Annotated in this window: 190 protein-coding genes, 1 tRNA gene, 2 pseudogenes and 1 riboswitch; of the genes and pseudogenes, 116 read left to right on the top strand and 77 right to left on the bottom strand. The window is 67.7% G+C overall.

The features are described 5' to 3' along the window. Positions 1–153: WXG100 family type VII secretion target (locus tag AWC14_RS26860; protein ID WP_428839011.1), on the top strand; the 153-nt coding region annotated here is incomplete at its 5' end. 161 nt (positions 154–314) lie between these two features. Further along, positions 315–1775, top strand: coding sequence for a PPE family protein (locus AWC14_RS26855; protein WP_069601538.1), 1461 nt, complete (start codon positions 315–317; stop codon positions 1773–1775). A gap of 33 nt (positions 1776–1808) precedes the next feature. Here AWC14_RS26855 and AWC14_RS26850 read toward each other — a convergent pair whose 3' ends face one another. After that, positions 1809–2783 carry a quinone oxidoreductase family protein gene (locus tag AWC14_RS26850; RefSeq protein WP_045375390.1) on the bottom strand — a complete coding sequence of 325 codons (975 nt, stop codon included), beginning with the start codon at positions 2781–2783 and terminating at the stop codon, positions 1809–1811. A gap of 31 nt (positions 2784–2814) precedes the next feature. Between AWC14_RS26850 and AWC14_RS26845 the strand changes: the two genes are divergently transcribed. Beyond that, on the top strand, positions 2815–3465 hold the full coding sequence (locus AWC14_RS26845; RefSeq protein ID WP_045375420.1) for an ATP-grasp domain-containing protein: 651 nt from the start codon (positions 2815–2817) through the stop codon (positions 3463–3465). On the opposite strand, the gene AWC14_RS26840 is transcribed toward AWC14_RS26845, so the two are convergent. The 4 genes from AWC14_RS26840 to mptB form a co-directional block, all read right to left on the bottom strand. Next, the gene (locus AWC14_RS26840; RefSeq protein WP_235215839.1) at positions 3415–4326 is read right to left on the bottom strand and encodes a COX15/CtaA family protein; all 912 of its coding nucleotides are present in this window, start codon (positions 4324–4326) and stop codon (positions 3415–3417) included. The two genes, AWC14_RS26845 and AWC14_RS26840, sit on opposite strands and share 51 nt — an antisense overlap. A 105-nt stretch (positions 4327–4431) precedes the next feature. Then, positions 4432–5208: an ABC transporter permease gene (locus AWC14_RS26835; RefSeq protein WP_045375388.1), complete on the bottom strand. Its 777-nt coding sequence runs from the start codon at positions 5206–5208 to the stop codon at positions 4432–4434. Then, complete coding sequence (locus tag AWC14_RS26830; protein WP_142281854.1) at positions 5205–6137, bottom strand: ABC transporter ATP-binding protein; 933 nt, start codon at positions 6135–6137, stop codon at positions 5205–5207. The genes AWC14_RS26835 and AWC14_RS26830 overlap by 4 nt, the downstream gene beginning before the upstream one ends. Next, positions 6134–7834: a polyprenol phosphomannose-dependent alpha 1,6 mannosyltransferase MptB gene (gene mptB / locus AWC14_RS26825; protein ID WP_045375386.1), complete on the bottom strand. Its 1701-nt coding sequence runs from the start codon at positions 7832–7834 to the stop codon at positions 6134–6136. Before mptB ends, AWC14_RS26830 begins: the two co-directional genes overlap by 4 nt. 13 nt (positions 7835–7847) lie before the next feature. Between mptB and AWC14_RS26820 the strand changes: the two genes are divergently transcribed. From AWC14_RS26820 to zwf, 8 genes are read left to right on the top strand one after another with little or no spacing between them, the layout of a single operon-like run. Further along, positions 7848–8657: a helix-turn-helix transcriptional regulator gene (locus AWC14_RS26820; protein ID WP_081968020.1), complete on the top strand. Its 810-nt coding sequence runs from the start codon at positions 7848–7850 to the stop codon at positions 8655–8657. After that, positions 8658–11237 carry a Fe-S cluster assembly protein SufB gene (gene sufB / locus AWC14_RS26815; protein WP_142281853.1) on the top strand — a complete coding sequence of 860 codons (2580 nt, stop codon included), beginning with the start codon at positions 8658–8660 and terminating at the stop codon, positions 11235–11237. Further along, on the top strand, positions 11237–12412 hold the full coding sequence (sufD, locus tag AWC14_RS26810; RefSeq protein ID WP_045375383.1) for a Fe-S cluster assembly protein SufD: 1176 nt from the start codon (positions 11237–11239) through the stop codon (positions 12410–12412). Before sufB ends, sufD begins: the two co-directional genes overlap by 1 nt. Next, the gene (gene sufC, locus AWC14_RS26805; RefSeq protein WP_045375382.1) at positions 12409–13185 is read left to right on the top strand and encodes a Fe-S cluster assembly ATPase SufC; all 777 of its coding nucleotides are present in this window, start codon (positions 12409–12411) and stop codon (positions 13183–13185) included. Before sufD ends, sufC begins: the two co-directional genes overlap by 4 nt. Positions 13186–13187: 2 nt before the next feature. After that, on the top strand, positions 13188–14429 hold the full coding sequence (locus AWC14_RS26800) for a cysteine desulfurase (RefSeq protein WP_045375380.1): 1242 nt from the start codon (positions 13188–13190) through the stop codon (positions 14427–14429). Beyond that, positions 14426–14908, top strand: a complete 483-nt coding sequence (gene sufU, locus AWC14_RS26795; protein ID WP_142281852.1) for a Fe-S cluster assembly sulfur transfer protein SufU — start codon at positions 14426–14428, stop codon at positions 14906–14908. The genes AWC14_RS26800 and sufU overlap by 4 nt, the downstream gene beginning before the upstream one ends. Then, complete coding sequence (locus AWC14_RS26790; RefSeq protein ID WP_045375377.1) at positions 14883–15230, top strand: metal-sulfur cluster assembly factor; 348 nt, start codon at positions 14883–14885, stop codon at positions 15228–15230. The genes sufU and AWC14_RS26790 overlap by 26 nt, the downstream gene beginning before the upstream one ends. Before the next feature lie 49 nt (positions 15231–15279). Further along, positions 15280–16749 (top strand): glucose-6-phosphate dehydrogenase, encoded by a 1470-nt coding sequence (gene zwf / locus AWC14_RS26785; protein WP_045375375.1) that lies wholly within the window; start codon positions 15280–15282, stop codon positions 16747–16749. Between the two features lie 7 nt (positions 16750–16756). Here zwf and AWC14_RS26780 read toward each other — a convergent pair whose 3' ends face one another. After that, entirely contained in the window at positions 16757–18649 is a 1893-nt protein-coding gene (locus AWC14_RS26780) for a glycoside hydrolase family 15 protein (protein ID WP_057003434.1), read from the bottom strand. Between the two features lie 179 nt (positions 18650–18828). Beyond that, a complete protein-coding gene (locus AWC14_RS26775) occupies positions 18829–19566 on the bottom strand; it encodes a FadR/GntR family transcriptional regulator (RefSeq protein WP_052425511.1) in 738 nt (245 codons plus the stop codon). A 23-nt stretch (positions 19567–19589) separates the two neighbouring features. Here AWC14_RS26775 and AWC14_RS26770 point away from each other — a divergent pair, with 23 nt between their 5' ends. Continuing rightward, positions 19590–21077 carry a carotenoid oxygenase family protein gene (locus tag AWC14_RS26770; protein ID WP_202814350.1) on the top strand — a complete coding sequence of 496 codons (1488 nt, stop codon included), beginning with the start codon at positions 19590–19592 and terminating at the stop codon, positions 21075–21077. Next, entirely contained in the window at positions 21077–22222 is a 1146-nt protein-coding gene (locus AWC14_RS26765) for an acyl-CoA dehydrogenase family protein (protein WP_045375373.1), read from the top strand. Before AWC14_RS26770 ends, AWC14_RS26765 begins: the two co-directional genes overlap by 1 nt. Positions 22223–22258: 36 nt before the next feature. Here the strand turns inward: AWC14_RS26765 and AWC14_RS26760 are convergent, their stop codons facing one another. After that, positions 22259–23053 (bottom strand): DUF5666 domain-containing protein, encoded by a 795-nt coding sequence (locus AWC14_RS26760; RefSeq protein WP_235215838.1) that lies wholly within the window; start codon positions 23051–23053, stop codon positions 22259–22261. Here AWC14_RS26760 and AWC14_RS26755 point away from each other — a divergent pair. From AWC14_RS26755 to AWC14_RS26735, 5 genes are all read left to right on the top strand, one after another. Next, complete coding sequence (locus AWC14_RS26755) at positions 23052–23864, top strand: MBL fold metallo-hydrolase (RefSeq protein ID WP_045375372.1); 813 nt, start codon at positions 23052–23054, stop codon at positions 23862–23864. The two genes, AWC14_RS26760 and AWC14_RS26755, sit on opposite strands and share 2 nt — an antisense overlap. 40 nt (positions 23865–23904) lie before the next feature. Beyond that, entirely contained in the window at positions 23905–24270 is a 366-nt protein-coding gene (gene trxA, locus AWC14_RS26750) for a thioredoxin (protein WP_045375370.1), read from the top strand. 47 nt (positions 24271–24317) lie between these two features. Next, positions 24318–25154: an enoyl-CoA hydratase gene (locus tag AWC14_RS26745; protein WP_142281851.1), complete on the top strand. Its 837-nt coding sequence runs from the start codon at positions 24318–24320 to the stop codon at positions 25152–25154. A gap of 74 nt (positions 25155–25228) precedes the next feature. Continuing rightward, a complete protein-coding gene (locus AWC14_RS26740) occupies positions 25229–26857 on the top strand; it encodes an ABC-F family ATP-binding cassette domain-containing protein (protein ID WP_045375409.1) in 1629 nt (542 codons plus the stop codon). A 91-nt stretch (positions 26858–26948) separates the two neighbouring features. Next, positions 26949–27143: a helix-turn-helix domain-containing protein gene (locus AWC14_RS26735; protein WP_045375368.1), complete on the top strand. Its 195-nt coding sequence runs from the start codon at positions 26949–26951 to the stop codon at positions 27141–27143. Between the two features lie 73 nt (positions 27144–27216). Here the strand turns inward: AWC14_RS26735 and AWC14_RS26730 are convergent, their stop codons facing one another. Together AWC14_RS26730 and AWC14_RS26725 are read right to left on the bottom strand one after the other, a co-directional pair. Continuing rightward, positions 27217–27780, bottom strand: a complete 564-nt coding sequence (locus tag AWC14_RS26730) for a TetR/AcrR family transcriptional regulator (RefSeq protein ID WP_045375366.1) — start codon at positions 27778–27780, stop codon at positions 27217–27219. Between the two features lie 7 nt (positions 27781–27787). Continuing rightward, entirely contained in the window at positions 27788–30598 is a 2811-nt protein-coding gene (locus AWC14_RS26725) for an aconitate hydratase (protein WP_162267219.1), read from the bottom strand. A 167-nt stretch (positions 30599–30765) separates the two neighbouring features. Between AWC14_RS26725 and AWC14_RS26720 the strand changes: the two genes are divergently transcribed. The 9 genes from AWC14_RS26720 (at position 30766) to AWC14_RS26680 (ending at position 39638) form a co-directional block, all read left to right on the top strand. Next, positions 30766–31347 (top strand): Rv1476 family membrane protein, encoded by a 582-nt coding sequence (locus tag AWC14_RS26720; protein ID WP_162835648.1) that lies wholly within the window; start codon positions 30766–30768, stop codon positions 31345–31347. Positions 31348–31570: 223 nt separating this feature from the next. Beyond that, complete coding sequence (gene ripA, locus AWC14_RS26715; protein WP_057003429.1) at positions 31571–32980, top strand: NlpC/P60 family peptidoglycan endopeptidase RipA; 1410 nt, start codon at positions 31571–31573, stop codon at positions 32978–32980. A gap of 14 nt (positions 32981–32994) precedes the next feature. Beyond that, positions 32995–33693, top strand: coding sequence for an NlpC/P60 family peptidoglycan endopeptidase RipB (ripB, locus tag AWC14_RS26710; RefSeq protein WP_045375362.1), 699 nt, complete (start codon positions 32995–32997; stop codon positions 33691–33693). Positions 33694–33837: 144 nt separating this feature from the next. Further along, positions 33838–34962 carry a chaperone MoxR1 gene (gene moxR1, locus AWC14_RS26705; RefSeq protein ID WP_045375360.1) on the top strand — a complete coding sequence of 375 codons (1125 nt, stop codon included), beginning with the start codon at positions 33838–33840 and terminating at the stop codon, positions 34960–34962. Continuing rightward, positions 34959–35912: a DUF58 domain-containing protein gene (locus tag AWC14_RS26700; protein ID WP_045375358.1), complete on the top strand. Its 954-nt coding sequence runs from the start codon at positions 34959–34961 to the stop codon at positions 35910–35912. Before moxR1 ends, AWC14_RS26700 begins: the two co-directional genes overlap by 4 nt. Continuing rightward, positions 35909–36916, top strand: a complete 1008-nt coding sequence (locus AWC14_RS26695; RefSeq protein ID WP_045375356.1) for a VWA domain-containing protein — start codon at positions 35909–35911, stop codon at positions 36914–36916. The genes AWC14_RS26700 and AWC14_RS26695 overlap by 4 nt, the downstream gene beginning before the upstream one ends. A gap of 87 nt (positions 36917–37003) precedes the next feature. After that, positions 37004–37756: a 3-oxoacyl-ACP reductase FabG1 gene (gene fabG1 / locus AWC14_RS26690; protein ID WP_045375355.1), complete on the top strand. Its 753-nt coding sequence runs from the start codon at positions 37004–37006 to the stop codon at positions 37754–37756. A gap of 26 nt (positions 37757–37782) precedes the next feature. Further along, positions 37783–38592, top strand: coding sequence for an NADH-dependent enoyl-ACP reductase InhA (gene inhA / locus AWC14_RS26685; RefSeq protein ID WP_045375353.1), 810 nt, complete (start codon positions 37783–37785; stop codon positions 38590–38592). Next, complete coding sequence (locus AWC14_RS26680) at positions 38592–39638, top strand: ferrochelatase (protein WP_045375351.1); 1047 nt, start codon at positions 38592–38594, stop codon at positions 39636–39638. The genes inhA and AWC14_RS26680 overlap by 1 nt, the downstream gene beginning before the upstream one ends. Here the strand turns inward: AWC14_RS26680 and AWC14_RS26675 are convergent. Then, positions 39604–40458: a hypothetical protein gene (locus AWC14_RS26675; RefSeq protein WP_057003431.1), complete on the bottom strand. Its 855-nt coding sequence runs from the start codon at positions 40456–40458 to the stop codon at positions 39604–39606. The genes AWC14_RS26680 and AWC14_RS26675 overlap by 35 nt on opposite strands. Before the next feature lie 58 nt (positions 40459–40516). On the opposite strand from AWC14_RS26675, the gene AWC14_RS26670 reads away from it, so the two are divergent. Beyond that, positions 40517–40951: an NfeD family protein gene (locus tag AWC14_RS26670; RefSeq protein WP_045375348.1), complete on the top strand. Its 435-nt coding sequence runs from the start codon at positions 40517–40519 to the stop codon at positions 40949–40951. 15 nt (positions 40952–40966) lie between these two features. Beyond that, positions 40967–42109, top strand: a complete 1143-nt coding sequence (locus tag AWC14_RS26665) for an SPFH domain-containing protein (protein ID WP_045375403.1) — start codon at positions 40967–40969, stop codon at positions 42107–42109. A gap of 98 nt (positions 42110–42207) precedes the next feature. Here AWC14_RS26665 and AWC14_RS26660 read toward each other — a convergent pair whose 3' ends face one another. Genes AWC14_RS26660 through AWC14_RS26650 form a run of 3 tightly spaced genes read right to left on the bottom strand, consistent with a single transcriptional unit; the run spans position 42208 to position 43873 of the window. Further along, entirely contained in the window at positions 42208–42771 is a 564-nt protein-coding gene (locus AWC14_RS26660; RefSeq protein ID WP_045375346.1) for a hypothetical protein, read from the bottom strand. Beyond that, positions 42768–43241, bottom strand: coding sequence for a nitroreductase family deazaflavin-dependent oxidoreductase (locus tag AWC14_RS26655; RefSeq protein ID WP_045375401.1), 474 nt, complete (start codon positions 43239–43241; stop codon positions 42768–42770). The genes AWC14_RS26660 and AWC14_RS26655 overlap by 4 nt, the downstream gene beginning before the upstream one ends. Before the next feature lie 26 nt (positions 43242–43267). Next, on the bottom strand, positions 43268–43873 hold the full coding sequence (locus tag AWC14_RS26650; RefSeq protein ID WP_045375344.1) for a TetR/AcrR family transcriptional regulator: 606 nt from the start codon (positions 43871–43873) through the stop codon (positions 43268–43270). A gap of 189 nt (positions 43874–44062) precedes the next feature. Between AWC14_RS26650 and AWC14_RS26645 the strand changes: the two genes are divergently transcribed. The 3 genes from AWC14_RS26645 to AWC14_RS26635 are packed head-to-tail and all read left to right on the top strand — an operon-like array spanning position 44063 to position 46661. Then, positions 44063–44389 carry a DUF2563 family protein gene (locus AWC14_RS26645; RefSeq protein ID WP_052425510.1) on the top strand — a complete coding sequence of 109 codons (327 nt, stop codon included), beginning with the start codon at positions 44063–44065 and terminating at the stop codon, positions 44387–44389. A gap of 9 nt (positions 44390–44398) precedes the next feature. Beyond that, entirely contained in the window at positions 44399–45976 is a 1578-nt protein-coding gene (locus tag AWC14_RS26640; protein ID WP_045375342.1) for a putative alpha/beta hydrolase, read from the top strand. Positions 45977–46007: 31 nt separating this feature from the next. Further along, positions 46008–46661, top strand: coding sequence for a hypothetical protein (locus tag AWC14_RS26635; protein WP_142281850.1), 654 nt, complete (start codon positions 46008–46010; stop codon positions 46659–46661). 338 nt (positions 46662–46999) lie between these two features. Here AWC14_RS26635 and AWC14_RS29885 read toward each other — a convergent pair. From AWC14_RS29885 to AWC14_RS26625, 3 genes and pseudogenes are all read right to left on the bottom strand, one after another. Further along, positions 47000–47278 (bottom strand): annotated as a pseudogene (locus AWC14_RS29885) (IS701 family transposase); the annotation flags it as partial. Between the two features lie 370 nt (positions 47279–47648). Further along, a complete protein-coding gene (locus AWC14_RS26630; protein ID WP_057003428.1) occupies positions 47649–48398 on the bottom strand; it encodes a hypothetical protein in 750 nt (249 codons plus the stop codon). Positions 48399–48422: 24 nt separating this feature from the next. Continuing rightward, on the bottom strand, positions 48423–48731 hold the full coding sequence (locus AWC14_RS26625) for a helix-turn-helix transcriptional regulator (RefSeq protein WP_045375338.1): 309 nt from the start codon (positions 48729–48731) through the stop codon (positions 48423–48425). A gap of 140 nt (positions 48732–48871) precedes the next feature. Here AWC14_RS26625 and AWC14_RS26620 point away from each other — a divergent pair, with 140 nt between their 5' ends. From AWC14_RS26620 to AWC14_RS26600, 5 genes are all read left to right on the top strand, one after another. Further along, complete coding sequence (locus AWC14_RS26620) at positions 48872–49258, top strand: hypothetical protein (RefSeq protein ID WP_085241534.1); 387 nt, start codon at positions 48872–48874, stop codon at positions 49256–49258. A 112-nt stretch (positions 49259–49370) separates the two neighbouring features. Then, positions 49371–50882 (top strand): DUF7159 family protein, encoded by a 1512-nt coding sequence (locus AWC14_RS29295; protein ID WP_162267218.1) that lies wholly within the window; start codon positions 49371–49373, stop codon positions 50880–50882. A 36-nt stretch (positions 50883–50918) separates the two neighbouring features. Then, positions 50919–51245, top strand: a complete 327-nt coding sequence (locus AWC14_RS26610; RefSeq protein ID WP_045375334.1) for a hypothetical protein — start codon at positions 50919–50921, stop codon at positions 51243–51245. Positions 51246–51537: 292 nt separating this feature from the next. Then, positions 51538–52242: a response regulator transcription factor gene (locus tag AWC14_RS26605; RefSeq protein ID WP_045375332.1), complete on the top strand. Its 705-nt coding sequence runs from the start codon at positions 51538–51540 to the stop codon at positions 52240–52242. Beyond that, positions 52239–53648 carry a sensor histidine kinase gene (locus AWC14_RS26600; protein ID WP_085241532.1) on the top strand — a complete coding sequence of 470 codons (1410 nt, stop codon included), beginning with the start codon at positions 52239–52241 and terminating at the stop codon, positions 53646–53648. The genes AWC14_RS26605 and AWC14_RS26600 overlap by 4 nt, the downstream gene beginning before the upstream one ends. Here AWC14_RS26600 and AWC14_RS26595 read toward each other — a convergent pair whose 3' ends face one another. Beyond that, positions 53649–54410, bottom strand: a complete 762-nt coding sequence (locus tag AWC14_RS26595) for a TVP38/TMEM64 family protein (RefSeq protein ID WP_045375328.1) — start codon at positions 54408–54410, stop codon at positions 53649–53651. 158 nt (positions 54411–54568) lie between these two features. Between AWC14_RS26595 and mutA the strand changes: the two genes are divergently transcribed. Genes mutA through lipL form a run of 4 tightly spaced genes read left to right on the top strand, consistent with a single transcriptional unit; the run spans position 54569 to position 60974 of the window. After that, entirely contained in the window at positions 54569–56398 is a 1830-nt protein-coding gene (gene mutA, locus AWC14_RS26590; RefSeq protein ID WP_045375326.1) for a methylmalonyl-CoA mutase small subunit, read from the top strand. A 5-nt stretch (positions 56399–56403) separates the two neighbouring features. Beyond that, on the top strand, positions 56404–58662 hold the full coding sequence (gene scpA, locus AWC14_RS26585) for a methylmalonyl-CoA mutase (RefSeq protein ID WP_045375325.1): 2259 nt from the start codon (positions 56404–56406) through the stop codon (positions 58660–58662). Between the two features lie 4 nt (positions 58663–58666). After that, positions 58667–59656 (top strand): methylmalonyl Co-A mutase-associated GTPase MeaB, encoded by a 990-nt coding sequence (gene meaB / locus AWC14_RS26580; protein ID WP_045375323.1) that lies wholly within the window; start codon positions 58667–58669, stop codon positions 59654–59656. 52 nt (positions 59657–59708) lie between these two features. After that, positions 59709–60974, top strand: a complete 1266-nt coding sequence (gene lipL / locus AWC14_RS26575; RefSeq protein WP_045375321.1) for an esterase/beta-lactamase LipL — start codon at positions 59709–59711, stop codon at positions 60972–60974. Here the strand turns inward: lipL and AWC14_RS26570 are convergent. Together AWC14_RS26570 and AWC14_RS26565 are read right to left on the bottom strand one after the other, a co-directional pair. After that, positions 60971–61183, bottom strand: coding sequence for a dodecin (locus tag AWC14_RS26570; protein ID WP_045375394.1), 213 nt, complete (start codon positions 61181–61183; stop codon positions 60971–60973). The two genes, lipL and AWC14_RS26570, sit on opposite strands and share 4 nt — an antisense overlap. A gap of 83 nt (positions 61184–61266) precedes the next feature. Further along, positions 61267–61602, bottom strand: a complete 336-nt coding sequence (locus AWC14_RS26565; protein ID WP_045375319.1) for a hemophore-related protein — start codon at positions 61600–61602, stop codon at positions 61267–61269. 210 nt (positions 61603–61812) lie between these two features. Between AWC14_RS26565 and AWC14_RS26560 the strand changes: the two genes are divergently transcribed. Continuing rightward, positions 61813–62184, top strand: a complete 372-nt coding sequence (locus AWC14_RS26560; protein ID WP_045375317.1) for a hypothetical protein — start codon at positions 61813–61815, stop codon at positions 62182–62184. Between the two features lie 10 nt (positions 62185–62194). Here AWC14_RS26560 and AWC14_RS26555 read toward each other — a convergent pair whose 3' ends face one another. Continuing rightward, entirely contained in the window at positions 62195–62935 is a 741-nt protein-coding gene (locus AWC14_RS26555; protein ID WP_045375315.1) for a hypothetical protein, read from the bottom strand. Between the two features lie 197 nt (positions 62936–63132). On the opposite strand from AWC14_RS26555, the gene AWC14_RS26550 reads away from it, so the two are divergent. Further along, positions 63133–64233, top strand: a complete 1101-nt coding sequence (locus tag AWC14_RS26550) for a zinc-dependent alcohol dehydrogenase (protein ID WP_045379384.1) — start codon at positions 63133–63135, stop codon at positions 64231–64233. After that, positions 64230–64793, top strand: a complete 564-nt coding sequence (locus AWC14_RS26545) for a carboxymuconolactone decarboxylase family protein (protein ID WP_057003358.1) — start codon at positions 64230–64232, stop codon at positions 64791–64793. Before AWC14_RS26550 ends, AWC14_RS26545 begins: the two co-directional genes overlap by 4 nt. A gap of 69 nt (positions 64794–64862) precedes the next feature. Here the strand turns inward: AWC14_RS26545 and AWC14_RS26540 are convergent, their stop codons facing one another. Beyond that, on the bottom strand, positions 64863–65297 hold the full coding sequence (locus AWC14_RS26540) for a PaaI family thioesterase (protein ID WP_045379381.1): 435 nt from the start codon (positions 65295–65297) through the stop codon (positions 64863–64865). 57 nt (positions 65298–65354) lie between these two features. Between AWC14_RS26540 and AWC14_RS26535 the strand changes: the two genes are divergently transcribed. The 4 genes from AWC14_RS26535 to AWC14_RS26520 all read left to right on the top strand — a co-directional run bounded on the left by AWC14_RS26535 (position 65355) and on the right by AWC14_RS26520 (position 69284). After that, positions 65355–66476: a nitronate monooxygenase gene (locus AWC14_RS26535; RefSeq protein ID WP_057003359.1), complete on the top strand. Its 1122-nt coding sequence runs from the start codon at positions 65355–65357 to the stop codon at positions 66474–66476. Next, on the top strand, positions 66473–67099 hold the full coding sequence (locus tag AWC14_RS26530) for a TetR/AcrR family transcriptional regulator (RefSeq protein ID WP_045379378.1): 627 nt from the start codon (positions 66473–66475) through the stop codon (positions 67097–67099). Before AWC14_RS26535 ends, AWC14_RS26530 begins: the two co-directional genes overlap by 4 nt. Before the next feature lie 2 nt (positions 67100–67101). Next, complete coding sequence (locus tag AWC14_RS26525; RefSeq protein ID WP_235215917.1) at positions 67102–68541, top strand: flavin-containing monooxygenase; 1440 nt, start codon at positions 67102–67104, stop codon at positions 68539–68541. Between the two features lie 87 nt (positions 68542–68628). After that, positions 68629–68797: riboswitch (M-box (ykoK) riboswitch) on the top strand. A 253-nt stretch (positions 68798–69050) separates the two neighbouring features. Then, a complete protein-coding gene (locus AWC14_RS26520; RefSeq protein ID WP_045379373.1) occupies positions 69051–69284 on the top strand; it encodes an Rv1535 family protein in 234 nt (77 codons plus the stop codon). A 50-nt stretch (positions 69285–69334) separates the two neighbouring features. Here AWC14_RS26520 and AWC14_RS29880 read toward each other — a convergent pair whose 3' ends face one another. Together AWC14_RS29880 and AWC14_RS29875 are read right to left on the bottom strand one after the other, a co-directional pair. Beyond that, positions 69335–69667 carry a hypothetical protein gene (locus AWC14_RS29880; RefSeq protein WP_249026348.1) on the bottom strand — a complete coding sequence of 111 codons (333 nt, stop codon included), beginning with the start codon at positions 69665–69667 and terminating at the stop codon, positions 69335–69337. Positions 69668–69673: 6 nt separating this feature from the next. Further along, positions 69674–70036, bottom strand: a complete 363-nt coding sequence (locus tag AWC14_RS29875) for a TetR/AcrR family transcriptional regulator (protein WP_249026347.1) — start codon at positions 70034–70036, stop codon at positions 69674–69676. A 109-nt stretch (positions 70037–70145) separates the two neighbouring features. Here AWC14_RS29875 and AWC14_RS26510 point away from each other — a divergent pair, with 109 nt between their 5' ends. Then, on the top strand, positions 70146–70424 hold the full coding sequence (locus tag AWC14_RS26510) for an STAS domain-containing protein (RefSeq protein ID WP_045379369.1): 279 nt from the start codon (positions 70146–70148) through the stop codon (positions 70422–70424). Here the strand turns inward: AWC14_RS26510 and AWC14_RS26505 are convergent. After that, a complete protein-coding gene (locus tag AWC14_RS26505; protein ID WP_045379367.1) occupies positions 70415–71176 on the bottom strand; it encodes a lipase family protein in 762 nt (253 codons plus the stop codon). The genes AWC14_RS26510 and AWC14_RS26505 overlap by 10 nt on opposite strands. Before the next feature lie 63 nt (positions 71177–71239). Here AWC14_RS26505 and AWC14_RS26500 point away from each other — a divergent pair, with 63 nt between their 5' ends. Next, positions 71240–71614, top strand: a complete 375-nt coding sequence (locus AWC14_RS26500) for an amino acid-binding protein (RefSeq protein ID WP_045379364.1) — start codon at positions 71240–71242, stop codon at positions 71612–71614. A 6-nt stretch (positions 71615–71620) separates the two neighbouring features. Here the strand turns inward: AWC14_RS26500 and AWC14_RS26495 are convergent, their stop codons facing one another. Continuing rightward, complete coding sequence (locus AWC14_RS26495) at positions 71621–72469, bottom strand: class I SAM-dependent methyltransferase (protein WP_045379361.1); 849 nt, start codon at positions 72467–72469, stop codon at positions 71621–71623. Between the two features lie 61 nt (positions 72470–72530). On the opposite strand from AWC14_RS26495, the gene AWC14_RS26490 reads away from it, so the two are divergent. Both AWC14_RS26490 and ileS read left to right on the top strand, forming a co-directional pair. Continuing rightward, positions 72531–72989 (top strand): winged helix-turn-helix transcriptional regulator, encoded by a 459-nt coding sequence (locus AWC14_RS26490; RefSeq protein ID WP_045379358.1) that lies wholly within the window; start codon positions 72531–72533, stop codon positions 72987–72989. Positions 72990–73091: 102 nt separating this feature from the next. Then, positions 73092–76304: an isoleucine--tRNA ligase gene (gene ileS, locus AWC14_RS26485; protein WP_082632539.1), complete on the top strand. Its 3213-nt coding sequence runs from the start codon at positions 73092–73094 to the stop codon at positions 76302–76304. 6 nt (positions 76305–76310) lie between these two features. Here the strand turns inward: ileS and AWC14_RS26480 are convergent, their stop codons facing one another. Continuing rightward, on the bottom strand, positions 76311–76784 hold the full coding sequence (locus tag AWC14_RS26480; protein ID WP_045379355.1) for a hypothetical protein: 474 nt from the start codon (positions 76782–76784) through the stop codon (positions 76311–76313). 66 nt (positions 76785–76850) lie between these two features. On the opposite strand from AWC14_RS26480, the gene AWC14_RS26475 reads away from it, so the two are divergent. Beyond that, the gene (locus AWC14_RS26475; protein ID WP_057003361.1) at positions 76851–78227 is read left to right on the top strand and encodes a DNA polymerase IV; all 1377 of its coding nucleotides are present in this window, start codon (positions 76851–76853) and stop codon (positions 78225–78227) included. Here the strand turns inward: AWC14_RS26475 and AWC14_RS26470 are convergent. Then, positions 78192–79097 (bottom strand): asparaginase, encoded by a 906-nt coding sequence (locus tag AWC14_RS26470; protein WP_045379352.1) that lies wholly within the window; start codon positions 79095–79097, stop codon positions 78192–78194. The two genes, AWC14_RS26475 and AWC14_RS26470, sit on opposite strands and share 36 nt — an antisense overlap. 17 nt (positions 79098–79114) lie before the next feature. On the opposite strand from AWC14_RS26470, the gene lspA reads away from it, so the two are divergent. Both lspA and AWC14_RS26460 read left to right on the top strand, forming a co-directional pair. Further along, entirely contained in the window at positions 79115–79687 is a 573-nt protein-coding gene (gene lspA, locus AWC14_RS26465; protein WP_045379349.1) for a signal peptidase II, read from the top strand. After that, positions 79687–80613: an RluA family pseudouridine synthase gene (locus AWC14_RS26460; protein ID WP_045379346.1), complete on the top strand. Its 927-nt coding sequence runs from the start codon at positions 79687–79689 to the stop codon at positions 80611–80613. Before lspA ends, AWC14_RS26460 begins: the two co-directional genes overlap by 1 nt. 32 nt (positions 80614–80645) lie before the next feature. Here the strand turns inward: AWC14_RS26460 and AWC14_RS26455 are convergent, their stop codons facing one another. Then, positions 80646–81053 (bottom strand): group I truncated hemoglobin, encoded by a 408-nt coding sequence (locus AWC14_RS26455; protein ID WP_045379343.1) that lies wholly within the window; start codon positions 81051–81053, stop codon positions 80646–80648. Positions 81054–81173: 120 nt separating this feature from the next. Between AWC14_RS26455 and AWC14_RS26450 the strand changes: the two genes are divergently transcribed. Together AWC14_RS26450 and AWC14_RS26445 are read left to right on the top strand one after the other, a co-directional pair. Continuing rightward, positions 81174–82190, top strand: coding sequence for an SDR family NAD(P)-dependent oxidoreductase (locus tag AWC14_RS26450; protein ID WP_045379340.1), 1017 nt, complete (start codon positions 81174–81176; stop codon positions 82188–82190). 6 nt (positions 82191–82196) lie between these two features. After that, positions 82197–82988, top strand: a complete 792-nt coding sequence (locus AWC14_RS26445) for an SDR family NAD(P)-dependent oxidoreductase (protein WP_045379332.1) — start codon at positions 82197–82199, stop codon at positions 82986–82988. Here the strand turns inward: AWC14_RS26445 and AWC14_RS26440 are convergent. Further along, a complete protein-coding gene (locus tag AWC14_RS26440) occupies positions 82985–83200 on the bottom strand; it encodes a dodecin family protein (RefSeq protein ID WP_045379330.1) in 216 nt (71 codons plus the stop codon). The genes AWC14_RS26445 and AWC14_RS26440 overlap by 4 nt on opposite strands. Before the next feature lie 188 nt (positions 83201–83388). Between AWC14_RS26440 and dnaE the strand changes: the two genes are divergently transcribed. Beyond that, positions 83389–86919: a DNA polymerase III subunit alpha gene (gene dnaE, locus AWC14_RS26435; RefSeq protein WP_057003362.1), complete on the top strand. Its 3531-nt coding sequence runs from the start codon at positions 83389–83391 to the stop codon at positions 86917–86919. Positions 86920–86956: 37 nt separating this feature from the next. Here dnaE and AWC14_RS26430 read toward each other — a convergent pair whose 3' ends face one another. Both AWC14_RS26430 and AWC14_RS26425 read right to left on the bottom strand, forming a co-directional pair. Beyond that, positions 86957–87883, bottom strand: a complete 927-nt coding sequence (locus AWC14_RS26430; RefSeq protein WP_045379328.1) for an MBL fold metallo-hydrolase — start codon at positions 87881–87883, stop codon at positions 86957–86959. Beyond that, positions 87876–88270, bottom strand: a pseudogene (locus AWC14_RS26425) (PPOX class F420-dependent oxidoreductase). The gene AWC14_RS26430 and the pseudogene AWC14_RS26425 overlap by 8 nt, the downstream one beginning before the upstream one ends. Before the next feature lie 62 nt (positions 88271–88332). On the opposite strand from AWC14_RS26425, the gene AWC14_RS26420 reads away from it, so the two are divergent. Continuing rightward, a complete protein-coding gene (locus AWC14_RS26420; RefSeq protein ID WP_045379326.1) occupies positions 88333–88722 on the top strand; it encodes a MerR family transcriptional regulator in 390 nt (129 codons plus the stop codon). Here the strand turns inward: AWC14_RS26420 and AWC14_RS26415 are convergent. Next, a complete protein-coding gene (locus tag AWC14_RS26415) occupies positions 88701–89939 on the bottom strand; it encodes a metal-dependent hydrolase family protein (protein ID WP_045379323.1) in 1239 nt (412 codons plus the stop codon). The genes AWC14_RS26420 and AWC14_RS26415 overlap by 22 nt on opposite strands. A gap of 68 nt (positions 89940–90007) precedes the next feature. Between AWC14_RS26415 and fadD11 the strand changes: the two genes are divergently transcribed. Beyond that, on the top strand, positions 90008–91831 hold the full coding sequence (gene fadD11 / locus AWC14_RS26410; RefSeq protein WP_045379321.1) for a fatty acid--CoA ligase FadD11: 1824 nt from the start codon (positions 90008–90010) through the stop codon (positions 91829–91831). Here the strand turns inward: fadD11 and AWC14_RS26405 are convergent. Further along, positions 91828–92019, bottom strand: a complete 192-nt coding sequence (locus AWC14_RS26405; protein ID WP_045379318.1) for a hypothetical protein — start codon at positions 92017–92019, stop codon at positions 91828–91830. The two genes, fadD11 and AWC14_RS26405, sit on opposite strands and share 4 nt — an antisense overlap. Before the next feature lie 89 nt (positions 92020–92108). On the opposite strand from AWC14_RS26405, the gene AWC14_RS26400 reads away from it, so the two are divergent. Further along, positions 92109–92546, top strand: a complete 438-nt coding sequence (locus tag AWC14_RS26400) for a nitroreductase family deazaflavin-dependent oxidoreductase (RefSeq protein ID WP_045379315.1) — start codon at positions 92109–92111, stop codon at positions 92544–92546. A 28-nt stretch (positions 92547–92574) separates the two neighbouring features. After that, on the top strand, positions 92575–93864 hold the full coding sequence (gene ilvA / locus AWC14_RS26395; RefSeq protein WP_045379312.1) for a threonine ammonia-lyase: 1290 nt from the start codon (positions 92575–92577) through the stop codon (positions 93862–93864). A 75-nt stretch (positions 93865–93939) separates the two neighbouring features. Here the strand turns inward: ilvA and treZ are convergent, their stop codons facing one another. From treZ to AWC14_RS26365, 6 genes are all read right to left on the bottom strand, one after another. Further along, positions 93940–95661, bottom strand: a complete 1722-nt coding sequence (treZ, locus tag AWC14_RS26390; RefSeq protein WP_045379398.1) for a malto-oligosyltrehalose trehalohydrolase — start codon at positions 95659–95661, stop codon at positions 93940–93942. Then, positions 95654–97951, bottom strand: coding sequence for a malto-oligosyltrehalose synthase (gene treY, locus AWC14_RS26385; RefSeq protein WP_045379310.1), 2298 nt, complete (start codon positions 97949–97951; stop codon positions 95654–95656). The genes treZ and treY overlap by 8 nt, the downstream gene beginning before the upstream one ends. Positions 97952–97954: 3 nt before the next feature. Further along, positions 97955–100135 carry a glycogen debranching protein GlgX gene (gene glgX, locus AWC14_RS26380; RefSeq protein WP_045379306.1) on the bottom strand — a complete coding sequence of 727 codons (2181 nt, stop codon included), beginning with the start codon at positions 100133–100135 and terminating at the stop codon, positions 97955–97957. A 29-nt stretch (positions 100136–100164) separates the two neighbouring features. Further along, positions 100165–102330 (bottom strand): acyltransferase family protein, encoded by a 2166-nt coding sequence (locus AWC14_RS26375; RefSeq protein WP_045379303.1) that lies wholly within the window; start codon positions 102328–102330, stop codon positions 100165–100167. A 57-nt stretch (positions 102331–102387) separates the two neighbouring features. After that, complete coding sequence (gene ripD / locus AWC14_RS26370) at positions 102388–102969, bottom strand: NlpC/P60 family peptidoglycan-binding protein RipD (protein ID WP_045379300.1); 582 nt, start codon at positions 102967–102969, stop codon at positions 102388–102390. A 190-nt stretch (positions 102970–103159) separates the two neighbouring features. Next, positions 103160–103540 (bottom strand): hypothetical protein, encoded by a 381-nt coding sequence (locus tag AWC14_RS26365; protein ID WP_045379297.1) that lies wholly within the window; start codon positions 103538–103540, stop codon positions 103160–103162. A 42-nt stretch (positions 103541–103582) separates the two neighbouring features. Between AWC14_RS26365 and AWC14_RS26360 the strand changes: the two genes are divergently transcribed. Genes AWC14_RS26360 through AWC14_RS26345 form a run of 4 tightly spaced genes read left to right on the top strand, consistent with a single transcriptional unit; the run spans position 103583 to position 107252 of the window. Then, on the top strand, positions 103583–104890 hold the full coding sequence (locus AWC14_RS26360) for an adenosylmethionine--8-amino-7-oxononanoate transaminase (RefSeq protein WP_045379294.1): 1308 nt from the start codon (positions 103583–103585) through the stop codon (positions 104888–104890). Positions 104891–104893: 3 nt separating this feature from the next. Then, positions 104894–106057: an 8-amino-7-oxononanoate synthase gene (locus AWC14_RS26355; RefSeq protein ID WP_045379291.1), complete on the top strand. Its 1164-nt coding sequence runs from the start codon at positions 104894–104896 to the stop codon at positions 106055–106057. Continuing rightward, positions 106054–106734, top strand: coding sequence for a dethiobiotin synthase (gene bioD, locus AWC14_RS26350; protein WP_045379288.1), 681 nt, complete (start codon positions 106054–106056; stop codon positions 106732–106734). The genes AWC14_RS26355 and bioD overlap by 4 nt, the downstream gene beginning before the upstream one ends. Continuing rightward, positions 106734–107252, top strand: coding sequence for a 2'-5' RNA ligase family protein (locus AWC14_RS26345; RefSeq protein WP_045379286.1), 519 nt, complete (start codon positions 106734–106736; stop codon positions 107250–107252). The genes bioD and AWC14_RS26345 overlap by 1 nt, the downstream gene beginning before the upstream one ends. Here the strand turns inward: AWC14_RS26345 and AWC14_RS26340 are convergent. From AWC14_RS26340 to AWC14_RS26325, 5 genes are all read right to left on the bottom strand, one after another. Next, entirely contained in the window at positions 107235–108566 is a 1332-nt protein-coding gene (locus tag AWC14_RS26340) for a hypothetical protein (protein WP_045379283.1), read from the bottom strand. The two genes, AWC14_RS26345 and AWC14_RS26340, sit on opposite strands and share 18 nt — an antisense overlap. Continuing rightward, positions 108563–108925: a hypothetical protein gene (locus AWC14_RS26335; RefSeq protein ID WP_045379395.1), complete on the bottom strand. Its 363-nt coding sequence runs from the start codon at positions 108923–108925 to the stop codon at positions 108563–108565. Before AWC14_RS26335 ends, AWC14_RS26340 begins: the two co-directional genes overlap by 4 nt. Positions 108926–108933: 8 nt before the next feature. Continuing rightward, the gene (locus tag AWC14_RS26330; RefSeq protein WP_045379280.1) at positions 108934–110742 is read right to left on the bottom strand and encodes a hypothetical protein; all 1809 of its coding nucleotides are present in this window, start codon (positions 110740–110742) and stop codon (positions 108934–108936) included. 156 nt (positions 110743–110898) lie between these two features. Continuing rightward, positions 110899–111075, bottom strand: coding sequence for a hypothetical protein (locus tag AWC14_RS29080; protein ID WP_162835657.1), 177 nt, complete (start codon positions 111073–111075; stop codon positions 110899–110901). A gap of 17 nt (positions 111076–111092) precedes the next feature. Beyond that, positions 111093–111710, bottom strand: a complete 618-nt coding sequence (locus AWC14_RS26325) for a TetR family transcriptional regulator (RefSeq protein WP_045379276.1) — start codon at positions 111708–111710, stop codon at positions 111093–111095. Positions 111711–111753: 43 nt separating this feature from the next. Between AWC14_RS26325 and bioB the strand changes: the two genes are divergently transcribed. Genes bioB through AWC14_RS26310 form a run of 3 tightly spaced genes read left to right on the top strand, consistent with a single transcriptional unit; the run spans position 111754 to position 113652 of the window. Then, positions 111754–112788 carry a biotin synthase BioB gene (bioB, locus tag AWC14_RS26320; protein WP_045379273.1) on the top strand — a complete coding sequence of 345 codons (1035 nt, stop codon included), beginning with the start codon at positions 111754–111756 and terminating at the stop codon, positions 112786–112788. A gap of 13 nt (positions 112789–112801) precedes the next feature. Continuing rightward, complete coding sequence (bsaP, locus tag AWC14_RS26315) at positions 112802–113029, top strand: biotin synthase auxiliary protein BsaP (RefSeq protein WP_045379270.1); 228 nt, start codon at positions 112802–112804, stop codon at positions 113027–113029. After that, the gene (locus AWC14_RS26310; protein ID WP_057003363.1) at positions 113026–113652 is read left to right on the top strand and encodes a DUF2567 domain-containing protein; all 627 of its coding nucleotides are present in this window, start codon (positions 113026–113028) and stop codon (positions 113650–113652) included. Before bsaP ends, AWC14_RS26310 begins: the two co-directional genes overlap by 4 nt. On the opposite strand, the gene AWC14_RS26305 is transcribed toward AWC14_RS26310, so the two are convergent. Both AWC14_RS26305 and AWC14_RS26300 read right to left on the bottom strand, forming a co-directional pair. Next, positions 113618–114955 (bottom strand): lipase family protein, encoded by a 1338-nt coding sequence (locus AWC14_RS26305; protein WP_045379267.1) that lies wholly within the window; start codon positions 114953–114955, stop codon positions 113618–113620. The genes AWC14_RS26310 and AWC14_RS26305 overlap by 35 nt on opposite strands. A gap of 42 nt (positions 114956–114997) precedes the next feature. Beyond that, positions 114998–115690: an NUDIX hydrolase gene (locus AWC14_RS26300; RefSeq protein WP_045379264.1), complete on the bottom strand. Its 693-nt coding sequence runs from the start codon at positions 115688–115690 to the stop codon at positions 114998–115000. 50 nt (positions 115691–115740) lie between these two features. Here AWC14_RS26300 and nadA point away from each other — a divergent pair, with 50 nt between their 5' ends. From nadA to nadC, 3 genes are read left to right on the top strand one after another with little or no spacing between them, the layout of a single operon-like run. Then, on the top strand, positions 115741–116793 hold the full coding sequence (nadA, locus tag AWC14_RS26295; RefSeq protein WP_045379262.1) for a quinolinate synthase NadA: 1053 nt from the start codon (positions 115741–115743) through the stop codon (positions 116791–116793). Next, a complete protein-coding gene (locus AWC14_RS26290) occupies positions 116790–118358 on the top strand; it encodes an L-aspartate oxidase (protein WP_045379260.1) in 1569 nt (522 codons plus the stop codon). The genes nadA and AWC14_RS26290 overlap by 4 nt, the downstream gene beginning before the upstream one ends. Beyond that, a complete protein-coding gene (gene nadC, locus AWC14_RS26285) occupies positions 118358–119215 on the top strand; it encodes a carboxylating nicotinate-nucleotide diphosphorylase (protein ID WP_045379392.1) in 858 nt (285 codons plus the stop codon). The genes AWC14_RS26290 and nadC overlap by 1 nt, the downstream gene beginning before the upstream one ends. Here nadC and AWC14_RS26280 read toward each other — a convergent pair. Next, on the bottom strand, positions 119212–119973 hold the full coding sequence (locus tag AWC14_RS26280; RefSeq protein ID WP_069601524.1) for a helix-turn-helix transcriptional regulator: 762 nt from the start codon (positions 119971–119973) through the stop codon (positions 119212–119214). The two genes, nadC and AWC14_RS26280, sit on opposite strands and share 4 nt — an antisense overlap. Before the next feature lie 91 nt (positions 119974–120064). Between AWC14_RS26280 and AWC14_RS26275 the strand changes: the two genes are divergently transcribed. Next, positions 120065–120481, top strand: coding sequence for an SRPBCC family protein (locus AWC14_RS26275; RefSeq protein WP_045379256.1), 417 nt, complete (start codon positions 120065–120067; stop codon positions 120479–120481). Here AWC14_RS26275 and AWC14_RS26270 read toward each other — a convergent pair. Continuing rightward, positions 120478–120888, bottom strand: a complete 411-nt coding sequence (locus AWC14_RS26270; protein WP_045379387.1) for a nitroreductase family deazaflavin-dependent oxidoreductase — start codon at positions 120886–120888, stop codon at positions 120478–120480. The two genes, AWC14_RS26275 and AWC14_RS26270, sit on opposite strands and share 4 nt — an antisense overlap. 61 nt (positions 120889–120949) lie before the next feature. On the opposite strand from AWC14_RS26270, the gene hisD reads away from it, so the two are divergent. From hisD to AWC14_RS26210, 12 genes are all read left to right on the top strand, one after another. After that, a complete protein-coding gene (hisD, locus tag AWC14_RS26265; RefSeq protein WP_142281858.1) occupies positions 120950–122266 on the top strand; it encodes a histidinol dehydrogenase in 1317 nt (438 codons plus the stop codon). Continuing rightward, positions 122263–123426: a histidinol-phosphate transaminase gene (locus tag AWC14_RS26260; protein WP_057003289.1), complete on the top strand. Its 1164-nt coding sequence runs from the start codon at positions 122263–122265 to the stop codon at positions 123424–123426. The genes hisD and AWC14_RS26260 overlap by 4 nt, the downstream gene beginning before the upstream one ends. Before the next feature lie 11 nt (positions 123427–123437). After that, positions 123438–124046 carry an imidazoleglycerol-phosphate dehydratase HisB gene (gene hisB / locus AWC14_RS26255; RefSeq protein ID WP_235215916.1) on the top strand — a complete coding sequence of 203 codons (609 nt, stop codon included), beginning with the start codon at positions 123438–123440 and terminating at the stop codon, positions 124044–124046. After that, the gene (gene hisH / locus AWC14_RS26250; protein ID WP_045379244.1) at positions 124043–124657 is read left to right on the top strand and encodes an imidazole glycerol phosphate synthase subunit HisH; all 615 of its coding nucleotides are present in this window, start codon (positions 124043–124045) and stop codon (positions 124655–124657) included. The genes hisB and hisH overlap by 4 nt, the downstream gene beginning before the upstream one ends. A 2-nt stretch (positions 124658–124659) precedes the next feature. Then, a complete protein-coding gene (gene priA, locus AWC14_RS26245; RefSeq protein ID WP_045379241.1) occupies positions 124660–125388 on the top strand; it encodes a bifunctional 1-(5-phosphoribosyl)-5-((5-phosphoribosylamino)methylideneamino)imidazole-4-carboxamide isomerase/phosphoribosylanthranilate isomerase PriA in 729 nt (242 codons plus the stop codon). Between the two features lie 5 nt (positions 125389–125393). Then, a complete protein-coding gene (locus AWC14_RS26240) occupies positions 125394–126194 on the top strand; it encodes an inositol monophosphatase family protein (protein WP_045379239.1) in 801 nt (266 codons plus the stop codon). After that, the gene (gene hisF / locus AWC14_RS26235; RefSeq protein ID WP_045379236.1) at positions 126194–126967 is read left to right on the top strand and encodes an imidazole glycerol phosphate synthase subunit HisF; all 774 of its coding nucleotides are present in this window, start codon (positions 126194–126196) and stop codon (positions 126965–126967) included. The genes AWC14_RS26240 and hisF overlap by 1 nt, the downstream gene beginning before the upstream one ends. Next, on the top strand, positions 126964–127311 hold the full coding sequence (gene hisI / locus AWC14_RS26230) for a phosphoribosyl-AMP cyclohydrolase (RefSeq protein WP_045379233.1): 348 nt from the start codon (positions 126964–126966) through the stop codon (positions 127309–127311). The genes hisF and hisI overlap by 4 nt, the downstream gene beginning before the upstream one ends. 677 nt (positions 127312–127988) lie before the next feature. After that, positions 127989–129140, top strand: coding sequence for an MFS transporter (locus AWC14_RS26225; protein WP_237761618.1), 1152 nt, complete (start codon positions 127989–127991; stop codon positions 129138–129140). An 871-nt stretch (positions 129141–130011) separates the two neighbouring features. After that, complete coding sequence (locus AWC14_RS26220; protein WP_045383316.1) at positions 130012–131298, top strand: MFS transporter; 1287 nt, start codon at positions 130012–130014, stop codon at positions 131296–131298. A 194-nt stretch (positions 131299–131492) separates the two neighbouring features. Further along, positions 131493–132443: a WXG100 family type VII secretion target gene (locus tag AWC14_RS26215; RefSeq protein WP_158089931.1), complete on the top strand. Its 951-nt coding sequence runs from the start codon at positions 131493–131495 to the stop codon at positions 132441–132443. Then, positions 132404–132859, top strand: a complete 456-nt coding sequence (locus AWC14_RS26210; RefSeq protein WP_045383313.1) for a hypothetical protein — start codon at positions 132404–132406, stop codon at positions 132857–132859. Before AWC14_RS26215 ends, AWC14_RS26210 begins: the two co-directional genes overlap by 40 nt. Positions 132860–133260: 401 nt before the next feature. On the opposite strand, the gene AWC14_RS26200 is transcribed toward AWC14_RS26210, so the two are convergent. Then, the gene (locus AWC14_RS26200; protein ID WP_045383307.1) at positions 133261–133725 is read right to left on the bottom strand and encodes a peroxiredoxin; all 465 of its coding nucleotides are present in this window, start codon (positions 133723–133725) and stop codon (positions 133261–133263) included. A gap of 62 nt (positions 133726–133787) precedes the next feature. On the opposite strand from AWC14_RS26200, the gene AWC14_RS26195 reads away from it, so the two are divergent. The 11 genes from AWC14_RS26195 (at position 133788) to AWC14_RS26145 (ending at position 145327) form a co-directional block, all read left to right on the top strand. Further along, a complete protein-coding gene (locus AWC14_RS26195) occupies positions 133788–135317 on the top strand; it encodes an anthranilate synthase component I (RefSeq protein WP_045383304.1) in 1530 nt (509 codons plus the stop codon). Further along, the gene (locus AWC14_RS26190; RefSeq protein ID WP_045383302.1) at positions 135310–135912 is read left to right on the top strand and encodes a TIGR02234 family membrane protein; all 603 of its coding nucleotides are present in this window, start codon (positions 135310–135312) and stop codon (positions 135910–135912) included. Before AWC14_RS26195 ends, AWC14_RS26190 begins: the two co-directional genes overlap by 8 nt. Positions 135913–136000: 88 nt before the next feature. Beyond that, a complete protein-coding gene (trpC, locus tag AWC14_RS26185; RefSeq protein ID WP_045383299.1) occupies positions 136001–136819 on the top strand; it encodes an indole-3-glycerol phosphate synthase TrpC in 819 nt (272 codons plus the stop codon). Then, on the top strand, positions 136798–138078 hold the full coding sequence (trpB, locus tag AWC14_RS26180) for a tryptophan synthase subunit beta (protein ID WP_045383298.1): 1281 nt from the start codon (positions 136798–136800) through the stop codon (positions 138076–138078). Before trpC ends, trpB begins: the two co-directional genes overlap by 22 nt. Next, complete coding sequence (gene trpA, locus AWC14_RS26175; RefSeq protein WP_081968281.1) at positions 138042–138887, top strand: tryptophan synthase subunit alpha; 846 nt, start codon at positions 138042–138044, stop codon at positions 138885–138887. The genes trpB and trpA overlap by 37 nt, the downstream gene beginning before the upstream one ends. Next, a complete protein-coding gene (locus tag AWC14_RS26170) occupies positions 138884–140701 on the top strand; it encodes a prolipoprotein diacylglyceryl transferase (protein ID WP_045383294.1) in 1818 nt (605 codons plus the stop codon). Before trpA ends, AWC14_RS26170 begins: the two co-directional genes overlap by 4 nt. Before the next feature lie 26 nt (positions 140702–140727). Beyond that, positions 140728–141072 carry a TM2 domain-containing protein gene (locus AWC14_RS26165; RefSeq protein WP_045383292.1) on the top strand — a complete coding sequence of 115 codons (345 nt, stop codon included), beginning with the start codon at positions 140728–140730 and terminating at the stop codon, positions 141070–141072. Continuing rightward, positions 141062–141475, top strand: coding sequence for a DUF2752 domain-containing protein (locus AWC14_RS26160; RefSeq protein WP_045383291.1), 414 nt, complete (start codon positions 141062–141064; stop codon positions 141473–141475). Before AWC14_RS26165 ends, AWC14_RS26160 begins: the two co-directional genes overlap by 11 nt. A 29-nt stretch (positions 141476–141504) precedes the next feature. Further along, complete coding sequence (gene pyk, locus AWC14_RS26155) at positions 141505–142923, top strand: pyruvate kinase (protein WP_045383289.1); 1419 nt, start codon at positions 141505–141507, stop codon at positions 142921–142923. A gap of 28 nt (positions 142924–142951) precedes the next feature. After that, the gene (locus AWC14_RS26150) at positions 142952–143794 is read left to right on the top strand and encodes an acyl-CoA thioesterase II (protein ID WP_045383338.1); all 843 of its coding nucleotides are present in this window, start codon (positions 142952–142954) and stop codon (positions 143792–143794) included. 135 nt (positions 143795–143929) lie between these two features. After that, positions 143930–145327: a bifunctional lysylphosphatidylglycerol flippase/synthetase MprF gene (locus AWC14_RS26145; RefSeq protein WP_045383288.1), complete on the top strand. Its 1398-nt coding sequence runs from the start codon at positions 143930–143932 to the stop codon at positions 145325–145327. Here the strand turns inward: AWC14_RS26145 and AWC14_RS26140 are convergent. The 9 genes from AWC14_RS26140 to AWC14_RS26100 all read right to left on the bottom strand — a co-directional run bounded on the left by AWC14_RS26140 (position 145324) and on the right by AWC14_RS26100 (position 154310). Then, positions 145324–145839 carry a DUF4190 domain-containing protein gene (locus tag AWC14_RS26140; RefSeq protein WP_045383286.1) on the bottom strand — a complete coding sequence of 172 codons (516 nt, stop codon included), beginning with the start codon at positions 145837–145839 and terminating at the stop codon, positions 145324–145326. The two genes, AWC14_RS26145 and AWC14_RS26140, sit on opposite strands and share 4 nt — an antisense overlap. Further along, a complete protein-coding gene (gene cydC / locus AWC14_RS26135; protein ID WP_085241530.1) occupies positions 145836–147485 on the bottom strand; it encodes a thiol reductant ABC exporter subunit CydC in 1650 nt (549 codons plus the stop codon). Before cydC ends, AWC14_RS26140 begins: the two co-directional genes overlap by 4 nt. Then, a complete protein-coding gene (gene cydD, locus AWC14_RS26130; protein WP_235216011.1) occupies positions 147472–149052 on the bottom strand; it encodes a thiol reductant ABC exporter subunit CydD in 1581 nt (526 codons plus the stop codon). The genes cydC and cydD overlap by 14 nt, the downstream gene beginning before the upstream one ends. Before the next feature lie 71 nt (positions 149053–149123). Continuing rightward, positions 149124–150170 carry a cytochrome d ubiquinol oxidase subunit II gene (gene cydB, locus AWC14_RS26125; protein ID WP_045383282.1) on the bottom strand — a complete coding sequence of 349 codons (1047 nt, stop codon included), beginning with the start codon at positions 150168–150170 and terminating at the stop codon, positions 149124–149126. A gap of 20 nt (positions 150171–150190) precedes the next feature. After that, complete coding sequence (locus AWC14_RS26120) at positions 150191–151636, bottom strand: cytochrome ubiquinol oxidase subunit I (RefSeq protein ID WP_045383279.1); 1446 nt, start codon at positions 151634–151636, stop codon at positions 150191–150193. A gap of 104 nt (positions 151637–151740) precedes the next feature. Then, positions 151741–152349 (bottom strand): HdeD family acid-resistance protein, encoded by a 609-nt coding sequence (locus tag AWC14_RS26115; RefSeq protein ID WP_162267196.1) that lies wholly within the window; start codon positions 152347–152349, stop codon positions 151741–151743. A 32-nt stretch (positions 152350–152381) separates the two neighbouring features. Next, positions 152382–153713: an adenylate/guanylate cyclase domain-containing protein gene (locus AWC14_RS26110; RefSeq protein WP_045383274.1), complete on the bottom strand. Its 1332-nt coding sequence runs from the start codon at positions 153711–153713 to the stop codon at positions 152382–152384. 9 nt (positions 153714–153722) lie between these two features. Beyond that, positions 153723–154226: a DUF488 domain-containing protein gene (locus tag AWC14_RS26105; protein WP_045383270.1), complete on the bottom strand. Its 504-nt coding sequence runs from the start codon at positions 154224–154226 to the stop codon at positions 153723–153725. A gap of 10 nt (positions 154227–154236) precedes the next feature. Beyond that, positions 154237–154310 (bottom strand) — tRNA-Leu (locus AWC14_RS26100). A gap of 100 nt (positions 154311–154410) precedes the next feature. Here AWC14_RS26100 and AWC14_RS26095 point away from each other — a divergent pair. After that, positions 154411–155025 carry an ANTAR domain-containing response regulator gene (locus tag AWC14_RS26095; RefSeq protein WP_162267197.1) on the top strand — a complete coding sequence of 205 codons (615 nt, stop codon included), beginning with the start codon at positions 154411–154413 and terminating at the stop codon, positions 155023–155025. Between the two features lie 78 nt (positions 155026–155103). On the opposite strand, the gene AWC14_RS26090 is transcribed toward AWC14_RS26095, so the two are convergent. Both AWC14_RS26090 and AWC14_RS26085 read right to left on the bottom strand, forming a co-directional pair. Next, on the bottom strand, positions 155104–156300 hold the full coding sequence (locus AWC14_RS26090) for a lipid-transfer protein (RefSeq protein WP_045383265.1): 1197 nt from the start codon (positions 156298–156300) through the stop codon (positions 155104–155106). Then, a complete protein-coding gene (locus AWC14_RS26085) occupies positions 156297–156737 on the bottom strand; it encodes a Zn-ribbon domain-containing OB-fold protein (RefSeq protein WP_045383263.1) in 441 nt (146 codons plus the stop codon). Before AWC14_RS26085 ends, AWC14_RS26090 begins: the two co-directional genes overlap by 4 nt. A gap of 165 nt (positions 156738–156902) precedes the next feature. Between AWC14_RS26085 and polA the strand changes: the two genes are divergently transcribed. The 5 genes from polA (at position 156903) to coaE (ending at position 164377) form a co-directional block, all read left to right on the top strand. Next, the gene (polA, locus tag AWC14_RS26080; RefSeq protein WP_142281856.1) at positions 156903–159566 is read left to right on the top strand and encodes a DNA polymerase I; all 2664 of its coding nucleotides are present in this window, start codon (positions 156903–156905) and stop codon (positions 159564–159566) included. 2 nt (positions 159567–159568) lie between these two features. Then, complete coding sequence (locus AWC14_RS26075) at positions 159569–160198, top strand: TetR/AcrR family transcriptional regulator (protein ID WP_045383256.1); 630 nt, start codon at positions 159569–159571, stop codon at positions 160196–160198. Positions 160199–160215: 17 nt separating this feature from the next. Continuing rightward, positions 160216–161718: a carotenoid oxygenase family protein gene (locus AWC14_RS26070; RefSeq protein WP_045383253.1), complete on the top strand. Its 1503-nt coding sequence runs from the start codon at positions 160216–160218 to the stop codon at positions 161716–161718. Positions 161719–161821: 103 nt separating this feature from the next. Beyond that, positions 161822–163267: a 30S ribosomal protein S1 gene (gene rpsA / locus AWC14_RS26065; RefSeq protein ID WP_057003291.1), complete on the top strand. Its 1446-nt coding sequence runs from the start codon at positions 161822–161824 to the stop codon at positions 163265–163267. Between the two features lie 9 nt (positions 163268–163276). Then, positions 163277–164377 (top strand): dephospho-CoA kinase, encoded by a 1101-nt coding sequence (coaE, locus tag AWC14_RS26060; protein ID WP_045383250.1) that lies wholly within the window; start codon positions 163277–163279, stop codon positions 164375–164377. A gap of 4 nt (positions 164378–164381) precedes the next feature. Here coaE and AWC14_RS26055 read toward each other — a convergent pair whose 3' ends face one another. The 4 genes from AWC14_RS26055 to ligD (AWC14_RS26040) are packed head-to-tail and all read right to left on the bottom strand — an operon-like array spanning position 164382 to position 167499. Beyond that, the gene (locus tag AWC14_RS26055; RefSeq protein ID WP_045383247.1) at positions 164382–164792 is read right to left on the bottom strand and encodes a hypothetical protein; all 411 of its coding nucleotides are present in this window, start codon (positions 164790–164792) and stop codon (positions 164382–164384) included. Between the two features lie 49 nt (positions 164793–164841). Further along, positions 164842–165621, bottom strand: coding sequence for an Fpg/Nei family DNA glycosylase (locus AWC14_RS26050; RefSeq protein WP_085241528.1), 780 nt, complete (start codon positions 165619–165621; stop codon positions 164842–164844). Next, a complete protein-coding gene (gene ligD, locus AWC14_RS26045; protein WP_045383242.1) occupies positions 165614–166510 on the bottom strand; it encodes a non-homologous end-joining DNA ligase in 897 nt (298 codons plus the stop codon). The genes AWC14_RS26050 and ligD (AWC14_RS26045) overlap by 8 nt, the downstream gene beginning before the upstream one ends. Beyond that, positions 166510–167499, bottom strand: coding sequence for a non-homologous end-joining DNA ligase (ligD, locus tag AWC14_RS26040; RefSeq protein WP_045383240.1), 990 nt, complete (start codon positions 167497–167499; stop codon positions 166510–166512). The genes ligD (AWC14_RS26045) and ligD (AWC14_RS26040) overlap by 1 nt, the downstream gene beginning before the upstream one ends. Before the next feature lie 127 nt (positions 167500–167626). On the opposite strand from ligD (AWC14_RS26040), the gene AWC14_RS26035 reads away from it, so the two are divergent. After that, positions 167627–169015 (top strand): cytochrome P450, encoded by a 1389-nt coding sequence (locus tag AWC14_RS26035; RefSeq protein WP_193393827.1) that lies wholly within the window; start codon positions 167627–167629, stop codon positions 169013–169015. Positions 169016–169033: 18 nt separating this feature from the next. On the opposite strand, the gene AWC14_RS26030 is transcribed toward AWC14_RS26035, so the two are convergent. Beyond that, positions 169034–169474: a ribonuclease FAU-1 family protein gene (locus tag AWC14_RS26030; protein WP_162267200.1), complete on the bottom strand. Its 441-nt coding sequence runs from the start codon at positions 169472–169474 to the stop codon at positions 169034–169036. Positions 169475–169600: 126 nt separating this feature from the next. Here AWC14_RS26030 and uvrB point away from each other — a divergent pair, with 126 nt between their 5' ends. The 3 genes from uvrB to AWC14_RS26015 are packed head-to-tail and all read left to right on the top strand — an operon-like array spanning position 169601 to position 174045. Further along, positions 169601–171769, top strand: a complete 2169-nt coding sequence (gene uvrB, locus AWC14_RS26025) for an excinuclease ABC subunit UvrB (protein ID WP_045383237.1) — start codon at positions 169601–169603, stop codon at positions 171767–171769. Next, positions 171766–173166 (top strand): MFS transporter, encoded by a 1401-nt coding sequence (locus AWC14_RS26020; RefSeq protein WP_045383235.1) that lies wholly within the window; start codon positions 171766–171768, stop codon positions 173164–173166. The genes uvrB and AWC14_RS26020 overlap by 4 nt, the downstream gene beginning before the upstream one ends. A gap of 9 nt (positions 173167–173175) precedes the next feature. Then, a complete protein-coding gene (locus tag AWC14_RS26015) occupies positions 173176–174045 on the top strand; it encodes an SCO6745 family protein (RefSeq protein WP_045383232.1) in 870 nt (289 codons plus the stop codon). A gap of 1 nt (position 174046) precedes the next feature. Here the strand turns inward: AWC14_RS26015 and AWC14_RS26010 are convergent, their stop codons facing one another. Continuing rightward, complete coding sequence (locus tag AWC14_RS26010) at positions 174047–175660, bottom strand: mannosyltransferase (protein ID WP_045383230.1); 1614 nt, start codon at positions 175658–175660, stop codon at positions 174047–174049. 285 nt (positions 175661–175945) lie between these two features. On the opposite strand from AWC14_RS26010, the gene AWC14_RS26005 reads away from it, so the two are divergent. Beyond that, positions 175946–176389: a universal stress protein gene (locus AWC14_RS26005; protein WP_045383227.1), complete on the top strand. Its 444-nt coding sequence runs from the start codon at positions 175946–175948 to the stop codon at positions 176387–176389. Here the strand turns inward: AWC14_RS26005 and lnt are convergent. Genes lnt through AWC14_RS25985 form a run of 4 tightly spaced genes read right to left on the bottom strand, consistent with a single transcriptional unit; the run spans position 176342 to position 180738 of the window. Beyond that, positions 176342–177793, bottom strand: coding sequence for an apolipoprotein N-acyltransferase (gene lnt, locus AWC14_RS26000; RefSeq protein WP_045383225.1), 1452 nt, complete (start codon positions 177791–177793; stop codon positions 176342–176344). The two genes, AWC14_RS26005 and lnt, sit on opposite strands and share 48 nt — an antisense overlap. A 38-nt stretch (positions 177794–177831) precedes the next feature. Then, a complete protein-coding gene (locus tag AWC14_RS25995) occupies positions 177832–178512 on the bottom strand; it encodes a class I SAM-dependent methyltransferase (RefSeq protein WP_045383223.1) in 681 nt (226 codons plus the stop codon). Between the two features lie 12 nt (positions 178513–178524). Beyond that, positions 178525–180024 carry an Hsp70 family protein gene (locus tag AWC14_RS25990; RefSeq protein WP_045383221.1) on the bottom strand — a complete coding sequence of 500 codons (1500 nt, stop codon included), beginning with the start codon at positions 180022–180024 and terminating at the stop codon, positions 178525–178527. Between the two features lie 42 nt (positions 180025–180066). Next, positions 180067–180738, bottom strand: a complete 672-nt coding sequence (locus AWC14_RS25985) for an MBL fold metallo-hydrolase (RefSeq protein WP_045383219.1) — start codon at positions 180736–180738, stop codon at positions 180067–180069. A 67-nt stretch (positions 180739–180805) separates the two neighbouring features. Here AWC14_RS25985 and uvrA point away from each other — a divergent pair, with 67 nt between their 5' ends. Continuing rightward, complete coding sequence (uvrA, locus tag AWC14_RS25980) at positions 180806–183709, top strand: excinuclease ABC subunit UvrA (RefSeq protein ID WP_045383218.1); 2904 nt, start codon at positions 180806–180808, stop codon at positions 183707–183709. Here the strand turns inward: uvrA and AWC14_RS25975 are convergent. From AWC14_RS25975 to lysX, 5 genes are all read right to left on the bottom strand, one after another. Beyond that, complete coding sequence (locus AWC14_RS25975; RefSeq protein ID WP_045383216.1) at positions 183699–184868, bottom strand: winged helix DNA-binding domain-containing protein; 1170 nt, start codon at positions 184866–184868, stop codon at positions 183699–183701. The genes uvrA and AWC14_RS25975 overlap by 11 nt on opposite strands. Then, positions 184865–185089 (bottom strand): hypothetical protein, encoded by a 225-nt coding sequence (locus AWC14_RS25970; RefSeq protein WP_045383214.1) that lies wholly within the window; start codon positions 185087–185089, stop codon positions 184865–184867. The genes AWC14_RS25975 and AWC14_RS25970 overlap by 4 nt, the downstream gene beginning before the upstream one ends. Positions 185090–185091: 2 nt before the next feature. Next, positions 185092–185514, bottom strand: a complete 423-nt coding sequence (locus tag AWC14_RS25965) for a DUF6653 family protein (RefSeq protein WP_045383212.1) — start codon at positions 185512–185514, stop codon at positions 185092–185094. Between the two features lie 9 nt (positions 185515–185523). Next, positions 185524–186948, bottom strand: coding sequence for an alpha/beta hydrolase (locus AWC14_RS25960; RefSeq protein ID WP_142281847.1), 1425 nt, complete (start codon positions 186946–186948; stop codon positions 185524–185526). A 61-nt stretch (positions 186949–187009) separates the two neighbouring features. Further along, complete coding sequence (gene lysX / locus AWC14_RS25955) at positions 187010–190312, bottom strand: bifunctional lysylphosphatidylglycerol synthetase/lysine--tRNA ligase LysX (RefSeq protein WP_045383210.1); 3303 nt, start codon at positions 190310–190312, stop codon at positions 187010–187012. A 354-nt stretch (positions 190313–190666) separates the two neighbouring features. On the opposite strand from lysX, the gene infC reads away from it, so the two are divergent. From infC to AWC14_RS25935, 4 genes are read left to right on the top strand one after another with little or no spacing between them, the layout of a single operon-like run. Then, entirely contained in the window at positions 190667–191257 is a 591-nt protein-coding gene (gene infC / locus AWC14_RS25950; protein ID WP_139799606.1) for a translation initiation factor IF-3, read from the top strand. Between the two features lie 29 nt (positions 191258–191286). Beyond that, positions 191287–191481, top strand: a complete 195-nt coding sequence (rpmI, locus tag AWC14_RS25945) for a 50S ribosomal protein L35 (RefSeq protein WP_045383206.1) — start codon at positions 191287–191289, stop codon at positions 191479–191481. Positions 191482–191513: 32 nt separating this feature from the next. Then, positions 191514–191903, top strand: a complete 390-nt coding sequence (gene rplT / locus AWC14_RS25940) for a 50S ribosomal protein L20 (RefSeq protein WP_045383204.1) — start codon at positions 191514–191516, stop codon at positions 191901–191903. Positions 191904–191909: 6 nt separating this feature from the next. Further along, a complete protein-coding gene (locus AWC14_RS25935; protein ID WP_045383201.1) occupies positions 191910–192680 on the top strand; it encodes a TrmH family RNA methyltransferase in 771 nt (256 codons plus the stop codon). A 72-nt stretch (positions 192681–192752) separates the two neighbouring features. Here the strand turns inward: AWC14_RS25935 and AWC14_RS25930 are convergent, their stop codons facing one another. Beyond that, entirely contained in the window at positions 192753–193802 is a 1050-nt protein-coding gene (locus AWC14_RS25930; RefSeq protein ID WP_045383324.1) for an oxygenase MpaB family protein, read from the bottom strand. Positions 193803–194020: 218 nt separating this feature from the next. On the opposite strand from AWC14_RS25930, the gene AWC14_RS25925 reads away from it, so the two are divergent. From AWC14_RS25925 to pheT, 4 genes are all read left to right on the top strand, one after another. Next, complete coding sequence (locus tag AWC14_RS25925; RefSeq protein ID WP_081968276.1) at positions 194021–194944, top strand: adenylate/guanylate cyclase domain-containing protein; 924 nt, start codon at positions 194021–194023, stop codon at positions 194942–194944. 9 nt (positions 194945–194953) lie between these two features. Then, positions 194954–195754 carry a rhomboid-like protein gene (locus tag AWC14_RS25920; RefSeq protein WP_045383319.1) on the top strand — a complete coding sequence of 267 codons (801 nt, stop codon included), beginning with the start codon at positions 194954–194956 and terminating at the stop codon, positions 195752–195754. A 95-nt stretch (positions 195755–195849) separates the two neighbouring features. After that, complete coding sequence (gene pheS, locus AWC14_RS25915) at positions 195850–196902, top strand: phenylalanine--tRNA ligase subunit alpha (RefSeq protein ID WP_045383198.1); 1053 nt, start codon at positions 195850–195852, stop codon at positions 196900–196902. Continuing rightward, a complete protein-coding gene (pheT, locus tag AWC14_RS25910) occupies positions 196902–199385 on the top strand; it encodes a phenylalanine--tRNA ligase subunit beta (protein WP_045383196.1) in 2484 nt (827 codons plus the stop codon). The genes pheS and pheT overlap by 1 nt, the downstream gene beginning before the upstream one ends. Positions 199386–199492: the final 107 nt, after the last annotated feature.

Raw genomic sequence — 199492 nt, 5'->3', positions numbered from 1 at the left:
ACCGGGATGAGCTATCAGGCGTGGCAGGCGCAGTGGAATCAGGCGATGGCCGATCTGGTGCGGGCCTATCACGCGATCGCCGGCACACACGAGACCAACACCACCTCGATGCTGGCGCGCGACCAAGCCGAAGCCGCCAAATGGGGCGGCTAAACGCGTTATCAGCGACCAAGATTCGCTAGCACATGCGCGGTGCCATTCCGTAGACAGGCATGCCGCGCAACACGGATATGTTCAATCCGTCCACAGATGGGAGTGTTTGGCATGACGTTGCGCGTCGTGCGTGTCGCCGTACCGGATGCGGGTGGTAGGCCGTGACGGCACCGGTGTGGATGGCGTCCCCGCCGGAGGTGCATTCGGCGTTGTTGAGCAGTGGTCCGGGTCCGGGGCCGTTGTTGGCGGCGGCGAGCACGTGGTCGTCGCTGAGTTCTGAATATGCTGCTGTCGCAGACGAACTCGGCGGGTTGTTGGCGTCGGTGCAAGGCGGTGCGTGGGAGGGGCCGACGGCTGAGGCCTATGTGGCCGCGCATGCGCCGTATCTGGCGTGGCTGACGCAGGCCAGTGCTGATAGCGCGGCGGCGGCTGCCCAGCATGAGACCGTGGCGGATGCCTATACGGCGGCGTTGGCTGCGATGCCGACGTTGGGTGAGTTAGCGGCTAATCATGCGGTGCATGCGGTGCTGGTGGCGACGAATTTCTTTGGTATCAATACGATTCCGATTGCGCTCAACGAGGCCGACTACGCGCGGATGTGGGTGCAGGCCGCTCTTACGATGGCGACCTACCAGACCGTCTCGGACACCGCGGTGGCGTCGACACCACACACGACTGCCGCGCCGCAAATCCTCGATCACGATCACAGCGGCCATGACCACGGTGATGATGGGATACATGACGGCGAACTGAGTCCCACCGACCCAGAGTGGTGGATCGATGTCGGCGGCGAGATGGCTCGATATGGTCAGCTTCTCCTGAACGATCTACTCACCAACCCGGCTGCGCTGCTGACCGATCTCCCAATGGTTTTGGCCGACCTGGCCTTCCATGCGAGCCAGCTGCTGTCCACCGTGCTCCAGTTTGCCCCAGTGCTGATGGGACCGGCTCTGGGCCTGGTCATTGCCGGCCTTGGCCCGTTTGCCGGCCTGGCAGGGCTGGCGGGGTTGGCCGCATCGCCTCAGCCGGCGGTGGTGCCGGCACCGGCGCCCGATGCGGTTGTCCCGAATGTGTTGCCTGCGATCTGGGTGACTTCGACGGCGGCTGCGCCCGCGGGGGCGACTGTGACGGCGCCGGCACCCGCCCCCACTGCCACGGCGAGCACGGTCGCCGATTCCGCGGCGCCGCCTGCGCCGCCGGCAGCGGGTGCGGCGGGGTTTCTCCCGCCTTATGTGGTGGGGCCGCCCGGTATCGGTGTCGGTTCAGGGATGAGCGCCAGTGCCAGCTCCCGTGCGAAACGCACGGCGTCGGAGCCCGATTCGGCGGCGGCAGCCGCGGCGGCGGGTTCGCGGGAGCAGGCGCGGGCGCGCCGTCGCCGGCGCGCGAAGCAGTCCGGGAGCGGCGACAAGTACATGGATATGAACGTCGAGCTTGACCCGGACTGGGACGGTCCGACGGTGGCCTCTGAGCAGGGCGCCGGGCCGCTAGGATTCGCGGGCACGATGCGTGACGATGCCGTCGAGCGGGCGGCCGGCCTGGCAACGCTGCACGACGATGAGTTCGGTGCTGGCCCAAGGGTTCCGATGGTGCCGGGGAGCTGGGACCACGACGGCGATCGATAAGGGGACGACCAAGCCGCTATCGGGCGGGCTGAGCTAGGGCACCAGCACAGTCGAGCCGACGGTCTTGCGGCCTTGCAGGTCTCGGTGCGCTTGAGCGGCATCGGCCAGCGGGTAGCGGCCGCTGACCGTCACGCTGATCGACCCAGCGGCAATCGCGTCGAACAGTTCCTCCGAGCGCCAAGCGAATTCCTGCGCGGTGCGAGTGAAATGGGCCAGCATCGGCCGAGTCAAATAGACCGAGCCCGCGGCGTTGAGCCGCTGCGGGTCGACCGGCGGAACCGGGCCACTTGCCGCGCCGAACAACGCAAGCGTTCCCCGCACGGCAAGGCTGGCCAGGCTGGCGTCGAAGGTGTTGGCGCCGACGCCGTCGTATACTGCGGCGACACCGGCGCCGTCGGTCAATTCCCGTATGCGCCTGCCGAACTCGTCGGGGTCGTCGGGATAATCCAGCACATCGGTGGCGCCCGCCTTCCGGGACAACTCGGCCTTGGCCGGCGTCGACACGGTCGTGATCACCCGGACACCCAAACTGGTTGCCCACTGCGTCAGAATCAGGCCCACACCACCTGCGCCGGCATGGACCAGCACGGTGTCGCCGGGCTGCACGGGATACACCGACTTGAGCAGGTAGTGCGCGGTCATGCCCTTCAGCAGCGCTGACGCCGCCACCTCGAAATCCACCGCCGTCGGCACCTGAGCGACCAAATCCGCTGGGGCCGTGCAGAATTCCGCGTAGGCACCCGACGCCGCGGCCGTCACCACCCGGTCGTCGACCGCTAGCGCCGTCACGTTGTCGCCCACCGCGGCCACCGTGCCAGCCACCTCGCTGCCCAGGATGAACGGCAATTCGCGCGGGTACTGCCCGGACCGGAAATAAGTGTCGATGAAGTTGACGCCGATCGCGTCGGCCTTGATCAACACCTCACCGGCGGCGGGGGAGGGCCGCGGTTTGTCGACGTAACGCAGGACTTCGGGTCCGCCGGTTTCGGCGACTTCGATCGCGTGCATGACCACTATCATCCGCAAGTGTGGAGTTCGCATGAAGTTGGCCCGGCCCGATATCCGCCATCCCCGCATCGTGCTGGCCGGATCGGGCGACGACACGGGCCTGATCGCCGCATTGCGCAAACGCGGGCTGCACGCCCGGACGATTCCCTGGGAAGACCCCGACACGCAGCGAGCCGACCTCGTGATCCTGCGGGAGGCTCCAGAGGACCGGGGTAAGGAGTTTCTGGCCTGGACCAAGCGGGTGCCCAACCTGCTCAACGCCCCCGACGTCGTCGCCTGGAACAACGATCGCAGGTACCTGCGTGAGCTTCAGCGTGCCGGGGTGCCGACGCAGCCGAAGGCCGAAAGCCCGACCGCGTTGGTCTATTTCGGCGGCATGCAGTCATACGCGTTCGGCCCGCGGGGGCCGGTCGATGCCGACTTCGAACTGTGGGACGTCGGGCATGCGGCGCTGCGCGCGGCAGCCGAACGCCTGCGTATCGGGGCCGACGAATTGCTCTACGCTCGCGCCGACGTCACCGACGACCGGCGGTTGGCGTCCCTCGATCTGGTCGCGCCGGCGCTGGGCTGGGAGCAGTTGGACGACGCGATGCGGCAAGACGCACAGCGCCAGTTCGCGCTGTGCGTCGAATCAGCTTTGGAGCGGCTTGGGCTGGGTCCGCTCTCGCATCGACGCCCATAGCGCCGCGGTGGCCGCGGTGCACAAGGCGGCGCCGGCGACGTGCACTGCCACCAGCGCAGGCGGCACGCCGGTGAAGAACTGCACGGTCCCGACCAGGCCCTGGCCGAAGACCAGCAGCACCAGAACCCCCAGCCGCAGCAGCACCGCCCTCGGCGCTTGCACAGCCAGCAGCCCGAACCCCAGCCCGACCAGCAGCGCCAGGTAGGCCACCACGAGCGACGAATGCATATGCACCAGGGTGGTGATCTCGACCTTGAGTCGCGGCACGGTCCGCGTGGGGCTGGTGTCGCCGGCGTGCGGGCCGGCCGCGGTCACCAGCGTGCCGGTTACCAGCACGGCGGCCAGCGTGATCGCGCTGAGCAGGGTGAGCCCGCGCAGCGGCCTGACCACGGTGTGGCCGACGACGCCCGTGTCGGGTTCGCCGATTTTGACGTAGAGCAGCACCGCCAGCCACACCATCGTCATCGATGCCAGCAGGTGGATGGCCACCGTCCACCACAGCAGGCCAGTGAGCACGGTGATGCCGCCGATCACCGCTTGTGCCACGGTCGAGGCAGGCATCAGCCAGGCGTAGACCTGGACTTCGGCGCGGCGGCGGGCCCGGGTGACTGCAAGCACCGCCAACGCCGCCGCGATCACCACGGCGAAGGTGATCATCCGGTTCCCGAATTCGACCGCCTGGTGGATTCGCGGCACTTCGGCGACGGCGACCGGGGTGAAGCTACCCGGGAAGCACTGCGGCCAGGTGGGACAGCCCAGCCCGGACGCCGTAACCCGGACGATGGCGCCGGTGACGGCGATGCCGCCCTGGCTCAGGATGACCAGCGCCGCGATCGCCCGCTGCGCGCGCACGCTCGGCATCGGCAGCAGGTCCACCAGCCGCAGCAGCCAGCGGCCGACGGGCATGGTCATGGTCGTCACGGACCCGATCGTAGGCGACCAGGAACTACAAGCCGTAGTAGGCCGTCAGGTGAAGCGGAACCAGCGCAGGGCGGCCAGTGCGCCCAGCGTTCCCCAGGCGGCCAGCACCGCGACGCCGAACCAGTCGACCGACACGCTCATAGCCTGTGACAGCGCCTCGGTGAGCGCTCCGGACGGCGTGAGCCGGGCGGCCCACTTGACGGCGGTCGGCACCAGGCTGGTCTCCACGGTCAGCGCGCCCAGGCCGGCGAAGACGAACCAGAGCAGGTTGGCGACGGCCAGCACGATCTCGGCGCGCAGGGTGCCGCCCAGCAGCAGGCCAAGGGCGGCGAAGCCCGCGGTGCCCAGCGCGATGATCACCGCGCCCAGCACCAGCCCGGCGAGCTCGGGGCGCCAGCCCAACCCAAAACCGATGCCCCCCAAGACAATTGCCTGCAGGAACACGACGGCGACGACTGCCAGCGACTTGCCGGCGATGATGCCCCACACCGGCAGCGCGGTGGCGCCAAGCCTTTTGAGGGCGCCGTAACGGCGGTCGAAAGCGACCGCGATGGCCTGGCCGGTGAACGCGGTGGAGATCACCGCCAGCGCCATGATCGCCGGAACGAAGGTGGCCGCACGGTTTTCGCCGAACGAGCCGAGCGGCAGCAGCGTCAGCCCGATCAGCAGAGTGATCGGGATGAACATGGTCAGCAGCAGCTGCTCGCCGTTGCGCAACAGCAGCTTCAACTCCAGGCTGAACTGCGCGGCGAGCATCCGCCCCACCGCGTTGGGTCGCGGGTCGGGTGTGAAAGTGCCTGGGGGAAACAGGGATTCGCTCATGATCGCAACTCCCGCCCGGTCAGATCCAAAAACACGTCTTCCAGGCTGCGCTGCTCGACGCGCATGTCGGTGGCCAGCACGTCGATCTGTGCGCACCATGCCGTCACAGTGGCCAGCACCTGGGGGTCGACCGGGCCTTCGACCAGGTACTCGCCGGGCGCCGGCTCGCTGGCCCGGTAGTTCTCCGGCAGGGCCGCGACCAGCAGCGACAGGTCCAGCCGTGGAGGCGCGCTGAACCGCAGCTGGTCCTTGGCTCCGCTGCGCATCAGCTCGGCCGGAGTTCCGGCGGCCACCGCCGCCCCGTGGTCGATGATCACCAGCCGGTCGGCCAGTTCCTCGGCCTCTTTGAGCTGATGGGTGGTCAGCACCACCGTCACGCCGTCGCGGCGCAGCGCGTCGATCAGCTCCCACACCAGCAACCGGGCGTGCGCGTCCATGCCCGCGGTTGGCTCGTCGAGGAACACCAGCTCGGGGCGGCCGACCAACGCGCACGCCAGCGCCAGCCGCTGCTGCTGGCCGCCGGAAAGCCGCCGGTAGGTGGTGCGGGCGGCCTCGGTCAGGCCCAGCGTGCTCAGCAGCCACTGCGGATCCAGCGGGTCGGCGGCATAGGAGGCCACCAGCTCGAGCATCTCGCCGGCACGGGCGGCCGGGTAGCCGCCGCCGCCCTGCAGCATCACCCCGATGCGTTCGCGCAGCCGCGCATTGTCGGCGATCGGGTCCAGCCCCAGCACTTCGATGGTGCCGGCATCGGGCCGCACGAAGCCCTCGCACATCTCGACGGTCGTCGTCTTGCCGGCCCCGTTGGGGCCCAGCAGCGCGAAGACCTCGGCGGCGTGAACCTCGAGGTCGAGGCCATCCACCGCGATCGTCGACCCGTAGCGCTTGGATACGCCGCGCAACCGCACCGAGACGTCGGAGGCCGAGTTCACGGGGACTCAGCGTAAGCGCCGGGCACCGGCGCGGGCTGCCGGGTCTCCGTGTCGCTCAGCACATCCGGGGTCAGCGCGTCGTGCAGAAGTTCGGCGCCCTCGCTGCGTAATTGCCGCCACGGCAGGCGGGTGTAGGTCGCGGCGATGAGCAGCAGAACGATGATCGTGCTGGCCACGGTGGCATCCACGATCTGGAACAGCGCAAAGCGGTCGCCGTTGGCGGTCGGCCCGAAGACGCCGACGACGATCGTCACGCCGATCGCCGCGATCCGGAAGCCAGCGCGGGTGGCCCACGCGGCCAGCGGAATGATCGCCCACAACAGGTACCACGGCTGCACCACGGGGAACAGCAGCACCGTGACACCGAGGGCCACGCCGAGCCCGCCGACCGGATGCAGCCGGCCGCGGAACACCGCCCACAGCAGCAGGCACACCATCACCGCGATGATCAGGACGCCGATGCCGCGGGTCAGCGACAACACGGCCGTGGTGTGATCGCCGAGCCCCAGCAGGATGCCGACCTGCCCGGTTCCCAGCGCCAACAGCGTCGGCGGCGACATCCAGCTGCGGACCACGTTGGCGGTGCCGAGGGTGAAGATCCAGCCGAAGCCCAGCCGGCTGGCCCAGCCGACCAGGGCCATCACGGCCAGCGCCAAGCCCGCCATCAGCCCGCCGGCCAGCAGGAAGGCCCGCAGGTTGCTGCCCCAGCGGCAGGCCAGTGCCATCGCGACGAACCCCAACGCCAGCAGCGACGGCAGCTTCACCTGGGAGGACAGCGTGATCAGGACCGCGCCGGCCAGTAGCTCGGCCAGTGGCACCCACTCTCGCCACTGGCTCCGATGTTCGGGAATCAGCCGCCGAGTGGAGTCCACGCCCCGCAGGGCGAATTCGGTGCCGGTCAGCATCAACCCAAGCATCAGCGCCTCGTTGTGGATGCCGGCGACCAGATGCATGATCAGCAGCGGGTTGGCGGCGCCCAACCACAGCGCGCTGACCTCGGCGACTCCGCAGCGCCGGGCCAGCCGCGGGGTCGCCCACACGATCAGGCCCACGCCGGCCAGCACAACCAACCGGTGACACAACACCGCCGCGACGAGGTTTTCCCCGGTCAGCGCCGAAATCCCGCGCCCGACCCATAAGAACAGCGGCCCGTAGGGGGCGGGAGTCTCGCGCCACAGGCTGGGTACCGAGAGCGTGAACACATGACCGAGGCCCAAGCCGGGAGCCGGACCCACTCGATAGGGGTCGAGGCCCTCTCGGCAGATCTGGCTTTGGGCCAAATAGGAGTAGACGTCCTTGCTGTACATCGGCGGCGCCACCAACAGCGGGATCGCCCACAGCAGCAGGGTGCGGTCCAGCTCGCCGCGCGACATGCGCCGATCGCCCAGCGCGAAGCGCCCCAGCATCAGCCAGGCCAGCGCCATCATCACGGCTCCGCTGGTGGTCATCGTCAACGACACCGTCTGAATCCGCGACGGCAGGTTGAGGAGCCGGACGCCGAACGACGGGTCCTGCACCACGGGCCGGGCCCCGGCCCCCAGCGCGCCGATCGCCATCAACACCGTGCCGGCGCCGCCGAACAGCCGGGTGCGGCGTACCGCGACCAGCTCGCTAGGGTCGAGCGGCGGTCCCACGGTCTGTTCGTCGCCGTGCCAGCGGGCAATCGACGAGCTCAGCGTGTGGTGGCGAGCAGCCATCAGTGCAGCGTAACTGCCGCGCAGGTGGGTCCGGCTGGACCGGTCGCCGGAATTGCGTCACACTGGTGTTGTGAAAATCCCGTCGGATGCGGCACTGGCCGCGGCTTCGACGCACGACGGCCACACCCGAAGCGCCGTCGTGCGGTTGTTGCTGGAGTCCGGGACTATCACAGCCGGGCAGATCGGCGACCGGCTCGGGCTGTCCGCGGCCGGGGTGCGGCGCCACCTGGACGCCCTGATCGACGCCGGCGAGGCGGAGTCGGTTCCCGCCGCGGCATGGCAGCAGGTGGGACGTGGACGCCCGGCGAAGCGGTACCGGCTGACCGCGGCCGGTCGCGCGAAGCTGGACCACAGCTACGACGACTTGGCGTCGGCGGCGATGCGTCAGCTGCGGGAGATCGGCGGCGAGGAGGCGGTCCGCAAGTTCGCCCGGCAGCGCATCGACGCGATTTTGTCCGGTGTCGAGGCGCCCAAGTCGGACGCGGACACCGATCTGGAAGCCGCCGCCGAGCGGGTCGCCGACGCCCTGACCAAAGCCGGGTACGTCGCGACCACCACGCGGGTCGACGGTCCGATCCATGGCGTGCAGATCTGCCAGCACCACTGCCCGGTGTCGCATGTCGCGGAGGAGTTTCCGGAGTTGTGCGAAACCGAGCAGCAGGCCATGGCCGAGGTGCTCGGGACCCACGTGCAACGGCTGGCGACGATCGTCAACGGCGACTGCGCGTGCACCACGCACGTCCCGCTGAACCCCGAGAAGCTACCGACCCTTCGGCGCACAGCCCGCGCCGAAGCCACCACGAGCAAGCAAGGAGCGTCGTAGATGACGACCACCCCCGAGGTTCGCCAGGTAGGTGAGCCGCTGTCCCAGGAAGAGGCCATCGCGTCGCTGGGCCGGTACGGCTACGGCTGGGCCGACTCCGACATCGCCGGCGCGAGCGCCCAGCGTGGCCTGTCCGAGGCTGTGGTGCGCGACATTTCGGCCAAGAAGAACGAGCCGGAATGGATGCTGGAGAACCGGCTGAAGGCGCTGCGGATCTTCGAGCGCAAGCCGATGCCGAAGTGGGGCTCCAACCTCGAGGGCATCGACTTCGACAACATCAAGTACTTCGTGCGCTCCACGGAAAAGCAAGCGGCCACGTGGGACGACTTGCCGGAGGACATCCGCAACACCTACGACCGATTGGGCATCCCGGAAGCCGAGAAGCAGCGCCTGGTTGCCGGCGTAGCCGCGCAGTACGAATGTCTCGCTGGCGATACCTTGGTGTGGACGGCCAATCGTGGGCAGGTCCCGATCAAGGAGATTGAGTTCGGTGACCGAATTTTCGCATACGACGAGGTTGCTGAGCGGTTCGTAGTCGCGCCGGTCAAGGCGTCGGCGCAGACTGACACCAGGATGACCTACGCGGTCAAGACGACGCGGCGCAGCATCCGAGCCACCGACAACCACCCGATGCTTGTTCTGCGCGACGAGCGCAAGGAAGGGCGTCAGCGTGCCCGCTATGCGCGTCGATGGGTCACCGTAAGCGAGATCAAGCCCGGCGACTTCATCGCGGTACCGCGGGCTGTTCCGGAATTCGGTGTTGCAGCGGAACTTCCGAGTGTTGCCGGACTTTCAACTCCTGCGACGAGCTCCGTCGATCTGATGTGGTTGCTCGGCTTGTACATCGGCGACGGCAACCTGCACCTGTCGAATAAGACATACCGCGTTCAGTTCGCAATTCCGGCTACAGATGTCGAGCTTCGGGCCGAGCTGACCCGTGTTGTCAAGGACCTGTTCGGGCTACGTTGCATCGAAGCCGACGAGTACCGCGTGGTGGTGAACTCCAAGGCGCTGACCGAGTGGATTACCGAGTTGGGCTTCGCAGGCCTGTCATTGACAAAGCGGGTGCCCGACTGGGTTTACGGCTTGCCAGTCGATCAACGGCTGGCGTTCCTCGGCGGCTGGGTCGACGCCGACGGGTACGTAGGACCGGCAAGCAGCGGTTCCGTCTTGCTGACGTGCGCCAATGAGGCATTGATTGAGCAGGCACGCGAACTGGCTGAACTCTGCGGCCTCCGCGCGGGCGGGCCGTGGTCGTTCACTCAGCCGTATCGGCATACTCCTGAACGGATGCAGATCGCTTGGCGGCTAGGCATTTCCGGCGACTTCGAACAGCTGGGATGCCGCAACCCGAAGCGAACCGATCGCTTCGGCCGGCGGCGTTACATGCATTCATCTAATGGTGCTCACGGGACAACGATCCGCGTCCACTGCAACGATTGGCTCGGGTTCGAGCGAGTCAAGGCCATCGAGCCGTACGCCGTCGAACCGGTGTATGACATCGAGGTCGACGGTCCACACAACTTCGTGGCCGAAGGTCTGGTCGTCCACAACTCCGAAGTTGTTTACCACCAGATCCGCGAAGACCTTGAGTCCCAAGGGGTTATCTTCCTGGACACCGACACGGGCTTGCGGGAACACCCCGACATCTTCAAAGAGTACTTCGGCACCGTGATTCCGGCCGGCGACAACAAGTTCTCCGCGCTGAACACCGCTGTGTGGTCCGGCGGCAGCTTCATCTATGTCCCGCCGGGCGTCCATGTCGACATTCCGCTGCAGGCCTACTTCCGGATCAACACCGAGAACATGGGCCAGTTCGAGCGCACGCTGATCATCGTCGACGAGGGCGCTTACGTTCACTACGTGGAAGGGTGCACCGCGCCGATCTACAAGTCGGATTCGCTGCACTCGGCCGTGGTGGAAATCATCGTAAAGCCCGGTGGCCGTTGCCGTTACACCACGATCCAGAACTGGTCGAACAACGTCTACAACCTGGTCACCAAGCGGGCCCGCGCCGAGGCCGGAGCCACCATGGAGTGGATCGACGGCAACATCGGCTCGAAGGTCACGATGAAATACCCGGCGGTCTGGATGACCGGCGAGCACGCCAAGGGCGAGGTGCTCTCGGTGGCATTCGCCGGCGAGGGCCAGCACCAGGACACCGGCGCCAAAATGCTGCACCTGGCGCCGAACACGTCGAGCAACATCGTGTCCAAGTCGGTGGCCCGCGGCGGCGGCCGCGCGTCCTACCGCGGTCTGGTGCAGGTGAACAAGGGCGCGCACGGATCACGCTCCAGCGTGAAATGCGATGCGCTGCTGGTCGATACGGTCAGCCGCAGCGACACGTACCCGTATGTCGACATCCGCGAGGACGACGTCACGATGGGCCACGAGGCCACCGTGTCCAAGGTCAGCGAGAACCAGCTGTTCTACCTGATGAGTCGCGGGCTGACCGAGGACGAGGCCATGGCGATGGTGGTGCGCGGCTTCGTGGAGCCGATCGCCAAGGAACTGCCGATGGAATACGCGCTGGAGCTCAACCGGCTGATCGAGCTGCAGATGGAAGGCGCGGTCGGCTAGTGACGAATCTGACCGAAGCGGTCGAGGGTTCGGCCCTGACCGCAGCCAACAAGGGCGAGGTCTTCACCTCGTTCGACGTCGACGCCTTCGAGGTCCCGCACGGTCGCGACGAGATCTGGCGGTTCACCCCGTTGCGACGGTTGCGTGGCCTGCACGACGGGTCGGCACCGGCCACCGGGACGGCCAAGATCACCGTCGCCGAACATGCCGGAGTAACCGTCGAGACCGTCAGGCGCGGCGACCAACGACTCGGCCAGGGCGGCGTACCCGCCGACCGGGTTGCCGCGCAGGCGTTTTCATCGTTCAACTCGGCGACCATCGTCACCGTGAACACCGCCGAGCCGGTCGACATCGCGATCGAGGGCCCCGGCGAGGGCGCCACCGCGTACGGCCACCTGCAGATCCGGGTGGACGAGCTCGCCGAAGCAGTCGTCGTCGTCGATCACCGGGGCAGCGGAACCTACGCCGACAACGTCGAATTCGTCGTCGGCGACGCCGCCCGGCTGACGGTGGTGTGGATCGCCGACTGGGCCGACGACGCCGTACACGTCAGCGCACACCACGCCCGGCTCGGCAAGGACGCGGTGCTGCGGCACGTCGCCGTCACCCTGGGCGGTGAGCTGGTGCGGATGTCGGCCAATGTCCGATTCGCCGCGTCCGGCGGCGACGCCGAGCTTCTCGGCCTGTACTTCGCCGACGACGGCCAGCACCTCGAGTCGCGCCTATTGATCGACCACGCCCACCCGGACTGCAGGTCCAATGTGCTGTACAAGGGTGCGCTGCAAGGAGATCCGGACTCGAGCCTGCCCGACGCGCACACCGTGTGGGTCGGCGACGTGCTGATCCGCGCCGACGCCACCGGCACCGACACCTTCGAGGTGAACCGCAACCTGGTGCTCACCGACGGCGCGCGCGCCGACTCGGTGCCCAACCTGGAAATCGAGACCGGCGAGATCGTCGGCGCCGGACACGCCAGCGCCACCGGACGATTCGACGACGAGCAACTGTTCTACCTGCGTTCCCGCGGCATCCCCGAAGAGCAGGCCCGCCGACTGGTGGTGCGGGGCTTCTTCGGCGAGATCATCGCGAAGATCGCAGTGCCCGAGGTGCGGGAGCGCCTGACCAACGCCATCGAACACGAACTGGCCATCTCAGAAAGAACGACAGCCTCATGACCACTCTCGAGATCAAAGACCTGCACGTCAGCGTCGAGAACCAAGCCGACGGCGGCGACATCCCTATTCTTAACGGCGTCAACCTGACCGTGCGCTCCGGGGAAACGCACGCGGTGATGGGTCCCAACGGATCCGGCAAGTCTACGCTGTCCTACGCGATCGCCGGGCACCCCAAGTACACGGTGACGTCCGGCTCCATCACGCTCGACGGCGAGAACGTCCTCGACATGAGCGTCGACGAACGCGCAAGGGCCGGGCTGTTTTTGGCGATGCAGTACCCCGTCGAGGTACCTGGCGTGTCGATGTCGAACTTCCTGCGCAGCGCGGCTACCGCGGTACGCGGCGAGGCGCCGAAGCTGCGGCACTGGGTCAAAGAGGTCAAGGCCGCGATGGAGGCGCTCGACATCGACCAGGCGTTCGCCGAACGCAGTGTCAACGAAGGCTTTTCGGGCGGTGAGAAGAAGCGCCACGAAATCCTGCAGCTGGGCCTGCTGAAGCCCAAGATCGCGATTCTCGACGAGACCGACTCCGGCCTGGACGTCGACGCGTTGCGGGTGGTCAGCGAGGGCGTCAACCGCTACGCCGAGGAAGTCCACGGCGGCATTCTGCTGATCACGCACTACACCCGGATCCTGCGCTACATCCACCCGCAATTCGTGCACGTGTTCGTCGGCGGCAAGATCATCGAATCCGGCGGCCCGGAACTGGCCGACGAGCTCGAAGAAAACGGCTACGTACGTTTCACCCAGACCACGGCGGCCACGGGGGCCTGACCATGGCTCCACTCGACGTCGCTGCGATCCGCGCCGACTTCCCGATTCTCAAACGGGTGATGCGGGGCGGAAAACAGCTGGCCTACTTGGATTCCGGCGCCACGTCGCAGCGCCCGGTGCAGGTCCTCGACGCCGAACGGGAGTTCCTGATCACCTCCAACGGCGCGGTGCACCGCGGCGCGCACCAGCTGATGGAGGAGGCCACCGACGCCTACGAGCAGGGCCGCGCCGACATCGCGGCATTCGTCGGGGCCGACCCCGACGAGCTGGTGTTCACCAAGAATGCCACCGAGGCACTCAACCTGGTGTCTTACACCTTGGGCGACAACCGCTTCGAGCACGCCGTCGGGCCGGGCGACGTTATCGTCACCACCGAGCTCGAACACCACGCCAACCTCGTGCCGTGGCAAGAGTTAGCCCGTCGTACCGGCGCCACCTTGCGCTGGTTCGGCGTGACTGACGACGGACGCATAGACCTGGATTCGCTACAACTCGACAAGAACGTCAAAGTGGTTGCATTCAGCCACCATTCGAACGTCACCGGAGCGCGCGCGCCGGTCGCCCAACTGGTCGAGCGCGCTAAAGCGGTGGGCGCGCTGACCGTGCTGGACGCCTGTCAATCGGTGCCGCACGAGCCGGTCGACTTCCACGCCCTCGACGTCGACTTCGCCGCGTTCTCCGGGCATAAGATGCTGGGGCCCAACGGGATCGGAGTGCTCTACGGGCGCAGCAGGCTTCTCGAAAACATGCCGCCCTTCCTGACCGGCGGGTCGATGATCGAGAACGTGGCGATGGAAGCGTCCACGTACGCGCCCCCGCCGCAACGCTTCGAGGCCGGCACCCCCATGACCTCGCAGGTCGTCGGATTGGCCGCGGCCGCACGCTACCTCGGCGACATCGGCATGGACGCGGTGGAGAACCACGAACGCGAATTGACCGCCGCCGCCATCGAGGGCCTGTCGGGCATCGACGGCGTGCGGATCATCGGGCCGCGGTCCATGGAGCACCGTGGATCACCGGTGTCGTTCGTGGTCGACGGTGTCCACGCACACGACGTCGGGCAGGTGCTCGACGACGAGGGCGTCGCGGTGCGGGTGGGGCACCACTGCGCGCTGCCGCTGCACCGCCGCTTCGGGCTGGCCGCGACCGCGCGGGCGTCGTTCGCGGTGTACAACACGCCCGACGAGGTGGACCGGTTGGTGGCCGGTGTCCGACGTGCCCTGGACTTCTTTGGCGGAGCGTGACGATGCGTCTCGAGCAGATGTATCAGGACGTGATCCTCGACCACTACAAGCATCCGCAGCACCGGGGGCTGCGGGAGCCGTTCGGCGCCGAGGTGTACCACGTCAACCCGGTCTGCGGCGACGAGGTGACGCTGCGAGTGGCGCTGTCCGACGACGGCGAGCGCATCGCCGACGTCTCCTACGACGGGCAGGGCTGTTCGATCAGCCAGGCCGCGACCTCGGTGCTCACCGAGCAGGTGATTGGCCAAAGCGTCGGTCAGGCGATCAAGATCGTCACCGCGTTCACGGAGATGGTGTCCTCGCGTGGCACTGTGGAAGGTGACGAGGAGATCCTGGGTGACGGCATCGCGTTTGCCGGGGTCGCCAAGTATCCGGCCCGGGTGAAGTGCGCGCTGCTCGGCTGGATGGCTTTCAAGGATGCACTGGCCCGGGCCAGCGCAGAGGAGGTGAGGGATGAGCGAGACCGCCGCACCGGATAACGAGCTGCTCGCCGACATCGAGGAGGCGATGCGCGACGTCGTCGACCCCGAACTGGGCATCAACGTCGTCGACCTGGGTCTGGTCTACGGCCTGAACCTGGAAGAGGGGGAGGAGGGCACCGTCGCGCTGATCGACATGACGCTGACGTCGCCGGCCTGCCCGCTGACCGACGTCATCGAAGACCAGTCGCGGACTGCGCTGATCGGCGCCGGTCTCGTCGACGAGCTGCGGATCAACTGGGTGTGGAACCCGCCGTGGGGCCCGGACAAGATCACCGACGACGGTCGCGACCAGCTGCGCGCCCTAGGCTTCACGGTCTGAACCACCGTTTTCTCCTCGCCGCATCCCCTGACGTGACTACGCTGGGGCTGTGACCGATCCCGCAAAGGGCCGGGGGGCCAAGGAGACGGGCAAAAAGGCAGAGCCGCATGTCGTCGTCTTGTTCGGTGCCACAGGCGATTTAGCGCGCCGCAAGCTGCTGCCCGGTCTGTATCACCTGTCCTGTTCGAACCTCGCTCCGGAAATCCGCATCGTCGGCACGTCGCTGGACGATCTCGACAACGACGGCTTTCGCAGGCTGGCCGACAAGGCCTGCCGGGAATTCGCCCGACGCAAAGCCACCGACGACCAGTTGGAGCAATTCACCCAGAACTTGGTGTATGTGCCCCAGGACGCGGGCCCGGAAGGTCTGGCGAAATCGGTGCGCGAGCAGCTCGAGGCTCTCGGCGGTAACGCCCGGCTGCTGCACTATCTGAGCGTGCCGCCGTCGGCGGCGATGGCTGTGCTGGAAACGCTCTACCAGGCGGACTTGGTAGAGCATTCGCGGGTGATCATGGAGAAGCCGTTCGGCACGGATTTGCAGAGCGCGCAAGAACTGAATGCGGCCATTCACAAGCGATTCGAGGAAGAACGGATCTTTCGGATCGACCATTTCCTCGGCAAGGAGCCCGCACAGAACATTCTCGCGTTCCGCTTCGCGAACGGGTTGTTCGAACCGATCTGGAACCGGAATTTCATCGACCACATTCAGATCGACGTGCCGGAGAAGCTCACCCTCGAGGGGCGTGCAAAGTTCTACGAGTCGACGGGCGCATTCCGGGACATGGTGGTCACCCACCTGTTCCAGATTTTGGCGTTCGTCGCGATGGAGCCGCCGACCGAGCTGGCGCCGCTCGCGATCACCGACGAGAAGAACAAGGTGTTCCGTTCGATGCGCCCGCTGGATCCCGACGAGGTGGTGCGCGGGCAGTACAAAGGCTACCGGGATGAACCCGGCGTGTCGGCGGAGTCCGACACCGAGACGTTCATCGCGCTCAAATGCGAGATCGACAACTGGCGCTGGGCGGGAGTGCCGTTCTATCTGCGCACCGGCAAGGCCATGGCGGAGGGACAGCGGATCATCTCTATCGCGTTCCACGAGCCGCCGAAGAGCATGTTCCCCCCGGGATCCGGTGTGGGACAACATGGTCCGGATCACTTGACTTTCGACCTGGCCGACGTGGCGAAGATGTCGCTGTCGTTCTACGGCAAGCGGCCCGGCCCCGGCATGAAGCTGGACAAGCTGAGCCTGCAGTTCGCCATGCAGGAGACCGGTCACGCCGAAGAGGTGCTCGAAGCCTACGAGCGGCTCATTCTCGACGCCATGCACGGCGACCGGACCCTCTACACCACCGCAGAGGGCATCGAGCGCCTATGGGAAGTGTCCGAGCCGCTGCTGGAAGATCCGCCGCCGGTACGCAGTTACGACGCCGGCTCCTGGGGACCCAACGCGATCCACCAGTTGATCGCGCCGCGGGCGTGGCGGCTGCCCTTCGAGCGGGTCTGGCGCGGCAAGGACTGAAAGCTCATTACGCGAACTCGCCCGTGCTCAACATGTCCTGCTCGGCGCGGATGATGTGCACGACGGCGTTGATCAACGCCAGATGAGTGAACGCCTGCGGGAAGTTGCCCAGGTGACGCCCCGTACGGGTGTCGATTTCCTCGGCGTAGAGCTTGAGCGGGCTGGCGAATGCCAGCAGGCGTTCGCATAACTGCTTGGCCCGGGTGAATTCGCCGATCTCCACCAATGCCGACACCAGCCAGAACGAGCAGATCGTGAACGTACCTTCCTCGCCGACGAGTCCGTCGTCGGTTTCTTCGACCTTGTACCGCAACACCAAGCCGTCGACGGTCAGTTCATCGGCGATCGCCAGTACCGTGGCCCGCACCCGAGGATCCTCCGGCGGCAAGAAACGGAGCAACGGAATCATCAACGCCGACGCGTCGAGTGCGGGATCGCCGTAGCGCTGGGTGAAGACTCCACGGTCGTCGACGCCGTGCGCCAGCACGTCCGCCTTGATCTCGTCGGCGATGCTGCTCCACTTTGTGGCGTATTCCTTTTCGTTGTGCATCGCGGCCAACTTCGCGCCGCGATCCAGTGCGGCCCAACAGAACACCTTGGAGGACACGAAGTGTTGCGGCTCGCCGCGGACCTCCCAGATCCCGCGGTCGGGCAGCCTCCAGTTTTCGATCGCTTCTTCGACTTGTCTTTTCAGAATCGGCCACAGCCGTTCCGGCACGTGGGCACGCGGCCGCACATGCAGATAGACCGAGTCGAGCATGGTGCCCCAGACGTCGTGCTGGCGCTGGTTGTAGGCGCCGTTGCCGATCCGCACCGGGCGGGCGCCGTCGTACCCGGACAGGTGCGGCAGTTCCTCCTCGGTGAGCGTCTTCTCGCCGCCCACGCCGTACATCACCTGCAGCGTCTGCGCGTTGCCGTCCTCGTCGACCGCGGCGTCGGACAGGAAATGGAAGAAGTTGTTGGCTTCGCGGTCCAGCCCCAGCGAATGCAAGCCCCACAGCGCAAAGGTGGAGTCCCGCACCCACGCGTAACGATAGTCCCAATTCCGCACGCCCCCAGGCGTTTCCGGCAGCGACGTGGTCGACGCGGCCATCAGCGCGCCGGTGGGCGCATAGGTCAGGCCCTTCAACGCCAGCGCGCTCTGCTGCAGGTAACCCCGCCACGGGTGGTCCGGGAACTTGCCGATCGTGATCCACTGCCGCCAGCATTCGGAGGTCTGCCACATCTTCTTGGCCGCTTCCTCCTGGGTTCGTGGCGCCGGCAGCGGAGACCACGACAGCGCGACGAAGGCCTCGTCACCCTCGACCATCCGGGTGCGGGCATTGGCCTCCGGCCCTTCGATGCCCAGCCGCAGGTTGGTGGTGAGCTTGAGCGTCGGATACGAATCACCGTCGCCGGCGCAGGTCGCCGTCGCCTCCTCGTAAACCTGCCCGGTGTATGCCCACTTGGCTTCGTTGCGGTGGTAGCCGAAGGCCGGTTCGCAACTCACCTCGACTTCCACTGTGCCGCTCACGCATTTGATCACCCGCAGAAGGATGTGCTCGGCGTCCCAGTCGGTCGGGGCGCGCCGATGCGTCTTCGAGCGCTTGTCGGTGTTGTGCCATGCGCCCATCACCAGGGCGTCGTGGACCGTCAGCCAGCCGGTCTCGGTCTGCCACGTCGTCTCGACGATCAGTCCACCGGGCCGGTACACCCGCAGCGACGGGACGTTCTGGCCGTACGGCCCGACGCGGAAATGCCCGGCGCTGCGGTCGAGGATGGCGCCGAAGACGCTCGGTGAATCCGGGCGCGGCAGGCACATCCACTCCACGGCGCCGTTCGGGGCGATCAGACAGGTGTTCTCGCAATCGGACAGGAACGCGTACTCGTCGATCGGCGGGAACGGACTGCGCGTCGACATCACGACGTCGAGCGCGCCCGGCTCGTCGTTCGGCTGCAAGCGGACGCGTTTCTTGTCGGCCTTCGGGTGCTTCGGCGCCGACTTCGTGGTGCTCCCCATCTGCACATCATCGTCCGCCGAGCCTGGCCTGTCTGCGGATTCGCGTGTCTGACCTGGACAGACTGTTGGGCACAGGTTTATTAGCGCCAGGGCAGGTCGCTGTTGTCGCCGCGCCAACGCGATGGCGGGATCATCGGCGCGCCAAGCAGTCCGGACGCCTCGACGTGCTTGAGCGCGGCGTCGAGATGCTGTCGCATGCGGTGTTCGGCGCGACGCGGGTCGCGCTCGCTGATCGCTTTGGCGATCGCGCGATGCGACTTGGCGGCTTCGTCGCGGTCGAATTGAGTGATGTCCTGCTCGGCGGCCGCCCACCGGACAGCCTGCTCGACGGCCGCCAAAATCGTTGTCAACAAGGGGTTTCCGCTCGCGCGCACCAGCAGTTCGTGGAATTCGTGATAGCCGGTGCCGTCCGGGGCTATCCCGCGATCGGCGACGGCGGCGAGCGCGGCCCGTTCGTCGGCGGAGGCGTACTCGGCGACGTGCGCCGCGGCGGCCGGCTCGAGCATCTTGCGGAATGCCAGCAGGTCACCCCACGTCGCACCGGTCAGCGTGAGCAGCTGCACCAGCGAGCGGGCGACCCTCTCGGGTTCGGGGTGGCGGATGCGCACACCGCTGCGCCCCTGGCTGGTCGTGGTCAGCCCCTCCGCGTCGAGCAGCCGCAGCGCCATGCGGACGGTCTCGCGGCTGGCCCCCAGCTGGCTGACCAGCTCGGCTTCCGGCGGCAGGGAGTCGCCGGGGGCCAGCTCGCCGGACAGGATCCGGCGACGCAGGGTCGCGGCCACCAGGTCGGGTGCGCGGGATGCCTTGGCTGCGGTCACGCAACTTAGTATACTAAGTTGCCATGGTCATGGTGCCCGACGCCGCGGTCCTTCGCGGCGCGTTTCGGCCGATGCGATTCGAGGCAACCGTCGAAGACTGCGTCACCACGTTCGGAGAAATCCCGACCGAACTGTGCGGCGGCTTCTATCGGGTGGGCCCGACGTTCAAACGGCCGACAAAGCAGGGCGGCAACGGCCTGCTGGCAATGGACGGCATGGTGCAGGGGCTGACGTTCGAGGGCGGCCGCGCCGATTTCCGCAACCGCTGGATCCGCACACCCAAGTACCTGCTGGAGGAGCGGCACGGTCGTGGGATGTTCTGCTGGACCGACGGAGAGTGGACCGACTGGCGCAACATCGGCTTCGGCGCGGCGATCCCGGACAAGTACACCCGCGGAATTCCCCAGGGCACCAACAACATCAACTGTTTTCCGTTCGGCGGCGAAATCCTCGCGTCGGGCGAACAGGGCAGCCCACCCGTGGCGCTGGACCCGATCACGCTGGAGACTCGTGGCATCGTGCCGTGGTCGCCGCAGCTGTCTCGCGGCATCTTCGACCCGGCCGGCTACGGCGACGCGGCGTTCACCGCACATCCGAAGTGGGACAACGGCACCTTGTACGGCTGGGCGTACAGCAACCGCAAACCGTATGTCACCGTGCACGTGGTGCAACCGGACGGCACGGTGAACTCCCGCGAGCTCTGGGATGCGCCGTATTCCTCGGAGGTCCACGACATGTGGCTCACCCCGCAGTGGATGGTGTTGCCGTTCCAGGGATTTGTCTTCGACCCGGACCGCATCGAGCGGGGCCTGCCGGTGCACGGCTGGAACCCGGACCTGCCGACCATGCTGGCGCTGGTGCCCCGCGACGACGTCGAGCACGGCGAAATCCGCTGGATCACCGCCGAAATCGAGCCGCAGTACATGATGCACACACTGGCAGCCGAGGTCACCGACGACACCCTGACTCTCGACGCGCCGGTCTTCGAGCGGCCGCCGTTCCCGCTCGACATCGACCGGTTCGAGGGCGAGGACGTCTCGTTGTTCTTCAACCTGGCGCGCAGCGCGCTCGGGCGCTGGACGGTGGACTTGTCCACCGGCAGCGTGAAATCCGAGCTCCTCGACGACCGCCCCTGCGAGCTGCCCAAAGTCGACGAACGGTTTTACGGGCGCGGGCACCGGTGGGGATACCTGATCGGCGGCGACGCCAAAGGCAACGGCATGCGCATGCACAGCCTGGTGGTGCGCGACCTGCACTCCGGCGACGAGCAGGAGTACCGGCTACGCCACGAGCGCCCGGCGGTGGTGATGGAGCCTACTTTTGTGCCACGGACACCCGACGCGCGGGAAGGCGATGGCTACCTGATGGTGCCGGTGTCGCGGTGGACCGAAAACCTCGGCGAATACGTCATTTTCGACACCGACGACATCACCGCAGGACCGGTGTGCCGCATCGAGATCCCCTTCCTGCTGGGTTTCACTCCCCACGGACACTGGATGGACTTCCGTTGATGCTCAACGCCTTCGAGGAAGCCGAGTTACGCGCGTCGGTTCATGGCATCGTCGCCGGCTTCGGCAACGACTACTTCACCCACTGCAGCGAAACCCTGCAGCACCCCACCGAGCTGTGGGTTGCGCTGGCCGCCGGCGGGTTCGTCGGCGTGAACCTGCCCGAGGAGTACGGCGGCGGCGGAATGGGGCTGTCCGCCATGAACATCGTCGCGGAAGAGGCCGCCGCTGCGGGCTGTCCGCAGATCATGCTGATGATCTCGCCGGGCATCGTCGGCAGTCTGTTGGCCCGGCATGCCACCGACGAACAGAAGCGAGCGTGGCTGGCGCCGATGGCCGCCGGAACCCTCAAGGTCGCGTTCGCGATCACCGAGCCCGACGCGGGCTCCAACTCGCATCAGCTCGCCACCACCGCGCGCCGCGACGGCGACAAGTACTACATCACCGGACAGAAGACCTTCATCACCGCCGCCGACCAAGCCGACGCTCTGTTGGTGGTCACCCGCACCGGCACCGACGCGCGTGGTCGCGCACAGCTGTCGCTGTTCCTGGTCGACCGCGACACGCCGGGCATCGACATGCACCGCATCCCAATGACTTTCGAGATCACCGACAAGTCGTTCACGGTGTTCTTCGACAATGTGGCGGTTCCGGCGGACCGGCTCGTCGGCGGCGAGGGCAACGGGTTGCGCGTCGCATTCGACGGCATGAACCCCGAACGGGTGATCATCGCCGCGATCTGCAACGGCGTCAGCCGCTACGCGCTGGACAAGGCGGTCACCTACGCCCGCGAACGCCGGGTGTGGCAGGTGCCCATCGGCGCGCATCAGGGCGTCGCACATCCGTTGGCCGAAGCCAAGATTGCGCTGGAGTCGGCCCGGCTGATGACCCGGCACGCCGCCGAGAGCTACGACACCGGAACCGACGCGGGGGAGGCCAGCAACATGGCCAAGTTCCTGGCCGCCGACGCGGCGATCCGCTGCGTCGACCAGGCCATCGAGGTGCACGGTGGCAGCGGCTTCACCCGCGAGGTCGCGCTGGCCAACATGTACGAATTCGTCCGCCTGTTCAAGACGGTGCCCATCACCCGCGAAATGATCCTCAACCACATCGCCCAGCACAGCCTCGGGCTGCCGCGGTCGTATTGACGCCCCCTGGCTTCCGGCTCGCGAGCAGACCCGGCGCTAGTGGTGATGCACGTGCGGCAGGCGGGGGATGTGGAAGTGGTGGTGCGGTTGGCCCATCGCCGGGCACGGTTCGAGGTCGATGCTGTCCGCGTGCAGCACGCCGCCGTCCTTCGTGCCCTGCGCCGCCAGACACTTACCGTTCTGGATCCCTTGCGCATTGGTGACGGCATGCTTTTGGTACGTGGTCGAGTCACTGACAGCCACATCGGTGTGCGTGGTTTTGCCGGCGGCGTCGGTGCTGTCGACGCCGATGGTATTGCCCGTAACCGATGTGACCGTCCCGGAGACACCGGCGGGCGGCTCGCCCGGCGGTGGTGGGCAATTGCCGCCTTCGGACGGGCTGACGACGACCGACTGCGCGGGGAGCGGGGGACCGGTCTGTGCGGTGGGCTCGGCGTCGACGCAGCTGCCCGGGGTGACGTCGGTCAGCTGGGCCGGACCCAGCTCGGTGATGATCGTCGTCGGTGTGAAGTCGACCGTCGCCGCGCTCCGATCACGCTGCGTGAGCTCGATCGTGTCGGCCGATACGGAGCGGACCATGCCTTCCACGTGGTCGTGACCGACGGAGGGCGGCGGCTTGGATGCGGAACTCGTCGCACTTGTCGTCGCGCTGGTCGAGGTGCCGGGTTTGCCTGCGGTTCCATGATCGGAGCCGCCGCATGCGGCGACCGCCAAGACGGTCGCTGTGGCCACCACGCCGAGCGTGAGCCGAGCCGGTCGACGGTTGTGCGGGATCACAGCCAAGAATCCCACAATCAGCGGTGAACCGGGCCGCGAATAGAGTTGTGCCATGTTCTGGCTGTGCAGAACGTGCGGCGTGGAGCATGCGACCGCGTCGGCGGTTTGCGCGATCTGCGCCGACGAGCGGCAGTGGGTTCCCGCCGAGGGTCAGCAGTGGGCGACACTGGAGGAGCTGGCCGCCGAGGGCATGCGCTCCGAGGTCACCGTGGTCGAGGACGGTCTTATCGGTGTCGGCAGCTCGCCGGCGTTGGGCATCGGGCAAGTGGGAAAGCTGGTGTGCACCAACGGCGGCAACGTGTTGTGGGATCCGTCGGGCTTTCTCGACGACGCCGCGATCGCGGCGGTGAGCGAACGCGGCCCGGTCGTCGGGATCGTTGCCAGCCATCCGCACATGTACGGCGCGCAAGTGGAGTGGAGTCATCGGCTCGGCGGTGTGCCGGTGTACGTCAACGCCGCCGACGCCGACTGGGTGATGCGCCGCGACCCGGTGATCCAGCAGTGGTCGGACACCTTGGAGCTGACGCCCTCGCTGTCGGTGGTCCGCGTCGGCGGGCATTTTCCCGGCAGCGCGGTCGCCTGCTGGAGCGACGGCGCCGACGGCCGCGGCGTGCTGCTGGTCGGTGACACCGTTTTCCCCAATCCCGATCGGCGCACGGTCGGCTTCCTGCGCAGCTACCCCAACCGGCTGCCGCTGTCCGCGGCGGTGGTGCTGCGAATCGCCGACACGCTGGCGGAGCTGCGGTTCGACCGCATCTACGGCCTGTTCACCAACTCCATCGACAGCGACGGCCAGGCCGCAGTCCGGCGCTCGGCGGCCCGGCACGCCGCCTGGGTCCGCGGCGACTACGACTACCTGACCTGACGCTCGGAACATCGCGGCGGCCCCCGACGTTGGGCAGAGGGTGACTACCCGAGACCTCACTGCTGAGCAGTTCAACGACACCATCAACGGCAACGACATCGTTCTTGTCGACTTCTGGGCGTCGTGGTGCGGACCGTGCCGGGCGTTTGCGCCGACGTTCGCGGCGTCGTCGGAGAAACACCCCGACGTCGTCTTCGCCAAGGTCGACACCGAGGCCGAGCAGCAGCTCGCCGCGGCCGCCGACATCCGGTCCATCCCCACACTGATGGCCTTCAAGAAGGGCAAGCTGGTGTTCAACCAGCCGGGCGCGCTGCCGCCGGCCGCACTGGAAGAACTGGTGCAAAAGGTGAAGGACTTCGACATCGACGCCGCGATCGCCGCTCAGGAGGGCGACGGCCAGAGCTAGCGGCGATCGCAAGCGCGGCGAAGCCGGGCGCCGCGGGTCGCCGCCAGATGGCCCAGCGCTACCTTCAGCGGGTGAGCTACGTACTCGTTGAACATCCGCGACCGGCTGTCGCGCTGATCACCCTCAACCGGCCCGAGCGGATGAACTCCATGGCGTTCGACGTCATGGTTCCGCTCAAGGCGGCGCTGGAAAAGATCACCTACGACAACTCGGTGCGGGTGGTCGTGCTGACCGGCGCGGGCCGTGGATTCTCGTCCGGTGCCGACCACAAGTCGGCGGGCGAGGTGCCGCACGTCCAGGGGCTGACCCGGCCGACGTACGCCCTGCGCTCGATGGAGATTCTCGACGACGTCATCCTCGCGCTGCGGCGGCTGCACCAGCCGGTGATCGCCGCGGTCAACGGCGCGGCAATCGGCGGGGGCCTGTGCCTGGCGCTGGCGTGTGACATCCGGATCGCCTCATCCGGCGCCTATTTTCGGGCGGCGGGCATCAACAACGGGCTGACGGCCAGCGAACTCGGGCTGAGCTATCTGCTGCCGCGCGCGATCGGCACGTCGCGGGCCTTCGAGCTGATGCTCACCGGCCGCGACGTCGACGCCGAGGAAGCCGAACGGATCGGCCTGGTCTCCCGCCACGTTGCCGACGACCAGCTGCTGGACACCTGTTACGCGATGGCCGAGCGGATCGCCGCGTTCTCCCGGCCCGGAATCGAGTTGACCAAACGCACACTATGGACTGGACTGGACGCCGCTAGCCTGGAAGGGCACATGCAGGCCGAAGGCCTGGGACAGCTTTTTGTTCGTCTGCTCACCGCCAACTTCGAGGAAGCGGTCGCCGCGCGCGCAGAGAAACGCCCGGCGGTGTTCACCGACGACAAGCCGTAACAAGCCGTCCGGCGACGATGCAGAGCGCGGAGCGCGATGAGGAGGAGCCGGACAAGTTAGCAAGGAGAGTGACCGTGATCACGGCAACGGACCTCGAGGTCCGCGCTGGCGCGCGCACGCTGCTCTCCACCGATGGCGCGGCCCTGCGGATACAGCCCGGCGATCGGATCGGGCTGGTCGGTCGCAACGGCGCCGGCAAGACGACCACGCTGCGCATCCTGGCCGGCGAAGCCGAGCCCTACGCCGGATCGGTGACCCGCACCGGCGAGATCGGTTATCTGCCGCAGGATCCCAAGGAGGGCGACCTCGACGTGCTGGCGCGGGACCGGGTGCTCTCGGCGCGCGGGCTGGACACGTTGCTCACCGATCTGGAAAAGCAGCAGGCGCTGATGGCCGAGGTCGCCGACGACGACGCACGCGACCGTGCGGTACGCCGCTACGGCCAGCTCGAGGAGCGATTCGCCGCGCTCGGCGGCTACGGCGCCGAAAGCGAAGCGGGCCGGATCTGCGCGAGTCTCGGCTTGCCCGAACGGGTCTTGACCCAGCCGCTGCGCACACTGTCGGGCGGGCAGCGCCGCCGGGTGGAACTGGCGCGCATCCTGTTCGCCGCGTCCGACACCGGCGCCGGGTCGGCGACGACGCTGTTGCTCGACGAGCCCACCAACCACCTCGACGCCGATTCACTGGGCTGGCTGCGCGATTTCCTGCGCGCCCACACCGGCGGGCTGGTGGTCATCAGCCACAACGTCGATCTGCTGGCCGCCGTCGTCAACCGGGTATGGTTCCTTGACGCCGTGCGCGGCGAAGTCGACGTCTACAACATGGGATGGCAGAAGTACCTCGACGCCCGCGCCACCGACGAGCAGCGCCGCCGACGCGAACGCGCCAACGCCGAACGCAAAGCCGCCGCGTTGCGGGCCCAGGCGGCCAAACTGGGCGCCAAGGCCACCAAAGCCGTTGCGGCGCAGAACATGCTGCGCCGCGCCGACCGGATGATGGCCGCGCTCGACGAAGAGCGCGTGGCCGACAAGGTGGCCCGGATCAAATTCCCGACTCCGGCGGCGTGCGGGCGCACCCCACTGGTGGCCAAAGGACTGACCAAGACCTACGGGTCACTGGAGGTGTTCACCGGCGTCGACTTGGCAATCGACCGCGGTTCGCGGGTGGTGGTGCTGGGACTCAACGGCGCCGGCAAGACCACGCTGCTGCGGCTGCTGGCCGGCGTGGAACAGCCCGACGCCGGAGCGCTGGAACCCGGACACGGTTTGAAAATCGGCTATTTCGCGCAGGAGCACGACACCCTCGACGACACCGTGACGGTGTGGCAGAACATCCGCCACGCCGCACCCGATTCCGGTGAGCAGGATCTGCGCGGGCTGCTCGGCGCGTTCATGTTCAGCGGCCCGCAGCTCGACCAGTTCGCGGGCACGCTGTCCGGTGGCGAAAAGACCCGGCTGGCGCTGGCCGGTCTGGTGGCGTCCACGGCGAACGTGTTGCTGCTCGACGAACCCACCAACAATCTCGACCCCGCGTCGCGCGAGCAGGTGCTCGACGCGCTGCGCAGCTACACCGGCGCGGTGGTACTGGTGACCCACGACCCCGGAGCGGCCGAGGCGCTCGATCCGCAACGAGTCGTGCTGCTGCCGGACGGCACCGAGGACCACTGGTCCGACGAATACCGGGATCTCATCGAGTTGGCCTGACAGCGATTTCGTGAAATCGGTCCGACGCCGACGGTCGCTTCCTACGCTTAGCCAGGAGGGGTTCGGTTCCCAATGAAGCGGGGAGGCGCCGATGAGGAAATCGAAGAAACCGCGCGAACAGCTGTTGGCCGAGTTGCGTCACGCCTACGAGGGCGGAGCCAGCATCCGTAAGCTGGTGGCGTCCACCGGCAGATCGTACGGGTCGATCCACAGCATGCTTCGCGAGTCGGGAACGTCGATGCGCAGCCGAGGTGGTCCCAACCACCGAACCCGCTCGGCGCGCTAGCCCGCGAGCGTGCGCGTATGCACGTGAAACAGGCGGTTTTGACGGCATTTTGCGCACGCTCGCGCCGGGAGGGCTAGCCCTGGCGCACCGAACCTTCGACGAGATCCAGCACGGCCGTAAGGCGTTGCGGGTCTTCGCCGGACGCCAGCCGCGCCACCAGCCCGTCGAGTACCAGGTCCAGGTAGCACTGCAGCACGTCGCTGGGCACGTCGTCGCGCAGCCGCCCCGCCTGCTTTTGCCGGCGTAGCCGATCCGTCGTCGCCGCCGCCAGCTCCGCCGAGCGCTCGGTCCAGCCGCGGCTGAACGCGGGGTCGTTCCGCAGCTTGCGGGCGATCTCCAAACGTGTGACAAGCCAATCGAACTGGTCGGGTGCGGCGAGCAGGTCGCGCATCACCTGGATCAGGCCCTCCCGCGACGCGACAGCCGCCATCCGCTCGGCATCCTCGCGGGCCAGCTCGAAGAACAGCGTGTCCTTGTCGCGGAAGTGGTGAAAGATCGCACCGCGTGACAACCCGATGGCCTGTTCGAGCCGTCGCACCGTCGCCTTGTCATAGCCGTACTCGGCGAAGCAGCGGCGGGCGCCGTCGAGGATCTGACGGCGCCGGGCCGCCAGATGGTCCTGGCTGACCTTCGGCACACGCGCCCTAGGACTTCAGCATGTTGCGCAGCACGTACTGCAGGATGCCGCCGTTGCGGTAGTAGTCCGCCTCGCCGGGGGTGTCGATGCGCACCACCGCGTCGAACTCGACCGGCTTGCCGCCGTCCTTAGACGCCTTGACGTGCACCGTCTTCGGTGTCTTGCCGTCGTTGAGCGCCTCGATCCCGGTGATGTCGAACACCTCGGTGCCGTCAAGTCCGAGCGACTCGGCCGACTTGCCCTCGGGGAACTGCAACGGGATCACACCCATGCCGATCAGGTTGGAGCGGTGGATGCGCTCGAACGACTCGGCGATCACCGCACGCACGCCCAGCAGCATCGTGCCCTTGGCCGCCCAGTCCCGCGACGAGCCCGAGCCGTATTCCTTGCCGCCCAGCACCACCAGCGGAATGTCTTGCGCCGCATAGTTTTGCGCGGCGTCGTATATGAACGCCTGAGGCCCGCCATCCTGGGTGAAGTCGCGTGTGTACCCGCCGGCCACGTCGTCGAGCAGTAGGTTGCGCAGCCGGATGTTGGCGAACGTGCCGCGGATCATCACCTCGTGGTTGCCGCGCCGCGAGCCGTAGGAGTTGTAGTCCTTGCGGGCCACGCCGTGCTCGTCGAGGTACTGCGCCGCCGGAGTGCCCGGCTTGATGCTGCCGGCCGGCGAGATGTGGTCGGTGGTCACCGAGTCGCCGAGCAGCGCGAGGACCCGTGCGCCGGTGATGTCGCCGACCGGTTGCGGCTCGGCCGACATCCCCTCGAAGTACGGCGGCTTGCGCACATACGTCGAATCCGGGTCCCATTCAAAGGTGTTGCCGCTGGGAGTCGGCAGGTTGCGCCACCGCTCGTCGCCCTTGAACACATCGGCGTAGTTCTTGGTGAACATCTCTTGGTTGATCGCCGATGCGATGGTGTCGGACACGTCCTTCTGGGACGGCCAGATGTCACGCAGGAACACGTCGTTGCCGTCTTTGTCCGTGCCGAGCGGCTGCGCGTCGAAGTCGAAGTCCATGGTGCCGGCCAGCGCGTAGGCGACCACCAGCGGCGGCGAAGCCAGGTAGTTCATCTTCACGTCCGGGTTGATGCGGCCCTCGAAGTTGCGGTTGCCCGACAGCACGGCGGCGACCGAAAGATCGTTGTCGTTGATCACTTTCGAGATCTCCTCGGGCAGCGGCCCCGAGTTGCCGATGCACGTGGTGCAGCCGTAGCCGACCAGGTAGAAGCCGAGCTTCTCCAGATACGGCCACAGCTCGGCCTTTTCGTAGTAGTCGTGCACCACCTGAGAGCCGGGCGCCATCGTGGTCTTGACCCACGGCTTGGAGGTCAGCCCCTTCTCCACGGCGTTGCGCGCCAGCAGCGCGGCCCCCAGCATCACCTCCGGGTTGGAGGTGTTGGTGCACGACGTGACCGCGGCGATCACCACCGCGCCGTGGTCGAGCACGAACTCGCCGAGTTCCTTGGACTTGACCGGCACGGGGTTGCTGGTGCGGCCCTTCGCGTGTGCGGCGGCGGAGTGCACATGGTCGTCGGCGTGGCCGTTCGACACCTGCCCCGGGTCGCTGGCCGGGAACGTCTCGTCGACCACCTCGTCGAGCTTGGAGTACTCCTCCTTCTGTGGGTCGTCGCCGACGTAGTTCGGAAGTGTCTGGCGGAACGCCGATTTCGCATCCGAGAGCGCGATGCGGTCCTGCGGGCGCTTCGGCCCGGCGATCGAGGGCACCACGTCGGACAGGTTCAGCTCGAGGTACTCGGAGAACGCCGGCTCGTGCGCCGGGTCGTGCCACAGGCCCTGTTCCTTGGCGTATGCCTCGACCAACGCAAGCTGCTTATTGCTGCGACCGGTGAACCGCAGATAATCGATGGTCTCCTGGTCGATCGGGAAAATCGCTGCGGTAGAACCGAATTCGGGACTCATGTTGCCCAGCGTCGCGCGGTTGGCCAGCGGCACCTCGGCCACGCCCTCGCCGTAGAACTCGACGAACTTGCCGACCACCCCGTGCTTGCGCAGCATCTCGGTGACGGTGAGCACGACGTCGGTGGCCGTCACGCCGGGCTGGATTTCACCGGTCAGCTTGAAACCGACCACCCGCGGAATCAGCATCGACACCGGCTGCCCGAGCATGGCGGCCTCGGCCTCGATACCGCCCACGCCCCAACCCAATACGCCCAGGCCGTTGACCATCGTGGTGTGCGAGTCGGTGCCCACACAGGTGTCCGGGTACGCCACCCCCTCGCGCTCCATCACCACGCTGGCCAGGTATTCGATGTTGACCTGGTGCACGATCCCGGTCCCCGGCGGCACCACCTTGAAGTCCTGGAAGGCGCCCTGCCCCCAGCGCAGGAACTGGTAGCGCTCGCCGTTGCGCTGATACTCGATCTCGACGTTGCGCTCGAACGCGTCGGCGCGGCCGAACAGGTCCGCGATCACCGAGTGGTCGATCACCAGATCGGCCGGGGCCAGCGGGTTGACCTTCTCGGGATTGCCGCCCAGCTCACCGACAGCCTCGCGCATGGTGGCCAGATCGACAATGCACGGCACGCCGGTGAAGTCCTGCATCACCACCCGCGCCGGCGTGTACTGGATTTCGATGCTGGGCTCCGCCTTGGGATCCCAGTTGGCGATCGCTTGGATGTGGTCCTTGGTGATGTTGCTGCCGTCCTCGTTGCGCAGCAGGTTCTCGGCAAGGACCTTGAGACTGTAGGGGAGTTTCTCGGTGCCGGGCACCGCGTCGAGGCGATAGATCGCATAACTGTCGTCGCCGACTTTCAAGGTGTTGCGGGCTTCGAACGAATTCACCGAATCCTTGTTGCTCACATCAACTCCCGAGATTTAGTTCCTTGGCGGCGACGGGCTGTGCCGGCGGTCGGTGCCACTTTAACAGTACGCTTGTCCTGCATTCTGACGCCCACCCATGCGCCTCAGTCTTGTCCGGTCGCCACCGCGCTGTCAGGCGATCAGCAAAGGCGGTACGGTCTTGATCCGTGACCACCCCGCACGCGCCGCTGTACATCCCGGGCGAGATCTGCGGCACCGTCGGCCTCGACCCGTCCACCCCTCCCGATCAGTGTCTGGCACTGGTCCGGGCGCAGGTCGACTTCGAAGGGGTCAGCGCGCCACCGGATGTCGCGCCGGGGCTGCTGCAGGTGGTCAACCAGGCCCGCGCCGACGGCATCGACCTCAAGATCGTCGTGCTCGACCACAACCCGCCCAACGACCCCCCACTGCGCGACGTCGCCACCGTCGTGGGGTCCGACCATCCCGACGCCACGGTGCTGGTGCTCAGCCCGTCGCACGTCGGCTCGTACAGCACACACTTTCCGCGGTCCACGCTGGAGATCGGTGAAGACAACGCCAAGACCGGCAACCCGGTGGTCTCCGCGGAGAATTTCCTGCATCAGCTCAACACCCCGCAGTTTCCCTGGACGGCCTTCACAATCGTGCTGTTGATCGTGGTGGCGGCGGCCGCTGTCGGCACCCGGGTCCTGCAACTGCGGGCCCGGCGCGCAGCAACGCAAGCCGAAGACACCGAGACACCGGCCCAGAACGCCGAACAGAGCAGCTAGCTCGCTATACGCACATCAGGAGCGTTGCCAAGGGCTTCTGACAGCAAACTCCTCAGGTCACCATTGGGTCACAATCATTTCAATTACAGACCTGTAATTTGTTACTAAAGTTTCAATAGAGACTCCTGTGACTTACGGTGCAAGTGATGCTTCCGTTCTAACCGCGCTTCCAGTGCCATCTGGGGCCGACGCCGACCGTCCCGCGTTGAGCCATAGGAGACTAATGAGACGCTTCCGCCGCGGCTCGCTTTCTCGCTTGGCCGCCAGCCTCTGTGCGCTCACGGTGTTGTGCACGCCGGGGCTGGCGACGGCGGATCCGGGCGCGGGACCGGACACGCTGGGCGCGCTGATCGCCGACGTCGCCAAGGCCAACCAGCGCCTGCAAGACCTCAGCGCCGCAATCAAAGCCGAACAGGAAAGCGTCAACAAGGCGCTGGTCGACGTGGAAACCGCGCGTGACAACGCCGCCGCCGCCCAACACGACGTCGAAGCCAGCCAGCAGGGAGTCAAGGAGGCCAACGCGGCGATCGCCGCGGCGCAGCAGCGTTTCGACAGGTTCGCCGCGGCCACCTACGTCAACGGCCCGTCGGACAGCTACCTGACCGCCGCCGGCCCAGACGACATCATTGCCACCGCCACGGCGGGCAAGACCCTGTCCGCCAGTTCCCAGCGAGTGATGGAGAACCTGCAGCGGGCCCGTACCGAGCAGGTGAACAAGGAGTCGGCGGCGCGGTTGGCCAAGCAGAAAGCCGACAAGGCCGCCGCCGACGCGCAGTCCAGCCAGGACGCGGCGGTGGCAGCGCTCACCAACGCGCACCGCACGTTCGCCGCACAGCAGCAAGAAGTCAACCGCCTGGGCGCCGAGCGCGACGCGGCCCGGGCCAGACTTGACGCCGCCCGCAGTTGGTCGGCGCCGGGGGGCGGAACCGGCACCGGCCCGCGGGCGGCGTCTTCCCCCGGGGACCGATGGGACCCGGGCGCCCCGGCGGCGGGATCGCCGCGGGCCCACAACCCCGGGCAGTGGGACGGCGAGTGGGACCCCACCTTGCCGATGGTGCCCAGCGCCAACGTTCCGGGCGACCCGATCGCCGTCATCAACACGATCCTGGGCATTTCGGCGACGTCGTCGCAGGTCACCGCCAACATGGGGAAGAAATTCCTCCAGCAGATGGGCATCCTAAAGCCCGACGACACCGGGATCACCAACGGCCGAATCCCGCGCGTCTACGGACGGCAGGCCTCCGAATACGTGATCCGCCGCGGCCTGTCGCAGTTGGGTGTGCCGTACTCCTGGGGTGGCGGTAACGCGGCGGGACCGAGCCGCGGAATCGGCTCCGGGTCCGACACCGTCGGCTTCGACTGCTCGGGCCTGGTGCTCTATTCGTTCGCCGGCGTGGGCATCAAATTGCCGCACTACTCGGGCTCGCAGTACAACCTCGGCCGCAAGATCCCGTCGTCGCAGATGCGCCGCGGTGACGTCATCTTCTACGGGCCGGGCGGCAGCCAGCACGTCACGATCTACCTCGGCGACGGCCAGATGCTCGAAGCGCCGGATGTCGGTTTGAAGGTCCGGGTCGCGCCGGTTCGCACCAGCGGCATGACGCCCTACGTGGTCCGCTACATCGAGTACTGACCGTGAAAGGATCTATGCGACAAAGGGTTTCGCGCCTCGCTGGGGTGACATTGGTGGTGATCGGGCTGCTGCTCGGCCTGGCTGGTCCCGCTGCGGCGGAGGACGGTGGCTGGGACCCGACGCTGCCGCCGGTGATCAGTGCCGGCGCGCCGGGGGATCCGCTCGCCATCGCCAACGCCTCGCTGAACGCCACTGCCCAGGCCACCCAGACGACGATGGACCTGGGGCGGCAGTTCCTCGGCGGGCTAGGGATCAACTTGGGCGGCAACAACACCAACACCACTGCAGGTAAGATTCCGCGGGTCTATGGCCGCCAGGCCGTCGAATATGTGATCCGGCGGGCGTCGTCGCAGATGGGGGTGCCGTATTCGTGGGGTGGCGGCAGCCTCAACGGGCCCAGCAAGGGCGTGGACTCGGGCGCAGACACCGTCGGCTTCGACTGCTCGGGCCTGATGCGCTACGCCTTCGCCGGGGTCGGTGTGCTGATCCCGCGGTTTTCCGGCGACCAGTACAACGCCGGCCGGCACGTGCCGCCGTCGCAGGCCAAACGCGGCGACCTGATCTTCTACGGTCCCGGCGGCGGCCAGCACGTCACGATGTATCTGGGCAATGGTCAGATGCTGGAGGCGTCCAGCATCGCCGGCAAGGTCACCGTCAGCCCCGTGCGCACTCCCGGCATGACGCCGTTTGTCACTCGGATCATCGAGTACTGACTCGCCGGGTGCCGCCCACGTCGACGGAATCCGGGCGGCCTGGAATAGTTGGACGAGGGCACGCCGCTGCCCCGCGACGTTCGTCGTGCGAGCAGTCGTGTGTGAAGAGCTGTAGAAGGCTTGAGCCGTGGTAGGAGAGCATCGATGACATCAGCAGGTGGCGCCAGCGGGTACTCCGGCCCGGGCGGGCCGCCGACGACGCCGGCGCATGCGCCGTCTCCGGACGGCGGCAACGGGCTGGCCGCCGAGGTGCACACCCTGGAACGGGCCATTTTCGAGGTCAAGCGGATCATCGTCGGCCAGGACCAGCTCGTCGAGCGGATGCTGGTCGGCCTGCTGTCCAAGGGCCATGTGCTGCTCGAGGGTGTGCCCGGGGTGGCCAAGACGCTGGCGGTGGAGACGTTCGCCCGGGTGGTCGGCGGGACGTTCGCCCGCATCCAGTTCACTCCCGACCTGGTGCCCACCGACATCATCGGTACGCGCATCTACCGGCAGGGCAAGGAGGAGTTCGACACCGAACTCGGCCCGGTGGTGGTCAACTTCCTGCTTGCCGACGAGATCAACCGCGCGCCGGCCAAGGTGCAGTCGGCGCTGCTGGAGGTCATGCAGGAGCGCCACGTCTCGATCGGCGGCAAGACCTTCCCGCTGCCCAACCCGTTCCTGGTGATGGCCACCCAGAACCCGATCGAGCACGAGGGCGTCTACCCGCTGCCGGAGGCGCAGCGCGACCGGTTCTTGTTCAAGATCAACGTCGGCTACCCCTCGCCGGAGGAGGAGCGCGAGATCATCTACCGGATGGGCGTGCGCCCGCCGGAGCCCAAGCAGATCCTGGCGACCGGCGACCTGGTGCGGCTGCAGGACATCGCGGCCAACAACTTCGTGCACCACGCGCTGGTCGACTACGTGGTTCGCGTCGTCACCGCCACCCGCCACCCCGAGCAACTCGGGATGAACGACGTCAAGAGCTGGATCTCGTTCGGCGCATCCCCGCGTGCGTCGCTGGGCATCATCGCCGCCTCCCGGTCGCTGGCGCTGGTGCGCGGCCGCGACTACGTGATCCCGCAGGACGTCATCGAGGTCATTCCCGACGTGCTGCGCCACCGGCTGGTGCTGACCTACGACGCGCTGGCCGACGAGATCTCGCCGGAGATCGTGATCAACCGGGTGCTGCAGACAGTCGCCATGCCGCAAGTGAACGCCGTTCCGCAGCAAGGACATTCGGTGCCTCCGGTGATGCAGGGTGCGACGGCGGCGGCTAGCGGTCGGTGACTGACTCCAAGGCGCCGGCGGCGGTCCATCCGCCGTCGATGCAGCGCGGCGACATCGACGACCCGAAGCTGTCGGCCGCGCTGCGCACGCTTGAGCTGACCGTCAAACGCAAGCTCGACGGCGTGTTGCACGGCGATCACCTGGGCCTGATCCCGGGTCCCGGCTCGGAGGCGGGGGAGTCGCGCGAGTATCAGCCCGGCGACGACGTGCGGCGGATGGACTGGGCGGTCACCGCCCGCACCACCCACCCGCATGTCCGGCAGATGATCGCCGACCGGGAACTGGAGACCTGGTTGGTGGTCGACATGTCGGCCAGCCTGGACTTCGGCACCAGCGTCTGCGAAAAACGCGACCTGGCGGTGGCCGCGGCAGCCGCGATCACCTTCCTCAACAGCGGGGGAGGCAACCGGCTCGGCGCGCTGATCGACAATGGCGCACAACGGATTCGGGTACCGGCCCGATCCGGCCGCCAGCACGAGCAGACCCTGCTGCGCAGCATCGCCACCGCTCCGAAGGCGCCTGTCGGAGTGCGCGGTGACCTGGCAGCTGCCATCGACGCGCTGCGCCGCCCCGAGCGTCGCCGCGGGATGGCCGTGATCATCAGCGATTTCCTCGGGCCGATCAACTGGCAGCGTCCGCTGCGCGCGATTGCCGCCCGCCACGAGGTACTGGGCATCGAGGTGCTCGACCCGCGCGATGTCGAGCTGCCGGACGTGGGCGACGTCATCCTGCAAGACGCCGAATCTGGTGTCACCCGCGAGTTCACCATCGACGAGCAGCTGCGCGACGACTTCGGCAAAGCGGCGGCCGCTCATCACGCCGACGTCAAGCGCACCTTCCGCAGCTGCGGAGCGCCCCTGATGTCGCTGCGCACCGACCGCGACTGGATCGGCGACATCGTCCGCTTTGTGGAGTCGCGCCGGAGGGGCGCACTGGCGGGGCGCCAATGAGTTTGCCGTTGCTCGGCCCGATGACGCTCACCGGGTTCGCTCACGCGTGGTGGTTTCTGTTCTTCCTGGTCGTTCTCGGCATCGTCGCGCTCTACATCATCGCGCAGGTGGCCCGACACCGCCGGATGCTGCGGTTCGCCAACATGGAGCTGCTGGAAAGCGTGGCGCCCAAACAGCCCACCCGGTGGCGCCACCTGGCCGCGATTCTGTTGACGGTGTCGCTGGTGTTGCTGACGATCGCGATGGCCGGCCCGACGCACGATGTGCGGATTCCGCGCAACCGCGCGGTGGTGATGCTGGTGATCGACGTGTCGCAGTCGATGCGGGCCACCGACGTCGAACCCAACCGGATGGTGGCCGCGCAGGTGGCCGCCAAGGAGTTCGCCGGCGAGCTGACGCCCGGGATCAACCTGGGCCTGATCGCCTACGCCGGCACCGCGACGGTGCTGGTGCAGCCGACCACCAACCGGGATGCGACCAAGGCCGCACTGGACAAGCTGCAGTTCGCCGACCGCACCGCCACCGGCGAAGGCATCTTCACCGCATTGCAGGCCATCGCCACCGTCGGCGCGGTGATCGGCGGCGGCGACACTCCACCGCCGGCGCGCATCGTGTTGTTCTCGGACGGTAAGGAGACGGTGCCGACCAATCCGGACAACCCCAAGGGCGCGTTCACCGCCGCGCGGACCGCCAAGGACCAGGGCGTGCCGATCTCGACCATTTCGTTCGGCACCCCGTACGGCTTTGTCGATATCAACGGCCAGCGCCAGCCGGTGCCGGTCGACGACACCACGATGAAGAAGGTCGCCGAACTGTCCGGCGGCAACCACTACAACGCGTCCAACCTGCAGCAGCTCAAAGAGGTCTACGCGTCGTTGCAGCAGCAGATCGGATACGAGACCATCCGTGGCGACGCCAGCGTCGGCTGGCTGCGGCTGGGTTCACTGATCCTGGCGTTGGCCGCTCTGGCAGCGGTCCTGATCAACCGCCGGCTGCCTACGTAGTTGTGCCGCCGAACGGCCCGTAAGTGCACGCGTCCGCCCAAAAGGCGTGTCAGAAGTGGCCACTCGGCGATGCGATAGGTTGTCGGGGTGACTGAGACAGCCACAGAAACCACCCACGCCGGCAGGCCGCCCTTTGTCTCCCGGTCGGTGCTGGTCACGGGCGGAAACCGGGGGATCGGGCTCGCGATCGCGCGGCGGCTGGCCGCCGACGGCCACAAGGTGGCTGTCACGCACCGCGGATCCGGGGCGCCCGAGGGATTGTTCGGCGTCGAGTGTGACGTCACCGACAACGACGCCGTCGACCGCGCCTTCAAAGAGGTCGAGGAGCACCAGGGTTCCGTCGAGGTGCTGGTGTCCAACGCCGGCCTGTCCCTGGACGCGTTCCTCATGCGGATGACCGAGGAGCGGTTCCAAAAGGTCATCGACGCCAACCTCACCGGGGCGTTCCGGGTGGCTCAGCGGGCATCGCGCACCATGCAACGCAAGCGGTTCGGCCGGATGATCTTCATCGGCTCGGTCTCGGGCACCTGGGGCATCGGCAACCAGGCCAACTACGCAGCCTCCAAGGCCGGCCTGATCGGCATGGCGCGATCGATTTCTCGGGAACTGTCCAAGGTCAACGTGACCGCGAATGTGGTGGCCCCGGGCTACATCGACACCGATATGACCCGCGCGCTGGATGAGCGGATTCAGGCGGGGGCACTGGAATTCATCCCGGCGAAGCGGGTTGGCACCGCCGAAGAGGTCGCCGGCGTGGTCAGCTTCCTGGCCTCCGAGGACGCCTCGTACATCTCGGGCGCGGTGATCCCGGTCGACGGCGGCATGGGTATGGGCCACTAACGATTTCCACACGAACAAGGACGGACATGGCAGGACTGCTCGAAGGCAAACGGATTCTGGTCGCCGGGATCATCACCGACGCGTCGATCGCGTTCCACATCGCCCGGGTCGCTCAGGAACAGGGCGCGCAGCTCGTCTGCACCGGGTTCGACCGGCTGCGGCTGATCGAGCGCATCCTCGACCGGCTGCCGCAGAAGCCGCCGCTGCTGGAGCTCGACGTGCAGAACGAGAAGCACCTCGACACGTTGGCCGAGCGGGTCGTCGAGGTGATCGGCGAGGGCAACAAGCTCGACGGCGTGGTGCATTCGATCGGTTTCATGCCGCCCAGCGGCATGGGCATCAATCCGTTCTTCGAGGCGCCCTACGAGGACGTCTCCAAAGGCATTCATATTTCGGCGTATTCGTACGCGTCGCTGGCCAAGGCGGTGTTGCCGATCATGAATCGCGGCGGCGCGATCGTCGGCATGGACTTCGACCCCACCCGCGCGATGCCGGCCTACAACTGGATGACGGTGGCCAAGAGCGCGCTGGAGTCGGTGAACCGGTTCGTGGCACGCGAGGCCGGCCCGTACGGCGTTCGATCCAATCTTGTTGCCGCCGGGCCGATCCGGACGCTGGCGATGAGCGCGATCGTCGGTGGCGCGCTCGGCGAAGAAGCCGGCAAGCAGATGGAGCTGCTCGAGCAGGGCTGGGACCAGCGCGCGCCGATCGGCTGGGACATGAAGGACGCCACCCCGGTCGCCAAGACGGTGTGCGCGGTGCTGTCCGACTGGCTGCCGGCCACCACCGGGGACATCATCTTCGCCGACGGCGGGGCGCACAACCAGTTGCTCTGATGGACTTCGACGCGGTCCTGCTGCTGTCCTTCGGCGGGCCAGAAGCCCCCGAGCAGGTGCGGCCGTTCCTGGAGAACGTCACCCGCGGCCGCGGTGTGCCGCCGGAACGCCTCGACGAGGTCGCCGAGCACTACCTGCACTTCGGCGGGGTGTCGCCGATCAACGGCATCAACCGCGCACTGGTCGCCGAACTGCAAGCCGAACTCGGCGGCAGCCTGCCGGTTTATTTCGGTAACCGCAACTGGGAACCCTACGTCGAAGACGTCGTCGCGACCATGCGCGACAACGGAATTCGGCGGGCAGCGGTGTTCACCACATCGGCGTGGAGCGGCTACTCCAGCTGCACCCAATACGTCGAGGACATCGCCCGGGCCCGTAGCCATGCCGGCGAGGCTGCGCCCGAATTGGTCAAGTTGCGGCCTTACTTCGATCATCCACTGTTCGTCGAGATGTTCGCCGACGCTGTCGCCGCCGCCGCGCAGACCGTGCCGGACGATGCCCGGCTGGTGTTCACCGCGCACTCCATCCCGGTGGCCGCCGACCAGCGCTGCGGCCCGCAGCTGTACAGCAGCCAAGTCGCTTACGCCGCAAGGCTAGTCGCCGAGCGGGCCGGTTACCGGCACTACGACCTGGTGTGGCAGTCGCGGTCGGGCCCGCCGCAGATCCCGTGGCTGGAACCCGATGTGGCCGAACATCTTTCGACGCTGACAGGCGCGGTGATCGTGTGCCCGATCGGCTTTGTCGCCGACCACATCGAGGTGGTGTGGGACCTCGACCACGAGCTGCGATCGCAGGCCGAGGAAGCGGGGATAGCGTTCGCCCGGGCCGCCACACCCAACGCGGACCGCCGATTCGCCCGGCTCGCCGTCGATTTGATCGACGAACTGCGCGAGGGCCGCGAACCCGTTCGGGTGGTCGGACCTGACCCGGTGCCCGGCTGCGGGGCAAGCATCAACGGCGCGCCGTGCGGGCCGCCGCACTGCGTTGCCGAATGGTCGTCGCCGGCCGGGCTCAGCCCCGCCAGGCCGACCGCAGAATCGCGCTGACCGCCGCCATTCGCGCCGAGCGCACCACCGCGCCCAGCGGCCGCAGCGCATCGTTGGCGATCTGCGTCTCCGAGGACGACTGTGTCGCAATGGGTGTCAGCCCGGCGCTGACGGTGATGATCGCGTCGACGTGCGCGGCTGTTTCCAGCACCCGCACCGCGCGGGCGGGCGCGTGGTCGGGAATCCGGTGGTGCCGCATGGATTCCAGCAGCTGCTCGACCAGCCCGCGAGGATCGTCGACGTCGGCGCCGGAAAAGCCGAGCCCGACCGCGCTGAGCACATCCGCGGCCGACCGTACCGCCGACCGCAGTTCGTATTCGGCCTCGCCTAGCTGGTGCCGATCGAGCGCGGTCACCCCCGGCAGCGAGTAGACCGTCCACGACAACGCGGTCAGTGCCGGTACCGCCGTGTCGTCGGGGTCGTCGTAGATGAACTCGGGGACCAGTCCGACGGCCACAGACGAATCGTGGGGATCGGACACCAGCACCGCCTCGCCCGCGGCCAGCGCCTCCTGCTCGAACCGGGTGCCCGCCGCCAGCCCGCGCACGTCGCCGGGCACCGGCAACACCAGGCTCACCGAGGGCGCCGGGATCCCGGTCCGGCCGGCCGCGGTGCGCAGGGTCTGCAGCAGCGACACCGCGCCGGCGTCGTCGACATCGGGCCACGGCAGACCGGTGTGACCGGCCGCAACCGCGTCATATGCGGTAACGGATTGCATTGGCGCCCAACAGGATAACGCGTCGAGAACGTCGTCGGGGGCGGCCTGGCCGGCGAGCCAGGCGTTGGCCCATACCGAGAGCGTTGCGCTGGGGCACCACATGAACTCGCAGTGTAGTTGTTCGGCGCGATCGAGGCAGATCACGCGATATTCTGGCGGCATGCCTGCCGCCCTGATCTGGCTGATCGTCGCGCTGGGTCTTGCCGGTGCGGAGGCGCTGACCGGCGATATGTTCTTGCTGATGCTGGGTGGCGGCGCGCTGGCCGCGGCGGGCAGCAGCTGGCTGCTGAACTTTCCGATCTGGGCCGACGGCGCGGTTTTCCTGGTGGTGTCGGTGCTGCTGCTGGTGCTGGTCCGGCCCGCGCTGCGGCGACGGCTGACACCCGCGGAGGGTGCACGGACCGGTGTGCAGGCGCTGGAAGGCAAGAACGCGCTGGTCCTCGACCGCGTCGCCCGCAACGAGGGCCAGGTGAAGCTGGACGGGCAAGTATGGACCGCACGCCCGTTGAACGACGTCGACGTGTACGAACCCGGTGAATTGGTGACCGTCATGCATATCGACGGTGCCACCGCGGTGGTGTGGAAGAACGTCTAGATAAAGGAGTTCATGATGCAAGGTGCCGCCGCCGGTCTGGTATTTCTGGCCGTCCTGGTGATCTTCGCCGCCATCGTGGTGGCCAAATCGATTGCGCTGATTCCGCAGGCGGAGGCCGCGGTCATCGAGCGGCTGGGCCGCTACAGCCGCACAGTCAGCGGGCAGCTGACCCTGCTGGTGCCGTTCATCGACCGCATCCGCGCCCGGGTGGATCTGCGCGAACGAGTGGTGTCGTTCCCGCCGCAACCGGTGATCACCGAGGACAACCTGACCCTCAACATCGACACCGTGGTCTACTTCCAGGTCACCAACCCGCAGGCCGCGGTGTACGAGATCAGCAACTACATCGTCGGTGTCGAGCAGCTGACCACCACCACACTGCGCAACGTCGTCGGCGGCATGACGCTGGAGCAGACGTTGACCTCGCGCGAGGTGATCAACCGGCAGCTGCGCGGCGTGCTCGACGAAGCCACCGGACGGTGGGGGCTCCGGGTTGCCCGCGTCGAGCTGCGCAGCATCGACCCGCCACCGTCGATCCAGGCGTCGATGGAAAAGCAGATGAAGGCCGACCGGGAGAAGCGGGCGATGATCTTGACCGCGGAAGGCCAACGCGAGTCGGCGATCAAGCAGGCCGAGGGGCAGAAGCAGGCCGAGATCCTGGCCGCCGAAGGCGCCAAACAGGCGGCGATCCTGGCCGCGGAGGCCGACCGGCAGTCGCGCATGCTGCGTGCGCAAGGGGAACGGGCCGCGGCGTATCTGCAAGCCCAAGGCCAGGCGAAGGCGATCGAGAAGACGTTCGCCGCAATCAAGGCCGCCCGGCCGACTCCCGAGCTGCTGGCCTACCAGTATCTGCAGGTTCTGCCGAAGATGGCCCAGGGCGAAGCCAACAAGGTCTGGGTGGTGCCCAGCGATTTCGGTTCGGCACTACAGGGTTTCACCAAATTGCTGGGCGTGCCCGGCGACGACGGCGTGTTCCGGTATCAGCCGTCGCCGGTCGACCAAGACCTGCCCAAGCCCGAGGACGACAGCGACGAGGTCGCGGACTGGTTCTCCACCGAAACCGATCCGGCGATTGTGCAGGCGGTGGCCAAGGCAGAAGCCGACGCCCGCAAGCCGGTGGAGGGAGTGCTCGGTGCGCCCTCCGAGTTGACGCAATAAGGAGTGCCGATGGCTGCGTTGACGTCTCCCAAAACGTATGCGGCGACAGTGTTTTTGACGACGTAGGCGGCGCTGACGGTGAAAGGCCCCGACGGCGGTTAGTCGGCTCCGACCGTCGCCTGCGGCACCAGGAAACACACCAGGACCTTGACGAAGAGGAACAACGGAATCCAGGCGAGCGCGGGCGACACCGGAAGCCAGATCAGGTTCACCAGCACCGCGGTCAGTGTCAGTCCTAGCGCGGTGAGCCGCTTGACGTGTGCGGGCGCGAATTCGACTGCAGCCCCGACGCTTATCAGCAGCGCGGCATTCACGGCCGCCCATGCCCAGCCGGTGTCGAAAAGCAGCGCGGCGGGAATCAGATACAGCAGCGCGTGCGCGATCACGAACCCGATCCGGAACCGGCGGGCGGCGACGCCGGGGCGGTGATACCACTGGTTGGCGGTCTCGCTCGAGGTGGTCACGATCCCGCCGACCAGATCGAAAACCATGACGGCAAGGACCACGATCTGCGCCACCGACCAACCGCGCCACCCGCCGACGTGCCGGATATACCCAGTCAGCAATGCGATGAGCAGTGCGCCTACCACGACGCCGACGATGCTTTCACCGCGGGTGCGCGGCGGTCCGAAGAAGGTGCGCAACACGCCGGCGCTTGTCATGACCGGGCGTCGAGCCGCAGCTCGACCATCGGCAGGGGTGTGTTCGTCTCGGTGATCGGAGTCCCCAGCGTCTTCTCCAGCACGCCCTTGAACCCGGCCCATGCGCGCGGATGGCTGTTGATGTAGGCCGCAAGCGTTCGATCGGCCTCGTCCTGGCTGAGCACGCGCGCCGTTGCTGGCGCCGGGGCGCGGCTTCCGGCATAGACCCGCACCCGCGGGTTGGCCTGAATATTGCAGAACCACTGCGCCTTTGCGCCGAAGCCGGAGGCTACGACGTAGCGGTCCGGCGCCGGGTGCTCGATGACCTCGAGCACCACGTAGCGCCGCGCGCCGGACTTGCGGCCGATGTGTTCGAGCATCAGCAACCGCGACCCCAGCAGGGCGCCGGCGCGCGCCCTGTAGATCCAGATAGGCGCGCGCACCAGCCGACGCGACCGCAGCAACTGCGCGGCACCGGTTCCCAATGACATGCTGCCTCCATTTTCGTTGTGGTGGGTCACGCGAGCCCGTCGCGGTAGATCGTCAAAACCTCTGCGGCCCAGCGCTGAATGCCGTCGGTCGACAGCGGATCGAAGCCGAGCAACTCGGTCAGTCGCGGACGCAAGGTGAGCACCGCCAGGTCGTTGACCATCAAGATGGCCGCGCGCACATCCGGATCCGTGCCGACACTGGCGGTTCCGGCCGCGACCATGGCGTCGAGGGTGTCCCGGCTGATGCGGTGAAGCCGCTCGAACAGCGCCGAGCCGGCGGGGCCGCCGCCGATCAGCATGCGGCTCAGGTATGCCGGGATCGCCGAGTCCGGCGGCAGGTGAGTGGCCAGGCCGTCGAGCATGCTGGGCACCGCGGCGGGGTCCAAACCGGAAGTGGCTGTGCTCGTGGCCATTTCATTCAGCACCGCCTCGAGGCTTTGGATGACGTGATCGTCCACGGCCGCCACCAAGCCTTCCTTGGACCCGTAGTGCCGGATCAGCAAGGCCGGTGACACTCCCGCGGCGGCCGCGATATCGCGCATCGTGACGGCGTCGGGACCGCGCTCGGCGAACAGCCGCAGTGCTTCGTCGCGGATGCGGGCGCGTGCCGTGCGGTCATCGGGTAAATGCACGTTTACTATTGTAAACGTTTGTTTAGCCCGCGCAAGGCGGCGTCGTTATGGGTAAGCGACGTTCGACGACAAGGCGATGGACGCGCGACGAGATCCAGGTGGCCGACACGGCGGCGGCGCATCGATCGGCGCAGGGCCACCGTCCAAACAGTGCATGTGTGTGCTGGTGCTGCGTGTTAACCTGCCGGTGTGGCGGCAGAGGAAATCGAGGTCAACACCCCACGGTTGGGCCGCGGTGGTGAATTGTGCCTTGATGCGGCCGCATCGTTGCGCGGGGCTGCCGAAGCACTTGGTGGCGCACCGGAATCTGGGATTTTCGGTGGTCACGCCGAGGCGCAGCAGTTTCACGCCGCGCTAGATGCTGCCCATCGAAGCCACCAGGAGGAGCTGCACGGCCACCATGCGACATTGACGGGGTTATCGGGCAAAGCGGATACGGCGGCAGAGGCGTTCACCGACACCGACGAGTCTGCGGCTGCCGCCCTGGACTCAGCCGCCACTGTGTTCGACGAGTAGATCGGCCCGATGAGCCATCCGCAGGGACTGGTCAACCTCGATCCCAACGAGTTGGCCGTCGATGCTGGTGGGGACCCGTGGACGCTCGATGATGAACTACAGCAGGGTAATCCCGGCGCGATCGACGCCAAGGCCGATGCGTATCACAGGGCGGCTACGGGCGTCACCGAAGGCCAGGACGACTTTGACCGGGCCAAGAAAGAGTTCCAGAACGCGTATCGGCGTAACCGTTCTGAGGCGCCGATCACCGAGTCGTCCGAGGTCACTCAAACCACCGAGCGGCTGTCGCTGAAGCGGGCCCAAATCGCCCAGATCGCAACGGATCTGGAGACGATCGCCGCGGGCCTGGCGACAGCCCAGCGGGACAGCAGCGCCGAGATCGCCAAGTTGGATAAACAGTTGCATGCTATCGATGACCAGATTTTCGCCGCGCTGAAAGCGAATCAGGACCCCAGCGGGTTGCACGATCAGGCCGTGGCGGCTGTCGCCGCGTCGTTGGCGCATATCAAAGGCGTCCAATCCACCTACAATTCGGTGCTCAAAGCCGCCGAGGAAAAGATGGCGGCGGACACCGGATACACGCCCGAGGCGATCGACAACCTCGACGGGATGCCAGGTGACCCCGCCGCGGCGGCCCGGCAATACGACGAGTCGGGGCGGCGCGCTAAAGACCAGGCCCTCGTCGACAAGGCCAAGGCCGAGGGCAGGACGCAGTACTTGCCAGCCATGGAGGGCCAGCCTGGCTACATGACACGCGAGGAGGCCGACGCGGCGGGCCGGTTGCACGACTATCAGATCGTCACCGACCCGGCCGGCCACGCGGCGCAACATGGAGATCGGCAGCTCTCTGGTGAGCGCCTCAACGACTACAACCAATCCCAGTTCACCGGACCGCTGCCCGTTGATCGTGTTTTCGGCGTCGACGCCCGAGCCCAGGCCAAGGCCAGACTCCAACTGCAGCACGACCTGGAAAACGGCAACACCTCCTGGCACCCCCAACCCATGACTCCCGATGAGGCCACGCGGCTCATCGACCAGATGCAAGCCACCGACCGAGGCGCCATCCTGGCCAAGACGCAAGAGGAGCTGGTAGAAGGCGGCGTGTCACGCGATGCGGCGGCCAGGATTGTCGACGCCATCGCCCACGGCGCAAACCCCCAGGACATCATCCAAGGCGCCGCCGGTGCCAGCCCATTTCTTGCTGGCGGGAAGGAAGGGTTTGAGCGTTTCGCCGAATCACTGCCCACAGGCAGACACTGGCAGGGCTTCGCACCAGACGCGGCATTTTCCGCGCAAGATATCGAAGCGCTCAAGAATATCGGCAAACACATCGGCAATGTCGGCAACGCAATTGATATCGGTGTGGGCGTATACGACTGGCTGCATGGCGCTCCGGCGGGCGAAGTAATCGCGAAAGGCGTTGGAGGATGGGCCGGTGCAACGGGACTCGGCGCGATAGGAGCCGAGGGTGGCATGATGGTCGCCGGGCCACCTGGAGCGTTCGTGGGCGGGTTCTTGGGCGGTCTGTTCGGCGCAGTCAAAGGCGAAGAGTACGCTGGGAAGGCTTACAATTGGCTTACGGAGTAGTGGAGTGCGTCACGCAAATACATTCTTTTTGGTGACCGGAGCTATCGGTCTACTCTTTACGGTGTTGGCATCGTCAAAGAATCGCCGAGCGGGCCGACGCGTGTTTTGGGGGGGTGCTCTCCTCGCAGCGATATCCGCGTTTTTTATCGCATACCCGCCCGACTGGAAGTCAGGGGCGTTATTGGCGATGTTTGCCAGCGGTATGACCGTTTTTACAGCCTACTTTTACACTCCATATATTAAGATTCGCGGAAAAATTTACGCGTTCCATATCGACGACAGCCGGCCTGACCCCTCCAGTGGTGCCTCGCCTGCGCCCGCCAATGACGAGCCCAGCTACGATCCGGCGCAAGACGCCTATAGGGCACTCGGAGGAACTACCGCCAGTAAAATGTGGTGGCTCATGATTTTTGCTATGGCGCTGTGTGTGTTAGGAGTTGCTGAATACTTTCATTTTAGAGATAGTCTATGGAGTGCGGTCTCGGCGGCGGCCGTCGTCGTGGTCGTAGCTGCCCTTTTTGGTTACGCGGTTGACGCAAGTCCAGGTTATCCGATAGCGCGAGGTCAGTATCTCCAGTTCGCCATCGTTTCGGTCATCACCGCCGGTGTATTCACCATTTTTTACCTTTGTGGGTACTTTGCGGGAAAACGGTGGCCGCTGCATCGCGCGGAGTCCTCGGAGTAGCGCAAACATCCACGCCACTAGAGAGGCTGTCGCTAGCGGTGTTGCGTCGCAGTCGGTCTAAGTCACATGCCGGAAAATGCACCGCTTATGGCGTTTGCGGGCTCACCCGGCGGCTTTTCAGCAGTCGAAGGTGGAGAGCACGCTGACGAAGCACATAAATGGCTTACGGAGTAGCGGCGTGCACCATCTAATATATTTTTGATCGTCACCGGAGCTTTCGGTATTCTGCTTCCGACGGTGACACCATCCAAGAGCCCCAGGCAGAACGACGCTATGACGAGAATTTTCGAAATTGATCGCCAAAAACGGGGCTCAAATATTGCAGCCGTAGATCGGGATCATTGGTTTTCATGGCGTCGGTAGTGGGATTGTCGGGCGCGGTATTGATGCCGTCGTCGCCATCGTGACCAGGCCAGCAGCGTGGTGACGGTATGGTTGGTGGCGAGCAAGAGCGCGTCGAAGAGTCGGCGAAACTCGTGGATGGCCACGGCCAGGAACGCATGGGCGAGCATGGCCAGCGTGGTCCAGCGGTGCCAGGACCGCCAGCGCCGGACTTGGTGTTGGTCGAGCCCGACCAGCCCTTTGGCGGCTTGGAACGATTCCTCGATGCGCCACCGTTGGCGGCCACGGCCACCAGGGTGGCCCGGGGTACGGGGTGCAGGTGAAGCAGCGCAGGTAGGCGTGCTCGCCGGTGGTGTCGTTGCGGCGGATCAACAAATGGTGATGACCGGTGTCGGTGTCGTCTTCGGCCAGCGCCCCAGGCCCAGGAGTACACGCGGGCCGTGGCCATGGTCCCCGGCGGAGCGTTTCTGCCAGGCCCGTTTGGGCAGCATCGACGGGAGCTTATCGACGCGGATCGGTCCGGCCGCGGCGGGGACGCGCCGGTTGGCGGCCACTGCCAGCACGTAGCCCAGACCGTGACCGCGCAGGGCGGCCCGCAGGGTGTTTAAGCCTGAACAAGGAGGTCGGACCATCTTGCGGCGCGGTTCACAGCGACTGCGGTGGAAATGGTTGTGGCGGAAGCCGATTGCCCGGCGCGAACCAGCTGACCTTGCTGCGCCACGACAGGGCTGAGGCGTAGGCGAAACCCGTCACGGCCAGGCACCCGCACAGCCATACGGGCAGAGTGACATCGATGCCTGCCCACGCGGTTGCCATCTGAATCACGTTGGCCGCCACGCCGAATCCGGCAGAGATCAGGTAGAGATCCACGGTGGCCTTCGAGCGGGGATCGTGGCGCAGAATGAGCAGCAGCCTGGCTGCGTAGCTCAGCAGGTAGATGAGCAGGCTTCCCAGGACCAGCCAGTAGGCGCCCAGCCAGAGGGTGCTGACGTGAGCCGGGAACAGGTCAGGATGGTAGGCCTCGTCGGCGATGACAAAGACCGCGACCAGCACCGGCACACCGACGCCGACCGGCCCTCCGACGTGGCGATGCAAAAGTCCCTGGACTTTTTCTTCGTCGGTCAGCCGCGCCAGCGCGTGGTCGATGATGGCTGCCACCGCGACGATCAGGCACAGGTGGCCCAGCAGGTCTTCGACGTTCCACAGTCCCAGGATCCGATGCAGCGCCGGCCCGAACGTTGCCGACGCCCATGGAGACATGAGGAGGACGGCGCAGCCCTGTAAGGCGATGTTGAGGGTGGCGCCTGCCTCCCATCGTGATTGCCAGGTGTGGCGACGGATCCAAAGACTGGACACGACAGCGGCGAGGGTGGCGCTGATCAGGGCTGCCAGCATCGACTTGGTGCGTCCGGAAGGCGATCAGACGGGCGGCTTGTTAGGGTCCGGGCGAAGATCGCGCAGCCTCGGCAGCTGCGGGTCTGACTGCACGTATTCGGTGACCGCTTCGGGCTTGATCAAGCCGTAGCGGACCTGCAGGTCGACTGGGTTGAGCCCGAAGTAGTTGGCCACCTTGATCAAGTTGTCGGCGCTGATCAGCCTGCCCTCGCGGGCGGCCTTGTAGTACGCGGACTTGCGGTAACCGAAAGCCTCGTAGACCTCGGTCGCGGCGAGCGGGCGGCCGACCAGATAGGGCAGCACCACCGCCGGGTCTTTGTCGCGGTCTTCCATGTCCTGGGACCTTAGCCCTTTTATATGAACTCGATATGTGCCATCGCAAAGCCGACATGCCGTGTCGACCGGCTGTGGTCAACTTTGACGGACTTTTGTTCACAACACGATCAGCGGTCAGCCTGGAGGACCTTTCTCGCATGGGATCTGCTAATGCCGCGCAGTGCCTGGATTGCGGAAATGCGTTCACCGTGAGCCACGGCAGCGGCTTCTTCTTCCACTTGTTGCGCTGCGCAGAGTGCGGCAGAACACGCGCCGTCGGGTTCGACGAGTTGGGCGACTTTCACCTGCGTTACCTCAAAGGCTCGGCGGCGCCGCACTGCGCGGCCAGCGCCAAGCACGACGAGCTCGTCCGGGAATACGTTGAGGCCGAGCCCATTTCGGCGACGGACTATTGGGCCGGTGTGGAAGCGCTGGCCGGGTGGTGCGAGTGTGGGGGCAAAATCACGCTCGATGCGCCGGCGCGTTGTCCGGCCTGCCGCTCGCTGCAATTCGAGGAAGGCCCCGAGCTGATTCGCTACGACTGAGCGGACTGGCGAACCCTGACGCGGCGGCTAGGGTGGTAATTAGCGGCTCTATGTTGTGACGTTGTCGTGACGTCCGGGGCGGACCGGTAAGCAAACTCGTGCGGGAGGTTTAGTGGACATCGTCCTCGGTGTGTCGATGGCGCCCACGACGGTCCGCATGGTGCTGGTCGAAGGGGAAAATGCCGACGGAGTGACCGTCGACGAAGACGGCTTCGAGGTGCCCGCCGATCCCGGCGCGGCAAATACCAGTGTGGCCGACCAGGTCATCGACGCGATCCTGGGTACCCGCCAAAGCGCCGCCGAAGGCGATTACCGCCTGGCGTCGACCGGCGTGACCTGGACCAACCCGACCGAAGCCGCGGCTTTGCGCGACGCCCTGGCCACCCACAAGGTCGAAAACGTCATGCTGGTCTCGGCGTTTCTAGCGGCCGCCGCGCTGGCCCAGTCGGTCGGCAGCGCGGTGGGATACGCCCACACGGGGCTGCTCTTCCTCGAGCCCGATACGGCGACGCTGGCCATCGTCGACTCCGCCGACGGTTCGGTCACCGACGTGCGCCGCCGGTCGCTGACTGGCGCCGATGCACCGACCGAGTTGGCAGACATGATCGCGGGGCTCGAGGCGCTGCAATCCCGCCCCGACGGGGTGTTCATCGTCGGTTGCGGCGTTGACGTCACCGCGATCAAGCCCCAACTGGAGACCGCGACGCCGCTGCCGGTCAACGCGCCCGAGGAGCCGGAGACAGCGTTGGCCCGCGGCGCGGCGCTGGCGGCGGCGAATGCCCCGCTGTTCGCGTCGTCGACCGCAGCCGTTGCCTATGCCCAGGTTCCCGACTGGACGACGGCTGGGGTGGTGGATCCGGATGCCGCAGCAGACCTTTCGGACTTCGATGACCCCTACACCGTCGACGACGCCGACTTCGGCCAAACCGAACACGGGCGAAAGCCGTTCCTGGTGGCTCTTAGCGCGATGACGGTCTTCTTCGTCGGGGTGTTGGCGCTGGTCGTGTCGCTGGCGATCGCGGTCCGGCCGACCGCCAGTCAGCGGCCAAACCCCGGGGGAAGCGTCGTCGCACCGGCCGAGCGCATGCCGGCACCGGCTCCCAAGGCGGAGGTGCCGGCACCTCCGGCGGCGCCTCCGAACACGGTCGAGCAGCCCGCGCCCGAGGTGCAGCAGGTCCCTGTCGAGGCGCCGTCACCCGCACCGGCACCCGTCGCTCCGGCGCCCGTTCAGGTGCCCGCCGCTGCCGCGCCTGCTCCGGAAGCCCCGGCGCCGCAGGCTCCACCGGCTCCGGCGCCTGAGCCGGCGGCTCCGGCTCCACCGCCCGCCGCTCCGGCACCGGTGCCTGTGCCAATACCGGTGCCGGTGGCGCCGGTCATCCCCCAACTGCCGTCTATCTTCGCTCCGCCCGGCAACAACTCGCCGTGGCAGCCGGGCGGCGGCGACCGTGACCGGGGCGGCTGGCAACCCGGCGGCGGTGACCGTGACCGAGGCGGGTGGCAGCCCGGCGGCGGTGGCGGATGGCTCCCCGGCGGTGGTGATCACGGCGGTGGTCGCGGCGGCTTCGGCGGCATTGGCGGCGGATTCGGCGGCGGCCACGGCGGCTTCGGCGGCCGCGGACACTGAACAACCCTTGCCGCTCTGAGTCTTACGCCGGCCGCGGTGGCGGCGGGCCCCACGGCGGCATCGGACCGCCAGGCGGGGGCGGCGGTGGAGGCGCCCAGGGCCCGGGCGGTGGGGGCCGCGGTGGCCCACCCGGCGCCGGCGGCGGAGGTGCCGGCTCGCCGGGGGCAGGTGGATGCTGAGGCGGCTGCGCGTGGCGCGGATGCGGTCCGGCCGGAGCTTGCGCTGGTGGCGCAGCGGGCGGCATCTCCGCGGGCGGAGGCCCAGGGGGCCCGGCGTGCGGCGGGAACGGCGGCGGCGGTGGCCGCAGTGGCGCGTCGGCGCTGGTCTGCCAACCGGGCGGGGGAGGCGCCGGAGCGGACGTGATGGCGATGACCGCGGCGGTGAGCAGCGCCCCCACAATGATCCCGGCCACACCGGCGACGGCTGCCACGCCCACCGGATGGCGTTGTGCGGACAACTCGCTCCATCCCCGGCGAGGCTGCGCTGCAACGGGTTCGGCCGCCGGCGGCGAGCTTTCTGGTTCGGGGGTTGCGTTCTGATTCTCTTCGGCGTTCATGACCGTGACGCTAGGCAGCGAAGTTGAAGTGAAGCTGAACAAGCCGGTGCTCGCCGTTTCTTCAGCCTGATCTCAGCTACGCAGCGCTAAGAATGAGACATGGCCGATTGTCGCCGCGCCGAGTTCAGTGTCGGCGTACCGCGTGTGCTGGTGGTCGAAGACTCCGAAACCATCCGCGAGATGGTCAGCGAGGCATTGTCCGACGCCGGCTACCACACCGAAGCGCGGACCGACGGCGACGACCTCGAGGAGGTTCTCGACGGGTTTCGGCCCGACCTGGTGGTGCTGGATGTGATGTTGCCGGGCCGCGACGGGTTTGCGCTCATCGACGTCGTTCTCGAATGGGGGAAGGCGGGCATTGTGTTGATCACCGCCCGCGACGGCCTGCCGGACCGGTTGCGTGGCCTCGACGGCGGCGCCGACGACTATGTGGTCAAGCCGTTCGAGCTGGCCGAGTTGGTGTCGCGGGTCGGCGCGGTGCTGCGGCGACGAGGCCGGCTGCCCGAAGTCGTGCAGGTCGGCGATCTGATGCTCGACGTCGACGCCGGCGTGGCCTCACGCGACGGTCACCGGCTGGAGCTGACCGCCACCGAACTGCGGCTGCTGGCATATCTCGTCGAGCAGCGCGGCCGGATCGTCAGCGCCGCGCAGATCCTGAACGCGGTGTGGGGCTACGACGCCTACGACCCCAACCTGGTGCAGGTGCACATCAGCGGGCTGCGCCGCAAACTCGAGGCGCACGGGCCGCGCATCCTGCACACCGTCCGCGGCATCGGTTATCGCCTGCAGCCGCAGCGATCATGACGTCCGAGGCCTCGACGCCCACCCCGTCGCTGCAGCGCCGCGTGACAATCATCGTGCTCGGGCTGTTGGCCGTGCTGCTGCTGATTTTGGGCATCACCATCGACGTGACGTTGGGCGTTCAGGCCCGACGCAACCTGCACGACCGGCTGGTCGCCGCCACCGCCCGCGCCGACGCGTTGGCCATCGCGCACACGCCGCCGGCACAGTTGGCCGCCGAGCTCACCGGCGGCAGCGTGCGGGCGCTGCTGGTCACGGCCGACGGCGCCACCTACGGCGACCGGGGTATCAGCCCCGACACCAACGCAGGCCCGACAGTCCCGCCGCCACCGCCACCGCCACGTCCGCCACCGCCGGATGCCACCGCCACCGTGGTGGTGCATCCGTTGCCGACCGGCGGACGGGTCATCCTGGTCGCCGACACCACACAGACCACACAGGTGACGCGGCAACTGCGGCAGCTGATGATCGGCGCCGGAGTGGTCACGCTGCTCGTCGCGGCGCTGCTGCTGGTGGCGGCCAGCCGGGCCGCGCTGCGGCCGCTGGACCGGTTGACCGGACTGGCCAGAGCTATCACCACCGGCGATCGCGGCAGGCGGCTTCACCCGGACCGGGTCGACACCGAATTAGGCCGGGCCGCAAGTGCTTTTGACGGGATGCTGGATGCGTTGGAAGCCTCCGAGCGGCGGGCCCAACAAGCCGCGGAAGCTGCGCAGCGCGCCGAGACGGCCACCCGGCGCTTTCTCGTCGACGCGGCTCACGAGTTGCGCACACCGATCGCCGGCATCCAGGCCGCCGCCGAGCAGCTCGCCAGTTACGCCGGCCAGGAGGACGCCGACCCCGAGGCGCGTCGCCAGTACCACCGAGCGACACTGCTGCTTTCCGATGCGCGGCGCGCGGGCTGGCTGGTCGCCGACATGCTCGACCTGAGCCGCATCGACGCCGGCCTGCCGCTGGACATGCAGGACGCCGACCTCGCCGTCGTTGCCGACTCCGAGGTCGACCGGGCCGCCATGCTGGCGCCGCAGCTGGCCGTCACCCGCAGTGGCCTTGACGCGCTGACCGTCCGCGCCGATCCCACTCGGGTGGCGCAGATCCTGTCCAACTTGCTCGACAACGCACGGCGGCACACCCCGCCGGGCGGGCGCATCACCACCGACCTGCAAAAGCGCGACGGCGTGGCGGAAGTGACCGTCACTGACACCGGCCCGGGGATTCCCGACGACGAGCGCGAGCGCATCTTCGAACGGCTGGTGCGCCTGGATGCCGCCCGGGCACGCGACCACGGCGGCGCAGGCCTTGGCCTATCGATCGCGCGGGCACTCGCTCGCGCTCACGGCGGCGACCTGGCGTGCCTCGCGCACAGCGGCGGTGCTCGATTCCGGTTGACGTTGCCGGGTGCTCGATAGTCAGCCGGTGACAGCCGGCTCTGCGGCGTCCTCAGCCTCCGCCAACTGTGCGCGGTGGTGCCGGCGGTGATGTCGGATCTCGTAGGCCAGCAGCGACAGCCCGACGATCCCCGTGCACAGCGACACCAAAAACAGCAGCGGGCTGACGTCACCGGTGAGCGCATCGCCCAAGATCACGACCGCGGCCGTTCCGGGAAACACTCCCGCGAGCGTTGCCAGCGTGTAGGGCAGCACCCGCACCGCCGACGCGCCGACGGCGTAGTTCAGCACCGAAAACGGCACAGCGGGAATCAACCGCAGCGACATGACCGCCGGCCACCCGCGGTTACGCAGCCTCGCGTCCAGCGTCTCGACCGCCTGGTGGCGGACCAGCCGGCTCAGCTGCCAGCCGGCCGCCCGGACCAGCACCAGCGCAATCACGGCGCTGGTCGTGCTGGCGATGACGGCCAGCGCCACGCCCAGCACCGGCCCGAACAGCAGCCCGGCGGCCAGGGTGAACGCGGTACGCGGGAAAGGCAGCACGGTCACCAGGATGTGCGTGGCCAAAAACGCCAGCGGGAACCACGGCCCCACCGACGTGGCCCAGTCGCGCAGCTGTACCGCGGTGGGCAGCGGAACCAGCAGGGCGACAGCCACGACCACAGCCACCGCCCCCGCTGTCAGCAAGATCCGCCGCCGGGGAACCTGCCGCGCCGTCGCGACCACAGCGGAGGCCAAGCCGCGCAACGTATCGGCGATTCTGCTGGTGGCGGAACCCGTCACGAGACCCAAGCTTACGTGGCCGTCGGTGAACAACCCGTTGCGCGCACTTGGCGTTTCCCCACCGGCTCCAGGGCGCCGAGGCCCATCAATTAGCCTGGTTAGCGAGTGCGAGTCCCAACCAGGGGGCTGCCGCTTGCTGCGAACAACAGGAGACGCCGGTGTCTGTTGATGTGTCCGCCGAGCCCGCCGACCTGGGGCAGGGCCGGGCCCGCTGGCGCGAGGCGGTGGCCGGCGTGCTGGCCAAGAGCACACGACGCGACGTCGACGAGCTCGGCCCCGAACCGGAGCGGCTGCTGGACACCCCGACCTACGAGGGCTTCGCCATCCGGGCGCTCTACACCGCGTTCGACGCCCTGCCCGAACCGCCGCTGCCCGGCGAGTGGCCGTTCGTCCGCGGCGCCGACGCGCTGCGCGACGTCAACTCCGGCTGGAAGGTCGCCGAGGCGTTCCCTGGCAACGGCGCCGACGACAACGCGGCGGTACTGGCCGCGCTGAACAACGGGGCGAGCGCCCTGGTGCTGCGGGTCCGCCAGTCGCCGGCGCGGCTCGAGCAGCTGCTGGCCGGGGTGTACCTCGACCTCGTGCCGATCATCGTCGACGCTGGCGCCGACTACGGCGCGGCCGCCGACATCCTGCTCAAGCTGCTCACCCGGCTGGACAACAGCGCGACGCTGTCTGTCGACCTGGGCGCCGACCCGCTGACCGCGCCGCTCAGCGCAGCCAACGGCCCGTCACTCGACGACGTGACCGCAATCGCCACCAAAGTGGCTGATATGCAAGGCGTTCGGGCGATCACCGTGGACGGCCCCACCTTTCACAACCTGGGCGCCAACGCGGCGTGGGAGCTTGCCGGCAGCATCGCGGCCGCGGTCTCGTATCTGCGGCTTCTCGACCAGTCGGGCCTGGCGGTCGAGAAAGCGTTGCGCCAAATCGGTTTCCGGTTCGCCGCCGACGACGACCAGTTCATGACGATCGCCAAGCTGCGGGCCGCGCGGCAACTATGGGCGCGGATCGCCGAAGTCGTCGGCGAACCAGCCGCAGGTGCGGCCACCATCCACGCCGAGACCTCGCTGCCGATGATGACCCAGCGGGATCCGTGGGTGAACATGCTGCGCACCACGCTCGCCGCCTTCGCCGCAGGCGTGGGCGGTGCCGACACCGTGCTGGTGCTGCCGTTCGACGTGGCAATCCCGGGTGGGTTCCCGGGCATGTCGACGAGCTTCTCGCGTCGCATCGCCCGCAACACGCAGCTGTTGCTGCTGGAGGAGTCGCACATCGGCCGGGTGCTCGACCCCGCGGGTGGATCCTGGTTTGTCGAAGACCTCACCGAACAGCTGGCCCAGCAGGCCTGGCAGCATTTCCAGGCCATCGAGGCCCGCGGCGGATTCGTCGATGCCCGCGACTACGTGACCGAGCAGATCGCCGAGGTCGCCGCGCGGCGCAGCGACGACATCGCGCACCGCCGCACCGCTATCACCGGCGTCAACGAATACCCCAACCTCGGTGAACCTCCGCTGCCGCAGGCGGATTCGTCGTCGGCCATCAAACGCTACGCCGCAGGCTTCGAAGCGCTGCGAGACCGCTCGGACGCCTTCCTGGACCGCACCGGCGCGCGCCCGCAGGTTCTGCTGCTACCGCTGGGCCCCCTGGCCGAGCACAACGTCCGGGCCACGTTCGCCGCCAACCTGCTGGCGTCCGGTGGCATCGAGGCCGTCAACCCCGGCCCGGTCGACGCCAACGGTGTCGCACAAGCCGTTTCGGACGCCGGAGCACCCACTATCGCCGTCATCTGCGGGACCGACAAGCGCTACGCCGCGGAGGCCGCCGACGTCGTCGAGGCGGCCCGCAATGCCGGGGTAGAACGGATCTACCTGGCCGGGCCGGAGAAGGCCGTGGAAAGCGCGACACACCGCCCCGACGAGTATCTGACCGCGAAAATCAATGCAGTAGAAGCGTTGTCGACTCTACTGACCCGGTTGGGAGCCTGACCACGATGACTGCGAGTATGTCCGCTGTCGGCAGCTTCGCCGATGTCCCGCTGCACGGCAAGCGCGCCGCCGAGCCCGCCACCGAAGCCGCCGTCGAAAAGCATGTCGCCGCCGCCGCGTCGGCGCACGGGTACACCCCGGACCAGCTCGACTGGCACACGCCGGAAGGCATTGTCGTCAAACCCCTCTACATCGGCGCCGACCGTGAGGCCGTGGTCGCCGAGGGCTACCCGCTGGACAGCTTCCCCGGTGAGCCGCCGTTCATCCGCGGGCCGTACCCGACGATGTACGTCAACCAGCCGTGGACCATCCGCCAATACGCCGGCTTCTCCACCGCCGCCGAATCCAACGCCTTTTATCGGCGCAACCTGGCCGCCGGTCAGAAAGGTCTGTCGGTAGCCTTCGACCTGGCCACTCACCGCGGCTACGACTCCGATCACCCCCGGGTGCAGGGCGACGTCGGAATGGCCGGTGTGGCAATCGATTCCATCCTGGACATGCGGCAACTATTCGACGGGATCGACCTGTCGAGCGTCAGCGTGTCGATGACCATGAACGGCGCGGTGCTGCCGATCCTGGCCCTGTATGTGGTGGCCGCCGAGGAGCAGGGGGTGCCGCCGGAGAAACTGGCCGGCACCATCCAGAACGACATCCTCAAAGAGTTCATGGTGCGCAACACCTACATCTATCCGCCCAAGCCGTCGATGCGCATCATCTCCGACATCTTCGGCTACACCAGCGCGAAGATGCCCAAGTTCAACTCGATCTCGATCTCCGGCTACCACATCCAGGAGGCCGGCGCCACAGCCGATTTGGAGTTGGCCTACACGCTGGCCGACGGGGTGGACTACATCAAGGCCGGCCTGGACGCCGGGCTGGACATCGACAAGTTCGCGCCCCGGCTGTCGTTCTTCTGGGGCATCGGGATGAACTTCTTCATGGAGGTTGCCAAGCTGCGCGCGGGCCGGCTGCTGTGGAGCGAGCTGGTCAGCCAGTTCCACCCGAAGAACCCGAAATCGCTGTCCCTGCGCACACATTCGCAGACATCTGGGTGGTCGCTGACTGCGCAGGACGTCTTCAACAACGTGGCACGCACCTGCATCGAGGCGATGGCCGCCACCCAGGGCCACACCCAGTCGCTGCACACCAACGCGCTCGACGAAGCACTGGCCCTGCCCACCGACTTCTCCGCGCGCATCGCCCGCAACACCCAGCTGGTGCTGCAGCAGGAGTCGGGCACCACCCGGCCGATCGACCCGTGGGCCGGCTCGTATTACGTCGAGTGGCTGACCCACCAACTCGCGCAACGGGCTCGCGCCCACATCGCCGAGGTCGGTGAGCACGGCGGGATGGCCCAAGCGATCGACGACGGGATTCCCAAGCTGCGTATCGAGGAGGCCGCGGCGCGCACCCAGGCCCGCATCGACTCCGGGCGCCAGCCGGTGATCGGCGTCAACAAGTACCAGGTCGACGAGGACCACGAGATCGAGGTGCTCAAGGTCGAAAACAGCCGGGTGCGCGCCGAGCAGCTGGCCAAACTCCAAGAGCTGCGGGCAAATCGCGACCAGGACGCCGTCGACCGTGCGCTGGCCGAGCTGAGCCGCGCTGCCGCCGCGCACGGCACCGCCGGCGAGGACGGGCTGGGCAACAACCTGTTGGCGTTGGCCATCAACGCCGCCCGGGCCAAGGCCACCGTCGGCGAAATCTCCGACGCGCTGGAAAAGGTGTACGGACGCCATCAAGCCGAGATCCGCACTATCGCCGGGGTTTATCGTGACGAAGCGGGAGGAGGAGGAAGCATCACCCCCCTTTCTAAAGCCACCGAACTCGTCGAGAAGTTCGCCGAGGCCGACGGGCGGCGGCCGCGAATCCTGGTGGCCAAGATGGGGCAAGACGGGCACGACCGCGGGCAGAAGGTGATCGCGACGGCGTTCGCCGACATCGGATTCGACGTCGACGTCGGGTCGCTGTTCTCCACCCCCGAAGAGGTGGCCCGGCAGGCCGCCGACAACGACGTGCACGTGGTGGGGGTGTCCTCGCTGGCCGCCGGTCACCTGACGTTGGTGCCCGCGCTTCGCGACGCGCTGGCCGAGGTGGGCCGGCCCGACATCATGATCGTGGTCGGCGGCGTCATCCCGCCCGGGGACTTCGACGAGCTCTATGCCGCCGGGGCCACCGCGATCTTCCCGCCGGGAACAGTTATCGCCGACGCCGCAATCGGCTTGCTGCACAAGCTTGCCGAGCGGTTGGGGTACACCCTCTAGCTACATGACCACCGAGAACGGCGACAGCGTCGACGAACTCGCGGCTGCTGTCCGCAGCGGCGACCGCGCCGCACTGCCGCGGGCCATCACGCTGGTGGAGTCCACCCGTGCCGATCACCGAGAGCAAGCCCAGCAGTTGCTGCTGGCGCTGATGCCCGACGCCGGAAACGCCCATCACGTCGGCATTACCGGGGTTCCCGGGGTGGGCAAGTCCACCGCGATCGAGGCGCTCGGCATGTATCTGATCGAGCGCGGCCACCGGTTGGCGGTGCTGGCCGTGGACCCGTCGTCGACCCGCACCGGTGGATCGATCCTCGGCGACAAAACCCGGATGCCGCGGCTCGCAGTGCATCCCGACGCCTACATCCGTCCCTCGCCGACGTCGGGGACGTTGGGCGGGGTGGCCAAAGCGACGAGGGAAACCATCGTGCTGCTGGAGGCCGCCGGATTCGACGTGATCCTCGTCGAGACCGTCGGCGTCGGCCAGTCCGAGGTCGCGGTTGCGCATATGGTCGACACTTTTGTCTTTTTGACCCTGGCGCGCACCGGAGATCAGTTGCAGGGCATCAAAAAGGGCGTGCTCGAGCTCGCCGACATTGTCGTGGTCAACAAGGCCGACGGCGACCATCTGCCCGAGGCGCGATCGGCCGCCCGCGAGCTGTCCGGTGCGATCAGGTTGATCTACCCCCGCGAGACGCTTTGGCGGCCACCGGTTCTCACGATGAGTGCCTTAGAGGGAACGGGTTTGGACGAACTGTGGGACACCGTCGAACGTCATCGTCAGGTGCTGACCGACGCCGGTGAATTCGAAAAGCGCAGGCGCGCCCAGCAGGTCGACTGGACCTGGCAGATGGTCCGCGACACGGTGCTCGAGCGGGTGCTGTCCAACCCGGCGGTGCGCAAGATCCGCGCCGAGGTGGAGCGGCAGGTGATCGAGGGGGAATTGACGCCGGCGATGGCCGCTCAGCAAATACTTAAGGTTGCATCAGGCTAACGGAAGGATAACTTCAAAGTTGTTTGCGGACGAGGTCGCTACATTCGATGATATGAGGCTCGAAGTCGTGGGCAACCGGCGGTCGATACTACCGAACGGCGTCCGCGGCGCGGCCGATCCACACTTTGCCTGCGCAGTCCGCAGCTTTGCCAGCATGTTTCCCGGGCGTCGATTCGGCGGCGGTGCACTGGCGGTGTATCTCGACGGCGAACCCGTCGTCGACGTCTGGACCGGATGGTCTGACCGGCGCGGTCGTGTGCCGTGGTCGGCGGATACCGCCCCGATGGTGTTCTCGGCGACGAAGGGCATGGCATCCACCGTCATCCACCGGCTGGCCGACCGAGGTCTGATCGACTACGAGGCGCCGGTTGCCGAGTACTGGCCCGAGTTCGCCGCCAACGGCAAATCGGAAATCACCGTGCGCCAAGTCATGCGACACCGGGCCGGGCTTTCCGCGTTGCACGGCGCCACCAAGGAAGACTTGCTGGATCACGAACTGATGGAATCGCGGCTAGCGGCGGCACCCGCCGGAAAGCTGCTCGGCAAACCCGCCTACCATGCGCTGACCTATGGGTGGTTGATGTCGGGCCTGGCCCGGGCCGTCACCGGCAAGGGCATGCGGCAACTTTTCCGCGAGGAGTTGGCGGAGCCGCTGGACACCGACGGCCTGCATCTGGGCCGGCCCCCGGCCGACGCGCCGACTCGGCCCGCGCAGATCATCATGCCGCAAAGCACCATCCCCAACCCGCTGTTCAACGCCGTCGCCCCCAGGCTCGCCGCGCTGGAGCTGTCCCCTGGAATGGGCGCCATGTATTTCCCCGGCGCAAGAGCCGTTGTGCAGGGCGATATTCCGTTGCTCGACGGTGAGCTTCCCGCCGTGAACGGGGTGGCGACGGCGCGGGCCCTGGCGAAGATGTACGGCGCGATCGCCAACGGCGGCGAGATCGACGGCACGCAATTCTTGTCCCGCGAATTGGTCGCCGGGCTGACCGGCCGGCACAGTCTGCGGCTGGACCGCAATATCGGGATGCCGTTGTCATTCCATTTGGGCTATCACAGCGTGCCTTTCAACGTGATGCCCGGATTTGGCCACGCCGGACTGGGCGGCTCGATCGGATGGGCCGATCCGGCAAGCGGATTGGCGTTCGCGTTCGTGCACAACCGCTTGCTGTCGCCGTTTGTGCTCGTGGACCACGCCGGATTCGTCGCCACGGGCACCTTGCTGCGGCGGGGCGCCGCCCGGGCCCGCAGGCACGGGTTCGAACGAGTCACCGATTTCGGGGCGCCGTTCCCCGAGTCGGGAGCCGTTGCGGGCTAGGCATCCTCCAGCCGGAAACCGACTTTCATCGTCACCTGAAAATGGGCGACGCTGCCCTTTTCCAAGTGGCCGCGCACCGATTCCACCTCGAACCAGTCAAGGTTGCGAGTGGTCTGCGCTGCGCGGGCCAATCCATTGCGAATCGCCGTATCGACACTGTCGGTCGACGTTCCGACGATCTCGATCACCCGGTAGGTGTGGTTGCTCACGGCGCCTCCTTTGTCCGTCGGTGCTGTGAACACTAACCAGCACCGACGCCAGGCGGGCGCCTGTTGAGGCCGTGTCGACCGGCTCAGTAGTTGTTACAGGTGGAGGCGACCTGCGCGATGGTTCCCAGGTACTGCTGAGCCTGAGGTGAGCCCTGCAACTGCTGGATCATCTGCTGACGCTGCGGCGGGGGTGAGGCGAGGAATCGCCGCAATGCGGACTGCGCGATCGGCGACGAGTTGAACTGCGCCGCGGCTGCCGGGTCCTGCGCATTGAGCGCCGACACCACTTGCGGGTAGGTGCACGTGGTGTTCACGGCCGGGTCCAGCGGATCTGCGGATGCGACACCGGCCGCGGCGGCCAAGGACAACGCCACACCCCCGACCACGGTGGCAAGTCTGCTCAACGACAGTGTGACCATGTGGACACCTTCCCAGTAATGCGCCGTCGAGATTCGACGGCATCAAACGAACGGTTACGTCTTTTATCGAGGCTACCAGCGTGTGCGTTACAGGCGCCCGGCGTGGGAGTCGACCTGTGGGACAACCACTCCCGACCCGCGCGTCCCCTGCGGGAAGGGGTCCGTGGTTCACCGCCGGTTTAACTCCGTAGAATCGGCTATGATCCGGCCATGCTCCCCGACGACACGGGTAAAGATCTGGCCACAGTGCTCTCGTACATGGCCGGCCGATCGCTGAGCAAAGAGGAGCTGTGGACAGCGATGGAGCTGCCCCGCTCCACCTACTACGACCAGCTGGACAAGGGGACCCTGATCACCGCGGACAACCTGCGGAAGGCGGCGGGCAACCTCGGAGTCAACCGGGCCGAGCTGCTGGCCCGCTACCGGTTGATTGAGCCGGAGGAAGTCTTGTCGCTGGCGGCAGAACTTCGCGGAGACCACCGGGCGCAGACTGCGTCGGTGGCCACCGACGTGAAGAGTCCCGCCAAGACGCGGAAAAGGGTGTCCGAAATGAGGCCGCGGCCGGACGCGCCGCCGCTGTAAGACGGCGAACTTATCGGCGCACCACCGGGCGCTGGAACCACTTGGCCTTTTGTCGCCAGGCATGGGCCGAGGCCAACGCGAACACCGCCCCGCAGGCACACGCAAACAGCCACACCAGGCCCACACCCGACGGACCTTGCAGCGGCGGGATCACTGCGGTGGCGATCCGCACCACGCAGGCCATGATCCCGCACGCCGAAGCCACCAGATACACATTGGCGATGCGTCGTGATCGAGGGTCTTTGCGCAGCACCAGCAGTGCCCGCATGCCGTAGCCGAGCAGGTACGCGAGCGTCCCGCACAACAGCAGCCAGTACGTGCTCAGCCAAAAGTCGGTGGGCACCGCGAAGAAGTCCGGCCGGTACACCTTGCTGCCGTTGCCGATTGAAAAGGTGGCCAGCAGCAACGGGATACACAGCGTGGCCGGTCGTTCGACGAACTGCTTGAACGACGCCTGCAAAGTGTCGTCGTCGGCGAGCCGGCCCAGCGCGTTGTACACGATGGCCGACGCCGCGACGATGTAGCAGTCATGCCCGAGGTAGTCCTCGAGGTTCCATTTGCCGGTGAGGTCGTGCAGGGCAACCCCGACCGTCGCCGATACCGGCGGGGACATGAGCACCACTGCGCATCCCTGCAGCGCGATGTTGAGGGTGGCGGCCACCTCCCACCGGCAGTGCCAGGTCACCCGCCGGATCCACAGACTCCACGAGATGGAGCACAGCGTGACGAGGATGAGAACGCCGAGAGCCATCGGGGGAGCTCTACGCGGTCTCGTTCAACATTGCCGGGAATCCCTCCTCGCAGCCGTCGCGGTTGCGCAACCCGCGATGCAGACGTCCAGGTCATGGTAACGCCCGGCCCGTCACGCGAATTCGTCAATGACAAACAGATGCGGACCTATCCGGTGTTTGATTGACGCATCAGTCAACAAGTCTTTAGTGTGCCGGTATGTCGCAAGCGGTGGCGCGGGCGTTGGTACTGGAAGCGCCGCGGCTCCTGAACGCGCGGGAGCTTTCGGTCCCGGCGCTTGGCGATGACGACGCGCTGATCCGGGTCGCCGCCTGCGGGCTGTGCGGCACCGACCACGAGCAGTACAGCGGCGTGCTGTCTGGCGGGTTTGCGTTCGTTCCCGGTCACGAGACGGTCGGGACCGTCGAGGCGATCGGGCCGCGAGCGGCGCAACGCTGGGGAGTGGCCGTGGGCGATCTGGTGGCCGTCGAGGTATTCCAGTCCTGCCGGCAGTGCCCGGCGTGCCTGGCGGGGGAGTATCGGCGTTGCGAAAAGCACGGACTGGCCGACATGTACGGGTTCATTCCCGTCGACCGTGAGCCCGGACTGTGGGGCGGCTATGCCGAATACCAATATCTGGCCCCGGACTCGATGGTGCTGCCGGTGCCGACCGGCCTCGAGCCGGTGGTCGCCACGTTGTTCAACCCGCTGGGCGCCGGGATACGCTGGGCCACAACGGTTCCCGGGACAAAACCAGACGACGTGGTGGCCGTGCTGGGCCCGGGCATCCGGGGGCTGTGCGCGGCGGCGGCCGCCAAAGAGGCCGGCGCCGGTTTCGTGATGGTGACCGGTCGCGGCCCGCGCGATGCGGAAAGGTTGGCGCTGGCGCCGAAGTTCGGTGCCGATCTGGCCGTCGACGTCGCGGTCGACGATCCGGTGCATGCGCTGATGCAAGCCACCGGCGCGCTCGCCGATGTCGTCGTCGACGTCACGGCGCGGGCGCCCACGGCATTCGCACAAGCGATCGCGCTCGCCCGCCCCGCCGGAACTGTCGTCGTCGCCGGTACTCGCGGATTCGGCGTTGGGGCCCCGGGCTTTTCACCCGACACGCTGGTGGTCAAGGAGTTGCGGGTGCTGGGGGCACTCGGCGTCGACGTGACTGCCTACCGGGCGGCGCTTGATCTGCTGGCGTCCGGCCGCTACCCGTTCGCGAGCCTGCCGCGCCGCTGTGTGGGCCTCGACGACGCCGAAGACCTGCTCGCCACGATGGCAGGCGAGCGCGACGCTGTCCCGCCCGTCCACGGAGTGCTGATCCCATGACCCAACCTCGCGTCCCCCTGCTGCCCGTCGACGAGGCCATGGCCGCCGCCGACGAAGCGGGCGTGCCCAATTACATGGCCGAGCTCAACATCTTCCGGGTGCTGCTGAACCACCCGAGCCTGGCGCGTGGGCTCAACGATCTGCTGGCCACCATGCTGTGGCACGGCGCGCTCGACTCGCGGCTACGCGAGCTGGTGATCATGCGGATCGGTTGGCTCACCGCTTCCGAATACGAGTGGACGCAGCACTGGCGCGTTGCGCAGGGCCTCGGGGTATCCGCCGACGATCTGCTGGGCGTGCGGGATTGGCAGTCTTACAAGGGATTTGGCGCCGCGGAGCGGGCGGTGCTGGCCGCCACCGACGACGTCGTGCGCGACGGCGCGGTGGGCGCCCAGAGCTGGGCGGCGTGCGAACGCGAGCTCGGCGCCGACCGGGCGGTGCTGATCGAACTGGTCACCGCGGTCGGCGCGTGGCGAATGGTCGCCTCGATCCTGCGCAGCCTGCAGGTCCCGTTGGAGGACGGTGTCGCCAGCTGGCCGCCCGACGGCCAAGCGCCCTAGACGCGCCGAGTGTGGGGTTAAGGGACGCGTTCGTCGAAAAAGCGTGACACAACCGCACATTCGGCGGAGTTAGACGATCCGATACGTCTGCACGGCATGCGCGACGACGTTGCCGTCGGTGTCGGTGGCGGTGATCTCGGTGAACGTGAGCTCTTTGCGCCGCCGTGTGGTGCGGGCATGGCACAGCAGATCGCACTGTTTGGCCGCGCCGGTGTACTGGATGCTCATCGCGACTGTGGAGGCCCGCATGCCCTTGTCGAAGTCGTGGTTGGACCAGGCGGCGGCCGCGCCGGCGGTGTCCATCACCGACGCGATCACCCCGCCGTGAAAGTAGACGCCGTCGTTGGTGAGGTCTTCGCGGAACGGCAGCCGGACGGTGACGTCGTCGGGCTCGTAGCGGTCGAACACGATGCCCAACCCGGCCAGGAACGGCGTCGTCGGCATCAGATCCCGCACCGCGAGGCGGCGCTTGTGCTGCTGCTCCTCGGTCAACGGGTCTGCCATGACCCGCACCCTACGTGTGATTGACACGTCAATCAATAACTCGGTAGCGTCATCGCCGTGCGAACCAGGGTCGCCGAACTGCTCGGCGTGGAGTTCCCGATCTGCGCGTTCAGCCACTGCCGCGACGTGGTGGCCGCGGTGACCAATGCCGGCGGCTTCGGCGTCCTCGGCGCCGTCGCGCACAGCCCGCAGCGGCTGGACACCGAGCTGTCGTGGATCGAAGAACAGACGGGCGGCAAGCCCTATGGCGTCGACCTGCTGCTGCCGCCGAAATACGTCGGCGCCGAATCGGGCGGCATCGACGCCCAGCAGGTGCGGGCACTGCTTCCCGAGGAACACCGCGCGTTTCTCGACGAGCTGCTGGACCGTTACGGAATTCACGGTGCGACAGGGTCTTTGCCGCCGACCGCGGGGCTCAACGTGTCGCCCAAGGGCTACCAGCCGCTGCTCGACGTCGCCTTCGACCACGACATCCGGTTGATCGCCAGCGCGCTCGGACCGCCGCCGCCCGATCTGGTCACCCGCGCCCACGACAACGACGTGCTGGTGGCCGCGCTGGCCGGCACCACCGAGCACGCCCGGCGGCACGCGGCCGCCGGGGTCGACCTGATCGTCGCGCAGGGCACCGAGGCCGGTGGCCATACCGGCGAGGTGGCGACGATGGTGCTGGTGCCCGAAGTCGTGGACGCCGTTGCGCCGACGCCTGTGTTGGCCGCCGGCGGGATCGCGCGCGGGCGCCAGATCGCCGCCGCGTTGGCGCTGGGTGCCGAAGGGGTGTGGTGCGGGTCGGTGTGGCTGACCACCGAGGAGGCCGAGACGCCGCCGGTGGTCAAGGACAAGTTCCTGGCCGCGTCGTCGTCGGACACCGTGCGTTCGCGGTCGCTGACCGGCAAGCCCGCCCGGATGCTGCGCACGGCGTGGACCGAAGAGTGGGAGCGGCCGGAAAGCCCTGCGCCCCTTGGCATGCCGTTGCAAAGCGCGCTGGTCGCGGAGCCGCAGCTGCGGATCAACCAGGCCGCCACCCAGCCCGACGCGAAGGCCCGCGAGCTGGCGACCTATTTCGTCGGTCAGGTCGTCGGCTCGCTGGACAAGGTGCGGCCGGCGCGGTCGGTGGTGCTCGACATGGTGTCGGAATTCATCGACGCCGTCGCGCGCCTCGACGAGTTGGTCGACCGGTGAGCCCGGCCGGCACCCGCACTCGCCGGCGCCGCGCGGTCAGCGACGAGGACAAGTCGGCCCGGCGCGACGAGATCATGGCCGCGGCCAAGAAAGTCTTCGCCCGCAAGGGTTTTCACGCGACCACGATCGCCGACATCGCCAAGGAGGCCGGACTCGCGTACGGGTCGGTGTACTGGTACTTCGACTCCAAAGACGAGTTGTTCCACGCGCTGATGGCCGTCGAGGAACAGGCGTTGCGCGCGCACGTGGCGTCCGCGGTGGCGGCGCCGGTCGACGGTGCGGAGCCGTTTCGCACCGCCGTGCAGGCCACGCTGGAGTTCTTCGAAGCCGACAGGGCGACGGTCAAGCTGCTGTTCCGCGACGCCTACGCGCTCGGTGACCGCTTCGAAAAACATCTCGGCGGCATCTACGAACGGTTCATCGATGACATCGAAACCTTCATCGTCACCGCCCAGCAGCGCGGCGAGGTGGTGGCCGCGCCGCCGCGGATGGTGGCCTACACGCTGGCCGCGCTGATCGGTCAACTGGCGCACCGGCGGCTGTCCACCGACGACGGCGTCACCGCCGCCGAAGTCGCGGATTTCGTTGTCTCCCTTGTCCTCGACGGGCTGCGCCCGCGCTGACCGTGCGCTTCGTCGTCGTCGGCGCCGGGATGGCCGGGATCCTCTCCGCCATCAAGCTGCGCGAGGCGGGGTTCACCGACGTCGTCGTCTACGAGAAGGCCGACCGCCTCGGCGGCACCTGGCGGGAGAACACCTATCCGGGCATCGCCTGCGACGTCCCGGCCCACCTGTACAGCTACACGTTCGCGCCGAATCCCGACTGGAGCCATGTGTTCGCGCCCGGACCGGAAATCCTGGCCTACTTCCACGACGTCGCACGCCGCCACGGCGTCGACAACCTCATCCGCTACGGCACCGAGGTCCGCCGCCTCGACTATGACGGAAAGCGTTGGCAGGTAACGACGTCCAGCGGCGAACACGACGAGGCCGACGTCGTCATCGCCGCCACCGGCGTGCTGCACCACCCGCGCTACCCCGACATCGAGGGGCTCGACGAGTTCAGCGGCCGAACCTTTCACAGCGCCCGCTGGGACCACCGGGTGCCGCTGGCGGGTACTCGGCTGGGCGTGATCGGCACGGGCTCGTCGGCGGTGCAAATCGTCGGCGCGGTCACCGATCTCGTCGGCGAACTGCGGCTGTTCCAGCGCACCCCGCAGTGGGTGCTGCCCGTGCAGAACCCGCCGATCGACGACGCCGAGCGGGCCCGCTACCGGGCCGACCCGACGCTGCTGCCCGCGCTGCGCGACGAACTCAACAGCGGTTTCATCCAGAACTTCGCCAACGCCGTCGTCGACGCCGATTCGGCCGCGCTGCATCAGCTGCAGGAGGTGGCGCGCGCCAACCTCGAGGACAACGTCGCCGACCCGGCGCTACGCGAAAAGCTGCGGCCCGACTATCGGGCCGGCTGCAAGCGCCTGATCATCTCGCCCAACTTCTACGACGCCATCCAGCGGCCCAACGCCCATCTGGTCACCGAGCCCATCGCGCGGGTCGAGCCCGACGGCGTGCGCACCGTCGACGGCCAACTGCATCGGCTCGACGTGCTGGTGCTGGCGACCGGATTTCGGGTCGACCGCTTCCTGCGCCCGATCGAGGTGATCGGCCGCGGCGGGATACGCCTCGACGAGCTGTGGGGGCAGCGGCCGTTCGCCTACCTGTCGGTGTCGATTCCGGATTTTCCCAACCTGTTCATGCTCAACGGACCCAACGGACCGGTCGGCAACTTCTCGCTGATCGACGTGGCGGAGGCGCAGTTCGGGTATCTGCTGCAACTCATCGAGCTGCTGCGCGACGGCGACTGCCGACAGATCAGCGCCAGCCGGCACGCCACCGCGCGCTTCGAGGCCCAGCGTGTGCAAGCCGCCAAGAAGACTGTCTGGGTGACCGGCTGCCGGAGTTGGTACCTCGACGATCGCGGCGTCCCGGTCGCCTGGCCGTGGACTTTCACCCGCTTCCGGGAGGTCATGGCGTCGCCCGCGCTGACCGACTACGAGCTGGTATAAGCCCTGGTAAACCCCCAGCGGCCGTTCAGTGAATTCACAGGTGTGGTGAATTGACCCGTTCCAGTTCTTCGTGCATCATCGGTTTCGTAAGCACCTCGTTAGGCGAGGCGTCTACACGGATACAGGCCACTGACCCCGAACGTCGAGAGACGCCCAGGGTCAGGACAGCTCCTCCCGGCTTAAGGGTTGAGCCCAAGTGGCTTCCGGGTTCCGGATACGCCGTGTAGTGCCGAAGCTCTGACGAGTGGGGTGCGGCTACCCGATCTATTCGGGTTCTGTACTCCTGCTTGCGTGCAACCAGCGCGGATCGCCGCGCGTGACGTGCCGTGAGGAGGTGAGGGACGCATGAGTTCCAGTGACAGTCCGGACCGATATCCGGGCTTCGTTTCGTCCCGATCCGGCCTCCGACACGCCGCTCTTTTCTGAGCCAGCGTTCGCCTTAACGGTCCGTTTCGGACGGGACATACGAATCCTGTTGTGCCCGTTTGATTTCCGCCTAGGAGGCGACCATGACCGCTGTACTGTACGACGACGTGGTAACCGCGACGCCGACGCCGAAGCTGCGGGTAGTTCCTGCCCCCAAGCCGGCGCCTGCGCCGGCGTCGAAGCAGACCTCCAGGCGGCCCGATCGCCCGTTCGGCGGCGACCCGCTGGTCGACGGGGCTGCCCGGCTGCTCTGTGTCCCGCTGCGGCAGCTCTACGCCGCGCTGTGGCGGGCGGGCATCCTGGAAGTCAGCGCCTGAAAGTCCGTCGCTCCCGGTGCCGAGATTCGACCTCGGTGCCGGGAGCGCTTTTATGCCCGGGCCGCGGCGATCTCCTCCGGCTTGGCCAGCGGCTCGTGGGGGTCGAGGTGCACTCCGCCGGCCTTCAGCGTGGTGTCCAGCAGCAGCCAGACCCACTCGGCCAGCTGGCCGATCAGCTCCTCCTGCGAATACGCACCCCGCTGCTGTAACCATTGGCGTGCGGCCGAATCGACGAAGCCGACGATCCCGAACCCCAGCGGCTCGGCCGGCCGCGGGTCAATTCCGAAGGCGTTCAGATAGTCGGCCAACAGCTGGGCCAGCAGGGCACCCACGGTGGCGCGGATGTAGGTGATCGCGTCGGGGGCGTCGGCCTCGTCGGTCAACAGGTGTCAGGCCAGGTACAGATACAGGTTGGTGTGGGTGGTCAGCCAGCGGATGTGCGCCCCGACGCCGATCGACACCATCTCGAGCGGGCTGCCGCTGGGCTTCCACACCGGTTCCAGCTCGGTGATCAGCATCGCGGCCGCCCGGCGCGCCACCTCGCGATGCAGGTCGGCGGCGCCGTCGAAGTAGCGGTACAACTTGGTGCGGGTGACCCCTACCTGCGCGGCGATCTGCTCGATGGACGTCGCGGGCCCGCATTCGGCGATGGTGTGCAGTGCCGCCTCGACGAATTCGGCGCGACGCCGTTCTCGTTGCCCGGCCCAGCGGATCGTCCGGCCGTCGACGGCCTCAGAAGTTGAACGGCTCACCCGAGCGCCCACCCTTTACATGGGACATGATGTACCTCTATTCTACCGGGTACGCGGCGTACCGCGTACCCGGGGATTCGAGGATGCATCAGCTGGGGGTGGGTCTGGCATGACCGATAAGACGCCGACATTGTGTTCTTTGCTCGCCTCCGACGTCGGTGACCATACCGTCGCCGGCGGTGGCGCACTGGCAAGAACTCACCTTCAGGGCCCCGGCGTTGCGGTGATGACCGACACCGACGGTGCCTACGTCTACCGGTGCGACGGCAACGCCTTGGTCCAGGATCTGTCGGACGTGGGTTACCTTGGCATGCAAGGTATTCGGGCGTTGCTGACGCTGGCGGAAGACTGTGCACGGGCCGGCGTGGGGTGGCTGCGTCAGGCCTGAGCCGCGATGAGTGCGGATAGCCCGTCTTTGTAGGCGGCGAGGCTGTGGCGCCAGCCGATGTCGATCGGGCCGCCGCTGTCGACCAGGATTTCGGTGCCGACGTGCACGTAGGGCGACGGCGGGACGTGCGGCACGATGTCGAGGAAATTGACTACGCGGAAACAACTTTCGATGGCGGCGTTGAACGCGGCGGCGAAGTCCGAGAGCCCGACCCGTGGACCGGCGAACGTGACGAGCCGCGGCTCGATCGTGTTGGGCGGCATCCCGCGGAAGATGTCCGGCGCGGCGAGCGCGGCCAGCGCCGCGCCGAGGCTGTGGCCGGTGATGAGGATCTGGTCGCAGCCGCTGCTCGCGGCCGCCAGGTTCGCGGCGATGCTGGCGCGGACAAGCTCGTAGACCTCCTGAAAGCCGCTGTGCACCTGCCCGAACCCGCTGAGGGGACGGTAGTCCTCGGGGACCGCGTCGAAGTCGGCCACCCAGTCGGCAATATCGGAGCTGCCCCGAAACGACACGAACGCGGTGCGCGTGGCTGTGCTGTGGCCCATCAACCCGAAGATGTTGGTGTCCTTGGTCATTGCCTTGACGGCGGGATGCGGGTCGGTCATCGCGACAAGCACCGCGGCCTGCACCTGAATCAGCGCGGTTTGGGTGAATCCCGACGGCAGCACGGCAGGACCGCCGTCCATCACGGTGTAGGCCGCCGTCGCCAGCGGCAGGACCACGTCGCGAGCAAACGACGCATCGAATGCCACAGCCGCAGTCTAAGGACGAAATCGCAGGTTCCGTGCGGCTTTAACGACAGCTAGCGTTAGCCCATGGCGACCGATCTGACGCTGTATGTCGACGACGACCCAGGTGAGCTCGCCCGGGTCGGCGACGTGCTGGGCGATGCAGGCGTGAACATCGCCGGTCTGTGCGCCGTCACCAGCGGCGGGGGACAGGCCAAGATCCACATCCTGGTGCAGGACGCGACGCCCGCGTTCGAAGCGCTGCAGGGCGCGGGGATCCAAATCGCCGAGGAGCAAGAGGTGATCGTGCTCGACGTGGAGGACCGTCCCGGCGGGCTCGCCGAGGTCGTCCACAAGTTGGGTGCCGCGAACGTCAACCTCGAGACCGTGTACCTCGCGACCAACACCCGGCTGGTGCTGGCCGCCGACAACCTCGCCGACGCCAAGGCCGCGCTCGGCTGAACGGCTCTACGGCGTCAGCCGAGTGACGGCACTCCAGCGCTTGTTTCCCGGGTTGCGCGGGTCAGGGGCGGGCAGGTACGCGGCGAAGCGATACGGAAACGGCAGCCTGCCGAAGCGGTGCGCGGCCTGCAAAATCGGCTCGGTCTCGACGGGTTTCCAGCCGAGCTCTTCGAAGTAGGCCAGCCCGTTGTCCGGCCCGAATCGAAACGGCGCGTTGGCCATGATGCCTCTGGTCTTCTTGCTCATCCATTTCTTCAGCCCCGCACCCCAGAATTCGAGCAACCACCAGGCAATCTCAGGACGCCTGAACGCCTGCGCAAGGGCGGCGACGTCGCCGGGCTCCAGGTACATCAGCAGCCCCTCGGTCAAGACCAGCGCCTTGCGGGCACCGTCCAGCGCGTCGGTCAAGAACGCGTCGCGGGCCGCGGGGTCGGCCATGTCGACCGCCCAGCGGCGCAGTTGGCATCGCGCTGTCTGGTCGGCGAGCGACTGCTCCTTCTCCGCCAGCAGCGCCGGCAGGTCCGCTTCTATCCAGGTCAAATCCGCTGGCAGGTCCAGCCGGTACGGCCGGGTGTCGAGGCCGGCCGCCACGTTGAGCACCCGGTCGCAGCCCTCCGCGATGGCCTTGACGACGATATCGTCGATCAGCTTGGTGCGGGCCACCAGTGCCCAGCTAACGGGCGGGGCCGCGGCGGCGATGGCGTGGCCGTGCTCGCCGGCGAGCCGCTCGGCGAGGTGGTCACAGAACAGCGCGTCGGGGCGGGCGGACTCGGTGGCACGATAGGCCGCGATCCAGCGGGCCGTGTCGGAAACGTTCGCGATGAGGGTGGCGGCTCCAGCGTCGGGTCGTGTCATACGACTGACCTTACGGCGGTCAGTCGCATCACACAACTGACCCGGTTACCATGGACTGATCATGTTGGACCGCGACTACCCCGACCAGGTCTGCTCGATCGCGCGCACCCTCGAGGTGATCGGGCAACGCTGGTCCGTGCTCGTCATCCGCGACGTCTTCCTCGGCCGGCACCGGTTCGACGAGTTGTGCGCCGGCACCGGCATCACCCGCAGCATGCTTGCCGCGCGGCTGGCGCACCTGGTCGACGAGGGTGTGCTGGAACGACGGCGCTACCAGAGCCGGCCGGAGCGATTCGAGTACCACCTCACCGAGAAGGGCCGCGCACTGTTGCCGGTGCTCACCCAGCTGATGCTGTGGGGCGACCGCTACTACGGCGAACCCGACGGGCCGCCGCTGACGCTTGAACACCACGAGTGCGGCGGGCATCCCGAGGACCGCCTGCACTGCGACCGGTGTGGCGCCGCGCTCACGGGCGACGAGGTGCGGGCTCGCCCGGCTCGATTTGCGCGCCGCCCGTAGAATCGACCCAGCGGCGTCGATCCGGCCATCACCGGGGAGCCTTCGGAAGAACGGCCGGTCAGGCTCAGTAGAACCGAACGGGTAGGCCCGTCACAGCCTGCAATGAGCGGCCACGCCTCTGCGTGGCAAGCGGGGTGGTACCGCGGCGCTCGCGCTACAGCGCGGTCGTCGTCCCCGGCCAGAACAGTGGCACAGGGAGACGACGCTTTGACTTACCCCAAGCTGGCCGGCGGGACGCCCGACTTTCCGGCGGCCGAACTCGAGGTTCTCGACTACTGGGGCCGCGACCACACCTTCCGCGCCAGCATCGCCCGCCGCGCCGACGCCCCCGAGTACGTGTTCTACGACGGGCCGCCGTTCGCCAACGGCCTGCCGCATTACGGGCATCTGCTCACCGGCTACGTCAAGGACATCGTGCCGCGGTACCGGACGATGCGCGGCTACAAGGTGGAGCGTCGCTTCGGCTGGGACACCCACGGCCTGCCCGCCGAACTCGAAGTCGAGCGGCAACTCGGCATCACCGACAAGTCGCAGATCGACGCGATGGGCATCGCCGCGTTCAACGAGGCCTGCCGCGAATCGGTGTTGCGCTACACCGACGAGTGGCAGGCCTATGTCACCCGTCAGGCGCGCTGGGTCGACTTCGAACACGACTACAAGACGCTCGATTTGCCTTACATGGAGTCGGTGATCTGGGCGTTCAAGCAGTTGTGGGACAAGGGCTTGGCGTACGAGGGCTACCGGGTCCTGCCGTATTGCTGGCGCGACGAGACCCCGCTGTCCAACCACGAGCTGCGGATGGACGACGACATCTACCAGAGCCGCCAGGATCCGGCGATCACGGTCGGATTCCTTGTGCCCGAAGGGGAATTGGCCGGCGCGTATCTGTTGGTGTGGACGACGACGCCGTGGACCCTGCCGTCCAACCAGGCGGTCGCTGTCAATCCTGACGTCACCTACGTGCAGGTGCGGGCGGGGGAGCGGCGTTATGTGTTGGCGGAGGCCCGGCTGGCCGCCTACGCCCGCGAGCTCGGCGACGAGCCCGAGGTGCTGGGCCGCTACCGCGGCGCCGACTTGCTGGGTCTGCGGTATCTGCCGCCGTTCCCGTATTTCATGGACTCGGCCAACGCTTTTGCGGTACTCCCCGGCGAGTTCGTGACGACCGAGGACGGTACCGGGATCGTGCACATGGCGCCGGCCTACGGCGAAGACGACAAGGACACCGGTGATCGGGCCGGCATCGTGCCGGTGACGCCCGTCGACGCCAAGGGCCGCTTCGACGCCACGGTCCCGGACTATCAGGGTCAGCACGTCTTCGACGCCAACCCGCACATCATCCGCGATCTGAAGAACGGCACCGGTCCCGCGGCGGCCAACGGCGCGGTGCTGCTGCGGCATGAAACCTACGAGCACCCCTACCCGCACTGCTGGCGCTGCCGAAACCCGTTGATCTACCGGGCGGTGTCGTCGTGGTTCGTCAGGGTCACCGAATTCCGGGACCGCATGGTCGAACTCAACCAGCAGATCACCTGGTACCCCGAGCACGTCAAGGACGGCCAGTTCGGCAAGTGGCTGGCCAACGCGCGCGACTGGTCGATCTCGCGAAACCGCTACTGGGGCACGCCGATTCCGGTGTGGATGTCCGATGATCCGGCGTATCCGCGGATCGACGTCTACGGAAGCCTCGACGAGCTGGCGCGCGACTTCGGGGTGCGCCCGGACAATCTGCACCGGCCCTACATCGACGAGCTCACCCGGCCCAACCCGGACGACCCCACCGGCCGCTCGACGATGCGGCGCATCCCCGACGTTTTCGACGTGTGGTTCGACTCCGGGTCGATGCCGTACGCGCAGGTGCACTACCCGTTCGAGAACCGTGACTGGTTCGACACCCATTACCCCGGCGATTTCATCGTCGAATACATCGGGCAGACCCGCGGCTGGTTCTACACGCTGCACGTGCTGGCCACTGCGCTCTTCGACCGGCCGGCATTCAAAACCTGTGTGGCACATGGCATTGTGCTCGGCAGCGACGGGCAGAAGATGAGCAAGTCGCTGCGCAACTACCCCGACGTGACTGAGGTGTTCGACCGCGACGGCTCCGACGCCATGCGCTGGTTTTTGATGGCGTCGCCGATCCTGCGGGGCGGAAACCTGATCGTCACCGAACCCGGCATCCGCGAAGGCGTGCGCCAGGTCATGTTGCCGTTGACGAACGCCTACAGCTTTTTGGCGCTGTACGCGCCGAAAGTCGGTACCTGGCGCACGGATTCGCGGCATGTGCTGGATCGCTACATTCTGGCCAAGCTGGCGGCGCTGCGCGAGGACCTCACCGCCGAGATGGACGTCTGCGACATCTCGGGTGCCTGCGAGCAGCTGCGCCAATTCACCGAGGCGCTGACCAATTGGTACGTGCGACGCTCCCGGCAGCGGTTCTGGGAAGAGGACGCCGACGCGATCGACACGCTGCACACCGTGCTGGAGGTGACGGCCCGGCTGGCCGCGCCGCTGCTGCCGCTGACCACCGAGGTCATCTGGCGCGGCGTCACCGGCGAGCGCTCGGTGCACCTGACCGACTGGCCCGAGCCCGGCGATGTGCCCGCAGACCCGGATCTGGTGGACGCAATGGACCAGGTGCGCGAGGTGTGCTCGGCGGCGTCGTCGCTGCGCAAGGCCAAGCAGCTTCGGGTGCGTCTGCCCCTGCCGAAACTGACTGTGGCGGTGGAGAATCCGCGGCGACTGGAGCCGTTCACCGATTTGATCGCCGACGAGCTCAACGTCAAGCGCGTCGAGTTGACCGAGGACATCGCCCGCTACGGCCGTTTCGAGCTGACGGTCAACGCCCGTGTCGCGGGGCCACGGCTGGGCAAGGACGTGCAGGCGGCCATCAAGGCGGTCAAGGCCGGCGAGGGCGTCGTCAACGACGACGGCACGCTGACCGCCGGGCCGGCGGTGCTGCAGCCCGACGAGTACAGCTCCCGGCTGGTGGCCGCCGACCCGGACTACACCGCGGCACTGCCCGACGGCGCCGGGCTGGTGGTGCTCGACGCCACGGTCACACCCGAGCTGGAGGCCGAAGGCTGGGCCAAGGACCGCATCCGCGAGCTACAGGAGCTGCGCAAGTGGACCGGCCTGGACGTCTCCGACCGGATCAGCGTGGTGATGTCGGTGCCCGCCGAGCGGGCTGCCTGGGCAGACGCGCACCGCGACCTGATCGCCCGTGAAATCCTGGCCACCCGTTTCGAATTCGGCGACCCGGGGGCGGACGCCGCTGACGTCGGCGACGGCGTGCGGGTGGCGATCGCCAAGGTGTAGACCGGGTTAGCCACCGGGCCGCAGCGCGCGGCGCGCGTACGGCCAGAACGGCATACCCGCAAGGACCGTGGCGCCTGCAGCGATCAGACCGACGGCGGCGTCGACACTTTGGCGTCCGTCGGCCTTCCAGTACACGTCCTCGAGGTCGAGCAGCAACGCCAGCTCGTCGACGATCATCGCGTTGGCCGCCCCGAACGCCACCGCCGCAACGGGGTGGCGCCGCTGTCTGTCGGATCCACGCAGGCCCACCGCACCGACGGCCGACAGCAACGCAATCCCAATGTTGTAGTGGTGAAAATGCCTGTTGCCCAGCTTTATCCCGCCACCCGACGGGCCGTGACCGGCGTGGATCCAGTGGGTCAGCGCTCGCAGCCCGGTGAACGTGACGGTAAACGCCGCCCAGGCCAGAACGGCCGAGCGTTCGTCGGATTCCAGACGCTGCAGCCATTCCTGACGCAGCCGCGACCATGCCGTCGACATGTCGCTCCTCAGCCGGGCTTCACCGCGGGCACGAATCAAGACGTTAGCGCAATAGCATCTGCGAGTGTGGACTCGCGGTGGGTGCTGCATTTCGACATGGACGCGTTCTTCGCGTCCGTCGAGCAGCTGACCCGGCCCACATTGCGGGGGCGCCCGGTGTTGGTCGGCGGGCTGGGCGGGCGCGGGGTGGTGGCCGGCGCCAGCTACGAGTCACGAGTTTTCGGCGCCCGGTCGGCGATGCCGATGCATCAGGCGCGCCGACTGGTCGGCATCCACGCGGTGGTGCTGCCGCCGCGCGGCGTGGTCTACGGGGTGGCCAGCCGGCGGGTTTTCGACGTCATTCGCGCCGTGGTCCCGGTCGTCGAGCAGCTGTCGTACGACGAGGGATTCGCGGAGCCGGCAGAACTGGTCGGGGCGTCGCCCGACGACGTCGAGCGGTTCTGCGAGCAGCTGCGGCGGCGGGTGCGCGACGAGACCGGCCTGGTGGCCTCGGTCGGCGCCGGGTCGGGCAAGCAGATCGCCAAGATCGCCTCGGGTATGGCCAAACCCGACGGTATCCGGGTGGTCCGCCGCGCCGACGAAACACCGCTGCTCGGCGGCCTTCCGGTGCGACGACTGTGGGGGATCGGGCCGGTCGCCGAGGAAAAGCTGCATCGGCTCGGCATCGAGACCATCGGGCAGCTCGCGGCGCTGACGGAAGCCGAGGTGGCCAGCATCCTGGGCGCCACGATCGGCCCCGCGCTACACCGGCTGGCCCGCGGCATCGACGAGCGGCCGGTCACCGAACGCGCCGAAGCCAAGCAGATCAGCGCCGAATCCACCTTCCCCGCCGACCTGACCACGCTCGAGGAACTGCAGGAGGCCGTCGGCCCGATCGCCGAGCACGCCCATCAGCGACTGACCCGTGACGGCCGCGGCGCCCGCACCGTCACGGTGAAGTTGAAGAAGTCAGACATGAGCACGCTGACCCGCTCGGCGACCCTGCCGTACGCGACCGCCGACGCCGCCGCGCTGCTCGCGCTGGCCCGCCGGCTGCTGCTCGACCCGCGCCAGATCGGGCCGATTCGCCTACTCGGCGTGGGGTTTTCGGGGTTGTCCGATGTGCTTCAGGAGTCGTTGTTCCCCGACCTGGACATGTCGGCCGAGACGTCGCACGCCGACCACGCCGCGGAGGCACCGGCGCAGCCGGACACCGCGGCGTGGCGGATCGGCGACGACGTCACCCACCGCGACTTCGGGCACGGCTGGGTGCAGGGCGCCGGCCACGGCGTGGTCACGGTGCGGTTCGAAACCCGCAGCACCGGGCCGGGCCCGGCCCGCACGTTCGCGTCCGACACCGCCGACCTGGCCGCCGCCAACCCCGTGGAGAGCCTCGACTGGCCGGATTACGTTGCGGGACTGGTCGAATCAGCCCCAGCGGCCGACGACGTCGCCGACCGGTAGACCGGCCGCCAGCGCCGCCATCAGCAGCACCCGCACCTGGCTCGGCGGCAGCGTGGGCACCATCGCCGCGCCCGCGTCGGCCAGCTCCCGGCCCGGGCCGTATCCCGCACCGACCCGGGCGCCCGCGACCCGGCTGGACACCGCGACCACCACCCCCGCGGCGCAATGCCGGCGCACCCCGTCGATCACCGCCGCTCCCGCGTTGCCCGAGCCGAGCGCCTCCAGCACCACACCGCGGGCGCCGGCGGCCACGCAGGCATCCAGCGCCACCGCGTCGCCGCCCGGATAGGTCGCGACGATGTCGACGCGCGGCGCCCGTGCCGCGCTGAGCTCGCCCAGGTAGGGCCGGACCTTGTCGCGGACGACCTCCTCGAGGGTCCCCAGCGGCTCGCCCGCGAAGCCCGTCGCCACTTTGCGCAGGCCCAGCGGCTGCAACAGCCGACCGCCGAACGACACCAGCACGCCCAGGTCGCGGGCGTCGGCGCTGGCAGCCACCGACAAAGCGTCGCGCAGGTTGGCCGGGCCGTCGGCGTCGGGCGCGTCGGCGCTGCGCAGGGCGCCGGTGATCACCACCGGCGCCGCGCCGTCGTAGGTGAGGTCGAGCCACAGCGCGGTCTCCTCGAGGGTGTCCGTGCCGTGCGTGACGACCACGCCCCGCGCGCCGCCGTCGACCGCCGCGCGCACCGCCGCGCCGATCACGTCCCAGTCGGCCGGCGTCAACTGCGAGCTATCCAGCGAGAGCACGTCGACGACATCCACGTCCAGGCCGGCGGTCAGCTCGGCGCCGCTGCGGGTCGGCCGGCGTACCCCGTCGGCGTCGGTGCTGGTGGCGATCGTGCCACCGGTGCTGATGACCGTCAGGCGGCTCATGCTGGGATGATAGGGGCGTGACTGACGAATCCCCCGCGGGAACGCCGCAACCTACTGCTCCGCCGCGACGGCTGCGCCTGCTGCTCTCGGTCGCGGCGGTGGTGTTGGCGCTCGACATCGTCACCAAGGTGCTCGCCGTCAGGCTGCTGACCCCGGGCCAGCCGGTGTCGATCATCGGCGACACCGTCACCTGGACGTTGGTGCGCAATTCCGGGGCCGCGTTCTCGATGGCGACCGGATACACCTGGCTGCTGACCCTGATCGCGACGGGGGTGGTGGTCGGGATCTTCTGGATGGGACGGCGTCTGGTCTCGCCGTGGTGGGCCATTGGCCTGGGCATGATCCTGGGCGGCGCGATGGGCAACCTGGTCGATCGGTTCTTCCGGTCGCCGGGCCCGCTGCGCGGGCATGTCGTCGACTTCCTGTCGATCGGCTGGTGGCCGGTGTTCAATGTCGCCGACCCGTCGGTGGTGGGCGGGGCGATCCTGCTGGTTGCGCTGTCGGTGTTCGGCTTCGACTTCGACACCGTCGGCCGGCGGAAACCGGGCGACGAACTCGTGGAGACCGCCGGCAAGGCCGACGAGCGCTGATGCCCGACCGGTCGATGCCCGTCCCGGAGGGCTTGGCGGGCATGCGGGTGGATGCGGGGCTGGCGCGGCTGCTCGGCCTGTCCCGCACCGCCGCCGCGGCGCTGGCCGAAGGCGGCGACGTCGAGCTGGACGGCGCGCCGGCCGGCAAGTCCGATCGGCTGACCCCGGGCGCCCTGCTGCACGTGCGGTTGCCCGACGCGCCGGCCCCGCTGGAGAACACACCCGTCGAGATCGAAGGCATGAAAGTTCTCTACGCCGACGACGACATCGTCGCGGTCGACAAACCCGCCGGGGTGGCCGCGCACGCGTCGGTCGGCTGGACCGGGCCGACGGTGCTCGGCGGACTGGCCGGCGCCGGCTTCCGGATCACGACGTCGGGTGTGCACGAGCGCCAGGGCATCGTGCATCGCCTGGACGTGGGGACGTCGGGGGTGATGGTGGTGGCCATCTCCGAGAGCGCGTACACCGTTCTCAAGCGGGCATTCAAGCAGCGCACCGTCGACAAGCGTTATCACGCGCTGGTGCAAGGACATCCGGACCCGTCCAGCGGCACCATCGACGCACCGATCGGCCGGCATCGTGGCCACGACTGGAAGTTCGCCGTCACCGCGAACGGCCGGCACAGCCTGACCCACTACGACACCATCGAAGCGTTCGTCGCGGCCAGCCTGCTCGACGTGCACCTGGAAACCGGTCGCACCCACCAGATTCGGGTGCATTTCGCCGCGCTGCACCACCCCTGCTGCGGCGACCTCACCTACGGGGCCAACCCCAAACTCGCGAAAAAGCTTGGGCTGGAACGGCAATGGCTGCACGCCCGGTCGCTGGCATTCGCTCACCCGGCCGACGGCAGGCGCATCGAGATCGTCAGCCCGTACCCCGAGGATTTGCAGCACGCGCTGGACGTGCTGCGCGCCGAGGGATAACTAGGCGGGCTTACGGCCTCGACCAGGACGGCTCAGACCCGCGCGGTCTCGGCGTCCGAGGCGATGTCGCCGGCGAGCGGCGCCACCACGGCGAGTATCTCGTCGATCGTTTCGGACGGCACTCCGGCCGCCGCCAACGAGTCCGTCAGATGCCCGGCCACTAGGTTGAAGTGGTGCATGGTGATGCCGCGGCCCTGATGCACCTGCTTCATCGACGCGCCTTCGTAGGGTTCGGGCCCGCCCAGCGCCGCGGCCAGAAATGCGGCCTGCTTGCCCTTCAGCCGATTCATGTTCGTTCCCGCGAAGAAGCCAGAAAGCTCGTCGTCGTCGAGCACGCGAGCATAGAAGTCCTCGACAACCATTTCGAGCGCCTCGTGGCCGCCGATCCTGGCGTAGATACTGGTCGCTTTGCGTTTGCGAAACCGTGAAAGCATTCCCATGCGTCTAGGGCATCATTGGCCGGTTGCACCGCCGTTAGACGGTCGTCACGGGCAAATTACTCGACGTAACAAGGCGATTGCCCACGAATCACCCGCTGTGGTGTAGGACACTGTAGATCCATGAATCTCGCTGACCTCACCAGCCTTGTCGAAAAGCCGATCGCTGCCGTCTCGAGCATTGTCAACACGCCCAATTCCGCGGGGCGGTACCGACCGTTTTATCTGCGCAACCTGCTCGACGCTGTGGCGGGCCGTAGCCTCCACGATGCCGTCGACGGCACGATCACCGTGATCACCGGGGGATCGTCCGGCATCGGGGAAGCGACCGCCAAGAAAATCGCCCGCGCCGGCGGCGAGGTGGTGTTGGTCGCCCGTACTCCCGAGAAGCTGGAGAAGGTCGCCGATGGAATCCGTGCCGATGGCGGCACCGCCCATGTCTACCCCTGCGACTTGTCCGACATGGACGCCGTTGCCGCGATGGCCGACCAAGTGCTGGCCGACCTCGGCCGCGTCGACATCCTGATCAACAATGCCGGCAAGTCGATTCGGCGCTCACTTGCGTTGTCTTACGACCGAATTCACGACTACCAGCGAACCATGCAGCTGAATTACTTCGGCGCGGTGCAGCTCATTTTGAAGTTCATCCCAGGAATGCGGGAACGTGGTTTCGGCCAGATCATCAACGTGTCGTCTGCCGGCGTGCAGACCCGCGCACCGCGCTTCGGTGCCTACATCGCCAGCAAGGCCGCGCTCGACACGCTGTGCGACGCGCTGCAGGCCGAAACCGTCAACGACGACGTGCGATTCACCACCGTGCACATGGCGCTGGTCCGCACGCCGATGATCAGCCCCACCACCATGTACGACCGGTTCCCGACGCTGACGCCCGATCAGGCGGCGGGTGTGCTCGCCGATGCGATCGTGCACCGGCCGCGCCGGGTCAGCCCTCCGATCGGGCAGTTCGCGGCCGTCGCCGACGCGGTCAACCCGTTGGTGATGGACTACGTCCGCAACCGCGCCTTCGCCATGTTCGACGACTCCGCCGCCGCGGCGGGCAGCGAACGCGCCGAGGAGACAACGAAATTCGACAAACGTAGCGAGACGTTTGTACGTGCCACCCGCGGGATCCACTGGTAGGACATCATGAGCCTGCCCAAACCGAGCAACCACGCAACCGTCGTCGTCACGGGCGCCTCGTCCGGCATCGGCACCGAATTGGCTCGCGGCCTGGCCCGCCGCGGCTACCCGCTGCTGCTTGTTGCGCGTCGCAGAGAACGCCTGGACGACCTCGCCGCGGAACTCACCAAGGAGTACTCGGTCGGGGTCGATGTCATGCCGCTGGATCTGGCCAAGACCCGGGGACGCGCCGCTCTGGCCGACCTGATCGGCCGCGAACCGATCGCGGGGCTGTGCAACAGCGCCGGCTTCGGGACCAGCGGCGCGTTCCACGAGTTGCCGATCGAGCGGGAAACCGAGCAGGTCACGCTCAACGCGTTGGCTCTGATGGAGCTGACCCATGCCGCGCTGCCCGGCATGGTCGAGCGTGGCGCCGGAGCGGTGCTCAACATCGCGTCGATCGCGGCGTTCCAGCCGTTGCCGGGCATGGCGGTCTACTCGGCCACCAAGGCGTTCGTCCAGACCTTTTCCGAAGCCGTGCACGAGGGGCTGCACGGCACCGGGGTCTCGTGCACCGTCTTGTGTCCCGGACCGGTGCCGACGGAGTGGGCGCAGATCGCCGACGCCGAGCACGTGAACATCGGCTTGGCGCAAGTCTCGCCGCACGACGTCGCCGAAGCCGCGATCGCCGGGATGCGCGACGGTAAGCGCAGCGTCGTGCCCGGGCTGGTGCCGAAAGTCGCCAGCGTGGGCGGCAGGTTCGCGCCGCGCAGCGTGCTGCTGCCCGCGCTTCGGATCGTCCGGGACCTGCGCCGCTAGGACGTCTTGCGCGGCCTGATCTTGAACGAGATCCGCAGCTTCGTGCGGTAGGTGATCCCCCCACTCGAGTCCAGGGCCAGATCCTGCTCGACGACCTCGGCGACCCGGATGTCGTCGATGGTCTCCTGTGCCCGGCGCACCGCCTCCGCCGCGGCGTCCTCCCAAGACACGGTGCTCGTCCCGATCAAGTCGGTGACCCGGTACACGCTCATGCCTGTCAAGCTAGAGCAGCCGAGCAGCAACTGTCCCAAGAAATGCGCGCCGAGCGTGAAACGGCTGCGAAAATCTGGCCGGGAAGTCGCAGCAGCGTCACGTTCGGCGAGGAGGTCGACGGCGCAAAGCAGACACGCATGCCGACACGCCGAGACTCGTCGGTGCCCGGTCATAGACTGGCGTCTCTATGAACCAGTCCTTCGTGCACCTGCATAACCACACCGAGTATTCGATGTTGGACGGTGCTGCGAAGATCACCCCGATGCTCGCCGAGGCGGAGCGGCTGGAAATGCCCGCGATCGGGATGACCGACCACGGAAACATGTTCGGCGCCAGCGAGTTCTACAACGCGGCCACCAAGGCGGGAATCAAGCCGATCATCGGCGTCGAGGCCTATATCGCGCCCGGCTCTCGATTCGACACCCGCCGCATCTTCTGGGGCGACCCTGGCCAAAAGAGCGACGACGTCTCCGGCAGCGGGTCGTACACCCACCTGACCATGGTCGCCGAGAACGCCACCGGCCTGCGCAACCTGTTCAAGCTGTCGTCGCTGGCCTCCTTCGAGGGCCAGCTGAGCAAGTGGTCGCGGATGGACGCCGAGCTGATCGCCGAGCACGCCGAGGGCATCATCGCCACCACCGGCTGCCCGTCCGGTGAGGTGCAGACCCGGCTGCGGCTCGGGCAACGCCGCGAAGCGCTGGAGGCCGCCGCCAAGTGGCGGGAGATCTTCGGCCCGCAGAACTACTTCCTCGAGCTGATGGACCACGGGCTCGACATCGAACGCCGGGTCCGCGACGGGCTGCTGGAAATCGGCCGCACCCTCAACATCCCGCCGCTGGCCACCAACGACTGCCACTACGTCACCCGCGACGCCGCCCACAACCACGAGGCGCTGCTGTGCGTGCAGACCGGCAAGACGCTCTCGGATCCCAACCGGTTCAAGTTCGACGGCGACGGCTACTACCTCAAGTCGGCCGCCGAGATGCGCGAGATCTGGGACCACCAGGTCCCCGGCGCCTGTGACGCGACGCTGCTGATCGCCGAGCGGGTGGGCTCCTACGCCGACGTGTGGGCGCCGCGCAACCGGATGCCGGTCTTCCCGGTCCCCGAGGGGCACGACCAGGCCTCCTGGCTGCGTCACGAGGTGGAGGCCGGGTTGCGGCGACGCTTCGGTGACAGGCTGCCCGACGGATACGCGCAGCGGGCCGCCTACGAGATCGAAGTCATCTGCGACAAGGGATTTCCGTCGTACTTCCTGATCGTCGCCGACCTGATCAACTACGCCCGCTCGGTCGACATCCGGGTGGGGCCGGGCCGCGGCTCGGCGGCGGGCTCGCTGGTCGCCTACGCGCTCGGCATCACCGACATCGACCCCATCCCGCACGGGTTGCTGTTCGAGCGCTTCCTCAACCCGGAGCGCACGTCGATGCCGGACATCGACATCGACTTCGACGACCGTCGCCGCGGCGAAATGGTGCGCTACGCCGCCGAGAAGTGGGGCCAGGACCGGGTTGCCCAGGTCATCACCTTCGGCACCATCAAAACCAAAGCGGCGCTGAAGGATTCGGCGCGGATCCACTACGGCCAGCCCGGCTTTGCAATCGCCGACCGGATCACCAAGGCGCTGCCGCCGGCGATCATGGCCAAGGACATTCCGCTGGCCGGCATCACCGACCCCAACCACGAGCGCTACAAGGAAGCCGCCGAGGTCCGCGGCCTGATCGACACCGACCCCGACGTGCGCACCATCTACCAGACCGCCCGCGGGCTGGAGGGCCTGATCCGCAACGCCGGGGTGCACGCCTGCGCGGTGATCATGAGCAGCGAGCCGCTGACGGAGGCCATTCCGCTGTGGAAGCGGCCGCAGGACGGCGCCATCATCACCGGCTGGGACTACCCGGCATGCGAGGCCATCGGCCTGCTGAAGATGGACTTCCTCGGGCTGCGCAACCTGACGATCATCGGCGACGCGATCGAGAACATCAGGGCCAACAGGGGAATCGACCTCGACCTGGAATCGGTGCCGCTGGACGACAAGGCGACCTACGAGCTGCTGGGCCGCGGCGACACGCTCGGGGTGTTCCAGCTCGACGGCGGGCCGATGCGCGACCTGCTGCGCCGCATGCAGCCCACCGGGTTCGAAGACGTGGTCGCGGTGATCGCGCTGTACCGGCCCGGCCCGATGGGGCAGAACGCCCACAACGAGTACGCCGACCGCAAGAACGGCCGCCAGCCGATCAAGCCGATCCATCCCGAGCTGGCCGAGCCGCTGGAGGAGATCCTCGCCGAAACGTACGGCCTGATCGTCTACCAAGAGCAGATCATGCGGATCGCGCAGAAGGTGGCCGGCTACTCGCTGGCCCAAGCCGACATTCTGCGCAAGGCGATGGGCAAGAAGAAGGCCGACGTGCTGGCCGCCGAATACGAAAGCTTCTCGGCGGGAATGCAATCCAACGGTTTCTCGGCCGGCGCCATCAAGGCGCTGTGGAACACCATCCTGCCGTTCGCCGACTACGCGTTCAACAAGTCGCATGCCGCTGGCTACGGGATGGTGTCGTACTGGACTGCGTACCTGAAGGCGAACTATCCCGCCGAATACATGGCGGGGCTCTTGACGTCGGTGGGCGACGACAAGGACAAGGCCGCGGTGTACCTGGCCGACTGCCGCAAGCTCGGCATCACCGTGTTGCCGCCGGACGTCAACGAGTCCGGGCTCAACTTCGCCTCGGTCGGCGCCGACATCCGCTACGGGCTCGGCGCGGTACGCAACGTCGGCGCCAACGTCGTTGCCTCCCTGATCAATACCCGTACCGAGAAGGGCAAGTTCACCGACTTCTCCGACTACCTCAACAAGATCGACATCGCGGCGTGCAACAGGAGGGTCACCGAGTCGCTGATCAAGGCCGGCGCGTTCGACTCGCTGGGCCACCCGCGTAAAGGCTTGTTCCTGGTGCACACCGACGCCGTGGATTCGGTGCTGGGCACCAAAAAGGCCGAGGCGATGGGCCAGTTCGACCTGTTCGGTGGCGAAGACGCCGGCACCAACGCGGTGTTCACCATCAAGGTGCCCGACGAGGAGTGGGACGACAAGCACAAGCTGGCCCTCGAGCGCGAGATGCTGGGCTTGTATGTGTCCGGGCATCCGCTCAACGGCGTCGCGCATCTGCTGGCCACCCAGGTCGACACGCCCATTCCGGCGATCCTCGACGGAGATGTTCCCAACGACACCGCGGTCAAGGTGGGTGGCATCCTCGCCTCGGTCAACCGGCGGGTAAACAAGAATGGGATGCCGTGGGCGTCGGCGCAATTGGAAGACCTGACCGGTGGCATCGAGGTGATGTTCTTCCCGCACACCTATTCCACGTACGGGGCGGACATCGTCGACGACGCGGTGGTGCTGGTCAGCGCGCGGGTGAAGATCCAAGACGACAGAGTCTGCCTGATCGCGAACGATCTTGTGGTACCGGACTTTTCCGGCGCACAGGTGGACCGGCCGCTGGCGGTCAGCCTGCCCACCCGCCAATGCACCATGGACAAGGTCACCGCGCTCAAGCAGGTGCTGGCGCGCCACCCCGGCACGTCGCAGGTGCATCTGCGGTTGATCAGCGGCGACCGGATCACCACCCTGGAACTCGACTCGTCGCTGCGGGTGACCCCGTCGCCGGCGCTGATGGGCGACCTCAAGGCGCTGCTAGGCCCGGGCTGTCTGGGTGGTTGACGGCCACCGAGTGTGAAGCTGGCCGCACACTCGGTGGTTAGGCGGACAACCACATCGACGCCTGATGGTCGTGGGTCGGGATGATCGTCACCGCGTGACGGGCCAGGTGCAGTCGTTGGAGTGTTCGGAAGGTTTCGTCACGATCCTCGTCTGCGAAAGCGCCGGGGTAACTTGACTTTTGCCGGATGCTGTCGATCTGCAATTCGTGCCAGGCGGCATCACCGGCGATCAGGATCCATCCCCGCCCGGTGTGGGTGAGCACCCCGATGCTGCCCGGGGTATGTCCAGCGAGGTCCACAAGGATCACGGAGTAGTCGCCGAACAGATCGTGACTTCGGGTGAAGGTGAGTATCGGTGGTCCATCCAGGTCGTATTCCACGATGGGCCGATCGCGCAGCGAATCGCGGACGCCGCCGACCGGCGCGACCCGCCCGGAACTGATCCATTCGTGTTCTGTGCGGTGCAGGTGAACCGGAAGGTCGGGAATGTCCAGCAGCCCCGAGACGTGATCCCAGTGTGCGTGGGTCGGTAAGGCGAAATCCAAGTGCGGTTCTTCGGCCAGCCGACGCAGTGCGGTGATCGTTGGAATCGCATCGGCGGGCGGACGGACCGCGACGCGCAGCACTGTCGGTAGTTGGGCGATCGCCCGTTGCTCGACGTCAATGCACACGGCGGGATCGACGATGAACGTGGCCTGCGGATGCGTAACGACGAACGAGGTCAATGCGTTTGGCACCCGCCGAGGCGCGAACATACCCTCGACGATCGTCGGGGTCGGCACCCAGCGAGGCACCTGCGGAAGCGCAGTCAGCGTCACGGTGTTCCGGGGATCCGGCAGTCCCGCGTCGACGATGCTGCGGATGAACCGCTGATCCGGCCGCCTGGGCCGCACCAGACCGCGAACGAGTCCGGCTGCGGCGGTGCAGCATTCGAAAACAGTCGGTGAGCGAACCGGGTCAGACATGTGACAACTCCACTCGAACGATGACGCTGTCGGGCCAAACTTCCCGGTCACGTGCGCGGCGTAGCTTTTCGCGCACGCACAGATCCTGGTGCACATTGGTGACGCCCGGAACTTTGATCAGCGGCGCGATGTTCCACTGCCAGTGGCGCGGCCCGCGATGGTCGTCGCGCCGCGAGGGATCCGGCCGCGGTAGTCGCAGGCCGTGAGCTCGACGTCGGGACGCGCCGCCAGTCGGCGTGTCTTCGGGCCCACTTTGGTGCGAAATAGCAGCACGTTTCGGTCGAGGGCGAACCAGATCGGCGTGTCAACCGGCGTGCCGTCGCGGCGGAAGCTTCGCAGTGAGGCGTATCGGGCGGCGCGCAACTCGTCGAGTACCTGTGTGTGCATACCGCCGAGTCAACGACTTAGAGTTGGCTCTAAGTCAAGTTCTGGATCTCGTGGAGGGCCCGATGACCACAGCGCTCACGATCGGGGACGTAGCACGCCAAGCGGGTGTCGCGGCGACCACGTTGCGGTACTACGAGCAGATCGGACTGCTGCCGGCTCCAGTCAGGGTGGGCGGTCAGCGCCGCTACGACGATGCCGTGCTGACCCGGCTGGAGGTGATCCGGCTCTGCAAATCCGCTGGCTTCGCGCTTGACGAGATCCAGGTGCTGTTCGCCGACGACGAGCCCGGGCGCCCGGCCAGCCGCGCGCTTGCCGAGGCCAAACTCGCCGAGATCGACGCGCAGATGGCGTCGTTGGCGCGCGCCCGCGCCGTGATCGAGTGGGGGATGCGTTGCACCTGCCCGTCAATCGACGCCTGTACCTGTGGCATTCATGCCGCCTTGCCCTTGTAGATGACACCGTCTTTCATCACGAAGTCCACCTGTCCGGTGACCTCGATGTCGGCGAGCGGGTCGCCGGGCATCGCGATCACATCGGCGATCTTGCCCTCGGCGATCACGCCGAGGTCGTCGAGCCGGAGCAGTTCGGCGGCAACGCTGGTGGCAGCCTGCAGCGCCCGCAGCGGGCTGATGCCGGTGGACACCATCGCCGGGAACTCACGCCAATTCTCGTGGTGCGGAAACATGCCCGCGTCGGTGCCGAACGCGATGCGAACGTTGCTGGCGGCCAGCCGCTCGGCCGCATCCAGCAACGGGCCGCGGTACTTCCGGAACTTGCGCAGCGCGTACTCGGGCACTCCGGCCAGCAACGGGTCGTCTTCGCCGCGCCGCGCGCCGGACAGGATCGCGTACTGCGTCGGGACCATGAAAACCCCGGCGTCCTCCATCATTCGCAACGTCTCGGCGGAGGCGAGGTTGCCGTGCTCGATACTGCGCACGCCGGCGCGCACGGCGCGCTGGATGCCTTCGTCGCCGTAGCTGTGCGGGGTGACCGGAATATCGAGGTCGGTGGCCGTGGCGACCAGGACGTCGATCTCCTCCTGGCTGTAGGTGGCGTGGCCGGGATCGTCCGACGGCGACGCGAAGCCGCCGGTCGCCGCGAACTTGATCCAGTCGGCACCGGCCCGGATCTCCTGCCGCACCCGGGAGCGGATCTCGTCACCACCGTCGGCCGCCGCCAACTGCAATGGCCGCGCGTCGCCCTGATATTCGTCGGCGAGGAATCCGCTGAAGTCACCGTGCCCGCCGCGCGCGGAAATCATGTGCGGCGCCACCACCATCCGCGGCCCCTCGACCAGACGGGCCGCAACCGCGTCGCGCAGGTCAATCGTCGGGTAGTCGACGTCGCCGCAACCCAAGTCGCGGATAGTGGTGAACCCGTTGCTCAGCAAGGCCCGCAATACCGGCAGCGACATCAGCGCCTTCGCGGTGCTCGAGCGGGCGGCCAGGTGCGGGCCCAACGGCGGCGCCACCATCACATGGGTATGGCAATCGATGAACCCCGGCGTCACCGTGTGGCCGGACAGGTCGACCACCCGCGCATCGGCCGGCGCCTCGAGCGCGTCGCCGACCCGTCGGATCCGGCCGTCGACGACGAGCACGTGCCGCGGAGTGGCGGACGCCGAGACCCCGTCCCACACGTTCGCGCCGGTGATCAGCGTCGCCGCCATGTCGGCGAACCTACTCCTGCGCCGATCGACTTTGTGCTCTGATCGGGTAGGTAGCAAAGGAGATTGCAATGACGACAGCCGAGCGGCCGCGCACCTTGCCCGCAGCATTCCAGCGCACTGCGGCGATCGATCCGGACGCCGTGGCGCTGCGCACGCCCGGCGACACTGCGACGTTGAGCTGGCGCGAATACGCGGCGCAGGTGCGCCGGGTCGCGGCGGGGCTGGCCGGGCTCGGGGTGCGTCGCGGCGACACCGTCTCGCTGATGATGGCCAACCGGATCGAGTTCTACCCGCTCGAGGTGGGCGCACAGCACGTCGGCGCCACGTCGTTCTCGGTCTACAACACGCTGCCCGCCGAGCAACTGACCTACCTGTTCGACAATGCGGGCACCAAGGTGGTGATGTGCGAGGCCCGATACGTCGACCGGATCCGCGCCAGCGGCGCGCCGATCGAGCACATTGTCTGCATTGACGGTTCGCCGCCGGGAACGCTGTCGGTGGACGATCTGCATGCCGCCGCCAGCGACGACTTCGACTTCGAATCCACTTGGCGGGCAGTACAACCCGACGATGTCGTCACCCTCATCTACACCTCGGGAACCACCGGCAACCCCAAAGGTGTGGAGATGACGCAAGCCAACCTGCTGTTCGAGGCCGAAGCACTCGATGCCGTTCTCGGTGTCGAATTCGGGGACCGGATAACCTCTTTTCTGCCCTCGGCGCACATCGCCGACCGGATGATGGCGTTGTACAACCAGGAAGTCTTCGGAACGCAGGTAACGGTGGTGTCCGACGCCCGTGCCATCGCGGCTGCGTTGCCCGATGTGCGGCCCACCATTTGGGGCGCGGTGCCCCGTGTTTGGGAAAAGCTCAAGGCCGCGATCGAATTCGCGGTGGCAAACGAGCCGGACGAGGAGCGCCGTCTCGCGTTGCAGTGGGCGCTGGCGCTCGCCGGGAAACGCGCCGAGGCGTTGATCGCCGGCGAGCCGGTACCCGATGACGTGGCGGCGGAATGGGCGACGGCCGACGAGTTGGTGCTGTCCAAGCTGCGCGCCAGGCTGGGGCTGGACCAGTTGCGGTGGGCGGTGTCCGGGGCGGCCCCGATCCCCAGGGAAACCCTCGGCTTCTTCGCCGGCATCGGTATCCCGATCTCCGAGGTGTGGGGGATGTCGGAGCTCAGTTGCGTTGCCAGCGTGGTCCATCCACGCGAGGGACGCCTGGGCACGGTGGGCAAGCTGCTGCCGGGGCTGGAGAGCAAGATCGCCGACGACGGCGAGTTCCTGGTTCGCGGGCCGCTGGTGATGAAGGGCTATCGCAAGGAGCCGGCCAAGACCGCCGAAGCGATCGACGCCGACGGCTGGCTGCACACCGGCGACATTCTCGACATCGACGCCGACGGCTACCTACGGGTGGTCGACCGCAAAAAGGAACTGATCATCAATGCGGCCGGCAAGAACATGTCGCCGGCCAACATCGAGAACGCGATCATGGCGGCTTGCCCGATGATCGGTGCGATGGTCACGATCGGTGACGGGAGGCCGTTCAACACCGCGTTACTGGTGTTCGACGCCGACTCGGTGGCGCCCTACGCCGCCCAGCACGGTCTCGACCCCTCGGCCGCGGCGTTGGCGGCCGACCCGGAAGTGATTGCGCGGATTGCGGCGGGAGTGGCCGAGGGCAACGCCAAACTGTCGCGGGTCGAGCAGATCAAGCGTTTCCGGGTGCTGCCCACGTTGTGGGAGCCCGGCGGCGACGAGATGACGCTGACCATGAAGCTCAAACGGCGCCCGATCGCGGAGAAGTACGCCGCCGAAATCGACGAGCTTTACGCGAGCGAGCCGGGACCCGACGTACACGAACCCAAGGCCGCCACGACGGCGCAACCGGCTTAGTTGCGGGAGAGCGTCTTGAATGTGAGCCCGGACACCACGGCCACCGCCGCGGCGGTCAGCACCGACGGCGCGGCACTGGTGGTCAGCAGCCCGACGATCAGGAAGGTGACCAGGCCGGCAAGCAGCGCGACCAGCTTGTAGCGCGGCCACGGCACACCGGCGAGCAGTACGGGTTGCGGCGCTGTCACAAAGTTCAGGATACCGAGTACACAGGGTTTCGGCCAAGCGAAACTCCCGATCAGGCAGCCCTCGATTCCCCACCTTCTAAGGTGGGGGTATGCCGCTATCAGGTGAGTACGCCCCGAGCCCACTGGACTGGTCGCGCGAGCAGGCCGAGAAGTACGCCGCCTCCGGCGGGACCGAGGGCACCGAGATGCAGGGAAAGCCCGTCATACTGCTGACCACCGTCGGAGCGAAGACTGGCAAACTACGCAAGACGCCGCTGATGCGGGTCGAGCACAACGGCGAGTACGCCATCGTCGCGTCGCTGGGTGGCGCGCCGAAGAACCCGGTCTGGTACTACAACGTCAAGAAGAACCCACGGGTCGAGTTGCAGGACGGCCCGGTCAGCGGTGACTACGAGGCGCGCGAGGTCTTCGGCGACGAGAAAGCCGTCTGGTGGGAGCGGGCCGTCGAGGTGTGGCCGGACTACGCCAAATACCAGGCCAAAACCGACCGGCAAATTCCGGTGTTTGTGCTGACCCCTGTGCACTGAACTGCCTGTTGGGTGGCACCATTGATCGGTGTCCGCCGAACCGAGCCAGACGCCGAGCACCCAGGTCACCGGGCCGTTGACCGCGGCCGACATCGACGCGGCGGCTGACCGGATTGCCGGCGTGGTCACACCGACACCGCTGCAGCTCTGTGACCGGCTGTCGGCGATGACCGGCGCCCGGGTCTACCTCAAACGAGAAGACCTGCAGTCGGTTCGTTCGTACAAGCTGCGCGGTGCCTACAACCTGCTAGTGCAGCTGTCGCCGGAGGAGGTCGCCGCGGGCGTGGTGTGTTCGTCGGCCGGCAACCACGCCCAGGGCTTCGCGTTCGCGTGCCGGGCGTTGGGGATCCACGGGCGGGTCTATGTGCCGGCCAAGACCCCCAAGCAGAAGCGTGATCGCATCCGCTATCACGGCGGGGATTTCATCGAGCTGATCGTGGGCGGAACGACCTACGACCTGGCCGCCGAGGCTGCGCTCGACGATGTGGCCAGGACCGGCGCCACCCTGGTGCCGCCGTTCGACGACGTGCGGACCATCGCCGGGCAGGGCACCATCGCGGTCGAACTGCTCGACCAGCTCGGCGGCGAGCCGGATCTGGTGGTGGTCCCGGTGGGCGGCGGCGGCTGCATCGCGGGTATCACCACCTATCTGGCGGAGCGGACGACGAAAACGTCAGTGCTGGGCGTCGAACCGGCGGGCGCGGCGGCGATGATGGCCGCGCTGGCCGCGGGGGAGCCGGTGACGCTGGACTATGTCGACCAGTTCGTCGACGGCGCCGCCGTCAACCGGGCCGGCACCCTGACGTATGCGGCGCTGGCCGCCGCCGGGGACATGGTGTCGATCACGGCGGTCGACGAGGGCGCGGTCTGCACCGCGATGCTCGACCTGTATCAGCACGAGGGCATCATCGCCGAGCCGGCCGGCGCGCTGTCGGTGGCTGGCCTGCTGGAGACCGACGTCGAGCCGGATTCGACTGTGGTGTGCCTGATTTCGGGCGGCAACAACGACGTGTCTCGCTACGGGGAAGTGCTGGAGCGCTCGCTGGTTCATCTCGGGCTCAAGCACTACTTCCTCGTCGACTTCCCGCAGGAGCCGGGCGCACTGCGCCGATTCCTCGACGACGTGCTCGGACCCAACGACGACATCACGCTGTTCGAGTACGTCAAGCGCAACAACCGGGAGACCGGCGAAGCGCTGGTCGGCATCGAGCTGGGGTCGGCCGCGGACCTGGACGGGCTGCTCGAGCGCATGCGGGCCACCGAGATTCACGTCGAGGCGCTCGAGCCGGGCTCGCCGGCCTACCGCTATTTGTTGTAGCCGGCACCTGGCCGCGAGCGTGCACAGTTGCACACGATTTGCGGCGTTTCGGCGTGCAAACACGCACGCTCGCGGTTAGGCACGCAGGATCGCGAACGAATGCCCGGGCAGTTCGGTCGAGGTGTCGCCGACGTGCGGTGGGTCCCAGGCCAGCACCACCTCACCGGTGACCGGAACCTGCGCCGCGTCGGCGTCGAGGTTGCAGGCGATGGCGAACCGGCCGCGCCGCAGCACGATCCAGCGCTGGTCTTCGTCGTAGTCGATGGTCAGGTCGGCCAGCCACGGATCGGCTAGGTCGGATTCCTTGCGCCGCAACGTCATCAGTTCTCGGTAGACCTCGAGCAGGCGCGCATGGTCGACGGTCTCGACCTCGCCCCAGTCCAGCTTGGAGCGCCGGAAGGTCTGCGGATCCTGCGGGTCGGGGATGTCGTCGGCGGCCCAGCCGTGCTCGGCGAACTCCTTCTTGCGGCCCTCGGCGGTCGCGCGGGCCAGCTCCGGCTCGGGATGCGAGCTGAAGAACTGGAACGGGGTTGACGCACCCCACTCCTCACCCATGAAAAGCATTGCGGTGTACGGAGACCCGAGCACCAGAGCCGCTTTGACGGCGAGTTGGCCGGGGGAGAGGTTCTGCGACGGGCGATCCCCGAGAGCCCGGTTGCCGACTTGGTCATGCGTGCAGCTGTAGGCCAGCAGCCGGGTGGCCGGAATCTTCGACGTGTCCAGTGGCCGGCCGTGGCGGCGGCGCCGGAACGACGAATAGGTGCCGGCGTGGAAGAAACCGTTACGTAGTGTCTTGGCCAAGGTGGCCATGGAGCCGAAATCGGCGTAGTAGCCCTGCCGTTCGCCGGAAACCGCGGTGTGGATGGCGTGGTGGATGTCGTCGTCCCACTGCGCGGTGAGCCCGTAACCGCCTTGGTCGCGGGGCGTGATCAGCCGCGGGTCGTTGAGGTCGCTTTCGGCGACCAGCGACAGCGGCCGGCCGAGTTGCGCTGCGAGCGCATCGGTTTCGGCTGCGAGCTCCTCGAGGATGTGGATCGCGGTGGTATCCACCAGTGCATGAACCGCGTCGAGCCGCAGCCCGTCGGCGTGGAAGTCGCGCATCCAGCGCAGCGCACAGCCGATGATGTAGCGGCGCACCTCGTCGGAGTCCGCGTCGGCGATGTTGATGCCCTCGCCCCACGGGTTGCTGCCCGACGACAGATACGGGCCGAACCGCGGCAGGTAGTTACCCGACGGCCCGAGGTGGTTGAACACCGCGTCGATCAACACCCCGAGGCCGCGGCGATGGCAGGCGTCGACGAACCGCACCAGCCCGTCGGGGCCGCCGTAGGGCTCGTGCACCGCATACCACAGCACCCCGTCGTATCCCCAGCCGTGCGTGCCGGAGAACGCGTTGACCGGCATCAGTTCGACGAAGTCGACTCCGAGATCGACCAAGTAGTCCAGCTTTTCGACGGCTGAGTCGAACGTGCCTGCGGGAGTGAAGGTTCCGAGGTGCAGTTCGTAGATCACCGCGCCCTCGACGGACCGCCCGGCCCAGTCGCCGTCCCTCCAGGCCGCGGCCGAGGGGTCCCACAGTTGCGACCGCTCGTGCACGCCGTCGGGCTGGCGGGCCGAGCGCGGGTCCGGCAGCACCGTGGGGTCGTCGTCGAGCAGGTAGCCGTAGCGGGCGTCGGGCGCGGTGTCGACGGTGGCGTGCCACCACCCGTCGGCCGAGCGGGTCATCGGGTGCACCGTGCCGTCGACGTCAAGGCGCACCCGTTCGGGCTTCGGTGCCCAGACCGCGAATTCAGTCATCGGCACGTTCCAGCAATACGACCGGCAGCTCGGCGAACAACTCGGCGGCCGGCGTCGATCCGCTCCAGCGCTTAGCTGTCAGCGTGTCGGTCCACGAGCCCGCGGGCAGCGGCACGACGGTGTCGCCCCAGCCCGTGTCTTCGAGCCGGAAAGTCCACCGGGTGACCGCGACCAGGACGTCGTCGCCGCGCCGGAACGCCACAACGTGATCGGCTGCCGCGCCGGCGGCGAGCACCGGGTGGTAACCACCCTCCAGGAAGGTGTCCGGTCGGGCGCGCCGCAGCCGCAGTGCGGCCGCGACCACCCGAATTTTGGGATGCTGCAACGTTTTCAGTGCCTCGCGGCGCGCGGTGTAGTCGACCGGGCGGCGGTTGTCCGGGTCGACCAGGCTGTCGTCCCAGAGCTCGGTGCCCTGGTAGATGTCCGGGACGCCGGGAACGGTCAATGCCAGCAGCTTCTGGCCCAGCGCGTCGCTTTCGGCATGCGAATTCAGCTGGGCCACCAGGCTGGTCAGCTCGCGGGCCGCCGGCCCGTCCAGCACCGTGTCGAGCCAGTGGTGAACCGCGCCCTCGAAGTCGCTGTCCGGATCGTGCCAGGCGGTGTGCCAGGCCGCCTCGCGGATCGCCTTTTCGGCGTAGCCGTGCAGCCGCTCGCGCAGCTCCGCGGTGACCTCGCCGTCCACTGGCCACACCCCGAAGATGTTTTGCCACAAGAACAACCCGGTCGCCGGGTCGGGGGAGGGCGTCCTGGTTTCCCAGCGGGCGACGAATTCGGCCCACAGTGACGGCACCTGCGAGAGCACACCGATGCGCGCGCGGACGTCCTCGCCGCGTTTGGTGTCATGGGTGGTCAGCGTCGACATGGTCTGCGGCCACAGCCGGGCCCGGGTGGCGGCGCTGTGGTGGAACTCGGCCGCGCCGACGCCGAACCGCTGCGGGTCGCCGCCGACCTCGTTGAGCGACACCAGCCGAGCGTCGCGGTAGAACAGGCAGTCCTCGACCGCCTTGGCCGTCACCGCGCCGCACAGCTGCTGCAGCCGCACCGCCGGCTCGCCGCCATCGGCCAGCGCGGCGGCGATCAGCTGCAGCGGCGGACCGAGTTCCGGTGCACCGGGCTGGGTTTCGGCCATGGCGGCCGGCAACAAAGCGGCCAGCCCGCGGTAGTCGCTGCGGTATACGCCGACGTGGCCGAGCAGCGCCGCCACCGCGTCGGGCAGCAGCGGATGGTCGGCGCCCGCGGCCGCGACGATGCTGCGACGCAGCCGGGCCAGCTCGCTGGCCAGCGTGACCGTTGCCGCGACGCCCTTGAGTTCACCCAGCAGCGCCGGCATCGCGTGGTAGTCGACGCCGGCAGATTCGAACAATGCCGTCAAAGCCGGCGCCCCGGCGGGGTCGACGAAAAGCCCGCCGATTTCCCGCAACACGTCGTAGCCGGTGGTGCCGGCCACCGGCAGCGTCGGCTCCAGTGCCTCGTCGGCGGCTAGGATCTTCTCGATCACGATCCACGGCCGCGGGCCCAGCAGCTGCCGCAGCCAGTTCAAATAGCCGCTCGGATCGGACAATCCGTCGGGGTGGTCGATCCGAATGCCGTCGACGAGCCCGTCCGCCACCCAGCGGGCCACCTCGGCGTGCCAGGCGTCGAACACCGCGCGGTCTTCTTGGCGCAGGCCGGCCAGCGAGGTGATCGAGAAGAACCGGCGGTAGCCGCATACTCCGTTGCGCCACCCGACCAGCCGGTAGTGCTGGCGGTCGTGCACCTCGGGGCCGGTACCGGTGCCCGTGCCGGGGGCGATCGGGAACGCCAGGTCGCCGAGTCGCAGCAGCTCGCCGTCGACGGTCAGGTCGGCCGCATCGTCGTCGGAACCCAACACCGGCAAGATGATTCGGCCGTCACCGAGATCCCAGTCGATGTCGAAGAACGACGCGTAAGCCGACGAGCGGCCGTGCCGCAACACGTCCCACCACCACGGGTTCTGTTGTGGTTTGTCGATGCCGACGTGGTTGGGCACGATGTCGACGACCAAGCCCATGCCGCGGGCGCGCGCCGCCGCGGACAGCCGGGCCAGGCCTTCGGCGCCGCCGAGTTCTGCCGACACGGTGGTCGGATCGGTGACGTCGTAACCGTGGGTGGACCCGCTGACCGCGGTCATGATCGGCGACAGGTAGACGTGGGACACCCCGAGCTCGTCGAGGTAATCCAGCAGGTCCTCTGCGTCGGCGAACGTGAACGCGAACCCGCTCGACGCGCCGCGCAGCTGCAACCGGTAAGTCGCCAGTACCGGATAAGCCATGCGTTACAACGTCTTACGCAAAACGAGCAGAGCGCGGGCCGGCAGCGAGATCTCGTCGCCGTCGTGGACCACCAGTTCCACGTCCCCGGTGGGATCGGTGGTGTCGAGCACCGCCGTCCACTCGCGGGCGTAGTCGTCGGCAGGCATGACGAAGTCGACTTCGTGGTCATGCGCGTTGAAACACAACAAAAACGAGTCGTCGACAATTCGCTCGCCGCGGCGGTCGGGTTCGGGGATCGCGTCGCCGTTGAGGAACACCGCGATGCCCCTGCCGAAGTCGCTGTCCCAGTCTTCGGGCGTCATCTCCTGGCCGGCCGGTGTCAGCCAGGCGATGTCGCGGACCTCCTCCCCGCGGCGGATCGGTTGGCCGGCGAAGAACCGGCGGCGGCGAAACACCGGATGCTCTGCGCGCAGGCCCGTCACTTTGCGGGTGAACGCCAGCAGGTCGGCGTTCTTGTCCGCCAATGACCAGTCCATCCAAGACAATTCGGAGTCCTGGCAGTAGACGTTGTTGTTGCCCTGCTGGGTGCGGCCCATCTCGTCGCCGTGCGCGACCATCGGCGTGCCCTGCGACACCATCAGGGTGGCCATGATGTTGCGCATCTGCCGGGCCCGCAGTGCCAGGATGTCCGGGTCGTCGGTGGGTCCCTCGACCCCGCAGTTCCACGACCGGTTGTAGCTTTCCCCGTCGCGGTTGTCCTCGCCGTTGGCCTCGTTGTGTTTCTCGTTGTAGGACACCAGGTCGTTCAGCGTGAACCCGTCGTGGGCGACGACGAAGTTGATGCTGGCGGACGGCCGCCGCCCGGTTGCTTCATAGAGGTCCGACGACCCGGTCAGCCGGGACGCGAACTCACCCAGAGTTGCGGGCTCGCCCCGCCAGTAGTCACGCACGGTGTCGCGATATTTCCCGTTCCACTCGGTCCACAAACCTGGGAAGTTGCCGACCTGGTAACCGCCCTCGCCGACGTCCCACGGCTCGGCGATCAGCTTGACCTGGCTGACCACCGGGTCCTGCTGCACCAGATCGAAGAACGCGCTCAATCGGTCGACGTCGTAGAACTCGCGGGCCAGCGTGGAGGCCAAATCGAAGCGGAACCCGTCGACGTGCATCTCGGTCACCCAGTACCGCAGCGAGTCCATGATCAGCTGCAGGGTGTGCGGGTTACGGGCGTTGAGACTGTTGCCGGTGCCGGTGAAATCCTTGTAGAACCTCAGGTCGTCGTCTTCCAACCGGTAATACGCGGCGTTGTCGATGCCGCGGAAGTTGATCGTCGGACCGAGGTGGTTGCCTTCGGCGGTGTGGTTGTACACGACGTCGAGGATCACCTCGATGCCGGCCTCGTGGAAGGTGCGGACCATGGTTTTGAATTCGGCCACCGCCGCGCCGGCCTGTCCGTTCGCCGCGTACTGGTTGTGCGGGGCGAAGAAGCCGAATGTGTTGTAGCCCCAGTAGTTTCGCAACCCCAGCTCGACCAGCCGGTGGTCGTGCAGGAACTGGTGCACCGGCATCAGCTCGATCGCAGTGACATTCAGCGACTTGAGGTGCTCGATGATCGCCGGATGAGCCAGGCCGGCGTAGGTGCCGCGCAGTTCTTCGGGGATACCGGGATGGGTCTGCGTCATCCCCTTCACGTGCGCCTCGTAGATGATCGTTTCGTTGTAGGGAGTGCGCGGTGCCCGGTCCGAGGCCCAGTCGAAATACGGGTTGATCACCACGCTGGTCATCGTGTGGCCGAGCGAGTCAACCCTCGGGGGAGTCCCGGTGTCGGCGGGATCCTTGGCGGCGGCGGCCATGTCGTAGGAAAACAGTGCCTGGCCGAACGTGAAGTCCCCGTCGAACGCCTTGCCGTACGGGTCGAGCAGCAGCTTGCTGGAGTCGCAGCGATGACCGGCGGCCGGCTCGAACGGTCCGTGTACCCGAAAGCCGTAGCGCTGACCGGGCCCGACGTTCGGCAGGTAGGCGTGCCACACGTATCCATCGACCTCTTCGAGGTTGACGCGGGTCTCGGCGCCGTCGTCGTCGTCGATCAGGCACAGCTCGACCTTTTCGGCGACCTCGGAGAACAACGCGAAGTTCGTTCCGCCGCCGTCGTAGGTGGCGCCGAGCGGATAGCTGTTGCCCGGCCATACCGTGGTCAGGGTCGGCACGCTGTCCGATTGCAGGGCTGAGCCATTCGATGCCATCCGTTAAACCTATCCGTGCCGCAGATGGGTCACCACCAGCCGGTCGCCGCAGCGATCTGCCGGCCGAGTTCGCCCGCCAGCGTTCGCATGTAAGTGGCGGACAAATGGTGAGCGTCGTGGTATATCAGCACGTTTCCCTCGACCGCGCGGCACATGTCGGCCCGGCAGATCGCGTCGCTCATGTCCAGTGGCTTCAGTAGCGGGAACTGCCCGACGAAATCGAGGGTCGGGTTGTGGTCGGACAGCACCTCGGAGCGCTTGATTCCGCACGACTGCGCGTTGCCGCCCTTGGCCAGGCAGTCAGCCGGCTGGAAAGGGTTGCCGTCTTTGACCAGCCACGGCGTGTCCCGCATGGCCAGTACCGGAATGTTGTTGTCGGAGAACGCCTGCCAGATGCCGATGTAGGTTGCCGGCATCACGTCGCCGGGTTTGATGTTCCACGGCCGGGTGGACGTGGTGAACACGTAGTCGGGACGGTCCGCGATCACCTTGGCCATGGTCTTTTGTACCCACTCGTGGCACTGCGGATACGCCTCGTTGTTGCCCATGATCAACGGGACTTCCTCGGTGGACAGCGGGCAGCCCATCTTCAGGTAGGTCACCACCTTGAAGTGGTGCATGCGCCCCAGCAGATCGAGTGCGGTGAGCCAGTGTTCGGCGTGCGACCCGCCGGCCAGTGCGATGGTGCGGGTGGCGTCGTGGTCGCCGTAGGTGCAGTTGATCAGCGCGGGGTTGTTGAAGTCACTGATGCAGCCGTCCCGGGTCGACGGGGGCAGGTCCTTCTCGGCTTCCAACACCGTCGGTCGCATCCGCAGCTTGGGCACCCGCACGTGCTTGACCAGCGCCCGTGCCCCCGGGTAGTCGCGTGCACTGAGCCCGCTGAGCTCCTTGCCGTCGGCGCGCTGCACGGTGACATGCTCGCGCCAGGTGAACGATGTGGCGGTGAGCGTGACGCCCAGCAGCGCCACCACCGAACCCAGCGCGATCGTCGGCCGGCGCAGCCGCTGCCGCCACGGAATCACCGGCTGCGGCGCGGGGTTGGCCGGCGCCCTGTACCGCAGCGGATCCTCGACATGCCGCAGGGTCAGGTAGGCCAGCACGCCGGAGATCAGCAACACCGCGCTGCCCTCGATGAAGTTGGCCCGCCGGTGGCCCGTATAGGACAGCCAGAAGATCAGCAGCGGCCAGTGCCACAGGTACAGCGAATAGGCCATCGCTCCAAGCGTCACCAGGGGCCCCGCGGCCAGCATGCGGTTAGGCAGTGGCAGCCGGTCGCGGGTGCCGGGATCGGCCTGCCGGTTGGCCCCGGCCAGGATGAACAGCACCGTCGCGCCGACCGGGACCAGTGTCCACGGCCCGGGGAATTCCCGGACGCCGTCGATGAGCGCACCGCAGGACACGATCGCCGCCAGCGCGACGGTCGCGACCAGCGTGCGCAGCCACATCGGCCAGCGGATGTAGGGGACCAGCGCGCCGGCCAGCGCCCCCAGCAGCAGCTCCCAGCCCCGGGCGAAGCTGTTGTAGTAGGCGGTAGCCTGATTGGCCTGGTGCGCGAAGATCGCGAACACGAACGACGCCGCCGTCAACGCGCTCAGCACCACGATGAACGTGGTCCGCAGGCGCTGGCCGAAGCGACGCCGGCACACGTACGCCACGCCGAAGACCAGCGCCAGAAATGCGATGTAGAACTGGCCCTGCACAGACATCGACCAGATGTGCTGCAGCGGGCTGACCGCCTCGCCCGCACGCAGGTAGTCGGCCACGGTGTGGGCCAGCTCCCAGTTCTGGTAGTAGCCCAGGCTGGCCAGGCTCTGGTTGGCGAAGGTTTCCCAGCGGGTCTGCGGCTGCACCAGGATCGTCAGCACCGCACAGCCGGCCAGCACCACCACCAGCGCCGGCAGCAGGCGGCGCACCAGCCGGGTCACTTCGGGCAGCAGCGAGAGCGACGACGCGGGGTTGAGCGCGGTGCGAAGCACCTTGCCGCCGAAGAAGAATCCGGACAGTGCGAGGAACACGTCGACGCCGCCGGAGACCCGCCCGAACCAGACGTGGAACATCGCGACCAACGCGATCGCGATGCCGCGCAGGCCGTCGAGATCGTGGCGGTAGAAGCCTGTCTTGCGGTTCCCCATCGCGACCGGTGCAGGATCCGAACGGGCCGCGGGCGCCGGGCGGGTCGGGGACAGGGCAATCATGATCGACAGTCAATTTACCTAACCTGTCGACCGTCCCCGGCGCGCTCGTAGCTCGGGTTACTCGATGATCCGGGTCAGGTACGGCGTCATGTTGCTGGTACGTGCGGCCGAGACCGTGACGGCGGGCTCGGTCGCTTCGATCATCTGGCCGTTGCCCAGGTAGATCGCGACGCTCTGGCTGCCGCCGGGGCCGTAGCAGATCAGGTCGCCGCGCCGGGCTTGCGCGGGCGGGACCTTGCGCCCGACGTTGCATTGCTGGCCGGAGGTCCGCGGCATCTTGATTCCGGCGCCGGCGAAGGCGTATTGGACCAGACCGGAGGCGTCGAACCCGACGGTGCCCGTGTTGGGGACGGTCGCAGCACCCGGCAGGGTGGGGGTGCCCGGGTAGGTGCCGGCCCGGGGCACCGTGCTGATACCCGGGACGGTGTTTCCGCTCTGGCGGACGCCGTTGGTGGGCCCGGAAGCGTTGCCGCCGCCGTAGACATACGGCACTCCGCGCTGGGACAGGGCGCGCTGGATCACGATGTCGATGGGTTGTCCATACCCCGTTCGCTGGTCGGCGGCCGCGACGCCGGGGTTGACGACCGCGGGGGCCGCCAACACCGCCAGTCCGGCCGCGACGGCGTAGACGCGTTTCATGGGATTCCACCCCTCTCGACCGCTGCATTCACAGCAGCCACTTGAGTCACTCTTGTAACAGAGAGTACCGGCGGCGGAGGCGTCGGCTAAGCCGGCGAGGAGAAATTTGTCGGACCGTGACCCAACGGTGACCGCGTGTCAGCGAAAGCCGAATCTCGCGCGGCCCGTTGTGATTTGGCTCTCACTCCCGTCAGTGCCAATAGGGTTGGCTGAAGGCGGTTATCGCCGCGCCGGCCAGTGAGCTGAGCATGACGATCGCGACCGCCAGCAGCGGCCAGAAGAACAGGTACCAGCCCTTCACCAGGGATACCAACGGGCCGATCACCGCCGCGGCCGCCGCCGCGCCGATACCGCCCCACACCACCGGGTAGATCCATTGGTCGATCCCGAACGGCACCGGTGGGCAGCTGTCGGCGGGACACACGTCGGCGAGGAAGCCGAACAGCACCGAAGGCAAACCCGTCGTGGCGGCCACGACCACGACGACCACCCATATCACGGCGGTGCAGATCAGGTCCCAGACGGCCAGACGAACCCGGGGCCTCGGCGGTTGGTCCTCCTCGGCGGCCATGGCGCTGGAGCTTAGCCGCCCGGCGACCTAACCTCAGTCTCCATGCCTGCGTTGACCCCGTCCCAGATCAGCGCGATCGACGCTGCCCATCTGTGGCATCCCTACAGCACCATCGGCGCGGAAGCCGTCGCGCCCGTGGTTGCGGTCGGCGCCCACGGCGCGTGGTTGACGCTGATCCGCAACGAGGGGCCGGTCGAAGCGCTGGATGCGATGAGCTCCTGGTGGACCGCGATCCACGGCCACGGCCACCCTGTGCTGGACAAGGCGCTGGCCGCCCAGCTCGACACGATGAACCACGTCATGTTCGGCGGGCTGACCCACGAGCCCGCCGCCCGGCTGGCGCAGCTGCTGGTCGACCTGACGCCCGCGGGGCTGGAGACTGTGTTCTTTTCCGACTCCGGATCGGTGTCGGTGGAGGTCGCGGTCAAGATGGCGCTGCAGTACTGGCGCAGCCGCGGCGAGTACGCCAAACGCCGGCTGATGACCTGGCGTGGCGGCTACCACGGCGACACCTTCACCCCGATGAGCATTTGCGACCCCGACGGCGGCATGCACAAGCTATGGGCCTCCGGCGAAACTTCAGTGCTGGCCCCGCAAGTGTTCGCCCCGCAGGTGCCCCGCGACTACGACCCGGACTACAGCGCCGCGTTCGAGGCGCAACTGGCCGAGCATGCCGCCGAGCTGGCCGCGGTGGTCGTCGAACCCGTCGTGCAGGGCGCCGGCGGGATGCGTTTTCACGACCCGCGCTACCTGACCGACCTGCGCGAGATCTGCACCCGGTACGGGGTGTTGCTTGTTTTCGACGAGATCGCCACCGGCTTCGGGCGCACCGGCGAGTTGTTCGCCGCCGACCACGCCGGGGTCAACCCCGACATCATGTGCGTCGGCAAGGCGCTGACCGGCGGCTACCTGAGCCTGGCGGCCACGCTGTGCACCACCGAAATCGCGCACACGATCAGCTCCGGGACGGCCGGTGCTTTGATGCACGGGCCGACGTTCATGGCCAACCCGCTGGCCTGCGCGGTATCGGTGGCCAGCGTGGAACTGCTGCTCGGGCAGGACTGGCAGACCACGGTTGCCGGGATCAGCGGCGCGCTGACCACCGGCCTGGAACCCGCCCGCGGGTTGCCCGCCGTGACCGATGTGCGGGTATGCGGCGCCATCGGCGTCATCGAATGCGACCGACCGGTCGACCTGGCCGTGGCCACCCCCGCGGCGCTGGACCGCGGGGTATGGCTGCGGCCGTTCCGCAACCTGATCTACGCCATGCCACCGTTCATCTGCACACCCGCCGAGATCGCGCAGGTCACCTCCGCCATGGTCGACGTCGCCCGCCTCGTAGGCTCTTAGCCAATGACGCAGATCGACGTGTCGCCGCTGGCCTGGCTGGAGGCGGTGGAACAGCAGCGCCGCGCGGCGGGGTTGCGGCGCTCGCTGCGGCCGCGCCCGCCGGTGGCCACCGAGCTCGACTTGGCGTCCAACGACTATCTGGGCCTATCGCAGCATCCCGCCGTCATCGAGGGTGGCGTGGACGCGCTGCGCACCTGGGGGACCGGCGCGACGGGGTCGCGGCTGGTCACCGGCGACACCGAGCTGCACCAGGAATTCGAGGCCGCGCTCGCCGAATTCGTCGGCGCCGCAGCGGGTTTGGTGTTCTCGTCGGGCTACACCGCCAACCTCGGCGCGGTCGTCGGGCTGTCCGGTCCGGGATCGTTGCTGGTGTCCGACGCCTACTCGCACGCGTCGCTGGTCGACGCGTGCCGGCTGTCGCGGGCCCGGGTGGTCGTCACCGGCCACCGCGATGTCGACGCCGTCGAGGCGGCGTTGGCGGCGCGCGACGAGGAGCGCGCCGTCGTCGTCACCGACTCGGTGTTTTCTGCCGACGGCGCGCTGGCACCGTTGCGGCAGCTGCACGAGGCCTGCCGCCGGCATCGCGCGCTGCTGATCGTCGACGAGGCGCACGGCCTGGGGGTGCGCGGCGACGGCGGCCGCGGGCTGCTGCACGAGCTCGGGCTGGCCGGCGCGCCGGACGTCGTGATGACGACGACGCTGTCCAAGGCGCTCGGCAGCCAGGGCGGTGCGGTACTCGGCTCGACCGCCGTGCGTGACCACCTGATCGACGCCGCCCGGCCGTTCATCTTCGACACCGGGCTGGCGCCCGCAGCGGTGGGCGCGGCACTGGCGGCGCTGCGGGTGCTGGGCGCCGAGCCGTGGCGGCCCAAAGCGGTGCTGCAGCACGCGCGCACGCTGGCGCAGATCTGCAATTCTGCCGTGCCGGTGGGGGCACCTCCCGCTTGCGGGGGATCGGCCGTCGTCTCGGTGATCCTCGGCGACCCCGAGGTGGCGCTGGCCGCCGCCACCGCCTGCCTGGACGCGGGGGTGCGGGTCGGCTGCTTCCGGCCGCCGACGGTGCCCGCCGGCACCTCGCGGCTGCGGCTGACGGCGCGCGCCTCGCTGGACGCCGACGAGCTCGACTTGGCCCGCCGCGTGCTCACCGACGTGCTGTCAGGCCGTTGACCGTTCTCGTCGTCACCGGAACAGGCACCGGGGTCGGCAAGACGGTCGCCACCGCCGCGCTGGCCAGCCACGCCCGGCAGCACGGCGTCGACGTCACGGTGTGCAAACCCGTGCAGACCGGCACCGCCGCCGGCGACGACGACCTCGCCGAGGTAACCCGGTTGTCCGGAGTCACCAAAGCGTTTGGACTGGCGCGCTATCCGCAGCCGATGGCACCGCTGGCTGCTGCCGAGCAGGCCGGGACGATCCTGCCCACCCGTGACGACGTGACAGAACTGGTCCGCGGCATCGACCGGGAAGGCCGCTTGACCCTCGTCGAAGGTGCGGGCGGCTTACTGGTCGAGCTGGCGCAGGACGGAATCACGTTGCGCGACATCGCTATTGGCCTGGGTGCGGCGGTGCTGGTGGTGGCCACCGCTGAGCTGGGCACCCTCAACCACACCGCGCTCACCTTGGAAGCCCTAAGCACACAAGGACTTTCGTGTGCAGGGTTGGTGGTCGGCAGCTGGCCAGCACAGCCCGGCGTGGTGGAGACGTCGAACCGGCAAGCGCTGGAGCGGCTGGCGCCGGTGCGGGCCGCGCTGCCCGAACGGGCAGGGGCGATGACGCCCGCGGAATTCTCCGCCATGAGCGCGAAGGCGTTCGACGCTGACTGGGTGACGTCACTGGTCGGCTGATGGTTCATTCGATCGAGCTGGTCTTCGACCCCGACAGCGAGACGGCCATCCGCCGGATCTGGGAAAGCTTGGCCGCCGCCGGGATACCCAGCCAGGCACCGGCGTCGCGTCCGCACGTGACGCTGGTCGTGGCCGACCACATTGCGCCGGACGTCGACGCGCTGCTGGAACCCGCCGCGCAGCGGCTCCCGCTGCCCTGCACCGTCGGGGCGTCGCTGCTGTTCGGCAAGAGCAGCGCCATTCTGACGCGGCTCGTGGTGCCGACGGCCGACCTGCTAGCGCTGCATGCGGAGGTGTACCGGCGCTGCCTTCCGTACATGACGCCGGCGCCCATGCCCAACTGCCTGCCCGGCCAGTGGACCGCGCACACCACGCTGGCCCGCCGGGTGGGCGGACATCAACTGGGCCGGGCGCTGCGCATCGCGGGACGCCCGGCGCAGCTGGACGGCAGCTTCGTCGGGCTGCGCCGCTGGGACGGCAACACGCGTACCGAATACCTGCTATCCGCCGAACAGTAGATACAACCCGGTGAACGTGTAGCCGACCATGACCAGCATCATGGTGAGCTGGCCGGTGAGCTGATGGCCGGCGGGCAGCAACCTCAACGCCTTGTCATGGGCCGCGATCACCGCCACGATGTGGCCGGTCACCACGCAGGTCACCTTGACCGCGGCCAGCACCGACGGATGCATCGACAACACATACGCAACGTGTAAATGGGCCAGTCCCAACAAGTTCCAGCCCCGGCCCAGCGGATCGGCCAGCGCGAAGACGGCCTGCTGGCCGCGCTCGACGAGATACGACAGGTAGTGGGCGAAGATGTAGCCCACCACGATCGGGATCAGCGAGTGCGCCATCTGCCCGGGCAGAGCGCGACGCTGGTCGCGGTCCACCCCGCCGGTCGCCCGCGCAGCCAACGAAAACGTCAGCGCCACAACGCAAATGGACACCAGAAGTCCGATGGTTCGCAGCGCCGGCGACGGCACGGTGGGCGCGAGCCGGTCGGCGAAATTGCGCCACGTCGGCGACGCCGAGTAGCTGTCGAACGCGGTCGACCCCAGCAGCACCGCCACCATGGCGACCACTCCCGGCCGAACCGGCAGCGACGGCAGATGGTCGAACGGGTTGCCGATCACGATCTGCCCGGACACCGCGTTTCGGCGAAACGGCGAAAGCCGTGACACCGCCATGCTGTACACCCCGAACGGGTCGACCCGCGCCAGCCACCGCTGCCCGCACAGCCAGGCCCCGCCGAGCAACACCACGGCGTAGGTCAGCAGCCACCAGCGGACCCACGGCAGCGACGCCGGGTTGGGGCTCGCCAATTCCATCCAGACGAACGCGAACAACCCCGCCGCGGCGGGCCGGTAGCCCCAGCTTTCGGGATAGGACAGCCGCGGTCGGCTGAGCCGTTCCGGCGTGGCGCGCCGCAGCAGCAGATAGAGCGTGCGCACCGGCGAGATCACCCGCCACACCGGACCGAACAGCAGCGAAGCCGCCACCAAGCCGACCCACAGCAGCACATAGAACACCCCGAGCAGTGCGTTGTTCGGGTTTTGTGGCCCCCACAGCCCGGCCATCACCACCCACGCGGTAAACAGCAGCGCCGCTGCCGCCGCCAACGCGCGGGTCGACCGGGCGTCCACCAGCGCGGTGACCACTTCCGGCAACGGGTGTCCGGGCTTGTCCGGATCGAATCTCGGCTTGCGCCAGGCGAACGCGGCCAACGCGAAGGTGAACGTCAACGCCCAGGCGGCGCCGATCATCGCATAGGCATACGGGACCGGCAGGTCGCTCGAGCCGCCCAGGCCGTGCGCCAGGACCGACGTCACGGCCGCACTTGGATCGTCGCGATCGTCCGGTCCAGGTGATGCAGCTCGACGTCGACGTTGCCCGGAACGTCGACGCTGAACTGGAAGGTCTGGTTTGGTGCGGCCGCAACTTCGAACCTGTGGTCCGGCACCGAGTGCACGTGCAGCTCGTCGGCGGCGTCGCTGCTGACCCGGAACGTGATCGGCTGGTGGACCTTCGCCTGCAGCGTCGCGTTAGCCGGGGTGACGTGACCGTGGGCGATGGTGACGTCGACGACCAGCGCGTTGGCCGACGCGCCCTTGTCCGGTGAACCGCCGCACCCGACGAGACCGCAGATCGGGACTGCAGCAACGGTGATCAGCGCGCTGCGTATCCTCATCGACCCCATCACGCGGCTTGTGGTGGGGAGCGGTCGACTGCTGCTTCTCCGGGTTGGGTCGGGGCGGTGTCGGCGGCGTTGATGCGCCCGGCGCCCCAGGTCAGCGCTGAGATGACCATCAGGGTGAACAGCAACACCACGATGCTGCCGGCGGTGAACAGCCAGGCCGGCACATTGGGGTCGCGTTCGCGCTGCAGGATCGACACCTCGAGCACGAACGGGCGGGTGCTCGAGCCCAGCGCCGGAATTTCGGGTGCGGGGATGGCGTCGTCGGCCGGGGCGTAGATCGGCACCGCGGTCATCGTGTAGCCGTCTTGCATGCGCAGCAGGGTTTTCCAGCTGCCCCACACCGGGACGGGCTGGGTGGTGGTGTAGTGGCCCGGTCCGACTTTGTTCAGCCGGTCGATGTACAAGCCGCGGTGGTGTTGCATGCGGCCCTGCCAGGACAGGATCGTCACCCAATCCGGATGGTCGCCAACCAAGTTCGGGGGGTTGGTCTGCACGTCGGCGGCCACCATGCGTTGCCCGGGCGGGCTGGGCAGATCGGTCAGGGTGATCGTCGCCGTGTCTTGTTTGGGCACCCGGATATGCAGCCCGTTGGCCACCGCACCGCCGATCACCAGTACGGTCAGCGCCACCACCGCAATGCCGACGGGCCGCCCCGGCAGGCGTTGACCCGTCAGCACCATGCCCAGCATCGCCCCGCACAGTCCGGTCAGCACCGCCACCGGCACCGCCATCGCCAGGGCTTGGCCCCACAGGCTGACCGGCCAGGGGTAGTGATACACCGCGCCGATCCACAGCGACTCCAGCCACAGCCCGATCGTGGCCACCGCCAAGCCGCCGACGGCGCCGAACAGCAGTGGCCGCCGCAGAAGCGGTGTGAGAGCCAGCAATTCGACGATCACCGCCGGGCCCAGATATAGCGGGAACCAGTTGATGGGCGCCCCCAAAATCGGGCCGACCAGCAGCGCCACCGCACCGCGCAGCGCAATGGCGAACAGCGCCGCGATGATCGCCGCGCCGCGGCCCATGGTCAACCGCGCGGCCACGGTACCGACCGCTGCCGCCGCGGCGATCAGCATCGGTTGAAACGCCAACCGGAACTGCGGCACACCGAAGTCGAACTCGATCTGCCACACCGACATCCCGATCAACAACCCGCCGAACGACAAATACCGCAGGAATTTGATCAGCGGGCGCTCTTCTCGCGCGTAGGTGCCTTCGGCCGGCGTGTCCGGCAACACCCGTCCGCCTTCATACTCCAGCATCAACACCGCGAACAGCGAGAATCCGGCGCCGCCGATCATCATCAGATGGGTTGGGCCCCATAGTGTTACGTCTTGGCCGAAGATGCGATGCCAGATGTCGTCGAGCGGGAAGCCGATCAGCGCGTACAGCCCGCAGCCGGCCATCAAGACGCCTCCGACGGGTGCATACCAGTCGCGGGTGATGCGCACGGCCGCCGGACCGGGTTTGTCGAACGGGAGGACGACCGCGATGGCGCCGGCCAGGAAGATGCCGAACAGGCCGATCACGATGAAGTAGTGGGCGGGGTTGGCCAGCGGGCCGGGATCGCGTCCGTTGCCGATGTGCCAGCTGACGTCCCAGATGAACCCGAACAGCGCACAGATGATCGACGTGGTGAACACCAGGACCGGCAGCGCCACCCACGACGGCCGGTTGAATTTGTCTGCCAACCGGTCCGAAATGCGGCCCAGCCAGCCGATCCGGTGCGTGCGGTGCGCATAGCCGACCCACAGCATCAGCAGGGCTATCAAGGCGGCGGCGATCGACAGACCGATGACCTGGTTCAACCCGGCACCACGTGCCGGGGCTTCCGCAACAACCGCTGGTCCCACAGTTATCCCCCTCCCGGGCCGGGAGATCCGATCGGAGCGTCAACTTACTTCACAGTAGGTTGCCGATCGGTGGTGAGTTCAAACTTCGGCTGAATTCGTTGTGGAGCGCGCTCAATCCCGCTTGCCGTCGACCGGCGCGCGCTCGCCTTGGGCGGCGCTGCGCCGGTCCCGCAGTGCCACGTACAGAACGACCGCGGCCACGATCACCGCCGGCAAGAACGCCGGCAGCGCCAGCAGTAGATAGTGGTGCGCCACATAGTCGACGTGCGCCGTGCTGAAGGTGTTCATGTCCGCTACCACTGAGGCTACCCCGACAGCCGCACCCGGCCCGGCTGACGCGGGTGCGCCGATTGGGCTGCTATGCCGTCGATGAGCAACTGGAGCCCGAAGTGGAATCCGCTGCCGGGGGCGGCGGACGGCGCGATCACCGACTGCGCGTCGGGTATGGCGCCCGCGGCGTCCCACTGCATGCGGGATTGCTCGTCGACGGTGGCGCCCAATACGTAGTAAACGATGGTGCGGGCCGCCAGCTCGGACTGGTCCGGGGGCAGTCCGGCTTCGGCGGTCGCCTGGGCCAGCGACGTCACGATCTGGGTGACTGCTCGGGATTGTCCTGCGGCGAAGCTCGCCGAGACCAGCTCGGCCCCGTCGCTGTGCGAGAGCAGGGCGTCGCGCAGGCGTGAGCAGATCGTGCGCACCCGCACCGGCCAGGCGGTGTCCGGGCCGGTGTCGGTGCCGGTCGGCTGCAATACCCGGTCGGCGACGGCCCCGAGCAGCTCTTGTTTGCTGGGGAAATGCCAGTACAGCGCTCCCGGGGTGATGCCGAGTTCGCGCGCGAGCCGGCGCATGGTCAGATCGGCGATCCCGTATTGGTCCAGGATCGCGGCGGCCGCTTCGACGATGTCCGGTTTGTGCAGTTGCACGCCGTTACCCTAACCTGAACACCGTTCAAGGAGGGAGCACCACGTGACGCAGGCAGCGACTCGGACCAGCACCGACACCGACAGCACGGACATCCTGGCCGTCGCCCGGCGGCAGGTGTTGGAGCGCGGCGAGGGACTGGACCAGGACCAGGTGCTGCGGGTTCTGCAGTTGCCCGACGACCGCCTCGAGGAACTGCTGTCGCTCGCCCACGAGGTGCGGATGGCTTGGTGCGGGCCCGAGGTCGAGGTCGAGGGCATCATCAGCCTCAAAACCGGCGGCTGTCCTGAGGACTGCCACTTCTGTTCGCAGTCGGGGCTGTTCGCCTCGCCGGTGCGCAGCGCCTGGCTTGACATCCCCAGCCTGGTGGAGGCGGCCAAGCAGACCGCCAAGACGGGAGCCACCGAGTTCTGCATCGTGGCCGCGGTGCGCGGGCCCGACGAGCGGTTGCTGGCCCAGGTCGCGGCGGGCATCGAGGCGATCCGCGACGAGGTCGACATCCAGATCGCCTGCTCGCTGGGCATGCTGACCCAAGCGCAGGTGGAGCGGCTCTCGGCGATGGGTGTGCATCGTTACAACCACAACCTGGAGACAGCCCGCTCGTTCTTCCCCAACGTCGTCACCACCCACACCTGGGAGGAGCGCTGGGAAACGTTGTCGATGGTCCGTGACGCCGGGATGGAGGTCTGCTGCGGCGGCATCCTCGGCATGGGCGAGACCCTTGAGCAGCGCGCGGAATTCGCCGCCAACCTGGCCGAGCTGAGTCCCGACGAGGTGCCGCTGAATTTCCTGAACCCGCGCCCGGGCACCCCGTTCGGTGACCTGGAGGTGCTGCCGGCCAGCGAGGCGCTCAAGGCGGTGGCCGCGTTCCGGCTGGCCTTGCCCCGCACCATGCTTCGCTTCGCCGGTGGCCGCGAGATCACGCTGGGTGACCTGGGTGCAAAGCAGGGCATCTTGGGCGGGATCAACGCCGTGATCGTCGGCAACTACCTGACCACGCTGGGCCGCCCTGCCGAGGCGGACCTGGAATTGCTCGACGATCTGCAGATGCCGATCAAGGCACTCAACGCCAGCCTGTAGAAACACTGGTGTGATGGTCGCCGACCTGCCGGCCCCGATCGGCGCCGGCATCTACAACGTCTACACCGGCAAGCCGGCCGGCAGCAGCGTGCCGACGGCTGCCCAGCTGGGTCTCGAGCCGCCGCGGTTCTGCGCCGAATGCGGCCGCCGGATGGTGGTGCAGGTCCGCCCGGACGGCTGGTGGGCGAAATGCTCCCGGCACGGGCGGGTGGATTCGGCCGACCTGGAGGCGCAGCGATGACCGCGGACACCCCACGCTTCTCGCGGAGACGGGCGACCCTCGCGGTGATCGCGGGACTGGTGGCCACCGGTGTGCCGGTGGGCGCGCTGTGGGCCTGGCTGGCGCCCGCGGTGCACGGCGTCGTGGCGTTGACCCGCGACGGCGACCGGGTGCACGACTACCTCGGCAACGAATCCGAGCACTTCTTCGTCGCCGCGTTCCTGATGCTGGGCCTGCTGAACGTCGTTGCCGTGGTGGCGGCGGTTTGGGTGTGGCAATGGCGCGCACACCGCGGGCCGGCCATGGTCGCGGGGATCTGCATCGGCATCGTGGGCGCCGCGTCCGTCGCCGCCGCGGTGGGGTCGCTACTGGTGCACTTGCATTACGGCACAGTGGATTTCGATGCGGCGCCGGTGAGCAACCAGAACCGGGTCTACTACTTCACCGAGGCGCCGCCGGTGTTCTTCGGTCAGGCACCGCTGCAGGCTGCCTGCACCCTGCTGCTGCCGGTTGGCACCGCCGCGCTGGTCTACGCGGTGCTGGCGGCCGCGACCGCGCGCGACGATCTCGGCGGCCATCCCGCCGTCGAACCGCCCGCGCCCGAGTCGCTCACAGCGGACGTCGGTGCACCGTCCGTCCGGTGATCACCTTGGCCGCGATCACAGCCAGCCGGGCCATGCCGGTGTAGGTCGCCGGGTTGAACATGGTCGGCCATTTGGTCCTGGCGCGACGCGTGCTCGGCGGGCGCCCGGCGAACCGATCCTGCAGCCAGCGCAGCGTCATCGGTGCCGACAGCGGGTGCAGCAGCAAGTGCTCGCAGAACGCGTCGCGGTGATAGGTGACATCGGCGCCGCCGGCCGAATAGGCGTCGGCCAGCTCGTCGATGTCCTCGACGGCGATCAGGTAGTCGTGGACCGCCTGCACGATCAGCACCGGCGGTGTCGGCACCGTGGTGCCGAGCTTGATGTTGTCGAAGACGTACTGGACTTCGGGCATCGCCAGGACCTCGTCCAGCGGGCGGTCGAGGTAGTCGCCCATGTCTTTGCGGGCCATCCGGATCACCGCACCCGCCGTCGTCATGGTCTCCAGTTCGCACAGCAGGGCGCGGCCCTCGTCGTTCGTGTGCTCCTTGATGACCCGGTCCAGGTCGGGGTAGAGGTGCGCGAGGGCGGCCACCACCAGTGCCGGCAGCCCGGAGAACAGGCTGCTGTTGAGCCGGCGGAAGGTGTGGCCGAGGTCGCCGACGGGTGAGCCGAGCACCGCGCCGACGATGTCCAGTTCCGGTGCGTAGTCGGCGCACACCTCGGCGGCCCAGGCGCTGGCCAGCCCGCCGCCGGAGTAGCCCCACAGCCCGACCGGGGAGGACGGGGACAACCCGAGCCGCTCGGAGTTGAAGGCCGCCCGGACGCCGTCCAGGATGCAGTAGCCGGGCTGGTACGGAGCGCCCCAGATGCCGTGCGGGCCTTCGTGGTCGGGCACCGAGACCGCCCAGCCTTCGGCGAGAGCGGCGTTGACCAGCAGGAACTCCAGCTGGGCCAGTGCACCGACGGCTTTTGCGCCGCGCCGCAGCGCGTACGACGGGAAGCAGCGGGAGGCGACGGCGTCGATGGCGCACTGGTACGACAGCAGCGGACAGGTCGTAGGGTCCGCGTCCGGCGGCACGATCACGGTGGTGACGGTCGCCTCGGGTTGCCCGTTCATGTCCGTCGTGCGGTACAGCAGCTGGGTCGCGGTGACCCGCTGCGGAATCAAGCCCAGGTATGCCAGCTCGACCTCGCGGGAGCGCAGCACGGTTCCCGGCACGGCGTGCTCGAAGCCGGGTGGCGGTTGGTAGAACGGATCCTCCGACGGCAGGACGGGCCGGGCCTTGCGTTGCAGCTCCTCGTGAGGCGGGCGACCGATCCACTCGGCGCCGGTCGAGGTACTCGCGAGGCTGGCAATGTCCATCGGGGCATTGTTACTTAAGAGGGCCCTAAGAATCCAGTCGACTCACCCGGGCGGGCGCAACGCGGCGAACTCGTCGGTGACCCGCAGCTGCGAGTCGGTGAAGCGGTACAGCGCCGCCGGGCGTCCGCCGCTGCGCCCGGACTGCGCGATGGTGCCGGTCTGGGTGATGACGCGGCGACGGGCCAGCACCCGCTGCAGGTTGGTCGCGTCGACCTGGTAGCCCAGTGCGGCGCTGTAGATGTCGCGCAGCGTGGACACCGCGAATTCCCTTGGCGCAAGGGCAAATCCGATGTTGGTGTAGGACATTTTGGCGACCAGCCGGGTCCGGGCGTGGGCCACCATCGGGCCGTGGTCGAACGCCATCGCCGGCAGCGCGGTCACCGGATGCCAACGGGTGTCGGGCGGGAGCTCGGGGGTGGCGGGGGAGGGCACCAGGCCCAGGAAGGTCGACGCGATCGTGCGGACGCCGGGCACCCGCGCCGGGTCGGAAAACACAGCGAGCTGCTCGAGGTGAGCGACCTCACGCAGGTCCACCTTCTCGGCCAGCTGCCGCCGAACCGAGGTGGTCATGTCCTCGTCGTGGCGCAGCCGCCCGCCCGGCAGCGACCACGCATCGCGATACGGATCGCGTGCGCGCTGCCACAACAGCACGCTGAGCTGCGGTTTCCCGGTCTCGAGCTCGCGAACCTGGAACACGACGGCAAGCACCTCGTGAGCGGTGCTACCATGAATCACGTTTTCGATTGTAAGTCGAAAACCCGCCCGGGGCGAAAGGAACGGCGTTCATGACCGAAATCCTGAATCGCACGGATGCGCCGGCGGAGGGCCTGACCGCCCGTATCAGCGACTCACCCACTGGTTACACCGGCGTTGACGGCGACGAGCAGTGGGCGGCGGAAATCCGCCGGCTGGCCGAGCTGCGCGGCGCCACGATCCTGGCGCACAACTACCAGCTGCCCGCGATTCAGGACGTCGCCGACCACGTCGGCGACTCGCTGGCGCTGTCGCGGATCGCCGCAGCGGCGCCCGAGGACACCATCGTGTTCTGCGGCGTGCATTTCATGGCCGAGACCGCCAAAATCCTGAGCCCGGACAAGACCGTGCTGATTCCGGACCAGCGGGCGGGCTGCTCACTGGCCGACTCGATCACCCCTGAGGACTTGCGGGCCTGGAAGAACGAGCACCCCGGCGCCGTCGTCGTCTCCTACGTCAACACCACCGCGGCGGTGAAGGCGCTCACCGACATCTGCTGCACGTCGTCGAACGCCGTCGACGTCGTCGCGTCGATTCCGGCGGACCGCGAGGTGTTGTTCTGCCCCGACCAGTTCCTCGGCGCGCATGTGCGCCGGGTGACCGGGCGGGAGAACCTGCACGTGTGGGCCGGTGAATGCCATGTGCACGCGGGGATCAACGGCGACGAGCTGGCCGAGCAGGTCCGCGAGCATCCTGATGCCGAACTGTTCGTTCACCCCGAATGCGGTTGCGCCACTTCGGCTTTGTATCTCGCCGGGGAGGGCGCCGTTCCGGCGGACCGGGTGAAGATCCTGTCCACCGGCGGGATGCTCGACGCCGCCCGGGCCACCCGGGCCCGCGAGGTGCTGGTGGCCACCGAAGTCGGGATGCTCTATCAGCTGCGGAATGCGGCACCGGGCACCAACTTTCAGGCGGTCAACGATCGGGCGTCGTGCAAGTTCATGAAGATGATCACCCCGGCGGCGCTGCTGCGGTGCCTGGTCGAAGGTGCCGACGAAGTCGACGTCGACCCGGAAACCGCTGCGGCGGCACGGCGCAGCGTGCAGCGGATGATCGCGATCGGCCAGCCGGGCGGCGGCGAATGACGACGCTCTGGCAGCAGCGGGCCGACGTCGTCGTCATCGGCACGGGGGTGGCGGGGCTGGCCGCCGCGCTAGCTGTGCATCGGGCCGGGCGCCGCGTCGTGGTGCTGAGCAAGGCCGACCGCAGACCCGGCGTCACGGCCACCCATTACGCGCAGGGCGGCATCGCGGTGGTGTTGCCCGACACCGACGACTCGGTGGACGCGCACGTCGCCGACACGCTTGCCGCGGGCGCCGGCCTGTGCGATCCGGACGCGGTCGCGTCGATCGTTGCCGACGGCTACCGCGCGGTGAGCGAATTGGTCGGCGACGGAGCACGATTCGACGAATCACAGCCCGGCCGGTGGGCGCTCACCCGGGAGGGCGGACACTCGCGGCGGCGGATCGTGCATGCCGGCGGCGACGCCACCGGCGCCGAGGTGCAGCGAGTGCTCGACCAGGCGGCGGCCGCGCTGGACATCCGCACCAACCACGCCGCGCTGCGGGTGCTGCACGACGGGGTTGCGGTGACCGGAGTGCTGGCGAGTAACGCCGAGGGACTCGGCATCGTGCACGCGCCGTCGGTGATTCTGGCCACCGGCGGGCTGGGGCATCTGTACAGCGCGACAACCAACCCCGACGGTTCCACCGGCGACGGCATCGCCCTGGCGTTGTGGGCCGGCGTCGCCGTGAGCGACATCGAATTCATCCAGTTCCATCCGACGATGCTGTTCGACGGCCGGGCCGGGGGACGACGACCACTGGTCACCGAGGCGCTTCGCGGCGAGGGCGCCGTTTTGCTTGATGCCCAAGGTCATTCGATCACCAACGGTGTGCACCCGATGGGCGATCTGGCGCCGCGCGACGTCGTCGCCGCCGCCATCGACGCGCGGCTGCGGCTCACCGGCGACCCTTGCGTCTACCTCGACGCCCGCGGCGTCACCGACTTGGCGACCCGATTCCCCACGGTCACCGCGGCATGCCGGGCCGCCGGGATCGACCCGGTGCGCCAGCCGATTCCGGTCGTGCCGGGCGCGCACTACAGCTGTGGCGGCGTCGTCACCGATGTCGAGGGGCAAACCGAGCTTCCTGGGCTGTACGCCGCGGGCGAGGTGGCGCGCACCGGGATGCACGGCGCCAACCGGTTGGCGTCCAACAGCCTGCTGGAAGGTTTGGTGGTCGGCGGCCGCGCCGGCAAGGCCGCGGCTGCACACGCGGCAGCGGCCGGGCAACCGTACGCCACACTGCCCGACGTGCTACCGTCAACTGCGTTGGCGCGCAACGACTTACAGCTTCTCATGAGCCGCGATGCGTCGGTGGTCCGCGACGCCGACGGCCTGAGGCGGCTGACCGAGACGCTCTCGACGGCGCCGGTGCGCAACGTAGGGCGCCGGGCCGACCTCGAAGACGTCGCGTTGACCATGACCGCCCGCGCAGTGGCAGCGGCCGCGCTGGCCCGCGAGGAAAGCCGCGGCTGCCATCACCGCACCGAATACCCCGACGCCGATCCCGCCCAGGCGCGCAGCGTCGTCGTCCGCGCGAGCGAGGACAACACGGTGCGCGTCGAGACGCCGATTCCGGTGTGCTGATGATGCTTTCGGACGCCGAGCTTGCCGAGGCCCGCGCCGCGATCGGCCGCGCGCTGGACGAGGACCTGCGCTACGGGCCGGATGTTACGACGGCGGCGACGGTGCCTGCCGGCGCGACTACCACCGCGGCGCTGGTGACCCGAGAACCGGGTGTGATCGCCGGCGTCGACGTCGCGCTGCTGGTGCTCGACGAAGTGCTCGGCGCCGACGGCTATCAGGTGCTCGACCGCGTCGACGACGGCGCGCGGCTGCAGCCGGGCGCGCCGCTGCTGATGCTCAAGGCCGATACCCGCGGCCTGCTGACCGCCGAGCGGACCATGCTCAACCTGGTGTGCCACCTGTCCGGGATCGCCACCGCGACTGCCGCCTGGGTCGATGCCGTGCAGGGCAGCAACACCAAGATCCGCGACACCCGCAAGACGCTGCCCGGCCTGCGCGCCCTGCAGAAGTACGCGGTCCGCGTCGGCGGAGGAGTCAACCACCGGCTCGGCCTGGGCGACGCGGCGTTGATCAAGGACAACCACGTGGCCGCGGCGGGATCGGTGGTGGCGGCGCTGCGGGCGGTGCGCGCGGCCGCACCCGATCTGCCCTGCGAGGTCGAAGTCGACTCCCTCGAGCAGCTCGACGAGGTGCTGGACGAGAAGGCCGAACTGGTGCTGCTGGACAACTTCCCGGTGTGGCAGACGCAAATTGCCGTGCAGCGCAGGGACTCTCGTGCACCGGAAACCAAGCTGGAATCGTCGGGCGGGCTGTCGCTGGACAATGCGGCCGCCTACGCCGGCACGGGCGTGGATTACCTTGCGGTCGGTGCGCTCACGCATTCGGTGCGGGTGCTCGACATCGGGTTGGACGTCTAGTCAGCGCGCCGTAGCGCCCGCGGCGTCTGGTCGACGTGCTCGCGCACAACTCGGGTGAAATGCGCCTGATCGGCGAAGCCCAGCGTCGCGGCGATGTCGGCCAGTGAGCCCGCATCACACTGCAGAAGCTCGAGGGCTCGGCCGACCCGCACCCGGTTGCGGTACCGGGTCAGCGACACGCCCAGCTGCCGAGGAAACGCCCTGCTCAATCGATGGGGTGACGCGCCGAGCAGCGCCGCGAGCGGAAACAACCCGCTTGCGGCGGGATGGTCGTCGTGGATGGCCGCGCGCGCTCGCTCCACCAGCCGCGCATCGGCCGGCGCCGGGCGGTCGGTCGTCTGCCGCAACGCGGCCGCGATCAACGCCAGCAGTTCCTCGGCGAGTTGGTAGTCGACGTCGTGGCGTCGAGACGCCAGTAGCCGTCGGTGCGCGAGTTCCAAGCGGGCGTCGACGTAGACCGTCGGGCGGCGCGGCTCTCCGACCAACTCGCACCACAACGCCGGGCTCAATCGCACCGAGGTGCAGACGTCGCCACCGGCGGGGTGGGCGAATTGGTCCGCTTCTCCGGGCGCACCGAGGTATCCGACCGTGGGGTCGAGCTCGGCGGGACCGTCGGCGCCGCGCCGCCGGAACCGTCCGGACCGGACCAGCACCAGCCGCCCGTCGACGGGTGATTCCACCGGCGACCAGCCCGCACGCTCGGGCCGGCATGTCCAGGCGTGCACGCTGAACTGCGAGCGGGCCGCGAGAGTCATCATCGACAGCACGGCGCGAGGTTAGCGCGCGGGTCCGACAACGGGCCGCAAGAATCGTCAAGACTCGACGGCGTCCAGGCGCGAAACTGCTGCCATGGCATCCATACACACCGAGATCGAGATCGACGTCGACCCCGCCCAGGCCTGGCAGGTGATCGGCGACTGGGCCGACGGCCCGGTTCGCATGGCGCGCGGCCACGTCGTCTCATCGGAGGCCGACGGCGGGCTGCGGGTGGTCACCTTCGCCAGCGGCACCGTCGCCCGGGAACGGTTGGTCGCGCGCGAAGAGGCCGCGCGCCGCATCGTCTACTCCCTGATCGGCGACACCATGCGGCCCGACCACGACAACGCCGTCATGCAGATCGTGCCGGTCGGCGACGGGCGTTGCCGGTTCGTCTGGTCGCGCGACGTGCCGCCCGACGAGCTGGCCGAACCATTGCGTGCCGCGATGACGGACGCCGCCCCGATCATCAAGCGCACGCTGGAGAGCGACGGCGTAGGCCGGGCTTAGCCGATATCGGCGACGAAGACGCCCACCCGACGGGCCTGCAACCGCGCCGGCCACGGCAGGTCCTCGCCGTCGGAACCGGCGGGCACGATCCGCGGGTTGGTGATGTGCACCGTTTTGCGGATGAAGCGCACGTCGGCCTCGCCGGCGGCCAGCACGTTCTTGACCCAGTCGGTCTTGCCGTGCCCGAGCACGATGACCAGCTTGTTGCCCTTGCGGTAAGCGGTGACGATCGTCTCGTAGGGCTTGCCGGATTTGCGACCGCGATGCGTGATCGTCGCCATCCCCGGGAGATAGCGCGCGAACGGTCTGATCGCCGGATTGAAGTACTTGACCTGAAAGCGTTCCAACCAGGGCGGGAAGATCATCGGCACGCCCGGCGCGCTGTTGGGGCGATCCTGTACGGACATGCGGTCAGCGTACCGGTCCGATAACCATTTGGCCTGCTCTGGGACAATGGTCCGTGTGAACGTGATGGCCCGCATCGACCTGCGCGGCGCCGACTTATCACCCGCCAGGCTGCGCGCGACATTGCCGCGCGGCGGCGCCGACGTCGACGCCGTGCTGCCTGCCGTGCGGCCCATCGTCGAGGCGGTCGCCGAGCGAGGCGCCGAAGCGGCACTGGACTTCGGGGAGTCGTTCGACGGCGTGCGGCCGCCGGCCGTGCGGGTGCCGGCCGCCGACCTGGACGCCGCGCTGACCGGGCTGGACCGCGGCGTGCTGGCCGCGCTCGAGGCGGCGATCGCGCGGACCCGCGCCGTGCACGCCGATCAGCGTCGCACCGACTCGACGACGGTGCTCGGTCCCGGCGCGACGGTCACCGAACGCTGGGTTCCCGTCGAGCGGGTCGGGCTGTACGTGCCCGGCGGCAACGCGGTCTACCCGTCGAGCGTGGTGATGAACGTGGTGCCGGCGCAGGTGGCCGGCGTCGGCTCGCTGGTGGTGGCCAGCCCGCCGCAGGCCGTGTTCAACGGGCTGCCGCACCCGACGATCCTGGCCGCGGCGAGGCTGCTGGGCGTCGAGGAGGTGTGGGCCGTCGGCGGTGCGCAGGCGGTGGCGCTGCTGACCTACGGCGGCGTCGACACCGACGGCGCCGAGCTGGCGCCGGTCGACATGATCACCGGGCCGGGCAACATCTACGTCACCGCGGCCAAGCGGTTGTGCCGCTCCCGGGTGGGCATCGACGCCGAGGCCGGGCCGACCGAGATCGCCATCCTCGCCGACCACACCGCAGACCCGGCGCATGTCGCCGCCGACCTGATCAGCCAGGCCGAGCACGACGAGATGGCCGCCAGCGTGCTGGTCACGCCGAGCGCCGAGCTGGCCGAAGCCACCGAGGCCGCCCTCGCAGTCCAACTCGAGACCACCGTGCACCGCAAGCGCGTGGAGGCCGCGCTGCGCGGACCCCAGTCGGCGATCATCCTGGTCGACGACCTCGACGCCGGCATCCGCGCCGTCAACGCTTACGCCGCAGAACATCTGGAGATCCAGACCGCCGACGCACCGGGTGCGGCGGCCCGGATCAATTCCGCCGGGGCGATTTTCGTCGGACCGTTTTCGCCGGTCAGCCTCGGCGACTACTGCGCCGGCTCCAACCACGTGTTGCCGACAGCGGGCTCCGCCCGGCACTCCAGCGGATTGTCGTTACGAACCTTCCTGCGCGGCATCCACGTCGTGGACTACACCGAGGCTGCGCTGAAAGACGTGTCGGGGCACGTCATCACACTGGCCGAGGCGGAAGATCTGCCCGCACACGGCGAGGCCATCCGGCGGAGGTTCGAACGATGACCGACCACCCGTCGCTCGAGCAGCTGCCGCTGCGCGATGACCTGCGCGGCAAATCACCATACGGTGCACCACAATTGGCGGTCCCGGTGCGGCTCAACACCAATGAGAACCCGCACCCGCCCACCCAGGCGCTGGTCGACGACGTCGTCGCATCGGTGCGCGACGCCGCCGCCGACTTACACCGCTACCCCGACCGCGACGCAGTAGCCCTGCGCGCTGACCTGGCTGCGTATTTGACCACCCAGACCGGGATCGAGCTCGGTGTCGAAAACCTCTGGGCCGCCAACGGTTCCAACGAAATCCTGCAGCAACTACTGCAGGCGTTCGGCGGCCCGGGCCGCAGCGCGATCGGGTTCGTCCCGTCGTATTCGATGCACCCGATCATCGCCGACGGCACCCGCACGGAATGGATCCAGACGGTACGTGCCGAGGACTTCAGCCTCGACGTCGAGGCCGCCGTCGCGGCGGTCACCGAGCGGCGGCCCGACGTGGTGTTCGTCGCCAGCCCCAATAACCCGTCCGGGCAAAGTGTTTCGTTGCCGGATTTGCGCCGGCTGCTGGATGTGACACCGGGCATCCTGATACTGGACGAGGCCTACGGCGAATTCTCGTCGCGGCCCAGCGCAGTCGAGCTCGTCCATGAATACCCGACCAAGCTGATCGTCACCCGAACGATGAGCAAGGCGTTCGCGTTCGCCGGCGGCAGGCTGGGCTACCTGATCGCCACCCCGGCGGTGATCGACGCGATGCTGCTGGTGCGGTTGCCCTACCACTTGTCGTCGATCACCCAGGCCGCCGCCCGCGCCGCGCTCCGGCACGCCGACGACACGCTGGGCAGCGTCGCCACGCTGATCGCCGAACGCGAACGAGTGTCAGCGGCATTGAGCGACATGGGTTTTCGGGTTGTCCCGAGCGACGCCAACTTCGTGCTGTTCGGCCGGTTCGCCGATGCGCCGACGGCCTGGCAGCGCTACCTCGATGCAGGCGTCCTGATCCGCGACGTCGGCATCCCCGGATACCTGCGAGTGACCACCGGACTGGCCGATGAGAACGACATCTTCTTACAGGCCAGCGCGCAGATCGCTGCCACTGAACTCGCCCAAGCTTTCGTGACGATCGCAAGCGCGGCGAAGCCGGGTGCAGCGGGTCGTCACCAATGAGTAGGAGCGTCATGAGTCGTCACGCGCGAGTCGAACGCAGTACCAAGGAATCCGACATCGTCGTCGAACTCGACCTCGACGGCACCGGCCAGGTTGAGATCGACACCGGTATCCCGTTCTACGACCACATGCTGACCGCGCTCGGCAGCCATGCGAGCTTCGACTTGAGCGTGCGCGCCAAGGGCGATGTCGAGATCGAAGCGCACCACACGATCGAGGACACCGCGATCGTGCTCGGGCAGGCGCTGGGGCAGGCGCTGGGCGACAAGAAGGGCATCCGCCGGTTCGGCGACGCCTTCATCCCGATGGACGAAGCGCTGGCGCACGCTATCGTCGACGTGTCCGGGCGGCCGTACTGCGTGCACACCGGCGAGCCGGATCACCTGCGCCACTTCACCATTGCCGGCAACACCGTGCCATACCACACGGTCGTCAACCGGCACGTCTTCGAGACGCTGGCCAACAACGCCCGCATCGCGCTGCATGTGCGCGTGCTGTACGGCCGCGACCCGCACCACATCACCGAAGCCGAGTACAAGGCCGTCGCACGAGCGTTGCGCCAGGCCGTCGAACTGGATTCGCGGGTGGCGGGTGTGCCGTCCACAAAAGGCACGCTGTGAAGTCGGTTGTCGTCCTTGACTACGGCTCGGGCAACCTGCGATCCGCGCAGCGTGCGCTCCAGCGGGTCGGCGCCGCGGTGGAGGTCACCAGTGATCTGGGTGCCGCGGCCGCGGCCGACGGCCTGTTCGTCCCGGGAGTAGGCGCTTTCGAGGCGTGCATGACCGGGCTACGAGGGATTGGCGGTGAGCGGGTCATCGCCGAACGTGTCGCCGCCGGCCGGCCGGTGCTGGGTGTCTGTGTCGGGATGCAGATCCTGTTCGCGCGCGGCGTCGAGTTCGGGTTGGAGTCGGTCGGCTGCGGGCAGTGGCCCGGCGCCGTCACCCGGATCGACGCGCCGGTGGTTCCGCACATGGGCTGGAATGTCGTAGAGGCCGCGCCGGGCACGGCGTTGTTCAAAGGCCTCAGTACCGATACGCGTTTCTATTTCGTGCACTCCTATGCTGCGCAGCGCTGGGAGGGCGGACCGGACGCGCTACTGACGTGGGCCACCCATCAGGTGCCTTTTCTGGCCGCGGTGGAGGACGGACCGTTGGCGGCCACGCAGTTCCACCCGGAGAAGAGTGGGGATGCCGGGGCTGCCGTATTGAGCAATTGGGTTGAGGGGCTTTAGTTATGGCGTTGATTTTGTTGCCCGCCGTCGATGTGGTCGACGGGCGTGCGGTGCGACTGGTGCAGGGACGCGCCGGCAGCGAGACCGAGTACGGCTCGGCGCTTGATGCCGCGCTGGGCTGGCAGCATGACGGCGCCGAATGGGTACACCTCGTCGATCTCGACGCGGCGTTCGGCCGCGGCTCCAACCGCGAACTGCTCGCCGAGGTGGTCGGCAAGCTCGACGTCAACGTCGAACTGTCCGGCGGGATTCGCGACGACGACTCGCTGGCCGCCGCGCTGGCAACGGGCTGCGCGCGGGTCAACCTCGGCACGGCGGCGCTGGAAAATCCGCGATGGTGCGCCGCGGCGATCGCCGAGCACGGCGAGCGGGTAGCCGTCGGCCTGGACGTCCAGATTGTCGACGGCGAACACAGGCTGCGAGGCCGCGGCTGGGAAACCGACGGCGGCGACCTCTGGGACGTGCTGGAACGTCTTGACAGCGAAGAATGTTCACGATTCGTCGTCACCGACGTCACCAAGGACGGCACACTGATGGGCCCCAACCTGGAGTTGCTGCGGGCCGTCACCGAGCGCACCGATGCCCCGGTGATCGCATCCGGCGGGGTGTCCAGCCTCGACGACCTGCGCGCGATCGCCGGCTTGGGATGCGTCGAGGGGGCCATCGTCGGAAAGGCGCTCTACGCCGGGCGATTCACCCTGCCTCAGGCTCTGGCCGCGGTGGCGGAGTAGCGGCGATGGACCTCGACGCACTGGTGGCCCAGGCATCGGAGATCCTCGATGCCGCGGCTGAGCCCTTCCTCGAGGGGCATCGCGCCGATTCCGCGGTCAGCAAAAAAGGCGACGACTTCGCGACCAAGGTGGACCTGGCCATCGAGCGACAGGTCGTCGAAGCGCTGACCAAGGCCACCGGAATCGCGGTACACGGCGAGGAATTCGGCGGCGCGGACGTCGACTTGCCCTGGGTGTGGGTGCTCGACCCGATTGACGGGACATTCAACTACGCGGCCGGATCCCCGTTGGCCGCGATCCTGCTGGGGCTGCTGCACGACGGCGATCCGGTTGCGGGGCTGACCTGGCTGCCGTTCACCGGCCAGCGCTACACGGCCGTCGCGGGCGGTCCGTTGATGAAAAATGGTGCGCCGCAGCCGCCGCTGGAGCGCACCGCGCTGGCCGACTCGGTCATCGGCATCGGCACCTTCAACATCGATTCGCGCGGACGGTTTCCGGGCCGCTACCGGCTGGCGGTCCTGGAGAACCTGAGCCGGGTGTCGTCGCGGTTACGCATGCACGGTGCCACCGGCGTCGACCTGGCCTATGTCGCCGACGGAATCCTGGGCGGTGCAATCAGTTTCGGCGACCATGTATGGGACCACGCCGCCGGGGTAGCGCTGGTGCGGGCCGCCGGCGGGATTGTCACAAACCTGGCCGGCGAACAGTGGACGCCGCAATCCCGGTCAGCGTTGGCCGCGGCTCCCGGCGTGCACGCCGAGATGCTCGAAATCCTGCGTCGCACGGGCAACCCCGAGGACTACTGATGAGTTTGGCGGTCCGCGTGATTCCCTGTCTCGACGTCGACGACGGCCGAGTGGTCAAGGGTGTCAACTTCGAGAACCTGCGGGACGCCGGTGATCCCGTCGAACTGGCCGCCGCCTACGACGCCGAGGGCGCCGACGAGCTGACCTTTCTGGACGTGACGGCGTCGTCGTCAGGGCGGGCCACCATGCTGGATGTGGTGCGCCGCACCGCCGAGCAGGTATTCATCCCGCTTACCGTCGGCGGCGGTGTGCGTTCGGTGGCCGACGTCGACGTGCTGCTGCGGGCCGGTGCCGACAAAGTGTCGGTCAACACCGCCGCGATAGCGCGACCCGACCTGCTGGCCGAGATGGCGCAGGCTTTCGGGTCGCAATGCATCGTGTTGTCCGTGGACGCCCGCACGGTACCGCCCGGTTCGCCGCCCACGCCGTCGGGCTGGGAGGTCACCACGCACGGCGGGCGGCGCGGTACCGGCATCGACGCCGTCGAATGGGCGGTGCGCGGTGCCGAGTTGGGAGTAGGGGAGATCCTGCTGAATTCGATGGACGCCGACGGCACCCAGGCGGGATTCGACCTGGCGATGCTGCGGGCGGTGCGCGCGGCGGTGAGGGTGCCGGTGATCGCCAGCGGTGGCGCGGGAGCGGCCGAACACTTCGCGCCGGCGGTGGCGGCCGGTGCCGATGCGGTATTGGCGGCCAGCGTCTTTCACTTCCGGCAGCTGACCATCGGACAGGTGAAGGCGGCGATGGCCGCCGAGGGGATCACTGTGCGATGAGCCTCGACCCGGAAATTGCGGCCCGCCTCAAGCGCAACGCCGACGGACTGGTCACCGCCGTCGTACAGGAGCGTAGCAGCGGCGACGTGTTGATGGTCGCCTGGATGGACGACGACGCGCTGGCCCGGACGCTGGAAACCCGTGAGGCGACGTACTTTTCGCGGTCGCGGAGTGAGCAGTGGATCAAGGGCGCCACCTCGGGCCACACCCAGCACGTTCACTCGGTGCGCCTGGACTGCGACGGCGACACCGTGCTGTTGGTGGTCGACCAGGTCGGCGGCGCATGCCACACCGGTGATCACGGCTGCTTCGACACCGACGTGCTGTTGCAACCGGAGGACTGACCGGGCGACGGGTGTAACTCCGCGGTTGTCCCGAGTTGGGCTGTTCATTTACCTCTCAGCGATTTCATTAAAAGCTCCGTGCTCCCCACAGCACCGGCGGCAGCGTTGCTGCGAAAGCCGAAGAGACCGAGGGCTCAGATGTGTCACTCATGCATCGCATCATGCCCAGTGCAACACGAGCCCGGTGGCGTTCCATCGAATAGCGCTGCGGTACAAACGATCAGCGCGGGCCGCTGCATATATCGATCTGAGTCGCGCCAAATCCGTGACATTGATCTGGCGCGGAGGCCGCCCTGACCGCGCTTAGCAACGAACTCCGATTCGGGGGCGCGTTGACCAGCGCCAGTCATCGGCCGGGTTCCAAATGCAGTTATCGCTCGAGGTCCCCAGGTCGGAGCATGTCCCATCTCCCGGTTCCACGTTTCGGAGGAGCGTGAGCCGTTGTCAGTCAAGCAGTAGGATCGGACAGCTCCGCAAAGCGTCGTCGAGATGTCCGGCGCCGATTGCACTCGGCAAAATGTTCTCGGCGAATGTTGGAACTGGCCGGAACATTCGGTATTCAACCACTGTTTACCTCCAGTTGGTCATTCTGACATGTCAGTTCGTTTTTAATGAAGCCGGTGTCGAGCCAGCACGTGGAACCAGCCACATCCATTAGCACGGCGCGACGGTGGTTGATGCTGGCGGTCACGCTGGCGGTGACGTCGTGTGCCTTCCTGTTCATCAACTGCGGTGTCTTCCTGATCCCGGCGTTGCAAACCGACCGCCACACCTCGCTGACAGCAGCCGGTCTGTTGTCGGCGATGCCGAGCTTCGGCATGGTGGTGACACTGGTTGCCTGGGGTTACCTGGTAGACCGATTTGGCGAGCGGATGGTGCTAACTACGGGCGCGGCGTTAACCGCCGTGGCGGCCTTTGCCGCGGCACCGCTGCACTCGTTGATGGCGATCGGCACATTGCTGTTCCTGGGCGGGATGGCCGCTGCGAGCTGCAACACGGCCGGCGGTCGGCTGGTGTCCGGCTGGTTCCCCTCGCACCAACGCGGTCTGGCGATGGGAATCCGGCAGACCGCCCAACCGCTGGGTGTTGCGATCGGCGCCGTGGCGATGCCCGAGCTGATCGAGGTCGAAAACGGTTTTTTCGCCGCGTTGTTATATCCGGCAATCGCCAGCGCGGTGGCCGCGCTGGCCAGCTTCACCTTTTTAACCGACCCGCCGCGGCCGATACGGGCGGCCGCCACCGAGGCGCAGCTGGCGAACCCCTATCGGGGATCGAACGTGCTGCGACGCATCCACTTGGTATCGGCGCTACTGATGGTGCCGCAGTCGGTGACGGTAACGTTCATGCTGGTCTGGTTGATCATCGACCATCACTGGTCGACCCCGACGGCCAGTGCGCTGGTGACTGTCGCGCAGCTGATCGGAGCGTTGGGTCGCGTCGCGGTCGGCCGCTGGTCTGATCATGTGGATTCGCGGTTGCGGCCGAAGCGGATAATCGCCGTTGCCTGCTTCGTGGCGCTGCTGGTGCTGGCGCTTAATGATCACCTGGACTCACCGCTCGCCGAGGCCGCCATGGTCGTCGCGGCGGTGATTGCGGTGGCCTACAACGGGTTGGCGGCAACCGCGATCACCGAGTACGCCGGACCGTTTTGGAGTGGGCGCGCGCTTGGCGCGCAAAACACCTGCCAGCGGGTGATGGCAGCAGCTGCACCGCCAACGTTCGGCGCGCTGATCACCGCGGCTGGATATCCCCTGGCGTTCGCGGTATGCGCGTTGTTCCCGCTGGCGGCAATACCTCTGGTGCCAGTCAACTACGAACGGACCAACTAATTTAAGTCAGTCCTCGCGCTTTCCCGCACACGGCAACCGGCTCGAGCCGGGGGGGGGGGGGTGATGTTGGCCAGATGCTGTCGGCGCAAAATGTCGGCACCGACGTAGCCAATACCCCGCTCACCGGCAGCGCACAGATCGGCGTGCGATACGACAAGCGCCTCGGCCCGCTGTGCGCGTGGCTGTCCGAGGTCCGCCACGAAACAGTTGGCTTGAGCCGATCGGCGGCGTTGCAGGCGCCTCAGGCACGCCAACGGCTTCAAACTCGTTCTCCGGTACGACTACCGCCACAACGTGATGGCACGCCCATCGGGCGCCGTAGCAACACTTATTAACCTTGTTGCCAACGCGCTCGTTTTGCCTGCCTTCGCTACATCGCCCGTGCCTCGCCGAGGCACGTGTGGGCAACACCCGCGACCACCCCTGCCGCGGAAAACCACCTGACACGCTCGGAATCCCGACACCACTGCACGGCGGCGCTGGGCTACGGCTATCCTCATGAGCACCGCGACGATGTTGTCGCGCAACAATATTGAGGACGAATTGGTCTGGATCCACGATTGCCCGCCGACGACCACGGCGGTGCAATGACCATCGCACTGCGAGTCCCAGCCGGCGGGTGACTTCGGACCGAATCCACGACCCATTTGTCTTGATCCGTACACGGCCGGCAATGATCGCATTCGGCAGAGCTAATGGGATTCTCGTGGAACCAGGTGTCGCATTTCAACAATCTAGCTGTCAATGGCCATGTAGAAGTCCCCACTGATGGCCAGCAAAAGCCAGTAAAAGTGCGCATCCCGTTGCGGGCGATTGGCTGACTCAGGTGGCGGCTTCCTTCTAACGGCGTAGCGCGCCGACTATAGGGTTTGTGACCGTGCGAAAGTCCCCGCTGCTGGCATGGGCGCTCTGGGATTGCGGTGCGACGGGCCTGAATGCGCTTGTCATCACGTTCGTTTTCCCGGTGTACTTGACGGCCTCGGTAGGAACCGGTGGTGATACGTCGCCGACGAGTTCGCTGGGCCGGGCGATGACCATTGCCGGCGTCGTCGTCGCCCTCTGCGCGCCAATGACCGGCAGCTGGATCACCGACCCGCGGCGACGCCGCCACGTGCTGACCGGCCTCACCTTGGCGGTTGTGGTGTTGACCGCGGCGATGAGCTTGATCCGCGACGATCCCCGCTACCTGTTGCCGGGTCTGGTACTGCTGGCCGCCACCGCAGCCTGCGGCGACCTGGCCTCGGTCCCATACAACGCGACGCTGCGGCTGATCTCCACGCCGGAGACCTCCGGCAGAATCTCCGGATTTGGCTTGGCCTCGGGCTATGTCGGAAGCGTGGCCTTGCTGTTGAGCGTCTATGTCGGCTTCATTGCGGGCGGTGGGTCCGCGGCCGGTGCGCTGGGCATTTCAACCGCCGATGGCCTGAACGTGCGGATGGCGATGCTGCTGACCGCGGCCTGGTTCCTGCTTTTCGCGCTGCCGCTGTTGATCTGGGCGCCGAAACCACCGGCCGTAGCACGCGATCAGCTCGTCGCCGCAGTGGGCGCCGCTCGGCAGCTCTGGGCCGACCTTGTCGCGGAGTGGCGCCGCGACCGCAACGTCGTCTACTACCTGCTGGCCAGCGCGGTGTTTCGGGACGGGCTGTCCGGTGTTTTCGCGTTCGGGGCCGTGTTGGGCGTCAACGTGTATCGCATCTCGGCGGCCGATGTGCTGCTGTTCGGCGTAATGGCCTGCACTGTCGCGGCCGTCGGCGCGGTGCTCGGCGGCCTGCTCGACCAGCGCGTCGGGTCCAAGACCGTCATCCTCGGCTCGCTAGCGTCGATGATCGCCGTCGGACTGACACTGCTCATCCTGTCGGGGCCGCTGGCGTTCTGGGTGTGCGGCCTGCTGCTGTGCCTGTTCATCGGCCCGACGCAGTCGTCGGCGCGCGCTCTGCTGCTGCAGATGACCACCGACGGCAAGGAGGGGTTGGCCTTCGGGCTCTACACCACGACCGGGCGCGCCGCAGCCTTCCTAGCGCCGTCGATGTTTTTCGCGTTCATCGATTTCTTCGGCGCCGACCGAGCCGGCCTGGGCGGTTTGTTGGTCGTGCTGGCCGCCGGTCTGCTGGCGATGCTGCCGATACGTGCCCGGCGCGCCGAATCCGTTGCGGCGTAGCACCTACGCCGACGACCGCGCCCGCAACGTCGCCAACGCCTTGCCGGCGTGCGAGTTGAAGTTGAACTATTTCAGGCACTTTGGCAAATGTCGGCACCGGTAAAAATCGGTAAGAGCGCGTACGAAACGCGTACGACTGGGCGCGGTGTCGACTTTCTGCGATGGCAGCCATAGCCGACGGTAAGCTCCCTGGCATGGACCAGCTGACCGCCGATCCCGCCGCCATTGTCAAGGAGGCTGGCAATTTCGAGCGGATAGCCGACGAGATCAAAGCCGTCATCGCCCGCGTGGAGCAGGCAGCTTCCGCGCTTGATGAGCACTGGCAGGGCACCGCCGCCGATGCGGCTAAGCAAGCGCTGGCGCGCTACCACGATGCCGCCACGGCGCAGGTGGGGCTGCTCAACGAGGTCACCACAAACTTGCAGACCGCTGCTGCGAAGTACAGCGTGACCGATGATGAGCGGGCGGAGGCGGTAGCGGCGGTGATGGGCTCAGCGATGGGTGATCCGACGAATGGGCACGGAGCACCCCAAGCCGTGCATCCGGCAGCGGCGAACGGGCACGGCAACGGGGCACCCCAAACCGCGCCGGCGAACACCACCGGGAGCGGATTCAATTATGGGGGGACGGCTCCCGGCGTCTACAAACACAGCACGGACTCGCCCAACTCCGTGCGCCTGGTGGACTTTAAGACGGACGGCGGCCCGCAGCCCGCGCCGCAGCCGAGTTTCATTGACCAGTACGAGCAGCAAATAACATCAGCTGGTCCGCAATCGCCAGCGCCTCCAATACCTATGCCCTCGTCGGGGCGCACCGCACCTGCTGCGCCGCAAGCGCCCGGACCAATGCCGGTTTCCCCGCCGCCGCCGAGTTTCGGGCAGTGCGTGGGTGATCACGTGAGGGACAGCGTTGGCCAGGAGATGGTGAAGGACGCGTTTAAGAGCGCGGCCGAAAAGGCGGCCCTTGGCGCGGCGGGTGGAGCGCTGGTCACTCCGGAAGCCGCAGGAGCCGGGGCGTTGCCTGGTGCGGTGCTTGGCTGGGTCGGCGGCTTCGGCCAGGGGTTGATCGAGGCACCTATCGAGGCCGCTGCCAAGGGGGCGTGGGAATGCGCGGACGGGCCGCCCATCCCTGGAGTGACCAAGTGATCAACACGAAGCGGGCCGTGCTTTTCTTGCCGGTGTATCTCGCGTGGGTGCTCATGATCGAGGGGCTGTTCAATTCGGCCAGCCCTGCTGGCAGTAAGTCCGTGCCGGTGTGGATGATTGTCGGATTCATCGTGTCGGCGGTGGCCGTGGCCGTCGTCGTGATTTGGTACCTCATCGCACGCGGGGGCGGCAAGGTTCCCCAGCAGCGTCACCACGCCTACATGGCTGTTCTGATCGCCATTGTCGTGTCCGGCTTTGTCGATGATGCGCTGAAGGGCGTCGCGGTCCTGTTGTTCGGTGGGCACCATTGGTGGGCCTTAATCCCGACCTACACGCTCGGGTATGCGGTGTTCTGGGTAGTGCTTGCGTATACCGCGAGCATGTTTGCTCGGCGTGACCGCACAACGCCGGGGTAGATCGATGCTGCAACTTTCGCGCTCCGACAAGCTCCGGTTCGCGATATCGATGGTGGTTGCGCTGGTTTCCGCGGGTGGTGCGATAACCGCTGTTGCAGACGGTAATTGGGGCAGCGTCGTCGTCCTTGGCATAGCGTGCGCGGGAGCTCTGTTCGCCGCGCTGGGTACGCTATCGAAGAATCCGAAGATATACCGGCTCGTATCCAACGAGTGGCTGATTAGGGCGTGGCGGCAGAACAACGAGCGGTGGCACAACGAGGAGCGCCAATCGTCCCGATAGCGCTTGCCGCCATTGTCGCGCGGCTGGCACTCGGTACCGGCGCAATGGTCATCGCGCGACGCACAGCTGCGACTCGGCACGCTCACGGTCTGAGCGTTTGCTGGGCAACGCAAAACTACGTCTAGCTGGCTAGCCGCGCCCGCAACGTCGCCAACGCCTTGTCGGCGTGCGAGTTGAAGTTGAATTCGCTGCCGATCACGTCGAGCACCTTGCGGTCGGTGTCGATCACGAACGTCGTGCGCTTCACCGGCATCAACTTGCCGAGCAGTCCGCGCTTCACTCCGAACCGCGCAGCGACGGTCCCGTCGGCGTCGGACAGCAACGGGTAGTCGAAGCTGTGCATCTCGGCGAACTTGGCCTGCTTGTCGACGGCATCGGTGCTGATACCCACGCGTTGCGCGCCCACGGCGGCGAACTCCTGGGCCACATCGCGGAAGTGGCACGCCTCGCGGGTGCAGCCAGCCGTCATCGCAGCGGGATAGAAGAACAACACGACGGGCCCGTCGGCCAGCAAGGTGCTCAGCTTGCGCGGCGTTCCGTTCTGGTCGGGAAGCTCGAAGTCAGGCGCGGTGTCACCGGTTTTCATGGGCGTCACGCTACGCCGGGGGCCAATGCGGCGCCGGAGACGATGCCTTGGAAGATAGAGGGATGCCCGCCGACCTCGCCACCACCTCGCGCGAGGACTTCCGCATGCTTGCCGCCGAGCACCGAGTTGTCCCGGTGACCCGCAAGGTCCTGGCCGACGCCGAGACTCCGCTGTCGGCCTACCGCAAGCTGGCCGCCGACCGGCCGGGCACCTTCCTGCTGGAGTCGGCCGAAAACGGTCGCTCCTGGTCACGGTGGTCGTTCATCGGCGCCGGCGCGCCTTCCGCGCTGACGGTACGCGACGGCCAGGCGGTGTGGCTGGGCGCAGTCCCGCAGGACGCACCCACCGGCGGCGACCCGCTGCAGGCGTTACGCACCACGCTGGAACTGCTGGCCACCGCGGCGCTGCCGGGTCTTCCGCCGCTGTCGGGCGGCATGGTCGGCTTCTTCGCCTACGACATGGTGCGACGGCTGGAGCGACTGCCCGAATTGGCCGTCGACGACCTTCAATTGCCCGACATGCTGTTGCTGCTGGCCACCGACCTGGCAGCCGTCGACCACCACGAGGGCACCATCACGCTGATCGCCAACGCGGTGAACTGGAACGGCACCGACGAGCGCGTCGACGAGGCTTACGACGACGCAGTCGCCCGGCTGGATGTGATGACCACGGCGCTGAGCCAGCCGCTGCCGTCGACCGTGGCGACCTTCAGCCGTCCCGAACCCAAGCACCGCGCCCAACGCACCGTGGAGGAATACGGTGCAATCGTCGAACGTCTGGTCCACGAAATCGAGCGCGGCGAAGCGTTTCAGGTGGTGCCGTCGCAGCGTTTCGAGATGGACACCGACGTCGAACCGATCGACGTCTACCGGATGCTGCGGGTGTCGAACCCGAGTCCGTACATGTATCTGCTACACGTCCCGAATGATGCTGGGGGGACAGCTTTTTCGATCGTCGGCTCCAGCCCCGAGGCCCTCGTCACCGTGCACGACCAGTGGGCCACAACGCATCCGATCGCCGGCACGCGGTGGCGCGGGCAGACCGACGAAGAAGACGTCTTGCTGGAAAAGGAATTACTGCACGACGAGAAGGAGCGCGCCGAGCACCTGATGCTGGTCGACTTGGGCCGCAACGATCTCGGCCGGGTCTGCGTGCCGGGCACCGTGCGCGTCGAGGATTACAGCCACATCGAGCGTTACAGCCATGTCATGCATCTGGTGTCCACGGTGACCGGGATGCTCGCCGAGGGCCGCACCGCACTCGACGCGGTGACCGCATGTTTCCCCGCCGGCACGCTGTCCGGCGCGCCGAAAGTGCGGGCGATGGAGCTGATCGAAGAGGTCGAAATAACCCGGCGCGGCCTGTACGGCGGCGTGATCGGCTACCTCGACTTCGCCGGCAACGCCGATTTCGCGATCGCCATCCGCACCGCTCTGATGCGCGACGGCACCGCCTACGTGCAAGCGGGCGGCGGGGTAGTGGCCGATTCCAACGGTCCCTACGAGCACACCGAGGCGACGAACAAGGCTCGCGCCGTACTGGGCGCGATCGCGGCCGCCGAGACCCTGACCGCCCCCCAAACCCATGGTTAAGCGGCGGCTGGCCCAAGCGCTGCTGGTGGTTGCCGCGGTCGGGTTGTGGGCCGCGTCGCGGCTGCCATGGGTTGCGATCCAGTCCTTCGACGGGCTTGGCCAGCCGAAGACCGTCACCCTGTCCGGCGCGTCGTGGTCGACGGCGCTGCTGCCACTCGCGATCCTCCTGCTGGCAGCGGCCGTCGCCGTGGTGGCGGTGCGCGGCTGGCCGCTGCGCCTGCTGGCGGTCCTGGTGGCTGCCGCGAGCCTCGCGATCGGGTACCTGGCCGTCAGCCTCTGGGTGGTCCGCGACGTCGCGGCCCGCGGGGCCGACTTGGCACACGTGTCGCTGCTGACGCTGGTGGGCAGCCAGCGCTATCACGCCGGCGCGGTGATCGCCCTTGCGGCCGCGGTCTGCACGCTTGTCGGCGCCGTCCTGCTGATGCGCTCCGCCGCGTCGGGCGGCGCCACCAAATACGTGACACCCGCGGCCCGACGGTCACAAGCGCAGCGCGGCGACGGCACCCTGTCGGAGCGGATGATCTGGGATGCGCTCGACGAAGGCCGCGATCCAACGGATCGATCACAATCCGACTCCGACACCGAGGGTCGGTGACGAAGCGCACGCCGACGGTCGCTACCCTTCGATGGACATCGTCAATTTGACGGTGACAGCGGGGTCAAAAGGGGAAGGACCGGCAAGGATGAGTTCGGCAACCGTGCTCGACTCCATCATCGAGGGAGTTCGCGCCGACGTTGCCGCTCGTGAAGCCGTCGTTCCGCTGGCCGAGGTGAAGGCCGCGGCCGAGGCGATGCCGGCGCCGCTCGATGTGATGGCGGCACTGCGCGAGCCCGGAATTGGCGTCATCGCCGAAGTCAAGCGGGCCAGCCCGTCGGCGGGCCGGCTCGCGTCGATTTCCGACCCGGCCAAACTGGCCCGCGCCTACGAAGACGGCGGCGCGCGCATCATCAGCGTGGTCACCGAGCAGCGGCGTTTCAACGGCACGCTCGACGATCTCGACTCGGTGCGCGCAGCGGTCAACGTACCGGTGTTGCGCAAAGACTTTGTGGTGGGCCCGTATCAGATCCACGAGGCGCGCGCGCACGGCGCCGACATGTTGTTGCTGATCGTTGCGGCGCTTGACCAGCCGGTGCTGGAGTCGATGCTGGAACGCATCGAGTCGCTTGGCATGACCGCTCTGGTGGAGGTGCACACCGAGGAGGAAGCCGACCGAGCCCTGAAAGCGGGCGCACGGGTCATCGGTGTCAACGCCCGGGATCTGAAGACGCTGAAAGTCGACCGGGATTGCTTCGCGCGCATCGCACCTGGGCTTCCGACCGACGTGATCAGGATCGCCGAGTCCGGTGTACGCGGCACCGCTGATCTGCTCGCCTACGCCGGTGCCGGCGCTGACGCGGTGCTGGTCGGTGAGGGTCTGGTCACCAGCGGTGATCCTCGCGCGGCCGTCGCCGACCTTGTCACCGCGGGGAGGCATCCGTCTTGTCCGAAGCCAGCCCGCTAAGCGTGCACGGCCCGGAACTTCCACGTTCCAGCGCTGCCATCGCCGAACCGACCAGCCACGACCCCGATTCGCGCGGCCACTTCGGGGTGTACGGCGGCCGATTCGTCGCCGAGGCGTTGATGGCGGTGATCGAAGAGGTCACCACCGCCTACGACAAGATCCGCACCGACCAGGGTTTCCTGGACACCCTCGACAAGTTGCAGGCCCGCTACACCGGTCGGCCATCGCCGTTGTACGAGGCGGCGCGACTGCGTGAGCACGCGGGAGGCGCACGGATCTTCCTCAAGCGAGAAGACTTGAACCACACCGGTTCTCACAAGATCAACAACGTGCTCGGTCAGGCGTTGCTGGCCCGGCAGATGGGCAAAACACGGGTGATCGCCGAGACCGGCGCCGGCCAGCACGGGGTGGCCACCGCCACCGCCTGTGCGCTGCTGGGACTGGACTGCGTCATCTACATGGGCGCCGTCGACACCGCACGACAGGCGCTCAACGTGGCGCGCATGCAACTCCTCGGCGCCGAGGTGATCTCCGTCGAGTCCGGTTCGAAAACGCTCAAAGACGCGATCAACGAGGCATTCCGGGATTGGGTCACCAACGCCGACAACACCTACTACTGCTTTGGCACGGCGGCCGGGCCGCATCCGTTCCCGACCATGGTGCGCGACTTTCAGCGGGTGATCGGGCTTGAGACCCGGGTGCAGATCCAGGATCAGGCCGGGCGGCTGCCCGACGCGGTCACCGCCTGCATCGGCGGAGGATCCAACGCCATCGGGATCTTCCATGCGTTCCTCGACGATCCCGGGGTTCGGCTGGTCGGGTTCGAGGCGGCCGGCGACGGTGTCGAAACCGGCCGGCACGCAGCGACATTCACCGGCGGGTCGCCCGGGGCGTTCCAGGGGTCGTACTCGTATCTGCTGCAAGACGACGACGGCCAGACCATCGAGTCACACTCGATTTCGGCCGGGCTGGACTATCCCGGTGTGGGCCCGGAGCATGCCTGGCTCAGGGAGACAGGGCGCGCCGAGTACCGGCCGATCACCGATGCGGAGGCAATGGACGCGTTCGGATTGCTGTGCCGCACGGAGGGCATCATCCCCGCCATCGAGTCGGCGCATGCGGTGGCCGGTGCCCTGCAGCTGGGCGCCGAGATGGGCAGCGGCGCAGTCATTGTCGTGAATTTGTCCGGCCGCGGTGACAAGGACGTCGAAACCGCGGCGAAGTGGTTCGGCCTGCTCGACGACAAGGACCGCTCGTGATCGTGGAGCAGAGCGAAACAAGCCGGCTGGCAGATCTTTTCAGCTCGTGCAGGCAGGACAACCGGGCGGCCTTGATCGGTTACCTGCCGACCGGATACCCCGATGTGCCCACCTCGGTCAATGCCATGACCGCGCTCGTCGAATCCGGTTGCGACCTCATCGAAGTCGGCATTCCGTATTCAGACCCGGGAATGGACGGACCGACGATCGCGACCGCGTCGGAGGCCGCACTGCGGGGCGGGGTGCGTGTCCGCGACACCCTCGCTGCCGTCGAGGCGATCAGCGCGGCCGGTGGCCGTGCCGTCGTGATGACCTACTGGAACCCCGTGCTGCACTACGGGGTTGACGCATTCGCGCGAGACCTCGCGGCGGCCGGAGGGCATGGCCTGATCACGCCTGACCTGATTCCCGACGAGGCCGAGGAGTGGCTGGCTGCCTCCGACAAGCACCAGCTGGACCGCATTTTCCTGGTCGCGCCGTCGTCGACGCCGCAGCGGCTGGCAGCGACGGTCGAGGCGTCACGCGGGTTCGTCTACGCCGCATCGATCATGGGTGTCACCGGCGCGCGCGACGTGGTGTCACAGGCGGCGCCGGAGCTGGTGCGTCGGATTCGGGCGGTTTCCGCCATACCGGTCGGGGTTGGTCTGGGTGTGCGCTCGCGCGATCAGGCGGCACAGATCGCCGGCTACGCCGACGGCGTCATCGTCGGCTCGGCGCTGGTCTCGACGCTGACCGACGGCATCCCCGCCCTACGCGCGCTCACCGAAGAACTCGCCGCCGGTGTGCGGCAAAGGATTTCCTCGCCATGACGACGACTGTGCTTGCTTACTTTCCCAGCCCGCCACGTGGCGTGTGGCACCTTGGGCCTGTCCCGATCCGTGCCTACGCGTTGTTCATCATCATCGGCATCGTGGTCGCGCTGGTGATCGGCGACCGCCGCTGGGAAGCGCGGGGCGGCGAACGGGGAGTCATCTACGACATCGCGCTGTGGGCGGTGCCGTTCGGGTTGGTCGGCGGGCGCCTGTATCACCTGGCCACCGATTGGCGAACATATTTCGGCGAGGGAGGTGTCGGCCTCGGCGCGGCGCTGCGAATCTGGGACGGCGGCTTGGGGATCTGGGGCGCAGTCGCCTTGGGCGGTATCGGTGCATGGCTCGGCTGTCGTCGTCGCGGTATCCCCCTTCCCGCCTTCGGCGACGCCGTCGCTCCCGGGATCGTGCTGGCGCAAGGGATCGGCCGGCTCGGGAACTACTTCAACCAAGAGCTTTTCGGCCGAGAGACGACGCTGCCGTGGGGCCTGGAGATCTTCTACCGGCGCGACCCGGCCGGATTCGTCGACGTGCATTCTCTCGACGGGGTGTCGACCGGGCAGCTTGCGATGGTTGTGCAGCCAACCTTCCTCTACGAATTACTTTGGGACGTCTTGGTATTCGTGGTGCTGATCTGGCTTGACCGACGGTTCAGAATCGGGCACGGCCGGCTGTTCGCGCTGTACGTCGCCGGCTACTGCGTCGGGCGATTCTGCATCGAGCTGTTGCGCGACGACGCCGCTACCCACATTGCCGGCGTCCGAATCAACTCCTTCACATCGACTTTCGTGTTCATCGGCGCGGTGGTCTACCTCATCCTGGCGCCCAAGGGTCGCGAAGATCCGGCCACACTCGGTGGGACGGCTGCCGCCGAACTCGAGCCGCAGCCGGCGCCGGAGCTCGCGTCGGTGGGTGCGGTGGCCGCGGCCGATGAAGCCACAACCGCCACGGCGGTGGCGGTGCCCGAGGCGACGACGGAGGAGGCCGCCAATGCGGAAACCGAGGCGGTGCCGGTAGACACCGAGGCTGAGCCAGAAGTGGCGGCGGTTGCCGAAGCCGACGAACCCGAAGCCGAAGCGCCTGCGGTTGAGCCGGAAGCGGAAGCGGAAGAGCCCGAAGCCGAATCGGCTGAGGTCGAGCCGGACGAGCCGGCGGCAACGGACGCCGAGGAACCCGAGGCAGAGGCGCCTGAGGCTGAGGCGGAGGTTTCGCCTGCGGTTGAGCCGGAAGAGCTGGTGGTCGCCGCAGCCGAGGAATCCGAGGCGGAGCCGCCTGAGGCTGAGGCGGAGGTTTCGCCTGCGGTTGAGCCGGAAGCGGAAGCGGAAGTGGAAGAAGCCGAAGCCGAATCGGCTGAGGTCGAACCGGAAGAGCTGGCAGCTGCGGACGCCGAGGAACCGGAGCCAGAAGCTGCGGCCGAGGCGGCGGAGCCAGAGGCTGAGGAACCGGAAGTAGAGGTCCCTGAGGCTGAGGCCGCCGAGCCTGAGGCCGAGGTCGAGGAGCCCGAGCCAGAAGAGCTGGCCGAGGTCGAGGCGCAAGAGCCTGAGGCTGAGGAACCGGAAGTAAAGGAGCCTGAGGCTGAGCCGGAGGAGCCTGAGCAAGCCGAAGAATCCGAGGCTGAAGCAGCTGAGATCGCGGCGGAGGAGGAGCCTGAGGAACCAGAGGCTGAGCCCGAGCCTGAACAATCCGAGCCTGAGGAACCAGAGGCTGAAGCAGAGGAAGCAGAAGCTCAGCAACCTGAGCCGCCAGTGGCAGAGCCGCCCACAAGAGGCTGGCGATCTCGCCTCGGCAGGCTTAGGCGCAGGTCGGAGCGATAACCGCCCCGCCCGCAAGCCGAACTGGCATGCTGAAGAGCGTGACCGACCCTACTGCCGGAGCGCAGCCGCCCTATCCGCCCGCTAACTACGTGGACCCGGCGGCGCCCTACGGTCGACACCCCGTCACCGGCGAGCCGCTGTCGGACAAGTCGAAGGTTGTCGCCGGTCTTCTCCAGCTGATCGGTCTGCTCGGGATCGTCGGAATCGGCCGCATCTACCTGGGCCAGGTTGGCCTCGGAATCGCTCAGCTGATTGTGGGTTTGGTCACCTTCGGGCTTGGCGCCGCGGTCTGGGGCGTCGTCGACGCCGTGCTGATACTCACCGACAAAGTGCGCGACCCGCAGGGCCGCCCGTTGCGCGATGGGACCTAGCCCGGCGCTGCTGACGCGACGCCGCCGCTACGGCGCGATGGGCGCCGGGGCACTGCTGGCAGTTGCTCTTGGCTACGTCGGACTGGTCGATCCGCACAGCGAAACTTCGGCATTCCCCGCCTGCCCGTTCCGGCTGCTGACCGGCTGGAACTGCCCCGCGTGCGGCGGACTTCGCATGACCCACGACCTGCTGCACGGCAACCTCGTGCAGGCCGTCACCGACAACGTCTTCCTGCTCTTCGGCATCCCGATCCTCGCGACATGGATCCTGGTGCGCCGACAGCGGCGGCAAGCCGTGATGCCACTGCCGGCGATCGTGACGATCGTGAGCGCAACACTGGCCTGGACGGTGCTGCGCAATCTGCCCGGTTTTCCACTGGTTCCGACGCTATTCACCGGGTAGCTCAGGCACCACGACTATGCTTTGTCGTCGTGGCGAGACGCGGCAAGATCGTCTGTACTCTCGGCCCGGCCAGTAACACGGACGAGCAAGTCAGGGCCCTGGTCGAGGCCGGAATGGACGTCGCCAGAATGAACTTCAGCCACGGCGACTACAGCGACCACAAAGCCGCCTACGAACGCGTCCGGGCCGCTTCGGACGCCACCGGTCGCGCCGTCGGTGTGCTCGCCGATCTGCAGGGTCCCAAGATCCGATTGGGACGCTTCGCCGACGGCCCCACCTACTGGGCCAACGGCGAAACGGTGCGGATCACCGTCGCCGACTGCGCAGGCACCCATGACCGGGTGTCGACGACCTACAAGCAACTGGCCAAAGACGCCGCACCCGGTGACCGCGTCCTGGTCGACGACGGCAAGGTCAGCCTGGTGGTCGAACACGCCGAAGGCGACGACGTGGTCTGCACCGTCACCGAGGGCGGCCCGGTCAGCAACAACAAGGGAATGTCGCTGCCGGGGATGAACGTCTCGGCTCCGGCGTTGTCGGACAAGGACGTCGAAGACCTCGAATTCGCACTGGATTTGGGCGTCGACATGGTCGCGCTGTCGTTCGTGCGGTCGCCGTCCGACGTGGAGCTGGTCCACGAGGTGATGGATCGGGTCGGCCGCCGCGTGCCGGTGATCGCCAAACTCGAAAAGCCCGAAGCCATCGACAACCTCGAAGCCGTCGTGCTGGCCTTCGACGCTGTGATGGTCGCTCGCGGCGATCTGGGTGTCGAGCTTCCGCTGGAAGAGGTTCCGCTGGTGCAGAAGCGGGCCATCCAAATGGCCCGGGAGAACGCCAAACCCGTCATCGTCGCGACCCAGATGCTCGACTCGATGATCGAGAACTCGCGACCGACACGGGCCGAGGCATCCGACGTCGCCAACGCGGTACTCGACGGCGCCGACGCGCTGATGCTGTCCGGGGAAACCGCGGTCGGAAAACACGCATTGGCGGCCGTTCAGACGATGTCGCGCATTATCTGTGCGGTGGAAGAGAATTCGACCGCCGCTCCGCCGCTGACCCATGTGCCCCGCACCAAGCGGGGGGTAATCTCCTACGCCGCGCGCGACATTGGCGAACGGCTCGACGCCAAGGCGCTGGTCGCGTTCACCCAATCCGGCGACACCGTGCGACGCCTTGCGCGCCTGCACACCCCGCTGCCGCTGCTCGCCTTCACCGACCTGCCGGAAGTGCGCAGCCAGCTGGCCATGACATGGGGCACCGAGACGTTCATCGTTCCGCACATGCAGTCGACCGACGGCATGATCCGCCAAGTCGACAAATCGCTGCTGGAGCTCGGCCGTTACAAGCGCGGCGATCTCGTCGTCATCGTCGCCGGCGCACCGCCGGGCACAGTCGGGTCAACCAACCTGATCCACGTGCACCGCATCGGCGAGGAAGACGTCTAAGCACCCAGTGTCCGACTTCGACGAGCTGATGACAGTGCTCGACCTCCTTCCCATGGGCGACGACGTCTTCATCGGATCCCATCCCAGTAAGAACCCGCCGCGCACGTTCGGCGGCCTGTTGATGGCGCAGTCGTTTGTGGCGGCCAGCCGCACGCTGACCCGCGACCTGCCTCCCAATGCGCTTTCCGTTCACTTCATCAACGGCGGCGACACCACCAAAGACATCGAATTCCGGGTGGTGCGGTTGCGGGACGAACGGCGTTTCGCCAACCGGCGGATCGACGTGATGCAGGACGGAATGCTGTTGGCCACGGGGATGATCTCGTATCTGGCCGGCGGCCGCGGACTCGAGCACAACATCGAACCGCCCGACGTCGCCGACCCGGACACGTTGCCACCCATCAAGGAACTGCTGCGCGGCTACGAGGACACCGTTCCGCTGTTCGTCAGTGCCCTGCAACCGATCGAGTGGCGCTACACGAACGACCCCTCCTGGGTCATGCGGGACAAGGGCGAACGGCTGGACTACAACCGGGTCTGGGTGAAGGCCGACGGCGAGCTGCCCGACGATCCTGTGCTGCACACCGCGACGATGCTGTACTGCTCGGACACCACCGTGCTGGACTCGATCATCACCACCCACGGCCTGTCGTGGGGATTCGACCGGATCTTCGCCGCCACCGTCAATCACTCAGTGTGGTTTCACCGCCAGGTCGACTTCGACGACTGGGTGCTGTACTCCACCTCGTCGCCGGTCGCCGCGGATTCCCGCGGCCTGGGCACCGGTCATTTTTTCGACCGCTCGGGCCGGCCCGTCGCCACCGTGGTGCAAGAAGGCGTCGTGAAGTATTTCCCCAGTTCGCGGCCATGACGTCGGCGGTCAGCGGCCGGCAACGATCCGGTTGCGACACGTTGCGTAGCGATATGGCTATCAGCGTCGGAGCGTAACCTACTGGGTACTCCCAACGAGGACAGGACGACGACACAGAGCAAACCGGAGGTGGGTGTGAACGAGTCGTCGGTTGACGTCCAACCCAGACTCCGGGCTGCCGAGCGGGTCGTCGTCCACGTCAATTCCCCGGCGGCCCGGTGGATCAGCGCACTGGCCCTGCTGAGCGCGGCGTGCTGGCTGATCACCCTTGTCGCGCGCGACCATCGACACCCCGACTGGGAACCCGCCGGACGGCTGGCATGGTCGCTGACGGTGCTGGCGGCGGTGGCGTTGATCGCGCGCGGCATCTTCCTGGGCCGCCCGGTGACGGCCAAGCATGCGGTCGCGGCGGCCCTCATGCTGTTCGCCGGAATCGCCGCGCACGTGCTTTCCTTCGATCTGTTCGGCGACCTGTTGATCGCGGGAACGGGCCTGGCACTGATGTGGCCGACGTCGGCGCGTCCGCAACCCGAGGATCTGCCCAAAGTATGGGGGTTGATCCAAGCCACGGCCGGCGACCCGTTGGCGCCGTTCGCCATGCAGGTCAACAAGTCCTACTACTTCAGCGGGGACGGTAAGGCGGCGCTGGCCTACCGCACCCGCATCGGATTTGCGGTCGTCAGCGGTGACCCGATCGGTGACGAAACGCAATTCCCGCAACTGGTCGCCGATTTCGCGGCCATGTGTCACACCCGCGGCTGGCGAATCGTGGTGTTGTGTTGCAGCGAGCGACGGCTCGACTTGTGGAGCGACCCGGCAGTGCTGGGCCAGTCGCTGCGTGCGGTGCCGATCGGTCGCGACGTCGTCATCGACGTGGCGGATTTCGAAATGGTTGGGCGCAAGTTCCGCAATCTGCGTCAAGCCGTCAAGCGCACCCACAATTTCGGTATCACCACCGAGATCGTCGCCGAACAGGAACTCGACGAGAAGCGGCTCGCGGAACTGACCGACGTGCTGCGGGCATCACCCAGCGGTGCGCACACCGAACGTGGATTCGCGATGGCCCTCGACGGCGCTCTGGAAGGCCGTTATCCGGGCGTGCAGCTGATCATCGCCAGGGATGCTTCGGGCCGGGTGCAGGGCTTTCACCGGTACGCGATCGCCGGCGCCGGCAGCGATGTCAGCCTCGACGTACCGTGGCGCCGCCGCGGGGCTCCCAACGGAATCGACGAGCGGCTCAGCGTCGACATGGTGTACGCCGCCAAAGATGCTGGGGCGCAGCGATTGTCGTTGGCGTTCGCGGCGTTCCCGGAGATCTTCGACGAGAAGAAACGCGGCTGGATGCAAACCATCGTGTACCGGTTGATCCACTTGGGCGATCCGCTGATTGCGCTCGAGTCGCTCTACCGTTATCTGCGCAAGTTCCACGCATTGGGCGACCGGCGCTACGTGCTGATCAGGTTGACCCAGGTGGTTCCCCTGCTGTACGTGCTGTTGACGCTGGAATTCATGCCGCGCCGCCGCCGACTCTAAGGTGTGGGCGTCAGCGTGACGCTCAACCGGTTCTCGACGTTTTCGCGGAACTGATCCGCGCACTGCTGCTGGCGAATGCGATTCGAGCCGGCCCGGTCCAGGCAATCGAAATAGTTGTCGCCGCCGACGTCTTTCCACAGCGCAATCCAGATGGCGGCGAATGCAAGCCCGACGATGACAGCCACGATGCCCAACACGATGCCGGCGATTGCGACCCCACCGTTGTTGGCCTCGCCGCGCTTGACTCGCGCCCACCCGATGAACCCCAGTATGGTTGCGACGATTCCGAGGACAACGCCGCCGGCTACCGACCAGACGAAGAGCAGTCCAACGATGGCCAATACGAGCGACGCGATGCCGAGCCCGTTCTTGGGGATGGCGGGTGGCGGCGGATAACCGTAATAGGGCGGCGGCGGTGGGTATCCGCCGGGATACCCACCGGGCGGATACGGGTATGAGTACGGGTATGGCGGCGGAGGATTTTCCGGCGGCTTGTCGGGTGATTCGGTCATGGCTTGCTCTCCAGATCGGGCGCCGTGGACGGCTGCCAGCCAGGGTACCTGCCCGCCTCGACACGCAGTTGGGGACAACGAATGTCGTTGGGCAGATGGTGAGTTGCCACCACGACCGTTCGCTCGGCGCTGATCAGCCCGCAGCCGGGGTCGAGCAGGCCGCGCAAAATGGGTTCGGCGTCAGCGGCATCGAGGTGTTCGGTCGGTTCGTCGAGCAGCACGATATGCGCCGGCGAAATCATCGCCCGGGCCAGCAGCAATCGCCTGCGCTGGCCGGCCGACAGCGCGTGCGCACCGCCGGACAACACTGTTCCCAGCCCGTCGGGAAGACCGGCCAGCCACTCACCGAGACCTACACGCCGCAGCACGTCCACCAATTCGTCATCGCCGCAGTCGCCGCGGGCCACCAGTAAATTGTCCCGAACGGTGGTGGCGAAGATGTGCGCGTCCTCCGCAAAAAACATTACGGCACACCGTAATTCGGCTTCGTCGAGCTGGTCCACGGCTATACCGCCCAGTGTGACCTTCCCGTGGAGCGGCGGCAGCAGCCCCGCGAGGGTCATCAGCAACGTCGTCTTGCCGGCGCCGCTGGCACCGGTCACCGCCAGTCTGGAACCTGGCGGCAGATCGACATCGTGGGCGCGCAGCCGGTAGCTCGTGACCGGTTGCGACAGTTGAATCGGTGCGGGCGGCTCATCGGGTACCAGGCCGAGAAGCCGCCGCGCCCCCAGCCGTGACCGGGTCAACTGGACCGCGGCAGCCGGAAGCGGACCAATCGCCTCGAAAGCCGACAGCGGCAACAACATCAGGATGGCCAATGTCGTCGGCGCAACAGCGGTTGCCATCCCGATCCCCGCCACCGCGGCACCCAACACGCTGAACCCGATCGCGGCCGTGGGGATGGCCTCAGCGACGGCGGCCGGCCTGGCCGCGGCGTCGATCGCGTCGCCCCAATCGCGTTGCCTGCGTTGTGAGTCGGCGATCACCTGCGGCAGTGTTCCGCCGACGCGTAGCTCGGCTGCGTGCTCGAGCGCCAGCATGGCGGACACGTCGCGTCCGGAATGGTGTTGCCGCGCAATGGCTTCCTGCGTCGTCGCGGCCCGAGCGGCCAGCCATGGCCCGACGACACCGGCAACCAGCAGGCAGACGGCCATGACCGCGGCCGCCGCTACCGAGATGACGGCGACGACCGTGGTTGCCGTGACCGCCAGTGTCGCCGCGACGCAGATCGGCAGCAGGGCACGGACCAACACATCGGCCAGCTGGTCGACATCGGCGCCGACGCGTGCTACCAGCTCGCCGCTGTGCAACCGGGTGGCGACGTCTGCCGGGCCGTGCGCCAGGCGATAATAGATTTCCGCGCGGGCCGTGCCGGCGGCACGTAACGCGGCATCGTGGCTGGCCAGTCGCTCGCAATAGTGCAGCACCCCACGGGAAATCGCGAACGTTCGCACCGCCACCACCGCGACCGACAGGTCCAGCACCGGCGGCATCTGCCAAGCCCGGGTGATCAGCCAAGCCGATACCCCCGCCAATGCCAGCGCGCTGCCCAGCGAAAGCACGCCCAGCATGACGGCCAACAGCAGGCGCGGCAGCCGTGGCCGCAGCAGTGCAACCGCGCTCAGCAGTGGGTCAGACCTGGACATGACACTCCCGGCCGACCTCGACGACTCGGTCTCCGATCCCGACGACCTGCTCGCGGTGGCCCACGACCACCACCGTCGCCCCGGCGCGGGCCCGCTTGACAATCGCCTGCAGCACCGCGGCTTCGGTTGCGGCATCCAGATGCGCGGTGGGCTCGTCGAGCAGCAGCACCGGCGCCGACGAGCCGAGCGCCCGGGCCAAACCCAGCCGTTGCCGCTGACCCAGCGACAGTCCCACCCCGCCGCGGCCGATCCGCATCCGCATGCCGGCGGGCAGCTCGGCCAGCACGCTGTCGAAACAGGCTGCGGCACAAGCAGCGTCAACGTCAGCGAGCTCGCCGAACAAGGCCAAGTTCTCGGCGATGGTTCCGGGGACGAGGACCGGGCGCTGCGGCAACCAGGCCAGCTGCCGCCACCAAGCGGCCCGATCCAGATCGGCGACGTCGACACCTGCTACGGCGACGCGGCCCGCAGTCGGCGTGGTGATACCGGCGATCACGTGCAACGTGGTGCTCTTTCCCACGCCGTTGGGGCCGGTGAGCACCGTGACCCGGCCCGGCTCGATCACGACGCTGAGGTCATGCGGACATTGGCCGTCGCGGCCGGTCACGCCGAGGTTCTCGATGCGAATCGGGGCGCCGTTCGCGTCGACGGTCCGGGTGCCTGACACCTCGGTCGGTGAACCCTCGATCAGCGCAAAGGCTTTGTCCGCCGCGGCCCGGCCGTCCTGAGCGGCATGGAATTCCACCCCGATGCGGCGCAGCGGCCAGTAGACGTCGGGCGCCAGCAACAACACCGTCAGACCCGCGGTCAGGCTGATTCCGCCGAACACCAACCGCAAACCGATGCTGACCGCGACCACCGCGACGCCCAGCGTGGCCAGCAGCTCCAGCACCAGCGCCGAAAGAAACGCGATCCGCAGCGTCGCCATCGTCGAACGCCGATGTGCCGCCGCGAGTTCGGCGATGCGATGCTCCGGGCCGGCGGCCCGGCCCAATGCCCGCAGCGTGGGGATGCCGGCAATCAGATCCAGTAGCCGGGCCTGCAGCGTGGTCATCGCGGCCAGCGCCGTCGCCGAGCGCTGAGCGGTTGCCAGTCCGATCAGCACCATGAAAATCGGGATGAGCGGCAAGGTGATCAGCACTAGTACCGCGGATCTCACGTCGTACAATGCGACCACGACGACACTGGCGGGGGTCAGGATCGCGGCCAGCAGCAACGCGGGGAGATACGCGGTGAAATAGGGCCGCAACGCGTCGAGGCCGCGGGTCACCACCGTCGTGGCGGCGTCGCGCTGGGCCGCCAGTTGCCGGGGCTGCCGGGCCGTAACCGCGGCCAGTACCTGTCCGCTGAGGTCGGCGATCACCGCGCTCGCGCCCCGCTGGCCCAGCCGCGCTTGCAGCCAATGCGCGGCGCTGCGAACAGCCCACAGCGCCAACAGAATCGACAGCATCGGCACCCACTGCGCAAGGCCGCGCGCACCGGGGTCCGTGATCACCCGGGAAACGATGTGCGCCAGCACAATCGCGGACGCGACCGCACAGCCGGAGATCACCACGCCACAGGTCACGGTGGCGATCAGGAAGCAGCGCAGCGCCGCCGAACCCCGCCACAGTCGCGGGTCCAGCGGCGCCCGGCTGCTCATGCTTCCGACGCTCGCCGCACCAGACCGGTCGGCGGCGGTATGCGATCGGCCGAGATCCGCTGCCGGAACACCCAATACGTCCACGCCTGGTAGGCCATCGCCAACGGGGCGAAAATCACCGCCGCCCATGTCATGATCCTCAACGTGTACGGCGTCGACGACGCGTTGTCGATCGTCAGGCTCCACGACGGATCGATTGTCGACGGCACCAGATTGGGATACAGCGCACCGAAAAGCAGCACCACCACCGCGGCCACGACCAGCGCGACACAGCAGAACGCCCAGCCCTCCCGCTTGCGTGTGGCCACCAACGCCACCGCCGCCGACTGCGCGGCCACCGCGACCGCGAGCAGCAGCCAGGTCCAGCTCTTGCCGTAAGCCAGTTGCGTCCAAAGCCCAAACGCGGCAACGAATCCCGCCGCCGGCAACGACGACCACCGCGCGCACCGCAAGGCGTCGTCTCGGAGCGAACCGGACGTCTTCAGCGCAATGAACACCGCACCGTAGAACAGGAACAGCCCCGTGGTGGCCAGACCGCCCAGCACCGTGTAGGCGTTGAGCACATCGCCGACAGACAGCCGGACCTGATGGTCGGCATCCACCGGAAGGCCACGGACCAGAATCGCGAACGTCACACCCCACAGCAGCGCGGGCAGCCAAGATCCGGCCGCGATTCCGAAGTCAGCCCAGCCACGCCACTTGGTGTCGTCGATCTTGCCGCGCCATTCGATCGCCACCGCACGCAGGATCATGCCGAGCAGGATCACCAGCAGCGGCACGTAGAGCGTCGCGAACACCGTTGCATACCAGCCCGGGAAGGCCGCGAACATCGCGCCGCCCGCGGTGATCAGCCACACCTCGTTGCCATCCCACACCGGGCCGATCGTGTTGAGCGCGGCGCGGCGCTGCCTTTCCGGATCGCCGGCGCCGATGCGAGCCAGCGGCTCCATCAGCATGCCCACGCCGAAGTCGAAGCCTTCCAGGATGAAAAACCCGAGGAACAGCACGGCGACCACACCGAACCACAGCTGGTGAAGCGCCACGGGTCAACTCCTTTCGGTGCTCAGTACGCGAACGACAGCGGCGCCACCTCGTCGGCGGCCGGCGCGGCGGGCGGTGCCGGTTCCGCGTCGTGCTCCAGCGGTCCTTCGACGACATAGCGTTTCAGCAACCAGAACCAGATGACGGCCAGCACGGCGTAAACCGCAGTGAATGTCACCAGCGAGCCGACCACCATGCCGGGCGAGTGATGTGACACGCCTTCGGCGACAGTGAGGCGGACCTGCTGATCGCCGGTGGGGTTGGGCACGACGATCCAGGGCTGGCGGCCCATTTCGGTGAAAACCCACCCCGCGATATTGGCCAGGAACGGCGTGGGAATGGTCAGCAGCGCCAGCCAAGCGAACCACTGCTGACGCGGAACGCGGCCGCCGCGGGTCACCCACAATGCGGTCAGCGCAAACAGCAAGGGGATCGCCAGCAGCCCGATCATCGCCCGGAACGACCAGTAGGTGACGAACAGGTTGGGCCGGTAGTCGTTCGGCCCGAACCGCTGTTGGTAATCCCGTTGGATGTCCCGAACACCTTGCAGCGTCACGTCGTTGATCCGGCCCTCGGCCAAAAACGGCAGCACATAGGGCACCTCGATCACGCGGGTGAGGGCGTCGCAGTTGTTCTGCCTGCCGACGGTCAGGATGGAGAAGTCAGGATCGGTTTGGGTGTCGCACAGCGATTCCGCCGACGCCATCTTCATCGGCTGCTGGTGAAACATCAGCTTGCCCTGCGCGTCGCCGGTGAAGAACAACCCGACCGCGGCGGCCAACGCGACCAGGCATCCCAGGACGGTGGCCGGACGATACATGCGTCGCGCATCGTCGTCCGTCGCCCGCACCATCCACCAGGCGCACACCGCTGCAATGAACGTCCCGCCGGTCAACAACGCGCCGGCAACCGCGTGCGAAACCGCTGCCTGCGCAGTGTTGTTCGTGAACAGCGCCATGATGCTGGTCAGCTCGGCGCGCTTGGTCTGGGGGTTGTAGTGCGCACCGACCGGATGCTGCATGAACGAGTTCGCCGCGATGATGAAAAACGCTGACACGTTCACTGCGATCGCCACGATCCAGATGCAGGCCAGGTGAACCAGCCGCGGCAGCCGACTCCAACCGAAGATCCACAATCCGATGAACGTGGACTCGAAGAAGAACGCCGCCAGGCCCTCCATGGCCAGCGGTGCGCCGAAGACGTCGCCGACGAACCGCGAATACTCGCTCCAGTTCATGCCGAACTGGAATTCCTGCACGATCCCGGTGGCCACCCCGATCGCAAAGTTGATCAAAAACAGCTTGCCGAAGAACTTGGTGAGCCGATACCAGACGTCATTGTCCGTGGCGACCCACACGGTTTGCATGACGGCGATCAGCGGCGCCAGGCCGATCGTGAGCGGCACGAAGATGAAGTGGTAGACGGTGGTGATACCGAACTGCCACCGCGACACGTCGACGACGTCCATCTGCCATCTCCCGAGAAGGGGGGTGTATGCGCTTACTACGACACAGAGTAGTAGACGGACCTCGAGGCGATCTACCACCTTGTCGCGCAAATCACCGGGCGCTGTCAGATCGCGCCGGGCGCCTCACCTGAGATCGCAGTGGTCAGCTCTTTGGACGCTCGGCGGATGCCGAACGCCGACACGATCTCGAACACGCCGATGATCACGAGCCAGATGCCGACGACCAGAGCAAGAATCCCGATGGACTCAAACGGCGATGCGATCAGCACGATGCCGGCCAGCAAGCTGATGACACCGAGGAAAATCTCCCAGCCACGGCCAGGCAACGCGGGATCGCTGATCGCCGAAATCGCCGTCGCCACACCGCGAAAGATGAAGCCGACGCCGATCCAGATGGCCAGCAGCAGGATTGAGTCGTAAAGGCTGCGGAAACACAGCACCGCCAAAATCAGCGATGCAGCGCCGCTGATGAACAACAGCACGCGGCCGCCGGCGGAGACATGCAGGCTGAACGCGAAGAAAACCTGCGCAATCCCGGTCACCAGCAGGTAAGCGCCGAAGATGATCGCGGCCACCAGGATGCTGACTCCCGGCCACACCAACACCAGAATGCCGAGGGCCAACGCCAAAATGCCCGAGACCAGAGTCGATTTCCACAGATGCGGCAGCAAATTCGGAACAACGTTAGGTTGCATGCGCGCAGTTTCCCACAAATCGGATGCCGATGTGGGGTTTGCCGGGACTGTCAGACGCCGGCCGGCTGCGACGCCGCGGTGCGTCGCCCGCCGGAGTCGGCTTCGGGCCTGCGGCCGACCAGATACCAGGTACGCATCACACCCTTGCCCTTGACGGCGACGTCGCCGCGCTCCTCGAGCAGGAAGTCGTCCTTCAGCCGCTCGTACACCGGCTCCGGTACCTGGATGCGTCCGACTGCGTCGGTCGATTCCATTCGCGATGCGACGTTGACGGCGTCGCCCCACACGTCGTAGAAGAAGCGACGGGAACCCACTACGCCGGCGACGACCGGCCCGGTGGCCAGGCCGATGCGCAGCGGAACCGGCCGCCCCTGCGGGTCTTTCAGGTCGGCCACCGCGTCCTTCATATCCAGCGCGAGCTGTGCGAGCGCCTCGACGTGGTCGCGTCGCGGCCACGGCACGCCGCTGACCACCATGTAGGAGTCGCCGCTGACTTTGATCTTCTCCAGCCGGTGCTTGTCGACCAGCGCGTCGAAGTCGGTGTAGAGCCGATCCAAAAACCGAACCAGCTCAGCGGGATTGGTGTCGCTGGCACGTTCGGTGAAGCCGGCGATGTCGGCGAACAACACCGACGCTTCGTCGTACTTGTCTGCGATGACGTTTCGCGCCGGGTCCTTCAGCCGAGCGGCGATGCTGGCCGGCATGATGTTGGCCAGCAGCGTTTCGGACCTTTCGTACTCGGCTTCCATAACCGCTTCGGCGCGGGCGATCTCGCGCAGCGCATACCACACCGTCGCCACCACCATCACGCACGCGGAAGCAATCGTGACGACGAATCCCGTTGTCTGCGCCCAGGGTGGCTGAACGCCGGTGTCATAGGGAACCAAGAACTCGACAGTGATCGCCAGCACGGCCCCGATGCCCGCCAGCGTCGCTGCCAGAACGATGTGTTCGATGCCGAGCGTGAGTACCACCAATGTGGCGGCGACCAGGAAGTAGTACTGTAGGCCCGAACCGGTGCCCACGGTCCAACAGAGGACGAAGATCGTCGCGTACCCGAAGCCCACGAAGGTCAGCGGCGCGACGAGTTCGCCGAAGCGGTACAGCATCGGGGTCATCACGTAGATCGCGGCGACGACCAGTTGGAAGACGGGGATCCAGGGAGCGGTGTGCATCGAGAAGAGTTCGAGGACTGCGAAGCCCACGAGCACGGCCGCGCCGATCCATGCCGTGATCTTGAGTACCCGCAGGCGTCGCGAGACGCTGTCGACATAGTGCTGGGTGCGGGCGCGCGATTGGGTCCGCACCGCTGCGACACAGTCCGGCTTTGGCGACGGACCCGCTGACCAGTCCGGCGGCGCACTGCATTTCTTAGCCGCCACGGCAAAAGCCTAACTGTCGTCCAGGGGACTGGTCAGCCACTCCGACATGCGATGTTCGGATAGGGACCCGTTGGGCATGATGTGCTGCACCAGGCGTCCGTCGCGGGTGGCCAGGTCGGCGATCATCCGGCGGTGGCAACGCCACCAGGTCGGCTCCCCGCACATGATGGCGACGTTACGGCTGTCGGCGTCCTGCAGCAGCCGCTGGTATGCGGTTTCGAATTCGGGCGTACGGGTGTGGGCGGCGTAGTTGGCGAACTGCTGGTTTTCCCACCACCGGTCCCGCGGAATCGGGTGCTCCGGCGGTTTGCGACGGCCGCCGAGGCCGGGTTCGTGGCGGTAGTCGATGCCCGTCTTGGCCAACCAGTCGGGCATGACGTGTTTGGACACGTCGGGATTGCGCCGAGAGCCGGGAAAGCTGCGCACGTCGACCAGAAGGTCGACGTCGTGTTGGCGAAGTGCGGCGGTGAGCTCGTCGGCGGTTTTGGCGCCGTGGCCGATGGTGTACAGCACTGTCGGTGAGTGCCCTCGGTGAGATTCGAACTCACACTGTACGGGTTTTGAATCCGTTTCCTCTGCCAGTTGGGATACGAGGGCGTGGTTTCTACGGCCTCCCACCATAGAGGATGCGTGCGATGGCGCCGCGTCTCAACCCCGCGCTCACGGAACGCCGCGACCCGCTGACACAATGGCGGGCATGACCGGCTCAACGACCGATGCGGCTGCCCCCGTCCCGCGCCGGGTACTGATCGCCGAGGACGAGGCCCTCATCCGGATGGACCTGTCCGAGATGCTGCGCGAAGAGGGCTACGACATCGTCGGCGAGGCCGGCGACGGCCAGGAGGCGGTCGAACTGGCCGAACAGCTCAAGCCCGACCTGGTGATCATGGACGTGAAGATGCCGCGACGCGACGGCATCGACGCGGCGTCGGAGATCGCGACCAAACGCATCGCGCCGATCGTGGTGCTGACCGCGTTCAGTCAGCGTGATCTGGTCGAGCGGGCCCGCGACGCCGGCGCGATGGCCTACCTGGTCAAGCCGTTCACCGCCAGCGACCTGGTGCCGGCCATCGAGTTGGCCCTCAGCCGGTTCAGCGAGATCAGCGCGCTCGAACGCGAAGTGGCGACGCTGTCCGAACGGCTGGAGACCCGCAAGCTCGTCGAACGGGCCAAGGGTCTGTTGCAGGCCAAGCAGGGCATGACCGAGCCGGAGGCGTTCAAGTGGATCCAGCGGGCCGCGATGGACCGGCGCACCACGATGAAGCGGGTGGCCGAAGTCGTGCTGGAAACGCTCGACGCGGCCGCCGAGTAGCCCGCGAGCGTGCGCGTTTGTACGCCGAAGCTGCGCAAATCGCGTACAACTCCGCACCCTCGTGCGGTAGGTGAGCCCTTACTTGGCGACGATCACCGACGAGCCGTGGCCGAACAGGCCCTGGTTTGCGGTGACCCCAACCTTGGCGCCCTCGACCTGACGGCCGGTGGCCTGGCCGCGCAGCTGCCAGGTCAGCTCGCAGACCTGCGCGATCGCCTGCGCGGGGATGGCCTCGCCGAAGCAGGCCAGCCCGCCGGACGGGTTGACCGGGATGCGGCCGCCGATCGTCGTCGCGCCGCTGCGTAGCAGGCCCTCGGCCTCACCCTTGGGGCACAGCCCCAGGTGTTCGTACCAGTCCAGCTCCAGCGCCGTGGACAGGTCGTAGACCTCGGCCAGGCTCAGGTCCTCCGGACCGATACCGGCTTCGGCGTAGGCGGCGTCGAGGATCTGATCCTTGAACACCCGCTCCGGCGCGGGCACGACGGCCGTGGAATCCGTTGCGATGTCCGGCAATTCGGGCAGGTGCTGCGGGTAGCGCGGGGTGACGGTGCTGACCGCGCGCACCGACGGCACACCTTCGAGGGAGCCGAGGTGCTTCTCGGCGAAGGACTTGCTGGCCACGATCAGCGCGGCCGCGCCGTCCGAGGTGGCGCAGATGTCCAGCAGCCGCAGCGGGTCGGCCACCACCGCGCTGGCCAGCACATCGTCGATCGATACTTCCTTGCGGTAGCGGGCATTCGGGTTCTGCAAGCCGTGACGCGCGTTCTTGACCTTCACCTGTGCGAAGTCTTCGAGCGTGGCGCCGTAGAGGTCCATCCGGCGTCGCGCCAGCAGCGCGAAGTACACCGGGTTGGTGGCGCCGATCAAATGGAACCGCTGCCAGTCCGGGTCGTTCTTGCGCTCGCCGCCGACCGGCGCGAAGAACCCCTTCGGCGTGGTGTCGGCGCCGATCACCAGCGCGACGTCGCAGAAGCCGGCCAGGATCTGAGCGCGGGCGCTCTGCAACGCCTGCGAGCCGCTGGCGCAGGCCGCGTAGCTCGAGCTGACCGGCACGCCGTTCCACCCGAGCTTCTGCGCGAACGTCGAACCGGCGACAAAGCCCGGGTAGCCGTTGCGGATGGTGTCTGCGCCGGCCACCAACTGGATCTGCCGCCAGTCCAGGCCGGCCTCGGCCAGCGCGGCGCGGGCGGCCACCACGCCGTATTCGGTGAAGTCGCGACCCCATTTGCCCCACGGATGCATGCCCGCACCGAGGATGTAGACCGGCTCAGTCATGCGATCCTCCAGCCGTAGGTGATCCGCTCGACGCCGTCGTCGTCGGTGAATAGCGGCATGGTGGTCAACTCCATCTCCATGCCGACTTTGAGGTCGGCGGCCAGCGTGCCGTCGACGACCTTGCCCAGCACGATCAGGCCTTCGTCGGCCAGCTGTACCGCGGCGACCGCGAACGGCTCGAACGGATCCGGCGACGGATAGGGCGGCGGTGGGGCATAGCGGTTTTCGGTATAGCTCCACAGCGTGCCGCGTGGCGACAGCGCGACCGGCTCCAGCTGGTCGCCGTCGCAAGCGGGGTTCGGGCAATTATTGGCCCGGGGCGGGAACACGTAGGTGCCGCACTGCGGGCACTTGGCGCCGATCAGATGCGGCGAACCGGAGTCATCGGTGGCGAACCAGCCGTCGATGGCCGGTTCCTGGTGGGTAGCTGCAGACACCCGGCCAGCGTACCGAGAACACCAGCAAAACTGAAACGTGTTCCAGTTTCGCCGCGGGTGGACTCAGCGTCGGACCCGATGCCTAGAGTTGAAGCCGTGAGCCCAGCGAAGACCGCAAGCGCCAAGACGCAACCCGGCCAGGTCGCTGACGGCAAGCCGACGTTGATGCTGCTGGACGGCAATTCGCTGGCGTTCCGAGCGTTCTACGCGTTGCCGGCGGAGAACTTCAAGACCGCGGGCGGGCTGACCACCAATGCGGTGTACGGCTTCACCGCGATGCTGATCAACTTGCTGCGCGACGAGTCACCGACGCACGTGGCCGCCGCATTCGACGTGTCGCGGCAGACGTTTCGCTCGGATCGCTATCCGGAGTACAAGGCCAACCGCACGTCGACCCCCGACGAGTTTCACGGCCAGATCGACGTCACCAAGGAAGTCCTTGCCGCCCTGGGCATTACGGTGCTCGCCGAACCCGGTTTCGAGGCTGACGACATCATCGCCACCCTGGCCTCCCAGGCCGAAAAAGAGGGCTACCGCGTGCTGGTGGTCACCGGCGACCGCGACTCGCTGCAACTGGTCAGCGACGACGTCACGGTGCTCTATCCGCGTAAAGGTGTGAGTGAGCTGACCCGGTTCACCCCGGAGGCCGTCGTCGAAAAGTACGGGCTGACGCCCAAGCAGTATCCCGACTTCGCTGCCCTGCGTGGCGATCCCAGCGACAACCTGCCCGGTATCCCCGGCGTGGGGGAGAAGACGGCGACCAAATGGATCGCCGAATACGGCTCGCTGCAGGCGCTGGTCGACAACGTCGACACCGTCAAGGGCAAGGTGGGCGACGCGCTGCGGGCGCACCTGGCCAGCGTGGTGCGTAACCGCGAGCTCACCGAGCTCATCCGCGAGGTGCCGCTGGCCCAGACTCCCGACACGCTGCGCATGCAGCCGTGGGATCGCGACCAGATCCACCAGCTGTTCGACCACCTCGAATTCCGGGTGCTGCGGGACCGGCTGTTCGAGACGCTGGCCGCCGTCGAACCCGAGGTCGACGAGGGATTCGACGTGCGCGGCGGCGCACTGGAACCCGGTACGGTCGGCCAGTGGCTGGCCGACCACGCCGGTGACGGCCGCAGGTCCGGGCTGGCGGTGGTGGGCACCCATGTGGCCTACGACGGCGACACCACCGCGCTGGCGATCGCCGCTGCCGACGGCGACGGCGCCTACATCGACACGGCGACGCTGACCCCCGACGACGAGGCGGCGCTGGCCGCCTGGCTCGCCGACCACGACAAGCCCAAGGCGCTGCATGAGGCCAAGCTGGCCATCCACGACCTGGCCGGGCGCGGCTGGACACTGAACGGCATCACGTCCGACACCGCGCTGGCCGCCTACCTGGTGCGGCCTGGCCAGCGCAGCTTCACCCTCGACGACCTGTCCCTGCGCTACTTGCGTCGCGAGCTGCGTGCGGAAACCAGTGAGCAACAACAGCTTTCGCTGCTCGACGACACTGATGGCGTGGACGACCAGGCGGTCCAGACCACGATCCTGCGCGCGCAGGCCGTCGCAGATTTGGCCGACGCACTGGACGCCGAGCTGGCCCGCATCGACTCGCAGGCCTTGCTGGCCGACATGGAGCTGCCGGTGCAGGGTGTGCTGGCGGGCATGGAGGCCGCCGGCATTGCCGTCGACCTCGACCAATTGTCCACGCTGCAAAGCCAATTCGGCGACCAGATCCGCGATGCCGCCGAAGCGGCGTACGCGGTGATCGGGAAGCAGATCAATCTCGGCTCACCCAAGCAGCTGCAGGTGGTGCTGTTCGACGAGCTGGAGATGCCGAAGACCAAGCGCACCAAGACCGGCTACACCACCGACGCGGACGCCCTGCAGTCGCTGTTCGACAAGACCGGCCACCCGTTCCTGCAGCACCTGCTCACCCACCGCGACGTCACCCGGCTCAAGGTCACCGTCGACGGGCTGCTGAATTCCGTTGCCGCAGACGGGCGTATCCACACCACGTTCAACCAGACCATCGCAGCCACCGGCCGGTTGTCGTCGACCGAACCGAACCTGCAGAACATCCCGATCCGCACCGACGCCGGCCGTCAGATCCGCGACGCGTTCGTCGTGGGCAAAGGTTACGGCGAACTGATGACGGCCGATTATAGCCAGATCGAGATGCGGATCATGGCCCACCTGTCGCAGGACGCCGGGCTCATCGAGGCGTTCCGCACCGGCGAGGACCTGCACTCGTTCGTCGCGTCCCGCGCGTTCGGCGTGCCCATCGACGAGGTCACGGGCGAGCTGCGGCGCCGGGTCAAGGCGATGTCGTACGGGCTGGCCTACGGCCTGAGCGCCTACGGCCTGTCGCAACAGCTGAAGATCTCCACCGAGGAAGCCAAGGAGCAGATGGACGCCTACTTCGCCCGGTTCGGCGGAGTCCGCGACTACCTGCACGCCGTCGTCGAGCAGGCCCGCAAGGACGGCTACACCTCGACGGTGCTGGGCCGGCGGCGCTACCTGCCGGAGCTGGACAGCAGCAACCGCCAGGTCCGCGAGGCCGCCGAGCGGGCCGCGCTCAACGCCCCGATCCAGGGCAGCGCCGCCGACATCATCAAGGTGGCGATGATCGAGGTGGACAAGGCGCTCACAGAGGCCCGGCTCACGTCGCGGATGCTGCTGCAGGTCCACGACGAGCTGCTGTTCGAGGTGGCCGACGGGGAGCGGGAGCAGCTCGAGGCACTGGTGCGCGACAAGATGTGCGGCGCCTACCCGCTCGACGTGCCGCTGGAGGTATCGCTGGGCTACGGCCGCACCTGGGACTCAGCGGCGCACTGACCATGCGCCCGGTCAAGCGCCGCCGTGGCCGCCCGGCCGGCTCCCGGGTAGACCCCGATGAGCGACGCGCCGCGCTGCTCGACGCTGCCGAGCGGGCGATCCGCGCCAACGGGGCGTCGGTGGGCCTGGGCGACGTGGCCGGCGAGGCCGGCTTCGTGCGATCCGCGGTGTATGCCATGTATCCCAACCGCGACGCGCTACTGGCGGCGCTGAGTCAACGCACCGCGCAGCGCCTCCTCGGTGAAATCACCACGCGCGCAGCCGGTTCCACCGACCTTCGGCAGCGGATGGCGTTGTTCTTCGACGTCATCTGCGCGTGGATGCAGGCCGAGCCCAACCTCTACCGCGCGTTGAGCGGCGACCCGTCGACCAGCGTCTTCGAACAACTCGCCGCCGCGGCGGAGCAGATGCTGGCGACGGCGTTCGACTCCGACCATGCCCGGCTGGCGGCCGCCCCCTGGTCGCGGGCCATCGTGGGATCCGCGGTGGCCGCCGCCGAATGGTGGTGCCGTACCGGGGCCATGTCGCGGGAGGCGCTCGTCGAGCACCTCACCGCGCTGTGCTGGGACGGCGGCGCGGCGCTGCCCTTCCACGCCGACGACATCCGGAGTATTGACAGCGGCCAACCGTAATAGACAGACTGTCTTTTATGGTCCTGGCAGACGTTCACACCCCCTCGCGCTATTGGGAGAGCATCGCCGACGAGTGCGACGTCGATGTGACCGAAATCACCGGCACCCTGCCCGACGACCTCGTCGGCACCCTGTACCGCAACGGATCTGGCCGCTGGAACGTCGGGTCCTCGCAGGTGGAAAGCGTTTTCGACGCCGACGGCATGGTCAGCGCGTTCGTGCTGGAGGGTTCGAGGGTGCGCTTCCGCAACCGGTTCGTGCGCACCAAGCACTACCTGAAGTCGACCGCGGCCGGGCGTCTGGTGGATCGCGGCTTCGCTTATCAGCGCCGCGGGGGCGTGCTGGGCAACGCCCTGAGACTGCCGGGCAATACCGCCAACACCAGCGTCATGGTCAACCCCGGCCAATTGCTGGCGCTGTGGGAGGGCGGACCGCCGCATGAGCTGGATCTCGACACCCTGGATACCCGCGGCCTGTGCGACCTCGGTGGGGTGCTCGAGGGGCCGGTCCGGGCGTATTCGGCGCACTACACCTACGACCCGATCGCCAATACCAAGGTCAACTTCGGCTTCGACCCGTACTTCCCGCGCCTCGACATCCGCGGGATGCGGCTGCGCGACCTGCTCGCCGAGGCGATGCCCCGGGTGCGTTTGCGGCTCTACGAGACCGGCGCCGACGGGGTCACACGTTATCTGCGGGCAGTGCCGCTGCCGGGGATGGGCGTGGTGCACGACATGGCGCTGACGCAGCGCTACGCGATCTTCGTGGTGTCGCCTCTGCGGATCAACCCCTGGGCGCTGACCGGATACCAATCCTATTGGGATTCCATGCGTTTCAAGCCCGATACGCCGTCGTACTTCGTGCTGGCCCCGCGCGACGGCAGCCGGGTCCGGGTGGTCGAAACCCAACCCTTCTACCACTGGCATTTCACCAATGCCTACGACCAGGGCGGCGACGTCGTCGTCGAACTGCCGCGCTTTTCGCCGCAGACCTACGACGGCATGAAGAACTACACCGCGCACATCCGCTCGGACATCGCGCAACTCGACGGCTACGGAACGATCCAGGACGCGGTGGTGCTGACCCGGTTCCGGATCACGCCGTCCGGCGCGGTGACTCGAGAGCCGCTGGCCGAATTCGGCTGCGAGTTCCCGCAGATCGACCAGCGGCGTTCCACGATGCCGCACACGGTGTCCTACGTGGCCGTGCAGGATCCGGGCCGGTTCGAGGGCCAAGGCGTCGCGCGGGTGGATCACCACACCGGCGCGGTTCAGGCCTATTGCCCGCCTGGGCAGATGCTGGTCGAGCCGACGTTCGTGCCGCGCCCCGGCGGCACCGCGGAGGACGACGGCTGGCTGCTCACCGTCGGGTACGACGAATCGCAGCATCGCAGCAGGTTGATGGTGCTCGACGCGGCCCATGTCGACGACGGGCCGATCGCCGAGGCGTGGCTGCCGTTCCACGTGCCGATGAGCTATCACGGCGCGTTCACCAGCCGCGTCGCGCGCCGAACGGGCTAAATGCGCCGGGTTGGGTTTGGCCAGCGTGAGCACAGTCGAGTAGCCTCGACGGGTAACTCAACAACTGTCCCTACGACCAAACCTGTCCGGAGCAACCCCCCATATGCCGAGTCCCACCGTCACCTCGCCCCAAGTAGCCGTCAACGACATCGGCTCGAGCGAGGACTTTCTCGCCGCCATCGACAAAACAATCAAATACTTCAACGATGGCGACATCGTCGAAGGGACCATAGTCAAGGTTGACCGGGACGAGGTCCTGCTCGACATCGGCTACAAGACCGAGGGGGTTATTCCCTCCCGCGAGCTGTCCATCAAGCACGACGTCGACCCCAACGAAGTCGTGTCCGTCGGCGACAAAGTCGAGGCCCTGGTTCTCACCAAGGAGGACAAAGAAGGCCGGCTGATCCTGTCCAAGAAGCGCGCACAGTATGAGCGTGCCTGGGGCACGATCGAGGCGCTCAAGGAGAAGGACGAGGCCGTCAAGGGCACCGTCATCGAGGTCGTCAAGGGCGGCCTGATCCTCGACATCGGGCTGCGCGGCTTCTTGCCCGCCTCGCTGGTCGAGATGCGCCGGGTGCGCGATCTGCAGCCGTACATCGGCAAGGAGATCGAAGCCAAGATCATCGAGCTGGACAAGAACCGCAACAACGTGGTGCTGTCGCGGCGGGCCTGGCTCGAGCAGACCCAGTCCGAGGTGCGCAGCGAGTTTCTCAACCAGCTGCAGAAGGGCGCCATCCGCAAGGGTGTGGTGTCCTCGATCGTCAACTTCGGTGCGTTCGTCGACCTCGGTGGTGTGGACGGTCTGGTGCACGTCTCCGAGTTGAGCTGGAAGCACATCGACCACCCGTCCGAGGTGGTGCAGGTGGGCGACGAGGTCACCGTCGAGGTTCTCGACGTCGACATGGACCGCGAGCGGGTGTCGTTGTCGCTCAAGGCAACTCAGGAAGATCCCTGGCGGCACTTCGCCCGCACCCACGCCATCGGCCAGATCGTGCCGGGCAAGGTCACCAAGCTGGTGCCGTTCGGCGCGTTCGTCCGCGTCGAGGAGGGCATCGAAGGCCTGGTGCACATCTCCGAGCTGGCCGAGCGTCACGTCGAGGTGCCTGACCAGGTGGTCGCGGTCGGCGACGACGCGATGGTCAAGGTCATCGACATCGACCTGGAGCGGCGTCGAATCTCGTTGTCGCTCAAGCAAGCCAACGAGGACTACACCGAGGAATTCGACCCCGCCAAGTACGGCATGGCCGATTCCTACGACGAGCAGGGCAACTACATCTTCCCGGAGGGCTTCGACCCCGAAACCAACGAGTGGCTCGAAGGTTTCGAAAAGCAGCGCGCCGAGTGGGAGGCCCGCTACGCCGAAGCCGAGCGCCGGCACAAGATGCACACCGCGCAAATGGAGAAGTTCGCCGCCGCCGAGCACGCCGAGGCCGAGCACGGTTCAGGCTCGGCCGGCGGGTCGTCAAACGACGATCAGTCCAGCGGCGGTTCGCTGGCCAGCGACGCGCAACTCGCCGCGCTGCGGGAGAAGCTCGCCGGCAGCGCCTAGCCCTAGGGCATGCTGAGAATCGGGCTGACCGGAGGGATCGGCGCCGGGAAGTCGTCGGTCACCGCCACTTTCGCGGAATGCGGCGGGGTGATCGTCGACGCTGACGTGATCGCGCGCGAGGTGGTCGAGCCTGGCACCGAAGGGTTGGCGGCGCTCGTCGACGCGTTCGGTGACGGCATTCTGCAGCCGGACGGCTCACTCGACCGGCCGGCGCTGGCGGCCAAGGCTTTCCAAGACGACGAAGCTCGCAAGATACTCAACGGAATCGTGCACCCGCTGGTCGGCAAGCGACGCGAAGAAATCATCGCGGCCGTGCCCGACGATGCCGTGATCGTCGAAGACATTCCGCTGCTGGTGGAGTCGCACATGGCTCCGCTGTTCCCGCTTGTCGTCGTCGTGCACGCCGACGCCGAGGTGCGGGTGCGCCGACTCGTCGAACAACGCGGCATGAGCGAGGACGACGCCCGCGCCCGGATCGCCGCGCAGGCCGCCGACGATGCGCGTCGCGCAGTCGCCGATGTATGGCTGGATAACTCCGGCACGCCCGAGGAGTTGGCCGAGGCCGCTCGCGAGGTGTGGAATCACCGGATCGTGCCGTTCGCACACAATCTCAGCGCGGGTCGGGTAGTCGAAGCGCCGGCTCGGGTCGTGCCGGCCGACCCGACCTGGCTCGATCAGGGCCGCCGCATTGTCGCCCGGCTGAAGGCGGCGTGCGGTGCAAAAGCGTTGCGAGTCGATCACACCGGTCCTACGGCGGTGCCCGGTCTGGCCGCAAAGGACGTCATCGACATCCAGGTCACCGTCGAATCGTTGGGGGTCGCCGAGGAACTCGCCGGGCCGCTGCTGTCCGCGGGTTATCCGCGCGTCGACGATGTCACCGCGGACACGGCGCTGACCGACGATCCTGGCTTATGGCGCAAGCGGATTCACGCATCGGCGGACCCTGGTCGCCCGACCAGCGTGCACATCCGGGTCGACGGCTGGCCAAACCAGCAATACGCCCTGCTACTGGTCGACTGGCTGCGCGCCAATCCCGATACGCCGGACTACTTTCAGGACACGTACCGCCGCGCGTGGCAGTGGGCCGACGCGACGCGCTGGCGGCCCTAACCGTTTACGTCAACGGCGCGCCGCAGGACACCACCCGGTTGGGGTCGTTGTTGGCCATCATCAGCCCGATGGACCGGTCGACCTGCGCGGCGACGTTGTCGTCGACGTCGATCTCGCAATGGACGTTCGCCGAATACGGCCAGGGAACCGACACCTGCATGCCCGCCTTAGTCGGGTCGGCCAGCACGGTATTCGCCTCGAAGGCGTTGCCGGGCACCGAGCTCAGCCCGGTGCTGCTGGTCTCGTTGTCGTGGATGCGAAAAGTCGCCTGCCCACCGGGAGCAACCCCGTCGATGCGGGCGATGTAGGTGACGTTGTGCAGTTCGGCGGACGCGATCGCCGGAGTTAACTGTGGGCCGATGGCGGCGGCAGCCAACGCGGCGATCGCCATCCATTTGCGCTTGGCGGAGCTCATGACTGCCAGATTACCGCCACCTATTGCGTGACGACCATGCTTTTGCCGGCTAGCCGGGCTGGCAGCGCGGGCACCACACCGAGGTGCGGCCCCCGATCCGCCCGCGGCGCAGCCGCGCGCCGCAGCGCGGGCACGTCGGATCCGGTTCGTCGCGCGCACCGGTGAGCCAGCGCGGCAGCCCGGGGACACAGTCGTGGCGCACCGCGGTGTGCAGCACCCGCCGCATGGTGGCGTGCATCCGCCTGACCTCGTCGCCGTCGAGGCCGGTGATCGCGCGGGACGGATGCAGCCTTGCCTGCCAACAGATTTCGTCAGTAAGCAAGTTGCCCAGCCCCGCAATCACCGACTGGTCCAACAGCGTCGCCTTCAGCCCGCCACGCCGACCAGACAGCACATTCCGAAAGGTCCGCAGATCGATGTCCAGGGCGTCGGGGCCCTGCGGGCCCATCACGCCGGCCACGTCGTCGGCGTCGGGGGGGAGCCACACCCCGCGGAGCTTACGCAGGTCGGCATAGCGAAGCTCGCCGCGATCCAGCGCCACCACCAGCCGCACCGGGTCGGCGGGCTCGTCGCTGCCGCTGGTGTAGTACGGGCGGCCCGTCATCCCGCTGTGCACCAGCAGTGTCGGGCCGTCGGTTGGCAGGATCAGCCATTTGCCGTGCCGCCGCGGGGCATCGAATCGGCGGCCGCGCAATGCTCGTCCCAGCGATTGTGGATTGGTATTACGCAGCACGCCCGCATCGCGCACCTCGACGTGCCGCACCCGTCGCCCGGGCAGGGTGTCGGCCAGCTGGCGCCGGAACCCTTCCACGTCGGGCAGTTCAGGCATGAGTACCAAGCCGTTTCGACAGTCGCTGGCGTGGACGGGTCAGCGACCGGGCGTGCCGGTGCATATCCGCCCACGGATCGCGTCGCCCCGCGAGCCGCTTCGGCAGGTCCCGGATCGTGAACCGGTCCGCCCGCAGTCCGCGCGTATTCAGCTCGTCCCATTCGAGTGGGGTGGCCACCGGCGCGCCGCGCCGGGCTCGAATCGAGTACGGCGCGACCGCGGTCTGCGCGTAGGCATTTCGCATCACGTCGAGGTAGATGCGGCCCCCGCGTTTGTTCTTCCGCGCTTCGACCGTCCGATTCTTGGGGTCGTCGGCGGCCACCAAATCCGCGACGTCACGGGCGAACTGGCGAACGGTGTCGAAGTCGGCATTGCCGCGCAGCGGTACCACCACGTGCAGCCCGCGTGATCCGGTCGTCTGCAAGTAGGGCACCAGCCCGAGGTCGTCGAGCACATCGGCGACCGCGCGGGCCGCGGCACGCACCGCGGGAAACTCGCTGTCGGACGGGTCGAGGTCGAACACCAACCGGTCCGGCGTGTCCAGGCGCCCCCGACGTGACTGCCAGCAATGCAGCGTGATGCAGTTCTGATTGGCCAGCCACACCAGCGCTTCTTTGTGCTCGACCACCGGATGGATCACCGTGCCGCCCTCCTTGGCAACCTGCGCAGCGCCCATCCAATCCGGCATCGAATCGGCGAAGTCCTGCTGGATGAAGCCGGGCCGGTCGATGCCACGCGGAAACCGTTGCACCGTCAGCGGTCTGCCCTTCAGGTGCGGCACCATGGCGCCGGCGACCTCGGCGTAGTAGGCGACGACGTCGTCCTTGGTGATGCCGCCCGGGAACAGCACCCGGTCCGGGTGGGTGATCTCGACCTTCGGGCGAGCCATCAGCGCGTCTCCCTGACCACCTCGCGGGCTTCCTTGTCGGTCCGCAGGCCGATGTAGCGCGGATGGCGCAGTTTGCCGTCCCGCGTCCACTCGCTGAACCCCACCTCGACGACGACTTCTGGACGTACCCAACGGGTTTCGCTCTCACGAGGTAGACCGCGGGTGAAGGGCGACGCCTCCTGTTCGATGGTCGACAGGCGCCGGTGCAGGCTGCGCAGCGTCGCGTCGTCGAATCCGGTGCCCACCTTGCCGGCGTAGACGAGGTCGCGCCCGTCGTAGTAGCCGACGAGCAGCGCCCCCAGCTCGACCCGGCTGCCTTTCGGCGCCGTGTAGCCGCCGACCACGAATTCCTGGTCGCGGACGCACTTGAATTTCAGCCAATTCGCCGACCGGCCACCCACGTAGCGTGCATCGGCGAGCTTGGCGATCACACCTTCGTCGCCGCGCGCGCATGCGGCGTGGTACATGGCCTCGCCGTTCTGCACCCGGTGCGTGGTGAACCGCAGCGGATCGCTGAACTGAAACATATTGCGCAGCAGCCGTTTACGCCATGCCAACGGCAGCTCCGTGGTGCGCTGTCCATCCAGGTGCAGCACGTCGAAGATGTAGTAAACCACCGGTATCCCCGTTGCCCGGGCCTGTTCCGGGTCAGTGATTCCCAGCCGGCCCTGCAGTCGGGCGAAGCTGGTCCGCCGGCCCTCGAAGGCGACCACCTCGCCGTCCACGACAAACCTGGATGTCTGCTGCGCCGCGAGAGCATCGACCAGCTCCGGATAAGTCCCGTTGAGCGGCTGGCGATTCCGTGACAACAGTCGCAGTTGGTCGCCGTCGCGGAAGGCCAGGCACCGCTCACCGTCGAACTTGCGCTCGAAGTACCACTGTGGGTCCGAAAAACGCCGGTCGGTCAGGGTGGCGAGCATGGGGGCTCGCCAGTCGGGCACCGGCTCGTCGTGCAGGGCTTTGCGTATCCCCCGGGGCAGCTCGCTCACGACGGGACGCGCCCAACTGGCAAAGAATGCATACTGCAAACCTGCGCTTTTTGCGGTGCTGTCGCAAGCGTCGGGCATCCTGCATCCTGGAGAGATTGAATCGGATTGCTCAGCCAGGAGGTCCGCGGTGGACACCCGCGCGATTCCCCACCCACCTCACCGCCTGCCCGTTCTGGGTGATGTGGTCGGCATCAATCCCCGCAGCCCCGTCCTGTCGGCGTCGCGGCTGGTGCGCGGCCTGGGGCCGATCGCGGTGGTGAAACTGTTGGGCACCGAGATGGTGCTGGTGGGTGGGGCGGACCTGGCAGCCGAGTTGAACGACGAGACCCGCTTCGGCAAGCATGTCGAACGTCTTTCGCCGCTGCGCCGGATGGTCGGCGACGCCCTGATCACAGCCGCCGACGACGAGCCGAATTGGCAGCTGGCGCATGACATCCTGGCGCCGGCGTTCACCCGGCTGGCGATGCGCGGCTACCACTCGATCATGCTGGAGGTGGCCCGGGAATTGCTGTGCCGCTGGGACGCCGCCGCGGACCGCGCGCAGCGGGTCGACGTCAGCGCCGACATGACACGGTTGACGTTGGAGACCATCGGCCGTGCCGGATTCGGTTACCGGTTCGGCTCTTTCGAGCGTGACCGGCCGCATCCGTTCGTCGCCGCCATGACCCGGTCCCTGCGTTACGTCAACTTGTCGGCAGGCCGGCCGTTGGCACCGCTACGCCGGGCACTCGCGGGCTCTGCCCGCCAGCATCGCGCGGACGTCGCGCTGATAGAGCCCATCGTCGACGACGTCATCTGGGCACGCCGCGACGGCTCGGCGTCTGACGGGCCCGACTTGCTCGGCCTGATGCTTGACACTGCGCATCCCGAGACCGGCCGCCGTCTGGACACCGTTAACATCCGCCAGCAGATCATCACCTTTTTGATCGCCGGCCACGAGACCACCTCGGGCGCACTGTCTTTCGCGCTGTACTACCTCACCCAGGACCTGCAGGCCCTGGCGCGGGCGCAAGCGGAGGTGGACGCACTGTGGGGTCACGCCGACGACCCCGAGCCGACTTTCACCGACATCCCGAAGTTGCGGTATGTGCGCGCGGTCCTGGACGAAGCACTGCGGCTGTGGCCGACGGTGCCCGGCTACCGGCGGGCCGCCCGCGCCGACACCGTGCTGGCCGGCCGGTACCGGATGAACCAAGGCGACTGGGCGGCAGTGGTACTGCCGCTGCTGCACCGCGATCCCCAGGTGTGGCGCTATCCCAACCGGTTCGATCCCGACCGCTTCGCGCCCGGCCAGGCAAAGACACGGCCCGCGCACGCGTACAAGCCCTTCGGGACCGGCCAACGGGCCTGCCTCGGCCGCCAGTTCGCGCTGCACGAAGCTGTGCTGACACTCGGGCTGGTCCTGCATCGCTACCACCTGAAAACCCGCGACACATACCGGCTCCGGGTCGCCGAATCCGCCACCCTCCAGCCGCGGGGCTTCACGCTCCTGCCGCGCCGACGACATTCGTCGTGACTCGGCGCCCGTCCGGGGCTACGCGGCGCGCCAGGTCAGCTCCATTCCCTGGGTTGCCAGCCAGCGCTGCAGGTCGTAATCGTGCCGGGCCAGCCCGTCGACGGCGGCGACCGCGCGCCGCAGCGCCTGCTCGGCGCGCTCCGGGGTCAGCAGGTGATGCCGGACCGCCGCCAACAGCTCGTCGACGTCGGCGAGCCGCACTCCCATGCCGGTGCGCACTTCCAGGTCCAGGTAGTGGTCCTCCGAACGCCACACGGCCGGTCCGGGCGTGTATTCGCCGACGTCGAGGTAGTAGTCGTGGTCGCGTTCGTGGCCGGGGTTGAAGTGGAAGATGGTGGCGCGCAGGCCCAGCGATGGCAGCAGCCACGACTGCAGGTAGTGGAACTGTTCGCGGCCGGGCGCCGGGCGGGCCATGTACAGACCCCAGGGCTGCACCGTGTACTCGTCGACGGCCCGCACGATGCCCTTCGGATCGGTGTTGGTGCGGGCGAGCAGGTCGAACGTCTCGTGCTTGGGTGGGTGTATACCCGCCAGCATAAGCAGCGGGAACCTGTGGCTGTCGGTGGCGCGTTCTAGGCTTTCGATATGGCTTTTGCTACCGAACACCCGGTGGTCGCGCACTCGGAATACCGCCCAGCCGCGGAGGACGTGGAGGGGCTGGTGCGCACCGGCGGCCGCTTCGAGGTGGTCAGCCCGCACGCGCCGGCCGGAGACCAGCCTGCCGCGATCGACGAGCTCGAGCGGCGCATCAAGGCGGGGGAGAAGGACGTGGTGCTCCTCGGGGCCACCGGTACCGGCAAGTCGGCCACCACCGCATGGCTCATCGAGCGCCTGCAGCGGCCCACTCTGGTGATGGAGCCGAACAAGACACTGGCCGCGCAGATGGCCAACGAGTTGCGGGAGATGTTGCCGCACAACGCTGTTGAGTACTTCGTGTCGTACTACGACTACTACCAGCCCGAGGCGTACATCGCGCAGACCGACACCTACATCGAAAAGGACAGCTCGATCAACGACGACGTGGAGCGGCTGCGGCATTCAGCGACGTCGGCGCTGCTGTCGCGCCGCGACGTGGTGGTTGTCGCCTCGGTGTCGTGCATTTACGGCCTGGGCACCCCGCAGTCCTACCTGGACCGCTCCGTCGAGCTGCGGGTCGGGGAGGAAGTGCCGCGGGATGCGCTGCTGCGGCTGCTGGTCGACGTGCAGTACACCCGCAACGACCTGTCGTTCACCCGCGGCTCGTTCCGGGTCCGCGGCGACACCGTCGAGATCATTCCGTCGTACGAGGAACTCGCCGTCCGCATCGAATACTTCGGCGACGAGGTCGAGGCGCTGTATTACCTGCACCCGCTGACCGGTGAGGTGATCCGCCGGGTCGACTCGCTGCGGATCTTCCCCGCCACCCACTACGTGGCCGGCCCGGAGCGGATGGCCCACGCGATCTCCACGATCGAGGAGGAGCTGGCCGAGCGACTGGCCGAGCTCGAGGGCCAGGGCAAGCTGCTGGAGGCGCAGCGACTGCGAATGCGCACCAACTACGACATCGAGATGATGCGCCAGGTCGGGTTCTGCTCGGGTATCGAGAACTACTCGCGGCACATCGATGGGCGCGGCCCCGGCTCGCCGCCGGCGACGCTGCTGGACTACTTCCCGGAGGATTTCCTGCTGGTCATCGACGAGTCGCACGTCACCGTGCCGCAGATCGGCGGCATGTACGAGGGCGACATGTCCCGCAAGCGCAACCTGGTCGAGTACGGCTTCCGGTTGCCGTCGGCGTGTGACAACCGGCCGCTGACCTGGGAGGAGTTCGCCTCCCGGATCGGGCAGACGGTGTACCTGTCGGCCACCCCGGGCCCTTACGAGCTCAGCCAGACCGGCGGGGAGTTCGTCGAGCAGGTGATCCGCCCCACCGGGCTGGTGGATCCCAAGGTGGTGGTCAAGCCGACCAAGGGACAGATCGACGACCTGATCGGCGAGATCCGCAAACGCGCCGAGGCCGACGAGCGGGTGCTGGTGACGACGCTGACCAAGAAGATGGCTGAGGACCTCACCGACTATCTGCTCGAGATGGGCATCCGGGTGCGCTATCTGCACTCCGAGGTCGACACGCTGCGCCGCGTCGAGTTGCTGCGTCAGCTGCGGCTCGGCGAATTCGACGTGCTGGTCGGCATCAACCTGCTGCGGGAGGGCCTGGATCTGCCCGAGGTGTCGCTGGTGTCGATCCTCGACGCCGACAAGGAGGGCTTCCTGCGGTCGACGCGCAGCCTGATCCAGACCATCGGCCGCGCCGCCCGCAACGTGTCCGGCGAAGTGCATCTGTACGCCGACACCATGACCGACTCGATGCGCGAGGCCATCGACGAGACCGAGCGGCGCCGCGCCAAGCAGATCGCCTACAACGAGGAACACGGCATCGACCCCAAGCCGCTGCGCAAGAAGATCGCCGACATCCTCGACCGGGTTTACACCGAGGCCGACGACAGCGAGACCGTCGAGCTCGGCTCGGGGCGCAGCGTGTCCCGCGGCCGGCGGGCGCAGGGGGAGCCGGGCCGGACGGTCAGCGCGGGAATCTTCGAAGGCCGCGACACCACCAACATGCCGCGGGCTGAATTGGCCGACCTGATCAAGGATTTGACCGCGCAGATGATGGCGGCGGCCCGCGATCTGCAGTTCGAACTGGCCGCGCGGTTCCGCGACGAGATCGCCGACCTGAAGAAGGAACTGCGCGGGATGGACGCCGCCGGTCTGAAGTGACCGACACCGCGATATCCAGCACAGGCAGTTGGCGGCTGCTGCTGGGCCGCCGATACCTGGGCACCTCGACGCTGCTGGCCGGCGGGGTGGCGCTATACGCCACCAACGAATTCCTGACGATCAGCCTGCTGCCCAGCACGGTCGCCGACATCGGCGGCGAGCGGCTGTACGCCTGGGTCACCACCCTGTATCTGGTGGGTTCGGTGGTGGCGGCCACCACGGTCTACGCCGCGCTGCAACGGATCGGGGCGCGCTTGTCCTACCTGCTGGGACTGGCGGTGTTCGCGATCGGCAGCGTGGTGTGCGCGGCGGCGCCCAGCATGGAGGTCCTGGTGGCCGGCCGGACCCTGCAGGGCGCGGCGGGCGGGCTGCTGGCCGGTCTGGGCTACGCGGTGATCAACGCAGCCCTGCCGCGTGAGCTGTGGACCCGGGCGTCGGCGCTGGTCTCGGCCATGTGGGGGGTGGCGACCGTGGTCGGTCCGGCGATGGGCGGCATTTTCGCCCAGTTCGGCCTGTGGCGCTGGGCGTTCGCCGCGATGGCGGTGCTCACCGCGGCGATGGGCCTGCTGGTACCGGCCGTGCTCTCCGCGGGACGGGTCGACGGCGGCGGCGCGCCGCCGGCGCTCAAGGTGCCGGTGTGGTCGCTGCTGCTGCTCGGCACTGCCGCGCTGGCGGTCAGCGTCGCCGAGGTTCCGCACAACAACGTCGCCACCGCCGGGTTGCTGGGGGCCAGCCTGCTGCTGGCCGCGCTGTTCGTCGTCGTCGATCGGCGGGTATCGGCAGCGGTGTTGCCGCCCAGCGCATTTGGCGCCGGGCCGCTGAAGTGGATCTATCTGACCCTGACGTTGCTGATGGCAGCCGCGATGGTCGACATGTACGTGCCGCTGTTCGGTCAGCGGCTGGCCCACCTGACCCCGGTGGTCGCCGGCTTTCTCGGCGCCGCACTGGCGGTCGGCTGGACCGTCAGCGAAATCGTCAGCGCATCGCTGAACAGCCCACGCGTTGTTGCCCGCGTCGTTGCGGCCGCACCGCTGGTCATGGCGGTCGGCCTCGGGCTGGGCGCGATCACCCAGGTCGACGACGCGCCGCTCGGCGTCGTCGCACTGTGGGCGTTCGCGTTGCTGATCACCGGGGCCGGGATCGGCGTGGCCTGGCCGCACCTGTCGGCGTGGGCGATGGACTGCGTCGACGATCCCGGCGAAAGCGGCGAAGCGGCGGCCGCCATCAACGTCGTGCAGCTGATCTCCGGCGCGTTCGGCGCCGGACTGGCCGGCGTGGTGGTCAACAGCGCCGGCGGCGGGGCAGCCATGGCGGCCCGCTGGCTGTTCGCGGTGTTCGCGGTGCTTGCCGCCCTCGGCGTCCTTGCCTCCTACCGGGCCACGCGCGGCCAGAGTTAGGGTCGTGCCGTGGACGCCTTCGCCGCCGGACGGCTGACCCGCTCCCTGGACGCCTTGCACTCGCTGGTCTACTTCGTGCCGGACGCCAACGAGAAGTTCGGCGAGATCGGTCTGGGCTTCCGCACCCATTATTTCGCGGGCCGCTCCGCGCCGATGGGCGCGGTGTCGGCGAATGTCGTTGCGGCGACGTTCTATAACTTCAACCCGCGGCTCGTGGCCGGCGCGATCCCGGCCGCCTGGGAGCTGGCCTCGCCGCAGGCGGTGACCCGGGTCCGCTACGAGATCGTCGCGACAGCACTGCCCCGAATCCTCGGCGAAAAGCTCACAGAGTCAACGGAATTGGCCCGGGCCGCCTCGCTGCTGCGCCGTGTCGCCGAATCGATCCCGAACGGCGACGGTCGGCCGCTGTACGCGGGCCACGCCCAACTGCCATGGCCGGACGTTCCCGTCGTCCAGCTGTGGCACGCCATCACGCTATTGCGCGAGTACCGCGGCGACGGGCACATCGCAGTCCTGGTGACCGAGGGCCTGAGCGGACTGGAGGCGCTAATCACCCATACCGCAACGGGAATCGGGTTCAGCGCCGAATCCGCCAGGCGGTTGCGAGGGTGGAGCACCGACGAGTGGAGTGCGGTCACCGAGAACCTCATCGCGCGGGGGATCATGCGCGCTGCGGGTGAGTTGACACCGGCAGGCACCGAACTGCGGTCCAAAATCGAGGATCTCACCGACGAGCTGGGATATCCGCCGTGGCGGGCATTGTCGGCGGATGAGGCCGACGAGCTGATCGGCTTCGCGGCGGTGATCCGCGAGGCCGTCCGCGCTGCGGGAGTATTCCCCGCCGGGGTGTTCGGTCCACGGCACGGCCAGGCCCGCTGAATCAATGGCGGCGACCCGCCGCGCCCGGCTCCGCCGCGCTTGCGATCGCCGCGCCCCGAACGGATTTGGTCACCTGGGAGTAATGGAATTGCCAGCGTTCGACGATGTGGAACCCGAGTTCGCCGGCGAACTGATAGGCCGGCGCATGTCCCAACAGCGGCCCGGGCGCCAGGGAACTGCCGCTCTGGTGGTCGGGCAGCGTCTTGTCACGACTCGAAATCGTCCACACCGTGGTGCATTTGTCCAACCGGGGCAACACCAGCCATACCGCGACGTGGCCGTCCCACAGCGTGCCGTGATCGGGTCCGTAGGCGCCGCGTTCCACGTCGGCCAACGGCGCGAAGGCCGCCGGCCGGGTCGCCAGCAAGGCGCGGATCGGGCCGGGCAACCAGCGCACGGTGTTGTCGACCAGCAGGCAGTCACCGGGCGACGCGTGAGCGCTGATGACGTCGGCCACCTGACTGTAGTCCCACCCTTCTTTCGCATACGGACCGCGTTGGGTGAAAAGGTAATTCGGGAACGCGGCCGCCGCGAACAGGATCAGCACGGCGGCCATCGCCCACGGCCCACGGGCGATCGTGACGATGCAGACCGCCAGCATGACAGCAGCAGCCGGCGCGGTGAGGATCAGGTACCGCGGGTAGTAGATCGGTTCGCCGAACGCCGAATAGATCAGAATCACGCCCGTAGGCAGGACGATCCAGGCGACGCAGATCAGCAGCAGGCGGCGCATATCGCCCGCCGGAGCCGCACGGCCGGCCAGCCGAGCCGCGACCGCCGCCAGCACTACCACGCCCGCGAGAATCGCGAACGGGACGCTGTGGTCGAAATACTGACGATGCACGACGTCGAGGAACAGGTTCCGCTTCAGTGTCGTGATCCACTTGACCTGCCAAACCTGGCTGTGGGCGAACACCATGAACGGCGCCATGAGTGCCAGCGCGACGAACGAGGTGGCCGCCCACCAGATGACGGCCGGCTTCCCGCGCGCGAGCAGCGGCTGCGCCGCGGCGTAGACCAACACCAGCAGTGACAGGTTGATGCTCAACAAAATCGATAACATCAGCGCCAGCATGTAGAGCAGCCACAGCCACGGCCGGTTGCGGCGCACCGACACCACGAACAAGACCGTGAGCCACACGGCGGCAGTCGCTTCCAGCGCGTAGGGGCGAGCTTCGATACCGGCCCACGTCACCCGCGGCAAGATGGCGAACACGATGCCCGCGCACACCGCGGTGCGGCGGGGCGAGAACTGCCTGGCGAAGACGACCACGCCCGCAGCCGCGGCGCCGACGGCCAGTGCGCTCGGCACCCGCGACCAGAATTCCGTCGGCGGAAACACCGCGAACCAGCCGTGCATCAGCAGGTAATACAGGCCGTGCACGGCGTCGATATGTCCCAGCAGCCGCCACAGCTGGGACAACGACCGGCTCGCCGACGCCGAGATCGTGGCCCCCTCGTCGAACCACAACGACGGCCGACTGGCCGCTGCGCCGCTGAGAACGGCCGCCAGCACCGCAATCAGCAACGGGTCGAGGACCCTGCCACGGGGCGGCGGGCATGGACCGCTCGGGGCGACCGCGGCCGCGAGCTCGTCGACTATCGGGGCAGCCATAATGCCTTTGACTGTAGGGCTCCTGTGGTGAACCTCATTACCAATAGTGGGGCTCGTCAACCATTCCGCCGGCCGGCGGCCGCACCGTCGACTGAAATGCCCTGATAGGCAGGGTATCCCAGACACATCGAGTGTCCGACGACTGCGGCATCCGCCGCAGCGCCAGTCGCGGGCTGCGCCATACCGGCTGGCGCCGCCCGTGTGGTGTGTCGCAAATCCAACCCTGGAATCCGGCAAAGCGATACTGTCTTGGGTTGGCGTAGCAACCGACACCTGGGAGGGTAAATGAGCGCCTATAAGACCGTGGTGGTGGGAACCGACGGCTCGGACTCATCGCTGCGCGCGGTCGACCGGGCAGGCAACATCGCCGGGGCGGACGCGAAGCTGATCATCGCGACGGCGTACCTGCCCCAGCATGAGGACCCGCGGGCCGCCGACGTCTTGAAGGACGAAAGCTACAAGGTGTCGGGCAGCGCCCCGATCTATGCGATCCTGCGCGAGGCCAAAGACCGGGCTCACGCCGCGGGCGCCAAGAACATCGAGGAACGGTCGGTCGTCGGCGCCCCGGTCGACGCGCTGGTCGGCCTCGCCGAAGAAGTCAACGCCGACCTGCTGGTGGTCGGGAACGTCGGCTTGAGCACCATCGCCGGCCGGCTCCTGGGATCGGTGCCTGCCAACGTCTCACGCCGGGCCAAGGTCGACGTGTTGATCGTGCACACCACCCCGTGAGCCGCGCGACCGCACGATAGCGACGACGCCGGCGCCCGCGAGTACCGCGAAGGCCAACACCGGAACCCAATTACCCAGCCGTTGGTACGGGGTGGGGTTCGATCCGAGCGGAACATCGACGACGATCGCGCCGCGATAGCTCGACGAACACCAGGCAAGCTTTCGGCCGCGCGGATCGAAAACCGCGCTGTCACCCGACAATCCGACGTGCACCGCCGCGTGCCCGACTTCGGCGGCTCGCATCGCGACCACGCTGGCCAGCTGCGGCTGGGCCCAGCTTCCCTGGAACGTCGACGTCGAGGTCTGATACACGAGCAGCTCGGCGCCAAGCTGGACCTCGCGGCGCGGCAGGTCGGGGAAGACCGCTTCGAAACTGATCAACGGCCCGAGTGCGAGAGTGCCGGCGTGCAGCACCACCGGCCCGTCGCCGCGACGCCGGTCCTCGCCGGCGGCCTTGGTGTGGCGGGTGATCCAGCCGAGCAGCGGCCGCAGCGGCACGTATTCCCCGAACGGCACCAGCCGGGTCTTGCGGTAAAAACCCAGTAATCCGGTCGGCCCGACCAGCACCGACGACTTGTAGACCCCGCCGCCCGGAGCGGGCGCGTCGACGTTGACCAGCAGGTAGGCGCCGACCCGCCGGGACAACTCGGTCAGCCGCCGCGCGACCTCCGGGTGGCCGGCCGGATCGGATCCCACGCTGCTCTCACCCCACACCACGAGGTCCGGGTGCTGGCCCGCCAGCGTCGCGGTGAGCCCTTCAGAGGCAGCCTGGCGGGCCGCGGCGTCGTCGATAACACCTGGCTGCACCAGCGCCACCCGCGCCGTCGCACCCGCCACTGGTGCCGGTCCCAACGCAAACCACGCGGGCCCGAATCCCGCGCACACCACGGCCACCGCCAGCGGGACCGCACGACGCCGGTGCAGAATCAGGCCGGCGATCGCGGTATTGACCGCGACGATCAGCAAACTTGTCAGCCACATGCCGCCCACCGCGGCCGACGCCGCCGTCGCGGGCTGGTTCCACTGCGAGACGCCCAGTGCAGCCCACGGACCACCCAGACTCGGCAGTGACCGCACCGCCTCCGCCGCTACCCACGCGCTGGGCAGGACCAGCATCGCGGCCGGTGGCGATCGCGACAGCAGCCGATGCGCGGCCCACCCCCACGGCAGCCACAACGCGCCGATTCCGTCGGCCATCAGCACCAGCGCGGGGCCGCTGGTGGGCAGCAGCCAGTATTGGGTGCTCAGCACATAGCCGACCAGGCCACACCATGCCCGCACGGCGCCGTCGACCGCCGTCGGCGCGGCTCGCACGACCAGCAGCAGCGGCACCAGCGCGAACCAGGCCAGCCACCACCAGGACGGCGCCGGGAAGGCGAGCGTCGGCAACGCGCCGACAACCATCGCCGCCGCCCAGCCGGGTAGACGCCGGCGTGTTGAGCTCACCGGCCCTGGTCGCGCCGCAGAGTGACTCGCCACAGCCGGCGGGGTAATTCGCCCTCCTCGAATTCGGCGAAGTCAAGCATGGTGAATCCCGCCGCAAGCCTGTCGACGAGGGACCGGTCGAAGAAGTGGACGATGAACCCGCCGTTCTCAAACATGTTGTCGCCGTGGGAAATTCCGGCACGGTAGTGCGCATCGCGGGTATGTCGCACGGTGTAGACCAGCAGCCCGCCGGGACGTAGCACCCGATGCACTTCGCCGGCGAGATCGACGAGCTCGGCGGTGCTCAGCGCCATGTTGAAGAGCATGTGGCTGTACACGCCGTCGACGCTGCGATCAGACAGTGGCAGCGGTTGGCGAACGTCGTGGACAATTGTCGTCAATTTCGCCCCGACCCGGTTCGCCTCGGCGACATGACGGAGTTCGCGAAGCGCGCCCTCGGCGTAGTCGAGCGCTGTAACCGTCAGCCCGGCGTGCAGAAACCAGACGGTGTCGCGTCCTTGCCCCGCTCCCAGCTCCAAAAGATCCACCACACCGCCGCGGCCGAACAGCCCGATGGCGTACTGGGCGGGGTCGCTCGGTGCCGTGCCGTACATGGCCGGATGGGCCGCATAAGTGGTCTGCCAATGCTGGCGCTGACGGCCGCGGACGTCGCTCGCCTGGTTGTCGCCGCGCCTCATGTCATGTGCCCGTCACGGACTCGCGAGCGCGTGGCGCGTCAGCTCGAAGGTCCGCGTTAACCCGGTCGGCCGGGTCGCGAGGGTGACCTCGACGGCTCCCCCGGGAGTGACGACGTAGCGCTCCTCGACGTCGGGCCCGTCGTCGCGCCGACTGACCGGCCGGCGCCACAGGTCGGGTTCGTCGTTCAACTCGGGGTCGAAGGGGAAGAAGACCGGGTCGTAGGGCGTGACGTCGCCGTCGGGGTGGCCGTCGCGCAGCCGGCTGCACTCCACGAAGCGGAAGTGCCCGATGTTGTGCGCCGCGCGGTAGCTGCGGGTGACGACGAGCGGAGGCTGACCGTCGGTGGGCAGCTGGACGCCCTTCGACACGATCGGGTCGAAGCTGACATCTTCGCCGGCGTGCGCCTCACGAAACACGCCGAAATGTCGCGAAAGACGGTCGGACAGCGCGAATCCCGCTTCTTTGTCGAGGAACGCGGCGAGGCCGATCGCGGTCGCGGCGAACGGGTGCGGTGAGCGTTTGACGCGTTTCTCGTCGAACGCCGCCCGCAGCTTTCGGGCGACCAGCGGGAAGCTGCCCGCGCCGCCCACCACATAAATTCCGGCCACCTCCGACCAGTCGATGTTCTCCAGCACGTGCGACAGGGAAGTCATCGTCTTCTCGACCAGCGGCGCGCAGGCCGCGTAGACGTCGTCGATGGGGCACGAGAACGGCGGCTTGCCGACCGCGTCGAGGTCGACCAGGAAGCGGCGGGTGTTCGGGCCGACGGCCTCCTTGCGGCCGGTGCACTCCTCGAGCAGCAGGTCCCGGGCGGCGGCGTCCAGCGGGCCAAGGCCGGCGCCGTCGCGGACCAGCGTGAGGATGGCCTCGTCGAAGTCGTCGCCTCCGAGCCGCTGGATGCCCTCGCTGGTGACCACCTCGTTGAGCCGCCCGGTCATCTTCAGCAGCGACGCGTCGAAGGTTCCGCCGCCCAGGTCGTAGATCAGCACGTACTCCCGCCGCGCGGTGATCGTCGAGCGGTAGCGGTGGGCGTACTCGAAGCCTGCCGCGGACGGCTCGTTGAGCAGCGCGATCACCTCGAAGCCCGCCTGCGCAAACGCGTCCAGGGTCAAGAAGCGCTGGGCGCTCGAGGCGTTGGCCGGCACGCTGACGGCTGCCTCGATCCGTTCGCCGGGCGCCAGGTCGACGTTGGAGCGTTGCTCCAGATCGGTTTTCAGCTGGGCGAGAAAGCCGGCGAACAGGTCAGCGAGCCGGTAGCAGCGCCCGGCCAGCTCCACGGTGGTGCGCGGCCCGGCGTCGCCCAGCAGCCGCTTGAACGAACGCAGTACCGACCAGCCGGGCTGGTGGCGCACCGCGGCGGCGTCCAAGCCGAAGCGCAGCTCGCCGTCCGCGTGGGCGGCGATCAATGAAGGCCAGGTGTCCGACCCGTCGAACGATGCCACGGGATAGTTGCCGCGGTCGACGACCGCCGCGACCGTGTGCGTTGTGCCGAAGTCGATGCCCACCCTCATCGCGCTTAAGCTTAGGCGCTGCACCGCGTTTCGCGCGGTTGATTACCAGCCGCGCGTCTTCCACTCGCCGAGGTGAGGTCGTTCGGCGCCGAGCGTGGTGTCGTCGCCGTGGCCGGGATAGACGACGGTCGAATCGTCGTACGCGTCGAACACCCTGGTGGTGACGTCGTCGAGCAGCTGCTCGAAATCGCCGGGCTGCCAGGTCTTTCCGACTCCGCCCGGGAACAGGCAGTCGCCGGTGAACAACTGGGTGGCGTCGCCGGCGCCGTCGAGGGCCAGCGCGACCGACCCCGGCGTGTGGCCCCGCAGGTGGATGACGTCGAACGTCAAGTTGCCGATTTGTATGGTGTCGCCGCCATTGAGCAGCCGGTCCGGCTTGACGGGCAGCGCGTCGGCGTCGATCTCGTGCGCGGCGGTCGGCGCGCCGGTGGCTTCGGCCAGGGCTTCCAGCGCCTGCCAGTGGTCGAAGTGCTGGTGGCTGGTGACAATCAGCGACACCTTGGGCGCGTGGCGGCGCACCAGGTCGATCAGGACGTCGGCGTCGTTGGCGGCGTCGATCAGCAGGGTTTCGCCGGTTTGGGAACACGTCACCAGGTACGCGTTGTTGTCCATCGGGCCGACCGACGCCTTCACGATGGTCGCGCCCGGCAGCGTGCGACGTGCCGCAGTGCCCGGCTCCACGTGCCCGGTGTAGTTGTCGTCGAGGACTGTCATAGCCGCCACGGTACTGCTGTCGGTGCGGCCACATAGCATGGGGAAGCGATGACTGGAAAGGAACCCGGTGGCTGACCGGCTGATCGTCAAGGGTGCGCGCGAGCACAACCTGCGCAGCGTTGATCTCGATTTGCCGCGCGATGCGTTGATCGTCTTCACCGGCCTGTCCGGCTCGGGAAAGTCTTCGCTGGCGTTCGACACCATCTTCGCCGAAGGGCAGCGGCGCTACGTGGAGTCGCTGTCGGCGTACGCCCGCCAATTCCTGGGCCAGATGGACAAGCCCGACGTCGACTTCATCGAGGGCCTGTCCCCGGCGGTGTCGATCGACCAGAAGTCGACCAACCGCAACCCGCGGTCGACCGTCGGCACCATCACCGAGGTCTACGACTACCTGCGACTGCTGTACGCGCGTGCCGGAACCCCGCACTGCCCGGTCTGCGGGCACCGGATCGCCCGCCAGACCCCGCAGCAAATCGTCGACCAGGTGCTGGCCATGCCGGAGGGCACCCGTTTCCAGGTGCTCGCGCCGGTGGTGCGCACCCGCAAGGGCGAGTTCGTCGACCTGTTCGAGAAGCTCAACAGCCAGGGCTACAGCCGGGTCCGGGTCGACGGCGTCGTGCACCCGCTGACCGATCCGCCCAAGCTGAAGAAACAGGAGAAGCACGACATCGAAGTCGTGGTCGACCGGCTCACGGTCAAGGCCAGCGCCAAGCAGCGGCTCACCGATTCGGTCGAGACCGCGCTGAATCTGGCCGACGGCATCGTGGTGCTGGAGTTCGTCGACCACGAGCACGACGCACACAACCGCGAGCAGCGCTTCTCCGAGAAGCTGGCGTGCCCCAACGGGCATTCGCTGGCCGTGGATGACCTTGAGCCGCGGTCGTTTTCGTTCAACTCGCCCTACGGCGCCTGCCCGGAGTGCAGCGGGCTGGGCATCCGCAAAGAGGTCGACCCCGACCTGGTGGTGCCCGACCCGGAACTCACCCTGGCCGAAGGCGCGGTGGCGCCGTGGTCGATGGGCCACACCGCCGAGTACTTCACCCGGATGATGGCCGGCCTCGGCGAGTCGATGGGCTTCGACGTCGACACCCCGTGGCGCAAACTGCCGGCCAAGGCGCGCAAGGCGATTCTGGAAGGCTGCGACGAGCAGGTGCACGTGCGCTACCGCAACCGGTACGGACGCACCCGCTCCTACTACGCCGACTTCGAAGGCGTGCTGGCGTTCCTGCAGCGCAAGATGGACCAGACCGAGTCCGAGATGATGAAGGAGCGCTACGAGGGCTTCATGCGCGACGTGCCGTGTCCGGAATGCGACGGAACACGGCTCAAGCCGGAAATCCTTGCAGTGACGCTGGCGGCGGGGGAGCGCGGCAAGAAGTCGATCGCGGAGGTCTGCGAGCTGTCCATCTCGGACTGTGCGGATTTTCTGCGGGAGCTGACGCTGGGCCCGCGCGAACAGGCCATCGCCGGCCAGGTGCTCAAGGAGATCCAGTCGCGGCTGGGCTTTCTGCTCGACGTCGGGCTGGAGTACCTGTCGCTGTCGCGGGCCGCGGCCACGCTGTCCGGCGGTGAGGCGCAACGCATCCGGTTGGCCACCCAGATCGGCTCCGGGCTGGTCGGTGTTCTCTATGTGCTCGACGAGCCGTCGATCGGCCTGCACCAGCGCGACAACCGTCGCCTCATCGAAACCCTCACCCGCTTAAGGGATTTGGGCAACACCCTGATCGTCGTCGAGCACGACCAGGACACCATCGCGCATGCCGACTGGATCGTCGACATCGGGCCGGCCGCCGGCGAGCACGGCGGGCAGATCGTGCACAGCGGTACCTACGACGAGCTGCTGCGCAACAAGAACTCGATCACCGGCGCCTACCTGTCGGGCGCGGAAAGCATTGAGACACCGGCGATCCGGCGGCCGATCGACAAGCGCCGACGGTTGACGGTGGTCGGCGCGCGGGAGCACAACCTGCGCGAGATCGACGTCGCGTTTCCGCTCGGGGTGCTGACCTCGGTGACCGGGGTGTCCGGCTCCGGTAAGTCGACGTTGGTCAACGACATCCTGGCCGCGGTGCTGGCCAACAAGCTCAACGGCGCCCGGCAGGTGCCCGGGCGGCACACCCGGGTGACCGGGCTCGACCACGTCGACAAGCTGGTGCGTGTCGACCAGTCGCCGATCGGGCGCACCCCGCGGTCCAACCCGGCCACCTACACCGGGGTGTTCGACAAGATCCGCACGCTGTTCGCGGCCACCACGGAGGCCAAGGTGCGGGGCTACCAACCTGGCCGGTTCTCGTTCAACGTCAAAGGTGGTCGCTGCGAAGCGTGTTCGGGTGACGGCACCATCAAGATCGAGATGAACTTCCTGCCCGACGTATACGTGCCGTGCGAGGTGTGTCACGGCGCCCGCTACAACCGGGAAACCCTCGAGGTGCACTACAAGGGCAAGACCATCTCCGAAGTGCTGGACATGTCGATCGAAGAGGCGGCGGAGTTCTTCGAGCCGATCACCGGCATCCACCGCTATCTGCGCACGCTGGTCGACGTCGGTTTGGGGTATGTGCGGCTGGGTCAGCCGGCGCCGACGCTGTCCGGCGGTGAGGCGCAGCGGGTGAAGCTGGCCTCCGAACTGCAGAAGCGTTCCACCGGGCGCACGGTGTACATCCTCGACGAGCCGACCACCGGTTTGCATTTCGACGACATCCGCAAGTTGCTGAACGTGCTCAATGGCCTTGTCGACAAAGGCAATACGGTGATCGTCATCGAGCACAACCTCGACGTGATCAAGACGTCGGACTGGATCGTCGACATGGGACCCGAGGGCGGCGCGGAGGGCGGCACCGTCGTCGCCGAGGGCACGCCCGAGGACGTCGCCGCGGTCCCGGAGAGCTACACCGGAAAGTTCCTGGCCGAAACGCTCGGGGTCCCGGCCACACCGCCCCGCAAGTCCGGCCGACGCCGGGTCAGCGCTTAGCCTTCGACAACGGCGACGGGAAGCGCGGGGCGATCCGCACGCCGTCCAGCCAGGCGGTGAGCTCGACGGCGCGTTTCGTCAGTGCGCGGCGCCCGTCACGGCCGGGATCCTCCAGAAGCTGCAGCTGAACCCGGCCGTCGGCGTCCTGAGACCAGCCGCCCACCACGCGGCCGTTCCACCACGCGGTCGGGCCGGCGTTGCCGTTGCGGTCGAAGACCTGCCCGCGGTGCTCGCCGAGATACCAGTCGCGCTGAAACCAGCCCATCGTGGTCAGGTCCAATCCGGGCAGCAGCGCGCACCACGGCTCGGTGTCCGGTTCGGGATCGAGGTCGTCGGCCAGCGCGAAGCCGGGAACGCCGTGCAGATCAACTGCCACCGCGCCGATTTCGGCCAGCGCCGTACGCACCGCGGTCAACGTGGTGCCGAACCACCACTTGATGTCGTCGACGGTCGCGGGCCCAAACGCGTGCAGCCATCGGCGGGTCAGTTCGGCGCGCGCGTCGTCGGCGGGCCGCGGCTCGACAGGCCGTGTGAGCCAATCGGCCGCGGTCACCCACCGCGGGCGTGACGTGGTCCATGTCCCGCCGTTCGGGCCGCGCACGATATCGCCGCGAACCGACAGTACGGTCAGCACCCGCGGGGCAAGCGGAACCGGCCCACCCCAACGCTTTCCGGGCGCCGGGTCCCAGGTTCCGGCAAGTTCGGGTAGAGCGGCCCGCAGGTCGCTGCCGCTGGCCGGCCCGTGCTCGCCCAGGTGCCGCAGCACCGCCGTGCAGGCCGCATCGAGCCAGCGCTCGCCGTCCTCGGCGACCCCGGCCTTTTGCGCATCGGCGACGAGCCGACGACGCTCGTTGGCCGCGACCCGATCGCTGGCCGCGGGCTGAATGATCGCCAGGTCTTCTGCAGTGACTACCCACAGTGTGCGGCGCATCGCCAGATGCTTGACCACAGAACGCTTCTGGTACAGCTCGGTATCCAGGTCGCTGGTGAGAAAGCCCGCCATGCGCGCCCACAGCGAAAGATACGGCGTGGCCGGGTCGGTGGCATGAAGACCCAACAGCTGTGCGGTGACTCCCGCTACGGATTCACCACTCTGCGTCGATAGGAGATGTCTGCGCGCCAAGCGGTTTCGCCGCTCGGCAACGCCGAATCCTCTCAGCGGTCGTCCTGGCGCATCGATTCGCGGATCTCGGTCAGCCGCTCAGCTGCCGCCTCTTGACGCGCCCGGTATTGCTCCTCGACATTGCGACCCTCCGATGTTTCGGAGGCCAATTCAGCGGCGCCCAACGAGGTTCCGTACCGCGTCTCGATCTTCTCGCGAACCGACTCGAACGTCGGCACGCCGGAATCGTCGTATCCGGTATCTGGCTCGTCGGGCATGGTTACACGGTACCCGCGCGGTCCAGGTAGCGGGTCATCTGCTGCCAGTACACCAGCGTCATCGCCATCTGCACCGCGGTGGCGACGGCGGCCAGGGCGAGCTGACGTCGGCGTGCCGCCGCCAGCGCGAGGACGGCAGCGACGGACGTCACGGCGCTGACCGCGGCGGCGGAGTCCTTGGGCCGGTTGGTAATCCACGCTTCTTCGCCGAGCATCGCGCGGGTGGCCCAATTGTCGTGGTCGGCGGGCTTGCCGAAGGCAACCGGGTTGATCGCCAGCCACAGAGCGATTACCGCCGCGTGGCTCCACCGTCGCGTCCACACCGGCACCAGCACCAGCGGGGTACTGGCCCAGCGCGTCCACGCACTCCACGGATTGCAGTGCCGCGCGAATATCGCGCGGCGAACGCGTGCAATCGCCGGCATCGGGCGGGGTTACCTGTTCGCGGGCAGCGGAGTGGGCTCCGCCTGCAACGCAATCCGCGGCACCTCGGGCGTGCCCAGCTGGCCGGCCAGCCAAGGCAGCGCCGCGGTGAACACCCGACCGGCGAACGGCCAGTCGTGTTTGCCCGGCTGGGCGATCACTGCGCAGTCGATGCCGTGGGCCAGCCCGAGCGTGCACAGCGATTCGGCGGCCGCCGCGGTGCTATTGGGATTGGCGGACCGGTCGTCCACCGCGGTGGCGCCGGTACCTGCCACCGTGACCGCTCGATGCGGTGTGGAGTTGACCGCGAACCAACCCGAAACCCCGGTGTAGCGGCCGTGTTTGGTGATCACCTGAGTCGGGTCGAATGCCGCCCAGGCCGCCGCATCCCCGCCGAACAGCCGCGCGATTGTCTGCGCCTTGGTTCCCGAGTTGGGGCCCAGATCGCCGGCGATGTCGACGAACGCGCTGAACATGTCGGGGTGCATCACGGTCAGGTCCACCGCGCAGGTGCCGCCCATCGACCAGCCCACGATACCCCATTTCGAGCGGTCAGGGCTGGCGCCGAAACGAGAAACCATGAACGGCACAACGTCTTTGGTCAAGTGATCGGCGGCATTACCCCGGGCGCCGTTGACGCATTCGGTGTCGTTGTTGAACGCGCCGCCTGAGTCCACGAACACCAGCACCGGCGCGTTGCCGCCGTGCGCGGCGGCGAAGTCGTCGACGGTCTTTACCGCGTTGCCGGCGCGCAGCCAGTCGGCGGGGGTGTTGAACTCGCCGCCGATCATCATCACCGTCGGCAGCGCCGGCCGCGGATCGGCGAACCATGCCGGCGGCAGATACACCAGCTCGCCGCGGTGCTTGAAGTGCGACGCGTCGGCGGGGATCGTTACCGGCACCACGCTGCCGCGCGGCGGCTGGGCGCCCTTGGCGGCCATCGCCGTAACGGCCGCCGCGTCGGTCTGATCGGGCAACGGACCGGCGGTGAGCTGGTTCCACGCCGTCTGCACTGTCGGGAAATAGCCGACCCAGCCGTTGAGCGCCAGCGCCGAACTCAGCAGGCACAGCGGCACCGCCGTCACCGATGCGACGCGATGCCACCAGCGTGCGCTTCGCCAGCCCAGCGTCAGCACCGCGCCGGCCGCGCCGGTCAGCGCGATCCACATCCACAGCGTGTGCGGCGCAGGCTCGCCGGCCAGACCGTCGTCGGCGATGTACCAGTACGCCCAGCACGTCACCGCGACACCCACGGCGGCGGCCACCGGCAGCCACACCAGCCGCCAGCGACGCGACCGCCACCCGACGGCCAACACCAGCGCGACCGCGGCGGCGGCCTGCACCGCGAGCGGAACCCAGCCGTGCATCAACGAGGTGTGATGACCCACCAACAGTGGAGCGGCGACGGTCGTCGTCGAAGGCGTCACAGAAACCATTGTGACTCATCCTGACCGGCGTTTCTGATTGCTAGCTGTGAAACGCGGCCGGTACACGCGGTTAACGCGGCTTTGCCAGTGGGAAGGGCAGCGTCTCGCGGATGCTGCGGCCCGTGATGAGCATGACGACGCGGTCCACACCCATGCCCAGCCCGCCGGTCGGCGGCATCGCGTATTCCATCGCCTGCAGGAAGTCCTCGTCGAGCTCCATGGCTTCCGGGTCGCCGCCGGCGGCCAGCAGGGACTGCTCTTGCAAGCGGCGCCGCTGCTCCACCGGGTCGGTCAACTCGCTGTAGGCGGTGCCCAGCTCGATGCCCCAGGCCACCAGGTCCCAGCGTTCGGCGACACCGGCCTTGTGGCGGTGCGGTCGGGTCAACGGCGACACCGAGGTCGGAAAGTCGGTGTAGAAAGTCGGTCGGCCGGTTTTCGCCTCGACCAGGTGCTCGTAGAGCTCCAGCACCACCGCGCCGGCATCCCACCGGGGCAGGTAGGGGATTCCGGCGGCGTCGGACAGCTTGCGCAGCTTGGCCAGTTCGGTGCCGGTGTCGACGTGCTCGCCGAGCGCCTCGGACACCGCCTCGTGCACCGTCTTGACCGGCCACTCGCCGGAGATGTCGACCGCTTCCAGGCCGCCGTCGGACCGCGGCCGCATCACCACCGGCGAACCGTTGGCGGCTTCGGCGGCGGCCTGGATCAGCTCACGGCAACCGTCCACCCACGTCAGGTAGTCGGCGTGCGCCTGGTAGGCCTCCAGCAGGGTGAACTCCGGGTTGTGGCTGAAGTCGACGCCCTCGTTACGAAACGCGCGGCCCAGTTCGAAGACTCGCTCCACACCGCCGACACACAGCCGCTTCAGGTACAGCTCCGGCGCAATCCGCAGGTACAGATCCAGGTCGTAGGTGTTGATGTGGGTGACGAACGGGCGGGCGGTGGCGCCGCCGTGGACCTGCTGCAGGATCGGTGTTTCGACTTCGAGAAAACCCTTGGCGGTCAACGTCTCCCGGATCGCCCGTAGTACTTTGCTGCGGGCCGTTATCAGCTCGCGGGAGTCCGCGTTGATCGCCAGGTCGACGTAGCGGCTGCGCACCCGCGCCTCCGGGTCGGCCAGGCCGGTCCACTTGTTGGGCAGGGGACGCAGACACTTTCCGGTCAATCGCCAGCGCAGCACGATCAGCGACCGGGTCCCGGTCTTGGAGAATCCCATCTGTCCGGTCACCTCGATCAGGTCGCCGAGGTCGATCGCTTTGGTGAAGTCCGCGGCGCGGCCTTGCTCGAGGACCGAGTTGTCAAGCAGCAGCTGCATTTCGGCCGACCAGTCCCGCAACACCGCGAACAGCACGCCGCCGAAGTCGCGGATCCGCAGCACCCGTCCGGACACCGACACCGTGGTCTGGTCCTCGACGTCCAACGCCTGGGCGATCGTATGGGTGGGCGGATGCCCCACCGGGTAGGCGTCAATACCGCTGTCCTGCAACTTCTTCAGCTTGGCAAGGCGGACTCGCATCTGTTCGGGCAGTCGCCGACGGGGTGTGTCGACGTCCGGCGGCTCGACCTTGCGCAGGCTGGAAACGTCCGGGGTCGAGCCGTCGTGGTGCAGCAGCCCGGTCTCCACCAAAACCGGGGGCACGGACGGGTGGTGGCCGGTGTGCTGCTCGTTGCGCCGCGAAAACGGCAGCACCAGGAAGCCTTCGGCGATCACCGAAGCCACCCCGACCCGCGGAATCAGCCGGGCGTCTTCGTAGCAGGCGTAGCGGGGTAGCCACTCGGGTTGGTACTTCATGTTCGAGCGGTACAGCGTCTCCAACTGCCACCAGCGCGAGAAGAACACCAGCAGGCCGCGCCACAACCGTGCCACCGGACCGGCGCCGAGCTGAGCGCCCTGCTCGAACGCCGAGCGGAACATCGCGAAATTCAGTGAAATACGGCTGATGCCAAGGTGTTCGGCGTTCAATGCGAGTTCGCTGACCATCAGTTCGATGGTGCCGTTCGGCGACTGGGGGGAACGCCGCATCAAATCGAGCGAAACCCCGTTCTGTCCCCACGGCACCAGCGACAGCATCGCCACCACCCGGTTGTCCTGGCCCAGCGCCTCGACCAGCAGGCAGTCACCGTCGGCGGGGTCGCCGAGCCGACCCAGCGCCATCGAGAAGCCGCGCTCGGTTTCGGTGTCCCGCCAGGCGTCCGCGCACTTGATCAGCGCTGCCATCTCGTCGGTGGAGATGTCGCGGTGCCGGCGGATGCGCACCGCCAGCCCCGCCCGGCGCGCCCGGGTCACCGCTTGGCGCACGCCGCGCATGTCGGGGCCGGACAGTTTGAAGTCGGCGGTGTGCAGGATCGCCTCGTCGCCCAGCTCCAGGGCGTTGAGGCCGGCCTCCCGAAATGCTTTGGCCGCTTGGGAACTGGCGCCCATGACGCCGGGTGCCCAGCCGTAGGTCTGGCACAGTTGCAGCCACGCGTCGATGACTTGGGGCCACGCCCGCGGGTCACCCACCGGGTCGCCGCTGGCCAGGCAGACGCCGACCTCGACCCGGTAGGTGATCGCCGCGCGGCCATTGGGCGCGAAGATCACCGACTTGTCCCGGCGGGTCGCGAAGTAGCCCAGCGAATCGTTCTTTCCCCAGAACTCGAGCAGCCCGCGGATGGCCGACTCGTCTTCTCCCGTCAGCGCGTTCTCTGCGCGCTGGGACCGGAAGAGCACGATCGCCGCCACGATGAGCGCCAGACCGCCGAACAACCCGAACAGGTCGTTGAGAAAGATGTGGGGCCTTCCCGTGAACGAACCCTGACCGGCCAGCGCGAATCCGACGACGCGGTCGACCACGTAGAACAACCGGTCGTCGCGTTTGAGCGATCCGGGAAACAGTTCGACCAGACCCCAGGCCAGCGCAATCCCGACCGCCCACCCGGCGAGCAGTGTCGCCGCCGCCTTGACCAGCGCGCCGCGGCGCACCTTGGCCCAAAACTCCCGGTAGGCCAATACCAGCAGGACGATCGCGGCCAGGTGCACGGCAAGGCCGATGTTCTCCCCGACGGTCTCCACCACGGTCTTGTCCGGCGTCGTCAGGTCGCCGATGTTCCACCCGGCGGCGAGCACCAGGTTGAGCACCAACAGCCACCACGCGATTCGTTTGCGTGCGGTCAGCGCGGCGGCCAGCAGCGCCAGCACGAACGACCAGGAGAAGCTGGTGTCGGGGAAGTTGAACAGGTAGTCGTTGATGAACTCGCGGGGCGCCCGGATGATCCACCGCACCAACGGCGACACGCTGGCCAGCAGCGACAGGGTCGAGATGACGCCGACGGTCCAGCCGGCGGCGGCGGGTACCCAGTGATAGCGCGACGTTGGCCGACTCGTGGTGAGTGTCACAGACCGCGAGGATATTCGCTGACCCGGGGATCGCCTGTGCAGCAAGCCGCGCATGTCGGGTTGAGGCATCGGCACTGCTAGACTGGGCGTCGCGACCGTCCCGGCGAATGCCAGGGACAGCAAGTGGAGTCCCACTCCCACCGTTGGCCAGACAAGGCGCAACGGTCCGGTCACCGGCACCTTAGGGTGCCGGTTCTGCGGCTAACGCAGGCGGCTCGGCCTACGACGGGCCGCGACCGGTCGGCACTGGGCCCTGCTTACGCAGGGCTTTTTTGCTGATGGCGTGGTATTTCCGCCCGCTGGATCTCCGACACGGGTCGGCCGCGACCGCCAACAACGAACCCAGGAGGCCCCATCAGCACTGAGACCCGCGTCAACGAACGCATCCGCGTACCTGAAGTCCGCTTGATCGGCCCGGGAGGGGAGCAGGTAGGCATCGTGCGTATCGAAGATGCACTCCGCGTCGCCGCGGACGCCGACCTCGACCTTGTCGAAGTTGCCCCGAATGCCAGGCCACCGGTCTGCAAGATCATGGACTACGGCAAGTTCAAATACGAGGCGGCGCAGAAGGCGCGCGAGTCTCGCAAAAACCAGCAGCAGACCGTCGTCAAGGAACAAAAGCTGCGACCCAAGATCGACGACCACGACTACGAGACCAAGAAGGGTCACGTGATCCGCTTCCTGGAGGCGGGGTCGAAGGTCAAGGTGACCATCATGTTCCGCGGACGCGAGCAGTCACGGCCCGAGTTGGGCTATCGACTGCTGCAGCGCCTGGGCGCCGACGTCGCCGACTACGGATTCGTCGAGACGTCAGCCAAGCAGGACGGACGCAACATGACGATGGTGCTGGCACCGCACCGCGGCGCGAAGACTCGCGCCCGGGCGGCGCAACAGGCCGGCAGCCCCACGCCCGCGCCGGCACACAACGGCGACACCGAAACGTAAACACCAGAAGACAGCAGAACTGAGGACACATGCCCAAGGCCAAGACCCACAGCGGGGCCTCGAAGCGATTCCGGCGCACCGGAACCGGAAAGATCGTGCGCCAGAAGGCGAATCGCAGGCACTTGCTGGAGCACAAGCCGACCACGCGCACCCGCCGGCTGGAGGGGCGCACCGCGGTGTCAGCCAACGACACCAAGCGCGTCAACAAGATGCTGAACGGCTGACCGGCACCACCACCCGACGATAGGAACATCCCATGGCACGCGTGAAGCGGGCAGTCAACGCCCAAAAGAAGCGGCGCACCGTCCTGAAGGCCTCGCGAGGCTATCGCGGCCAGCGCTCTCGGCTCTACCGCAAAGCCAAAGAGCAGCAACTCCATTCACTGAATTACGCATTCCGCGACCGGCGTGCGCGCAAGGGCGAGTTCCGCAAGCTGTGGATCTCGCGGATCAATGCGGCGGCCCGCGCCAACGACATCACCTACAACCGGCTGATCCAGGGCCTCAAGGCCGCCGGTGTCGAGGTGGACCGCAAGAACCTCGCCGAGATCGCGGTCAGCGACCCTGCCGCGTTCACCGCGCTGGTCGACGTCGCCCGTGCCGCGCTGCCCGACGACGTCAACGCTCCCTCTGGAGAAGCCGCCTAACCCGCGGTGCTGACTGAACGCTCGGCCCGGGTGGTCGCAGCGGTCAAGCTGCACCGACACGTCGCCCGGCGCCGGGCCGGGCGGTTTCTGGTGGAAGGCGCCCACCTTGTCGAAGCGGCGTCCCGACGCGGGCTGGTCCGGGATTTGTTCGTCACCGAATCGGCGGCGCAGCGGTACGGCGGCCTGCTCGAGGGCCAGCACGCCCCGGTGCACCTGGTGACTGACCGCGCGGCAAAGGCGTTGTCCGACACGGTGACTCCGGCCGGCCTGGTCGCGGTGTGTGAGATGCCGAACCCCAGCCTCCACGACGTGCTGGCCGATGCGCCCCGGCTGATCGCCGTCGCGGTCGACATCAGCGAACCCGGCAACGCGGGCACCTTGATCCGTATCGCCGACGCGATGGGTGCCGCGGCGGTGGTCCTGGCCGGGCACAGCGTCGACCCCTACAACGGCAAGTGCCTGCGTGCCTCCGCCGGAAGCATTTTCGCGGTTCCCGTCGTCGTGGCGCCGGATGTCGGCGCTGCCGTGGCCGCGCTGCAGGGCGCGGGCCTGCAGGTGCTGGCCACCACGCTCGACGGTGAGCTGGTTCTGGACGACGCTGATCTCACCAAGGCGACGGCGTGGCTGTTCGGCGCGGAATCCCATGGCTTGCCGGCGCAGGTGGCCGGGCACGCCGATCACCGGGTGCGCATCCCGATGTCCGGGGGCGCGCAAAGCCTCAATGTGGCTGCGGCCGCAGCGATTTGCCTCTACCAAAGCGCACGGGCGCTGCTGTAGCTTGGCGAGCAGACGTAAAATCGCCTATTTTGCAACTAAATTGGGCGATTTTGTGTCTGCTCGCGCTCCCACTCAAGCGGCTTTGCCTCGGCCTCGCGCGGGTCGCAGACCGGCCAGCGAGAAGGTGGTGTGCACCAACGATCCGGCACGCTCGAATATCGTTCGCCGGGGCGGAAAATAGTGCATCGGCAAGCCGCGTCGGTCACGCGGCGGGGCCATGAATCGCGGCGCCTCAACCAGTGGGGCGTCGGGGGGAATCCGTCCCTCGGCGCGGCGGTAGGCGGCCAGCGCGCGCGGATGCAGCCGGATCTCGTCGGGAACAGCCAGGAATGCCAGTTCGACGGCTTTGCCGAACAATCGCAACAAGATTTCGTCGCCCGGTGTCCAGCGCATCCCCGCCTTTTCGCGGACCGGCGGGTCGAACAGCCCGGCCGCGATCCAGCGCTGCCCGGCCGACAGTGGCTTGAACAACTGGTCCCACAGCGGCGTGGGCATCAGCACGAACTTCGGCTTGGGGATCCGGATGTTGAAGATGTCGAGAGTGGCCTGATTGATCTCCAGCTCCTCGCGACACACCCGATCCCAGTATTCCTGAAACTCCTCCCACGACTTGGGCACCGGCCGCATGCTCATGCCGTACATCCGGTACCACTGCACATGCTCGTCGAACAACTGGCGCTTCTCGGCCTCGGTCAACCCGCCGCAGAAGTACTCGGCCACCTTGATCACCAGCATGAAGAATGTTGCGTGCGCCCAGTAGAAGGTTTCCGGGTTCAGCGCGTGGTAGCGGCGGCCCGCGGCGTCGACGCCTTTGATCGTGTGGTGGTACTGCTTGATCTGCTCCCCGGTGTGCGCGGCCCGGTCACCGTCGTAGACGACACCCATGATCGGGTAGACCGAGCGGGCCACCCGCTGCAGCGGTTCGCGCAGCAGGATCGAGTGCTCCTCGACGCCGGCGCCCAGCTCCGGATACATGTTCTGGATCGCGCCGATCCAGACGCCCATCATTCCGGTGCGCAGGTCGCCGAAATACTTCCAGGTGAGCGAATCCGGCCCGAGCGGCTCGGCCCCGGCAGGCTTGCGTGCCGCGGCTGCGACGGGCCGGGGTTCGGCGGACGGCATCGACGTCGTTGTCATCACGGCCTCCCGGGTCCAGATGACTCCACGATAAGGCTGACAACGTATGTTGTCTATGATTTCGGCGGTGCGCCGCGGGCGGTGTTATCGAGCGTCGGCCCCGCCGATGCGCGCGTGTGATCAGGCAATTCGTCGCCCGTGGTGGCGCACGCCACCACGTCGGTCGTTGCCCGCTGCTCACGGCAGCACCTACCCTGGGTCACGTGGAACTCGGGCCCCCTCCGGAGTCCGGCGAGCCCGAGCAAACGGCGACCGCGCCGGCACCGTCTGTAGCCAAGAAGCGTTCCCCCGTGTCGATCCGCGGGGCGGCGGAGTGGCTGCGCGAGCGCAACCAGAACCCGGGCGTCGTCGACCTGGTTCGGCGGGCGCGGCGCGTCCTGCCCGGGGATCCCGACTTCGGCGACCCGCTGTCCACCGCCGGCGACGGAGGACCGCGCGCCGCCGCCCGAGCCGCGGATCGCCTTCTCGACCGCGACGGCGCGTCTCGCCAGTTCGGTCTCGGCGCGCTTCAGGTATGGCAGGCATTGACCGAGGCGGTGTCCCGGCGCCCGGCCAATCCCGAGGTGACGATCGTCTTCACCGACCTGGTGGGGTTCTCGTCCTGGTCCCTGCAGGCCGGTGACGACGCGACGCTGACCCTGTTGCGGCGGGTGGCCCGGGCCGTGGAACCGCCGCTGCTCGATGCCGGCGGCCACATCGTCAAGCGGATGGGCGACGGCATCATGGCCGTGTTCGCCGATCCCTTGGTCGCGGTGGGCGCCGTTTGCGCCGCTCAGCGCGCGGTGAAGGCCCTCGAGGTGGACGGCTATCGGCCACGCATGCGCGTCGGCATCCACACCGGGCGGCCCCAGCGGCTGGCCTCCGACTGGCTCGGAGTCGACGTCAACATCGCGGCACGCGTGATGGAACGCGCCACCCGGGGCGGCATCATGGTCTCCGGCACCACCCTCGACCAGCTGGCCCAGGCCGATCTCGACGAGCTGGGCGTGGTCGCCAAGCGGGTGCACCGGCCGATGTTCGGCGCCAAAACCCCCGGGGTTCCGCCGGATTTGGCCATCTACCGACTAAAAACTGCCAGGGATTTGTCAGGTGCCGACGACGCATCCGACGACGATCCGCAGGCATAGTAGATGCCGATGATTTTCGACATACTGTCCCGGCTTGCCCGGGTGCGGCTCACGGTCGGTTACGCAGCAGCCCTGGCAGCGGTCAGCATCACCCTCCTGATTCTCGGTCCACAGGTACAGCAGCAGGTCATCCGCAACGCCAGCACGAACGTGCACAACCTGGCGCACGGACACCTGGGCACGCTGTTCGGCAGCGCATTCGTCACCGACGCCGGTCCCATCTATGTGTGGCTGCCCGGTCTGGTGTGCCTGCTCGCGCTGGCCGAACTGATCTGGCACAGCGGACGAACCGCCGTGGTGTTCGTCACCGGGCACATCGGCGCCACGCTTCTGGTCGCCGCCGGCCTGACCGCGGCGATCGAGCTGGGCTGGCTGCCGTTGTCGATCGCCCGCGCCAGCGATGTCGGCATGAGTTACGGCGCCGTCGCGGTGCTCGGCGCGCTGACCGCCGCCGTCCCGTCGCGATGGCGTCCGGTGTGGGTCGGCTGGTGGGTTCCGGCCGGTGTCGCGGCCGCGGCCGTCGGCGCGGAGTTCACCGACGCCGGCCACGCCGTCGCGCTGGTGCTGGGCATGCTCGTCGCCACCCGGTTCGGGCGACCGGCTCCCTCTGCGTGGACGCCGGTGCGCTATGCGCTGCTGAGCGTGGCGGCGGCGTTCGGGTTTTTGCTGCTGGCCCATACCGTGTGGTCGGCGACCGCCGGTGTGGGCGTCGGCGCGCTGGGCGCACTCGTTGCCGACGGCATTGTCCGGTACCGCCGGATGCGCCGGCCGCTGCGTGCCCCCGCCCTGCAGCCGGCGCTCAACGCCTGACCCTTCCGCCGCGCCGCGGTCCCCGCGAGTCGATCACCTATGATCATCCCTTGCGTCACACCCCGTGTCGTAGCCATTTAAAGGAGTGTCGCCGCGTGGGTGACCACCCCCCTGAGCAGCGGGCCTTGTCGCCGGAAGCGTTGACTGAAGCGGTCGACGCGGCCCGGCAGGCCTTTGCCGCCGCGACCGATCTCGACGCGCTGGCACGCGCCAAAACCGAGCACCTCGGTGACCGTTCTCCGCTGGCAGTGGCCCGCCAAGCGCTGGCCGGCCTGCCCAAGCCCGACCGCGCGGACGCCGGGCGGCGCGTCAACGCCGCCCGCGGCGACGCCCAGCGCAGCTACGACGAGCGACTCGCCGCCCTGCGCGCCGAACGGGACGCGGCCGTGCTCGTCGCCGAGGCCATCGACGTGACGCTGCCGTCAACCCGGCAGCCGACCGGCGCGCGCCACCCGATCACGATCCTGGCCGAGCGCATCGCCGACAGCTTCATCGCGATGGGCTGGGAACTGGCCGACGGGCCGGAGGTCGAGAGCGAGCAGTTCAACTTCGACGCGTTGAACTTTCCCGCCGATCACCCGGCCCGCAGCGAACAGGACACCTTCTACATCGCGCCCGAGGGCTCGCGGCAGCTGCTGCGCACCCACACCTCGCCGGTACAGGTGCGCACGCTGCTCGAACGCGAGCTCCCGGTCTACGTTCTGTCGATCGGCCGCGCGTTCCGCACCGACGAGCTCGACGCCACCCACACTCCGGTCTTCCATCAGGTGGAGGGGCTGGCGGTGGATCGCGGCCTGTCGATGGCGCATCTGCGCGGGACGCTGGACGCGTTTGCCCGTGCCGCGTTCGGGCCGTCGGCACGTACCCGGTTCCGCCCGCACTTCTTCCCGTTCACCGAGCCGTCGGGCGAGGTCGACGTGTGGTTCGAGGGCAAGAAGGGCGGCGCCGGCTGGGTGGAGTGGGGCGGTTGCGGCATGGTGAACCCGAATGTGTTGCGCGCGGCCGGCATTGACGCGGGCGCGTATTCGGGTTTCGCGTTCGGCATGGGCCTGGAACGCACCCTGCAGTTCCGCAACGGAATTCCCGACATGCGTGACATGGTCGAAGGCGACGTGCGGTTCTCGCTGCCGTTCGGTGTGGGGGCCTGATGCGCGTCCCGTACAGCTGGCTGCGAGAAGTCGTCGCGCGCGGCGCCCCGGACTGGGATGTGCCCGCCGACGAGCTCGAACAGACGCTGCTACGCATCGGCCACGAGGTCGAAGAGGTGATCACCCTCGGCCCGGTCGGCGGCCCGCTGACCGTCGGCCGGGTGGCCGAGATCGAGGAGCTCACCGAGTTCAAGAAGCCGATCCGGGCCTGCCTGGTCGACGTCGGAGAAGACAAACCTCGTCAAATCATCTGCGGCGCAACCAATTTCGTGGTCGGCGACCTGGTCGTGGTGGCGCTTCCCGGCGCGGTCCTGCCCGGCGACTTCACCATCACCGCGCGCAAGACCTACGGCCGCACCTCCGACGGAATGATCTGCTCGACCGCCGAACTCGGTTTGGGCGCAGACCATTCCGGCATCCTGGTGCTGCCGCCGGACACCGCTCAGCCGGGAGACGACGGCATCGCGGTGCTCGGGTTCGACGACGTCGTCTTCCACCTGGCGATCACCCCCGACCGCGGCTATTGCATGTCGGTGCGCGGCCTGGCCCGCGAGATCGCCTGCGCCTACGACCTGAACTTCGTAGACCCCGCCGAGGTGTCGCCGCTTCCGGCCGACGGGGAGGCGTGGCCGCTGACCGTGCAGCCCGGCACCGGGGTGCAGCGGTTCGCGCTGCGGCCGGTCACCGGGATCGACCCGGCCGCGGTGTCGCCCTGGTGGCTGCAGCGACGGCTGCTGCTGTCCGGCATCCGGGCGATCTCGCCGGCCGTCGACGCGACCAACTACGTGATGCTCGAACTCGGGCACCCGATGCACGCCCACGACCTCAAACGGATCACCGGCGGGTTCGACGTGCGGTTCGCCCGGCCCGACGAGACCGTGGTCACCCTCGACGACATCGAGCGTCGGCTCAACCCGGCCGATGTGCTGATCGTCGACGAGGTCGCGACCGCGGCGATCGGCGGCGTGATGGGCTCGGGCAGCACCGAGATGCGCGACGACTCCACCGACGTGCTGCTCGAGGCCGCGGTGTGGGATCCCGCCGCGGTATCGCGCACCCAGCGGCGGCTGCACCTGCCCAGCGAGGCCGCTCGCCGCTATGAGCGCGCGGTCGACCCGGCGATCTCGGTCGCCGCGCTGGACCGCTGCGCGGTGCTGCTGGCCGAGATCGCCGGCGGCACAGTGTCTCCGACGCTCACCGATTGGCGCGGCGACCCGCCCCGCGACGACTGGTCGCTGCCGCCCATCCGGATCGCCCCCGACCTGCCGGACCGCACGGCCGGGGTTCGATACCCGGACGGCACCACCGCGCGACGGCTGACCCAGATCGGCGCGGCGGTGATCGGCGACGACATTTTGACCGTCACGCCGCCGAGTTGGCGTCCCGACCTGCTGCAGCCCGCCGATCTGGTCGAGGAGGTGCTGCGGCTGGAGGGACTCGACATCATCCCGTCGGTGCTGCCGCCGGCGCCGGCGGGCCGGGGACTGACCGCTGCGCAGCAGCGCCGACGCGCCGTCGGCAAGTCGCTGGCGCTGTCCGGCTACGTCGAAATCCTCACCTCACCGTTCCTGCCCGCCGGCGTGTTCGACGCCTGGGGACTTCCCGCCGACGACCCACGCCGCAACACCACTCAGGTGCTCAACCCGCTGGAGGCCGACCGCCCGCACCTGGCCACCACGTTGCTGCCCGGCCTGTTGGAAGCCTTGGCGCGCAACGTCTCTCGCGGCCTCGTCGACGCGGCGCTCTATTCGATTGCGCAGGTGGTTCAGCCGACCGAGCAGACCCGCGCCGTCGAGCTCATCCCCGTCGACCGCCGTCCCACCGACGACGAGATCGCGCTCTTGGACGCGTCGCTGCCGCGTCAGCCTCAGCACGTCGCCGCGGTTTTGGCCGGCCTGCGGGAACCGCGCGGCCCCTGGGGCCCCGGCCGGCCCGTGGAAGCCGCCGACGCGTTCGAAGCGGTTCGGATCGTCGCCCGCGCCAGTGGGGTCGAGGTCGCGTTGCGAGCCGCCCGGTACCTGCCGTGGCATCCGGGCCGCTGCGCCGAGGTCCTCGTCGGCGATACCGTCATCGGGCATGCCGGCCAGCTGCACCCGGCGGTGATCGAGCGGTCCGGCCTGCCGAAAGGCACCTGCGCGATGGAGTTGAACCTCGACGCGGTGCCGATCACCGAGACGCTGCCGGCGCCGCGGGTCTCGCCGTTCCCGGCGGTGTTCCAGGACGTCAGCCTGGTAGTGGACGCCGATGTGCCGGCCCAGGCGGTGATGGACGCGGTCCGCGACGGCGCCGGGGAGCTGCTGGAGGACATCCGGCTGTTCGACGTCTACACGGGCCCGCAGCTCGGGGAGCGCCGCAAGTCGCTGACGTTCGCGTTGCGGTTCCGGGCACTGGATCGCACGCTGACCGAAGACGAGGCCAGCGCGGCCCGCGACGAGGCGGTGCGATGTGCCGCCGAGCGGGTGGGCGCGGTGCTGCGGGCTTGACTCTTCTTCCCACGAGCCCTCTGACCCTTCCCGGGGGCCGCCTCGCAGGCGTGAAAATGGGGTCGGGTCGCCCGCCACGCCGGTCACTCTATGGGACTTTGGAACCC

It is taken from the genome of Mycobacterium kyorinense, assembly GCF_002101735.1.
Lineage (GTDB): Bacteria > Actinomycetota > Actinomycetes > Mycobacteriales > Mycobacteriaceae > Mycobacterium > Mycobacterium kyorinense.
The sequence above is the reverse complement of the archived record's forward strand: the minus strand, read 5'-3'. Positions and strand labels throughout refer to the sequence as shown.

Excerpts from the sequence above, each read along its gene's own strand:
- AWC14_RS26850 (WP_045375390.1), bottom strand. The coding sequence starts at position 2,783 with ATGCACGCGATCGAAGTCGCCGAAACCGGCGGACCCGAAGTCCTGCGT.
- AWC14_RS26845 (WP_045375420.1), top strand. The coding sequence starts at position 2,815 with ATGAAGTTGGCCCGGCCCGATATCCGCCATCCCCGCATCGTGCTGGCC.
- AWC14_RS26840 (WP_235215839.1), bottom strand. The coding sequence starts at position 4,326 with ATGCCGAGCGTGCGCGCGCAGCGGGCGATCGCGGCGCTGGTCATCCTG.
- AWC14_RS26835 (WP_045375388.1), bottom strand. The coding sequence starts at position 5,208 with ATGAGCGAATCCCTGTTTCCCCCAGGCACTTTCACACCCGACCCGCGA.
- mptB (WP_045375386.1), bottom strand. The coding sequence starts at position 7,834 with ATGGCTGCTCGCCACCACACGCTGAGCTCGTCGATTGCCCGCTGGCAC.
- sufB (WP_142281853.1), top strand. The coding sequence starts at position 8,658 with ATGACGACCACCCCCGAGGTTCGCCAGGTAGGTGAGCCGCTGTCCCAG.
- sufC (WP_045375382.1), top strand. The coding sequence starts at position 12,409 with ATGACCACTCTCGAGATCAAAGACCTGCACGTCAGCGTCGAGAACCAA.
- AWC14_RS26800 (WP_045375380.1), top strand. The coding sequence starts at position 13,188 with ATGGCTCCACTCGACGTCGCTGCGATCCGCGCCGACTTCCCGATTCTC.
- AWC14_RS26790 (WP_045375377.1), top strand. The coding sequence starts at position 14,883 with ATGAGCGAGACCGCCGCACCGGATAACGAGCTGCTCGCCGACATCGAG.
- AWC14_RS26780 (WP_057003434.1), bottom strand. The coding sequence starts at position 18,649 with ATGTCGACGCGCAGTCCGTTCCCGCCGATCGACGAGTACGCGTTCCTG.
- AWC14_RS26770 (WP_202814350.1), top strand. The coding sequence starts at position 19,590 with ATGGTCATGGTGCCCGACGCCGCGGTCCTTCGCGGCGCGTTTCGGCCG.
- AWC14_RS26765 (WP_045375373.1), top strand. The coding sequence starts at position 21,077 with ATGCTCAACGCCTTCGAGGAAGCCGAGTTACGCGCGTCGGTTCATGGC.
- AWC14_RS26755 (WP_045375372.1), top strand. The coding sequence starts at position 23,052 with ATGTTCTGGCTGTGCAGAACGTGCGGCGTGGAGCATGCGACCGCGTCG.
- AWC14_RS26760 (WP_235215838.1), bottom strand. The coding sequence starts at position 23,053 with ATGGCACAACTCTATTCGCGGCCCGGTTCACCGCTGATTGTGGGATTC.
- AWC14_RS26745 (WP_142281851.1), top strand. The coding sequence starts at position 24,318 with ATGGCCCAGCGCTACCTTCAGCGGGTGAGCTACGTACTCGTTGAACAT.
- AWC14_RS26735 (WP_045375368.1), top strand. The coding sequence starts at position 26,949 with ATGAGGAAATCGAAGAAACCGCGCGAACAGCTGTTGGCCGAGTTGCGT.
- ripA (WP_057003429.1), top strand. The coding sequence starts at position 31,571 with ATGAGACGCTTCCGCCGCGGCTCGCTTTCTCGCTTGGCCGCCAGCCTC.
- ripB (WP_045375362.1), top strand. The coding sequence starts at position 32,995 with ATGCGACAAAGGGTTTCGCGCCTCGCTGGGGTGACATTGGTGGTGATC.
- moxR1 (WP_045375360.1), top strand. The coding sequence starts at position 33,838 with ATGACATCAGCAGGTGGCGCCAGCGGGTACTCCGGCCCGGGCGGGCCG.
- AWC14_RS26695 (WP_045375356.1), top strand. The coding sequence starts at position 35,909 with ATGAGTTTGCCGTTGCTCGGCCCGATGACGCTCACCGGGTTCGCTCAC.
- inhA (WP_045375353.1), top strand. The coding sequence starts at position 37,783 with ATGGCAGGACTGCTCGAAGGCAAACGGATTCTGGTCGCCGGGATCATC.
- AWC14_RS26680 (WP_045375351.1), top strand. The coding sequence starts at position 38,592 with ATGGACTTCGACGCGGTCCTGCTGCTGTCCTTCGGCGGGCCAGAAGCC.
- AWC14_RS26675 (WP_057003431.1), bottom strand. The coding sequence starts at position 40,458 with ATGTGGTGCCCCAGCGCAACGCTCTCGGTATGGGCCAACGCCTGGCTC.
- AWC14_RS26670 (WP_045375348.1), top strand. The coding sequence starts at position 40,517 with ATGCCTGCCGCCCTGATCTGGCTGATCGTCGCGCTGGGTCTTGCCGGT.
- AWC14_RS26665 (WP_045375403.1), top strand. The coding sequence starts at position 40,967 with ATGCAAGGTGCCGCCGCCGGTCTGGTATTTCTGGCCGTCCTGGTGATC.
- AWC14_RS26660 (WP_045375346.1), bottom strand. The coding sequence starts at position 42,771 with ATGACAAGCGCCGGCGTGTTGCGCACCTTCTTCGGACCGCCGCGCACC.
- AWC14_RS26655 (WP_045375401.1), bottom strand. The coding sequence starts at position 43,241 with ATGTCATTGGGAACCGGTGCCGCGCAGTTGCTGCGGTCGCGTCGGCTG.
- AWC14_RS26640 (WP_045375342.1), top strand. The coding sequence starts at position 44,399 with ATGAGCCATCCGCAGGGACTGGTCAACCTCGATCCCAACGAGTTGGCC.
- AWC14_RS26630 (WP_057003428.1), bottom strand. The coding sequence starts at position 48,398 with ATGCTGGCAGCCCTGATCAGCGCCACCCTCGCCGCTGTCGTGTCCAGT.
- AWC14_RS26625 (WP_045375338.1), bottom strand. The coding sequence starts at position 48,731 with ATGGAAGACCGCGACAAAGACCCGGCGGTGGTGCTGCCCTATCTGGTC.
- AWC14_RS26620 (WP_085241534.1), top strand. The coding sequence starts at position 48,872 with ATGGGATCTGCTAATGCCGCGCAGTGCCTGGATTGCGGAAATGCGTTC.
- AWC14_RS26605 (WP_045375332.1), top strand. The coding sequence starts at position 51,538 with ATGGCCGATTGTCGCCGCGCCGAGTTCAGTGTCGGCGTACCGCGTGTG.
- AWC14_RS26600 (WP_085241532.1), top strand. The coding sequence starts at position 52,239 with ATGACGTCCGAGGCCTCGACGCCCACCCCGTCGCTGCAGCGCCGCGTG.
- scpA (WP_045375325.1), top strand. The coding sequence starts at position 56,404 with ATGACTGCGAGTATGTCCGCTGTCGGCAGCTTCGCCGATGTCCCGCTG.
- meaB (WP_045375323.1), top strand. The coding sequence starts at position 58,667 with ATGACCACCGAGAACGGCGACAGCGTCGACGAACTCGCGGCTGCTGTC.
- lipL (WP_045375321.1), top strand. The coding sequence starts at position 59,709 with ATGAGGCTCGAAGTCGTGGGCAACCGGCGGTCGATACTACCGAACGGC.
- AWC14_RS26565 (WP_045375319.1), bottom strand. The coding sequence starts at position 61,602 with ATGGTCACACTGTCGTTGAGCAGACTTGCCACCGTGGTCGGGGGTGTG.
- AWC14_RS26560 (WP_045375317.1), top strand. The coding sequence starts at position 61,813 with ATGCTCCCCGACGACACGGGTAAAGATCTGGCCACAGTGCTCTCGTAC.
- AWC14_RS26555 (WP_045375315.1), bottom strand. The coding sequence starts at position 62,935 with ATGGCTCTCGGCGTTCTCATCCTCGTCACGCTGTGCTCCATCTCGTGG.
- AWC14_RS26550 (WP_045379384.1), top strand. The coding sequence starts at position 63,133 with ATGTCGCAAGCGGTGGCGCGGGCGTTGGTACTGGAAGCGCCGCGGCTC.
- AWC14_RS26545 (WP_057003358.1), top strand. The coding sequence starts at position 64,230 with ATGACCCAACCTCGCGTCCCCCTGCTGCCCGTCGACGAGGCCATGGCC.
- AWC14_RS26540 (WP_045379381.1), bottom strand. The coding sequence starts at position 65,297 with ATGGCAGACCCGTTGACCGAGGAGCAGCAGCACAAGCGCCGCCTCGCG.
- AWC14_RS26520 (WP_045379373.1), top strand. The coding sequence starts at position 69,051 with ATGACCGCTGTACTGTACGACGACGTGGTAACCGCGACGCCGACGCCG.
- AWC14_RS26510 (WP_045379369.1), top strand. The coding sequence starts at position 70,146 with ATGACCGATAAGACGCCGACATTGTGTTCTTTGCTCGCCTCCGACGTC.
- AWC14_RS26500 (WP_045379364.1), top strand. The coding sequence starts at position 71,240 with ATGGCGACCGATCTGACGCTGTATGTCGACGACGACCCAGGTGAGCTC.
- AWC14_RS26495 (WP_045379361.1), bottom strand. The coding sequence starts at position 72,469 with ATGACACGACCCGACGCTGGAGCCGCCACCCTCATCGCGAACGTTTCC.
- AWC14_RS26490 (WP_045379358.1), top strand. The coding sequence starts at position 72,531 with ATGTTGGACCGCGACTACCCCGACCAGGTCTGCTCGATCGCGCGCACC.
- ileS (WP_082632539.1), top strand. The coding sequence starts at position 73,092 with ATGAGCGGCCACGCCTCTGCGTGGCAAGCGGGGTGGTACCGCGGCGCT.
- AWC14_RS26480 (WP_045379355.1), bottom strand. The coding sequence starts at position 76,784 with ATGTCGACGGCATGGTCGCGGCTGCGTCAGGAATGGCTGCAGCGTCTG.
- AWC14_RS26470 (WP_045379352.1), bottom strand. The coding sequence starts at position 79,097 with ATGAGCCGCCTGACGGTCATCAGCACCGGTGGCACGATCGCCACCAGC.
- AWC14_RS26460 (WP_045379346.1), top strand. The coding sequence starts at position 79,687 with ATGCCCGACCGGTCGATGCCCGTCCCGGAGGGCTTGGCGGGCATGCGG.
- AWC14_RS26455 (WP_045379343.1), bottom strand. The coding sequence starts at position 81,053 with ATGGGAATGCTTTCACGGTTTCGCAAACGCAAAGCGACCAGTATCTAC.
- AWC14_RS26450 (WP_045379340.1), top strand. The coding sequence starts at position 81,174 with ATGAATCTCGCTGACCTCACCAGCCTTGTCGAAAAGCCGATCGCTGCC.
- AWC14_RS26445 (WP_045379332.1), top strand. The coding sequence starts at position 82,197 with ATGAGCCTGCCCAAACCGAGCAACCACGCAACCGTCGTCGTCACGGGC.
- AWC14_RS26440 (WP_045379330.1), bottom strand. The coding sequence starts at position 83,200 with ATGAGCGTGTACCGGGTCACCGACTTGATCGGGACGAGCACCGTGTCT.
- dnaE (WP_057003362.1), top strand. The coding sequence starts at position 83,389 with ATGAACCAGTCCTTCGTGCACCTGCATAACCACACCGAGTATTCGATG.
- AWC14_RS26430 (WP_045379328.1), bottom strand. The coding sequence starts at position 87,883 with ATGTCTGACCCGGTTCGCTCACCGACTGTTTTCGAATGCTGCACCGCC.
- AWC14_RS26420 (WP_045379326.1), top strand. The coding sequence starts at position 88,333 with ATGACCACAGCGCTCACGATCGGGGACGTAGCACGCCAAGCGGGTGTC.
- AWC14_RS26415 (WP_045379323.1), bottom strand. The coding sequence starts at position 89,939 with ATGGCGGCGACGCTGATCACCGGCGCGAACGTGTGGGACGGGGTCTCG.
- fadD11 (WP_045379321.1), top strand. The coding sequence starts at position 90,008 with ATGACGACAGCCGAGCGGCCGCGCACCTTGCCCGCAGCATTCCAGCGC.
- AWC14_RS26400 (WP_045379315.1), top strand. The coding sequence starts at position 92,109 with ATGCCGCTATCAGGTGAGTACGCCCCGAGCCCACTGGACTGGTCGCGC.
- treZ (WP_045379398.1), bottom strand. The coding sequence starts at position 95,661 with ATGACTGAATTCGCGGTCTGGGCACCGAAGCCCGAACGGGTGCGCCTT.
- treY (WP_045379310.1), bottom strand. The coding sequence starts at position 97,951 with ATGGCTTATCCGGTACTGGCGACTTACCGGTTGCAGCTGCGCGGCGCG.
- glgX (WP_045379306.1), bottom strand. The coding sequence starts at position 100,135 with ATGGCATCGAATGGCTCAGCCCTGCAATCGGACAGCGTGCCGACCCTG.
- AWC14_RS26375 (WP_045379303.1), bottom strand. The coding sequence starts at position 102,330 with ATGATTGCCCTGTCCCCGACCCGCCCGGCGCCCGCGGCCCGTTCGGAT.
- ripD (WP_045379300.1), bottom strand. The coding sequence starts at position 102,969 with ATGAAACGCGTCTACGCCGTCGCGGCCGGACTGGCGGTGTTGGCGGCC.
- AWC14_RS26365 (WP_045379297.1), bottom strand. The coding sequence starts at position 103,540 with ATGGCCGCCGAGGAGGACCAACCGCCGAGGCCCCGGGTTCGTCTGGCC.
- AWC14_RS26360 (WP_045379294.1), top strand. The coding sequence starts at position 103,583 with ATGCCTGCGTTGACCCCGTCCCAGATCAGCGCGATCGACGCTGCCCAT.
- AWC14_RS26355 (WP_045379291.1), top strand. The coding sequence starts at position 104,894 with ATGACGCAGATCGACGTGTCGCCGCTGGCCTGGCTGGAGGCGGTGGAA.
- AWC14_RS26345 (WP_045379286.1), top strand. The coding sequence starts at position 106,734 with ATGGTTCATTCGATCGAGCTGGTCTTCGACCCCGACAGCGAGACGGCC.
- AWC14_RS26335 (WP_045379395.1), bottom strand. The coding sequence starts at position 108,925 with ATGAGGATACGCAGCGCGCTGATCACCGTTGCTGCAGTCCCGATCTGC.
- AWC14_RS29080 (WP_162835657.1), bottom strand. The coding sequence starts at position 111,075 with ATGAACACCTTCAGCACGGCGCACGTCGACTATGTGGCGCACCACTAT.
- bsaP (WP_045379270.1), top strand. The coding sequence starts at position 112,802 with ATGGTCGCCGACCTGCCGGCCCCGATCGGCGCCGGCATCTACAACGTC.
- AWC14_RS26310 (WP_057003363.1), top strand. The coding sequence starts at position 113,026 with ATGACCGCGGACACCCCACGCTTCTCGCGGAGACGGGCGACCCTCGCG.
- AWC14_RS26305 (WP_045379267.1), bottom strand. The coding sequence starts at position 114,955 with ATGGACATTGCCAGCCTCGCGAGTACCTCGACCGGCGCCGAGTGGATC.
- nadA (WP_045379262.1), top strand. The coding sequence starts at position 115,741 with ATGACCGAAATCCTGAATCGCACGGATGCGCCGGCGGAGGGCCTGACC.
- AWC14_RS26290 (WP_045379260.1), top strand. The coding sequence starts at position 116,790 with ATGACGACGCTCTGGCAGCAGCGGGCCGACGTCGTCGTCATCGGCACG.
- nadC (WP_045379392.1), top strand. The coding sequence starts at position 118,358 with ATGATGCTTTCGGACGCCGAGCTTGCCGAGGCCCGCGCCGCGATCGGC.
- AWC14_RS26280 (WP_069601524.1), bottom strand. The coding sequence starts at position 119,973 with ATGATGACTCTCGCGGCCCGCTCGCAGTTCAGCGTGCACGCCTGGACA.
- AWC14_RS26275 (WP_045379256.1), top strand. The coding sequence starts at position 120,065 with ATGGCATCCATACACACCGAGATCGAGATCGACGTCGACCCCGCCCAG.
- AWC14_RS26270 (WP_045379387.1), bottom strand. The coding sequence starts at position 120,888 with ATGTCCGTACAGGATCGCCCCAACAGCGCGCCGGGCGTGCCGATGATC.
- AWC14_RS26260 (WP_057003289.1), top strand. The coding sequence starts at position 122,263 with ATGACCGACCACCCGTCGCTCGAGCAGCTGCCGCTGCGCGATGACCTG.
- hisB (WP_235215916.1), top strand. The coding sequence starts at position 123,438 with ATGAGTCGTCACGCGCGAGTCGAACGCAGTACCAAGGAATCCGACATC.
- priA (WP_045379241.1), top strand. The coding sequence starts at position 124,660 with ATGGCGTTGATTTTGTTGCCCGCCGTCGATGTGGTCGACGGGCGTGCG.
- AWC14_RS26240 (WP_045379239.1), top strand. The coding sequence starts at position 125,394 with ATGGACCTCGACGCACTGGTGGCCCAGGCATCGGAGATCCTCGATGCC.
- hisF (WP_045379236.1), top strand. The coding sequence starts at position 126,194 with ATGAGTTTGGCGGTCCGCGTGATTCCCTGTCTCGACGTCGACGACGGC.
- hisI (WP_045379233.1), top strand. The coding sequence starts at position 126,964 with ATGAGCCTCGACCCGGAAATTGCGGCCCGCCTCAAGCGCAACGCCGAC.
- AWC14_RS26225 (WP_237761618.1), top strand. The coding sequence starts at position 127,989 with ATGCTGGCGGTCACGCTGGCGGTGACGTCGTGTGCCTTCCTGTTCATC.
- AWC14_RS26215 (WP_158089931.1), top strand. The coding sequence starts at position 131,493 with ATGGACCAGCTGACCGCCGATCCCGCCGCCATTGTCAAGGAGGCTGGC.
- AWC14_RS26210 (WP_045383313.1), top strand. The coding sequence starts at position 132,404 with ATGCGCGGACGGGCCGCCCATCCCTGGAGTGACCAAGTGATCAACACG.
- AWC14_RS26200 (WP_045383307.1), bottom strand. The coding sequence starts at position 133,725 with ATGAAAACCGGTGACACCGCGCCTGACTTCGAGCTTCCCGACCAGAAC.
- AWC14_RS26195 (WP_045383304.1), top strand. The coding sequence starts at position 133,788 with ATGCCCGCCGACCTCGCCACCACCTCGCGCGAGGACTTCCGCATGCTT.
- AWC14_RS26190 (WP_045383302.1), top strand. The coding sequence starts at position 135,310 with ATGGTTAAGCGGCGGCTGGCCCAAGCGCTGCTGGTGGTTGCCGCGGTC.
- trpC (WP_045383299.1), top strand. The coding sequence starts at position 136,001 with ATGAGTTCGGCAACCGTGCTCGACTCCATCATCGAGGGAGTTCGCGCC.
- AWC14_RS26170 (WP_045383294.1), top strand. The coding sequence starts at position 138,884 with ATGACGACGACTGTGCTTGCTTACTTTCCCAGCCCGCCACGTGGCGTG.
- AWC14_RS26165 (WP_045383292.1), top strand. The coding sequence starts at position 140,728 with ATGCTGAAGAGCGTGACCGACCCTACTGCCGGAGCGCAGCCGCCCTAT.
- AWC14_RS26160 (WP_045383291.1), top strand. The coding sequence starts at position 141,062 with ATGGGACCTAGCCCGGCGCTGCTGACGCGACGCCGCCGCTACGGCGCG.
- AWC14_RS26150 (WP_045383338.1), top strand. The coding sequence starts at position 142,952 with ATGACAGTGCTCGACCTCCTTCCCATGGGCGACGACGTCTTCATCGGA.
- AWC14_RS26140 (WP_045383286.1), bottom strand. The coding sequence starts at position 145,839 with ATGACCGAATCACCCGACAAGCCGCCGGAAAATCCTCCGCCGCCATAC.
- cydC (WP_085241530.1), bottom strand. The coding sequence starts at position 147,485 with ATGTCCAGGTCTGACCCACTGCTGAGCGCGGTTGCACTGCTGCGGCCA.
- AWC14_RS26120 (WP_045383279.1), bottom strand. The coding sequence starts at position 151,636 with ATGGACGTCGTCGACGTGTCGCGGTGGCAGTTCGGTATCACCACCGTC.
- AWC14_RS26095 (WP_162267197.1), top strand. The coding sequence starts at position 154,411 with ATGACCGGCTCAACGACCGATGCGGCTGCCCCCGTCCCGCGCCGGGTA.
- AWC14_RS26090 (WP_045383265.1), bottom strand. The coding sequence starts at position 156,300 with ATGACTGAGCCGGTCTACATCCTCGGTGCGGGCATGCATCCGTGGGGC.
- polA (WP_142281856.1), top strand. The coding sequence starts at position 156,903 with ATGCTGCTGGACGGCAATTCGCTGGCGTTCCGAGCGTTCTACGCGTTG.
- AWC14_RS26075 (WP_045383256.1), top strand. The coding sequence starts at position 159,569 with ATGCGCCCGGTCAAGCGCCGCCGTGGCCGCCCGGCCGGCTCCCGGGTA.
- AWC14_RS26070 (WP_045383253.1), top strand. The coding sequence starts at position 160,216 with ATGGTCCTGGCAGACGTTCACACCCCCTCGCGCTATTGGGAGAGCATC.
- rpsA (WP_057003291.1), top strand. The coding sequence starts at position 161,822 with ATGCCGAGTCCCACCGTCACCTCGCCCCAAGTAGCCGTCAACGACATC.
- coaE (WP_045383250.1), top strand. The coding sequence starts at position 163,277 with ATGCTGAGAATCGGGCTGACCGGAGGGATCGGCGCCGGGAAGTCGTCG.
- AWC14_RS26055 (WP_045383247.1), bottom strand. The coding sequence starts at position 164,792 with ATGAGCTCCGCCAAGCGCAAATGGATGGCGATCGCCGCGTTGGCTGCC.
- AWC14_RS26050 (WP_085241528.1), bottom strand. The coding sequence starts at position 165,621 with ATGCCTGAACTGCCCGACGTGGAAGGGTTCCGGCGCCAGCTGGCCGAC.
- ligD (WP_045383242.1), bottom strand. The coding sequence starts at position 166,510 with ATGGCTCGCCCGAAGGTCGAGATCACCCACCCGGACCGGGTGCTGTTC.
- uvrB (WP_045383237.1), top strand. The coding sequence starts at position 169,601 with ATGGCTTTTGCTACCGAACACCCGGTGGTCGCGCACTCGGAATACCGC.
- AWC14_RS26010 (WP_045383230.1), bottom strand. The coding sequence starts at position 175,660 with ATGGCTGCCCCGATAGTCGACGAGCTCGCGGCCGCGGTCGCCCCGAGC.
- AWC14_RS26005 (WP_045383227.1), top strand. The coding sequence starts at position 175,946 with ATGAGCGCCTATAAGACCGTGGTGGTGGGAACCGACGGCTCGGACTCA.
- lnt (WP_045383225.1), bottom strand. The coding sequence starts at position 177,793 with ATGGTTGTCGGCGCGTTGCCGACGCTCGCCTTCCCGGCGCCGTCCTGG.
- AWC14_RS25995 (WP_045383223.1), bottom strand. The coding sequence starts at position 178,512 with ATGAGGCGCGGCGACAACCAGGCGAGCGACGTCCGCGGCCGTCAGCGC.
- AWC14_RS25990 (WP_045383221.1), bottom strand. The coding sequence starts at position 180,024 with ATGAGGGTGGGCATCGACTTCGGCACAACGCACACGGTCGCGGCGGTC.
- AWC14_RS25985 (WP_045383219.1), bottom strand. The coding sequence starts at position 180,738 with ATGACAGTCCTCGACGACAACTACACCGGGCACGTGGAGCCGGGCACT.
- AWC14_RS25970 (WP_045383214.1), bottom strand. The coding sequence starts at position 185,089 with ATGCCCGACGAGCCAGATACCGGATACGACGATTCCGGCGTGCCGACG.
- AWC14_RS25965 (WP_045383212.1), bottom strand. The coding sequence starts at position 185,514 with ATGCCGGCGATTGCACGCGTTCGCCGCGCGATATTCGCGCGGCACTGC.
- AWC14_RS25960 (WP_142281847.1), bottom strand. The coding sequence starts at position 186,948 with ATGGTTTCTGTGACGCCTTCGACGACGACCGTCGCCGCTCCACTGTTG.
- rpmI (WP_045383206.1), top strand. The coding sequence starts at position 191,287 with ATGCCCAAGGCCAAGACCCACAGCGGGGCCTCGAAGCGATTCCGGCGC.
- rplT (WP_045383204.1), top strand. The coding sequence starts at position 191,514 with ATGGCACGCGTGAAGCGGGCAGTCAACGCCCAAAAGAAGCGGCGCACC.
- AWC14_RS25930 (WP_045383324.1), bottom strand. The coding sequence starts at position 193,802 with ATGCCGTCCGCCGAACCCCGGCCCGTCGCAGCCGCGGCACGCAAGCCT.
- AWC14_RS25920 (WP_045383319.1), top strand. The coding sequence starts at position 194,954 with ATGATTTTCGACATACTGTCCCGGCTTGCCCGGGTGCGGCTCACGGTC.
- pheT (WP_045383196.1), top strand. The coding sequence starts at position 196,902 with ATGCGCGTCCCGTACAGCTGGCTGCGAGAAGTCGTCGCGCGCGGCGCC.